The 227,974-nt window shown below is 70.6% G+C and carries 200 protein-coding genes, 2 tRNA genes and 1 riboswitch (1 of these 203 only partly in view); of the genes, 116 read left to right on the top strand and 86 right to left on the bottom strand.

Translation table 11 applies throughout. The annotated features are described in order from the left end of the window. The first annotated feature begins 11 nt into the window (after positions 1–11). The 4 genes from alr to rimI are packed head-to-tail and all read left to right on the top strand — an operon-like array spanning position 12 to position 2,706. Positions 12–1,121, top strand: coding sequence for an alanine racemase (gene alr, locus RN607_RS11635; RefSeq protein WP_313542756.1), 1,110 nt, complete (start codon positions 12–14; stop codon positions 1,119–1,121). Further along, the gene (gene tsaE / locus RN607_RS11630) at positions 1,118–1,609 is read left to right on the top strand and encodes a tRNA (adenosine(37)-N6)-threonylcarbamoyltransferase complex ATPase subunit type 1 TsaE (protein WP_313497374.1); all 492 of its coding nucleotides are present in this window, start codon (positions 1,118–1,120) and stop codon (positions 1,607–1,609) included. The genes alr and tsaE overlap by 4 nt, the downstream gene beginning before the upstream one ends. Before the next feature lie 9 nt (positions 1,610–1,618). Then, positions 1,619–2,233, top strand: a complete 615-nt coding sequence (gene tsaB / locus RN607_RS11625) for a tRNA (adenosine(37)-N6)-threonylcarbamoyltransferase complex dimerization subunit type 1 TsaB (protein ID WP_313542755.1) — start codon at positions 1,619–1,621, stop codon at positions 2,231–2,233. Next, entirely contained in the window at positions 2,230–2,706 is a 477-nt protein-coding gene (rimI, locus tag RN607_RS11620) for a ribosomal protein S18-alanine N-acetyltransferase (RefSeq protein WP_313542754.1), read from the top strand. The genes tsaB and rimI overlap by 4 nt, the downstream gene beginning before the upstream one ends. Here rimI and RN607_RS11615 read toward each other — a convergent pair. Next, a complete protein-coding gene (locus RN607_RS11615; RefSeq protein WP_313542753.1) occupies positions 2,703–3,332 on the bottom strand; it encodes a malonic semialdehyde reductase in 630 nt (209 codons plus the stop codon). The two genes, rimI and RN607_RS11615, sit on opposite strands and share 4 nt — an antisense overlap. 55 nt (positions 3,333–3,387) lie before the next feature. On the opposite strand from RN607_RS11615, the gene tsaD reads away from it, so the two are divergent. Further along, complete coding sequence (gene tsaD / locus RN607_RS11610) at positions 3,388–4,428, top strand: tRNA (adenosine(37)-N6)-threonylcarbamoyltransferase complex transferase subunit TsaD (protein ID WP_313497366.1); 1,041 nt, start codon at positions 3,388–3,390, stop codon at positions 4,426–4,428. 7 nt (positions 4,429–4,435) lie between these two features. Beyond that, positions 4,436–6,052 (top strand): glycoside hydrolase family 3 N-terminal domain-containing protein, encoded by a 1,617-nt coding sequence (locus RN607_RS11605; protein WP_313542751.1) that lies wholly within the window; start codon positions 4,436–4,438, stop codon positions 6,050–6,052. 51 nt (positions 6,053–6,103) lie between these two features. Here the strand turns inward: RN607_RS11605 and RN607_RS11600 are convergent, their stop codons facing one another. Further along, positions 6,104–7,297, bottom strand: a complete 1,194-nt coding sequence (locus RN607_RS11600; RefSeq protein ID WP_313542749.1) for a THUMP-like domain-containing protein — start codon at positions 7,295–7,297, stop codon at positions 6,104–6,106. A 184-nt stretch (positions 7,298–7,481) separates the two neighbouring features. On the opposite strand from RN607_RS11600, the gene groES reads away from it, so the two are divergent. Beyond that, positions 7,482–7,775, top strand: coding sequence for a co-chaperone GroES (gene groES, locus RN607_RS11595; protein WP_313497360.1), 294 nt, complete (start codon positions 7,482–7,484; stop codon positions 7,773–7,775). Between the two features lie 66 nt (positions 7,776–7,841). On the opposite strand, the gene RN607_RS11590 is transcribed toward groES, so the two are convergent. After that, complete coding sequence (locus RN607_RS11590; protein ID WP_313497358.1) at positions 7,842–8,132, bottom strand: WhiB family transcriptional regulator; 291 nt, start codon at positions 8,130–8,132, stop codon at positions 7,842–7,844. 216 nt (positions 8,133–8,348) lie between these two features. On the opposite strand from RN607_RS11590, the gene guaB reads away from it, so the two are divergent. Both guaB and RN607_RS11580 read left to right on the top strand, forming a co-directional pair. Continuing rightward, a complete protein-coding gene (guaB, locus tag RN607_RS11585) occupies positions 8,349–9,860 on the top strand; it encodes an IMP dehydrogenase (RefSeq protein WP_313497357.1) in 1,512 nt (503 codons plus the stop codon). A gap of 83 nt (positions 9,861–9,943) precedes the next feature. Then, the gene (locus RN607_RS11580) at positions 9,944–10,687 is read left to right on the top strand and encodes a TSUP family transporter (protein ID WP_313542747.1); all 744 of its coding nucleotides are present in this window, start codon (positions 9,944–9,946) and stop codon (positions 10,685–10,687) included. 50 nt (positions 10,688–10,737) lie between these two features. Here the strand turns inward: RN607_RS11580 and RN607_RS11575 are convergent, their stop codons facing one another. Beyond that, positions 10,738–12,012 (bottom strand): Glu/Leu/Phe/Val family dehydrogenase, encoded by a 1,275-nt coding sequence (locus RN607_RS11575; RefSeq protein ID WP_313497353.1) that lies wholly within the window; start codon positions 12,010–12,012, stop codon positions 10,738–10,740. 151 nt (positions 12,013–12,163) lie between these two features. Then, positions 12,164–12,922 (bottom strand): exonuclease domain-containing protein, encoded by a 759-nt coding sequence (locus tag RN607_RS11570; protein ID WP_313497352.1) that lies wholly within the window; start codon positions 12,920–12,922, stop codon positions 12,164–12,166. 138 nt (positions 12,923–13,060) lie between these two features. Here RN607_RS11570 and RN607_RS11565 point away from each other — a divergent pair, with 138 nt between their 5' ends. The 4 genes from RN607_RS11565 to RN607_RS11550 are packed head-to-tail and all read left to right on the top strand — an operon-like array spanning position 13,061 to position 16,967. After that, complete coding sequence (locus RN607_RS11565) at positions 13,061–14,185, top strand: GuaB3 family IMP dehydrogenase-related protein (RefSeq protein WP_313497350.1); 1,125 nt, start codon at positions 13,061–13,063, stop codon at positions 14,183–14,185. 10 nt (positions 14,186–14,195) lie between these two features. Beyond that, positions 14,196–15,107, top strand: a complete 912-nt coding sequence (locus RN607_RS11560) for an ABC transporter ATP-binding protein (protein WP_313542746.1) — start codon at positions 14,196–14,198, stop codon at positions 15,105–15,107. Next, complete coding sequence (locus tag RN607_RS11555) at positions 15,104–16,270, top strand: ABC transporter permease (protein WP_313542743.1); 1,167 nt, start codon at positions 15,104–15,106, stop codon at positions 16,268–16,270. Before RN607_RS11560 ends, RN607_RS11555 begins: the two co-directional genes overlap by 4 nt. Before the next feature lie 10 nt (positions 16,271–16,280). Next, positions 16,281–16,967: a glutamine amidotransferase-related protein gene (locus RN607_RS11550; RefSeq protein ID WP_313542741.1), complete on the top strand. Its 687-nt coding sequence runs from the start codon at positions 16,281–16,283 to the stop codon at positions 16,965–16,967. 98 nt (positions 16,968–17,065) lie between these two features. Here the strand turns inward: RN607_RS11550 and RN607_RS11545 are convergent, their stop codons facing one another. Both RN607_RS11545 and RN607_RS11540 read right to left on the bottom strand, forming a co-directional pair. Then, on the bottom strand, positions 17,066–17,521 hold the full coding sequence (locus RN607_RS11545) for an ACT domain-containing protein (RefSeq protein ID WP_313497342.1): 456 nt from the start codon (positions 17,519–17,521) through the stop codon (positions 17,066–17,068). Beyond that, on the bottom strand, positions 17,518–18,585 hold the full coding sequence (locus RN607_RS11540) for a lactate/malate family dehydrogenase (protein WP_313542740.1): 1,068 nt from the start codon (positions 18,583–18,585) through the stop codon (positions 17,518–17,520). Before RN607_RS11540 ends, RN607_RS11545 begins: the two co-directional genes overlap by 4 nt. Positions 18,586–18,833: 248 nt before the next feature. On the opposite strand from RN607_RS11540, the gene RN607_RS11535 reads away from it, so the two are divergent. Continuing rightward, positions 18,834–19,937 (top strand): NAD(P)-dependent alcohol dehydrogenase, encoded by a 1,104-nt coding sequence (locus tag RN607_RS11535; RefSeq protein WP_313497338.1) that lies wholly within the window; start codon positions 18,834–18,836, stop codon positions 19,935–19,937. A 103-nt stretch (positions 19,938–20,040) separates the two neighbouring features. Here RN607_RS11535 and RN607_RS11530 read toward each other — a convergent pair whose 3' ends face one another. The 5 genes from RN607_RS11530 to RN607_RS11510 form a co-directional block, all read right to left on the bottom strand. Continuing rightward, positions 20,041–22,137: a methyl-accepting chemotaxis protein gene (locus RN607_RS11530; protein WP_313542739.1), complete on the bottom strand. Its 2,097-nt coding sequence runs from the start codon at positions 22,135–22,137 to the stop codon at positions 20,041–20,043. A 193-nt stretch (positions 22,138–22,330) separates the two neighbouring features. Further along, positions 22,331–23,512: a glycerate kinase gene (locus tag RN607_RS11525; protein WP_313542737.1), complete on the bottom strand. Its 1,182-nt coding sequence runs from the start codon at positions 23,510–23,512 to the stop codon at positions 22,331–22,333. 80 nt (positions 23,513–23,592) lie between these two features. Continuing rightward, positions 23,593–26,049, bottom strand: a complete 2,457-nt coding sequence (locus RN607_RS11520; protein ID WP_313497332.1) for a phosphoketolase family protein — start codon at positions 26,047–26,049, stop codon at positions 23,593–23,595. Between the two features lie 131 nt (positions 26,050–26,180). After that, positions 26,181–27,920, bottom strand: a complete 1,740-nt coding sequence (locus tag RN607_RS11515) for an ABC-F family ATP-binding cassette domain-containing protein (protein WP_313542735.1) — start codon at positions 27,918–27,920, stop codon at positions 26,181–26,183. Positions 27,921–28,048: 128 nt separating this feature from the next. Next, positions 28,049–30,034, bottom strand: a complete 1,986-nt coding sequence (locus tag RN607_RS11510; RefSeq protein WP_313542733.1) for an ABC-F family ATP-binding cassette domain-containing protein — start codon at positions 30,032–30,034, stop codon at positions 28,049–28,051. A gap of 42 nt (positions 30,035–30,076) precedes the next feature. Between RN607_RS11510 and RN607_RS11505 the strand changes: the two genes are divergently transcribed. Genes RN607_RS11505 through RN607_RS11495 form a run of 3 tightly spaced genes read left to right on the top strand, consistent with a single transcriptional unit; the run spans position 30,077 to position 31,721 of the window. Further along, positions 30,077–30,670 carry a YdeI/OmpD-associated family protein gene (locus tag RN607_RS11505; protein ID WP_313542731.1) on the top strand — a complete coding sequence of 198 codons (594 nt, stop codon included), beginning with the start codon at positions 30,077–30,079 and terminating at the stop codon, positions 30,668–30,670. Further along, positions 30,667–31,053, top strand: coding sequence for a DUF3054 domain-containing protein (locus RN607_RS11500; RefSeq protein WP_313542730.1), 387 nt, complete (start codon positions 30,667–30,669; stop codon positions 31,051–31,053). The genes RN607_RS11505 and RN607_RS11500 overlap by 4 nt, the downstream gene beginning before the upstream one ends. A gap of 8 nt (positions 31,054–31,061) precedes the next feature. Further along, positions 31,062–31,721 (top strand): glutamine amidotransferase-related protein, encoded by a 660-nt coding sequence (locus RN607_RS11495; RefSeq protein WP_313542729.1) that lies wholly within the window; start codon positions 31,062–31,064, stop codon positions 31,719–31,721. 28 nt (positions 31,722–31,749) lie between these two features. On the opposite strand, the gene RN607_RS11490 is transcribed toward RN607_RS11495, so the two are convergent. From RN607_RS11490 to pta, 4 genes are all read right to left on the bottom strand, one after another. Continuing rightward, positions 31,750–31,923, bottom strand: coding sequence for a hypothetical protein (locus RN607_RS11490; protein WP_313542728.1), 174 nt, complete (start codon positions 31,921–31,923; stop codon positions 31,750–31,752). A 101-nt stretch (positions 31,924–32,024) separates the two neighbouring features. Continuing rightward, positions 32,025–32,987 carry a zinc-binding dehydrogenase gene (locus RN607_RS11485; protein ID WP_313497318.1) on the bottom strand — a complete coding sequence of 321 codons (963 nt, stop codon included), beginning with the start codon at positions 32,985–32,987 and terminating at the stop codon, positions 32,025–32,027. Positions 32,988–33,262: 275 nt separating this feature from the next. Further along, positions 33,263–34,399 (bottom strand): acetate/propionate family kinase, encoded by a 1,137-nt coding sequence (locus tag RN607_RS11480; RefSeq protein ID WP_313497317.1) that lies wholly within the window; start codon positions 34,397–34,399, stop codon positions 33,263–33,265. An 8-nt stretch (positions 34,400–34,407) separates the two neighbouring features. Then, a complete protein-coding gene (pta, locus tag RN607_RS11475) occupies positions 34,408–36,477 on the bottom strand; it encodes a phosphate acetyltransferase (protein WP_313542727.1) in 2,070 nt (689 codons plus the stop codon). Between the two features lie 252 nt (positions 36,478–36,729). On the opposite strand from pta, the gene RN607_RS11470 reads away from it, so the two are divergent. The 5 genes from RN607_RS11470 (at position 36,730) to guaA (ending at position 41,859) form a co-directional block, all read left to right on the top strand. After that, complete coding sequence (locus RN607_RS11470; protein ID WP_313542726.1) at positions 36,730–37,881, top strand: GGDEF domain-containing protein; 1,152 nt, start codon at positions 36,730–36,732, stop codon at positions 37,879–37,881. Positions 37,882–37,965: 84 nt separating this feature from the next. Next, entirely contained in the window at positions 37,966–39,153 is a 1,188-nt protein-coding gene (locus tag RN607_RS11465) for a GGDEF domain-containing protein (protein WP_313542725.1), read from the top strand. Beyond that, the gene (locus RN607_RS11460; protein WP_313542723.1) at positions 39,150–39,911 is read left to right on the top strand and encodes an SURF1 family protein; all 762 of its coding nucleotides are present in this window, start codon (positions 39,150–39,152) and stop codon (positions 39,909–39,911) included. Before RN607_RS11465 ends, RN607_RS11460 begins: the two co-directional genes overlap by 4 nt. Beyond that, positions 39,908–40,282, top strand: coding sequence for a DUF3817 domain-containing protein (locus tag RN607_RS11455; RefSeq protein ID WP_313542722.1), 375 nt, complete (start codon positions 39,908–39,910; stop codon positions 40,280–40,282). Before RN607_RS11460 ends, RN607_RS11455 begins: the two co-directional genes overlap by 4 nt. Then, positions 40,279–41,859: a glutamine-hydrolyzing GMP synthase gene (gene guaA, locus RN607_RS11450; RefSeq protein ID WP_313497310.1), complete on the top strand. Its 1,581-nt coding sequence runs from the start codon at positions 40,279–40,281 to the stop codon at positions 41,857–41,859. Before RN607_RS11455 ends, guaA begins: the two co-directional genes overlap by 4 nt. A 73-nt stretch (positions 41,860–41,932) precedes the next feature. Here the strand turns inward: guaA and RN607_RS11445 are convergent, their stop codons facing one another. Next, positions 41,933–42,217 carry a hypothetical protein gene (locus RN607_RS11445; protein ID WP_313542721.1) on the bottom strand — a complete coding sequence of 95 codons (285 nt, stop codon included), beginning with the start codon at positions 42,215–42,217 and terminating at the stop codon, positions 41,933–41,935. Between the two features lie 5 nt (positions 42,218–42,222). Continuing rightward, complete coding sequence (locus tag RN607_RS11440; protein ID WP_313542720.1) at positions 42,223–43,848, bottom strand: PspC domain-containing protein; 1,626 nt, start codon at positions 43,846–43,848, stop codon at positions 42,223–42,225. Positions 43,849–44,017: 169 nt separating this feature from the next. Between RN607_RS11440 and RN607_RS11435 the strand changes: the two genes are divergently transcribed. The 9 genes from RN607_RS11435 (at position 44,018) to RN607_RS11395 (ending at position 55,890) form a co-directional block, all read left to right on the top strand. Further along, positions 44,018–45,031: a sensor histidine kinase gene (locus tag RN607_RS11435; protein ID WP_313542719.1), complete on the top strand. Its 1,014-nt coding sequence runs from the start codon at positions 44,018–44,020 to the stop codon at positions 45,029–45,031. Continuing rightward, complete coding sequence (locus tag RN607_RS11430; RefSeq protein WP_313542718.1) at positions 45,028–45,678, top strand: response regulator; 651 nt, start codon at positions 45,028–45,030, stop codon at positions 45,676–45,678. Before RN607_RS11435 ends, RN607_RS11430 begins: the two co-directional genes overlap by 4 nt. Positions 45,679–45,877: 199 nt before the next feature. After that, positions 45,878–47,062, top strand: a complete 1,185-nt coding sequence (locus tag RN607_RS11425; RefSeq protein WP_313542716.1) for a GGDEF domain-containing protein — start codon at positions 45,878–45,880, stop codon at positions 47,060–47,062. Between the two features lie 96 nt (positions 47,063–47,158). Beyond that, positions 47,159–48,355 (top strand): GGDEF domain-containing protein, encoded by a 1,197-nt coding sequence (locus tag RN607_RS11420; RefSeq protein ID WP_313542714.1) that lies wholly within the window; start codon positions 47,159–47,161, stop codon positions 48,353–48,355. 89 nt (positions 48,356–48,444) lie between these two features. Continuing rightward, the gene (pcrA, locus tag RN607_RS11415; protein WP_313542711.1) at positions 48,445–50,808 is read left to right on the top strand and encodes a DNA helicase PcrA; all 2,364 of its coding nucleotides are present in this window, start codon (positions 48,445–48,447) and stop codon (positions 50,806–50,808) included. A 561-nt stretch (positions 50,809–51,369) separates the two neighbouring features. Then, complete coding sequence (locus RN607_RS11410; RefSeq protein ID WP_313497296.1) at positions 51,370–52,323, top strand: L-lactate dehydrogenase; 954 nt, start codon at positions 51,370–51,372, stop codon at positions 52,321–52,323. 117 nt (positions 52,324–52,440) lie between these two features. Continuing rightward, the gene (gene sucC, locus RN607_RS11405) at positions 52,441–53,613 is read left to right on the top strand and encodes an ADP-forming succinate--CoA ligase subunit beta (RefSeq protein ID WP_313497294.1); all 1,173 of its coding nucleotides are present in this window, start codon (positions 52,441–52,443) and stop codon (positions 53,611–53,613) included. A gap of 13 nt (positions 53,614–53,626) precedes the next feature. Further along, positions 53,627–54,505: a succinate--CoA ligase subunit alpha gene (sucD, locus tag RN607_RS11400; protein ID WP_313542709.1), complete on the top strand. Its 879-nt coding sequence runs from the start codon at positions 53,627–53,629 to the stop codon at positions 54,503–54,505. Positions 54,506–54,618: 113 nt separating this feature from the next. Continuing rightward, positions 54,619–55,890 (top strand): cell division protein PerM, encoded by a 1,272-nt coding sequence (locus tag RN607_RS11395; RefSeq protein WP_313542707.1) that lies wholly within the window; start codon positions 54,619–54,621, stop codon positions 55,888–55,890. Here RN607_RS11395 and RN607_RS11390 read toward each other — a convergent pair. Further along, positions 55,860–56,282, bottom strand: a complete 423-nt coding sequence (locus RN607_RS11390) for a hypothetical protein (protein WP_313497288.1) — start codon at positions 56,280–56,282, stop codon at positions 55,860–55,862. The genes RN607_RS11395 and RN607_RS11390 overlap by 31 nt on opposite strands. Positions 56,283–56,343: 61 nt before the next feature. Between RN607_RS11390 and purN the strand changes: the two genes are divergently transcribed. Genes purN through RN607_RS11375 form a run of 3 tightly spaced genes read left to right on the top strand, consistent with a single transcriptional unit; the run spans position 56,344 to position 58,818 of the window. Continuing rightward, the gene (gene purN, locus RN607_RS11385) at positions 56,344–56,970 is read left to right on the top strand and encodes a phosphoribosylglycinamide formyltransferase (RefSeq protein ID WP_313545436.1); all 627 of its coding nucleotides are present in this window, start codon (positions 56,344–56,346) and stop codon (positions 56,968–56,970) included. Between the two features lie 9 nt (positions 56,971–56,979). Beyond that, on the top strand, positions 56,980–58,539 hold the full coding sequence (purH, locus tag RN607_RS11380) for a bifunctional phosphoribosylaminoimidazolecarboxamide formyltransferase/IMP cyclohydrolase (RefSeq protein ID WP_313542705.1): 1,560 nt from the start codon (positions 56,980–56,982) through the stop codon (positions 58,537–58,539). Between the two features lie 6 nt (positions 58,540–58,545). Further along, positions 58,546–58,818 carry a DUF3017 domain-containing protein gene (locus RN607_RS11375; protein ID WP_313497285.1) on the top strand — a complete coding sequence of 91 codons (273 nt, stop codon included), beginning with the start codon at positions 58,546–58,548 and terminating at the stop codon, positions 58,816–58,818. Positions 58,819–58,890: 72 nt separating this feature from the next. Here RN607_RS11375 and RN607_RS11370 read toward each other — a convergent pair whose 3' ends face one another. Then, a complete protein-coding gene (locus RN607_RS11370; protein ID WP_313542703.1) occupies positions 58,891–59,730 on the bottom strand; it encodes an aquaporin in 840 nt (279 codons plus the stop codon). Between the two features lie 244 nt (positions 59,731–59,974). Here RN607_RS11370 and RN607_RS11365 point away from each other — a divergent pair, with 244 nt between their 5' ends. From RN607_RS11365 to RN607_RS11320, 10 genes are all read left to right on the top strand, one after another. Then, positions 59,975–61,192 (top strand): NADP-dependent isocitrate dehydrogenase, encoded by a 1,218-nt coding sequence (locus tag RN607_RS11365; protein WP_313542701.1) that lies wholly within the window; start codon positions 59,975–59,977, stop codon positions 61,190–61,192. 51 nt (positions 61,193–61,243) lie between these two features. Beyond that, complete coding sequence (locus tag RN607_RS11360; RefSeq protein ID WP_313542699.1) at positions 61,244–62,248, top strand: malate dehydrogenase; 1,005 nt, start codon at positions 61,244–61,246, stop codon at positions 62,246–62,248. A gap of 195 nt (positions 62,249–62,443) precedes the next feature. Then, positions 62,444–63,721, top strand: coding sequence for an ROK family transcriptional regulator (locus RN607_RS11355; protein WP_313542697.1), 1,278 nt, complete (start codon positions 62,444–62,446; stop codon positions 63,719–63,721). A gap of 65 nt (positions 63,722–63,786) precedes the next feature. Further along, positions 63,787–65,100 (top strand): extracellular solute-binding protein, encoded by a 1,314-nt coding sequence (locus tag RN607_RS11350; RefSeq protein WP_313497276.1) that lies wholly within the window; start codon positions 63,787–63,789, stop codon positions 65,098–65,100. Positions 65,101–65,189: 89 nt separating this feature from the next. After that, positions 65,190–66,164 carry a carbohydrate ABC transporter permease gene (locus tag RN607_RS11345; RefSeq protein WP_313542696.1) on the top strand — a complete coding sequence of 325 codons (975 nt, stop codon included), beginning with the start codon at positions 65,190–65,192 and terminating at the stop codon, positions 66,162–66,164. Further along, positions 66,161–67,003 (top strand): carbohydrate ABC transporter permease, encoded by an 843-nt coding sequence (locus RN607_RS11340; protein WP_313542694.1) that lies wholly within the window; start codon positions 66,161–66,163, stop codon positions 67,001–67,003. Before RN607_RS11345 ends, RN607_RS11340 begins: the two co-directional genes overlap by 4 nt. Further along, positions 67,000–68,442 (top strand): beta-N-acetylhexosaminidase, encoded by a 1,443-nt coding sequence (gene nagZ, locus RN607_RS11335; RefSeq protein WP_313542692.1) that lies wholly within the window; start codon positions 67,000–67,002, stop codon positions 68,440–68,442. Before RN607_RS11340 ends, nagZ begins: the two co-directional genes overlap by 4 nt. Beyond that, complete coding sequence (locus RN607_RS11330; RefSeq protein WP_313497270.1) at positions 68,442–69,329, top strand: ROK family protein; 888 nt, start codon at positions 68,442–68,444, stop codon at positions 69,327–69,329. Before nagZ ends, RN607_RS11330 begins: the two co-directional genes overlap by 1 nt. After that, positions 69,322–70,104 carry a glucosamine-6-phosphate deaminase gene (gene nagB / locus RN607_RS11325; RefSeq protein ID WP_313542690.1) on the top strand — a complete coding sequence of 261 codons (783 nt, stop codon included), beginning with the start codon at positions 69,322–69,324 and terminating at the stop codon, positions 70,102–70,104. Before RN607_RS11330 ends, nagB begins: the two co-directional genes overlap by 8 nt. Positions 70,105–70,118: 14 nt before the next feature. Further along, positions 70,119–71,009 carry an N-acetylglucosamine-6-phosphate deacetylase gene (locus tag RN607_RS11320; RefSeq protein WP_313542688.1) on the top strand — a complete coding sequence of 297 codons (891 nt, stop codon included), beginning with the start codon at positions 70,119–70,121 and terminating at the stop codon, positions 71,007–71,009. Between the two features lie 220 nt (positions 71,010–71,229). Here the strand turns inward: RN607_RS11320 and purU are convergent, their stop codons facing one another. Continuing rightward, positions 71,230–72,090: a formyltetrahydrofolate deformylase gene (gene purU, locus RN607_RS11315; protein WP_313542686.1), complete on the bottom strand. Its 861-nt coding sequence runs from the start codon at positions 72,088–72,090 to the stop codon at positions 71,230–71,232. Positions 72,091–72,177: 87 nt separating this feature from the next. Here purU and RN607_RS11310 point away from each other — a divergent pair, with 87 nt between their 5' ends. The 4 genes from RN607_RS11310 (at position 72,178) to RN607_RS11295 (ending at position 76,099) form a co-directional block, all read left to right on the top strand. Beyond that, complete coding sequence (locus tag RN607_RS11310; RefSeq protein ID WP_313542684.1) at positions 72,178–72,690, top strand: GNAT family N-acetyltransferase; 513 nt, start codon at positions 72,178–72,180, stop codon at positions 72,688–72,690. Between the two features lie 86 nt (positions 72,691–72,776). After that, a riboswitch (ZMP/ZTP riboswitch) is annotated at positions 72,777–72,863 on the top strand. 82 nt (positions 72,864–72,945) lie between these two features. Continuing rightward, positions 72,946–74,241 carry a serine hydroxymethyltransferase gene (gene glyA, locus RN607_RS11305; RefSeq protein ID WP_313497260.1) on the top strand — a complete coding sequence of 432 codons (1,296 nt, stop codon included), beginning with the start codon at positions 72,946–72,948 and terminating at the stop codon, positions 74,239–74,241. Then, a complete protein-coding gene (locus RN607_RS11300) occupies positions 74,241–75,149 on the top strand; it encodes a bifunctional methylenetetrahydrofolate dehydrogenase/methenyltetrahydrofolate cyclohydrolase (RefSeq protein WP_313542682.1) in 909 nt (302 codons plus the stop codon). Before glyA ends, RN607_RS11300 begins: the two co-directional genes overlap by 1 nt. Before the next feature lie 149 nt (positions 75,150–75,298). Continuing rightward, a complete protein-coding gene (locus RN607_RS11295; protein ID WP_313497256.1) occupies positions 75,299–76,099 on the top strand; it encodes an exodeoxyribonuclease III in 801 nt (266 codons plus the stop codon). A 131-nt stretch (positions 76,100–76,230) separates the two neighbouring features. Here the strand turns inward: RN607_RS11295 and RN607_RS11290 are convergent, their stop codons facing one another. Beyond that, positions 76,231–77,454 carry a galactokinase gene (locus tag RN607_RS11290; RefSeq protein WP_313542679.1) on the bottom strand — a complete coding sequence of 408 codons (1,224 nt, stop codon included), beginning with the start codon at positions 77,452–77,454 and terminating at the stop codon, positions 76,231–76,233. Positions 77,455–77,535: 81 nt separating this feature from the next. Here RN607_RS11290 and RN607_RS11285 point away from each other — a divergent pair, with 81 nt between their 5' ends. Continuing rightward, positions 77,536–78,093 (top strand): hypothetical protein, encoded by a 558-nt coding sequence (locus RN607_RS11285; protein WP_313497252.1) that lies wholly within the window; start codon positions 77,536–77,538, stop codon positions 78,091–78,093. Between the two features lie 55 nt (positions 78,094–78,148). Here RN607_RS11285 and RN607_RS11280 read toward each other — a convergent pair whose 3' ends face one another. Beyond that, positions 78,149–79,285 carry an Mrp/NBP35 family ATP-binding protein gene (locus RN607_RS11280; RefSeq protein WP_376784166.1) on the bottom strand — a complete coding sequence of 379 codons (1,137 nt, stop codon included), beginning with the start codon at positions 79,283–79,285 and terminating at the stop codon, positions 78,149–78,151. Positions 79,286–79,459: 174 nt separating this feature from the next. On the opposite strand from RN607_RS11280, the gene RN607_RS11275 reads away from it, so the two are divergent. Beyond that, entirely contained in the window at positions 79,460–80,035 is a 576-nt protein-coding gene (locus RN607_RS11275; protein WP_313542676.1) for a hypothetical protein, read from the top strand. Between the two features lie 12 nt (positions 80,036–80,047). Here the strand turns inward: RN607_RS11275 and RN607_RS11270 are convergent, their stop codons facing one another. Then, positions 80,048–80,590, bottom strand: coding sequence for a DUF1003 domain-containing protein (locus RN607_RS11270; RefSeq protein ID WP_313542675.1), 543 nt, complete (start codon positions 80,588–80,590; stop codon positions 80,048–80,050). Then, positions 80,583–81,872: a magnesium transporter MgtE N-terminal domain-containing protein gene (locus RN607_RS11265; RefSeq protein WP_313542674.1), complete on the bottom strand. Its 1,290-nt coding sequence runs from the start codon at positions 81,870–81,872 to the stop codon at positions 80,583–80,585. Before RN607_RS11265 ends, RN607_RS11270 begins: the two co-directional genes overlap by 8 nt. 161 nt (positions 81,873–82,033) lie before the next feature. Between RN607_RS11265 and RN607_RS11260 the strand changes: the two genes are divergently transcribed. Both RN607_RS11260 and RN607_RS11255 read left to right on the top strand, forming a co-directional pair. After that, on the top strand, positions 82,034–83,434 hold the full coding sequence (locus RN607_RS11260) for an aminotransferase-like domain-containing protein (protein WP_313542673.1): 1,401 nt from the start codon (positions 82,034–82,036) through the stop codon (positions 83,432–83,434). A 71-nt stretch (positions 83,435–83,505) separates the two neighbouring features. Continuing rightward, positions 83,506–84,375 (top strand): DUF3800 domain-containing protein, encoded by an 870-nt coding sequence (locus RN607_RS11255; protein ID WP_313542672.1) that lies wholly within the window; start codon positions 83,506–83,508, stop codon positions 84,373–84,375. A gap of 484 nt (positions 84,376–84,859) precedes the next feature. Here the strand turns inward: RN607_RS11255 and RN607_RS11250 are convergent, their stop codons facing one another. From RN607_RS11250 to RN607_RS11235, 4 genes are all read right to left on the bottom strand, one after another. Then, positions 84,860–85,264 carry a hypothetical protein gene (locus RN607_RS11250; RefSeq protein ID WP_313542669.1) on the bottom strand — a complete coding sequence of 135 codons (405 nt, stop codon included), beginning with the start codon at positions 85,262–85,264 and terminating at the stop codon, positions 84,860–84,862. Between the two features lie 130 nt (positions 85,265–85,394). Further along, on the bottom strand, positions 85,395–90,932 hold the full coding sequence (locus RN607_RS11245; protein WP_313542667.1) for a hypothetical protein: 5,538 nt from the start codon (positions 90,930–90,932) through the stop codon (positions 85,395–85,397). Positions 90,933–91,131: 199 nt separating this feature from the next. Continuing rightward, positions 91,132–92,118: an LLM class flavin-dependent oxidoreductase gene (locus RN607_RS11240; protein WP_313542666.1), complete on the bottom strand. Its 987-nt coding sequence runs from the start codon at positions 92,116–92,118 to the stop codon at positions 91,132–91,134. Between the two features lie 100 nt (positions 92,119–92,218). Beyond that, positions 92,219–93,586: an aminopeptidase P family protein gene (locus tag RN607_RS11235; RefSeq protein ID WP_313542665.1), complete on the bottom strand. Its 1,368-nt coding sequence runs from the start codon at positions 93,584–93,586 to the stop codon at positions 92,219–92,221. Between the two features lie 122 nt (positions 93,587–93,708). Here RN607_RS11235 and RN607_RS11230 point away from each other — a divergent pair, with 122 nt between their 5' ends. Continuing rightward, on the top strand, positions 93,709–94,533 hold the full coding sequence (locus RN607_RS11230) for a PHP domain-containing protein (protein WP_313542663.1): 825 nt from the start codon (positions 93,709–93,711) through the stop codon (positions 94,531–94,533). Between the two features lie 67 nt (positions 94,534–94,600). Here the strand turns inward: RN607_RS11230 and RN607_RS11225 are convergent, their stop codons facing one another. Then, positions 94,601–96,232: a DEAD/DEAH box helicase gene (locus tag RN607_RS11225; RefSeq protein ID WP_313542661.1), complete on the bottom strand. Its 1,632-nt coding sequence runs from the start codon at positions 96,230–96,232 to the stop codon at positions 94,601–94,603. A gap of 186 nt (positions 96,233–96,418) precedes the next feature. Between RN607_RS11225 and RN607_RS11220 the strand changes: the two genes are divergently transcribed. Next, positions 96,419–96,910, top strand: coding sequence for a gluconokinase (locus tag RN607_RS11220; protein ID WP_313542660.1), 492 nt, complete (start codon positions 96,419–96,421; stop codon positions 96,908–96,910). 21 nt (positions 96,911–96,931) lie between these two features. Here the strand turns inward: RN607_RS11220 and RN607_RS11215 are convergent, their stop codons facing one another. Beyond that, positions 96,932–97,132 carry a DUF3107 domain-containing protein gene (locus tag RN607_RS11215; protein ID WP_376784165.1) on the bottom strand — a complete coding sequence of 67 codons (201 nt, stop codon included), beginning with the start codon at positions 97,130–97,132 and terminating at the stop codon, positions 96,932–96,934. 68 nt (positions 97,133–97,200) lie between these two features. Between RN607_RS11215 and RN607_RS11210 the strand changes: the two genes are divergently transcribed. The 3 genes from RN607_RS11210 to RN607_RS11200 are packed head-to-tail and all read left to right on the top strand — an operon-like array spanning position 97,201 to position 104,579. After that, entirely contained in the window at positions 97,201–98,121 is a 921-nt protein-coding gene (locus RN607_RS11210; protein WP_313542655.1) for a DUF3152 domain-containing protein, read from the top strand. A gap of 48 nt (positions 98,122–98,169) precedes the next feature. Continuing rightward, positions 98,170–101,370, top strand: coding sequence for a PD-(D/E)XK nuclease family protein (locus RN607_RS11205; protein ID WP_313542653.1), 3,201 nt, complete (start codon positions 98,170–98,172; stop codon positions 101,368–101,370). Next, positions 101,367–104,579, top strand: coding sequence for an ATP-dependent DNA helicase (locus RN607_RS11200; protein WP_313542651.1), 3,213 nt, complete (start codon positions 101,367–101,369; stop codon positions 104,577–104,579). The genes RN607_RS11205 and RN607_RS11200 overlap by 4 nt, the downstream gene beginning before the upstream one ends. An 8-nt stretch (positions 104,580–104,587) precedes the next feature. Here the strand turns inward: RN607_RS11200 and RN607_RS11195 are convergent, their stop codons facing one another. Beyond that, positions 104,588–105,529, bottom strand: coding sequence for a phosphotransferase (locus RN607_RS11195; protein WP_313542650.1), 942 nt, complete (start codon positions 105,527–105,529; stop codon positions 104,588–104,590). A 160-nt stretch (positions 105,530–105,689) separates the two neighbouring features. Here RN607_RS11195 and nudC point away from each other — a divergent pair, with 160 nt between their 5' ends. Then, the gene (gene nudC, locus RN607_RS11190) at positions 105,690–106,613 is read left to right on the top strand and encodes an NAD(+) diphosphatase (RefSeq protein ID WP_313542648.1); all 924 of its coding nucleotides are present in this window, start codon (positions 105,690–105,692) and stop codon (positions 106,611–106,613) included. 163 nt (positions 106,614–106,776) lie between these two features. Continuing rightward, positions 106,777–108,759, top strand: a complete 1,983-nt coding sequence (locus tag RN607_RS11185) for an ATP-dependent helicase (protein ID WP_313542646.1) — start codon at positions 106,777–106,779, stop codon at positions 108,757–108,759. A 116-nt stretch (positions 108,760–108,875) separates the two neighbouring features. On the opposite strand, the gene RN607_RS11180 is transcribed toward RN607_RS11185, so the two are convergent. The 3 genes from RN607_RS11180 to RN607_RS11170 all read right to left on the bottom strand — a co-directional run bounded on the left by RN607_RS11180 (position 108,876) and on the right by RN607_RS11170 (position 111,654). Beyond that, positions 108,876–109,751, bottom strand: coding sequence for a hypothetical protein (locus RN607_RS11180; protein ID WP_313497195.1), 876 nt, complete (start codon positions 109,749–109,751; stop codon positions 108,876–108,878). A 142-nt stretch (positions 109,752–109,893) separates the two neighbouring features. Further along, positions 109,894–110,049, bottom strand: a complete 156-nt coding sequence (locus RN607_RS11175; RefSeq protein WP_144016067.1) for a DUF5679 domain-containing protein — start codon at positions 110,047–110,049, stop codon at positions 109,894–109,896. 213 nt (positions 110,050–110,262) lie between these two features. Further along, positions 110,263–111,654 carry a zinc-dependent metalloprotease gene (locus tag RN607_RS11170; RefSeq protein WP_313542644.1) on the bottom strand — a complete coding sequence of 464 codons (1,392 nt, stop codon included), beginning with the start codon at positions 111,652–111,654 and terminating at the stop codon, positions 110,263–110,265. Positions 111,655–111,765: 111 nt separating this feature from the next. Here RN607_RS11170 and RN607_RS11165 point away from each other — a divergent pair, with 111 nt between their 5' ends. The 3 genes from RN607_RS11165 (at position 111,766) to RN607_RS11155 (ending at position 116,147) form a co-directional block, all read left to right on the top strand. After that, entirely contained in the window at positions 111,766–112,917 is a 1,152-nt protein-coding gene (locus RN607_RS11165; protein ID WP_313542641.1) for a YlbL family protein, read from the top strand. A 61-nt stretch (positions 112,918–112,978) separates the two neighbouring features. Next, complete coding sequence (locus tag RN607_RS11160; protein WP_313542640.1) at positions 112,979–115,981, top strand: UPF0182 family membrane protein; 3,003 nt, start codon at positions 112,979–112,981, stop codon at positions 115,979–115,981. A gap of 89 nt (positions 115,982–116,070) precedes the next feature. Next, positions 116,071–116,147 (top strand) — tRNA-Met (locus RN607_RS11155). A 146-nt stretch (positions 116,148–116,293) separates the two neighbouring features. Here the strand turns inward: RN607_RS11155 and RN607_RS11150 are convergent. The 10 genes from RN607_RS11150 to RN607_RS11105 form a co-directional block, all read right to left on the bottom strand. Beyond that, positions 116,294–117,244: a sensor histidine kinase gene (locus RN607_RS11150; protein ID WP_313542639.1), complete on the bottom strand. Its 951-nt coding sequence runs from the start codon at positions 117,242–117,244 to the stop codon at positions 116,294–116,296. Next, positions 117,241–117,921, bottom strand: coding sequence for a response regulator transcription factor (locus RN607_RS11145; protein ID WP_313542637.1), 681 nt, complete (start codon positions 117,919–117,921; stop codon positions 117,241–117,243). Before RN607_RS11145 ends, RN607_RS11150 begins: the two co-directional genes overlap by 4 nt. Positions 117,922–117,972: 51 nt before the next feature. Beyond that, positions 117,973–118,569, bottom strand: a complete 597-nt coding sequence (locus tag RN607_RS11140; RefSeq protein WP_313542635.1) for a hypothetical protein — start codon at positions 118,567–118,569, stop codon at positions 117,973–117,975. Next, positions 118,569–119,537 (bottom strand): ABC transporter permease, encoded by a 969-nt coding sequence (locus tag RN607_RS11135; RefSeq protein WP_313542633.1) that lies wholly within the window; start codon positions 119,535–119,537, stop codon positions 118,569–118,571. Before RN607_RS11135 ends, RN607_RS11140 begins: the two co-directional genes overlap by 1 nt. After that, positions 119,530–120,426, bottom strand: coding sequence for an ABC transporter permease (locus tag RN607_RS11130; RefSeq protein WP_313542631.1), 897 nt, complete (start codon positions 120,424–120,426; stop codon positions 119,530–119,532). Before RN607_RS11130 ends, RN607_RS11135 begins: the two co-directional genes overlap by 8 nt. Next, on the bottom strand, positions 120,423–121,157 hold the full coding sequence (locus RN607_RS11125) for an ABC transporter ATP-binding protein (RefSeq protein WP_313497177.1): 735 nt from the start codon (positions 121,155–121,157) through the stop codon (positions 120,423–120,425). The genes RN607_RS11130 and RN607_RS11125 overlap by 4 nt, the downstream gene beginning before the upstream one ends. Positions 121,158–121,224: 67 nt before the next feature. Continuing rightward, entirely contained in the window at positions 121,225–121,962 is a 738-nt protein-coding gene (locus RN607_RS11120) for an ABC transporter permease (RefSeq protein ID WP_313542629.1), read from the bottom strand. Further along, entirely contained in the window at positions 121,959–123,338 is a 1,380-nt protein-coding gene (locus tag RN607_RS11115) for a sensor histidine kinase (RefSeq protein ID WP_313542627.1), read from the bottom strand. Before RN607_RS11115 ends, RN607_RS11120 begins: the two co-directional genes overlap by 4 nt. Further along, the gene (locus RN607_RS11110; RefSeq protein ID WP_313542626.1) at positions 123,335–124,012 is read right to left on the bottom strand and encodes a response regulator transcription factor; all 678 of its coding nucleotides are present in this window, start codon (positions 124,010–124,012) and stop codon (positions 123,335–123,337) included. The genes RN607_RS11115 and RN607_RS11110 overlap by 4 nt, the downstream gene beginning before the upstream one ends. A 17-nt stretch (positions 124,013–124,029) precedes the next feature. Beyond that, positions 124,030–125,271 carry a COG4705 family protein gene (locus RN607_RS11105; protein WP_313542624.1) on the bottom strand — a complete coding sequence of 414 codons (1,242 nt, stop codon included), beginning with the start codon at positions 125,269–125,271 and terminating at the stop codon, positions 124,030–124,032. Between the two features lie 200 nt (positions 125,272–125,471). On the opposite strand from RN607_RS11105, the gene RN607_RS11100 reads away from it, so the two are divergent. From RN607_RS11100 to RN607_RS11090, 3 genes are all read left to right on the top strand, one after another. Further along, positions 125,472–126,359: a fructose bisphosphate aldolase gene (locus RN607_RS11100; protein ID WP_313542622.1), complete on the top strand. Its 888-nt coding sequence runs from the start codon at positions 125,472–125,474 to the stop codon at positions 126,357–126,359. 186 nt (positions 126,360–126,545) lie between these two features. Next, complete coding sequence (locus RN607_RS11095) at positions 126,546–128,114, top strand: amino acid permease (RefSeq protein ID WP_313542620.1); 1,569 nt, start codon at positions 126,546–126,548, stop codon at positions 128,112–128,114. Between the two features lie 41 nt (positions 128,115–128,155). Next, positions 128,156–129,484 carry an APC family permease gene (locus tag RN607_RS11090; protein ID WP_313542618.1) on the top strand — a complete coding sequence of 443 codons (1,329 nt, stop codon included), beginning with the start codon at positions 128,156–128,158 and terminating at the stop codon, positions 129,482–129,484. Positions 129,485–129,644: 160 nt separating this feature from the next. Here the strand turns inward: RN607_RS11090 and RN607_RS11085 are convergent, their stop codons facing one another. Next, positions 129,645–130,142 carry a DUF2505 domain-containing protein gene (locus RN607_RS11085; RefSeq protein ID WP_313497162.1) on the bottom strand — a complete coding sequence of 166 codons (498 nt, stop codon included), beginning with the start codon at positions 130,140–130,142 and terminating at the stop codon, positions 129,645–129,647. Between the two features lie 115 nt (positions 130,143–130,257). Here RN607_RS11085 and RN607_RS11080 point away from each other — a divergent pair, with 115 nt between their 5' ends. Then, positions 130,258–131,733 carry a sensor histidine kinase gene (locus RN607_RS11080; RefSeq protein ID WP_313497160.1) on the top strand — a complete coding sequence of 492 codons (1,476 nt, stop codon included), beginning with the start codon at positions 130,258–130,260 and terminating at the stop codon, positions 131,731–131,733. Between the two features lie 63 nt (positions 131,734–131,796). Here RN607_RS11080 and RN607_RS11075 read toward each other — a convergent pair whose 3' ends face one another. Beyond that, on the bottom strand, positions 131,797–132,051 hold the full coding sequence (locus RN607_RS11075) for a WhiB family transcriptional regulator (protein WP_313497158.1): 255 nt from the start codon (positions 132,049–132,051) through the stop codon (positions 131,797–131,799). A 173-nt stretch (positions 132,052–132,224) separates the two neighbouring features. On the opposite strand from RN607_RS11075, the gene RN607_RS11070 reads away from it, so the two are divergent. Further along, the gene (locus RN607_RS11070) at positions 132,225–132,617 is read left to right on the top strand and encodes a hypothetical protein (RefSeq protein ID WP_313542616.1); all 393 of its coding nucleotides are present in this window, start codon (positions 132,225–132,227) and stop codon (positions 132,615–132,617) included. A 7-nt stretch (positions 132,618–132,624) separates the two neighbouring features. Here RN607_RS11070 and RN607_RS11065 read toward each other — a convergent pair whose 3' ends face one another. Further along, positions 132,625–134,760, bottom strand: a complete 2,136-nt coding sequence (locus RN607_RS11065; RefSeq protein WP_313542614.1) for a hypothetical protein — start codon at positions 134,758–134,760, stop codon at positions 132,625–132,627. Between the two features lie 81 nt (positions 134,761–134,841). Here RN607_RS11065 and RN607_RS11060 point away from each other — a divergent pair, with 81 nt between their 5' ends. Both RN607_RS11060 and RN607_RS11055 read left to right on the top strand, forming a co-directional pair. Further along, positions 134,842–135,519 (top strand): response regulator transcription factor, encoded by a 678-nt coding sequence (locus RN607_RS11060; RefSeq protein ID WP_313497154.1) that lies wholly within the window; start codon positions 134,842–134,844, stop codon positions 135,517–135,519. 9 nt (positions 135,520–135,528) lie between these two features. After that, on the top strand, positions 135,529–136,866 hold the full coding sequence (locus RN607_RS11055; protein ID WP_313497153.1) for an ATP-binding protein: 1,338 nt from the start codon (positions 135,529–135,531) through the stop codon (positions 136,864–136,866). On the opposite strand, the gene RN607_RS11050 is transcribed toward RN607_RS11055, so the two are convergent. Further along, on the bottom strand, positions 136,867–137,403 hold the full coding sequence (locus RN607_RS11050; RefSeq protein WP_313542612.1) for a GtrA family protein: 537 nt from the start codon (positions 137,401–137,403) through the stop codon (positions 136,867–136,869). A gap of 32 nt (positions 137,404–137,435) precedes the next feature. On the opposite strand from RN607_RS11050, the gene RN607_RS11045 reads away from it, so the two are divergent. Continuing rightward, entirely contained in the window at positions 137,436–138,581 is a 1,146-nt protein-coding gene (locus tag RN607_RS11045) for a 5-(carboxyamino)imidazole ribonucleotide synthase (protein WP_313542611.1), read from the top strand. Next, entirely contained in the window at positions 138,578–139,084 is a 507-nt protein-coding gene (gene purE / locus RN607_RS11040; RefSeq protein ID WP_313542609.1) for a 5-(carboxyamino)imidazole ribonucleotide mutase, read from the top strand. Before RN607_RS11045 ends, purE begins: the two co-directional genes overlap by 4 nt. 68 nt (positions 139,085–139,152) lie before the next feature. Here purE and RN607_RS11035 read toward each other — a convergent pair whose 3' ends face one another. From RN607_RS11035 to RN607_RS11025, 3 genes are all read right to left on the bottom strand, one after another. Beyond that, on the bottom strand, positions 139,153–140,433 hold the full coding sequence (locus tag RN607_RS11035) for an LCP family protein (RefSeq protein ID WP_313542607.1): 1,281 nt from the start codon (positions 140,431–140,433) through the stop codon (positions 139,153–139,155). A 72-nt stretch (positions 140,434–140,505) separates the two neighbouring features. Continuing rightward, the gene (locus RN607_RS11030) at positions 140,506–141,690 is read right to left on the bottom strand and encodes an LCP family protein (protein WP_313542605.1); all 1,185 of its coding nucleotides are present in this window, start codon (positions 141,688–141,690) and stop codon (positions 140,506–140,508) included. A gap of 92 nt (positions 141,691–141,782) precedes the next feature. Next, the gene (locus RN607_RS11025; RefSeq protein WP_313542600.1) at positions 141,783–143,042 is read right to left on the bottom strand and encodes an LCP family protein; all 1,260 of its coding nucleotides are present in this window, start codon (positions 143,040–143,042) and stop codon (positions 141,783–141,785) included. Between the two features lie 172 nt (positions 143,043–143,214). On the opposite strand from RN607_RS11025, the gene RN607_RS11020 reads away from it, so the two are divergent. The 3 genes from RN607_RS11020 to RN607_RS11010 are packed head-to-tail and all read left to right on the top strand — an operon-like array spanning position 143,215 to position 148,025. After that, positions 143,215–143,535, top strand: coding sequence for a WhiB family transcriptional regulator (locus RN607_RS11020; protein WP_313497138.1), 321 nt, complete (start codon positions 143,215–143,217; stop codon positions 143,533–143,535). Between the two features lie 24 nt (positions 143,536–143,559). Beyond that, positions 143,560–146,694, top strand: coding sequence for a glycosyltransferase family 2 protein (locus RN607_RS11015; RefSeq protein WP_313542598.1), 3,135 nt, complete (start codon positions 143,560–143,562; stop codon positions 146,692–146,694). After that, complete coding sequence (locus tag RN607_RS11010; RefSeq protein WP_313542596.1) at positions 146,691–148,025, top strand: DUF5719 family protein; 1,335 nt, start codon at positions 146,691–146,693, stop codon at positions 148,023–148,025. Before RN607_RS11015 ends, RN607_RS11010 begins: the two co-directional genes overlap by 4 nt. Positions 148,026–148,031: 6 nt before the next feature. Here the strand turns inward: RN607_RS11010 and RN607_RS11005 are convergent, their stop codons facing one another. Next, entirely contained in the window at positions 148,032–148,430 is a 399-nt protein-coding gene (locus tag RN607_RS11005) for a metallopeptidase family protein (RefSeq protein ID WP_313497132.1), read from the bottom strand. A 132-nt stretch (positions 148,431–148,562) separates the two neighbouring features. On the opposite strand from RN607_RS11005, the gene RN607_RS11000 reads away from it, so the two are divergent. Genes RN607_RS11000 through RN607_RS10990 form a run of 3 tightly spaced genes read left to right on the top strand, consistent with a single transcriptional unit; the run spans position 148,563 to position 151,313 of the window. Further along, positions 148,563–148,919: a DUF3499 domain-containing protein gene (locus RN607_RS11000; protein ID WP_376784261.1), complete on the top strand. Its 357-nt coding sequence runs from the start codon at positions 148,563–148,565 to the stop codon at positions 148,917–148,919. A gap of 48 nt (positions 148,920–148,967) precedes the next feature. Next, positions 148,968–150,380: a phosphomannomutase/phosphoglucomutase gene (locus tag RN607_RS10995; RefSeq protein ID WP_313497129.1), complete on the top strand. Its 1,413-nt coding sequence runs from the start codon at positions 148,968–148,970 to the stop codon at positions 150,378–150,380. After that, positions 150,381–151,313 carry a cation diffusion facilitator family transporter gene (locus RN607_RS10990; protein WP_313542594.1) on the top strand — a complete coding sequence of 311 codons (933 nt, stop codon included), beginning with the start codon at positions 150,381–150,383 and terminating at the stop codon, positions 151,311–151,313. 45 nt (positions 151,314–151,358) lie between these two features. Here RN607_RS10990 and RN607_RS10985 read toward each other — a convergent pair whose 3' ends face one another. Continuing rightward, complete coding sequence (locus RN607_RS10985) at positions 151,359–151,778, bottom strand: response regulator transcription factor (RefSeq protein WP_313497126.1); 420 nt, start codon at positions 151,776–151,778, stop codon at positions 151,359–151,361. 45 nt (positions 151,779–151,823) lie between these two features. Here RN607_RS10985 and RN607_RS10980 point away from each other — a divergent pair, with 45 nt between their 5' ends. Then, complete coding sequence (locus tag RN607_RS10980) at positions 151,824–153,860, top strand: sensor histidine kinase (RefSeq protein WP_313542592.1); 2,037 nt, start codon at positions 151,824–151,826, stop codon at positions 153,858–153,860. A 13-nt stretch (positions 153,861–153,873) separates the two neighbouring features. On the opposite strand, the gene RN607_RS10975 is transcribed toward RN607_RS10980, so the two are convergent. Further along, complete coding sequence (locus RN607_RS10975) at positions 153,874–154,695, bottom strand: RDD family protein (RefSeq protein WP_313542591.1); 822 nt, start codon at positions 154,693–154,695, stop codon at positions 153,874–153,876. Between the two features lie 57 nt (positions 154,696–154,752). On the opposite strand from RN607_RS10975, the gene RN607_RS10970 reads away from it, so the two are divergent. Continuing rightward, positions 154,753–155,751 (top strand): stage II sporulation protein M, encoded by a 999-nt coding sequence (locus RN607_RS10970; RefSeq protein WP_313542590.1) that lies wholly within the window; start codon positions 154,753–154,755, stop codon positions 155,749–155,751. A gap of 6 nt (positions 155,752–155,757) precedes the next feature. Here the strand turns inward: RN607_RS10970 and RN607_RS10965 are convergent, their stop codons facing one another. Genes RN607_RS10965 through RN607_RS10945 form a run of 5 tightly spaced genes read right to left on the bottom strand, consistent with a single transcriptional unit; the run spans position 155,758 to position 161,069 of the window. Further along, on the bottom strand, positions 155,758–157,050 hold the full coding sequence (locus tag RN607_RS10965; RefSeq protein ID WP_313542587.1) for a DUF58 domain-containing protein: 1,293 nt from the start codon (positions 157,048–157,050) through the stop codon (positions 155,758–155,760). Beyond that, positions 157,050–158,030: an AAA family ATPase gene (locus RN607_RS10960; RefSeq protein ID WP_313545434.1), complete on the bottom strand. Its 981-nt coding sequence runs from the start codon at positions 158,028–158,030 to the stop codon at positions 157,050–157,052. The genes RN607_RS10965 and RN607_RS10960 overlap by 1 nt, the downstream gene beginning before the upstream one ends. A 14-nt stretch (positions 158,031–158,044) precedes the next feature. Continuing rightward, positions 158,045–159,253 carry a DUF4350 domain-containing protein gene (locus tag RN607_RS10955; RefSeq protein WP_313542585.1) on the bottom strand — a complete coding sequence of 403 codons (1,209 nt, stop codon included), beginning with the start codon at positions 159,251–159,253 and terminating at the stop codon, positions 158,045–158,047. Further along, positions 159,250–159,918 carry a DUF4129 domain-containing protein gene (locus RN607_RS10950; protein WP_313542583.1) on the bottom strand — a complete coding sequence of 223 codons (669 nt, stop codon included), beginning with the start codon at positions 159,916–159,918 and terminating at the stop codon, positions 159,250–159,252. The genes RN607_RS10955 and RN607_RS10950 overlap by 4 nt, the downstream gene beginning before the upstream one ends. Further along, complete coding sequence (locus tag RN607_RS10945; protein ID WP_313542582.1) at positions 159,915–161,069, bottom strand: glycerophosphoryl diester phosphodiesterase membrane domain-containing protein; 1,155 nt, start codon at positions 161,067–161,069, stop codon at positions 159,915–159,917. Before RN607_RS10945 ends, RN607_RS10950 begins: the two co-directional genes overlap by 4 nt. A 122-nt stretch (positions 161,070–161,191) precedes the next feature. On the opposite strand from RN607_RS10945, the gene mtrA reads away from it, so the two are divergent. The 6 genes from mtrA to secA all read left to right on the top strand — a co-directional run bounded on the left by mtrA (position 161,192) and on the right by secA (position 169,945). Continuing rightward, complete coding sequence (gene mtrA / locus RN607_RS10940; protein WP_313497110.1) at positions 161,192–161,875, top strand: MtrAB system response regulator MtrA; 684 nt, start codon at positions 161,192–161,194, stop codon at positions 161,873–161,875. Positions 161,876–161,949: 74 nt separating this feature from the next. Then, positions 161,950–163,548, top strand: a complete 1,599-nt coding sequence (mtrB, locus tag RN607_RS10935) for an MtrAB system histidine kinase MtrB (RefSeq protein ID WP_313542580.1) — start codon at positions 161,950–161,952, stop codon at positions 163,546–163,548. Further along, complete coding sequence (locus RN607_RS10930) at positions 163,545–165,275, top strand: LpqB family beta-propeller domain-containing protein (protein WP_313542578.1); 1,731 nt, start codon at positions 163,545–163,547, stop codon at positions 165,273–165,275. The genes mtrB and RN607_RS10930 overlap by 4 nt, the downstream gene beginning before the upstream one ends. 103 nt (positions 165,276–165,378) lie before the next feature. Further along, a complete protein-coding gene (locus RN607_RS10925; RefSeq protein ID WP_313542576.1) occupies positions 165,379–166,107 on the top strand; it encodes a ComF family protein in 729 nt (242 codons plus the stop codon). Between the two features lie 127 nt (positions 166,108–166,234). After that, the gene (hpf, locus tag RN607_RS10920; protein ID WP_313497103.1) at positions 166,235–166,903 is read left to right on the top strand and encodes a ribosome hibernation-promoting factor, HPF/YfiA family; all 669 of its coding nucleotides are present in this window, start codon (positions 166,235–166,237) and stop codon (positions 166,901–166,903) included. A 189-nt stretch (positions 166,904–167,092) separates the two neighbouring features. Continuing rightward, the gene (secA, locus tag RN607_RS10915) at positions 167,093–169,945 is read left to right on the top strand and encodes a preprotein translocase subunit SecA (RefSeq protein ID WP_313542574.1); all 2,853 of its coding nucleotides are present in this window, start codon (positions 167,093–167,095) and stop codon (positions 169,943–169,945) included. A gap of 83 nt (positions 169,946–170,028) precedes the next feature. On the opposite strand, the gene RN607_RS10910 is transcribed toward secA, so the two are convergent. Both RN607_RS10910 and RN607_RS10905 read right to left on the bottom strand, forming a co-directional pair. Continuing rightward, positions 170,029–170,496 carry an Rv3235 family protein gene (locus RN607_RS10910; protein ID WP_313497099.1) on the bottom strand — a complete coding sequence of 156 codons (468 nt, stop codon included), beginning with the start codon at positions 170,494–170,496 and terminating at the stop codon, positions 170,029–170,031. Next, positions 170,493–171,194 (bottom strand): LysM peptidoglycan-binding domain-containing protein, encoded by a 702-nt coding sequence (locus tag RN607_RS10905; protein ID WP_313542572.1) that lies wholly within the window; start codon positions 171,192–171,194, stop codon positions 170,493–170,495. The genes RN607_RS10910 and RN607_RS10905 overlap by 4 nt, the downstream gene beginning before the upstream one ends. 249 nt (positions 171,195–171,443) lie before the next feature. Here RN607_RS10905 and RN607_RS10900 point away from each other — a divergent pair, with 249 nt between their 5' ends. Next, positions 171,444–171,965: a hypothetical protein gene (locus RN607_RS10900; RefSeq protein ID WP_313542570.1), complete on the top strand. Its 522-nt coding sequence runs from the start codon at positions 171,444–171,446 to the stop codon at positions 171,963–171,965. A gap of 37 nt (positions 171,966–172,002) precedes the next feature. Here RN607_RS10900 and RN607_RS10895 read toward each other — a convergent pair whose 3' ends face one another. After that, positions 172,003–172,212 (bottom strand): helix-turn-helix domain-containing protein, encoded by a 210-nt coding sequence (locus tag RN607_RS10895; protein WP_313497094.1) that lies wholly within the window; start codon positions 172,210–172,212, stop codon positions 172,003–172,005. Between the two features lie 109 nt (positions 172,213–172,321). Between RN607_RS10895 and RN607_RS10890 the strand changes: the two genes are divergently transcribed. Genes RN607_RS10890 through RN607_RS10880 form a run of 3 tightly spaced genes read left to right on the top strand, consistent with a single transcriptional unit; the run spans position 172,322 to position 174,655 of the window. Beyond that, entirely contained in the window at positions 172,322–172,942 is a 621-nt protein-coding gene (locus RN607_RS10890) for an RcpC/CpaB family pilus assembly protein (protein WP_313497092.1), read from the top strand. Next, positions 172,939–174,210 carry a CpaE/TadZ family protein gene (locus tag RN607_RS10885; protein WP_313497090.1) on the top strand — a complete coding sequence of 424 codons (1,272 nt, stop codon included), beginning with the start codon at positions 172,939–172,941 and terminating at the stop codon, positions 174,208–174,210. Before RN607_RS10890 ends, RN607_RS10885 begins: the two co-directional genes overlap by 4 nt. Positions 174,211–174,214: 4 nt before the next feature. Then, positions 174,215–174,655, top strand: coding sequence for a DUF6912 family protein (locus RN607_RS10880; RefSeq protein WP_313497088.1), 441 nt, complete (start codon positions 174,215–174,217; stop codon positions 174,653–174,655). Between the two features lie 28 nt (positions 174,656–174,683). Here RN607_RS10880 and RN607_RS10875 read toward each other — a convergent pair whose 3' ends face one another. The 4 genes from RN607_RS10875 to RN607_RS10860 form a co-directional block, all read right to left on the bottom strand. Next, entirely contained in the window at positions 174,684–175,475 is a 792-nt protein-coding gene (locus tag RN607_RS10875) for an inositol monophosphatase family protein (RefSeq protein ID WP_313497086.1), read from the bottom strand. A 120-nt stretch (positions 175,476–175,595) separates the two neighbouring features. Continuing rightward, on the bottom strand, positions 175,596–176,633 hold the full coding sequence (gene rsgA / locus RN607_RS10870) for a ribosome small subunit-dependent GTPase A (RefSeq protein WP_313497084.1): 1,038 nt from the start codon (positions 176,631–176,633) through the stop codon (positions 175,596–175,598). A 6-nt stretch (positions 176,634–176,639) separates the two neighbouring features. Beyond that, on the bottom strand, positions 176,640–177,965 hold the full coding sequence (gene aroA / locus RN607_RS10865) for a 3-phosphoshikimate 1-carboxyvinyltransferase (protein ID WP_313497082.1): 1,326 nt from the start codon (positions 177,963–177,965) through the stop codon (positions 176,640–176,642). Further along, a complete protein-coding gene (locus RN607_RS10860; RefSeq protein WP_313497080.1) occupies positions 177,962–178,498 on the bottom strand; it encodes a hypothetical protein in 537 nt (178 codons plus the stop codon). The genes aroA and RN607_RS10860 overlap by 4 nt, the downstream gene beginning before the upstream one ends. Before the next feature lie 175 nt (positions 178,499–178,673). Between RN607_RS10860 and RN607_RS10855 the strand changes: the two genes are divergently transcribed. Continuing rightward, positions 178,674–179,270: a sigma-70 family RNA polymerase sigma factor gene (locus RN607_RS10855; RefSeq protein ID WP_376784160.1), complete on the top strand. Its 597-nt coding sequence runs from the start codon at positions 178,674–178,676 to the stop codon at positions 179,268–179,270. A 1-nt stretch (position 179,271) separates the two neighbouring features. Then, positions 179,272–179,517, top strand: a complete 246-nt coding sequence (gene rsrA, locus RN607_RS10850) for a mycothiol system anti-sigma-R factor (protein WP_313497079.1) — start codon at positions 179,272–179,274, stop codon at positions 179,515–179,517. 102 nt (positions 179,518–179,619) lie between these two features. Here rsrA and RN607_RS14685 read toward each other — a convergent pair whose 3' ends face one another. After that, the gene (locus RN607_RS14685; protein ID WP_376784260.1) at positions 179,620–179,694 is read right to left on the bottom strand and encodes a 50S ribosomal protein bL37; all 75 of its coding nucleotides are present in this window, start codon (positions 179,692–179,694) and stop codon (positions 179,620–179,622) included. A 201-nt stretch (positions 179,695–179,895) separates the two neighbouring features. On the opposite strand from RN607_RS14685, the gene RN607_RS10845 reads away from it, so the two are divergent. Further along, complete coding sequence (locus tag RN607_RS10845) at positions 179,896–180,984, top strand: type IV pilus twitching motility protein PilT (RefSeq protein WP_313497077.1); 1,089 nt, start codon at positions 179,896–179,898, stop codon at positions 180,982–180,984. A gap of 164 nt (positions 180,985–181,148) precedes the next feature. Here the strand turns inward: RN607_RS10845 and RN607_RS10840 are convergent, their stop codons facing one another. From RN607_RS10840 to RN607_RS10825, 4 genes are all read right to left on the bottom strand, one after another. Next, a complete protein-coding gene (locus RN607_RS10840; RefSeq protein WP_313542568.1) occupies positions 181,149–181,751 on the bottom strand; it encodes a GDSL-type esterase/lipase family protein in 603 nt (200 codons plus the stop codon). After that, positions 181,748–185,491, bottom strand: coding sequence for a multifunctional oxoglutarate decarboxylase/oxoglutarate dehydrogenase thiamine pyrophosphate-binding subunit/dihydrolipoyllysine-residue succinyltransferase subunit (locus tag RN607_RS10835; protein WP_376784159.1), 3,744 nt, complete (start codon positions 185,489–185,491; stop codon positions 181,748–181,750). Before RN607_RS10835 ends, RN607_RS10840 begins: the two co-directional genes overlap by 4 nt. 97 nt (positions 185,492–185,588) lie before the next feature. Further along, positions 185,589–186,401, bottom strand: coding sequence for an ABC transporter permease (locus RN607_RS10830; protein WP_313497071.1), 813 nt, complete (start codon positions 186,399–186,401; stop codon positions 185,589–185,591). Further along, a complete protein-coding gene (locus RN607_RS10825) occupies positions 186,398–187,330 on the bottom strand; it encodes an ATP-binding cassette domain-containing protein (RefSeq protein ID WP_313497070.1) in 933 nt (310 codons plus the stop codon). Before RN607_RS10825 ends, RN607_RS10830 begins: the two co-directional genes overlap by 4 nt. Before the next feature lie 113 nt (positions 187,331–187,443). Between RN607_RS10825 and RN607_RS10820 the strand changes: the two genes are divergently transcribed. The 3 genes from RN607_RS10820 to RN607_RS10810 all read left to right on the top strand — a co-directional run bounded on the left by RN607_RS10820 (position 187,444) and on the right by RN607_RS10810 (position 190,791). Continuing rightward, a complete protein-coding gene (locus tag RN607_RS10820; RefSeq protein ID WP_313497068.1) occupies positions 187,444–188,760 on the top strand; it encodes a hemolysin family protein in 1,317 nt (438 codons plus the stop codon). Further along, positions 188,757–189,791 (top strand): hemolysin family protein, encoded by a 1,035-nt coding sequence (locus tag RN607_RS10815; RefSeq protein WP_313497066.1) that lies wholly within the window; start codon positions 188,757–188,759, stop codon positions 189,789–189,791. The genes RN607_RS10820 and RN607_RS10815 overlap by 4 nt, the downstream gene beginning before the upstream one ends. A gap of 130 nt (positions 189,792–189,921) precedes the next feature. Beyond that, the gene (locus RN607_RS10810; protein WP_313497064.1) at positions 189,922–190,791 is read left to right on the top strand and encodes a M15 family metallopeptidase; all 870 of its coding nucleotides are present in this window, start codon (positions 189,922–189,924) and stop codon (positions 190,789–190,791) included. A gap of 25 nt (positions 190,792–190,816) precedes the next feature. On the opposite strand, the gene RN607_RS10805 is transcribed toward RN607_RS10810, so the two are convergent. Beyond that, positions 190,817–191,776 (bottom strand): patatin-like phospholipase family protein, encoded by a 960-nt coding sequence (locus RN607_RS10805; protein ID WP_313497062.1) that lies wholly within the window; start codon positions 191,774–191,776, stop codon positions 190,817–190,819. A gap of 158 nt (positions 191,777–191,934) precedes the next feature. Further along, positions 191,935–192,762 carry a class II aldolase/adducin family protein gene (locus tag RN607_RS10800; RefSeq protein ID WP_313497061.1) on the bottom strand — a complete coding sequence of 276 codons (828 nt, stop codon included), beginning with the start codon at positions 192,760–192,762 and terminating at the stop codon, positions 191,935–191,937. 216 nt (positions 192,763–192,978) lie between these two features. Between RN607_RS10800 and pgmB the strand changes: the two genes are divergently transcribed. From pgmB to RN607_RS10755, 9 genes are all read left to right on the top strand, one after another. Beyond that, positions 192,979–193,650, top strand: coding sequence for a beta-phosphoglucomutase (pgmB, locus tag RN607_RS10795; RefSeq protein WP_313497059.1), 672 nt, complete (start codon positions 192,979–192,981; stop codon positions 193,648–193,650). A gap of 5 nt (positions 193,651–193,655) precedes the next feature. Next, positions 193,656–194,525, top strand: a complete 870-nt coding sequence (locus RN607_RS10790) for an aldo/keto reductase (protein WP_313497057.1) — start codon at positions 193,656–193,658, stop codon at positions 194,523–194,525. A 373-nt stretch (positions 194,526–194,898) separates the two neighbouring features. Further along, a complete protein-coding gene (locus RN607_RS10785; RefSeq protein WP_313545431.1) occupies positions 194,899–196,233 on the top strand; it encodes an ABC transporter substrate-binding protein in 1,335 nt (444 codons plus the stop codon). Positions 196,234–196,319: 86 nt separating this feature from the next. Continuing rightward, complete coding sequence (locus tag RN607_RS10780; protein ID WP_313542564.1) at positions 196,320–197,201, top strand: carbohydrate ABC transporter permease; 882 nt, start codon at positions 196,320–196,322, stop codon at positions 197,199–197,201. Beyond that, a complete protein-coding gene (locus RN607_RS10775) occupies positions 197,198–198,070 on the top strand; it encodes a carbohydrate ABC transporter permease (protein WP_313542562.1) in 873 nt (290 codons plus the stop codon). Before RN607_RS10780 ends, RN607_RS10775 begins: the two co-directional genes overlap by 4 nt. Then, positions 198,067–200,646, top strand: coding sequence for a family 78 glycoside hydrolase catalytic domain (locus RN607_RS10770; RefSeq protein WP_313542560.1), 2,580 nt, complete (start codon positions 198,067–198,069; stop codon positions 200,644–200,646). The genes RN607_RS10775 and RN607_RS10770 overlap by 4 nt, the downstream gene beginning before the upstream one ends. After that, positions 200,643–201,695 (top strand): family 43 glycosylhydrolase, encoded by a 1,053-nt coding sequence (locus tag RN607_RS10765; RefSeq protein WP_313542558.1) that lies wholly within the window; start codon positions 200,643–200,645, stop codon positions 201,693–201,695. Before RN607_RS10770 ends, RN607_RS10765 begins: the two co-directional genes overlap by 4 nt. A gap of 61 nt (positions 201,696–201,756) precedes the next feature. Beyond that, entirely contained in the window at positions 201,757–202,791 is a 1,035-nt protein-coding gene (locus RN607_RS10760) for a LacI family DNA-binding transcriptional regulator (protein ID WP_313497050.1), read from the top strand. 146 nt (positions 202,792–202,937) lie between these two features. Beyond that, complete coding sequence (locus tag RN607_RS10755; RefSeq protein ID WP_313542556.1) at positions 202,938–203,357, top strand: DoxX family protein; 420 nt, start codon at positions 202,938–202,940, stop codon at positions 203,355–203,357. Between the two features lie 180 nt (positions 203,358–203,537). On the opposite strand, the gene RN607_RS10750 is transcribed toward RN607_RS10755, so the two are convergent. The 7 genes from RN607_RS10750 to rhaI form a co-directional block, all read right to left on the bottom strand. Further along, a tRNA-Arg gene (locus RN607_RS10750) sits at positions 203,538–203,610 on the bottom strand. A 94-nt stretch (positions 203,611–203,704) separates the two neighbouring features. After that, on the bottom strand, positions 203,705–204,223 hold the full coding sequence (locus RN607_RS10745) for a nitroreductase/quinone reductase family protein (protein WP_313542554.1): 519 nt from the start codon (positions 204,221–204,223) through the stop codon (positions 203,705–203,707). Between the two features lie 49 nt (positions 204,224–204,272). Further along, a complete protein-coding gene (locus RN607_RS10740) occupies positions 204,273–205,565 on the bottom strand; it encodes an alpha-hydroxy acid oxidase (protein WP_313545429.1) in 1,293 nt (430 codons plus the stop codon). A 2-nt stretch (positions 205,566–205,567) separates the two neighbouring features. After that, positions 205,568–206,998 (bottom strand): rhamnulokinase, encoded by a 1,431-nt coding sequence (locus tag RN607_RS10735; RefSeq protein ID WP_313542552.1) that lies wholly within the window; start codon positions 206,996–206,998, stop codon positions 205,568–205,570. Next, positions 206,995–209,034, bottom strand: coding sequence for a bifunctional aldolase/short-chain dehydrogenase (locus tag RN607_RS10730; protein WP_313542550.1), 2,040 nt, complete (start codon positions 209,032–209,034; stop codon positions 206,995–206,997). Before RN607_RS10730 ends, RN607_RS10735 begins: the two co-directional genes overlap by 4 nt. Before the next feature lie 64 nt (positions 209,035–209,098). Next, the gene (locus tag RN607_RS10725) at positions 209,099–209,944 is read right to left on the bottom strand and encodes an alpha/beta hydrolase (protein WP_313542548.1); all 846 of its coding nucleotides are present in this window, start codon (positions 209,942–209,944) and stop codon (positions 209,099–209,101) included. 5 nt (positions 209,945–209,949) lie between these two features. Continuing rightward, positions 209,950–211,116: an L-rhamnose isomerase gene (gene rhaI, locus RN607_RS10720; protein ID WP_313542547.1), complete on the bottom strand. Its 1,167-nt coding sequence runs from the start codon at positions 211,114–211,116 to the stop codon at positions 209,950–209,952. 188 nt (positions 211,117–211,304) lie between these two features. Between rhaI and RN607_RS10715 the strand changes: the two genes are divergently transcribed. From RN607_RS10715 to lysA, 4 genes are all read left to right on the top strand, one after another. Further along, on the top strand, positions 211,305–212,315 hold the full coding sequence (locus RN607_RS10715; protein ID WP_313542545.1) for a LacI family DNA-binding transcriptional regulator: 1,011 nt from the start codon (positions 211,305–211,307) through the stop codon (positions 212,313–212,315). A 9-nt stretch (positions 212,316–212,324) separates the two neighbouring features. After that, a complete protein-coding gene (locus RN607_RS10710) occupies positions 212,325–212,723 on the top strand; it encodes a hypothetical protein (protein ID WP_313542543.1) in 399 nt (132 codons plus the stop codon). Positions 212,724–212,853: 130 nt separating this feature from the next. Next, positions 212,854–214,530 carry an arginine--tRNA ligase gene (gene argS, locus RN607_RS10705; protein WP_313542541.1) on the top strand — a complete coding sequence of 559 codons (1,677 nt, stop codon included), beginning with the start codon at positions 212,854–212,856 and terminating at the stop codon, positions 214,528–214,530. A 3-nt stretch (positions 214,531–214,533) separates the two neighbouring features. Beyond that, a complete protein-coding gene (gene lysA / locus RN607_RS10700; protein WP_313542539.1) occupies positions 214,534–215,871 on the top strand; it encodes a diaminopimelate decarboxylase in 1,338 nt (445 codons plus the stop codon). A 197-nt stretch (positions 215,872–216,068) separates the two neighbouring features. On the opposite strand, the gene RN607_RS10695 is transcribed toward lysA, so the two are convergent. Beyond that, the gene (locus RN607_RS10695) at positions 216,069–216,920 is read right to left on the bottom strand and encodes an SDR family oxidoreductase (RefSeq protein ID WP_313542537.1); all 852 of its coding nucleotides are present in this window, start codon (positions 216,918–216,920) and stop codon (positions 216,069–216,071) included. Positions 216,921–217,068: 148 nt separating this feature from the next. Between RN607_RS10695 and RN607_RS10690 the strand changes: the two genes are divergently transcribed. Beyond that, positions 217,069–217,479: a winged helix-turn-helix transcriptional regulator gene (locus RN607_RS10690; RefSeq protein WP_313497031.1), complete on the top strand. Its 411-nt coding sequence runs from the start codon at positions 217,069–217,071 to the stop codon at positions 217,477–217,479. A 78-nt stretch (positions 217,480–217,557) separates the two neighbouring features. On the opposite strand, the gene RN607_RS10685 is transcribed toward RN607_RS10690, so the two are convergent. Beyond that, positions 217,558–218,106, bottom strand: a complete 549-nt coding sequence (locus tag RN607_RS10685) for an arsenate reductase/protein-tyrosine-phosphatase family protein (RefSeq protein WP_313497030.1) — start codon at positions 218,104–218,106, stop codon at positions 217,558–217,560. Beyond that, positions 218,103–219,023: a DUF817 domain-containing protein gene (locus RN607_RS10680; RefSeq protein ID WP_313497028.1), complete on the bottom strand. Its 921-nt coding sequence runs from the start codon at positions 219,021–219,023 to the stop codon at positions 218,103–218,105. The genes RN607_RS10685 and RN607_RS10680 overlap by 4 nt, the downstream gene beginning before the upstream one ends. A 60-nt stretch (positions 219,024–219,083) precedes the next feature. Here RN607_RS10680 and RN607_RS10675 point away from each other — a divergent pair, with 60 nt between their 5' ends. From RN607_RS10675 to thrB, 3 genes are read left to right on the top strand one after another with little or no spacing between them, the layout of a single operon-like run. After that, complete coding sequence (locus tag RN607_RS10675) at positions 219,084–220,379, top strand: homoserine dehydrogenase (protein WP_313497027.1); 1,296 nt, start codon at positions 219,084–219,086, stop codon at positions 220,377–220,379. After that, positions 220,379–221,437 carry a threonine synthase gene (thrC, locus tag RN607_RS10670; protein WP_313542535.1) on the top strand — a complete coding sequence of 353 codons (1,059 nt, stop codon included), beginning with the start codon at positions 220,379–220,381 and terminating at the stop codon, positions 221,435–221,437. Before RN607_RS10675 ends, thrC begins: the two co-directional genes overlap by 1 nt. Before the next feature lie 2 nt (positions 221,438–221,439). Continuing rightward, entirely contained in the window at positions 221,440–222,372 is a 933-nt protein-coding gene (gene thrB, locus RN607_RS10665) for a homoserine kinase (protein WP_313497025.1), read from the top strand. Between the two features lie 153 nt (positions 222,373–222,525). Here thrB and RN607_RS10660 read toward each other — a convergent pair whose 3' ends face one another. Both RN607_RS10660 and RN607_RS10655 read right to left on the bottom strand, forming a co-directional pair. Further along, positions 222,526–223,467 carry a PDDEXK-like endonuclease domain-containing protein gene (locus RN607_RS10660; RefSeq protein WP_313497023.1) on the bottom strand — a complete coding sequence of 314 codons (942 nt, stop codon included), beginning with the start codon at positions 223,465–223,467 and terminating at the stop codon, positions 222,526–222,528. A 183-nt stretch (positions 223,468–223,650) separates the two neighbouring features. Next, the gene (locus tag RN607_RS10655; protein ID WP_313497021.1) at positions 223,651–224,379 is read right to left on the bottom strand and encodes a trimeric intracellular cation channel family protein; all 729 of its coding nucleotides are present in this window, start codon (positions 224,377–224,379) and stop codon (positions 223,651–223,653) included. Positions 224,380–224,693: 314 nt separating this feature from the next. Here RN607_RS10655 and RN607_RS10650 point away from each other — a divergent pair, with 314 nt between their 5' ends. From RN607_RS10650 to RN607_RS10635, 4 genes are all read left to right on the top strand, one after another. After that, a complete protein-coding gene (locus tag RN607_RS10650; protein WP_313542534.1) occupies positions 224,694–224,936 on the top strand; it encodes a hypothetical protein in 243 nt (80 codons plus the stop codon). 129 nt (positions 224,937–225,065) lie between these two features. Continuing rightward, positions 225,066–225,686 carry a GNAT family N-acetyltransferase gene (locus tag RN607_RS10645; RefSeq protein WP_313542532.1) on the top strand — a complete coding sequence of 207 codons (621 nt, stop codon included), beginning with the start codon at positions 225,066–225,068 and terminating at the stop codon, positions 225,684–225,686. A gap of 12 nt (positions 225,687–225,698) precedes the next feature. Beyond that, a complete protein-coding gene (locus RN607_RS10640; RefSeq protein WP_313501735.1) occupies positions 225,699–226,322 on the top strand; it encodes a TetR/AcrR family transcriptional regulator in 624 nt (207 codons plus the stop codon). 3 nt (positions 226,323–226,325) lie between these two features. Continuing rightward, positions 226,326–227,974, top strand: partial view of an ABC transporter ATP-binding protein gene (locus tag RN607_RS10635; protein ID WP_313542530.1) — the 5' portion only. It continues 82 nt past the right edge of the window; only the first 1,649 of its 1,731 coding nucleotides appear in the window; its start codon is at positions 226,326–226,328; its stop codon lies beyond the right edge, outside the window.

Raw genomic sequence — 227,974 nt, 5'->3', positions numbered from 1 at the left:
GGACTGGATCCATGAGCATCGCCATCCGCATCGACTACGACGCGATCACCGCCAACGTGCGGACGTTGCGGGAGCGTGCCGCGGACGCGCAGGTGATGGGGGTCGTGAAGGCGGACGCCTACGGGCACGGCCTGGTCCAGGCAGGTCGTGCAGCGCGTGCGGGCGGTGCGACCTGGTTGGGCACCGCGCAGCCGGGCGAGGCGCTGCAGCTGCGCGAGGCGGGCGACACGGGTCGCATCCTGACGTGGCTCTATGGCATGGACGGCCCCTTCGCCAACCTGGTGGCGGCCGACATCGACATGTCGTTCGGCTCGCTCAAGGTCCTCGAGGCGATCGCCGAGGCCGCACGCGCCGCGGGCAGGGCCCCGCGCCTCCACCTGTTCGTCGACACCGGGCTGGGCCGCGAAGGCTGCCCGCTGGACCTGCTGCCCGACCTGCTGGATCGCGCGAAGCAGCTGCAGGACGAAGGCGTCATCCGGATGGTCGGCATGTGGTCGCATCTCGCATGGGCCGACCAGCCGGGCCACCCCACCATCAACCGCCAGGCGACGGTGTTCCTGGTCGCCCTGGAGCTCGCAGAGGAACGGGGCATCGCGCTCGAGGTGCGGCACCTCGCCAACTCGGCCGCGACGCTGACGCGCCCCGACCTGCACTTCGACCTCGTGAGGCCTGGCATCGCGATGTACGGCCGCCCGCCGGTGCAGGACCCTGACGGGCGAGACTTCGGGCTGGTCCCCGCGATGTCCGTGACGACGCGGGTCGCGCTCGTGAAGCCCGTGCATGCCGGCCAGGGCGTGAGCTACGGCCACGAGTACACGACCTCACGAGAGACGATGCTGGGCCTGGTGCCTGTCGGTTATGCGGACGGGGTGTTCCGCGGGGGCGGCGGTGGACGCGCGCACGTCGCTATCCGTGGCACGCGCTACCCGATCGCGGGCCGCGTGTGCATGGACCAGTTCGTCGTGGACCTGGGGCCGGACACGGAGGTCACCGAGGGTGACGAGGTGACGCTGATCGGCCCGGCAGGTCCGTCGGCAGGCGACTGGGCCGACGCGGTCGGCACGATCGACTACGAGATCCTGTGCCGCTTCGGCGGCCTGCGACCGAAGGTGGAGGCATGACGACGTACGACGCCCCGGACGCCGAGGCGATGAAGGCGCTCGGCCGTGATGTGGTGGGGCCGCGCCTGCGCGCGGGCGACCTCGTGATCCTGACGGGCGACCTGGGCGCGGGCAAGACCACCTTCACGCAGGGCCTGGGCGACGCGCTCGGCGTGCGTGGACCCGTGGCGAGCCCTACCTTCATCATCGCCCGCACCCACCCGTCGCTCGTGGGAGGGCCCGGGCTGGTCCACGTGGACGCCTACCGGCTGGGCTCTCTGGCCGAGCTCGACGACCTGGACCTGGACGCGGCGCTCGAGGATTCCGTGACCGTGGTCGAGTGGGGCGAGGGTGCCGCGGAGCAGCTGTCGCAGGACCGCCTGCACGTCGTGATCTCCCGTGAACGTGGCGGAGAGCTGGACATGTCCGCGCCCGACGCAGGCGTCCGCCAGGTGCGGGTCACCGCGCACGGCGATCGCTGGCGGGGCGAGTTCCCGGCCGGCGCCTAGGCTGTGAGCATGATCCTCGCGCTCGACACGTCCGCCGCCGTGGCCGTCTCCCTCCTCGACGGAGATGACGTCCGCGCCTCCCGCACCGAGCACGCGCCCCGCGGTCATGCGGAGCTGCTGTCCGGTCTGATCCGCGACTGCATGGAGGAGGCGGGCTGTGCGCGCGGCGACATCGGGAGCATCGTGGTCGGCACGGGACCGGCGCCCTTCACGGGCCTGCGCGTGGGCCTCGTGACCGCGAGGACGCTCGGGTTCGCATGGGGTGTGCCGGTGCACGGCACGTGCTCGCTCGACGCCATCGGCGCCGCGCTCGCGGATCAGGTCGAGCTGACCGTCGTCTCCGATGCCCGGCGCAAGGAGCTCTACTGGGCGACCTACAGGGAGGGCGAGCGCGTCGCCGGCCCTGACGTCGCGCACCCGGCCGACGTGCCCGTCGTCGGCGCCCTGGCCGGGCCTGGCGCCGGGCTGTACCCCGAGGCGCTGCCCGGCGGCACGGTCGTCGACGTGGACCCTGCCTGGCTCGCACGCGTGGTGGCCCGTCGCCTGGCGGCGGGTGAGACGGACCTGCCTACCGAGCCGCTGTATCTGCGCCGGCCCGACGTGCACGGCATCCCCGGGGCGTGACCGACGGCCCCCGCGCGGCTCGACTGCGCGACCTCCACGAACGTGACCTTGCCTGGATGGCGGGGGTGGAACGCGACCTGTTCGGTCCGTCGGCGTGGTCGGAGACGCTGATCAGGGAGGACTTCCGCTATGGCGGTCGGCGCTACAGGGGCGTGTGGATCGATGACCGGCCGGTCGCGTACGCGGTGTACGGATTCGACGGCGATGCGTTCTCGCTGCTCAACCTCGCGGTGCTGCCGGAGCATCGACGCGAGGGGCTCGCGCGGATGATCATCGACGACCTGCTCGACGAGGCGCGCTCTCTCGACGTGCCCGACGTGTGGCTGGAGGTCGCCGTGACGAACGAGGCCGCGCTGGCCCTGTATCGGTCGTACGGCTTCGAGGACGTGCGCGTGCGCCGGCGGTACTACCAGCCGGAGGACGTCGATGCTCTTGTGATGAGGCGCGCGATGCGCCCGGACGAGGCCAGCTAGAGCTCCAGGGTCGCCGTGTCCCAGCTGGGACGCCCGCGGCGATCGCCGGCGCCATGCTCCCCGTCCTGCGCCGGGTAGCCGACGGCGAGCAGCAGCTCGGGGTGCCACGAGCGATCGCCGAGCAGGCTGCGCGACAGGCCGGCGCGGTCGAAGCCGCCCATGGGGCGCACGTGCAGCCCGGCGGATCGCAGCGCGACGATGAGGAAGCCGATCTGCAGCCAGGTGCTGTCGTGAGCGGTGATGGCCCTCGCGTCGGGCCTGTCCTCCAGGACCTCGTACAGACCGTGGATCCCTGGCGCTGTCACGTCCAGATGCTCGTGATAGCGGGCGTCGGAGGCGGCCACGAGGATCATGGGCGCACGGTCCAGCTTGGGGCGGTTGCCGGGCGACGCATGCTCCATGACGATCTCGCGGGCGTGGTCCGAGCCGGCCACGACGAGGCGAAGCGGAGCCGAGTTGTTGGCCGACGGTGCCCACCGCACAAGCTCGTGCACCGCCTTGAGGGTGTCCAGCGACACCTCGCGGTCCGCCCACCGGGTCGCCGAGCGCGCGTCGAGGAACAGGAGCCTGATGGCGTCCTGCGGAATCTGGAAGCTCGCTGCGGAGAGGTCGGGCACTGCGCTCACGTGCAGGTATGACGACGATGCGCCCGCCCGTATTCCCGCCGACTACCCTGGTGGGGTGGAACCTCTGATCCTCGGCCTCGAGAGCACCTGCGACGAGACGGGAGCGGCACTGGTGCGCGGCACCGAGCTGCTCGCCGACGTCGTCGCGTCGTCCATGGACGAGCATGCCCGTTTCGGCGGCATCGTCCCCGAGGTGGCGTCTCGCGCGCACCTCGAGGCGTTCGTGCCGACCGTCGAGGAGGCGCTGAGCCGTGCAGGCGTCGGCCTGGCGGACGTGGACGGCATCGCCGTCGCGTCGGGCCCTGGGCTGGTCGGGTCGCTGACCGTGGGCGTCGCCGCCGCGAAGGCGCTGTCGCTCGCCCTGGGCAGGCCGCTGTACGGGGTCAACCACGTGATCGGCCACGCCGCCGTCGACGAGCTCGTGCATGGCCCGATGCCGGAACGCACCATGGCGCTCGTCGTCTCAGGTGGGCACACGTCGCTGCTGCTCGTGAACGACATCGCGACCGACGTCGTCGAGCTGGGCCACACCCTGGACGACGCCGCAGGGGAGGCCTTCGACAAGGTGGGACGCCTGCTGCACCTGCCGTATCCCGGTGGACCGCACGTGGACCGGCTGGCGCGGGAGGGCGACCCGCAGGCGATCCCGTTCCCGCGTGCGCTCACCAGTGCCAAGGCGATGCAGACGCATGCGTACGACTTCTCGTTCTCAGGGCTCAAGACCGCCGTCGCGCGGTGGATCGAGGCACGCGAGGAGGCAGGCCAGGACATCCCGGTGGCCGACGTCGCCGCCTCCTTCGCTGCCGCCGTCGCCGACGTCCTGGTGGACAAGACGATCGCCGCCTGCCGTGCGCACGACGTCGACACGCTCGTGATCGGCGGCGGGTTCTCCGCCAACTCGCAGCTGCGCGAGCTCGCGACCGAACGGTGCGAGCAGGCGGGCATCGACGTGCGGATCCCGCCGATCCGCTACTGCACCGACAACGGTGCGATGATCGCCGCGCTCGGCTCCGCCGTGGCGCGACGGGGCGTGGCGCCGAGCCGGCTCGACATCGGTGTCGACTCGTCCATGCCGCTCAGCACGATCACCGTCTGAGGACTGCATGCGGCGCTTCCTCGCAGGCTCGCTGAGGACCACCGCGGTGGCGTTGTCCGTCGGTGTGCTCGCCGCGTGCGGCGCCTCGCCGACGCAGCCGACCGCGTCCGCGCCACCGACTCCGAGCAGCACCTCGGCGCTGGCGTCCGCGTCACCGGACCCTGGGCACGAGACGTTCGCATGGGGTCCCACGCTCGCCGCGTGGGACGACGCGCTCGCGACCGCTCAGGGCCTCAGTGCTCGCGAGGCTGCCGGGGCGGTCCTCATGCCCTCCTACACCTACGAGGATCCCGCCGAGTTGGAACGGATGGTGGCCGACCAGGGACTCGCAGGCGTGATGCTGCTCGCCTCCGCCACTGAGAGCGCCGGTGTGGCGGCCGACCTCAATGCGGCCGCGCAGGAGGGGGCGGCAGGCAGGGGATGGCCCGCGCTCCTCTCCGTGGATCAGGAGGGTGGCACCGTGGCCCGGCTCAGCGACGGAGTGGCGGACCTCCCCGCCTTCATGGCGGCCGGCGCCGCCCGCGACAAGTCGCTCGTGCGCGGCGTGTACGCGGCCCAGGGGCGTGACCTCGCACAGCTGGGCTTCACGGTCGACTTCGCGCCCGTCGCGGACGTCACCATCGGCCTTGCCGACCCCGTCATCCGGTCGCGCTCGGCGGGCGACGATCCCGACGCGGTCGCGGACACCGTGGTCGCGGCGATGCGCGGCTACCTCGATGCGGGCGTGATCCCCACGATCAAGCACTTCCCGGGCCACGGCTCCGTGACCGTCGACTCGCACGACGCGCTGCCGACGCAGTCCGCGTCGCTCGACGTGCTCCAGCAGGCGGATCTGGTGCCGTTCACGCGCGCGATCGACGCTGGCGCTCCCATGGTGATGATGAGCCACATCGCCGTGGCGGCGTGGGGTGACGCACCGGCGAGCCTCGACCCGCAGGCGTACGCCTACCTGCGTGATCAGCTCGGCTTCACGGGCGTGGCGATCACGGACGCGCTGAACATGGGAGCCATCACCGAGTCCTACGGCCCTGGCGAGGCCTCGGTGAAGGCGCTCGCCGCTGGTGCGGACCTGCTGCTCATGCCCGAGTCCGTCGACGCCTCGCTGAATGCGATCGTCGCGGCTGTCGACTCCGGGACCCTGCCTCGCGCGAGGCTCGACGAGGCCGCCGCGCGGGTGATCCTGCTGTCACGATGGCAGGCCGGGCTCGTGCAGGTCGCGCCCACCGTCACCGGGGACTACGCGCGGGCGCTCGCCGACGCCGGCGTCACCGTCGCCGCAGCGGACTGCGACGCGCCTTTCGTCACGGGTCCGGTGACGATCACGGGCGGCTTCCGGGCCGACCGTGACGCCCTTGCTGCGGCGCTCGCCTCGCACGGCGTGGTCCTGGGCGAGGGCGGATCCACGATCTGGCTCACGGGCTCCGACGACACGTCGGGGAGCGCCGACGTGGTCGTGGCGATGGACGGACCGTGGGGTCTCAGCGGATCGACGGCCCGCGTCTACGCGGCGGTGTACGGGCGTGGGGACTCGGCCCTCGCGGGACTCGCGGACGTGCTCACGGGCGCGGTCGCGCCGCAGGGCCGCTGGCCCGTGGCGCTTGCGAACGTCCCCGCGGCGTGCTGACCGCCCGCGACCGAGCGATCTCTTCTCCCCGCCTCGCCCGAGGAGCTGTAGTCAGCGGTCGAGCGGTTCCACGAGGAGCGCCGTGTGGCGCCCGGCGATGCGGGTGAGGACGACGGTGGCGGCCTCCGTGCCCCGCAGCTTCAGCTGAGGTCGCAGCCGCTCCGGCGTCACGTCGATGCCGCGCTTCTTGATCTCGACCCGCCCCACTCCGCGTTCGCGCAACGCCTTCGCGAGCCGCTGGGTGGAGTACGGCATCGCCTCGAGCACGCGGTAGCCGTGCGCGAACGGAGTCGGGTGCGGGGCGTCAGCTGTCAGATAGGCGATCGTCGGGTCCACGAGGCGCGCGTCGAGTCGGGCCCCGAGAGGGCCGACGAGACCGGCCCTGATGACGGCGCCGTCGGGCTCGTAGAGGTACTCGCCGAGGGGGCCGACCTCGCCGGGGATCGGATCCGCGGCGAGCTCGTGCGCGTCGGAACCGCGCACGACGAGGGCCGAGTGGCCGTGCGTGCGCGCGAGCGGCCCGCACCACAGCCCCGCCTCGACGACGTCGCCGTCCACCGATACCCACTGGGCCTCGACCGGCGCGTCGGTCGTGGAGGCGGGGATCGCGTCGTGAGGGATGCCAGGGCCCACCTTGACGCCGAGTGCGGGGAACTGGTCGCGCAGCGCGAGCACGTCGTCGAGTGCGGGGGAGTAGTCGCGCGGGTCGTGGCGCCGGCCCCGGCCCGTGCGTCTGGCGGGGTCGGCGAACACGGCGTCCATCCCGTCGACCCTGCGCACCGTGGCCATGGAGTCCGCATGCACCACCACCGCGTCGTCCCAATGCCGCAGGTTGTGGTCGGCGAGCAGCGCGGTCGCCTCGTCGAGCTCGAACGCCATGACCGCCAGGCCGAGCGCTGCGAGCGCCATCGCGTCGACGCCGAGCCCGGCGGTGAGGTCGGCGACCCTGGTGCAGCCGGCGGATGCGTACCGTCGTGCATGCCTGCCTGCGACGCTCAGGCGCGTGGCCTGCTCCAGACCTTCGCGGGTGAAGAGCATGCCCACGGCGAACTCGCCCAGCTTGCCGCGGGCCCTCGAGCGGAGCTCCGCCTGGGTCAGGACCGCTGCGACGAGCCGGCCGTCCAGGCCCTCCGCTCGCAGCCGGCTGCCGAAGGCGAGCGGTTCGATCGAGTCGTACGGCGGAAGCCGATCTATCAGCGCGAGGGTCTCCGGAGCCAGCAGCAGGCGTGCGGTGTCGGCGTCCATGCCAGCGATGATTCCACGGTCCGGCACCGCCCGCAGTCGCATTAGCACTCGTGGCAGGTGAGTGCTAATCTGACCTTGCTCCGAGAGGGAGCGTGGCATCGGTCCGGTTCGCCTGACCCCCGCGACGGCAGGTCGCCCGGCAGATGTCGCAACCTGAACTTCGAGACGGAAGGTGAGGTCCGCAGTGTCGGTCTCAATCAAGCCTCTGGAGGACAAGGTCGTGGTCAAGGCGGCTGCCGCCGAGACGACCACGGCCTCCGGCCTCGTCATCCCTGACACCGCCAAGGAGAAGCCCCAGGAGGGCGAGGTCGTGGCGGTGGGCCCGGGTCGTGTCGACGACAACGGCAACCGCGTCCCCGTGGACGTCGCCGTGGGCGACAAGGTGATCTACAGCAAGTACGGCGGCACCGAGGTCAAGTACGCGGGCGAGGAGTACCTCATCCTCTCCGCGCGCGACCTGCTCGCCATCGTCGGCTAGTCCGACCAAGAACGCGACGAAGGCCCGGGAGCATCCGCTCCCGGGCCTTCGTGCATGCTCTCGCGTCTAGCTCGCCTTCTTGAGCCGTCCGACGAGCATCGCGTGACGCTCGTCCTCGCTCAGACCGCCCCAGACGCCGAACGGTTCGCGCGCCATCAGCGAGCGCTCACGGCACATGTCGAGCACGGGGCATCGGGCGCAGTACTGCTTGGCCGTCTCGGCCCTCCTGCGCCGGGCTGCTCCACGTTCGCCTTCCGGATGGAAGAAGAGGTCCGGATCCGCGCCGCGGCAGGCCCCCCGGTACTGCCATTCCCACTGGTCCTGCGTCGGTGCCGGCAGTCTTGCGATCGACTCCATGGCAGCTCCTCACGTCGTTCCCCTGAGCGGAATGATCACCAAGCTCGGTCTGACTTCGTTATCAAACCGTGATATTCACCCTAGAACGGACCAATCGCCCAGGTCAAGGGCTCGTCGTTGAACCCTTGGTGTCTGTCTACCGCGTTCGTGAACGTCTTGGCAAGGCCCATCTTCGGGGCGCGACCGAGCGCTCGTGAGGGCCCGTAGAATCGGTTCATGGCGCTCGCTGAACACGACCCCTTCGGCTACACCGGACTCACCTACGACGACGTGCTCCTCCTCCCCGGAGAGAGCGATGTCATCCCCTCCGAGGTCGACACCACGACCCGGCTCACCCGCGAGATCTCGATCAAGGTGCCGCTGCTCAGCGCCGCGATGGACACCGTCACCGAGGCGAGGCTCGCGATCGCGCTAGCCCGCCTGGGCGGCATCGGCGTGCTGCACCGCAACCTCTCCATCGACGACCAGGCGCAGCAGGTCGTCACCGTCAAGCGCTCCGAGTCCGGCATGATCACCGACCCGGTGACCGTAGGCCCGGAGGCCACGCTCGCGGAGCTCGACGCGCTGTGCGCCCGATACCGCGTGTCCGGCCTGCCGGTGGTGGACGAGGACAATCGGCTGCTCGGGATCATCACCAACCGCGACATGCGGTTCATCAACCCCAGCGACTATGCGCGGCTCCTGGTCAAGGACCAGATGACGCCCATGCCGCTCATCACCGCACCCGAGGGCGTGAGCAACGAGGACGCGGCGAGGCTGCTCGGCCAGCACCGCGTCGAGAAGCTGCCGCTCGTCGACGCCGACGGTCGCCTCACCGGCCTCATCACCGTCAAGGACTTCGTCAAGACCGAGAAGTACCCGCACGCCACCAAGGACTCCGAGGGGCGACTTCGCGTGGCCGCCGCCGTCGGCTTCTATGGCGACGCCTGGGAGCGTGCGACCGCGCTCGTCGACGCCGACGTGGACGCGCTCGTGGTCGACACCGCCCACGGCCATGCTCAGGCGATGATCGACATGATCAAGCGTCTCAAGTCCGACCCGGCCACCCGTCACGTGCAGGTGATCGGCGGCAACGTCGCCACGCGGGCGGGCGCCAAGGCGCTGGTCGACGCGGGCGTCGACGCCGTCAAGGTGGGGGTCGGTCCTGGATCGATCTGCACCACCCGCGTGGTCGCGGGCGTCGGCGTCCCGCAGGTCAGCGCGGTGTACGAGGCATCGCTCGCCGCCCGGCCCGCGGGCGTGCCCGTGATCGCCGACGGTGGTCTCCAGTACTCCGGCGACATCGCCAAGGCGCTCGTCGCCGGTGCCTCGTCCGTGATGCTCGGCTCCCTTTTCGCCGGCGTCAGCGAGACCCCCGGCGACCTGGTGCTGGTCAACGGCAAGCAGTTCAAGACCTATCGCGGCATGGGCTCCATGGGCGCCATGGCCTCGCGCGGTCGTGTCTCCTACTCCAAGGACCGCTACTTCCAGGCCGATGCGCCCAGCGACGACGACCTGATCCCCGAGGGCATCGAGGGGCGGGTGCCCTACAAGGGCCCGCTGTCGTCGGTGGTCCGTCAGCTCGTCGGCGGCCTGGGCCAGTCCATGTTCTACGTCGGAGCCCGCACCATCCCCGAGCTGCAGGCCAAGGGCAAGTTCGTGCGCATCACGCCTGCGGGCCTCAAGGAGAGCCACCCGCACGACGTGCAGATCACGGTCGAGGCGCCGAACTACTCCGGCAAGAGCTGACCACGGTCGGCTTCGTCGGCGGCGCCCTGCACGTCGCCGCGGCGACGACGGAGGCCGCATCCGGAGCTGGATCGTCGCTGCACGTGAGCGGGCGCATGCTCGCACTGCTGGTGCTCGTGGCGTTCGGTGCGGGGCTGCTCGACACCCTCGCCGGTGGGGGAGGGCTGATCACCCTGCCTGCGCTGCTGCTCGCCGGCGTTCCCCCCGTGCAGGCGCTCGGCACCAACAAGCTGCAGGGGTCCTTCGGCACCCTCACCGCCACCGTGCAGGTCATCCGTAAGCACGGCGTCGCATGGCGCGACGTGCGAGGACCCATGCTCGTGGCGTTCGCAGGGTCCGCGATCGGGTCCGTGGCGGTGCTGTTCATCGACCCCGAGGCCCTGCAGGTCGTCATCCCGATCGTGCTTGTGGGCGTCGCCGCATACTTCCTGCTGGTGCGGGATGCGCACCTGCCACCGCCCCGCGCACGCCTGACCCGGCGTGCGTACGTGGGCGGCGTGGTGCCCCTGATCGGTGCGTACGACGGCGCCTTCGGGCCAGGCACGGGCTCCCTGTTCGCGCTCGGGGGGGTCGCGCTGCGGGGCTTCGACCTGCGCCGCTCGACCGCCCTCGCGAAGACGCTCAACTTCGCCACCAACCTGGCTGCGCTGGCGGTGTTCGTCGCCGCGGGCAAGGTGGTGTGGCTCGTGGGCTCAGTCATGGCGCTCGGTCAGCTCGCGGGTGCGTGGATCGGCTCGCACCTGCTGCTCAGGGCGAATCCGCTCGTGCTGCGCGGGCTCATCGTCGCCGTGTCGCTCGCGATGCTGGTGAGGTTCCTGCTCAGCTGACGTGCCGGGCGGTGCGCCCAGCGCGTCGGCTCAGGCCCAGAGGCGCGCGATCACGGGTACAGACCGCGTAGGCGATGCGCCTCCACGACGCGTTCGACGGCCAGGACGGTGGCCGACTCCCGATACGTCATGCCGTGCGCCCCTGAGTGGGCCACGACGTCGTGCCACGCCTTCGCCATCCGCTCCTCGAGCCGGTCGTTCACCTCGCGCTCGGTCCACTGATAGGCCTGGTTCGCCTGCACCCACTCGAAGTAGGAGACGACGACGCCGCCCGCGTTCGCGAGGATGTCCGGCACCACCAGGATGTCGCGGTCCTTGAGGATCGCGTCCGCGGCCTCCGTGGTGGGGCCGTTCGCACCTTCGACGACGATGCGCGCCTGGACCTTGGACGCGTTGTCCTCGGTTAGCACGCCCTCCACCGCGGCAGGGACGACGACGTCGACGTCCAGCGTGAGCACGGAGCCGGGATCGATGGCCTCCGCGCTGTCGAAGCCCGCGACCGAGCCGGTACGGTCCACGTGCTCGGCGAGCCGCGCGATGTCGAGACCGTCGTGCGCGTACACGGCGCCGTCCACATCGCTCACCGCACGCACCCTGACGCCGGCCTCGGCGAGGAACCTCGCGGCACCGTGGCCCACCTTGCCGAAGCCCTGCACGGCAGCTGTCGCGTGGTTGGGGTCGATGCCGCGGCTCGCCATCGCCATCAGCGCGATGTGCGCGACGCCTCGGGACGTGGCCTGCGCGCGTCCCTGGGAGCCGCCCAGGCTGAGGGGCTTGCCCGTCACGACGCCGGTCACCGTGTATCCACGGGCGACCGAGTACGTGTCCATGATCCACGCCATCGTCTGCTCGTCGGTGCCGACGTCGGGGGCGGGGATGTCCACCTCGGGGCCGATGATCGGCAGGATCTCGGTGGTGTAGCGCCGCGTCACCCGCTCCAGCTCGGACTTGCTGTGCTCGCGCGGGTCGATCGCGACGCCGCCCTTGGCGCCGCCGTAGGGCACGTCGACGAGCGCGCACTTCCAGGTCATCCACATCGCGAGCGCGCGGACCTCGTCCAGGTCGACCGAAGGCGCGTAGCGCAGACCGCCCTTGGCGGGTCCGCGGGTGAAGTTGTGCTGGACGCGGAAGCCCGAGTAGAGCGCGAGCGTCCCGTCGTCCCGCCGGAGCGGGATGCTCACGGCGAGCTCGCGGCGGGGTGACGCGAGAAGCTGGTGAAGACCGTCTGAGATCTCGAGCGTGGCGGCCGCCTTGTGCAGCTGGGCCAACGCGTCGGCGAGCGGACCGGCAGCCTGCGGCAGTACCGGGGACTCGGGGTGCGCCATTGCAACCTCCTGATACCTGTCAGGTCAGGCTACGCCTGGGAGAAGGGTGATCCGTGCATCCGGCGTGCGGGGTCTCGCGCCGGTCGTTCGGCTCCGTGAGCTTGGCGCACGGCAGGTGTGGGGGACAGCCCGCCGTCGACGCGGCCGCCTCCTAGAAGAGGGCGTCGAGCTCCGGTTCGGGCTGCGGCTGCGGCTCCGGGTCGGCAGCCGACACGGGCCAGAGCGGGCTCGGGAGGTCGTCCGTCTCGCCCTTCGACTTCAGGAATGCTGCAAAGCGGGTGGCCCACACCCGGTGCGCCTCGATCTGCTGGTCGTGCAGGTCGTCCAAGGCGACCTGGGCCAGCGTCGGGTGCAGGTGCGCCATGGCGGGCAGCAGGTCGAGCGTGGCGAGCACGTCGGCGTCTGCGGCATGAAGATCGTCAGCGACGACCGGGACCGCGTAGATGCGGCACATGTCGATGAGCTTGCGGCCGCCCTTGCGGTACCGGTCAAGGAACCGGTCGATCACCAGCGGGTCGACGATCGGGCGGATCCCCCGAGGCAGCCGTGAGGCGAGCGACGCCAGGCCGTGCCGGGCGAGCTCTGCCTCGAGGATGCTGAGGTCGTACTGGGCGTTGAAGCCGACCACGGGGATGCCTGCGGCGAGCGGTTCGGCGAGCGCGGTCGCGATCTCCTCGAGACCTTGTGCGGGGTCCATGCCCTCCGCACGCGCCTTCTCGTTGGTGATGCCATGCACCTCGATCGCCCGCGCAGGGATCTCGACGCCGGGGTTGATGAGCCAGGTGCGCGTCCGCGGCTCCTCGCCCGCCCGCCGCGTGATGATCGCGGCGGTGACGATGCGGTCGTTCGCCGTGGACACCCCCGTCGTCTCCGTGTCGAATCCCACCATCGTCTCGTCGAGCCAAGTCATGGTGCCCACCCTTTCACGGTCTTCCGACATCGGCGCGCGCCGACGGTCCCCTGTCCACAGGTCCGCCGCATCGGCCCTGGTGCGAGACCCGGGCCGGTGGCCTCCGGCGAACGTCGGCTCCACCGCTAGGCTGGGACGGTGAGCAACGAGATGGAGATCGGGCGCGGCAAGCGCGGCCGCCGTGCATACAGCTTCGACGACGTGGCGGTGGTCCCGTCCCGACGAACGCGCGATCCGCGGCAGGTCAGCCTGGCCTGGCAGATCGACGCCTTCCGGTTCGAGATCCCGGTCATCGGAGCCCCCATGGACTCCGTGATGTCACCGGCGACCGCGATCGCTCTCGGGCAGCATGGCGGGCTCGGCGTCCTCGACCTCGAGGGCCTGTGGACCAGGTACGACGACCCGGCGGCACTGCTCGACGAGATCGCGACCCTGTCCATGGACGCCGCGACGCTGCGGATGCAGGAGATCTACCAGGAGCCCATCAAGGACGAGCTGATCGTCCAGCGGCTGCAGGAGATCCGCGCGGCGGGCGTGACCGTCGCAGGAGCGCTCAGCCCCCAGCGCACCCAGGAGCATTACGAGACGGTGCTGAAGGCCGGCGTCGACCTGTTCGTCATCCGGGGCACCACCGTGTCCGCGGAGCACGTGTCGGCCGAGGTCGAGCCGCTCAACCTCAAGAAGTTCATCTACGACCTCGACGTGCCGGTCATCGTCGGCGGAGCATCGACCTACCAGGCGGCGCTCCACCTGATGCGCACCGGCGCGGCGGGCGTGCTCGTCGGGTTCGGAGGCGGCGCGGCGCAGACCACGCGCACCACGCTCGGCATCCACGCCCCCATGGCGACCGCGGTGGCCGACGTGGCGGCCGCGCGCCGCGACTACCTCGACGAGTCCGGTGGTCGGTACGTGCACGTCATCGCGGACGGTGGCCTGGGGCGCTCGGGAGACATGGTGAAGGCCATCGCCTGCGGCGCGGATGCGATCATGCTGGGCGCGGCCCTGGCGCGCGCAGCCGAGGCGCCTGGCGCCGGGTACCACTGGGGCCCCGAGTCGTACCACTCGGCCCTGCCGCGCGGCGAGCGCGTGCGGGTGGGCACCACCGGCACCCTCGAGGAGGTCCTGTTCGGCCCGGGCACCCGCGCCGACGGCACCACCAACATCATGGGCGCGCTGCGCCGCTCGATGGCCACCACCGGGTACTCCGACCTCAAGGAGTTCCAGCGCGTCGACGTGGTCGTCAGCCCTTACCAGGCCGGCTGAGGCGGGCGGGATGCCCTCGCTCGTCCTCGATGGGCTCGTCAAGTCCTTCGGGGAAGTGCGCGCGCTCGACGGGGTCTCGTTCCAGGTCGCTGCAGGAGAGCTCTTCGGCTTCGTCGGCGCGAACGGCGCCGGCAAGACCACCGCGATGCGCATCGTGCTCGGGGTGCTGAGCTCGGATGCCGGCGCGGTGTCCTGGGACGGCGCCCCTGTCGGACCCGACGTGCGGCGCCGCATCGGCTACATGCCGGAGGAGCGCGGTCTCTACCCCCGCATGAAGGTCGGCGAGCAGCTCGTCTACCTTGCGCGGCTCCACGGACTGTCGATCGCCGCAGCCACGCAGGCCATGGATCACTGGACCGAGGTGCTCGGGGTGGCCGACAGGCGCGGTGACGCCGTCGAGAAGCTCTCGCTCGGCAACCAGCAGCGGGTGCAGCTGGCGTCCGCGCTGGTCCACGGGCCCGACATCCTCGTGCTCGACGAGCCCTTCTCCGGACTCGACCCGGTCGCGGTCGGGGTCATGAGCGAGGTGCTGCGCGGCCAGGCGGAGCGCGGGGTGCCTGTCATCTTCTCCTCGCATCAGCTCGAACTGGTGGAGCGTCTGTGCGACCGAGTCGGGATCATCCGCTCCGGGCGCCTCGTCGCGTGCGGCACCGTCGACTCGCTCACCGCCACCGCCCGCCCGCGCTGGACGCTCGAGGCGGAGCTTCCCCCGGCCTGGGCCCCCGCCGCCGACGGCGAGACCCGGGTCGAGCCGGTCGCGGAGGGCGCGTGGCTCGTCGAGGCTCCGGACGCGGCTGCTGCGCAGACGGTGCTCGCGGCGGCGCTCGCGGCAGGAACGGTGCGCGCGTTCACCCCGAGCAGGCCCACCCTCACCGAGCTCTTCCGCGACGTGATGCTCGAACCCTCGGAGGTGCCCGCATGATGTGGCTGATCGCGAGGCGGGAGTTCGTGGTGCGCGTCGGCTCGCGCGCGAACGTCGTCGCCTCGTCCGTCCTGATCGTGCTGATCGTGGCCGGCGCCCTGATCGCGAAGCCCTTCCTGTCCTCCGACGGTCCCGCGCCCGTGGTGCAGGTCGCCTCGGGCGAGACGGCCGCGCTCGTGCCCTACCTCGAGTCAGCCGCCGCAGCACAGGGCCTCACGGTCACCGTGCAGACGGTCGACGCCCCTGACACCACGACGCTGCCGGACGGCGTCAGCGCGATCCTCACCGGCGCGCCCACGCAGCCCGACCTGTACGTCGACACGGCGGGCGACTCGATCGTCCCCGTGGTGCAGGCAGCTGTCCGGTCCGCAGCGCTCGCGGCGCAGGTGACGGACCTGGGCGGGGACCCGGCCTCCGTGGCGCAGGCGCTCGCGGCCGCGACGCCCACCGTGACCCCGCTGAGCGCCGCCGCGGGCTTCGACTCGGCGAAGTTCTTCTCCGGCTTCATCGTGGTGATGCTGCTGTTCTTCGTGCTGATCCAGAGCGCCTCCGTGATCATGCTGGGCGTGGTCGAGGAGAAGGCATCGCGCGTGGTGGAGATCCTGCTCGCGACGGTGAAGCCTTGGACGCTGCTCGGCGGCAAGGTCCTGGGCGTGGGACTGTTCGCACTCGCGCAGGCGGGCGCCCTGATCGTCGCGCTCCTGTTCGGCGCCCTGCACCTGGACCTCCTCGGGAGCCTGAGCGTCAGCGTCGGCACGATCCTGGTGAACTTCGCCGTGTGGTTCGTGTTGGGATTCTCGCTCTTCACGGTCCTGTTCGGGGGGCTCGCCTCGCTCGTGTCGAGGCAGGAGGACGTCGGGTCGGTCTCCACGCCGCTGATGTTCGTGATGCTCGCGCCGCTGTACCTGGCGATCTACCTGGTGCCGAACCTGCCCGACGCCACCATCACGAAGGTGCTCACGCAGATCCCGTTCTTCGCGCCGTTCATGGTGCCGATGCGGATGGCCTTCGGCTCGATCAGCGTCGTCGAGGTGGTGGCGGCCGTGGTGATCTGCCTGGTGGCGATCCCTGTGCTGGTGTGGGTGGGCGGCCGCGTCTACGCGGGCGCGGTGCTGAACACGGGCGGGCGCATGCGCCTCGCCGACGCTTTCCGGAGAGGTTGAGAGGTCGAGGTTGGCGCTGCAGACCTGTGTCGTCATCAGGCACGTCGCGTTCGAGGATCTCGGATGCTGGGAGGCCGAGCTGCCGAGGCTCGGCTACGAGGTGCGATACCTCGAGGCCGGCGTCGACGACCTGTCGCCGTTCAGGACCGCCGACCTGGGGATCGTGCTCGGCGGCCCGATCGGGGTGGAGGACGCCGCGGACTATCCCACCGTCACGCAGGAGATCGCCCTGATCAAGGACAGGCTCGACGCCGACCAGCCGACGCTCGGCGTGTGCCTGGGGCTGCAGCTGATGGCGGCCGCGCTCGGCGCCCGCGTCGGCAAGGGCACCTTCGAGCTGGGCTGGAAGCACATCCGTCCCACGTCGGTAGGGCTCGTCGGCCCGTTGCGGCGCGTCGCGAGCGCGCCGATGTTCGTGTGGCATGGCGACGAGGCGGAGCTGCCGTCCGGCGCGGTGCTGCTCGCCTCGACCGACGAGGTCCCGGTGCATGCGTTCTCCTACGGCAGGTCTCTGGCGGTCCAATTCCACCCGGAGGTGGACCCGGCGACCTTCGAGCGCTGGGTGATCGGGAACATGGTGGAGCTGCGGGAGATCGGCGTGAGCGTCCCCGAGTTCCGCGCGGAGATGCAGGAGCGTGGGCCGGCGGCGGTGTATGCGAGCCTGCGGCTGCTCCGCGCCTTCATCGCCGGTCTCTGACCGGACCGACCCGGCCCGCCGGCGACGACGGCCACGGACCCGCAACGTGTCGGCCATGCCACCCGTCGGGGACGCCTGTGCATGCGGTGCCGGGAGGGTCAGCGCGGAGGCAGCACCGTGATCGCCTCGACTGCGCATCCCGAGCCGCGCATGGTCGCGACGGCGGCCTCGACGGCTGACAGGCGACCCATGACGATCGTGGTGGCGTCCGGCCCCTCGCCGTGGCGATGCACATCAGCCTCGGCGGGCAGCGCCTCGTCGCCGGTGCCGCCGGTGAGCATCGCGACGGCCCTGACGCGGGAGTCGTCGGCGGCCACGAGCGTGGCGTCGCGGACCACCGACAGTCGCGCGAGTGTGCGCACCAGCACGTGTGCCAGCCGCTCGGAGGCGGCGAACTCCACGGACAGGGTGCCCATGCCGTCGTGCACGTCGAGCGTGGAGATCGATCCGAAGCTGACGCCTCGCTCGGAGAACACCCCGGTCAAGGCCGTCGAGGCGCCGGAGCGGTCCTCGACGGTGACGAACGCGAACCAGCGCCGAGTGAGGGTGCTCATCGGCCACCTCCCCACGCGACGATGGCCTCGTTGATCGCCTGACCGACCTCCCAGAGCAGCCGGGACTCGTCGGGGGCGAGGTCGTCGAGCATCACGCGGGTCCACCCCTCGGGCCCGACGGCCACGGGCACTCCGAGCACGCCGCGCCAGGGCATGCCTCCCAGCTCGATCTCGCCATCCAGCAGCACCTGCCCTGCGACCACGATGTCGCGTCCGTCGAGCACGGTGCGGATCAGGTCGACGGTCGCGCTCGCGGTGCCGTTCGCGGTCTTCGCGCCGCTCGTGTGCGTGAGGTAGGGGCGGATGACCGCCTGGAGGTCGGGCGGAAAGGCGTCGACCATGCCGAACGCTGCCGCCATGTCCGTCTGGGTGGTGACGTGGGCCTTCGCGGTGGCGATCTCGCTCGCGAAGGAGGCGAGGGTGCGGTCGCCGCGGAGCCGTTCGACGATCTCGAGCCGCTCGTCGGCGTCCAGCCCGCGCAGCCTGACCGTGGACCACAGCGGCACCATCCGGTCGCCGTGCTGGCCTGCGACGAATCCGCTGACGCGCTGGCGGCGGATGCCGAGCGTCGCGGCGATCTCGCGGCGGAACCGGAGTGTGTCGAGCCACGCTCCCATGCCGATCACGCGGTGGTGTCCGAGCCGACGGGCGAACACCTCGACGGCGAGCTCGACAGGGTTGGACACGACGATGACGACCTCGTGGCCGCTGCCGTGCCGCGCGAGGGAGTCGGCGTACTGCTCGAAGACGATGCGGTTGTCGGCGGCGAGGCGGTCGCGGTCGATCGTCTGGCCGGTGCCGGTGGGGATGGTTCGGCCGGCGGCGACGACAACCACGTCGGCCACGACGTCGTCCGGGCTGGTGGCGACGTCGATGTGCGGCGCCTTCTCGTCGTAGGCGTCGATGAGGTCCACGCGGAGGCCGTGCACCGCCGCCTCGGACGATCCGCCGGCGCGGCCGACCAGCTGCAGGCGGGAGCCGGCCCCGAGCTCGCCGTGCTCGATGAGGTCGCTGCACACGGCGCGGCCCACGTCCCCGGTGGCTCCGATGATGGCGACATCCATGGGAGCGAGGCTACGCCCGTGATGTTTCGCCGTTGTTGACCACCGGCGAGGTTGACCTGTCACACATTTTTGCACGGGCATTGCCCGGTGATAGCAGGGATGATCCGCATGAGACGGGAGAGCGCTTCGGGAAAGGGGAACAAACATGCCCCACGGGGTGTATCCATATACATGACACGTGACCAGCAAAGGCGCCCGGTCCGTCGTCCCCCTTCCCCCGTGGGCGCCTCAAGGAAGGAGCGCCGCCCATGAAGGCAGTGCGTTTCACCGAATGGAAGACCAAGCCGTCCCTGCGCGAGGTCCCCCGGCCCAAGCCCGCGCCCGGAGAGGTGCTGCTCAAGGTTGCCGGCGCCGGCGCCTGCCATTCGGACGTGGCCGTCTACGAGCAGTTCGACGAGACCACGGCAGGACCCCAGTTGGCGCCCGAGTACACGCTCGGCCACGAGACCGCAGGGTGGATCGAGGAGGTCGGCGAGGGAGTCCTCGGCCTGACCAAGGGCGACGCCTACCTGGTCTACGGCCCGATCGGGTGCGGTCACTGCGCCGCCTGCTCACGCGGGCAGGACACCTACTGCGAGAACGCCGCCAAGACCCCGTTCCTCGCGTCCGGCCTGGGCAAGGACGGCGGCATGGCCGAGTACATGACCGTCCCCGCACGCAACCTCGTGCCGCTCGGCGATGCCGATCCCGTCGCCGCGGCACCGCTCGCCGACGCAGGCCTCACGCCCTACCACGCGATCAAGCTCGCACTCCACAAGCTTCAGGGCGGTGGCAAGACCGCGCTCGTGATCGGCCTGGGAGGCCTCGGCCAGATCGCCGTCCAGATCCTCAAGGCCACCACCGCCGCCACCGTCATCGCCACCGACATGAAGCCCGAGGCGATGGCGCTCGCGGCCAGTCGCGGCGCCGTCACCGTCGAGGGCGGCGAGGGGCAGGCGGATCGCATCCGCGAGCTCACCGAGGGCAGGGGAGTCGACGCCGTCTTCGACTTCGTGGGCCTCACTCCGACCATCCAGCTCGCGCAGAAGGTGGTGGGGAAGCAGGGTCGCATCACCGTGGTCGGCATCGCGGGCGGTCCCGTGTCGTGGGACTTCTACTCCAACCCCTACGAGGCCGAGCTGACCAACACCTACTGGGGCACCATCGAGGAGCTCCACGAGCTGGCCGCGCTGTACCGCGCCGGCCACATCGAGGTCGACGTCACGCGGTTCTCGCTCGACGACGCGCTGCTCGCCTACGAGCACCTGGAGAACGGCACCCTGCTGGGCCGCGCCGTCGTCGTCCCCCACCTGGACGACGCGACCACGGCCTCGCTCCAGGCGCTCGCCGACCGGATGCCCGCCGGGGTCTGACCTCACGGACGACGACAGGGGCGGCCGCGCATGCGACCGCCCCTGCCGTGCGATGACGGAGGACCTCCGGCCCTCAGCGGCCTGAGGTCCTCCGCGCCTGGCACTAGCTCAAGGTGAACATGTCCACGCCCAGAGCCAGGTCGGTTGCGATCGACGTGAGGCCGTCCACTGCGCCTCCGACCTCGCCGGCGCTGCGCTGTGCGTCCTGCGCCGAGTCGGAGAGCTGATGTGCCGCGGTCGAGATCTCGCTGGCGCCGTCGGCCGCGACCACGAGGTTGCGCTCGATCTCCGACGTCGTGACGCTCTGCTGCTCGATCGCCGCGGAGATCGAGGACTGATGCTCGTCCACCCGGGCGATCGACGCGGCGACGCGCTCGACCGCCTCCTGCACCTCCGTCGAGTCGGCCGCGACCTCCTCGAGCACCGGTCGGATCGTCTCGATCGCGGACGCGGTCTGCTGGGCGAGGTCCTTGACCTCGCTCGCGACCACCGCGAAGCCCTTGCCCGCCTCACCGGCGCGGGCGGCCTCGATCGTCGCGTTGAGCGCCAGCAGGTTGGTCTGCGCGGCGATCGCGGTGATCGCCTTCAGCACCTCCGCGATACGCGACGACGAGTCGCCGAGCCGCTGCGAGATGTCCGCTGCAGCCGAGGTCGTGTCGACGGCGGTGCGGGTCTCGCCCGTGGCGGCCTGCACATCGCGGGCGACGGACTCGATGGTGCTGCGCATCTCCGTCATCGCCGCCGTCACCGACTGCACCTCCGTGCTCATGGTGGTGGCGGTGCCGGCGGTGCTGGTCGCGTGCGCGGTGGTCTGGGCGGCGACTCCCTGGAGGCTGGCGCTGGACCCGCTCAGGCGCTCGGCCGTGGCGTTCACCGCCTCCGCCCCCGTGCGGATGCTGCCCACGGCCGAACGCATCGCGATGATCGTCCGGCCGAGCGCATCGCCCATCCGGCCGATCTCGTCCCGGCCCTCGCCCGCCACCTCGACAGACAGGTCGTGCTCCGCGACCCTGCCCAGCGCTGCGGTGAGCCGTGACACGCGGCCGACGATCCGGCCGGATGCGATCACGATGAAGGCGACGGCGATGATCGCCACGAGGAGGCCGACGCCCATCAAGGTCCAGGTGAGGCTCGTGATCCCCTGGTCGAGGTGCGTCGGCACCACCTGCAGATCGGAGTCCATGCCCCACGCCGCGATCGTCCAACCCCACGGCGCGTAGCGCGAGACCTCGACGCTGGCGCCGTCGGAGCCGGAGAGCGCGTCGACCCTCACGTTCGTGGTCGACGTGGCGTCGGGGAGCGCGGCGCCCGCATCGATCAGCGCCTGGGAGTAGGCGGCGTCCGCGGCCGCACCGGCGTCGGCCCCGGGCGGCGGCACCACCCAGCTGCCGTCGTCCGTCATGACGGTGACGAAGCCGCTGTGGCCGACCGCCACCCCGGCGAGCGCGGCGAGGAGCGGTGCGTCGACCTCCGACTGAGGAAGCCCGACGAAGATCGCCCCGACCACCTGCCCGTCGCTCATGAGGGGGCCGTACGCGGTGACGTACGGGACGCCGACCACGCTCGCGGTCCCGTAGTACGGCTGACCGGACAGCAGTGCGGCGACCACGGCGTTCGGGGTGCCGTCCGCGTTGGTCGCGCCGATGTACGTGCCGATCGCCCTGGTGCCGTCCGCGCCGGGCACGGAGGTGGCGACCCGCAGCATGTCTCCCTGATCGTTGATCCTCTGGAAGACGGTGGTCGCCGAGCCGAGCAGTCCTGTGACCGTGTCGACGATCGGCACGGACGCGGTCATGTCGGACACCTGGCCAAGGTCCTGACCGCCCACCAGGAGGCGGGCGAGGCTCACGGTCGACACGTCGCCCGTCGCCTGGTTCTTCGCCTCCCACGAGCGCGGGTCGCCGAACGTGATCGCGCCGCTGGAGGTCAGGACCGCGGAAGCGACGTTGAGCTCGGACTCCATGCGGGTGGTGACGGTGTCCACCTGGGTGGAGACGAGGTCACGGGCGGACCGAGCGGTCTGCGCGAGCGATTCCGAGTTCAGCTGCTGGACGTCCGCGGTGGCGGTGTCGGCGAGCTGGTGGGCCTGCGCCGCTCCGACGACCGTCAACGCGACCGATGCGGCGAGCACCGCGAGCGCGCCGAAGGCGACCAGCTGCAGCCTCAAGCTGGTACGCAGGGAGGGGAGTGCCTTGCTCACGTTGAACCTTCTGTCCGTCGAACCGGTGTCCTGCCTGATGTCGATCCCATCGACACTGGGTGCAGGATGTGAGCGTTCTTGGTCGGACGGCCGCTGACCAGGGGTGATGCCCGTGCGGGTATGTCTTCCAGGCAGGACCCTGCGCCGAGTGGATGATCGGCTGAGCGGCTGGTCAGCGCCGAGGTCCAGCGGTTCAGCCGTCCAGGGTGGTCCGGATCGCACGGGCGGCGGCGCGCGACAGCGCCGCGAGCGTGACGTCGCGGTCCATCGCCTCCGCAAGTGGAAGAGGCCGGTCGTGGATCGGCTGAGCCCACGCGAGGCCCATCCGCTCGAGCTCCGCGTGGCCGGCATCCACCCGTCCCGCCAGCGCGATGACCGTGACGTCCCGACCCTCCGCACGGGCCGCACGGTGCGCCAGTCCTGCGACCGCAGCAGGCACCTTGCCCTCCGCGGTCTGCGCATCGAGGGCTCCCTCGCCCGTCACCACGACATCCGCGCTCGCGAGCGAGTCGATGCCGTGGGTCTCGTGCAGGATCGTCTCGAGGCCGGGGGAGAGCATGCCTCCGATCGCCAGGAGAGCCGCGCCGATCCCGCCGGCCGCGCCTGCTCCCGGCACGTCAGCGACTGCGGCACCCGCCCGTGCGAGCGCGTCAGCCCATGTCGTCATCGCGACCTCGAGCTCGTCGACCAGCTCCGGGTCGGCGCCCTTCTGCGCGGCGAACATGCGTGCCGAGCCGCGGGGACCCAGCAGCGGCGTCGCCACGTCGGCCAGGCCGACGGGCACGCACTCGACCTGCGGCAGCTCCACCCTCGTGGGACGCAGGAGCAGCGGGTTCTGCGCCTGCGGGCGCCCGTCAGGCCAGAGCGGAGTGCCGTCGGCAAGCCAGACGCGAGCGCCCAGCGCGAGCAGCATCCCCACGCCACCGTCGGTGGTGCCGGTGCCCCCGAGGCCGACGAGGGCACGGTGGGCGTCGGAGTCGCGGGCGGCGCCGCGGAGGTGCAGCCCGAGTCCGTAGGAATGCGCGCGGCGCGCCAGCGCGGGCGTGGGCGGCCCCAGGAGTGCGAGCCCCAACGTCGACGCGGACTCGACAGCCACCGCGTGCGGGAGCTCCACGTAGGGCGCCACCGTCGGGCGGCCCAGCAGGTCCACCGTGGGGATCTCGCCTCGCATGCCGTGCGGGGCGAGCGCGTCGAACGTCCCCTCGCCGCCGTCGGCCACCGGAAGCTCCGTCACGACCGCGTCCGGCGCGGCCTCGCGCACGCCCGCCGCCACCGCGTGGCAGGCCTCGGCGCTGGTCACGGATCCCTTGAATGAGTCGAGCGCGACGACCACGCGAAGCGGCCCATGCTGGTCCCTCACGCCGTCGTCGACCATGCCCTCAGGATGCCTGACATGAGAAGGGCCCGCACCCCTGACGGGATGCGGGCCCTTCTCCGAGCGGGCGGGTTGCGCGCCTACTCGTTGTCCCCGCCGGTCGCGGCGGTCGCGGACACGTCGGCGTCCACGGTGCCACGAGCGTCGGGCCACACCCAGTTCGCGACCTCGGGAAGGTCCTCTCCGAACTCCCGGGCGTAGCGACGGGCTGCGAGCCGCTGGTCGAACAGTCGCTGGCGCAGCGACGCGGCCTTCGTGCCGAGGCTCGGCACGTGGTCGATCACGTCCATGACCAGGTGGTAGCGGTCGATGTCGTTCAGCATGGCCATGTCGAACGGCGTGGTGGTGGTGCCCTCCTCCTTGTAGCCGCGCACGTGCAGGTTGCTGTGGCCGGTGCGACGGTACGTGAGGCGGTGGATCAGCCACGGGTAGCCGTGGTACGCCATGATGATCGGCTTGTCCGTGGTGAACAGCTGGTCGAACTCGCGGTCCGACATGCCGTGCGGGTGCTCCTTCTCGGGCTGGAGCCGCATGAGGTCCACGACGTTGACGAACCGCACCTTGAGGTCGGGGAGCTCCTCGCGGATGATGTCCACCGCGGCGAGCGCCTCCATGGTGGGGACGTCGCCGATGCCGGCGATGACCACGTCGGGCTCCTCGCCGTCCGGCACATTGGAGGCGAACTCCCAGATGCCGGCACCTCGGGTGCAGTGGTCCACGGCCTGGTCCATGGTGAGCCACGACGCCTGAGGCTGCTTGCCCGCGATGACCACGTTCACATAGTCGCGCGACCGTAGGCAGTGGTCGTAGGTGGCCAGCAGGGTGTTGGAGTCGGCCGGCAGGTAGACGCGCACGACCTCGGCCTTCTTGTTCACGACGTGGTCGATGAAGCCAGGGTCCTGGTGGCTGAAGCCGTTGTGGTCCTGGCGCCACACGTGGCTGGACAGCAGGTAGTTCAGCGACGGGATCGGGCGGCGCCACGGGAGCTCGCGGGAGACCTTGAGCCACTTGGCGTGCTGGTTGAACATCGAGTCGATGATGTGGATGAACGCCTCGTAGGACGTCAACAGGCCGTGGCGGCCGGTGAGCAGGTAGCCCTCCAGCCATCCCTGGCACTGGTGCTCGGACAGCATCTCGACCACGCGGCCCTCGTGGGCCATGTGCTCGTCGTCGAACTCGGAGCGGGCGTTCCATACCTTGTTCGTGACGTCGAGCACCGCCTGGATGCGGTTGGACGCGAGCTCGTCGGGGGCGAAGATGCGGAAGTTGTCGGTGTTGGCCGCCATGACGCCCTTGAGGTATCCGCCGAGCACCTTGGTCGCCTCGTGCGGGCCGTAGCCGGGCACCGGGACATCCACAGCGTAGTCGCGGAAGTCCGGCAGGCGCAGGTCCTTCATCAGCAGGCCGCCGTTGGCCTCGGGGCGGGCCGACATGCGCAGCTCGCCTTCCGGCGCCAGCGCGGTGGTGGCGGGCAGCGGGGCGCCGGCCTCATCGAACAGCTCCTCAGGGCCGTACGACTTCAGCCAGTCCTCGAGCGTGTGCAGGTGCTCGTCCGTGTCGCGCGCCGAGCTCAGCGGCACCTGGTGTGCGCGCCACGAGCCCTCGGTGATCTTGCCGTCGATCTTGGGCGGGCAGGTCCAGCCCTTGGGCGTGCGCATCACGATCATGGGCCACATGGGGCGCTCCATGTTCGGGTTCACCTTCGCCTCGGCCTTGATGGCAGCGATCTCGTCCATCACCTCGTCGAGCACGGCCGCGAAGCGACGGTGGATCGACTCGTGCGACTCGTCGTCCATGCCGGCCTCGAAGACGTGCGGCTTGTGGCCGTACCCCTTCATGAGGTCCACGAGCTCCTGCTCGGAGATGCGGGCGAGCACGGTCGGGTTGGCGATCTTGTACCCGTTGAGGTGCAGGATCGGCAGCACGACGCCGTCGGTGGCGGGGTTGATGAACTTGTTCGAGTGCCACGACGTGGCGAGCGGGCCCGTCTCGGCCTCGCCGTCGCCGACGACCGCGGCGACCAGCAGGTCGGGGTTGTCGAAGGCCGCGCCGTACGCGTGGCTGAGCGCGTAGCCCAGCTCGCCGCCCTCGTGGATCGATCCGGGCGTCTCGGGTGCGACGTGCGACGGGATGCCGCCGGGGAAGCTGAACTGCTTGAACAGTCGCTTGAGGCCCGCCTCGTCGTTCGAGATGTCGGGGTAGGTCTCGGTGTAGGTGCCGTCCAGGAAGCTCGACGCGACCAGGCCGGGGCCGCCGTGACCGGGGCCGATGATGTACATGGTCGGCTGCTGGCGCGCCTTGATCATGCGGTTCAGGTGGGCGTAGATGAAGTTCAGGCCAGGCGTGGTGCCCCAGTGGCCCACGAGGCGGGGCTTCACGTGATCGCGGGTGAGCGTCTCACGGAGCAGGGGGTTGTCCAGAAGATAGATCTGGCCGACGCTCAGGTAGTTGGTGGCGCGCCACCAGCGGTCGATGCCATCGACCTCTGCGTCGGTTGCTGCGTCGGTCGTACGGTACGACCAAGGGTTCTGCGTCATTGCTGTCCTCCGTCTTGGCGGTGACTTCAGAATGGCATGGTGAGCGTTAACATCGCGCGGCGAAGGTCCTAGACTTCACCGGAAGTTCAGGACGGTTGCGCCTCCTTCGACGGATTTCGACGCCATCCGCGTCAGTCGCGCGCCGCCGTCCGTCCCAGCTCGAGGCGACGGCCCTGCCATCGCCGCCGCAGCCAACGGTCGTGCGACGCCACGATCACGGTGCCAGGGAACCGCGGGATCGCCTCCTCGAGCGCGGTGACGAGCGCCAACGACAGGTGGTTCGTCGGCTCGTCCAGCAACAGCACGTCCGGCGGGTCCGCCAGCACGATCGCCAGTGCCAGACGACGCTGCTGGCCTACGCTCAGCGCCGCGACCGGGCGGTTCTCATCCCGACCCGCGAGCAGGCCGAACGTCGACAGCGGGACGGCCGCGGACCCCACCGCGTCCAGGTACGCCTGGCGTGCGGTGAGAGCAGGACCGCGGCCGAACGGGTCGGCGATGCGCGGGTCCTGCGTCAGGAGGCCCACGCGAAGACCGGAGCCGATGCTCGCGGTGCCGCTCGTGGGGTCGAGCGCACCTGCGAGCACCGCCAGCAGCGTCGACTTGCCCGACCCGTTGGCCCCCGTGATCAGCACATGCTCGCCCGGTGCCACCGCGAGCGAGGTGCGGGCGAGGCGCCCGGCGACCGCCACGCCGGCGGCGACCAGCGCGTGACCGGTGGCCCCAGCAGCGCGGCGGTGAGCGGCTCCCGCGTCCAGACCCGAGAAGACGAGCGCGGCCGGAGGCCTCCGAATCTGCCGCTCCTCCAACTCCTCGAGACGGGCGCGGGCATCGTTGACGCGCCGGGCGACCACCGTCGCGTTGCGGTCCGCGTAGAACTTCTTGGAGGCGCGCGCCTCGGTGCGCGGCGACGCGCCCGCGTGGCCCACCTGGTGACTGTCGCGCACCCCTGCGCGCAGGCGCTTCAGCTCGGCCTGCTCGTCCCGGTAGCGACGCTCCCAGCGCTCGCGGGACGCGGCACGGTCGGCCAGATACTCGGTGAACGTGCCGCCGAAGCGGGTGACGCCGACGCCCGAGCCTGGCCCGCCGTCGTCCACCGCGGCCGCGACCCTGTGGGGGACGGGCGCCGGATCCAGGTCCACGAGCACGGTCGCCACGTCGTCGAGGAAGGCACGATCATGGCTCGCCATGGCGACGGGCCCGCGCCAGGTGCGCAGCACGTCCGCCAGATGCTCCGTCGCGGAGTCGTCCAGGTGGTTGGTCGGTTCGTCCAGGAGCAGGACGTCGGGCCGGGCGAGCAGCAGCCAGGCGAGGGACAGCCGGGCGCGCTGGCCGCCAGACAGGCGGCCAGTCGGACGGGTGCGAGGCACCGATGCCAGACCCAGCCCGGCGAGCATGGTCCCGACGCGCGCGTCCGCTGACCATGCGTCGAGGCGCTCGGCCTCCTCGAGGGCGTCGGCGAACGCGCCTGCGACGGCAGCGTCGTCCGGGTGATCGGCGAGCGCCGCTCCCAGCGCGTCCACCGCGTCGGCAGCGTCCCGCGCAGGCGCGATCGCGGCTTCCAGCGCCTCCGCGACCGTCTGTTCATCTCCGAACGGCGGCTCCTGGCGCAGCAGGCCGACGCGCGGTGTCCAGCCGCCAGAGGAGGTCGCGACGATGCTGCCCGCGTCGGGAGCGAGGGCGCCCGCGGCGAGACGCAGCAACGTCGACTTCCCTGAGCCGTTCTCGCCGATCAGTCCGACGCGCTCGCCGCCGGCGACCGTGAGCGAGATGGCGGTGAGCACCCGGCGGTCGGGGTACGAGAAGGAGACGCCGTCGACGACGAGCTGCGTCGCGCCGGACGAGTGGAAGGAAGGGGAGAGCATAGCCATGGGCGTCCTCGAGGATCGGGACGGCTCCCGCCGGGCGTATGCCTCGGGCGCGGGACGTGCATGGGTGCTACAGCTTCACGCCGTTCAGGGTAACCGACGGTGTCAAGCGGACTGCGTGCCCGGTGCCGCTAGCCCAGGCGCTCCGACAGCTCCAGCCACCTCTCCTCGAGCTCCGCGTTCTCCTCCTCGAGCTCGCCGATGCGCTTGTTCAACTTGGCAAGCCCAGCGAAGTCCGACTGGTCGTGCATCAGCATCTCGTGGTGGACCCCCTCGGTGAGCTCGGTGATCTTGCCCATCCTGCGCTCGACCGCCGTGAGCTCCTTCTCCACGGCGCGGCGCTCGGCGCCTGACAGTCCCGCGGGCGCGGGCGCTGACTCGCCCAGGACACTTTGAACCAATTCGGGACCCGACACCCCGGTGGAGGCACGCGAATCGGCTCCGCCGGCGGCGTGTCGCGACTGAGATTGGTTCAAACTGTCGGAGGGCGCGGAGGGCTCGGAGGGCTTGGAGGGCGCGGAGGGCTCGGAGGGCTTGGAGGGCGCGGAGGGCTTGGAGGGCTCCGTGGGGCCGAACGTGCCGATGCCGCCGGAGCCCGACTTCCGGTCGCGCTGCATGGCGACGTACTCGTCGACGCCGCCGGGCAGGTGCCGGAGTCCACCGTCGACGACCGCGTACTGCTGGTCTGTGACGCGCTCCATGAGGTAGCGGTCGTGGCTCACCACGATCAGCGTGCCGGGCCACGAGTCCAGCAGGTCCTCGAGCGCGGCGAGCATGTCGGTGTCCAGGTCGTTGGTGGGCTCGTCGAGCACCAGCACGTTCGGCTCGCTCAACAGGACGACGAGCAGCTGCAGGCGCCGACGCTGTCCGCCGGACAGGCGCTTCACCTGGGTCTTCAGCTGGACGCTCGTGAAGCCCAGGCGCTCCAGCAGCTGGGTGGGCGTCATCTCCGAGCCGTCGGACAGGGTGATCGAGGAGTACTGCTTCACGAGCGCCGACACGCGCTCCTCGGCGTGGTCCTCCAGCTCTGCGAGCTGCTGGCTGAGCGTGGCCACGCGTACCGTCACGCCGCGCTTGACGTGTCCGGAGGTGGGCTCCAGCTCGCCCGTGATGAGCTTCAGCAGCGTGGACTTGCCCGCGCCGTTCTCGCCCAGGATGCCGGTGCGCTCGCCGGGGCCGATGTTCCAGTCGACCTCGCGCAGCACCTCCTTGGCCGCGGCGCCAGACCCGTAGGTGACGCCCGCCCGCACCAGGTTCACCACATCCTTGCCCAGGCGGGAGGCGGCCATGCGGTGCAGCTTGATGGAGTCACGGATGGGCGGCACGTCCGCGATCAGGGCGTTCGCCGCGTCGATGCGGAACTTGGGCTTGGAGGTGCGGGCGGGAGCGCCGCGACGCAGCCAGGCGAGCTCCTTGCGCATGAGGTTCTGCCGCTTGCTCTCCGTGGCGGAGGCGATGCGATCGCGCTCGACGCGCTGCAGCACGTACGCCGCGTAGCCGCCCTCGTACGAGTCGACGATCCCGTCGTGGACCTCCCACGTGCGGTTCGTGACCTCGTCCAGGAACCAGCGGTCGTGGGTCACGACCAGCAGGGCCCCACGGTTCGCGCCCCAACGGCGCTTCAGGTGCTCGGCCAGCCAGACGACGCCGTCCACGTCCAGGTGGTTCGTCGGCTCGTCCAGGAACACCACGTCGTGGTCGCCCACGAGCACCTTCGCGAGGGCGACTCGACGCTGCTGGCCGCCCGAAAGGCTGGCGACGAGCGCGTCTGCGTCAAGATCCGGCACCAGGCCCGACATCACGTCGCGGATGCGCGGGTCCGACGCCCATTCATGCTCGTCCGCGTCCCCGACGATGGCGTGCAGCACCGTCTGGTCGGGGTCCACCCGGTCGGACTGGTCCAGCACGCCCAGGCGCGTGCCGCGAGACACGGTCACACGGCCGCTGTGCGGCTCCTGCCGTCCGGCGAGCGCCTTCATCAGCGTGGACTTGCCAGCGCCGTTCGCGCCGACGATGCCGATCCGGTCCCCGTCCTCGAGGCCGACGGTGACGTCGTCCAGCACCTTGCCCGTGCCGAAGTCGATGGACAGGGATGCGGAGCCGAGGAGGTGAGCCACCCGACAAGGGTAGTCGTGGTGAACGGCACCTAGGATTGCGCCATGGCTGCCCCGACGCCCCACCAGATGCTCTGCGTCGCCGACGCGACCGCCTGGCGGGCCTGGCTCGACTTGCACGAGGCCGACTCGGACGGCGTGTGGCTGGTGCTCGCCAAGAAGGACGTCACCCAGCCGACGTCCCTGACCTATGCCCAGGCGCTCGACGAGGCGCTCTGCAGCGGATGGATCGACGGTCAGAAGCGCAGCAACGACGAGCGGACGTTCCTGCAGCGCTTCACGCCTCGTCGAGCGCGTTCCGTCTGGTCCGCGCGCAACGTCGAGCACATCGCGCGCCTGGAGGCCGGCGGCCGTCTGCGGCCCGCTGGCGTGGTCCAGGTGGAGGCGGCGAAGGCGGACGGTCGCTGGGAGCGCGCCTACGCAGGCTCGGCCGACGCGGTGGTCCCGGACGATCTCGTGGCGGCGCTCGCGGGCGCGCCTGATGCGGGCACACGCTTCGAGACGCTGACCCGGGCTGAGCGGTACAGCATCCTGCATCCGCTGATGACGGCCACCACGCCTGAGGTGCGTGCACGCCGCCTCGCGAAGGCGGTCGCGACGCTGAGCGCCCCCATCGGCGAGACAAGGAGCGAGCGATGAACATCCGACAGGCCGCCGCAGGGGCGGCAGCGCTCGACGCTGGCGCGATCCTCGTCTTCTCGAGCATCGGCCGTGCGAGTCACGAGGAGGGCATCCTTGGAGCGAACGGGCTGGGTCTCGCCACGACGGTCTGGCCGTTCCTCGTGGGTGCCGGAATCGGCTGGGCGATCGCCCGCGGCTGGAAGCGCCCCTGCGACTGGAGGCGCACCGGCACGATGGTGTGGGCCTCCACCCTGGTGGGCGGCATGCTCCTGCGAGTCGTGAGCGGACAGGGCGTGCAGGTCTCGTTCGTGGTGGTCGCAGGCACGTTCCTGGCGCTGTTCCTCATCGGCTGGCGCGTGCTCTCCGGGTTCATCGCCAAGCGACGAGGTCTCAAGCCGTGAGATGCGACGTGATCCGTTTCGTGGCGTTCGAGGACCTCGGCACGTGGGAGGCGGAGATCCGCGCCCACCGCTACGACGTCCGCTACCTGGATGTGGGCGTGGACGACGTACGTGAGGCCGCGACGGCGGACGTCGCCATCGTACTCGGCGCGCCCATCGACGCTCCTGACTCGGAGACGTACCCGGTGCTCGACGAGGTCCGCGCGCTGCTCGACGCCCGCCGCGACCGGCCGACCATCGGCGTGTGCCTGGGAGCGCAGTTGATGGCGCTCGTCGCGGGCGCCGCCGTCGTGCCGGGCGTCCGCGAGGTCGGCTACGGCACCGTGGAGCTGACCGACGCGGGCCGTGCGTCGTCCCTGCGGAGCCTTGACTGCACTCCGGTCCTGCACTGGCACGCCGACACGTTCGGTCTACCGGGGGGTGCGGTGCTCCTGGCCGGCAACGAAGCCAACTCCCACCAGGCCTTCGCGCTCGGGCCCTGGCTCGCGGTGCAGTTCCACCCGGAGGCGGATCCTGAGGCCATCGAGCGGTGGCTGATCGGGCACACGTCGGATCTGCGCGCGTGGGGGCTTTCCGTCGCGGAGCTCCGGCAGGCCGCCAGGGACCATGGCGACGCCGCGACGATGGGCGGCGTGCAGATGATCCGCGACTGGCTGCGCGCGCTCTGACCCGCAACCCGCGGACCCCGCGGGCGGGTCAGCTCTCGGGATCGTCGCCGAACGCCCGGACCTCCTGTGCGCATCGGCACGCGGCGGCGAACCGTGCGGCCCATGAGAGCGCCTCGTCGCGGGTGGTCACGTCGAGGATGCAGTAGCCGCCCTCGTCGAGCTGCATCTCGCCGCTCGGGAACGAGATCAGATACCTCGTCATGGCAATGCCTCCGTGTCGCTCGGCGGGGCGGGCGACCATGGAGGGAGGCCGTCCCGCCGACCACGGTAGGCGCCACCGGCGCGCGTGCGCGCGTCGACGGGTCAGCCGACGGAGACGACGACCTTTCCCAGGTGCTCGCCTGAGACGACGCGGTCCACTGCCTCGCGCGCCTGCGCGAGCGGCAGCACCCGGTCGATCGTGGGCCGCAGACCCGTCCGCACCAGGAAGCTCATGAGCGCCGCAAGGTCCTCGCGGGTGCCCATCGTGACGCCTTGTATCCGCAGCTCGTGGAAGAACACCCGCGTGAGGAGCGCCGGCTCGGGGTCGCCTGTGGTGTGACCCGCGATCGCGATGGTTCCTCCGTTGCGCACCGAGGCGATCGAGTGCTTCCACGTGGCGCGACCCACGGTCTCGATGACCGCGTCGACCCTGGTCGGCAGCCGGTCGCCAGGCTCGACCGCGCCCACGGCACCCATGCCGAGCGCCGCCTCACGCTTCCACTCGGCGCGCGACGTGGCGTACACCTCCAGGCCTGCGGCGGCACCCAGGGCGATGGCGGCGCTCGCCACTCCGCCGCCCACGCCCTGCACCAGCACCGAGTCGCCCGGCCTGAGGTTCGCCCCGTGGAAGAGCATCCGATACGCGGTGAGCCAGGCCGTGGGGAGGCACGCGGCCTCCTCGAAGGTGAGCTCCCGCGGCTTCGGGATCAGGTTCGCCGTGGGGACCGCGACCTTCTGGGCGAGGGTGCCCTGGTAGCGCTCCGAAAGGATCGAGCGGGGCTCGTCGGGGCCCACGCCGTGCCCGTCCGCACCGATCAGCCCGTGCACGACCACCTCGGTGCCGTCCGGAGCGACCCCCGCGGCGTCGCAGCCCAGGATCATCGGCAGCTGCGTCTGCGCCAGCCCGATTCCCTTGAGGCTCCAGACGTCGTGATGGTTGATGGATGAGGCCCTGACGTCCACGGTGGTCCAGTTGTCGCGAGCCTCGGGCTCGGGACGGTCGCCCACCTCGAGGGCGGACGCGGGATCGGCGGCATCGAAGCGGGTGGCATAGGCAGCAAGCATGAGACCAACCTACGACCGGCGCAGGGGGTGGGCCTGCGCGGGAGGTCCTGCATCGTCCCTTCCCGTGATCTCACGGACAGTGCGAACCGAAATCGGCGGCGACACCCCGTCGGCCGGAGCTGACACGCGCTCGGAATCGGCGTGGCGGAACAGGATTGGTTCAAAGTGTCAGCAGGGGGCATCGCCGCGCACGATGCGCAGGCCGGGGACGACGAAGGCCCGTCCCCACGAGGGGAACGGGCCTTCGTCAACGCGGTGCGTGCCGCCGAAGCTGCCTACGAGACCGCCGCGATCGACTGGAGCGCGATCTCGCGCTCCTCGTTCGTGGGGATCACCCAGATCTGCACCTTCGAGTCGTCGGCGGAGACGAGCGTGCCGGTCTTCTTGCGGCCTGCATTGCGCTCTTCGTCGATCACGATGCCCAGGCCCTCGAGGCCCTGCATCGACTCGAGACGGACGATGTCGTCGTTCTCGCCCACGCCCGCCGTGAAGACGATCGCGTCCACCGAGCCCATGACCGCCAGGTACTGGCCGACGAACATCTTGATGCGACGCGTGTACACCGACAGCGCCAGGCGGGCCTCGTGGCTGCCCGCCTCGATCGCCTTGTGGACGTCGCGGAGGTCCGAGTAGCCGCACATGCCCAGCAGGCCTGACTGCTTGTTGAACAGGGTGTCGATCTCGTCGATCGACATGCCCGCGGCACGGTGCAGGTGGAACACGACCGCCGGGTCGATGGTGCCCGTGCGGGAGCCCATCATCAGGCCGTCGAGCGGGGTGAGGCCCATGGACGTGTCGACGGCGCGGCCGCCCTGGACGGCGTCGGCGGAGGCGCCGTTGCCCAGGTGCAGCGTGATGACGTTGATGTCCTTGGGCTCCTTGCCCATGAGGCGGGCCGCCTCGCGCGACACGTAGCCGTGCGACGTGCCGTGGAACCCGTACTTGCGGATGCCGTGCTCCTTGGCGACGCGGATGTCGAGGGGGTAGGTGTACGCCTCCTCGGGCAGCGTCGTGTGGAAAGCCGTGTCGAACACCGTGACGTGCGGGATGTTCGGGAACGCGGCGCGTGCAGCGGAGATGCCCGCCACGTGGCCCGGGTTGTGCAGCGGTGCTAGGACGGAGAGCTTGGCGATGCCGCGCTCCACCTCGTCGTCCACGATGGTCGGCGCGGAGAACTCCTCGCCGCCCTGCACGACACGGTGGCCGACGACCGTGAGGTCGGCGAGGTTCACGCCGGAGCCCGGCTCACCGAGCGTCGCGATGATCTCCTGGATCGCGACGGCGTGATCCGTCACGCGCTCCACGAGCCCGGAGGCGAGCGGCTCCTCCTTCGTCGTGTCCACCACCTGGTACTTCACCGAGCTGGATCCGCAGTTGAGGACCAGGGCGATCCCCTCGTAGTTCACTGCCACTGTTCTTCTCAGCCTTCCGAGTTGATCTGCTGTGCCTGGATGGCCGTGATGGCCACCGTGTTGACGATGTCCTGCACCAGGGCGCCCCTGGAGAGGTCGTTGACGGGCTTGCGAAGTCCCTGCAGGACCGGGCCGATGGCCACGGCGCCGGCGGAACGCTGCACAGCCTTGTACGTATTGTTGCCGGTGTTGAGGTCGGGGAACACCAGCACGGTCGCCTGGCCGGCCACGGGGGAGCCCGGGGCCTTCGAGGCCGCGACCGACGGGTCGACCGCCGCGTCGTACTGGATGGGGCCCTCGACCAGGAGGTCGGGGCGGCGCTCCTTCACGATCGCGGTCGCCTCGCGGACCTTGTCGACGTCCGAGCCCTTGCCGGATTCGCCCGTCGAGTAGGACAGCATGGCGATCTTCGGGTCGATGCCGAACTGCTCCGCCGTCGCGGCCGAGGAGATGGCGATGTCCGCCAGCTCTGCCGCTGTCGGGTCGGGGTTCACCGCGCAGTCCCCGTAGACGAGCACACGGTCGGCCAGGCACATCAGGAAGACCGACGACACGACCGAGGTGCCGGGGACCGTCTTGATGATCTGGAACGACGGGGTGATGGTGTGCGCCGTGGTGTGAGCGGCGCCGGAGACCATGCCGTCGGCGTCGCCCTCCTGGACCATCATGGTGCCGAAGTAGCTCACGTCCTGGACCCGGTCGCGCGCGACGTCCATGGTCGCGCCCTTGTGCTTGCGCATCTCGTAGTACTTGTCCGCGTACCGCGACACGTACTCCTCGTCGTGAGGCGAGATGATGCTCGCCTTGTCGAGGTCGAGGCCCAGCTCGGCGCCGCGCGCACGGATCGCCGCCTCGTCGCCCAGGATCGTCAGCTCGACCACGTTGCGGCGCAGGAGCGTCGAGGCCGCGCGGAGGATGCGGTCGTCGCCGCCCTCAGGAAGCACGATGTGCTTCATGCTGCCGCGGGCGCGGTCCAGCAGGCGGTTCTCGAACATGAGCGGCGTGATGACGTCGGTCTTCGCGACGTCGAGCAGACGCGTGAGCGCCTCCGTGTCCACGTGCGACTCGAACATGCTGAGCGCCGTGTCGACCTTCAGCTGCGACTCACGGGAGAGGCGGCCGCGCGTGGCCCAGCACGTGCTCGCGGTGTCGTAGGTGCCGAGCGCCGTGGTGGCGATCGGGAGCGACGACCCGAGGCCGTCGATGAGGCGGCGGATCGGCTCGGCAGGCTCGAAGCCGCCGTTGAGGATCACGCCTGACAGGGCGGGGAAGCCGCCCGCGGCGTGCGCCGTGAGGAGCGCGAGGAGGGTGTCGGAGCGGTCGCCGGGCGTGACGACGACGGCGCCCTCGCTGAGGCGGCCCAGCAGGTGCTCGGGGCTCATGGCGCCCACGACGATCGTGCTGACCTCGCGGGACATGAGCTCCGGGGAGCCCGAGATGACGGTGCCGTCGACGGCGGTGATGAGCGACGCGAGCGACGGCGCCACGAGCAGCGGGTCCTCAGGCAGCGCACCGCCCACGAGGCCCTCGGGCAGCAGGCCCGCGATCTCCGCGATGTCCGCGGGCTCGCAGCGGTTGGCGAAGACGGCGGCCACGTGGGCGTGGTTGTTCACCATCTCCTTGCGCGCGCCGTCGATCACCTGCGCGATCTCGGACGGCTTGCGGCCCATCCCACGCACCACGAGCGCGACGGGCGCGCCCAGGTTCGCGGCGATGCGGGCGTTGAACTCGAACTCGGCTGCCGCGGAGACGTCGGTGTAGTCGGTGCCGACGATCACGACCGCGTCGGACTTGCGCGCGATGTCGTGGTACCGCTGCACGATCGTGGCGAGCGCCGCGTCGGGGTTCGCGTGGACGTCGTCGTACGTGACGCCGATCGACTCCTCGTACGTCTGGTCGACGCCGTCGTGGCCGAGGAGGAGCTGCAGGACGTAGTCGGAGCCGTCGGCCACCCGAGCCACGGGACGGAAGATCCCGACTCGGCCGACGGTGCGGGAGAGCATCGCGGTGATGCCCAGGGCGATGGTGGACTTTCCGGTGTCGCCCTCAGAGGACGCGATGTAGATGGATCTAGACACGACTTCAAGCATGGCACGTGTTCAGAAGTGCCGAACTGCGACTTCGGGCCCAAGGTCCCGCGCGAACGCGTTCGTCCAGGTTGTATGCGTTCACGTCATTTCTGAGGTGCGGATCCGTGCCTGTGCTGTGATGTGGGCGACGCTCCCTGGTCGCCGTCCGCCCCGCGTCCTAGACTCCGGAGCCAGGACGTCTCGCTGAGGGGGCGTCGAGTCGGCCCTTTCGCGTCGGGCCGGAGTCTGGGGGTGCACGCGATGGTTGCGCACGCTGTCATGCGGGCGGGCGAGTGGTTCTCGCGCGTCAGCAACACCGGCGTCGCCACGGCACCCTCGGGACAGGCGCGGGTCATCCAAGGCGCCAACCACGTCTTCCTGCTGTCGGCGCTCATGCAGACGCCCGTCGCGGTCCTCATCGCGGTGGCCGCCTGGCCGCAGACGCTGGCGCCGGCGATCTCCCACGTGGCGATGGTGACGACGTGGCTGGTCGCGATCTTCGTGACCGGCAGGGGCCTCCACGCGCTCGCCAACACGCTCGGCGTCGTCGTGCCGCTCATCCAGTTCGCCTACCTGGCGATCCTGTTCTCGTCCGACGCGCGGTTCGAGCTCCAGATGGTGCTGGTGGGCGGCCTCGTGTACATCGTGTTCCTGCCGGGACGTTGGCGCTGGGGGCTCCTGACCTCCGGTCTCGGCGTGCTCGCGGCGTCGATCCTCGTGATGGTGCCCGCCACGGACGTCCCGCGCGTCGACCTGCCCGGCTGGTGGATCCCGGCCGTCGCGACGTACAACCTGGTGCTGGTCGCGGCGTTCCTCTTCCTTGTCGGCCTCTTCAACCACGGCTACTTCCAGCACGAGCGACGCCGCAACGCCCTGCTGCTCCAGGAGGCGCATTCGCTCGCCGTCACGGACATGCTGACCGGCCTGTACAACCGGCGCGGCATCGAGCCCGAGCTGCAGTCGGCCCAGGTGACGGGCGACTACGCGCTGGCGATCGTCGATGTGGACCGCTTCAAGGTGGTCAACGACCGTCTGGGCCATCAGGCCGGTGACGAGGTGCTCGGCGACGTGGCCCGGCTCCTGCGCGACTCGCTGCCCGCGCATGCGGCCATCGCGCGGTGGGGCGGCGAGGAGTTCCTGGTGATCATCCTGGCGGCCGGCCTGCCAGGGGCGCTGTCCGCGCTGGAGCGGGCGCGCGCCGCGGTAGATCACGACTTCACGGTGGACGGCCAGACCGAGCACGTGACGATCTCCGCAGGCGTGGTGCGCGTGGACCGCCCGGGATCGGTGGATGCTGCGCTCCGGCTGGCGGACGCGCAGCTCTACGAGGCGAAGCGCGAGGGGCGCAACACGGTCCGCGGGGTCGCGCTGAAGGAGCCCGTCGTCGCTCCCGCGCCCACGCCGGGGGTATAGCGTGGCGCGCGACGCGCGACGTAGGGTGGTGCCGTCGCGGGGAGCCCGGCCCCGCTGTCCCCGCGATGGAGGAGCCTGGTCCGCATGAGTGCTGAGGCACCCCCCACGAGCGGTGCGCTCGCGGTCCGCCAGGGCTACCTCGGTGGACCCGCCCGCACGATCCAGGCGGTGATGGTGCTCGCCGCGGCGCTCGCGGCCGGATACTCCGCGGTGTTCCTCGTCTACGACCGGCACGCGCTCGCGGGTCTGATCGGCGTCGACCTCGTGTGCATGCTGGCGCTGCTGGGCGGCGTGGTGCTGGTGCGCCGCGGTCGGCAGCTGCAGGGCGCGCTGCTGGTCCTCACGCTCGTGATCGTCCAGATCGTCGTGTCGACCCGCTACCTGGGATGGGAGTCGGGCGTCCACCTCTACCTCATCTCCGGCGGAGCCCTCGCGATCCTGGTGTTCACGGATGAGCAGTGGGTGCTGCGCTGGCTGTTCGGCGCGGGCGCCGCCATCGTGTTCGTCGGATGCCAGTTCCTGCTGCCCAGCTCGCGTGCGTTCGTGGACGTGTCTGAGGCGTCGCTGTCCGTGATGTTCACGCTCAACGCGGTCCTCACCGCGGTCCTCACCACGTCGCTCGCGATCACCACCCACGTGCGGGCGGCGCAGGCCTGGAAGCAGGCGGCGGACGCCACGATGCGCGCGGAGTACCTGGCGAACACCGACCCGCTGACGGGCCTGCCGAACCGGCGTCCGGTGCTGGACGTGCTGGAGGACCTCGCGCGGCCGGGCTCGGGCGCGTACTGCCTGGCGATCGCGGACCTGGATCACTTCAAGCGCCTCAACGACACGTTCGGCCACCAGTGCGGTGACCGGGTGCTCGCCACCGTCGGGCGGAGGCTGCGGGAGCAGCTGCGCGTCTCGGACACGATCGGGCGATGGGGCGGCGAGGAGTTCATCTTCGTGATGCCGTCGGTGGGGATCGAGGACGCGGTGGCGATGATGGAGCGGGTGCGCCGGGTGGTCGCCGACCACGTGGTGCCGTGCGCCGGCCACTCGCACGAGATCCAGATCTCCGTGGGTCTCGCGGACGGGCTCGAGGACGAGATGAGCCACCGGGTCATCAAGCGCGCCGACGATGCCCTGTACGAGGCGAAGGCGGGGGGCCGCAACCAGGTGCGCACCCGCGCCATCCATGACCTCGCTCCAGGCTCCGACGCCGACCGCACGCTGCAGGCGCACCTGCGCGCGCGCCGGGTGGTGCCGCCCATGCGCGGCGTGGGCGCATGACCGCTGCGCAGGGCCGTCTGCGGTGGGGCGCCCTCGCGCTGGCGAGCCTGATCATGGTGGCCGCGATGGCGATCACGGCGGGGCTCGGGTGGTGGCAGTGGACGCGCGCTCACGAGAACGGCGCGACGGTGGTGCCCGACCCTGCGGTGCCGCTGAGCGAGCTGGTGCAGCCTGGCGACAGATCGGGCGCCGAGGTCGGGCGGCAGGTCGTCGTCGACGGGACGTGGGCCGATGCGGAGCCGTTCGTGGTGACCGGCCGTGAGGTCGAGGGGCGGCCTGCTCAGCTGCTGGTGAGGGCGTTCACGGTCGACGCCGACGCGACCGGCACCGGGCAGCCTGCCACGCTGGCGGTGATCGTGGGCTGGGCGGATGCCGACGCGGCGCCATCGGTCGCGATGCCGTCGGGCGATGTCGAGCTGGAGGGCTATCTGCGGGCGTCCGAGTCGTCCGCTCCCGCCAGTACCGGCTCGGAGGTCGAGGCGACGGTGATCGGCGCGGTCGCCACGTCCATGCTGGCCCAGGAGTGGCCTGGGCCCCTGTACTCCGCGGTGCTCGTGTCCTACGACGGCGCCGACGGCTGGGAGCCGCTGCCGCCGCTCGCGCCCACGCACGAGACGAACTTCCGCAACGCGGCCTACGCCGTCGAGTGGTGGGTGTTCGGCGGGTTCGCGGCGTTCATCGCGCTGCGGTGGATGCGTGACAATGGGCGGGTGCGACCCGCCGAGGGCGCGAACCCCGGACCCCAGGAGGACCAGTGACCGATCCGGCTGTCGAGCCCACCGCAGAGGCCTCAGGAGCGGGCATGGACCCCAGGCTGGCGGGGGACCTGAGGCGATACAAGGTGATGGCGATCATCACAGGGACGCTGCTCCTGACCGTCTTCCTGGGGCTGATCCGCTACGCGTTCGGGCTGACCGATGGGCCCGTGGACACGTTCTTCACGGCAGTCGCGATCGTCCATGGCTGGGTCTTCATGGTCTACCTGGTCACCGTGGTGATGCTGTGGATGCGCATGCGCTGGTCCATCCCGCGCCTGATCTACATGGCTGCCGGTGGCGTGGTCCCGACCCTCTCCTTCTTCGCGGAGCGCCGCATCGCCCGCGAGGTCGCCGGTAGTGTGAACCCGTGACGAACCCCACCCAGCACCGCCCTGTACTGGTTGTCGACTTCGGTGCGCAGTACGCGCAGCTGATCGCGCGACGCGTGCGCGAGGCGAGCGTCTACTCGGAGATCGTGCCGCACACCATGTCGGTGGCGCGGATGCTCGAGAAGGACCCGGCGGCGATCATCCTGTCCGGCGGTCCGTCGTCCGTCTACGAGGACGGCGCGCCCCACCTGGACGACGAGGCGAGGCTGCTGTCCGCCGGTGTGCCCGTCATGGGCATCTGCTACGGCTTCCAGGTCATGGCGAAGGCGCTCGGCGGCACGGTCGCGAAGACCGGCCTGCGCGAGTACGGCCGCACGCAGGCGCACGTGGCCGACGCGGGCGCGGCCCTGTCCGGCAGCCCCCAGACCCAGGAGGTCTGGATGAGCCACGGCGACTCGGTGCATGAGGCGCCCGAGGGCTTCACCGTCCTCGCGACGACGGAGGGCGCACCGGTGGCGGCCTTCGAGAACCTCGACGCGCAGCTGTGCGGCGTGCAGTGGCACCCCGAGGTGAAGCACTCGCCGCTCGGCCAGGCCGCCATCGAGAACTTCCTGTACCGCGTCGCGGGGCTCCAGCCCGACTGGACCAGCGAGAACGTGATCGACGAGCAGGTCGAGCGGATCCGCGCGCAGGTGGGCAGCAAGCGCGTCATCTGCGCGCTGTCGGGCGGGGTCGACTCCGCGGTCGCCGCCGCGATCGTGCAGAAGGCCGTCGGCGACCAGCTCACCTGCATCCACGTGGACCACGGGCTGATGCGTGCGGGCGAGGTGGAGCAGATCGAGAAGGACTTCGTCGCCTCGACCGGGGTGCGGCTCATCATCCGTGACGAGAAGGAGCGGTTCCTCACCGCGCTCGCGGGAGTGAGCGACCCTGAGACGAAGCGCAAGATCATCGGTCGCGAGTTCATCCGCGTGTTCGAGGACGCCGCGCGCCAGGTGGTCGAGGAGGCGGGCGCCCATGGCGAGGCCGTCGAGTTCCTCGTCCAGGGCACGCTGTACCCCGACGTCGTCGAGTCCGGCGGCGGCGAGGGTGCGGCGAACATCAAGAGCCACCACAACGTCGGCGGTCTGCCTGACGACCTGCAGTTCTCGCTCGTCGAGCCGCTGCGGACCCTGTTCAAGGACGAGGTTCGCGCGGTCGGTCGCGAGCTCGGCATCCCCGAGGAGATCGTCGGCCGCCAGCCGTTCCCTGGACCGGGCCTCGGCATCCGCATCATCGGCGAGGTCACGTGGGAGCGCCTGGAGATCCTCCGCGCCGCCGACGCGATCGCGCGCGAGGAGCTCACGAAGGCGGGACTGGACCAGGACATCTGGCAGTGCCCCGTGGTGCTGCTCGCCGACGTCCGTTCGGTGGGCGTCCAGGGCGACGGCCGCACCTACGGTCACCCGATCGTGCTGCGTCCCGTGTCCTCCGAGGACGCGATGACGGCCGACTGGAGCCGCGTGCCGTACGAGGTCCTGGCGCACATCTCGAACCGCATCACCAACGAGGTGGCGGAGGTGAACCGCGTGGTGCTCGACGTCACGAGCAAGCCGCCGGGCACCATCGAGTGGGAGTAGACGTGCCGAAGGGGCGCCGTCCGCTGGGAGACCAGCGGGCGGCGCCCCTTCCTCGTGCGGGGACGGCGGAGGGCTACGGGGTGCGCGGCTCGTCGGGCGTGTCGACGGCGGGCGCCGTCGCGGCATAGGCCGCCATCGGGTCCGCCATGGCCGCCTCGGCGGCGCGGTCACGGCGCCCCGCGAGCGCCGCGGTGATGAGGAACCAGACGCCGAGCGCGGCGAGCGCGACGATCGCGATCAGCTCCAGGTCGATCTCATAGCCCGACAGCCGGTAGGCGACGAGCACGCCGACCGTCGAGCAGGCGGCAGGGACGGTCGCCCAGCCGAGGCGTTGCGCGGGACTGCGGCGGGGAAGCATGGGGCTCATTCCTGGACCTCCGTGGAAGACGACGCCGGGACGGGCGTCTCGGTGATGAGGATCGTGTTGGCGTACTGGTCGTCGTGGACGACGAGCGTGAGGGTCGGTGCGTCGGGGTCGTTCTGGAGGTCGACGTACGTGGTGTCCGAGTCCTCGAAGTAGCAGGCGAGGCCGCGATCCAGCCAGGCGACCGTCGCCCAGGCGTTCCCGTCAGCCTCCAGGACGACATGCGTGCCGGAGGGGATCGTGAGCGCGGTCGTCTCCGCCGTGATGTCGATGGTGCGGTCCGCGGTGACCGAGCCGAGCGACACCGTCTCGTCCGCACCGGGCCACGTGTCGGCCGCCGGCTCGTAGCAGGCTCCTCGCAGGAGCACGGACTGATAGTCGGTGAACCAGGCGCCGGGGTCGGACACCGTGGTGTCGCCGGTGGCGGGTGTCGCCTCTGCGGTCACGTTGCCGCCGGTCTCGCCGAGCGTGAACTCCGGGTCGACGTTGGCCTGGATCCAGCTCTCGACAGCGTGGGCGATCGCCTCGCCATCAGGCTGCGAGATCACTGCCGAGCGGCTCTCCGTCCATGCGACGCGGAGCTGGTCGGCGCCGGCGCCGATCGCGAGCACGGGGAGGATGCCGAGCACGGTGAGGACGCCGAGGAAGCCGAGCCTGCGGCCTGCCAGCGAGACGGCGATGAGGATCACGCCCCAGCCGATGAGGACGGCCACGGGCCATGCCACCACCGGGTGGACGGCGAGCAGGTCGTTGCGGCTGGCGATCCACACGCCGACGCCGGAGAGGATGAGCCAGGAGAGCGCGGTCAGGTACGCGGCGGCGCCGGGGCCCGGGACGCGGTTGGCTCGCCGCGCGGCGGCGCGGGCACGTGCCTGGGCCTGCGCCTCCCATGCGCGTTGCTGGGCCTCAGCTGCGGCATGGTTCGCGGCGTTCCCTGCCGCGCCGTCCTGCTGCGTCTGCCAGGCCGTTCCCTGGTGTGCCGCGCGTGCGCGCGAGTCGCCGGTCGCGCCTGGACCCGCCTCGCCCGGCAGCGCCGCGTAGACGGGTGCGGCATCCGCCGGGGCCGCCGGTGTCGCCGCGGTGGGCTGCGCGGGGGTGGCGGCGTCGGTCGGAGCCGTCCAGCTCGGCGTGCCGTCAGGAGGTGTCGCTCGGTTCCTCCGCACGAGGTGGATCACGAGCCAGGCCGCTCCGGCAAGGATGGCAAGGGTCCAGATCGTGGCGATCGCGCGACCGATGCCCCATCCGCCAGACGACGGCCAGATGTCCCACGTCCATGGCACGGTCGCCTTGAAGTTGCCGAGGCCGAACAGCGTGAGCACCGCGATGCCGATCAGGGCGCCCACGTTCGTGACGCCGCGGCCGAAGTTCTGGATGATGATGTTGCCGCGTCGGTCGGGCAGCAGCGCCCAGCCTGCGGCGTAGGCGAGCGCGGCGAAGCCCTGGGTGAAGATCGCGATGACGATGAAGAGGAGGCGCGCGGGCACGCGGGCGAGCCCGATCCGTTCGCCGACGCCCTCGATCACGCCTCCGACGATCCCGTGGTCGCCCCGGGTGAGGCCCCACGAACGGATGGTCGTGAAGAACGCCGCCTCGTGCGTCGTCCCTCCGTCTGTCGGCTGTGTCATGTCTGCTCCCTCGCGGTCCGATGTCTGGGTCCATCGTCCAGCGGGGAGCGCGGCGGGGGCTATTGGGTATCCCCCTGATCGTGCCCCTGATCTTGCGGCGGCATCGGTGCGTCCCGCGTCGGCCACCAGGGGGACGACGTCTCGGGGTGCGCTCTGCCACGATGAGCAGGTGACCGATCAGCGCCTCGCCAGCCCGCTGCGCCGCCGTGCGCCGCAGTCGCGGTGGTGGCTGATGGCGCTCGGCGGGCTGATGCTCGCGACCTCGCTGGCGCTGCTGGCACGCAGGCTGGGGTGGGGTGCCGCGTCGGGGTGGGTGGTCCCGGGGCTGGCCTTCGCGGCCGCGCTGGTGCTCGTGTGGAGCCCGTTGGAGACGGCGGTGCAGGGCGACGCTCGCAGGCCTGACGTCGTGGCGCTGTTCTCCAAGGACGCGTGGGTGCGCGTCGTCCTGGGACTGGTGCTGGGGATCGTGACGCTCGTGTGGTTCGCGCAGTGGCGCTTCACCGACGATCCGCTGCTGCGCGCCGTCCTCATGCCGATCGTGATCGTGGTGGCGCTGGCGCTGATCCTCGCGCCGTGGTGGCTGAGGCTGATCCGTCAGGTGGGCGTGGAGCGGGAGCGTCGGGTCAGGGAGTTCGAGCGGGCGGAGATCGCCGCTCATCTGCACGATTCGGTGCTGCAGACGCTGACCCTGATCCGGGCGAAGGCGGATGATCCCGACGCGGTGGCGAGGCTCGCGCGGGCCCAGGAACGGGATCTGCGTGCCTATCTCTACCAGGAGCGACGCAGCGTCGAGGATTCGGTGGCGACGGCGTTGCAGCGGGCGGTCTCGGAGGTCGAGGACGCACACGGGGTCGCGGTCGACGTGGTGAGCGTGGGTGACGCGCGCACCAGCGAGGCGCTGCGGGCGGGCGTGCGTGCGGCGAAGGAGGCCGTCCAGAACGCGGCGCGGCACGGGCACGAGCCCATCAGCGTGTACGCGGAGCTCACCGCGGACCGGTATGAGATCTTCGTCCGCGACTCGGGCCCCGGCTTCGACCCTTCCCTCGTCCCGGCGGATCGTGCCGGGATCCGCAACTCGATCGTCGGCCGCACCCGCAGGCACGGGGGCGACGCGGTGGTCGCGTCGGCTCCCGGGGGTCGCACCGAGGTCACCATCACCATTCCGCGCAAGGAGGAGCGATGAGCACCAGCGTCGTCATCGTCGACGATCACGATGTGATCAGGGTCGGCGTCCGTGAGTCCCTCGAGGACGACATCGAGGTGGTCGGGGAGGGGCGGGACGTGGAGTCCGCGATCGCCGCGATCCGTCAGGCCAGGCCGCAGGTGGTGATCCTGGACGTGCACCTGCCTGGCGGCACGGGCGGCGGAGCGCTGGACGTGCTGGCCGAGGTGCTGCACGACCCGGAGCCGCCGCGGGTGCTCGCCCTGTCGGTGTCCGACGCGGCGGAGGACGTCGTCGCCGTGGTGCGGGCGGGCGCACGCGGGTACGTCACCAAGTCCATCTCGGGGCCGGACCTCTCCGACGCGGTGCGACGGGTCGCGTCGGGCGACGCGGTGTTCTCCCCGCGCCTGGCAGGCTTCGTGCTCGACGCGTTCAACGCTGCGGGCGGCGAGGTCGCGTCGGTGGACGAGGACCTGGACAAGCTCACCGCCCGCGAGCAGGAGGTGATGCGTCTCATCGCACGCGGCTACACCTACCGAGAGGTGGGGGAGAAGCTCTTCATCTCGATCAAGACGGTCGAGACGCATGTGGGCAAGGTGCTGCACAAGCTGCAGCTCACCAGCCGCCACGAGCTGGCGCACTGGGCGGCGACGCGTCGCATCGTCTGACGGGAGGGCGGGGTGTGTCGCACGTCACCCCCGTGCCGACGGTGGCGCGCGTCACATCCCGAGCAGGGGCGCGCCGGGTAGGCCCGGATCGGCTGCCCGATCGAGCCTCCTTTTCATTGAATCGGTGGCTTGATGGACGATCCCTCTGTGGACGGGTGCGCAGGGCGCCCCGATCGTTGCCGGCTGAGGGAGATGGCGCGTGGTGCGACGTGGGCTGCGTTGGTGGTTCCCTCGTGGGGCCGACGATGACCCGCTGTCCCCAGACGAGGCGGCGGGCCTCCAGGACGCTCAGGAGCAGGCGCTCGCGCGCGTGGCGATCGCATATCTCGGGTCCGCGCTCGCCGCGAGCCTCGTGATGCTCTGGTTCGTCGACACGCTGGCGGGTCTGCCCCATCACGCGCTGCTGGTCGCCGGGACGGCCCTGCTGAACGTGGTCAACGCCGGGCTGCTCGTCGCCGCGGTGCGTGGCCGGCCGCGGTTCGCGACGATGGCGATCTTCTTCGTCGGGACGATAGCGGTGGTCGTCTACGCCGTCACGATCTTCGCGGACGCCCAGATCCATCTGCTGATCATCGGTCTCCTGTTCGCGGCGTTCGTGCTGCTGCGGCCCGAGCAGGACCTCGCCCGGCTCGTGATGGGACTCTTCGCGCTGGGGGCGTTCCTGTATGTCGAGTTCGCCATCGCGCCCGGCACCGGCCTCGTGCCGCTCGACAGCGAGCTCAACCGTGACGCTCAGGCGGGGATCAGGCTGGCCATGGCGAGCCATATCGCGGCGGACGTGGCGCTCATGCAGTTCCGATTCCGCACCGATCGCCGGATCCTGACCGGCATGGCCCGGTATGCCGAGCTGCGTGCGTCGACGGATGAGCTCACGGGTCTGTACAACCGGCGGCCGGTCATCGAGCGCCTGGAGAGGCTGGCGGCGGGCTCAGCGGTGGGGTATGCGATCGCCGTCGTGGATGTGGACGAGTTCAAGACGATCAACGACGGGTTGGGCCACGACGTGGGCGACGCGCTGATCCAGCATGTGGCCGCCACGATGTCGGGCCTGTTCCGCGACTCCGACATGGTGAGCCGCTGGGGCGGGGACGAGTTCCTGGTGGTGCTCGGGGGCGTCCAGAGAGGGGACGTGGAGCCGATCCTCGAACGCCTTCGGAACGCGGTGAAGACTGACGCCGCCGTGAGCGGGATGGACGGAGCCGGCGTCACCGTGTCCATCGGTGCGGCCATGGGCCTCCCGGGGAGCACTCCGGACGAGGTGATCGCCGCGGCGGATCGCGCGCTCTACCGGGCGAAGGAGCAGGGCCGCGATCAGGTGGTCGTCCTGGAGGCGGAGGAGTGTCCCGAGGTGGCTGCTCGTGCGCGCGTCGTCGAGAATCCATAACATTATCGAGATTAGTAACGTACACCGTGGGGCAAGCCGGACGGTCCGAGCGGCCAGACCCTATCCATGCAAGGCACCTGGCAATACCGTGGAGGGATGGACAGCCGCTCGATTCCTGAGCTTCGCGCGTGGGGGGCGCTCAACAGGCGCCGCGAACCGGACTCGCACCCCGTGGCGCTGTCGCCTGCCCAGGCACGGTCGCTCGAGCGGCTCGACCGCACCCGGACCTTGGACTTCGCGCGCGGGTACATCCTCTACTCCGTGCTCACCGCGATCGGCGCCTTCGTGCTGTCGGTGCGCAACGGGGCGCCGGCGCTCGCGATCCTGTGCGCGATCGGCGTCGGACTCCTCGTCACCGCGCTCGGCCTGACGTTCCGGCTCCCGGTGACCGTCTCGGGCGTGGTCGTGATCCTCAGCAACCTGGCGCTCGTCGTGGCGCTGGACGTCGGGTTCTCAGGCGACGCGTCGTTCGACCTGCAGCTGTTCGGCCTCGGCCTCGCCGTCTTCGTGCTCCTCTTCGAGGCGCCTCGCCTGGTGCGCGCCGTGCTCACGCTCGTCATCGCAGGCATGTTCGTCGCGCTGCAGTTCCTCACCTCCGACGCGCTCGTGACGCCGGGGCTGTCCGACGCCCGCATGCACACGGTCTCGCTCTGGAACAACCTCCTCACCGTCTCCGCCGTGCTCGTCGCCGTGCTGATGCTCCAGATGCGCTTCAACGCCGCGCGGCGCATCCTCGAAGGCACCGCGCGCTACGGCGAGCTGCAGGCGTCCACGGACCCGCTCACCGGACTCGTGAACAGGCGGCCCGTCGTCGAACGCCTCACCGAGCTCGAGCGCGAGAGCAGGTTCGACTACGCGATCGCCGTGCTCGACCTGGACAACTTCAAGGACGTGAACGACGCCTTCGGCCACGACTGCGGCGACGCCGCCATCGCGTCGGTCGCCGAGGTGCTCGCGGACTCGTTCCGCGACATGGACGTCGTCAGCCGCTGGGGCGGGGACGAGTTCGTGGTCGTGATCTCCCGCATCCTTCCGTCCGAGCTCGAGGCGCTGCTCGAACGGGTCCGGCGCCGCATCGAGAACACCTGGTTCGGGTGCGAGGGCCGCGACAGCTCCGTCACCGTGTCCATCGGAGCAGCGCGCGCAAGGCCCGCCCGCACGCCGCACGACTGCCTGACGGCCGCCGACGAGGCGCTCTACCAGGCGAAGGAGGCGGGCCGCAACCGCGTCGTCGTCCTCCACCAGTACGACCGCTCCGTCGACGGCCGCACCCCTCAGGATCCCCTGATCTGAGGCGAGGGGAGAGCGTGCGCCCGAACGCTCCCGAGCGCCCGTCGGAGCCGGTCCCGCGCGTCGGTCGCTGCACCTAGACTGGCCCGGTCATGGATGCGCTCTTCGATCTCACCGACCCTGCCGACCCCACCCCGACGCCGGCCGAGCCCACGCAGTCGGCGCTCGTCGAGGGGCTGAACCCGCCTCAGGCCGAGGCGGTGCTCCACGAGGGCCACGCCCTGCTGATCATCGCGGGCGCAGGCTCCGGCAAGACCCGCGTGCTCACCCATCGGATCGCCCACCTGCTCGAATCCGGTCGCGCCCGCCCGCATGAGATCCTGGCGATCACCTTCACCAACAAGGCCGCAGGAGAGATGCGCGAGAGGGTCGCCGCCCTCGTCGGGCCCGAGGCCCGCCACATGTGGGTCTCCACCTTCCATTCGGCGTGCGTGAGGATCCTGCGCGCGCACCACGAGGCGGCGGGCCTGCGCTCGTCGTTCTCGATCTACGACACCGCCGACTCCGCCAACCTCATGAAGCTCGTCATGAAGGAGCTGGACCTCGACCCCAAGAAGTTCACGCCCAAGGCGATCCTGGGCCGCATCGGCACGTTCAAGGACGAGCTGATCAGCCCGCAGCAGGCGCTCGCTGCCGCCGAGGGCGCCAGCCGCTACAGCCTGGACCACGCGGCCGCGACCGCGTACGGGCCCTACCAGCGTCGGCTCGAGGCCGCCCACGCCGTCGACTTCGACGACATCATCGTCAAGACCGTGCACCTCATGCAGGACCACCCGGAGATCGTCGCCGAGTACCGCGGGCGCTTCCGCCACGTGCTCGTCGACGAGTATCAGGACACCAACCACGCGCAGTACGTGCTGGTGCGCGAGCTCGTGGGGGACACCGGCGAGCTCACCGTCGTCGGTGACGCCGACCAGTCCATCTACGCCTTCCGCGGCGCCACGATCCGCAACATCCTGGAGTTCGAGAAGGACTACCCGGCGGCGCACATCGTGCACCTCGAGCAGAACTACCGCTCCACGCAGACCATCCTCACGGCCGCGAACTCGGTGATCGCGAACAACGAGGGTCGGCGCCCCAAGAACCTGTGGACCGATGCGGGCGCGGGTGCGCGCATCGTCGGCTTCTCCGGCGACTCCGAGCAGGACGAGGCCAAGTTCGTCGCCGACGAGATCTCCCGGCTCATGCGTGAGGACGGCGTCGAACCATCCGACGTGGCGATCATGTACCGCGCGAACGCGCAGTCCCGCGCGCTCGAGGAGCGCTTCATGCGCGCCGACATCCCGTACAAGGTGATCGGCGGCACGCGCTTCTACGAGCGCAAGGAGATCAAGGACATGCTCGCCTACCTGGCGGCTGTCGTGAACGAGGACGACGACATCGCGATGCGGCGCGTCATCAACACCCCCAAGCGCGGCATCGGCGACGCTGCGGTGGACTCGATCGCGATCCTCCAGCGGGCGAACGCCGTCGCTCCGATCAGCTTCGGCGCGGCGCTGCGCAAGGCGGACGAGGCGGGCCTCGCTACTCGTTCGCTGAGGGCCATCCAGGACTTCGTGGCGCTCATGGACGACCTCCGCTCGCTCGCCGAGGACAACGGCCCTGCGGGCACGCTCGACGCGATCGCCGACCGCTCCGGCATGCTCGCCACGCTGCGCTCCTCCGACGACCCGCAGGATGCCAGCCGGATCGAGAACATCATGGAGCTCGTGGCCGTGGGTCGAGAGTTCTCCGAGGAGAACCCCGAGGGCACGCTCACGGACTTCCTCGAGAAGGTGGCGCTCGTCGCCGACGCCGACCAGGTGCCCGACGCGGACGGCACCGGGGGTGTCGTGACGCTCATGACGCTGCACACGGCCAAGGGACTCGAGTTCCCGGTCGTGTTCCTCACCGGCATGGAGGACGGCACGTTCCCCCACATGCGGTCGATCGAGTCCGGGCAGCTCAAGGACATGGAGGAGGAACGGCGCCTCGCGTACGTGGGCCTGACCCGCGCTCGCCAGCGCCTCTACCTCACGCGCGCGGAGGTCCGCTCCAGCTGGGGCGCGCCGCAGTACTTCGGCGCCTCACGCTTCGTCGAGGAGATCCCCGCCGAGCTCATGGAGTGGAAGCGCTCCGAGGCGTCCATGGCCTCCCTGCGCGCCCGCTCCGACCGCGGCACGTCACGCTCCGGCTCGTGGTCGGGCATGGGGTACGGCGGCAGCCAGGACCGTGCCGACGGCAACTCGTACTCGCGGGCGGGCGCGGTCAGCACCCGTCGGGTCCCGCCCAGCCCTCCGGGCTCCGGCGGCGGCGACATCGGCTTCGAGGTGGGCGACCGCGTGCTGCACGACAAGTTCGGCATGGGCAAGGTGGTCGGCACCGAGGGCTCCGGACGCAACGCCGTGGCGAAGGTCGACTTCGGCTCGGAGGTCAAGCGGCTCGTGCTGCGATTCAACAACCTCGAGAAGCTCTGACCCTCTCGAGGCACCCGGTTGCGTTCAGCCGCCTGTCTGATGGCCGGCCTGCGCCACCCGCCGCCACCCGCCGCTGTTCGGGTGGCTCAGTGTCGGTTCTGAGCGGCCGCAGCATCTGAGGGGTGGGCCAGTGTCGGTTCTGAGCGGTCGCAGCATCTGAGGGGTGTGCCAGTGTCGGTTCTGAGCCGTCACAGCTGTTCGGGTGGCTCAGTGTCGGTTCTGAGCCGTCGCGGCGTCTGAGGGGTGGGCCAGTGTCGCCGGAAGAGTCGATCCGTCCGCCGCGCGAGCGGGGTCGCGCGACCGCGACGCCCGACACTCACTTACGCGTCAGATGCGCGGGCGCCTCGGATCCGACACTCACTTACCCGTCAGATGCGCGGGCGCCTCGGATCCGACACTCACTAACCCGTCAGATGCAGCGAACCCCGGAAAGCGACACTGGTGCACCCCGACGGGGAGAGCGGCGGCGGAGGCAGCGCCGCCGTGCTCCCCTGTCGCCTGGGGGACCTTGGGCCCACGTTCCGAGTAGGCTCTTCGCAGACCCGAACCCACGGAGGAACAGTGGAAACCAGGACGTCCAAGGTCTCGATCGTCGGCGCCGGCGCGGTCGGCTCGACCCTCGCCTACGCAGGGCTGATGCGCGGATTCGCGCGTACCGTCGCCCTGTACGACATCAACAAGGCGAAGGTCGAGGCGGAGGCTCTGGACCTCGCCCAGGGCATCCAGTTCATGCCTGAGGCGACCGTGCTCGGCTCCAACGAGGTGGAGGTCGTCGAGGGCTCCGACGTGGTGGTCATCACGGCCGGCGCGAAGCAGCAGCCGGGGCAGTCGCGCATGGAGCTCGCGGGCGCCACGATCTCGCTCATGGACAAGGTGCTGCCGCCTCTGCTCAAGGCCGCGCCCGACGCCATCTACATCCTCGTGACGAACCCGGTGGACGTCGTCACCTTCGCCGCGCTCAAGAAGTCCGGCATGGACCCCGCGCAGATGTTCGGCTCCGGCACGGCTCTCGACACCTCGCGCCTGCGCCACCAGATCGCCGCCGAGTGCGACGTCGCAGTGGGCAACGTCCACGCCTACATCGCGGGCGAGCACGGCGATTCCGAGGTCGCGCTGTGGTCGTCCGCGACCATCGGCGGCCAGCCGCTCACCGAGTGGCGCGGACGCGACGGCGAGGTCGTCATGACGGCGGAGGTGTGCGAGCGGATCCACCATGACGTGATGCGCTCCGCCTACACGATCATCGAGGGCAAGGGCGCCACCAACTACGCGGTCGGCGCCGCGGGTGCGCGCATCGTCGAGGCCGTGCTGGGCGACCAGCGGCGCATCATGCCGGTCTCCACGCTGATCGACTACCCGGGCGTCGGGGAGGTCTGCATGTCGCTGCCCGCCGTGATCGGCCGCAACGGCATCGAGCACCACGCCACCACGCCCATGGACGCCGCCGAGAAGGCGGCGCTCGAGGCGTCGGCGCGATCCATCCGGGAGACAGCGGAGCAGTTCGGCGTCGCCTGAGCCACCTGCGCGACGGCACGCCATCGGGGCTTGCGGGCGGACCTTCGTCCCGGGCTAGGCTGTCCCCGTCGAACCCCACCGCCGTGATCCGGCGTCACCGACCGCAAAGGACCAACGATGGACCTGTACGAGTACCAGGCCCGCGATGTCTTCGAGAAGCACGGGGTCCCTGTGCTCCCTGGCATCGTGGCCTCCACCCCCGACGAGGCGAAGGCCGCGGCAGAGCAGCTGGGAGGCGGCACCGTCGTCGTCAAGGCCCAGGTGAAGACCGGTGGCCGCGGGAAGGTGGGCGGCGTGCGCGTCGTCCATTCGCCCGACGCGGCGCACGCGGCGGCCACGGAGATCCTCGGGATGGACATCAAGGGCCACACGGTCCACAAGGTGATGATCGCTGCGGGCGCGTTCATCGAGCAGGAGTTCTACATCTCGATCCTGCTCGACCGCGCCGAGCGCCGTTACCTGGCGATGTGCTCCGTCGAGGGCGGCATGGAGATCGAGCAGCTCGCGGTCGAGAAGCCGGAGGCGCTCGCGCGGGTCGCCATCGACCCGCTGGTGGGCGTCGATGCCGCGAAGGCCGCCCAGATCGTCGCCGAGGCAGGGTTCCCCGACGAGCTCGCGGACAAGGTCGCCGCGGTCATCGAGAGCCTGTGGACGGTCTACGACCAGGAGGACGCGACGCTGGTGGAGGTCAACCCGCTGGTGCTCACGGCCGCAGGCGACATCATCGCGCTCGACGGCAAGGTCACCCTGGACGACAACGCGTCGTTCCGGCACGACGACCACGCCGCGCTCGAGGACAAGGCCGCAGCGGACCCGCTCGAGGCCAAGGCCAAGCACATGAACCTCAACTACGTGAAGCTCGACGGCTCGGTCGGCATCATCGGCAACGGTGCAGGCCTCGTCATGTCGACGCTCGACGTCGTCGCGTACGCAGGCGAGCAGTTCGGCGGCGTCAAGCCCGCGAACTTCCTCGACATCGGCGGCGGCGCGTCCGCGGAGGTGATGGCCAACGGGCTCGACGTGATCCTCCACGACCCGCAGGTCAAGAGCGTGTTCGTCAACGTCTTCGGCGGCATCACCTCGTGCGTCGCGGTGGCCGACGGCATCGTCGGCGCGCTGCAGGCGCTCGGGGACGAGGCCAGCAAGCCGCTCGTCGTCCGCCTGGACGGAAACGCGGTGGACGAGGGGCGCGCGATCCTCGCGGCCGCGAACCACCCGCTCGTGACCATCGTCGAGACCATGGACGGCGCCGCGGCCAAGGCCGCCGAGCTCGCCGCCACGGCAGCGTAAGGAGACTTGAGACATGGCGATCTTCCTCACCAAGGACTCCAAGGTCATCGTCCAGGGCATGACCGGCTCGGAGGGCATGAAGCACACGCAGCGCATGCTCGCCTCCGGCACCAACATCGTCGGCGGCGTGAACCCGCGCAAGGCCGGTGCCGAGGTCGAGTTCCCCGGCGACGTGCTGGTCCCCGTGTACGGGACCGTCGCGGAGGCGATGGAGGCCACAGGAGCGGATGTGTCGGTGCTCTTCGTGCCGCCGCCGTTCACCAAGTCGGCCGTGCTCGAGGCCGTCGACGCCGGCATGCCGCTCGTCGTGATCATCACCGAGGGCGTGCCCGTAGCGGACACCGCGGAGTTCTTCGCGTACGCGCAGTCCAAGGGCACGCGCCTGATCGGCCCGAACTGCCCGGGTCTCATCACCCCCGGCGAGTCGAACGTGGGCATCACGCCGGCCACGATCACCGGTCCCGGCCGCATCGGCCTCGTGTCCAAGTCGGGCACGCTGACCTATCAGATGCTGTTCGAGCTGCGCGACATCGGCTTCTCCACCGCGGTCGGCATCGGCGGCGACCCGATCGTCGGCACCACCCACATCGACTGCCTCGAGGCGTTCCAGAACGACCCAGACACGGACGCGATCGTCATGATCGGCGAGATCGGCGGCGACGCCGAGGAGCGTGCAGCGGCCTACATCAAGGAGCACGTCACCAAGCCCGTGGTCGGCTACGTCGCGGGCTTCGAGGCGCCCGAGGGCAAGACGATGGGCCACGCGGGCGCGATCGTCTCCGGCTCGGCGGGCACCGCCCAGGCCAAGAAGGAGGCGCTCGAGGCCGCCGGCGTCAAGGTCGGCAAGACGCCGTCCGAGACGGCGCGCCTCATGCGCGAGCTCCTCAGCTAGCAGCGCCGGTCGCGCGACGGCCCGCATCCCTGCCACGGGATGCGGGCCGTCGTCATGCGGGCGACGCGCGTCGGTGCGCCGCATCGAGTCCGGATCGGGTGACCATGGACCCCATGACAGCTCCGACCGTCGCGCCGCGCGCCCCCCGCACGCTGGCGGGGGAGCTTCCCGTGTGGGCGAGCGGGCTCGTCACCGGAGCGGTCGCCGCTGCCGCGTCGCTGCTGATCGTCGTCGCGCCGACCCTTGCCGCGCTCGCAGCCTCGCCTGACACCGGTAGCGCCATCGACTGGGGGTCGGCGTTCCCCGTCGCGACGCGGCTGTGGCTCCTGGGCCTCGGCGTGCCGGTCGCGACGTCTGCGGGCTTGTTCTCGCTCGTGCCGCTCGGGCTGACGATCGTGACGCTGCTGATCGTGATCGCCACCGCCCAGCGTTTCCTGATGCGCTCCTGGGCGGCCGCGCTGCTCGCGTCGGTGACGTTCGCCGTGCTCGCGGGATTCGCGGCGTCGTTCGCGTGGGCCGGCGCTGACGACGCGTCCGGATCCACCGCGCGTGCCGTGATCGGCGGTCTGGTCGTGGCGGCGCCTGGCGCCGTCATCGGGCGAGTGCGTGCGCACGGCCTCACGATCGACGTCGTCGACCGCATCCCGCCCGCAGTGCGCACAGGGATCCGCGCAGCGTTCGCATCGATCGCCGCGGGGCTGGGGATCGCGGCGGTCGCAGGGGTGGCCTCGACGCTCGAGGGCGCTCACGCGATCGCGGACACGGCGACGGCGCTGGACGCGGGCGTGGTGGGCAACGCGGTCCTGGCCGTCGGCCAGCTGCTGTACCTGCCCACGCTAGTCGTGTGGATGCTCGCCTGGGTGTCCGGCGTCGGCTTCTCCGTGGGGGACGGCAGCCTGTACTCGCCGGGGAGCACGACCGCCGGGGCGCTTCCGGAGCTGCCGCTGCTCGGGGCGCTTCCTCAAGGCGCGGGCGGGCTGCTCCTGTGGACCCCGCTGCTGCTGGTCGCGGTCGGCGTGCTCGTGCGGGTGGCGTTGCGCCGCAGGCTGTGGTCGTGGAGGGACGACGCGGTGGCTGCGGCCACGGCGACGCTCCTCACGTTCGTGCTCGTCGCAGTCCTCGCCGCGCTCGCGTCGGGCGCGGCAGGGCCCGGACGCCTCTCGCACGTCGGGCCCGAGGTGTGGGCCGTGGCGGGCGCGGTCGCGGGCCTTCTTGCGCTGGGGTACGTGACGGTGGGTGCGACCGCGGCTCTCGTGGCGCGCTTGCGCGGCACCGACCCGCGGCGGCGGGACACCGAGCCTGGGCTGGAGGAGCCCGCGCGCCCGGCTTCGGACGACGAGCGCTCGCAGGAGGCTCAGCCCGCCGAGGGCAGCTCCACCCCGTAGCGGTGCAGCAGGTCCTGGTAGGCCTGGTCGAAGTCCGTCTGGCACTGCTGCCGCGCGGAGTTCGTGATCGCCCGCGAGTTGCACGACGCGAGGTCGTTGAGCGGCTGGAACAGCAGCAGCATGCCCGCAGCGGACATCGCGGAGAGGCCGCCGAGCACCACGCCGACGATCGCGTTCGCGCGGCTCCAGCCCCGCAGATCCGCGGCGCCGCGAGACGTGAGCGCGATGATCCCCGCGACGATCGTCACCGGCCCCAGCACGAGCGCTCCGAGAGTCCACGGGAATCCGAGAAGCAGCAGCAGCGCGAGGCCGAGCACGAGCACGCTGAGCGCGCGCGACCAGCGCTGCGCGGGAGTCTGCGGCGGCTGTGCTGCAGGGTTCGGGTCGGGCACGGTGCTCCTCGCTTCGTCAGGGCCTCCAGCATGCCGATAGGCTCGCCCTGTGACAAACCGGATGTCCCCGCAACGGCTCGTCGTGCTCGTGTCAGGCACGGGCTCGGTGATGCAGGCGCTGCTCGACGCGGTGGCCGACGAGGCCTTCGGCGCCCGCGTGGCGGCTGTCGTGTCGGACCGCGCCGAGGTGGGTGCGCTGGCGATCGCGGAGGAGGCGCGGATCCCCACGGCGGTGGTCCGTCCCGGCGACTTCCCCGATCGGCGCACGTGGGATGAGGCGCTCGCGCGGACCATCGCGTCGTTCGATCCCGACCTGCTGGTGTGCGCGGGGTTCATGCGGCTGCTGGGCGCGCCGGTCCTGAGCCGGTGGCCCGGAAGGATCGTCAACACGCATCCGGCGCTGCTGCCGTCGTACCCGGGCGCTCATGCGGTGAGGGACGCGCTCGCGGGTGGCGCGAAGGTGACCGGGTGCACCGTGATGCTCGTCGACGAGGGTGTGGATACCGGCCCCATCCTGGCGCAGGCCGCGGTGGACGTGCGGGACAATGACAGCGAGGAGTCGCTGCACACGCGGATCAAGGCGATCGAGCGCGGCCTGGTCGTCAACACGGTCGGGCGGATGGTGCGCGACGGTTGGACCTTGAACGGCCGGGTGGCGACGCTCGGGCAGCCACGACATGAGGATTGAGGAGTCATGATGACGGACCGCCAGGACGTGCGCAGGGCGCTGATCTCGGTCTACGACAAGACCGGGCTCGAGGAGCTCGCGAAGGCGCTGGTCGGTGCGGGTGTCGAGATCGTGTCGACGGGATCGACCGCCAAGCGCATCGCCGACGCCGGTCTGGCGGTCACGCCGGTGGACCAGGTCACGGGATTCCCCGAGTGCCTGGACGGTCGCGTGAAGACGCTCCATCCGCGCATCCACGCGGGGATCCTGGCGGACCGTCGTCTCGCGGACCACCGTGCCCAGCTCTCGGAGCTCGACATCGAGCCCTTCGACCTGGTGGTCGTGAACCTCTACCCGTTCGTCCAGACCGTCGCGTCCGGTGCGTCGCAGGACGACACGATCGAGCAGATCGACATCGGCGGTCCCTCGATGGTCCGCGCCGCAGCGAAGAACCACGCGTCCGTCGCCGTGGTGGTGGACCCGGCCGACTACGCCGACGCGGCCGACGCGGTGGCCGGCGGGGGATTCACGCTCGCCCAGCGCCAGGCGTTCGCGGCGAAGGCGTTCCGGCACACCGCGGAGTACGACATCCACGTCGCGTCGTGGATGGGCAGCGTGGTCGCCCCCGACGCGGACGACGCCGGCAACCCGGGCTGGATCGCCGCCTCCTTCGAGCGGCTCGGCTCGTTGCGATACGGCGAGAACCCGCACCAGAGCGCGGCCGTGTACCGGGATCCGCTGGTCGCGGGCGGGCTGGCGCAGGCCGAGCAGCTGCACGGCAAGGAGATGAGCTTCAACAACTACGTGGACGCCGACGCCGCCGTGCGCGCCGCCTACGACCACGACGGCATCGCGGTCGCGGTCATCAAGCATGCGAACCCGTGCGGCATCGCGGTGGGCAGGGACATCGCCGAGGCGCACCGGCGCGCCCACGCCACCGATCCCGTGTCGGCCTACGGCGGAGTGATCGCAGCCAACGACACGATCACGGTCGAGGCCGCGAACCAGATCAAGGACATCTTCACCGAGGTGGTGGTCGCGCCTGGCTTCGAGCCCGCGGCGCTCGACATCCTCACCAAGAAGAAGAACATCCGCCTGCTCAAGCTGGACCCGGCGCCGCTGGCGCACGAGTGGCGGCGCATCACGGGCGGTCTGCTGGTGCAGGCGACCGACCGGATCGACGCGCCTGGGGACGACCCCACCGCGTGGGAGCAGGTCGCGGGCGGCCCGGTGGCGCCCGAGCTGCTCGCCGACCTCGTCTTCGCGTGGAGGTCGTGCCGCGCCGTGAAGTCCAACGCGATCCTGCTGGCCAAGGACGGCGCGGCCGTCGGCATCGGCATGGGGCAGGTGAACCGTGTCGACTCGTGCCGCCTTGCCGTGGAGCGCGCCGGTGAGGACAGGGCGCGCGGCTCCGTCGCCGCCTCGGACGCGTTCTTCCCGTTCGCCGACGGACTGCAGGTGCTGATCGATGCCGGGGTCACGGCGGTCGTCTCGCCCGGAGGGTCGGTCCGCGACGCCGAGGTGATCGAGGCCGCCCAGTCCGCGGGGATAGCCCTGTTCCATACCGGTACCCGGCACTTCTTCCATTGAGCCGCGATGTCCCAGGTGCCTGACACTCCGCAGACGTCCGAACCGGTCGCGGTCGCCACGCTGATCGGCATGGCGGTCGCGGTTGCGCTTGCGCTGGTGGTCGGGCCCCGCCTCGCCGTGCTGCTCATGGCGGCGGCCTGCGTCGCGGGAGCCGTGGCGCGCGTCGTCCTGCCGGTCGACCGGGCGTTCTCCGTACGGCGGCGGGCGATCGACGTCGGGATGATGGTCGCGTTCGCCGCAGGGCTGACGTTCCTGGGCCTGACCGCACCGCTCGGCTGACTGCCGCGGTGCGAGGAGGGCCGGTCACCGCATGGTGACCGGCCCTCTTCGCATGCGTGGGGTCTGTGGACGTCAGTCCTCGACGACGACGATCGTCTCCATGACCGCGTAGCGCAGCAGGTCCTGCTTGGGACCGAGCGCACGGAACAGCACGCCGGCGACAGCGCCGCCGATCAGCGGGGCGGCCCAGAACAGCCACACCTGCTGCAGCGCCCAGATGTCGGACCAGATGGCGGTGCCCGTGGCGCGTGCCGGGTTGAGCGCGCCGTTGGTGAACGGGATGGCGATGAGAACGAGGAAGCCGACGGTGAGGCCGATGCCGAACGGTGCGAGGGCGGCGCCGGCCTTGTTCGTGACCGACGTCACGGACAGCACGACGCTCACCAGCAGCGCGGCGATGACGATCTCGATGAGCGCGGCCGAGAGGATGCCGAACTGCGTGGGGGAGTGCTCGCCGTACCCGTTGGAGGCGCCGCTGATGAAGGCGCGCGTGGTGCCCAGCTGGTCGTAGAGCGCGTTGTTCGCCACGAGCAGGGAGAACATGCCGGCGGCCGCGCTGGCGCCGATCACCTGCGCGACGATGTACGGCGCGACGTCACGCCCAGGGAACCGGCCTGCGATCCAGACGCCGAACGTCACCGCAGGGTTCAGGTGGGCGCCGGAGATGCCGCCGAAGATCAGCGCGGCGATGATCACGCCGAGCGCGAACCCGAACGGCACAGCGAGGGCGCCCCACTGGAGCACGCCGGAGAACAGGGCGGCGCCCACTCCCATGAACACGAGGATGAACGTGCCCCCCGCCTCGGCGGCGCTGCGCGCCAGGAGCGACGGCCCGGATGTCTGCACCACGATCGCCTCGTCGGCGACGACGACGGGCTCGTCGCCCCACGGGCTGGTGTCCTGCTCGGTCATGTGTGCTCCCCTTCGTGCTCCGCCGGGCGCGCGGGCGCGCGTCCTCCTCGATCTTGGCAGGCGGGGACCGGCGGCGCGCGATGACTCGCGACCGCGCGTTCTGGGGTGTCGGGGCCGGCGCGTGCCCATGCGACCCACGATCGGGACGCTGGTCCCTGGACACGGGCGCGGCGCCGGGCTGTGCGCTATGGGACTCGTGGACTAGCCTGGGGTCACCGATTCGAAGAACGCGTGAGGACATCGCATGGCGAAGATCAAGGTCGAAGGCAAGGTCGTCGAGCTCGACGGCGACGAGATGACGCGGATCATCTGGCAGTTCATCAAGGACCGTCTGATCCACCCGTACCTCGACATCGACCTGGAGTACTACGACCTCGGAATCGAGTCGCGCGACGCGACCGATGACCAGATCACCATCGACGCCGCGAACGCCATCAAGCAGCACGGCGTCGGCGTGAAGTGCGCCACGATCACGCCGGACGAGGCACGCGTCGAGGAGTTCGGCCTCAAGCGCATGTACGTGTCGCCGAACGGCACGATCCGCAACATCCTGGGCGGCGTCGTGTTCCGCGAGCCGATCATCATCTCCAACATCCCGCGCCTGGTGCCGGGTTGGACCAAGCCGATCGTCATCGGCCGTCATGCGCACGGCGACCAGTACAAGGCCACCAACTTCAAGGTTCCGGGCGCCGGCAAGGTCACCATCACGTTCACGCCGGAGGACGGCTCCGAGCCGATCGAGCACGTCGTCGCCAACTATGGCGAGGACGGCGGCGTGGCCATGGGGATGTACAACTTCAACAGGTCCATCGAGGACTTCGCCCGCGCGTCGTTCGCCTACGGCCTGCAGCGCGGCTACCCCGTCTACCTCTCCACGAAGAACACGATCCTCAAGGCGTACGACGGTGCGTTCAAGGACATCTTCGCGGACGTGTTCGACAAGGAGTACAAGGCGCAGTACGACGCCGCGGGCCTCACCTACGAGCACCGCCTGATCGACGACATGGTCGCCGCCGCCATGAAGTGGGAGGGCGGCTACGTCTGGGCCTGCAAGAACTACGACGGCGACGTCCAGTCCGACACGGTGGCGCAGGGCTTCGGATCGCTCGGCCTCATGACGTCGGTCCTCATGACGCCGGACGGCCAGACCGTCGAGGCGGAGGCCGCGCACGGCACCGTGACCCGCCACTATCGCCAGCACCAGGCCGGCAAGCCCACGTCGACCAACCCGATCGCGTCGATCTTCGCGTGGACCGGCGGGCTCAAGCACCGTGGCAAGCTGGACGGCACCCCCGAGGTCACCGGCTTTGCACAGACTCTCGAGGACGTCATCATCAAGTCCGTCGAGGCGGGCGCGATGACCAAGGACCTGGCGCTGCTGGTCGGTCCCGACCAGGAGTGGCAGACCACCGAGGAGTTCCTCGCCACGCTCGACGAGAACCTCGCGGCGCGCCTGGCCTAGGCTCGCTGCATCAGCCCCCTGCAGTTCCAGTCCCCAAGGAGTCACAGAGCCGTGAGCACCGTCCCCATCAACGTCACCGTCACCGGCGCCGCCGGTCAGATCGGATATGCGCTGCTGTTCCGCATCGCGTCCGGGCAGATGCTCGGGCCCGACGTGCGGGTCAGGCTGAAGATGCTCGAGATCCCGCAGGGAGTCAAGGCAGCCGAGGGCACCGCCATGGAGCTCGAGGACTGCGCGTTCCCGTTGCTGGCGGGCATCGACATCTACGACGACGCGACGCAGGCGTTCGACGGCGTGAACGTCGGCCTGCTCGTCGGTGCACGCCCGCGAGGCGCCGGCATGGAGCGCGGCGACCTGCTGGCGGCGAACGGTGGCATCTTCGGCCCTCAGGGCGAGGCGATCAACGCGGGGGCGGCGGACGACGTGCGCATCCTCGTGGTCGGCAACCCGGCGAACACGAACGCGCTGATCGCGTCGGCACACGCGCCCGACGTGCCTGCGGACCGCTTCAACGCGATGATGCGCCTGGACCACAACCGGGCCCTCGCGCAGCTCGCGCTGAGGACGGGCGCGCCGGTGAGCGAGATCTCGCGGGTCACCATCTGGGGCAACCACTCCGCGAAGCAGCACCCGGACATCACGCACGCTCTGGTGGGTGGGCGTCCGGCGGCCGAGGTCGTGGGGGACGATGCCTGGGTGAAGGGCGAGTTCGTTCCCACGGTGGCGAAGCGGGGCGCGGCGATCATCGACGCCCGCGGTGCGTCGTCGGCGGCCTCTGCGGCGAACGCGGCGATCTCGCACGTTCACGACTGGGTGCTGGGCACTCCGAAGGACGACTGGACCTCGGTGGCCATGCCGTCGGACGGGTCGTACGACGTGCCCGAGGGCCTCGTGTCCTCGTTCCCCGCCTCCTCGGAGGGCGGCCGCTGGGAGATCGTTCAGGGCCTGGAGCTCGACGACTACACGCGTGCCGGCATCGACGCGTCGGTGGCGGAGCTCGTCGAGGAGCGGGACGCGGTGAAGGAGCTGGGCCTGCTTCCGGCGGTCACGATCTGACCACACGCTGAGCCCCGGCGCGCTGGCAGTGCATGAGCGCTGGTCCCGCCCCACGGATCCGACCCTGGTGCACTGCCAGGGCGCGCCGGGCCTGGTCACGGTCGTCGTCGTGACCGGTCACGGAACGATAACGGTTCGATCAAATCTGGGACCGAGGTCTTGCGCGTCATTCGTTAGTAACCTTTACTAACAAACATGACCACGGCGGACATCACCCCCTCGGGGGAACCCACGAGCGGCCCAGCGACCGTCTCGGGCGTGCGCACGGCCCGCCAGGTCGCCGACGGCTCCGCCGCCGGCACCAGGCGGTCCGCATCGGTCGCCGCCACCCGGACCGCCCGTCGCACCGCGCTCGCCTCCACCGTCCGCCCGGGCCACCGGGTGCGCCCGGAGCACGCGCGTCGGCACAACCGCGCCCTCGTGCTCCAAGCGCTGTACCGGGCGGAGGGGCTGAGCCGTGCGGACCTGGCCCGTGAGGTGGGCCTCACCCGCGTCACGATCTCCGATCTGGTCGCGGACCTGATCGCCGAGGACCTCGTCGTCGAGCTCGGGATCCGCGCCGACTCCCGCCCCGGCAAGCCCGCCACGCTGCTCGACATCAACCGCGCCGGGTTCGCGGTGCTCGCGCTCGACCTCTCCAAGGACGCCGTGTTCCGCGGCATCGTCACCGACCTGGACGGCACCGTGCTCCACCGCGAGGAGCTCGACGTCGCGGGCCTCACGGGAGACGCCGCGCTCGAGGCGACCGCCACCGTGCTCGACCGGCTCGTCGAGGCGGCGCAGGCTCGCGTGCTCGGGGTGGGCGTCGGCTCTCCCGGCATCGTCTCCGTCGACGGCACAGTGCTGCGCGCACCGAACCTCGGCTGGTACGACGTGCCGCTTCAGACGCTGCTCGCCGATCGCACCGGTCTGCCCGTGCTGGTCGCGAACGACGCGAACACCGCGGCGCTCGCAGAACGGACCTTCGGTGGGGCAGACGAGGACATGATGCTGATCCGCATCGGCCGCGGTGTCGGCGCGGGTCTCGTGCTCGGCGGGGCGCTGGTCCAAGGCTCCTCCTCGGCTGCAGGCGAGATCGGTCACGTCGTCGTCGGCACCGACGGTGGCGAGCGCTGCGCGTGCGGCAAGGACGGCTGCCTCGAGACGTGGCTCGCGATCCCGCGCCTCACCGAGAGGCTCGACGCCGCTCCCGACGCCGCCGCACGCGAGGCGCTCCTCGTGGAGGCCGGCGAGCGGCTCGGCATCGCCGTCGCGCCCGTCGTCGGCGCGCTCGACTTGGGGGAGGTCGTCCTGAGCGGCCCCCTCGATGTGCTGGACGGACCGCTGCTGGACAGCGCCGTGCAGACGCTCCGCAACCGGACGATGGCCAGTGTCCACGGCCACCTGTCGGTGCGGATGACCGGGCTGGGGCGCGACATCGTCGTCCTCGGCGCGGCCGTCATGGTCCTCACGGACCAGCTGGGGGTCTCATGACCTCCGAAGCCCACGGGTCGTAGCCGCCACGGCTACGGAACGACACCGAAGAGAAGGAACAGGCAATGAAGAAGACCACGCTCTCCGCGGCCGCGTTCGTGGCCGCCGGGGCCCTGGCCCTCGCGGGATGCTCGTCCTCCGGCGACGCGGACGCCTCGGCGTCGACGTCGGCCACTGGAGCCGCCCAGGCTGAGGACATCACGCTGTGGCTGGCGGGGACCGACACCCCCGACACTCTGATCGACTACCTCAAGACCACCTACAACGAGGAGAACGGCGGCACGCTCACCGTCGAGCAGATCGGCTGGAGCGACCTGATCTCGTCGCTCACCACCGCGCTGCCAGACTCCGCGAACACCCCTGACGTCGCGGAGATCGGCAACACGCAGGCCGCCACGTTCACCAACGTCGGCGCGTTCATGGACCTCACCGACATGTACGACGAGCTGGGCGGCGACTCGCTGCTCCAGGGCTTCGTCGAGGCGGGCTCCGTGGGCGACAAGGTCTACGCCCTGCCGTACTACTTCGGTTCGCGCATGGTCTTCTACCGCAAGGACCTGTACGCCGCAGCGGGCGTGTCCGTGCCCACCACCCTCGAGGAGTACACGCAGGTCAACGCCGCGATGAAGGCGGCCGGCGTCGGCGGCTCCTACACCGCGGGCCAGGACTGGCGCTCGGGCATCTCGTGGATCTTCGCCAACGGCGGCGACATCGCCACCTACGACGGCTCCACCTGGACCGCCACCCTCGAGTCGCCGGAGGCCGTCAAGGGCATGGAGATGTGGCAGGAGCTCTTCCAGACCTCCTCCGTCGCCTCGTCGACGGACAACGACTCGACCGCCTACCAGGCCATCAACGACGGCTTCCTGTCGGGCACCCCGGCCGCGTCCACCCTCGCACCGAACTGGGCCTACTGGTCGCTCGGCGACCTGAGCCAGAACGACGCCGGTGACACCGTCGCCACCTGGAACGACGACAAGTTCGGCGCGTACGCGCTGCCCGGCGTCGACGGCGGCATCGCCCCGGTGTTCGCCGGTGGCTCCAACATCGGCATCTCCGCCACGACCACCCACCCCGAGGGTGCGAAGACCCTGATGCGCATCATCTTCTCCGAGGCGTACCAGACGATGCTCGCGGAGAACGGGCTCGGCCCGGCCAACCTCGACTACGCGGACCAGTACGCGTCGGTGGCCGCGATGGGTGACATCGCTCTCGAGGCCGCGCAGAGCGCCAAGCTCACCCCGGCCGCGCCGGGCTGGGCCGCCGTCGAGGAGGCGTCGCTCATGGAGCAGTACTTCCAGGCAGTCGCCGAGGGCGGCGACGTCGCCTCGCTCGCCGCCGAGTACGACACGAAGATCGACGCCCTGATCAACGGCTAGCACCTACCTCCCGCAGGGTGGTCCGGCACGCATGCCCCCATGCGTGCCGGACCACCCGAGGGAACCACTCCCGAGAGGCTCTCGTGACCATGACCACTCCCGCGCCCGTGGCGGATCCCGCAGGCGCCGCACCCGGCCTCGAGGCCCCGGCGCCGCAGCCCGCGAGCCGCCGGCCCCGCCGCGCGAAGGTGCTCCCCTATCTTCTCGGCCTCCCCGCCGTGCTCGTGCTGCTCGCAGGTATGGCCTACCCGCTGTCCTGGCAGGTGTGGAACTCGTTCCGCGAGTACGGGCTCGCCCAGCAGTTCGGCCAGGACCCCACGTTCATCGGCCTGCAGAACTACATCACGCTGCTCAGCGACTCGGGATTCTGGACCGTGCTGGTCCGTTCCGTGGTCTTCATGGCCGTCACCGCCGTCGTCACCATGGTCGTCGGCATCGCCCTCGCCATCCTCATGAAGTCCATCCCCGGATGGTCGCGCATCGCCCTGCAGGTCGCGCTGCTGCTCGCATGGGCCATGCCGATCGTCGCGCAGATGACCGTCTGGAACTGGCTGATCGACGACCGCAACGGCGTCCTCAACTACGTGCTGTCGCTCATCCCCGGCGTCGACATGGTCGGCCACAACTGGCTCGTCGAGCCCCTCAGCTTCTTCGCCGTCGCGTCGCTCATCATCACGTGGGCGTCCGTGCCGTTCGTGGCGCTGTCCGTGTACGCAGGTCTCACCCAGGTCTCCGAGGAGGTCGTCGAGGCGGCCCAGCTCGACGGCGCGGGCGGCCTCCAGATGCTCCGGCGCATCATCCTCCCGATCCTGCGACCCGTGCTCGTGATCCTCCTGCTGCTGCAGATGATCTGGGACCTGCGCGTCTACGCGCAGATCTCCCTCCTTCAGGGCTTCGGCGCGAGGGGTGAGCGGTACGACCTGCTCGGCACGTACATCTACGGCCTCGGCGTCGGCCAAGGCCACTTCGGCGTGGCGGCCGCCGCGGCCATGATCGTCATGATCTTCACCATCGCGCTCAGCTGGTTCTACGTGCGCGAGCTCCTCAAGGAGGACCAGCAGTGACACGCACCCGACCCCTGACCCGCTACCTGGGCGCAGCGCTCGCGCTCGTGCTCGCACTGCTGTGGGTGTTCCCCGTGTACTGGATGATCAACAGCTCGTTCCAGTCGGCCGTCACGATCTCCAGCCTGACTCCCACGTTCCTTCCGTTCGGCGGCTCGTGGACCAACTTCAAGGCGGTCCTCGGCGCTGACGACTTCGTCGCCGCGCTCGGCATGTCGCTGGTGGTGACGGGTGTGGCGCTGGTCATCAGCCTCATCGTCGCGTTCCTGGGCGCGCTGGCGATCTCCCGGTTCCGCTTCCGCGGCCGCAAGGCCCTGGTGCTCGCGATCATCCTGGTGCAGATGCTTCCTGCCGAGGCGATGTTCATCGCGCAGTACAAGATGATCTCCGGCCTGGGCCTGCTCAACACGATCGCGGGCGTCTCCATCATCTACGTGGCGATGGTGGTGCCGTTCACCATGTGGATGCTGCGCGGCTTCGTGGCCGGGGTGCCCGCGGACCTCGAGGAGGCCGGCATGATGGACGGCCTCAGCCGCTTCGGAGCCTTCATGCGGATCACGTTCCCGCTGCTCGCTCCCGGTCTGGTGGCGTCGGGCGTCTTCGCGTTCCTCCAGGTGTGGAACGAGTTCGCGCTCGCCTCGATCCTGCTCACCTCCGACTCGAGCCAGACCCTGCCGCTGTGGCTGCGGAACTTCGCGCAGCCGTCCAGCCTGGGCATGATCGAGTGGGGTCAGGTCATGGCCGGCTCCACGCTCGTCGCGATCCCCGTGATCGTCTTCTTCGTGATCGTGCAGGGGCGCATGACGCAGGGCCTGGTGGGCGGAGCGGTCAAGGGATGACGGCTCTCACCGTGCTCATGCCGGGCTTCGAGGGCACCACGCTGCCCGAGTGGCTCGAGCGGCGCCTCCGTGAAGGTCTGGGAGGCGTGTGCCTGTTCGGCACCAACGTCGCCTCCCGCTCCCAGCTGCGCGAGCTCACCGACGCGATCCACGCGGCGAACCCTCACGCGATCATCGCGATCGACGAGGAAGGCGGCGACGTCTCGCGTCTCTACCAGGCGGAGGGCTCGCCGTTCCCTGGGAACGCTGTGCTCGGTCGCCTGGACGACGCGTCGCTCACGGAGCGCGTGGCGGCCCAGGTGGGCTGGGAGCTGCGCGCGGCGGGGGTGGACCTCACGCTCGCGCCGGACGTGGACGTCAACGCGAACCCGCTCAACCCGGTGATCGGGGTCCGCAGCTTCGGGGCGGACCCGGAGCTGGCGGGCAGGCACGCGGCGGCGTGGACGCGGGGCGTGCAGGGCACCGGCGTGGCCGCGTGCGCCAAGCACTTCCCGGGGCATGGCGACACGGCGCAGGACTCGCATGTGGCGCTGCCGACGGTCTCCGCCGACGCGGCGACCGTGCGGGCGCGCGACCTGCCTCCGTTCAGCGCCGCGATCGAGGCCGGCACGGAGACGGTGATGTCGTCGCACATCCTGGTGCCTGCGCTGGATGCCGCCGATGCTGCGACGTTCTCGCGTCCGGTGCTGAGGGGTCTGCTGCGTGACGAGCTCGGCTTCGACGGGGTGGTCGTGTCCGACGCGCTCGACATGAAGGGCGCGAGCGGGCGGATCGGCATCCCTGCGGCGGCCGTCCGCGCGCTCGACGGCGGCTGCGACCTGCTCTGCCTCGGCACCCGCAACACCGACGAGCAGGTCGGGCAGATCGCCGAGGCGATCGACGCGGCCGTCGCCTCAGGCGCACTCGACGCGGCGGATCTCGGGGCCGCGTGCGCGCGCGTGGAGCGGCTGGGCGCCGCGCTCGCGGGTCGACGCGACGGCGCGCTCCCTGACGGTCTCGCCTGGGGCGAGGTGCCCGGGCTCAGCCCGCGCAGACTCGTCGACGCCTTCGACGTCTCTGCCGAGGCGTCCGCCGCGTTCACGGCTGCGGCCCGTGTCGCGTGGGTGCGCCTCGAGCCCGCCGCGAACATCGCCGTGGGCGAGAGCCCGTGGGGCCCGTTCGCCGTCGGTGCGACGCCGACGGCCACCGTCGGCCCGGAGGACGACCCAGCCGTGGCGGTCTCAGCGGTGCCCGATGGCTCGCTCGTCGTGGTCGTGGGCAAGGACAACCATCGTCACGCCTTCGCGCTCGCAGCGATCGAGGCCATGCGCGCCTCGCATCGCACCGTGGTCGTGGACATGGGGTGGCCCGATGCGTCCGCCGGAGCGGCCGACGTCTGCACGTTCGGTGCGTCCAGGGTGGTCGGCGCTGCGCTGCTCGAGCTGGTGGGGGGTCGCTGATGCACCTCGGCATCGACATCGGCGGCACCAAGACCGACGCCGTGCTCGTCTCTCCGGACGGCGTGGTGCTGCACCGGCACGTGGTCCCGTCGGGCAAGGGCAATGGCGAGGTCGTCACCCAGGCGGTGCTCGCCGCCGCGACGGTGTGCGACGCGGCCGGGATCTCGCCCGGCGACGCGGCGTCCGTGGGCGTGGGAATCCCCGGGTCGGTCCTGGATGGGGTGGTCAGCCATGCGCAGAACCTTGGGATCACTCGCCTCGACCTTGCATCGTCCCTGGCAGAGGCCTGGGGTGTGCGTCCTGTGGTCGACAACGACGTGAACGCGGGTGCCGTCGGCGCCTGGGTGGCCGCGGGCGGCGAGGCGCGATCCATCGCGTTCCTCAACCTCGGCACGGGGCTTGCTGCAGGCCTGATCCTCGACGGAAAGGTGTGGCGCGGCGCGCGCGGTGCTGCCGGCGAGATTGGCCACATCTCCGTCGATCCGCACGGTCCGCTGGGACCCGACAGCCTTCCCGGCGGTCTCGAGACCTACGCCTCCGGCAGCGGAGTCGCCCTCCAATCGGGAGGTGCCCCTGCGGTGCAGGTCCTTGCCGCAGCGGACACGGATGCCGGCTCGGCTCGGATCCGTGAGGGCCTGTTCTTCGGGGTGGCCACCGCGGTGCGGCTGCTCGTGCTGACCCTGGATGTGGAGGAGGTGCTCCTGGGTGGCGGCCTGACCCGCATGGGCGAGCCTCTGCTCGACGGCACGCGACGCGTCATCCGAGGCTGGGAGCGGAACAGCCGCTTCCTCGCCTCCGTGGACCTCACCGCACGCATGAGCGTGCTCGACCCTGAGACCCCGGTCGCAGCCATCGGCGCGGCCATGAGAGGAGCCGGACGTGGCTGAGATCGTCCTCGCGAAGGACAGGAACGAGGCCGGCGCGATCGTCGCCGACCACATCGCGGGGCTGGTGTCCGCGAACCCTGAGACCGTGCTCGGTGTGGCGACGGGCTCCACGCCGCTGCCCGTGTACGAAGCGCTGGCGGCGAAGGCTGCCGCGGGCGTCGACTTCTCCCACGTGAGCGCGTATGCGCTCGACGAGTACGTCGGCCTGCCTGTGGAGCATCCCGAGAGCTACCGTTCGGTGATCACGCACGAGTTCCAGGACCGCGTGGGTGCGGACCCTTCGCGCGTGCATGTGCCCGACGGCGCGCTCGCCGGCATCGAGACGGCGGGGGAGCGCTACGAGGCGCTGCTGGCCGCGTCAGGAGGCGTGGACCTGCAGATCCTCGGCATCGGCACCACCGGGCACATCGGCTTCAACGAGCCGGGGTCGTCGTTCGGGTCGCTCACACGCGTGAAGACGCTGACCGAGCAGACCCGGATCGACAACGCCCGTTTCTTCGACTCGCTGGACCAGGTGCCCATCCACTGCGTCACCCAGGGGCTTGGCACGATCCTGCGCGCGCGTCACCTGGTGCTGCTCGCGTTCGGCGAGGGAAAGGCCGAGGCGCTCGCCGCGTCGGTCGAGGGCCCCGTGTCGTCGTCCATGCCCGGCTCCGCGATCCAGCTGCACCCGCACGTCACGGTCGTGGTGGACGACGCCGCGGCCTCGCGCCTGCGCAACATGGACTACTACCGGTGGGCGTACGACCACAAGCCGACGTGGCAGGGTCTGTAGCAGGAGGATCCACCATGCAGCTGGTCGACATCCACAGCCACGGCGGGGGCGGGCACGCCTTCGGTGACACGGTCGACGGCACGTTGGCCGCCCTGGCCGCGCACCGGGCCACGGGGACGACGTTGATGGTCGCGTCGCTCGTGACGGAGCCGCCGGCCGCGATGGCCGCGAAGATCGGGGTGGTCCGTGAGGCGATGGCGCTCGAGCCCGCTCTGCTCGGCATTCACCTGGAGGGGCCGTTCCTGGCGCCCTCCCGCAAGGGCGCGCATCCTCCCCACGCGCTGATCCACCCGACGCCGGACGCCGTGTCCCGTCTGCTCGACGCGGCCGACGGCACGATCCGTCAGATCACGATCGCGCCTGAGCTGCCCGGCGCGCTGGAGGCGATCGAGCGCTTCGCGGAGGCAGGCGTGGTGGTCGCGGTGGGGCACACGGAGTGCACGGCGGCGCAGGCGCGTGCGGCGTTCGATGCCGGTGCACGCCTGGTCACGCACGCGTTCAATGCGATGCCGCCGATCGCGGGACGTGCTCCAGGTCCGCTCGGTGCCGCGCTCGCCGACGACCGTGCGTTCATCGAGGTGATCGCGGACGGGTTCCACGTCGCGCCCGAATCGCTGGCGCTCCTGTTCCGCGCCGCTCCGGGTCGGGTGGTGCTGATGACCGATGCGATGGCTGCCGCGGCTTCGACCGAAGGCACCTACATGCTCGGGGAACTCGAGGTGACCGTCGCCGGTGGCAGGGCGGTGCTCACGGGCACCGACACGTTGGCCGGCTCGACCCTCGTGCTGTCACGCGCGCTCGACGTCTGCGCGGCGGCGGGCGTCGCCCGCGATGAGGCCCTCGAGGCGGCGACGATCACGCCTCTGAAGGCTCTGCAGGCCTGCGGCTGGAGAGCCCCGGCCTGATCCGACCGGCCCAGGTGGCTCCCGCATCGTCCGGTTGCCTGACGCACAGTCCGGTTGCCTCGCGGCGCAGACACTTTGAACCAATCTGCACCTCGACACCCCGGCGACACGCCGCACCGCGCGAGGACACGCCGGCGCGCCGCACCTGAGATTGGTTCGCAGCGTCGGGCGCTCGTGGAGAGGGACGTCGCACGGCCAGCGGTCGTGCGCTCGCTGAGGGCTACTTGAAGACGATCGTGCGGTGGCCGTCCAGCAGCACTCGGTGCTCGGCGTGCCAGCGCACTGCGCGGGCGAGCGCGCGGCGCTCCACGTCGGCCCCCGTGGCCGTGAGCGACTCGGGGGTGTACGAGTGATCCACGCGCTCGATGTCCTGCTCGATGATCGGGCCCTCGTCCAGGTCGGCGGTGACGTAGTGCGCGGTGGCGCCGATCAGCTTGACGCCCCGGTCGTGCGCCTGGAAGTACGGGCGTGCGCCCTTGAAGCTGGGCAGGAACGAGTGGTGGATGTTGATCGCGCGGCCCTTGAGCGCGCCGCACATCTCGGGGGAGAGGATCTGCATGTAGCGCGCGAGCACCACGAGCTCGGCGTCGAGCTCGTCGACCAGGTCCAGCACCTTCGCCTCCGCTGTCGCCTTGGTGTCGGCGGTCACGGGGATGTGGTGGAACGGCTTGCCGTAGAACTCGGCGAGCGACCGCAGCGTCGGGTGGTTGCCCACGACCGCGACGATGTCCACCGGCAGCGTGCTTGCACGTTCGCGGACCAGCAGGTCGTTCACGCAGTGCGCGGCCTTGGACACCATGACGACGGTGCGCATGCGTCGACCGGCCACGTCGAGGCGCCACGTCATCGCGAACCGCTCGCCCAGGGCGCCGAACGCGCCCTCCAGCGTGTCCTGCTCGGCAGGCACCTCGAACTCGACGCGCATGAAGAACAGCCCCGTGTCGGCGTCGCCGAACTGCTGCGACTCGGTGATGTTGCCACCGTGCTCGGCGAGCGTGCCAGACACGGCGTGGACGATGCCAGGGCGGTCGGGGCAGGAGAGGCTGAGCACGTAGCGGCGAGTCGTGGCGGCGTCCGTCATGCCCCCAGAGTAGTGAACGGCCACACCGGTCACGGACCGGGACTCCAGGGGTGGTCGCGCAGCCGTATGACCTGTCACCATAGGAGCATGAGCGAGGATGCAGAGGTCAGGATCGACCAGGTCGACGCAGGGCACGCCGGCGAGGTGCTCACCCTTCGGCGCGCGGCATTCGTGGTGGAGGCGCAGCTGTACAACGACGCGCACATCCCTGCGCTCACGCAGACGCTCGAGGAGCTCATCGAGGACATGGAGTCCGGTCACACGGTGACCTTGGGCGCGTGGATCGGGCCCCGTCTGGTCGGCACGATCCGCGTGGGGATCGAGGGCACCAAGGCGACGATCGGTCGCCTGGCCGTGGCGCCGGACATGCAAGGGCGCGGCATCGGCGTCCAGCTCGTCTTCGCGGTCCTGGGCTACCTGCCCGAGGACACGTCCGAGGTGTGGGCGTTCACCGGCCAGAACTCCAAGCACAACATCGCGCTGTACAACAAGGCGGGTTACGAGCACCAGTTCGACCAGGTCTCGGGCGACCTCACCTACGCCTACCTGCGCAAGATCCTGGAGTCGGGCGCGATCGTGGACGACGCGGCGATCGACTGATCGTCGTCCCTCGCCGGGCCGAGCCCGCGCGCACGCGTCGGCGGCATCGATGCGACAGTGACGACGCCGTCTGCCGTTGCTAGACTGACGCACGTCGCGACTGGCGCAGTGGGCTACCACGAGGGAGCGGCACCTTTCTTGAGATTCTTTGGTCGTACGCCTGGGCCAAGGTCACCGGACAACCGGCGGCCCTGTGCTGTCTTACAGACGCAGCGCCGTCTTACAGACGCAGTGCCGCCACCAGAGAGGAAAGCCATGAGCACCGATTCCAGCGCCACCGCAGCGGTCATGAACGCCACGCTGCAGGACTTCGACCCCGAGATCGCCCAGGTCCTCGACCGCGAGCTCGCCCGTCAGCAGACCTACCTCGAGATGATCGCGTCGGAGAACTTCGTGCCGCGCTCCGTGCTCCAGGCGCAGGGCTCCGTGCTGACGAACAAGTACGCCGAGGGCTACCCGGGCAAGCGCTACTACGGCGGCTGCGAGGAGGTCGACGTCGCGGAGACAATCGCGATCGAGCGTGCCAAGTCGCTGTTCGGCGCCGAGTACGCGAACGTCCAACCCCACTCGGGTGCGACCGCCAACGCGGCCGTGCTACACGCCCTCGCCAAGCCCGGCGACCGCATCATGGGCCTCAGCCTCGCCCACGGCGGCCACCTCACGCACGGCATGAAGCTCAACTTCTCCGGCAAGCTGTACGAGGTCTCCGCGTACGGCGTGGACGACACGACGCACCTGGTGGACATGGACAAGGTCCGTGAGCAGGCGCTCGCCGACCGCCCCGACGTGATCATCGCCGGCTGGTCCGCGTACCCCCGCCACCTGGACTTCGCGGCGTTCCGTGCCATCGCCGACGAGGTGGGCGCCAAGCTGTGGACGGACATGGCGCACTTCGCCGGCCTCGTCGCCTCGGGCCTGCACCCCAGCCCCGTGCCGCACTCGGACGTGGTCTCCACGACCATCCACAAGACGATCGGCGGCCCCCGTTCCGGCATGATCCTGTCGCGCGACATCGAGGCGTACGGCAAGAAGCTCAACTCCGCGGTGTTCCCCGGCCAGCAGGGTGGCCCGCTCATGCACGTCGTCGCCGCGAAGGCGGTGGCCCTCAAGGCAGCCGCCGGTGCGGAGTTCCGTGAGCGCAACGAGCGCGTGCTCGAGGGCGCACGCATCCTCGCCGAGCGGCTCGTCGCCCCGGACGCGATCGAGGCGGGCGTCAACGTCGTCTCCGGTGGAACCGACGTGCACCTGGTGCTCGTCGACCTCCGCAACTCGCCGATGAACGGCCAGGAGGCCGAGGACCTGCTGCATTCGGTCGGCATCACCGTGAACCGCAACGCCGTCCCGAACGACCCCCGCCCGCCGATGGTCACCTCCGGTCTGCGCATCGGCACCCCGGCGCTCGCGAGCCGCGGCTTCGGCGCCGAGGAGTTCACCGAGGTCGCCGAGGTCATCGCCACCGCGCTCAAGGGCGGCGCCGACGTCGAGGCGCTGCGCGCACGCGTGGCGAAGCTCGCGGCCGACTTCCCGCTCTACGAGGGCCTGCAGCAGTAATGGCGGCGGAGGCTCAGGAGCCGCAGCACGCCGCCCCGCGACGGCTCGACGGCAAGGCCACCGCGGCCGCGATCAAGTCGGAGCTCACCGTGAGGGTCGCCGCGCTCGCGGAGCGCGGCGTCACCCCGGGGCTCGGCACGTTGCTGGTCGGTGACGACCCGGGTTCCACCTGGTATGTCAACGGCAAGCACGCGGACTGCGCCGAGGTGGGCATCGCGTCGATCCGGGAGGACCTCCCCGGCGATGCCAGCCAGGCGGAGATCGAGGCCGCGATCGACCGGCTCAACTCCGACCCCGCCTGCACCGGCTTCATCGTGCAGCTTCCGCTGCCCAAGGGCGTGGACACCAACGCGATGCTCGAGCGCATCGACCCGGACAAGGATGCCGACGGGCTGCACCCGACCAACCTCGGCCGGCTGGTGCTGCGCGTCGCGGAGGACGTCACGTCGTCGCTGCCGTGCACGCCCAAGGGCATCATCGAGCTGCTCGCGCGTCATGGCGTGGAGCTGCGCGGCAAGGAGGTCGTGGTCATCGGTCGCGGCACGACGGTCGGCCGCTCGATCGGCCTGCTGCTCACCCGCAAGGCGGTGAACGCGACGGTGACGCTGTGCCACACCGGTACCCGTGACCTGGCCGACCACACGCGTCGGGCCGACGTGATCATCGCCGCGGCGGGAGTGCCCGGCATCGTCTCAGGGGACATGGTCAAGGACGGCGTGGTGCTCGTGGACGTCGGCGTCAGCCGCGTCACCGACCCGGAGACGGGCAGGAGTCGCGTCGCAGGCGACATCTCGGCCGACGCGGTGGCCAAGGCGTCGTGGTTCTCGCCCAACCCGGGTGGCGTCGGGCCGATGACGCGCGCCATGCTGCTGTCCAACGTGGTGGAGGCCGCGGAGCGCGCGCTCTAGCCTCCCTCCGGAGGCTGTGCGCTTCCTGGCAGGACGCCCGCCTGCCTCCTGGCAGGACATGACGGTCGGATCTGAGCGATTCTCAACCCTCATGTCCTGCCAGCGCGCGATCGGCTGACATGTCGGTCGCGGAAGGTAGCCTCGTGGGCATGAGAATCGCCTCGGTCAACGTCAACGGAGTCCGCGCCGCCGCCCGCAAGGGCATGCACGACTGGCTGGATCCGTCCGGCTGCGACGTGGTGTGCATGCAGGAGGTGCGGGCGCCGCTGGAGACCACCGCGGGCCTGGTCGGTGACGCCTGGCACGTGGTCGAGGACGCGTGCCTGATCAAGGGCCGTGCGGGCGTCGCGATCCTCAGCCGAGACCCGCTCGCCGACGTCGTGACCGGCGCCGAGGTGCTGGGAGAGGGCATGGACGAGCCCGTGCACACCGGTCGATGGATCGAGGGCACCGCGCAGTCTCCGTCGGGTCCTGTGCGGGTCGTGTCGGTCTACATGCACTCGGGTGAGGCGGGCACGCCCAAGATGGACCAGAAGTACGCAATGCTCGACGCCATGACGGCGCGGCTCGCGGTGCTCCTCGGGGAGCACGAGCGCGTGGTCGTGATGGGCGACATCAACATCGCCCACACGGAGAACGACATCAAGAACTGGAAGGGCAACCTCAAGTCCGCAGGCTTCCTGCCGGAGGAAAAGGCGTACCTGGACCGCTGGGTCGATTCCGGCTGGGTGGACGTGCACCGCACCCTCGAAGGCCCCAAGCCCGGCCCTTACACGTGGTGGTCCATGCGCGGTCAGGCCTTCGACAACGACTCGGGCTGGCGCATCGACTACCAGTTCGCCACGCCGGCGCTCGCGGCGGCGGCGTCGTCCGTGCGGGTGGACCGGCAGGCGTCGTGGGATGCACGGTGGACGGACCACGCGCCCCTGGTGGTCGACTACTCGCTGTAGCGGCGCACCCGCGCGCTCAGCGCTTCTCGCTCAGCGCTTGTCGCTCAGCGCTTGTCGCTCCGCGTTCCTCGCTCCGCGTTCTTCTCTCGATTCGCGCGGATCGGGCGCCAGGTGCGGAGGACCGCCGTCCGCTAGACCCAGAGGAAGCGGGGCTCGTCACGACCCGCGTCGGTGAAGCCGTGCGCGATATGCAGCGCCGCGAGGCGAGCCTGGGTCTTGCGCACGAGCGCGACGACTGCGCCGCCGTAGCCGGCTCCGCTCACCCGAGCTCCCAAGGCGCCCGCGCGGAACGCGGCGTCGACCGCCAGGTCGAGCGTCGGGTCAGATGCCTCGTAGTCGAGCTCGAGGGATGCGTGCGAACGGTAGATCGCCTTGCCGATGGTCACGAAGCGCTCGTGGGCGGGGCCTGTGCCGCTGAGCTCGCCCACGACAAGTCGCACGCGTTCGATCTCTGCGGTCACGTGGCGTGCCCGCCGCCGCAGCACAGGATCCGCGATGCCTTCGACCCGGCGGGCCGCGAGCGGGGTGTCCGCCACCTCGCGCAGCGTGCGCGCGCCGAGCGACTCCGCGGCGGCGGCGCACTCGGAGCGACGGGTGCGGAAGAGCTGCTGCACGTCGCCGCGGGGCACGCCTGTGTCGATCACGAGCAGGCCCAGCCCGTAGTCGCGGAAGTACATGGGATACGGCACCGCGGAGGTGGGATGCTCCGCGAAGTCCAGCAGCAGCGCGTCGTCAGGGCCGCACCGCAGGATCGTGTGCGGGTCCAGTGCTCCACACAGGGTGCCGACCGCCAGGTTCTCGGCGTCCAGGCACGCGTCGGCGATCTCGGCCCGGCCCGCATCGCCGTCCAGCGCCAGTCGCCACAGGTCGTCGGCGACGAGGCCGGTCGCCGCGAGGACCGCCGCGGACGAGGCCAGCCCCGCCCGAGGAGGCAGGCACGAGGCGAGGGCGATGTCCATGCCGCACCCGTCGTACCCGCGTTCCTGCATGGCCCACAGCAGGCCGATCACGTACCGCGGCCAGCCCTCCACGTCCTGCGGGTCCGTGTCGAGCGTCCCCTCCCACGTCGCGCCGGGTCCGTCGAGGAAGGCTCCTTGATCGGACACCACTCGCACCACCCGATCCTCGCGGGGCCGCGCCGCCGCATAGACGGCATGCGGGGTGACGGTGGGAAGCGCGAGACCCTCGGAGTAGTCGGTGTGCTCGCCGATCACGGTCACCCTGCCGGGCGCGCGCCACGTGCAGGTCGCGTCCACGCCGAAGGCCCCTCGCAGCAGGGCCGACGCCCGGGACGCGCCCTCTGCAGGCGTCCACGCCTCGACCCACGTAGGGCCCGGGTCGACGACGGCGCTCATCCCGCCATTGTGCCAGGATCGGGGCCGGTTCGCCGTGGGCGTGAGACGATGGCAACGCACCTCTCGTGAGAAGGGACCACGATGTCAGAAGAGCCCGCCTCAGCCTCCGAGACCCCCGGCCCTGACGGGGCCGAGACCGCGGAGACGCCGACCGTGCCGGCAGCCGCGCCAAGGTCGCTGCTCGACCGCTTGCGACGCAACCGGATGGGGGCGCTCGCCGCCGGCCTGGTGGTCGCGGTCGCGGTCGGGCTCCTGCTCTCGGTGCTCGTCCCGAGCGATCCGCAGCTGCTCGCCTACGTCCTGTTGGGCCTGCTGGTGACAGCCGCCGTCGCGGCGACGGTGAGGTTCCTCAGCCCTGATCGAGGACTCGGTGCGCAGGCGTCCGCGTTCGTCGCGACGGCGCTCGGAGTGCACCTGATGCTGGTGACAGGCGCGGTCGACTCGGCGGGGTCGGGCCTGCTGCAGCAGATCGCGGGCAAGGGCATGAGCATCGGCTTCGACAAGGCCGTGCTCGCCGCGCTCGCGGTCCCGGTCGTGTCGACAGGTGTGCTGCTGTGCGGCCTTGTCGCCGCGATCGTCGCCGGCTGGGGGCCCAGGAACCCTGAGGAGCCGCGCCCCTCGCGTCCCGCAGGCTATTGACGGCCGCCCGCCGTCACGCCGCGATCGTGAGAACGCGACGGCTGGAAGGCGAGGTTTACCGCTTGACGGGCGTGACGCCCAGCGATCGCCCGGCGAGCCCGCGCTGACGGCTCGCGAGTCGACGCGCGACGTCCCGCAGCGCGGCGGCCGCGGGGGAGTCCGGGTCTGAGAGCACCACAGGCGTTCCCCCGTCGCCCGCCTCGCGCGCCGCGATGTCCAGGGGGATCTGTCCGAGCAGAGGCACCGATGTGCCGAGCGTCGACGACAGCCGGTCCGCGACGCGCGTGCCGCCGCCTTCGCCGAAGAGGTGCAGGCGCGTCCCGTCGGCCTGGTCCAGCCAGGCCATGTTCTCGATGACCCCGACCACGGACTGGGAGGTCTGCGTCGCGATCGACCCCGCGCGCTCGGCCACGCCGGAAGCGGCTGCCTGAGGGGTGGTGACGACGACCAGCTCCGCGTGCGGCAGGAGCTGCGCGACTGAGATCGCGATGTCGCCGGTCCCGGGCGGGAGGTCCAGGAGCAGCACGTCGAGGTCGCCCCAGAACACGTCTGCCAGGAACTGCTCGATCGCACGGTGGAGCATGGGGCCACGCCACACGACCGGCTGGCCCTCGGGCACGAACATGCCGATGGACACGGCCTTGACCTCGTGGGCGATGGGCGGCAGCAGCATGTCGTCCAGACGCGTCGGCTGCCCCTCGACCCCCAGCATGCCGGGGATGGAGAAGCCGAAGATGTCGGCATCGAGCACGCCGACCTTGAGCCCGTCGGCGGCCATCGCGGCCGCGAGGTTCGCGGTGACCGTGGACTTGCCGACTCCGCCCTTGCCGGACGCGATCGCGTAGATGCGGGTGAGGTTGCCCGGCTGGGTGAACGGGATCACCGGCTCGGGCTTGCCGCCGCGAAGCTGCGAGCGGAGGTTCTGGCGCTGTTCGTCGGACATGACGCCCAGTTCGATGCGCACGTCGGTGACGCCGGCGACCGTGCGCGCCGCCTTGTCCACGTCCCCCGTGATGCGCTCGCGCATCGGACAGCCCTGGGTGGTGAGGTCGATGCCGATGACGGCGAGGCCGTCGTCCTCCACCTGGACGGACCGGACCATGCCGATCTCCGTGATGGGCCGGCGGATCTCGGGGTCGATCACGCCGGCGAGTGCGGACTCGAGCTCGGTGAGAAGAGGCATGGGGTCCATCGTAGGCGTTCCACGACCCGCCGGACCCCGCTCGTGCGGGGCGCGGCACCGGGTGGCGGCCGCGTTTGTGCGAATCAGAGAAAACGATTCAATCGCTTGCCCCCAGGGGTGTCGATGGCTAACGTCGTGATCATTCCGTGACCTTCCCTTCAGTCCCCCCGAGCTGGTGAGTTCATGACACACGCCGTGCCGTCAGAGTCGATGGCACGCTCCGGGACCCTCAAGGGTGGAGCGTCCATCGCGCCCGTCCGTGACTCCGCGCGGGAGTCCTCCGACCACGAGGCCCGCCATGCGCGGGCGGTGCTCCGCGGGTCCATGCTGGGGCTTGCGATCACGGTCCCGTTGGCGGTGGCCGCGTCAGGCGTCGCCTTCCTGACCGGTCATCAGGAGCGCACGATCGTCGTGGCGCTGGGCCTCGCGGCGGGTGCCTCGATGGCCACGCAGGTGACCACCCGTTGCCACCGTGCCGGAGTGGCCGCCACTGTCATCGCGGTGGTGTCGATGGCGCTCGCCGTGCTGGGAATGCACATCGGTGTGCTTGCCGCGCAGCCGGGTCCCTGGTTGCCCGAGGTGATGGCGCACGCGAACCTGGCGGGCGTGGGCGACATCGTGGGGGAGTACGTGAGAGACCAGCCCAGGCGTGCGGTCGCCTCGATCGTGGTGGGAGTGGTGGTGTCGTACCTGGCCGGACGCGGCCTGGGCGAGTGCCGGCTGGAGCAGCGGCTCTCGCGGTTGCTCGGCTCGCGCTGACGCGCGCCCCTGTCAGCGGCTGCGGCCGCGCTTGGACTCCTTGGGCTCGTCCGGCTCCTCGTGGTCCTTGTCCTCCTCGCGGAGCTCCTCGAGGAGCGCCCTCAGCTCCGAGCGGACGAAGTCGCGGGTGGCGGTCTCGTTGATGGCCTGCCGGAGCGCCGCGACCTCGCGGGCCAGGTACTCCGTGTCGGCGAGCGAGCGCTCCGCGCGCTGGCGGTCCTGCTCGGCGGCCACGCGGTCGCGGTCCGCCTGGCGGTTCTGCGCGAGCAGGATCAGGGGCGCGGCGTAGGAGGCCTGGAGCGAGAGCATCAGCGTGAGCGCGGTGAAGCCGTTCGCCGCCTTGTCGAACTGGAGGTTCGCCGGTCCCGAGACGTTCCACGCGATCCACACGATGCAGAACAGCGTCAGGTAGAAGATGAACTGCGGCGTGCCCAGGAACCGGGCGATCGCCTCGGAGATCTGTCCAGCCCTGTCGGGGCTCGAGGAAGGGCGCGACCGACGGCGGAAGAGGCCGCGGTCCTCGGCCTTCGGACGGTCGAGTCGGCGCTCAGCCATGGAGCACCTCCTGCTCCGGCCCGGAGTCCTCGTCGATGTGCTCGCGCCAGTCGCTGGGCAGCAGGTGGTCGAGCACGTCGTCGATGGAGACGGCTCCCACCAGGCGATGGTCGTCACCCACGACCGGCAGCGCGAGGATGTCGTACGCCGCCATGCGACGCGCGACCTCGGGCAGGCGGGCGTCGGGGTGCAGCGGAGCGATAGCAGGGTCCACGAACGTGCCGATCGCCTCGTGAGGCGGCTCGCGCAGCAGGCGTTGCAGGTGGACAAGGCCGACGTACCGGCCGGTGGGGGTCTCGAGCGGCGGTCGCACCACGAACACCATGGAGGCGAGCGCAGGAGGCAGCTCCTGCTTCCGGACCATCGCGAGGCAGCTCGCGACGGACGTCTCGGGGCCCACGATGACGGGCTCGGTGGTCATCAGGCCGCCGGCAGTGTCGTCCTCGTAGCCGAGCAGCTGCTCCACGTGCTTGGCGTCCTCGGGCTCCATGAGCTCGAGCAGGGCGGCTGCCTGCTTCTCGGGGAGGTCGCCCAGCAGGTCGGCGGCGTCGTCGGGGTCCATGGCCTCGAGCACGTCGGCGGCGCGTTCCGAGCGCAGGGTGGAGAGCAGGACGATCTGGTCCTCCTCGGGCATCTCCTCGAGCACGTCGGCCAGGCGCTCATCGTCGAGCGCGGCGGCGATCTCGGCGGACCGTGAGGGCGACATCTCCAGCAGCGCGGCGGCGAGGTCGGCTGGCTTGTGGTCCTCGAAGGACTCGATGACGAGGGCCGCGCCCTGGTTCTTGTCGCGGGTGGACAGGCCGGTGACCTGGTCCGTGTCGACCACGAGCGCCTCGCCTCGACGCGAGAAGCCGAGGACGCCCTTGCGTCGTTCGGCGCGACGCACGAAGAGCTTGGAGACGTGCCAGGTGCGGGTGCGGTCCGGCTCGATGGCCATGTCCTCGATGTACGCGGTGCTCTTGTCCGACTTCAGCTTCACGCTGCGCTCGAACATCTCCGCCACGGCGAGGGTCTCACCCTGACGCGCCTTGAAGCGGCGCAGGTTGATGACGCCGGTGCAGATGACCTGGCCGGGGGAGATGGAGGTGACGCGCGTGAGCGGCATGAAGACACGGCGACGACCGGGGACCTCCACCACCAGGCCGACGGCGGTGGGGGCGCCGCCGCTGCGGCGCACCAGCAGCACGACGTCGCGGACGCGGCCCACGGCGTCGCCCAGAGGGTCGAAGACGGTGGTGCCGGCCAGCCTCGCGATGTAGACGCGCTCGGGTCCGGTGCTCATGTGTCTACAGTAGCGGCGCACCGGTGAGAGGCCCTGGAAGGGGGCCGTGGGACGATCGGCGTCGTCCGAGTCGTCGAGCAAGACTGGCACCGTGGTCCAGGTGCCGCCTCGCCCGGCACTGGCACTTGCTGGAAGGTGCCGGTTCCGGCCACGATGGGCGCATGCTCACCGCAGCCCAGCAGCTCACCGCCGTGCTCGACCACTGGCAGTCGGGTCGCGGGCCGCTGTACCAGCAGCTGGCCGACGCGATCGTCGCCCTGGCCGAGTCGGGCTCGCTCGAGCACGGCGCGCGCCTGCCGTCCGAGCGTGCGCTCGCGACCGAGCTGCACCTGTCGCGCAACACCGTCACCGCGGCGTACCAGCAGCTGCGCGAGATCGGCTGGCTCGAGGTGAAGCCCGGAGCGGCGCCCCGTCTGGGATCGCTGTCGCGCGGCGTGATGGCGCTCTCCGCGCAGGACCGCTTCAGCAAGATCCTCGTGGACCGGTACGAGCCGATCATCTCCTTCAACACCGCCTCGCCGCCGCCCGCCCCGATCGTCACCGAGGCGTTCGCGGACCTGTCCGGCTTCATCGGCGGCAGCCCCGCCATCGGCAACGGTTACGCCGCGCTCGGCGACCGCGAGCTGGTGCTCGCCGTCACGGATCACCTGCGCGCGCAGGGTGTCCCGGCACGGCCCGACGAGGTGGTCGTCACCTCTGGCGCCCAGCAGGCGCTCTGGCTCGTCGTGACCATGCTGGCCGGCCCCGCCAAGCCCGTCGCGCTCGAATCGATCACGTACCCAGGCGTGTTCGACGCGGTCCAGGCCTCCGGAACGCGCCCGCTCGCGCTGCCGATGCGCGACGAGGGCCTCGATGCGCGCGCCTCCGCCAAGCTGCTGCGAGCAAGCAGGCCTGACCTCGCCTACCTCACGACCTTCCACAACCCCACCGGCACCGCGATGAGCGAGGAGTCCGCGCTCGAGGTGCTCACCGCCGCCGCAGCCGTGGGCACCACCGTCATCGACGACCGCACCATCGGCGATCTCGCGCTCGACGGCAGCCCGCGTCGTCCGCTCGCCTCGTATGCGTCCGGCGCCTCCGTCATCACCGTGGGCGGCATGTCCAAGGTGTTCTGGGGCGGCCTGCGCATCGGCTGGCTCCACACCAACGCGACGCTCGCGGCCCAGTTGCGGCACCGTCGTGCCGCGATGGACCTGGGATCGCCCGCGGTCTTCCAGCGCATCGCGGCACGCATGCTGCGCGAGCACTACCAGGAGACGCTTACGTGGCGGATCGCGGTGCTGCGCGAATCGCTCGACGCGACCCGGGGCGCCGTCAAGGAGCACGGCCTCGATTGGACGTGGCACGAGCCCGAAGGTGGCCCCTCGCTCTGGGTGAGGCTCGGCGAGGGCAACGCCGACAGGTTCGCCGAGCGGTCATCCGCGGCAGGTGCCCCCGTGGCGCCGGGCTCGTCGTTCGAGGTGATCCCCGGCGCGGCCGCCGGCCACTTCCGGCTGCCGTTCTACCTGCCACCCGAGCAGATGCGGCTGGGCGTCAAGATGCTCGCAGAGCGCGCCGCCTGAGCCTGCGGTGACACGCTGGCTTCGCCGTCCTGCCTGCGAGTACGCTCGAAGCAGGTGCAAGGAGGCACGCGATGCTGCTGTTCTACATCGACGAATGCGGTGACACCGCCCCGCTCGAGCACAGGCACGGCGGGCATGGATCGCCAAGCCAGGTGTTCATCCTCGCCGCAGTCGGCATCCATGACTCCTCCCGCGAGGCGCTGGGGCACGAGATCCTCGGCATCAAACGGCACTACTTCCCGGCTTCCGTCGGTTCCCCGGACTGGAACCTGTCAGAGATCAAGGGCCGCTTCCTCACGCACTCCAGCCGCCTGCGCGGCCACGAGCGCGCCCGCTTCCTGCCCGAGGGCTGGCGCGAGCTGGACGACCCGGAGGTGATGGAGAGGTTCCTCAACGACGTGGGCCAGCTGTTCGCCAAGTTCCGGCCGCTGATCTTCGCGGCCCTCGTGGACAAGAGGGCCATGGCGCTCACAGGCGAGGACACCGACCCGCTCGCCATCGCGTACACGCGGCTGTACGAGCGCGTCGCGCTCACGCTCGACCAGGTGAACCGCGGCGAGGGCGCGCTGTTCGTGGCCGACCAGCAGGACGAGCATGAGGCCTACTTCAGGAGCGGCGCCATGTACGCCGCGCGGACCGCGCTGGAGAAGCGGGAGCACAACCGACCCCACTTCGAGCCCGTGCTGGACAAGCCGCTGTGGATCGACTCGCACTTCGGCACGCTGGACCGCGAGCTCATCCAGCTCGCGGACATCGTGGCCTACTCCGTCAACGAGTGGTACGAGCGTGGCGAGCCGCCCATGGAGCACCAGTACCTGTGGCGCTCCATCGCGCCCTGCTTCGCGGCACACTGGAAGCCGCAGAAGTCGCACGGCGCCGGCGTCATGGTCTACCCCGAGCTCGAGGCCTACCCGCCGCTGGATCCGGTCGCGGAGATGTAGACGGGTGCGACCCCACGCGGGCTTCTCTCACTGCTGGCGGCGATCGCGGTGCGGGGCAGTCGCGAGGGCTGGTGCCACGCAGACGTGGCTCGGAGGCAGGGGTGCTTGAGGTCGGGGTGTGACGGGAGCCCGGCGAGCGGCTCCGGCGTGGATGTCTTCGGCGTCCGAGAGTCGATCGGATTCGGGATCGGCCACGTGCCTAGCCAATCGCGTGGTCTGTGCGCAGGAAGGTACCGTCCCGAAACTGTGGCCCGGAAATGTATGTGCTCACAACCTCGCGTCGAGCGTTTTTCGGTCCACGGAGAGTGGGGGAGTGGGCCGCCTCGCCGAGTGTCTCGGGAATCTCTAGACAGGGGAGTGAATCACCGTCAGGGTGCCGTCGTCGCCATGACCGTGCGTGATGACCTACTGTCCGGTCGGGCTGGTGGTGAGGGGTTCCTGCAGGGCGCGGCGAGAGAACCGGGCAGCGTCTGGAGGGTGGAGACTACTTGCCGTCCTCTGTGTACGTGAGCGTGCCGTCCTCGTTGACGGTGAGGGTCCAACCGGGGCAGGCCTGTTCCTCGACTCTCCCAAGAATGTCGCCCGAGGTCGTCTCGACTCTGATGGCTGTGCCCATGCACTTGTCGACCACCATGGCATTCGCCCGACTCGCATCCACCGGCGTATCGATCTCAGACTTGAGTCCCTCGATCACAGCTACCACGTCTTCGCTGTAGTCGTTGACGACGAGGAGTTCGGGTTTTGCTGCGTCGTAGGTGACGATGCATCCGGTGAGTGTCAGGGCGGCGGCGCTGACGATGACTGTCGCAGCGAGTGGTCTTGTGAGTTTCGTGCCGAGGTTTCGTGGTCGTGATGCGCCGTTGGTGGGGCGTGATATTCGTGTGGTCATGGGTGTCGCCTTCCTTCGTGAGCGGTCACTCGTCAATAGGACGAGCCCGGCTTGAGCGCAGTCCGTTCGCGTCGTGGCTGCGAATACTGGCGCGGCGCGGTCACAGGCCGGGTGATGTGTGTCCGCGTACTCATGGAAGCACCTGTGGCGGGTTCTGTATTGCGGGGATGTGTGTGGGTGCTCCTACTGCGAACAGTGCGACTTCGGCGTCCGTGTTGAACTGGGCGGATAGGGAGTGGGGCACGGTTTCGAGCGCGGCCTCGGCTGTGGCTTCGTCGGGTGCGACGCCGACGTAGATTGTGAACCTTGCCATCTCGCCGACGTCGAGGTCTCCGAGATCGAGGCGAACCATTGCGCCTTGGTCGTATGGTCCAAAAGTCTCTCCCCAGACGATCGGAGTGCCGACGTTGGCGGGATCTGTGAGCGGGTTGCCGGTGTGGAAGCCGTCGCGGCTGGCGATGCTGACATAGGAGGGAGGCTGTGAGTCTTGTGCCTCCCATACTGCAGACTCGTAGAACGTGAATGGTGGGACGTCGAAGTCCAGGGCGTAGTCGAACAGGACGGTGCCGCTCGTAGCCGTGGTGGCGGTTCGCGTCACACTGACGTCGACCGCGTACAGGTAGGTGCTGTCGGAAGCGTGGTAGTTCAGGTCGATGTCGAGTGTGTCGTCGAGGTTGGACTTGACGTCTACTCGAGTGGCGGTGGCGTCCGAGTCGACGTGGGTGAGGGCGCCTTGCGTGTAGTCGCCGGCTGTGGTGTTGACCCATCCGGATTGTGTTCCGTCGGCCACGCCCCACGAGGTGCACAGGCAGCCCTGCACGAGCACCTCGGAGTCGGGGTCGTTCGCCAGTCGCAGTCCGACGCCGCTGCCGATCGGTGCGCCGTTGAGGCCGATGCCGAGGTCGATGGTCCCGTTGCTCAGGCCGTAGCCGGTGGTCTCGACCGTGGCGGTCCAGTTGAAGTGGTCTGGGGGTCCGGACTTGTCAGTGTTGGTGATCGCGAGGGTGACGGTGTCGCAGGCGGCTGGGACCTCGAACGTGATCTGAAGCGCGTCAACGGTCGTCCCGGTGGCGGGGCTGTCTACAGCGGTGCGGTGCAGCGGCTGGACGTCGCCGCACAGTTGCGGGTAGTCCGCAACCGGGATCACGGACGCGCGGGTGTCGTCGAGGTCGCTGAAGATGTCCTCTGATGCGTCTCTCGTCACGGTGAGCGTCACGTTGCCGCCCACACCGGCCGGGACTGCGATCTCAAGGTATGCGGTGTTGCTCGCCGCAGCGGTGGCGGCGCCTGAGGCGTCATCCGTTTCAGGATCGATACCCGCCGCTGAGGTAATCCGTCGATACTCTTCTCCGTCGCCCGTCACCTGGGTCAATCTGTCTCGCCACCTGCCTCCCGCCTTGGCGTCTGGATCGGTATACCCGATTCGCTCGGCTTCGGCGGTGTCTGGGTAGTTTCCGTCGTCGGAGAGGATGTAGTTCCACAGGCGGAACTGTTCGATCGACTCTGAGTAGGTCTCGCCTTGGCTTTGAACGTAGTCGTCGATGGCGTTGAGGGGGCTGACGCCCAGGCCGTGATATCCGATCCGCTGCCACGTCCAGCGAATTGCCTCGGCGCCGCCGAAGGCCTCGTCGAGGTACTCGGCCAGGAGGAACGCGCCGTACTCGGGGCCGTCCGGAACCAGTACGGACGTGTTCGCTTGAGCGAGTTGCCCGGATGAGCTGAGAAACGTGCCGATCTGCGACGCATATCGCGGGGACCGTTGGCCAGGGTAGAAGGGCTGTTCCTGGACTTGGTGTGCTGCCCATTCGGCGGTGGCTTCCATCCACCAGTAGGGGCTGCTCCACAGTAGGTCAAGAATGTTGAAGTACTGGTATTGGACCATGTGGAAGTACTCGTGGCTCGCGAGGTAGTAGACAGTGGTCGGGTCGCTTGTCATGTTGCTGACGTTCATCTGGATCGTGCGGTTGTCGCTGCCAGAGGTGGTCATTCCAACGCCGGGCTTGAGCAGTCCGCCGCTGACGAGTTCAACCTTGACGACCTCGGATGTCGTGGCAAAACCCATCCCCTGATACGTGGTCTTGGCGTACACCAGCGCGTCGTAGGTTGCCTGAACCAGTGGCGGAATGCCCTCGTAGCCGTCCGAAACTCCCACGCTTGTGGGTCGGTACGTGATGAGAAACTCGTCCAGCTGGATCCAGCAGTGCTCCGTCCTCGTCACGACACCCGTCGTGCACGTTGGCTCAGTATCCGTCGAGGATGTCGCCATGGACGTGAGGAGGCCGCTTGTAGATGAATCGGTGGAGTCTCGCGTGAGCGGCGGCGCCGGTTCCTGTGTGGCGGCGTCTGTGCTGCCTGCGAGCGCCTCGAGCGCAGCTTGGCGGGCTTCCTCGTCGAGGAGTGCCAGTGCCTGCATCAGCTGTTCAATAGTGATGCTTCCGTCGGACGCGTCGCTTGCGTAGTGGTTGGGCACGGAGTCGTCGCCGTCGAGGCCTCCTACGATCAGATCTACCAACTGTGTTGCGTTGATGACGCCTGCTCGATAGTCGGCGATGAGGCGGTCGATGGCGCTGGAGTCGACCGCGACCGTCACGGGGACCCGGTCGGAGACCTCCTCGCCGGTGTCGTCGACGACGGTGAGGTTGTAGTCGCCGTCGGGCCAGATGCGGTCGCCGCCAGCTGTCAGGGTCGGATCCCAGGTGGCGTTGCAGGTGCTGCCGTCGGCGGTGAGCGGTCCGACAATGCTTGTGGTTCCGTCGGAATAGATGGTTGCGAGGCTGAGTCCGTCGGGCCCGTCTGCGCAGGCCACGTTGATCGATGTCTCGGCCCACACCCATGATTGTGCGGGTTGCATGATGACGACGCCGGCTTCGGTGACGATCACCTGCAGGTGTGTCGGGGAGCTCCAGCGGCCAAGGGTGTCGCCGGCGATCACATGCAGCCACCACGTGCCTGGTGTGAGGGTTTGGACGAGTCGGGGTTCTGCGTGGCCGTTCGCGGGGTCGGGGACCGTGTCTGGGGACTGGTCGACGACCGCTGACCAGCTCGCCACCGGGTCACCGTCGCCCGACGTGAAGTCGGCGACGAGAGTCTGCTGGCTCGAGGCGATGCCATCTTGGTGCGAGGCTGTCACGGTGGGTGCCGCTGGTGCGCCTACATCGACATTGACCTCATAAGTCTGGGCGGCGCCAACGTTGCCTGCCAGATCAATAGGTCGCACGCGCAGATACCAAAGCCCCGTGCTTGGAATACTGAACGTGTAGGTGGTCTCGTCGGTTTCGACGACCGCATCGGGTTGACCGCTGAAGCTCTGCGAGGCGTCGACGCTGTAGCCGGCTATTCCGGTCGCGTCTTCTGCGGCGTCCCAGGTCAGGGAGACGTTGGCTTCTCCGTACCCCGAGGTGGGGTCAGGGTGTGTCGGGCTGCTCAGGGCCCCGAGTGTGGGTGCTTGCGTGTCGACGTGTATTTGTTGGTGGGTGACGGGTCCGAGGGTGCCGTCTGCGAGGACGGCGCGGACGTGGAGCCAGCTGTCGCCTTCGGGGAAGGTCATGGTCGCGGAGGTCGTGGTGGTGGTGAGGTCGGTGGGTTCGGTGGTGGGTGAGGAGTCTTGGGCGATGGCGTATCCGGTGATCGTCTCGCCGGTGCTCGAGGCGATCCAGGAGACAGGGAACGTGTCTTGGGTGTGCCAGGCAGTTTCGGTCGGGGGAAGTGTCACCAGTGGTGCTGCGACACGGTCGAAGATCGTCATATGCCATGCGCCGTAGACCGGTGTCTGCGGGCTGACGGTCACTGTGTAGGTGCCGGTGGTGGCGGCGGTGAAGGTCGCGGAGGCGTTCGTGGTGGTGAACGTCTTGCTCAGTGCAAGGGTGCCCGCGTCCGACCAGATCACCACGGATCGGGTGCCGGGTGCGCCGTAGTCGGCGAATCCGTAGGTTTGCCCGGCCGTGAGTTGCGTGGTGATCGTCAGGTACTGGCCTGGGGCGGCCGCCTCGATCGCCAGCGGCGCGTCGTCGACGGTGTATTCGTAGGTGGGGTTGGGTGGAACGTCGAACACCTTGATGGTGACGTGCCCGGTGACGTTGCGATACGGGTCGACCACGACCGTGTAGTCACCGTCGGAGGGAAGGGTGAATACACCGAGATATAGCGAAGTCGTCTTAAGGGTGGCCGAGGACAGGATGGTGCCGTCCGGACGGAGGATCTTCACCGCGTTGGATGACGTGCCGAAGGTCGAACCCGTGAACGTCAGAGAGATCCGCTGTCCTGCGGTGCCCGCGAAGACGACGGAGGCGTTCTGGCCGGCGGTGGCAGTGGTGAGCGTGACGGGATCGCCGGAGGTGGTGGTCGGGACTACCGGGTCGGCTGGAACGGTGTAGAGGTTCAGGCCGACCGATCCGGTTTGCGAACCGGGCGGATTCACGACCAGCCGGTAGGTGCCGGTCTCGGGCAGTGTGACGGGCTCGATGAAGTAGTTGGAGCCTTGCGCTGTGAGCGGGATCACGGTGACGCCTGAGGGCGAGACCAGCGAAAGTCGCACCATCGTCGCGGAGGTGGAGCCGAACGTCGTCCACGAGGTCCGCACCGCGATCCGGTCCCCGGCGGCAGCGTCGAAGCTGACCTCGCCGTCCTGGCCCGGGGTCGAGGTGGTGACCGTGATGTTGCTGCCGTCGGCGGCGCCTGCGATCACAGCCGACGACGCATCAGCGACCTGCACGTCGACCGTCCCGGTTATCGCGCGAGAAGGGTTCAATGCGATCGTGTAGTCGCCGTCGGCGGGAAGCGTGAGCGTGTCGATATAGGTCGACGTCGACGTGAACGACGTCGACGTCACCACAGAACCCTCTGGATCGAGGACCTGCACTGAAGTGGACGATGTCCCAAACGTGGAGTCCGACAACGTCACCGACACTCGCTGACCCGCGGTGCCCGCGAACACCACGGACGCGTTCTGACCCGCAGTCGAGGTCGCCACCGACACAGCCTCACCGCCCGCGACAGCCGGCACCACCACATCCGCTGGGACGTCGTAGACGGTGACCGAAGCCGAGCCCGTCCTGGTGCCCTGAGGGTCGATGAGGACCGTGTAGGTGCCGTCAAGCGTCGCTACCACCGGCTCGATGAACACGCCGGCACTGGCGAACCCCGTCGGCGCCACCACCAGCGACCCGTCCGGCGCGATCACGCTCACCTGCGCATACGACGTCGAGTTGCCGAACGTGCTGCCCGTGACATCCACCGCGATCCGGTCCCCGGCTACAGCGGGCACGGTCAGCAAACCCACCTGGCCCGCCGCCGGCAACGCCACCGGCACCGCCGCCCCCACCGTCGTGCGTTGCGCAACCGTCACCTGATCGGCCGTGACACCGCTCGGCGCGATGAACAGATCTGTGTCGGCCACAGCCGTGCCCTCACTGTTCGTCACCGATATCAGCCCCGAACCCGCCGCCGTCGGCACCGTGATCTGAAGCGCCGTATCGGTTCCACCAACAACCTCAGCCGCGACACCGTTCACAGCGGCAACGGTCACGAAGCTCGGATCAAGACCCGAGCCGAGCACCGTCACCACCGACCCGGCCACCGCCGTCGCTGGAGACAGCGACACGATCTGCGGACTCTCGACAGCCGCCGCAGCCACAGGTGAGGCAAGCAATACCCCCAGCGCCATCGTCACAGACGCAGAAACCCCTCGAAACCAACCCACAACGCGCCCCCGGCGAACAGGCTGTTCGGCGCAAGGCCGACCAATGTGATCGCAACCTATTCCCAGTCCCGAAACCACGTCAACGGAAGATACTTCTGAAAGTGACAAATTCCACGAATCTGCCATGGCCGCCGATCCGACGCCGACAATTGCGATTATGTCGCGCGGGCTATCCCGCGCTCGGCCGCGTCAGCCGCACCGATTCCACACGCGCGTCAGCGTCGAGCGCCGCATGCACGGTGATGACCTCGTCGGCCCCCGCCTCCTCGGCGAAGGCCTCCAGACCAGCCCGCACCTCGTCGGGCGTGCCCGCAGCCACGCGCGACATCATCGCGCCGATCTGCTGACCCTGGGCTGAGCGCAGGAAGTCGTCGATCTCCGAATCCGAGTACTCGGGGGCCGCAGGGCCGCGCATGATGAGGCGGCGCACCCTCTCGCGGCGTGCCGACGCGAACATCTCGCGTGCCGCTTCGCCATCGTCGGCGGCGACCACGTTGAAGCCGGCGATGACGTACGGCTCAGGGTGCTCGTCGGACGGCCGGTACGTGTCCCTGTAGACCGCCACCGCCTGATGCAGCGCCTGCGGTGCGAAGTGCGACGCGAATGCGTACGGCAGCCCCAGGGCGGCCGCGAGCTGCGCCCCGAAGAGGGACGATCCCAGGATGTACAGCGGTACCCTCGTGCCGGCGCCGGGGGTCGCCTGCACACCGTCCTCACGCGGCTCTCCGGCCAGCAGGGCGCGAAGCTCGACCACGTCCTGCGGGAAGCGCTCGGCGGCAGCAGGGTCCGAGCGCAGCGCCCGGTAGACGGCCGAGTCGCCGCCCGGCGCGCGGCCCAGCCCCAGGTCGATCCGACCCGGGTGAAGCTCAGCGAGCGTGCCGAACTGCTCGGCGACGGTGAGCGGCGAATGGTGGGGGAGCATGACCCCGCCGGAACCGAGCCGGATCGTGGAGGTGTGCGCCGCCACGTGCGCCACCAGCACCGCGGGCGCCGACGAGGCGATGGACGCCATGTTGTGATGCTCCGCGTACCAGACCCGCGTGTAGCCGGCCGCCTCGGCGGCGCGCGCCAGGTCGACGGAGTGGTTCAGGCTGTCTCGAGCCGTGCCGTGCGGAGGGATGGCGGCGAGGTCGAGCAGGGACAGGGCGAACGTCACGAGGGGTGCCTTCCGGTCGGGGATCTGACAGGGTGAACGCGGCGGCGCCCGCGCATCATCCCCGTGGAGGGATCACGCGCGGGCGCCGCGGCGGGGCGGGTCAGCGTGCCAGGCGCGCCATCCAGGCCTCGATGTCGTCGGGCGTGCGGGGGAGCGCTGCGGACAGGTTCTCCACGCCGTCGGCGGTCACCAGCACGTCGTCCTCGATCCGCACGCCGATACCACGCATCTCCGCAGGCACCGTCAGGTCGTCGGCCTTGAAGTACAGGCCGGGCTCGATCGTGAACACCATGCCGGGCTCCAGCAGGCCGTCCATGTAGAGCTCACGCTTGGCGGCGGCGCAATCGTGCACGTCCAGTCCAAGGTGGTGGGACGTCGAGTGGACCATCCAGCGGCGGAACAGCTTGGCCTCCGGGTCCTCGTGCTCAGGCACGATTCCCCACTCCGTGAGGCGCCTCTCGATGACCTCCATCGCGGCCTCGTGGACGTCCAGGAAGCGCACGCCGGGCTTGGCGACGGCGAACGCGGCGTCCGCCGCCTCGAGCACGATCTCGTACACGCGTCGCTGCACCGGCGAGTAGGTGCCGTCGATGGGGAAGGTGCGGGTCACGTCGGCCGTGTACAGGCTCTCCACCTCCACGCCCGCGTCGAGAAGCAGCAGGTCGCCGGTGCGCACCTGGCCGTCGTTTCGGATCCAGTGCAGCGTGGTGGCGTGAGGTCCGGAGGCGGCGATCGTCTCGTAGCCGACGGCGTTGCCCTCCTCGCGGGCATGCCCGTCGAACGTCGCCTCGATCACACGCTCGCCGCGCTTGTGCTCCACCGCACGCGGCAGTTCGGGGACCACGCGCTCGAAGCCGGCGATCGTGGCGTCGACGGCGTCGCGCAGCTGCTGGATCTCGTACTCGTCCTTGATGAACCGCATCTCGGACAGCGCCTGCGACACCTTCGGCCTGGGGTGCTTGGCGGGCTTGATGTCGTTCGGCAGCTCCGCGAGGTCGGCTGTCGCGATGCCCGTCATGGCCGTGAACTCCGCCAGTCCGGGGCGTCGGCCGATCCAGAACTCGCCCGACCTGGGATCGGCGTAGAAGCCCTCGTCGCCCGCCACGGCGGGCGGGACCAGGTACAGGGTCGCGTCGTGGCCCTCGTCGGTCGGCTCCATGACCAGCACGGCACCAGGTTCGTGGTCGGTGCCCAGCCCGGTGAGGTACGCGAAGTCGGACAGCGGTCGGAAGCGGTAGTCCGTGTCGTTCGCACGCGCCTTCAGCTCGCCGGCCGGGACGACGAGGCGCTTGCCGGGGAACAGCGCGCTCAGCCGCGCGCGACGCTCCGCGGCGTACGGAGCCGCCGCGATCAGCGTGGTCGCCGTGTCCTCCGGCTCTGCCCAGCCGCCCGCCAGGAACTCCTTGAAGGCAGGGGAGGAGGGGCGGCCGGTGCGCGCCTTGTTGAGGTCGTCCTTGTCATCGTTCATGGGAGCATCGTCTCACCTGGTGAAGGGCGCCGACGCACGCGCACGGCACCTCTCCGCGGCCCTGCGGGCGACGCCGCGCACCCTTTCCGGCGCACGGGTCGTGCGCGTCCTAGGCTGGCGACGTGCGCATCGACCTTCACACCCACTCCACCGTGTCCGACGGCACCGGCAGCCCCGCCCAGGTGATGCGAGAGGCCGCCGAGGCAGGTCTCGACGTGGTCGCGCTCGCCGACCACGACGCCATGGACGGCTGGGACGAGGCGCAGGACGCCGCCGACGCACACGGCCTGTGGCTCGTGCCAGCCATCGAGGTCTCGGCGCGCCACCACTGGGTCTCGGTGCACATGCTTGCCTACTGGCCGCGCAGGGACGACGCAACGCTGCGCGACATGCTGGCCCGCACGCAGGAGGCGCGAGTGGGGCGCGCCCGGGAGATCGTCGAGCGCGTCGCCGTCGACTATCCGCTGGAGTGGGAGGACGTCGTCGAGCGGGCAGGGGCTTCCGCGACCGTCGGCAGGCCGCACATCGCCGACGCGCTCGTCGCCAGGGGTGCGTTCCAGACCCGCGACGAGGTCTTCGTGCACGTGCTGAAGAACGGTTCCCCCTACTACGTCCCGCACTACGCGCCCGAGGTGGCCGAGGCCATCGGCGTGATCCGGGCGGCAGGCGGCGTGCCCGTCTTCGCGCACCCTGGCGCGCACGCCCGCGGTCGAACGGTTCCGGACCGCGCCATCGCCGAGCTCGCGGCAGCCGGGCTCGCCGGGCTCGAGGTGGACCACCGCGACCACGACGACGCGACCCGCGCCCACCTCGCGCAGCTCGCCGAGCGGTACGGGCTGCTGCGCACCGGCTCGTCCGACTATCACGGCACCGGCAAGCTCAACCGGCTTGGCGAGAATGTCACCTCACCCGAGGTGCTCGCAGCGCTGCAGGCGCAGCGGGGCTGACAGCCTCGCAAGCACGACGAAGGCCGGGCCGCCCCTCACGGAACGACCCGGCCTCGATGTCTGCGTGCTATTCGCCGGCGGGCTGAGCCTGCTGCGGCTGTGCTTCGCCGGAGCCCCCGCCCGAGCCGCCACGACGGCGACGGCGGTTGCGCTTGGGACGGTCGCCACGCTCTGCGGCAGGCGCGTCGCCCTCGGTGCGCCTGGGCGCCTCCTTGCGCTCGCCGCGGCCCTCGCCCGAGCGCTCGCTGGAGCGCTCGCTGGAGCGCTCGCCGGAGCCGCCGCCACGACGGTTGCGGTCGCGTCCGCCACGGCCACCGCGTCCGCCACGTCCGCCGTCGCGTCCGCCTTCACGGTCGCCACCGCGGTGCTCGCCGTGGCCCGCCGCCTTGCCGGTCTCGCCGAGGTCCTCGAGCTTCTCGGCGTCGAGGCCTGCGAGCACCTGCTTGTCCTTGGGCAGACGGCCCTTGGTGCCGGCCGGAATCTCGAGGTCCTCGAACAGATGCGGTGACGACGAGTAGGTCTCGACGGGCTCGGGGTAGCCGAGGTCCAGTGCCTTGTCGATCAGCGTCCAGCGGGGGACGTCGTCCCAGTCGACGAAGGTCACGGCGGTGCCGGTGCGACCCGCACGGCCGGTGCGGCCGATGCGGTGCAGGTACGTCTTCTCGTCCTCGGGGCACTGATAGTTGACCACGTGCGTGACGTCGTCCACGTCGATGCCTCGCGCGGCGACGTCGGTGGCCACGAGCACGTCGATCTTGCCCGAGCGGAAGGCACGAAGCGCCTGCTCGCGCGCTCCCTGGCCCAGGTCGCCGTGGATGGCGCCGGCCGCGAAGCCGCGCTCACGGAGCTCGTCGGAGACCTTCGCGGCGGTGCGCTTGGTGCGGGCGAACACGATGGAGCGGCCCCGTCCGTTCGACTGCAGCAGGCGTGCGAGCACCTCGACCTTGTCGAGCGCGTGCGCGCGGTAGACGAACTGCTTGATCGCCTTGACGGTGGCGCCCGAGTCGTCAGGGTCGTTCGCGCGGATATGCGTCGGCTGGATCATGTAGCGGCGGGCGAGCGCGACGACAGCGCCAGGCATCGTCGCGGAGAAAAGCATGGTGTGACGCGAGGCGGGGGTCGCGGCGAGGATGCGCTCGACGTCGGGCAGGAAGCCGAGGTCGAGCATCTCGTCGGCCTCGTCGAGCACCACGGTCTTGACGTAGCGGAGGTCCAGATGGCCCTGGTTGAGCAGGTCGATCATGCGGCCCGGCGTGCCGACCACGACCTCGACGCCCTTGTTGAGGGTGTCGATCTGGGGCTCGTACGCGCGGCCGCCATAGATCTGAGCGATCCGGATCTTGCGCTTCCTGGATGCGGTCTCCAGGTCTCCAGCCACCTGCACCGCGAGCTCGCGGGTGGGGGCGACGACCACGGCCTGAGGCTTGCCCTGCGAGTCCTCCAGTCCGTCCCAGCCGTCCTCACCAGGGGCGATGGCGCGGTGCAGCAGCGGGACGCCGAATCCGAGCGTCTTGCCGGTGCCGGTCTTCGCCTGGCCGATGATGTCGTGGCCGGCGAGCGCCACGGGCAGCGTCATCGCCTGGATGGGGAACGGGGCGGTGATGCCGTGGTCGGCGAGCGCCTCGACGATCAGCGGGTTCACGTTGAAGTCGGCGAAAGTCTTGTCTGCGGTCTGCACGGATGCGTGCGTGTCTGTCATGGGGTTTCCCTGCGTTGGGGCGCTCCGGGGAGGCGCGATCGTAGGCAGCCGATCGCGAAACTCCTTCAGTGCGGGGCCTCCTCATGCGGGGCCCGAGCGCTTCTCATGACGACCGGTCAGCCAGGTGTCGTGCACAAGTGTACCGGAGGGGTGTTCCGGGGCAATGGCCCTGGCTAGAGTGGACCGGTGCGGATCGTGGTGATGGGCGTGACCGGATGTGGGAAGAGCACTGTCGGCGCACGCCTGGCGGAGTCGCTCGCGGTGACCTTCGGGGACGCCGACGACCTGCACCCCGAGGCGAACGTGGCGAAGATGTCGCGGGGTGAGCCGCTCACCGATGACGATCGATGGCCCTGGCTCGACGAGGTGGGCGCGTGGCTGGCGGCGCGACCGGACTCGGTGATCGCCTGCTCGGCGTTGAAGCGGGTCTATCGCGATCGCCTCCGCGCGGCGGCGGAGGGCGTCTTCTTCATCCACCTGTCCGCGCCGTTCACGGCGATCTCTGCCCGAGTCGAGGAGCGGACCCGCGCCACCGATCACTTCGCAGGAGTCGACCTGCTGGTGTCGCAGTACGCCGCGCTCGAACCGCTGCAGGGTGACGAGGACGGGCTCACCATCGACATCGCGCATGCGGCGCCGGCACAGGCCGTCGAGTATGCGCGTCAGGTGGTCGCCTGACCGATCGGGACCTACCCCTGCTCAGGCCTCGAAGCCGACGCGGTGACGCTCCTCCTGGCCGATCTCCACGTAGCCCAGCGCATCGCCGGGGACGAGGATGCGGCGGCCCTTGTCGGCCGTCATGTCCAGCATCGAACCGCCCGACGCCGCGGCGACGGCCTTCGCGACCTCCTCCGCGGTCATCGAGGTCTCGAACGACAGCTCGCGGGAGACGTTTCGCACGCCGATCCTGACTTCCACCTGGCACCTCCGAGTACGGTCATGGCCTTGCCTGGCTCTATCGTAGGGGGATGGAGAGCGAGCGACGGGGCCTGTTCGCGCGCAGTGGAATCGGCGCCCACACCGTGCTCAAGATCGTGCTCATCGTCATCGTGACCTTCACCGTGGGCATCGGCGCGGGCTGGTTCACCACCCTCGTGCCGGGCATCTATCGCAGTCTGACGGCGCCCGAGGTGACCGCTTCCCCGGAGCCGTCCGCGAGCCCCCTCCCCAGCCTGTCCGTCGAGCCCTCCGCGCCGCCGTCCATCGTCCGGGAGCTCGACGAGGCGGACGCGCAGTCCGGCGTGATCGACCTGGACGTGCCTTTCCGGGCGGGCGAGACCTTCACTCCAGTCGCCGGCAGCGACCCGCAGCCTGAGGGCACCGCCACCGTCAGGTGGGTGCGCATCGAGCTCGAGGACGGGCTGACGGTCAACGGCACCGCGCTGGCCGACTTCGTCATGGGCACGCTCGACGACAACCGTGGCTGGGGCTCAGGCGGCACGATCACGTTCGCGCGCACCGATGGTGTGGCGGACATCCGTGTGGTCGTCGCCAGCCCTCGCACGGCTGCCGCGCTGTGCAGCGATCCCCAGGCGGGATCGGTGTCGGCGCCCGTGGTCGAGAGCTCAGCGGCGCCCACGGCGAGCGCGGGCGCCGACGGCACCGTGGACATGATGTCGGAGTCGTGCGCGTCGCAGACGCTCATGGTGCTGTCGCTGTACGACTGGTCGGCGGGGCTCCCGGTGTACGGGGACGACCGCGCGGACTCGCGTCGGTACATGCTGAGCCACTTCATGGGCACGCTGCTGGACCACGCCGATGCGCAGTGCTCGTCCGATCGTGCCGACGTCATGGTGGATCAGACCGCCATGCCTGCGGAGTGCCAGGTGAACCCCTGGCCCAATCCTGACGCGGACCCGTCGCCCGCGCCCGCGGCGTCGGCCTCGTAGCAGCGCGTCCCCCGACGTCGTGTCGGGGGCTCATGGTGGGATGTCCCCATGACCGCCGATGCCCGCCACGCGCCGGTGCTCGTCGCGGCCCCGCCGCATGCGGAGCTCACGCCCGATCCCGAGCAGTCCGCCGTGCTCGACTCTCTCGCGCGGACGACGCACGACATCGTGGTGACAGGCGGCGCCGGCACAGGCAAGACCACCCTGGCGGTGGCGATCGCGGCTGATGCTGTGCGGAGAGGCCTCCCCGTGCGGCGCCTGCTGGTCATCGCCGCCACTCGTCAGGCGGCCGCGGTGCTGCGCGACCGGGTCGCGCACGCGATCTCCGGCCCGCTGGGCGGTCCCGTGGTGCGCACGGCGGCGTCGGCGGCCTTCGACGTGCTGGCCCTCGAGGCCGCGGCGCTCGGCGCCGCCCGGCCGTCGCTCGTCTCGGGCGCGGAGCAGGACGTGGTGCTCAAGGAGCTGCTCGAAGGTCACGCGAACGGCAGGGTCGCTCCTCTGGACTGGGGTGGTGCCGTGCCCGCGGACGCGACCCTGCTTCCCGGCTTCCGTGAAGAGCTGCGCAACCTCCTCATGAGGGCCGCGGAGCGGGGGATCGCACCCGAGCAGCTCGCCGCGCTCGGGCTTCGCTGCGGGAGGCCCGAGTGGGCTGCCGCCGCAGCGCTGTACGACGAGTACGAGGACGTTCTCGCACTCGGCCGCCTCACCTCCGATCAGGGCGACCGCTTCGACCCGGCCGCGGTGATCGCGCGTGCCACCCTCGTGCTGGACGAGTGGAGCACGACGTTGGGCGAGTCGACAGCGCGGCCCTCGTGGGACCTGGTGGTCGTGGACGATGCCCACGACGCCACCGCAGCCACCTACGGGCTCCTGACCCGTCTGTCGAAGGACGGCGCACGGCTCGTCCTGCTCGGGAACGCTGACGAGTCCGTCCAGGGCTACCGCGGCGCTGTCCCTGACCGGCTCGCGACGGTCGCGCCGGGGGCGACGCGCCTGGAGATCGCCACCGACCACCGCCAGCCGCCCGCGCTCGCCGCCGTCAGCGCCGAGGTGGCCGAACGGATCGGCGTGAAGGGCGTCGCGACAGCGCGGGAGTCCGTGCGGCGAGCGGCTTCGGCAGCCTGGGCCGATGCTCCGGTCACCGTCCTCACCACCCCTCACCGCTACGCCCAGTCGCGGGCGATCGCTGCTGAGCTGCGGCGCTCCCGGCACGGCCTGGGAACGCCGCAGGTCCAGTGGGGGCGGATGGCGGTGATCGCGCGGTCCAGCATGCTCCTCAGGTCGATCCGCTCGGACCTCCTTGCGGCCGACATCCCGTGCGAACCGCTCGGCGAGGGGACCGCGCTGCACCTCGAGCCCGCGATCGCACCCCTCCTCACCCTCCTGCGGGTAGCGCTCGGGGAGCCCTGGGACGAGGAGTCCGCGCTGCAGGTGCTCGGCTCGCGGCTGATCGGCCTCGACCCCGTCGCGCTTCGCAGGCTTCGACGCGCCCTCGTGAGGGAGGAGCGCTCCGGCGGCGGGTCGCGTGCGAGCGTCGAGCTGCTCGTCGATGCGATGGGGGAGCCCGCACGATGGGCCACGATCGACGGGCCCGAGGCGCGCAAGGCCGAGAAGGCGTCCCGGGCCGCTGCCGCCGCGCGCTCCCGCGCGCAGCAGCCGGGCGCGAGCCCCGGGACGGTGATCTGGGCGGCGTGGGACGCGCTCGACGTCGCGGAGTCGTGGCGGGCCGCAGCCCTGGCAGGATCCGCGCGCGACGATGCCGACCTGGACGCGGTCATCGCGTTGCTCCGCGCCGCGCAGACCTACACCGAGCGGCTCCCGCACGTGCCGCCTGCGCTGTTCCTGCCGTACCTCGAGAGCCAGGACTTCGCTGCGGACTCGCTGGGCGCGCAGGGACGCAGCCCTGACACGGTGGCGTTCTGCACCCCCGCCGCGGCCGCGGGCAGGGAATGGGACGTGGTCGTGATCGCCGGTCTCGAGGAGGGCGTGTGGCCCAATCTGCGCCTCCGGGACTCCGTGCTGGGCGCGCAGACGCTCGCAGAGGTGCTGGATGCGGGCGGCCTCCACTCCGACGATGCGCTCGTGCTGGCCCGCGGCCCGCGGGACCTTCATGCCGCTCGACGATCGGTGTTGGACGACGAGACCAGGGCGCTCCTCGTCGCCGTCTCGCGTGCACGGTCCCGGCTGGTGCTCACGGCGGTGGAGGACACCGAGTCGCAGAGGTCTCGATTCCTGACCCTGATCGGCGACTCCGCCGGGGTGGAGAGCCGCAGCACCGCGGGTGCACGCGGCGTCTCAGACCTGCGCGCCGCCGTCGGGTGGCTGCGCTCGGAAGGCATCCGTGCCGTCGCGCGCCTCGAGGACGAGCCCCGCGACGCCGGCGCGCTCGCGACCCTCGAAGGGGCCGCGGCACAGCTCGCGGACCTTGCCGCGCGAGGCGTCCCGGGTGCCGACCCAGGACAGTGGCACGGCGTCGCCGCGCCGTCGACCGACGAGCCGTTCTGGGAGCCGGACGAGCAGGTGCGGGTGTCGCCGTCTCGCCTCGACGCGGTGCGCGCATGCCCGCTCAAGTGGGCGCTCGAGACGGCGGGAGGCACCGCCGAGAGCACCGACGCGCAGCACGTCGGCCTGCTCGTCCATGCGATCGCCGAGGCGTTCCCCGACGGTGGCGAACCCGCCATGCTCGCCATGCTCGACGAACGATGGTCGGAGATCGGCGGACGCGACACGTGGATCGAGCGTGAGGCCTACGGCAGGGCGCAGGACATGGTGCGGCGCCTCGCCGGCTACCTCAAGGCCGCGCGAGCCGACCGGGTCCTGCTCGAGCAGGGCTTCCGCGTCGAGCTGGGCCGGGCGGTCGTGTCCGGGATCGCGGACCGTGTCGAGGTCCATGGCGACCAGGCGCGCGTGGTGGACCTCAAGACCGGCAGGAAGGTGACCGCAGCCGAGGCCCTCGACCACGGCCAGCTGATGATGTATCAGCTCGTCGCAGGCGCGGGAGCCTTCGACGGCGTCGACCGTGCCTCGGACGCCGCGCTCGTCTTCGTCGGCGCCGGCGCCGCCCGCGAAGGCAGCGTCGTCACCCAGCCGCCCATCGATCAGGACGCAGCCCGCGCCGTGCTCGACGGCGCCGTCGCCGAGATGAGCGGCGCCACGTTCACCGCCAGGCCCAACGCCCTGTGCGACCACTGCCCCATACGACGCTCATGCCCCGCGCACGCCGCAGGACGGCAGGTGAGCGGATCATGACGGACCAGGCCTCCCGCATCCCCGGGGTCGTCACCCCGCAGCATCGCGGTGCGCGCGAGCTCGCCCACCTCATCGACCCTGGCAGGACGCCCACCGACGAGCAGCTTGCGATCATCGGCGCAGGACCCGAACCGACGCTCGTCGTCGCCGGAGCCGGCTCGGGGAAGACAGAGACGCTGTCGATGCGCATCGTCTACCTGCTCGACCACGCCGATGAGCTGTTCGGACGTCCGATCAGCCCTGACGAGATCCTCTGCCTCACGTTCACCCGCAAGGCGGCAGCAGAGATCGCCACGCGCGCCGATGAGCGGATCTCCCTGGTGTTCGACCGGGATCCGGAGACAGGGGAACCGCGGCCCCGGGATCCGGAGCGGCCCGCCCCGACGGTCGCCACCTACAACGCGTACGCCGCGGCGCTCGCCGCCGAGCAGGGTCTGCGTGTGGGAGTGGACCCCGACTCGACGGTCCTCACCGACGCGGCACTGTGGCAGCTCGCCGCGAGGACGCTCGAGGAATGGACCTCCCACGTCGACACCGACACCGCGGTGAGCACCGTGCGCTCAGCCCTCCCGCGGCTCTCGGCACAGCTGCGGGAGCATGGCGTCACGACGGACAGGTTGCGCTCCTACCTCGACCAGATGACGGCCGCATTCGACGCCCTGCCCAAGAAGCAAGGCGATCCGGCCCCCACCGCGATGACGAAGACCCTCGCCGACAGGATCAAGGCGGTGCGGACCCTGAGGTCGATGACCGACCTGGTCGACGACTTCCGGGCACGCAAGCACGCAGGGGCGCTGCTCGACTTCTCCGACCAGGTCGCGATCGCCGTGGAGCTCGCCGCCCTGCCGGCCGTCAAGGAGTCCGAGCGGGCCCGCTACCGCGCCGTGCTGCTCGACGAGTTCCAGGACACCTCCCCCGCACAGCTGCAGCTGTTCGTCGAGCTGTTCGGCACCGAGCACCCGATGATGGCTGTCGGCGATCCGAACCAGGCGATCTACGGGTTCCGTGGCGCCTCGGCGGCGGCGCTCGAGGACTTCAAGCACCTGCTCGACGCGCGCGACGCCTCGCTGTCCGTGTCGTGGCGCAACGAGGCGAGCGTGCTGCACGCGGCCAACGCCAGCGTCGACCCCCTGCGCGAGGCGACCTCGGTGGAGGTCAAGCCGCTCATGTCGCGCGGAGAGCACCTCGGCATCCCGGAGCCGGTGCGCGCCGCAGCCGGGGTGACCGCGCACATGGCAGAGACGCTCGAGGATGAGGCCGAGCACGTCGTCGACTTCATCGTCGCCCGCAGGCATGAGCTCGGCCATCAGCCCGACCGGCCCGTCGAGGCGGCCGTGCTGTGCCGCCGTCGTGCGACCATCCCCATGATCGTCGACGCGCTCGCCGCCCGAGGCATCGACTTCGAGGTGGTGGGGCTCGGCGGCCTGCTCGACACCCCGGACGTCGCAGACCTCGTCGCACTGCTCGAGGTGGCGCACGACCCGTCTCGCGGAGACTCGCTGATGCGCCTGCTCACCTCGGAGCGTGTGAACCTCGGTCCTCGCGACCTGATCGCGCTCCAGGACTGGGCAGAGCAGCTCGCGGGGCCCAGGGCGTCGCGCGAGTCAGGCGCGAGCATCGTGGATGCGCTCGCGCAGGAGCCCCCAGCCGCCTTCGGCTCGCAAGGCAGAGCCCTCACCGATGAGGCGCGGTCCCGCCTGCGATCCCTGCAGAGGGCGATCGATCAGATCCGGCAGCACACCTACCTGCCCCTCACCGAGCTGATCGCGTTCACCGAACGGGTCTGGGGGCTCGACATCGAAGCGGACGTCGCGAGCCCCGACGGGCGCATCAGGCGCAACGTCGACGCCTTCCTCGACGCCGCCCGCAGCTTCGCGCAAGGTGCGGAGCACGCGACGCTCAGCGCCTTCCTGCACTGGCTCGAGGCAGCGCGGAGCGAGGAAAGGGGGCTCGATGCGCCGGTGAAAGACCCCGAGCCCGGCGCGGTGCAGATCCTCACGGTGCACGCCGCCAAGGGACTCGAGTGGGACGTCGTCGCCGTGCCGGGCGCAGTCCAGGACTCGTTCCCCTCGATCAGCCGGTCGAAGGGCGCCTGGCTCTCAGGGGACCCCGAGGTGCCGTGGGAGCTCAGGATGGATGCGCGCTCGCTGCCGGTGTGGAACTGGCGAGCCGCCACCGACCACAAGGCGCTCGCGGACTCGATCGACGAGCTGCGTGAAGCTGCCGGAGATCACGCAGTCGACGAGGAACGACGCCTGTTCTACGTGGCGCTCACCCGTGCGCGGAGCCACGTGCTCGTCTCAGGGTCCTGGTACACGGACGGGAAGAAGCCGCGCAGCCCCTCGCAGTTCATCGAGGAGCTGCGTCACGCCGGGATCGTCACCGACGAGGGTTGGGCGCCGGCGCCGCAGGACGACCAGGAGCCGCCTGCGCCCCGGGTGCAGGAAGGCGTCTGGCCTCGACCTGAGACGCTTCCTCAGCGACGCAGGCGCGACCTCGCACGTCGCGTCATCGCGCGCGAGCCCGGCACGGTGCCCGACGGGGTCGCCCTGCCGCTGGCGAACGAGATCGCCGCGATGCTCGCCGAGGGTCAGGCACGCCACGGCGGCGCATCGGAGGTGGCGATGCCGTCGCACCTGTCGACCTCGGCGCTCGTCTCGATGCGCAGGAGCCGTGACGAGTTCGCCCGGACTCTTCGCCGGCCCGTCCCGCAGGAGCCGACGTTCGCCGCCCAACGAGGCTCGGCGTTGCACGCGTGGATCGAGTCCCGCTACGGACAGATCGCGCTGTTCGACGACGACGATCTCGGGCCCGATGAGGACCTATCGGTCGACCTCGAGGCGCTCAAGGCGAGCTTCGAGTCGTCGGAGTGGGCCCGGCGGGTCCCGACGGACGTCGAGGTCGATGTCGAGCTGCCCCTCGGAGGGGTCTCGGTGAGGTCGCGCATCGACGCCGTGTTTCCCGCAGGCGGGGGGCTCGACCGTGTCACCGTCGTCGACTGGAAGTCCGGTCGGCCCCCGAAGGACGACCACGAGCGGGCCGCACGAGAGGTCCAGCTCGCGATGTACCGGCTCGCATGGTCGGAGCACACGGGGCTGCCCCTGGACCAGATCGATGCCGCCTTCTACTACGTGGCAGCCGATCGGACGGTGCGGCCGGAGCGGCTGCTCGACAGGGCTGAGATCGAAGCGCTCATCGCCGGGCCGTGACCGCCGGCTCAGAGGTCTGCGTCGTCGTCCACGTCGTCGAAGAGCAGCGCCTCAAGGTCCATGAGCATGCCCTGGCCGTCCTCGATGATCGCCTGATCCTCGGTGCGCACGCCGTACATGAGCCACCGCAGCAGCGCCATCTCCGAGGCGAGCCGTGCGCGGTCCAACAGATGCGGGTCGCGCGTCTCACGCCTCGCCATGCCGTAGGCCTCGACCACGGAGTCGAGCACGTCCTCGGGGGCCGCCGCCACCAACCAGGCCAGATCGTCCGCCGGGTCCGCCACGCGGGCGTCCATCCAGTCGACGATCCCCGAGATGCGGCCCTCGCGCACCAGCAGCTGATGCTCGCCCATGTCGCCGTGGACCACCGTCGGCTCGAACCGCCACCACGACACGTTCTCCAGCTGCTGCTCCCACCGATCCGCGAGGCGAGGCGGGATGAGGCCCGTCTGCACCCCGGCGTCGAGCTCGGCCAGGCGACGCTCGCGGTGCTCCTCTGCGGAGTACGACGGCAGGCCCAGATCCTCGACGAGCTGCACCGGCAGCTCATGCACGGAGGCGAGCGCGCGTCCGATCGACGCGGCGAGCCCAGGCCCCCCGACCACCTCCGCGAGCACGAGCGGGGCGCCGGGCGCCTCCTTGTACACGAGCGCGCGACCCTCGCCATCGGCCAGTGTGGCCGCGCCGGCTGGAGACGGCACCGCGAAGTCGACCAGCTCGGCTTCCTTGGCGCGGGTGAGCGCCTGAAGCAGTCCGCGCTCCGCCTCCAACGCCGCGCCGGCGGCGGGCCGCCTGGGGGCGCGCACAAGCCAACGCCGGCCCGTGGCGTCCTTGACGACGACCACGTCGAAGTCGGAATCCGAGTGCGGGGAGCGCAGGACGTCGTACACGTCCAGTCCCGGCACCGCGACCGACGCCAGCGCCGCGAGGGCGAGCGGTGAACGAGGCACGTGCTCACCATAGAGCGAAGGCGGCCTCGTCACCACGCTCCACGCCGCGCAGAGGTGGGCGTCCAGGGCCGATCCGTGGAGGTGCCGGTCCGGTCCGCGCACCGCCGTATGCCGTGTCGGCCTCGGCGGAGCGGCCTGGATGCGGGGGTACCGTGGAGCCGTGAGCGACCCTTGGAGCAGGCCGGACCCGCTGATCGTCGACCGTGCGACCGAGCTGCGGGACTCCGCAGATCTGGACGCGGCCACCGCCATCGTCGTCACCGAGGGAAGACTGCTCGCGTCCGCGGGACGGCTCGTGGAGCTGCCGCCGGCGGAGCATCCTGAGGCGAGACTGCGCGTCTACCTGGGCCGCGAGAACGGCAGGGACCTGATCGCGATCGTCCCCGCCGACCCGTCGTTCGCGGACGGATACGACGGCATCGGAGGAGAGCGGCTCGTCGGCCTGCGCGACCTCCTCCAGCCGTTCGCGGCGCATGGCGCCGAGGGCCTGAGGGATCGAGAGCTGGGGTCCACCGCGGTGGCGCTCGAGGCATGGCACGCGTCGCACGGCCACTGCGCACGCTGCGGCGCCGCCACGGAGCCGGTGAAGGCAGGATGGGTGAGGCGCTGCCCGGCCGACGGGCGTGAGCACTACCCGCGCGTCGACCCGGCCGTCATCGTGGCGATCGTGGACGAGGCCGATCGGCTGCTGCTCGCGCATGCGGCGCACTGGTCGCCCAAGCGGTTCTCGATCCTCGCGGGCTACGTCGAGCCCGGTGAGACGTTCGAGCAGGCGGTGCACCGCGAGGTGTGGGAGGAGTCAGGGATCGAGCTGACCCACGTCGCGTATGCCGGTTCGCAGCCGTGGCCGTTCCCCGCGTCCGTGATGGTCGGGTTCACGGCCAGGACGGACGCGACGGAGCCGAGCGTCGACGGCGAGGAGATCACCGAGGCGCGGTTCGTGTCCCGAGAGGAGATCGTCGCGCTCGTGGCGGATGGCGAGGTGGTGCTCGCACCGCACGGATCTATCGCGCGTCGACTCATCGAGTCCTGGTTCGGCGGCCCGATCACCGACCCGGCGCCTGACGAGCGCATCGACGTCTGACCCGCGGTCGCAACGTCGTCGGCATGGTTGCCGTGCGACGGCGTGCCGGATGCTCTCGCGTGCGCGTCGCGACCGGCGTCCCCAGGCTCGCACAAGGCTCGTGGCTCCCGTCGCGATCCGGCACATGCGTGGACTGTCAGCGTCGGCTGACACAATGCCTGTGATGTCAGCAGACCAGATCCTCGAAGCGCTCGACCCGGAGCAGCGCGCGGTCGCCACCGCACTCCACGGCCCGGTGTGCGTGCTCGCCGGCGCGGGCACGGGCAAGACGCGCGCGATCACGCATCGCATCGCGTACGGCGTCCGGGTGTCCGCGTACAACCCTCAGTCGGTCCTGGCGGTGACGTTCACCGCGCGTGCGGCAGGGGAGATGAGGCAGCGGCTGCGGGCCCTCGGCGCGACCGGTGTGCAGGCGCGCACCTTCCACGCCGCGGCGCTGCGGCAGCTCAGCTATTTCTGGCCGCAGGTGGTCGGTGGGCAGATCCCGCAGATCGTGGAGCACAAGGCGCCGTTGATCGGTCGCGCGGCACGCCAGGTGGGCCTCAGCCTCGACCGCCTCGCCGTCCGCGATCTTGCGAGCGAGATCGAGTGGGCCAAGGTGTCGCTCGTCGCCGCAGAGGACTACGTGCGGGTCACCGCCGACTCGTCGCGCCCCGAGCCCGCCGGCCTCAACCGCACGCAGGTGGCGGACGCGATGCGGGCCTACGAGGAGGTGAAGACGGACGCGGTGGTCCTCGACTTCGAGGACATCCTGCTGCTGCTGGCCGACATCATCGGCAGGCACGCGGAGGTGGGGGACCAGATCCGGCGTCAGTACAGGCACTTCGTGGTCGACGAGTACCAGGACGTGTCGGCGCTGCAGCAGTTCCTGCTGGACCAGTGGCTGGGCGGGCGCGAGGACCTGTGCGTCGTGGGAGATCCCGCGCAGACGATCTACTCCTTCGCGGGTGCCAGCCCTCGTCACCTGCTCGGCTTCTCACGCAGGTATCCCGCGGCGCAGACGGTCCGACTGGTGCGCGACTACCGGTCCACCCCGCAGGTGGTGAACCTTGCGAACGGGCTCATGGCCCGGCGGGGCGTGGCGGACGCAGGCGTCGAGCTTGTCGCGCAGCGGCCCTCTGGTCCGGCGGTCGGATTCAAGGCCTATCCGGACGACGCCGCGGAGGCTGCGGGCGTCGCGGACGCTGCGCAGGCGCTCATCGCCTCAGGCGTGTCAGCGAGCGAGATCGCGGTGCTCTACCGCACGAACAGCCAGTCCGAGCTGTTCGAGGAGGCGTTCGCGGAGCGCGGCGTCGGCTACCTCGTGCGTGGTGGCCAACGGTTCTTCGACCGTGACGAGGTCAAGCGAGCGATGGTGCTGCTGCGCGCGGCTGCTGTCGCGCCCGACGAGGCCTCGTTGGGAGAGCGGGTCCGTTCCGCGTTGAGCGACATCGGATGGGCAGAGTCGCCCCCCGCGGAGCGGGGCGCGGTGCGGGAGCGGTGGGACAACCTGCAGGCGCTCGTCCAGCTGGCCGACGATCTGGACGCGGATGCAGGCGGCGAGATGACCATGCGGGACCTGGTCGACCACCTGGTGGAACGCGCCCAGGCGCAGCATGCGCCAGCCGTCGAAGGCGTCACCCTCAGCTCGATCCACGCGGCCAAGGGTCTCGAGTGGGACGCCGTCTTCGTGGTCGGCTGCTCGGAAGGGCTGATGCCCATCTCGATGGCGGAGACCGACGAGGCGGTGGAGGAGGAGCGACGCCTGCTCTATGTCGCCATCACCCGGGCTCGTGAGCATCTGGCGCTGTCGTTCGCCCGTGCGCGACGCGAAGGCGGGAAGGCCACAAGGAAGCGGACACGATTCCTCGAGCGGTGGTGGCCGGACGCCGCTCCTGCACGCGCACCCCGGCGATCCACCAAGGCGGAGCTTCAGGAGCTCGACGCCGAGCAGCTGCGACTGTTCGAGTCGCTGAAGAGGTGGCGGTTGGAGACCGCGCAGGCCGCAGGCAAGCCTGCGTTCACCGTGCTGGTGGACACGTCGCTGGTGCAGATCGCGCGCGACAGGCCCGGCACTCGTGGCGACCTGGCGAAGATCGGCGGGATCGGCCAGTCGAAGCTTGAGCAGTACGGCCTCGACATCCTGGAGATCGTGGCCCAGCACTGAGGCGGAGGCAGCGCGTCACCGACCGCTGCAGCTGCGGGTCGCCTCAGCAGCGTTGCCTAGGCAGCGTCGCCTCGGCATCGGCCTCGGCGCCGCAGCGCACGCGAGGCGCGAGGCTGTCAGCGAGAGGCCCGCGCCATCGCGGGCGTCTGGACCGCGGCGCCGCAACCGCACCGCGGGTGCGGACTCGACTCGAACCGCCGTGGCGCAGCACCCGCGTCGATTCGCCACGACTCTCCCGAGACAGCGGCCCTGCGCAGGTGCGCGGTGATCATGCGTGCCGCGGTCGCCACCACATCGGGAACGATGCCAGGCGCGGGCTTGGGAGCGCGGACGGACAGCTGATCCAGGAGCGCGGGCCACGCCGGATCGTGGTCCGTGCGCTCAAGCGCCACGCACCGTCCGCACGCGGTGACGCCCGGGACGACCAGCGGACCCACTATCGCGCCGGAATCGTCGAGGCTGATCACCAGGTGCGGCACGCCGTCGTGCTCCCACTGTGCGGTCGCGTGGCGGGCGGCGCCCCCGAGCGTCACGAGCACCACCAGCGACGGATTCGCCGGATCGACCACGTGGGCGTCTGGTTGCCGCTCGCGCACCGCCCACGCCGCGCCGCCGGCGCAGGTGGACACGAGAGCGCGGCGCGGATACAGGCCCGGCTCCTCAGCGGCGGGGCGACGGTCCGTGAAGCCCACGCGCAGGCCCGCCGCAGCGAGCGCGGCGCCCAGCTCGAGGCCCACCCGGCCGGCGCCCTGGATCGCGACCACCCCCGTGGGTGCGACGGCGTCCTCAGCGAGAAGGCCCGCGTCATACAGATGGCGTCCGGCGGTGCCGAGCACCGCGAGGTCTCGCGCACCGACGTGCGCGGTCTCGGCGGCGCGCACGAGCGACTGCTGCGCGGCGTCGAGGCCCCTGAGAAGGACCGGACGAGCGACGCCGACCTGAAGGCCGCCGTCGGGACGGGCGAGAACGGGAGTGCACGGCTTGAGGCGCATGGCCCGATCGTGCCATCGCCGCATGCCCTCATGGCGGCTGTCCACAGGGTGGAATCCAGACGGACCCGAGAGATGCCCGCATACGCACGAAGGCGGGCCGCCCCGTGAGGGACGACCCGCCTTCGTGAGGTCGGTGGGGCGCTTACGCCTTGCCGAGGATGCGGTTGAGCTTGGTGCCGCACACCGGGCAGATGCCCTTCGCCATGCGGCGGTCGTTGGCGACGACGACGTCACCCTCGGTCTCGCGCTTCTCCTTGCACTTCACGCAGTAGAACTCGCCCTGGTACTTCTCGCCCATGAGCCTTTCCTCCTTCGTAGGGCGCGGCCCCCTGGCCGCACGTCGATCGGTCTCGTGGACCCTTCGCCCCCCAGCGTAGACGGGAGGTACCGCGAAAGGTCGTCATCCCAGCACGCCGTGTCGCGACGGCCGCAGGCGACCGCTAGAGCCTACGTCACCCGGGGGCGGGCTCGCGCACCGTGGTGCCGGTGAGTCGCGCGCGCGACGCGCGGGTCACTCGTGAGCGGGCTCGTCGCCCTGCTCGGGCCCTCCGCCGCCACCGAGGAGCCGCTCGAGCTCGCGATCCATGTCGTCGACGGTGTCGCCCGAGACGCGGCGCTCGACCCACGCCGACCAGTCCTCGAGATCCTCCGCGGTCGGGAGCAGATCCGGGTGCGACCACACCTCGTCGCGCGCAGAGGGACCCGCCTTCGAGGCGAGGGCCGCCCACATCGCCGCGGCGTCGCGCATACGACGCGGGCGCAGCTCGAGCCCGAGCAGGGTCGCGAAGGTGTCCTCCGCGGGCCCGCCGGCGGCGCGCCGCCGGCGCATCATCTCGCTCAGCTGGCTGAGCGACGCAAGATGCGGAGCTGCGGCGCGCATCGTCACGTCCTGCACCCAGCCCTCGACGAGCGCCAGCAGCGTCTCGATCGACTCGAGCGTCGCGGACTGCTCGTCCGAATGCTCGGGCGCGAAGATTCCGCGGGTCAGCGCCTTCTGCAGCTTCGCCGGATCGCCGTAGCCGGCGTCCCGCACGGCCTCGTCGAGCGCGTCGGCGTCGATCCTGATGCCCTGCGAGTAGCGCTCGATGAGCGAGTGCAGCGAGGCCTGGAGCCACGGGGCGGCCTGGAACAGTCTCACGTGCGCGGCCTCGCGCAGCGCGAGGAAGGCCTTCACCTCATGCTCGTCGACGCCCTCCAGGCCGTGGGCGAAGTCCTCGACGGCCTTGGGCACGATCGCGACGCGAGGCTCCGGCAGCAGTGGGATCCCCAGGTCGGTGCCGCCGAACGCCTCACGCGCCATCTCTCCCGCCGCCTGGCCCACGTGCATGCCGCACACGGTGGGGCTGACGGAGGAGATCATGGCGCGGCCCTGCTCGCCGAGCAGCGCGTTCGCGGGATCGTCGGGGTCGTCGGCGCCTGCGAGGTCACGACCGAGGACGCTCCCGAGGGCCTGCGAGACGCTCACCGCCACCGGGCCCGCGAGCGACCGCCATGTGGGCAGCGTCGCCTCGACCCATTCGGCGCGGCTCCACACGCGCGGCTCGAGCCGGGACGGATCGAGGTCGGTGGCCGCGTCGAGCCAGAGCTCGGCCTCGGACACGATCGCCCGATGCTCGGCGGCGACGTGCGCGGTGACGGTGGGGTCTCCGCCCTGGGCAGCGAGGCCACGGGCGACGTCGTGCGCGAGCTGCCAGTTCACGTCCTCGCCGGCCGACTGCGACAGGAGGGTGCGGATCTGGCGGAGGACGTGGTCCATCATCGCGGGCGACGTGCCCATGCCGGACGCCTGTGCGAGCGCCTGCGGGTCCATCCCCATGCGCTGCAGCTCGGCGAGCGCCTCCTCGGCGTCGTCCCCGAAGAGCTCGCGCAGAAGGCGCATCCAGGGGGTCTGATCGTCGGTCACGGCGTCTCCTCGACACTTGGAGCGCCGCAGGGGTGCGTCGCCTTCGACCAACGTAACGTTCGGGGGAGGCGTTTGGGCGCCGCGTTCGCTATGAGCAATGATGGTGCGGTGATGGACGACTCCGCCCCCGGCGCTGATGAGATGCCCACGATCGACGACCTCGCCGCGGACCCGGCGCCCCACGGTCGGTTCTCGGAGGGCCTCGCGACGCGCCGTGAGAAGGTCGTGGCGGCTGCGGGGCTCGCGACGAGCGCGCTCGTCGCTGTGCTGGCGCTGCTGCCGTCGCCGTATGCGATCGGTGGGCCCGGGCCCACCTACGACACGCTTGGCACGGGCTCCGACGGGACCCCCCTCGTCTCCATCTCAGGTGCGCCCACGTACGAGCCGTCCGGTGAGCTCAGGCTAGTGACGGTCTCGGTGCAGGACGCCGGGTCCCGGCTGATGACGATGGGCTCGGTGCTGCGCGGCTACCTCTCGAGCTCGGCGTACACCACGCCGCGTGAGGCTGTCTTCGGCACGGACCAGGAGGCCGACGCCGTGGAGCAGCAGTCGCACCAGGAGTGGGTGACCTCGCAGGAGGCCGCGACGGTCTCGGCGCTCGAGGCGCTGGGAACCGAGGTGTCGGCGACGCTCACGGTGGCCGTCGTGCTCGACTCCTCCGCTGCGTCGGGCGTGCTGCAGGTGGGGGACGTCCTCACCGCGGTGGACGGTGAGCACCTCGACGGCTTCCGCGACCTGTCCGACGCGATCGCCGCGCACGCGGTGGGCGACGAGCTCACGGTCACGATCGACAGGGACGGCATCACCAGGGACGTCCAGTTCGCGCTGGTGGCGGACGCGGATGGCAACCCGATCATGGGCATCCTGGTCGATCCCACGTTCGACCTCCCGATCGACGTGAACGTGGCGATCGACACGGTGGGGGGCCCGAGTGCGGGCCTCATGTTCACGCTCGGGATCATGGACAAGCTGACGGAGAAGGACGAGCTGAACGGTGCGGCTGTCGCGGGCACCGGCACCATCGACTCGCTCGGCAACGTGGGCGCGATCGGCGGCATCGACCTGAAGATGATCGGCGCCCGACGTGACGGCGCCGACTGGTTCCTGGCGCCGGTCGCCAACTGCTCGGAGGCCGTCGGGCACGTTCCCGACGGACTGTCCGTTGTGGCGGTGAAGGACATCGACGAGGCGTACGCGGCCATCGAGGCGATCGGCGCGGGACAGACGGAGGACCTGCCCACGTGCGAGGCTGTGGCAGGCTAGTCGACAGCACCTTCGAGCCGCCGCCTGGCGGCACCGACCGACGAGCTCGTGAGGACCGACAGTGACGTTCGCCGCAGACGGCAATCAGCCCCACCCACCACGACCGCTCCGTGTGCCGCGCCGCCGCAGCCCGCTCGCCATCACGGCGATCGTGGTCGGCGTCCTGGTGGTGCTCGCGGTGATCGCCGCGAACCTCTACACCGAGGTGGCGTGGTACCGGCAGGTGGGGTACTTCCAGGTGGTCTGGACCCAGTGGCTGGCGCGCGTCGTCCTGTTCGTGCTGTTCGGCGGCATCGCCGCGGCGGCCGTATGGGCGTCGCTCCACCTCGCGAAGCGCGCGCGCCCCGCGCGCAGCGACGGGCGCTCCAGCCTCGATCGCTACCGCGAGCAGATCGAGCCGCTCGAGCGTGCTGTCATGATCACCCTGCCTGCGCTCGTGGGCCTCATCGCCGGCGGCGCGATGGCGTCGCAGTGGCAGGAGGTGCTCCTGTTCCTGAACAGGCAGCCCTTCGGCACCTCGGACCCGCAGTTCGGGCTCGACGCGAGCTTCTACATCTTCACGCTGCCGGTGCTGCGCTCGCTCGTGGCGTACGTGCTGGCGATCTCGATCCTGTGCGCCGTCGTGGCCGCGTTCGTGCACCTGCTCTACGGCTCGATCGCAGGGGGTGGGCGCAAGTTCATCGCCTCGAAGGGTGCGCGCATCCAGCTGGCGGTCCTGGGCCTCATCGTCATGCTCGGGATCGCAGCGAACTACTGGCTCGACCGCTTCAGCCTGCTGACCAAGCAGGGGACGCGGATCTACGGCGCCTCGTACACCGACGTGAACGCCGTGCTGCCGTCGCGCGGCATCCTGGCCGGCATCGCGGTGATCGTCGGGATCCTCTTCCTTGTGGTCATCTGGCGGGCCGACTGGCGCATCCCCATCGTCGGCGTCGCGCTGATGGTGCTGGCCGCGGTCACGATCGGCGGGATCTACCCGGCCGTCGTGCAGAGGTTCCAGGTGAACCCGAACGAGCAGGAGCTCGAGACGGAGTACATCCAGCGCAACATCGATGCGACGCGGATCGCGTACGGCATCGACAACGTCGAGGTGACGCCGTATGCCGCGACGACCGAGGCCGACGCGACCGCGCTTCGCGCGGACGCGGAGACGACCACCCAGATCCGCCTGCTCGACCCGAACATCGTGGCGCCCGCGTTCCAGCAGCTGCAGCAGAACAAGCAGTACTACACGTTCGAGGACCAGCTGAACGTGGACCGCTACGTCATCAACGGGCTGAGCCAGGACACGGTCATCGCGGTGCGCGAGCTGAACCTCGACGGACTCGACTCGGGCAGCCGCAACTGGATCAACGATCACACGGTGTACACGCACGGCTTCGGCGTGGTGGCGGCGTACGGCAACGTCCTCACCTCGGACGGCCAGCCTTCGTTCCTCGAGGGCGGCATCCCGTCGTCCGGCCTGCTCGGCGACTACGAGCCGCGCATCTACTTCGGCCAGAACCTGCCTGACTACTCGATCGTCGGCGCCCCTGAGGGCACCCCCTCGTGGGAGCTGGACTACCCCGACGACGCGTCGGCCAACGGCCAGCAGAACACGACGTACAGCGGCGACGGCGGCCCGTCGATCGGGAACCTGTTCGAGAAGCTCATGTACGCGATCTCCTTCGGCGACGAGCAGATCCTGTTCTCCGACCGTGTCACGTCCGAGTCGCAGGTGCTGTACTACCGCGACCCGATCGAGCGCGTGGCCCGCGTGGCGCCGTACCTCGAGCTCGACTCGACCGCGTACCCCGCGGTGGTCGACGGGCGTGTGGTGTGGATCGTCGACGGCTACACCACCACGTCGGCGTACCCGTACTCGTCGCTCGTCGACGCGTCGTCCGTGTTCGCAGGCGCCTCCGACTCGCTTCAGCCGACCCTGCTGAACTACGTCCGCAACTCGGTGAAGGCCGTGGTCGACGCGTACGACGGCTCCGTGACGCTGTACGCCTGGGACGACCAGGATCCGATCCTGCAGACCTGGCAGTCCATCTTCCCGAACGAGATCCGACCCATGTCGGAGATCTCGTCGGGCCTCATGAGCCACCTGCGCTACCCCGAGGACCTGTTCCAGATCCAGCGCTACCAGCTGTCGAAGTACCACGTCACCGACGCGGCCACCTTCTTCTCGGAGGGCGACTTCTGGCAGGTGCCCGACGACCCCAACGACTCGACGAGCCTCCAGGCGCCGTACTACCTGACGCTGCAGATGCCGGGTCAGGCGGACCCGACGTTCTCGCTCACGTCGAACTTCATCCCTGCGGGCGACAACGCGCGCAACATCCTCACCGGATACCTTGCGGTGGACTCGGAGACCGGCGACACCGCCGGCGAGGTCTCCTCGGACTACGGCACGCTGCGACTCCTCGAGCTGCCGCGCGACACGACCATCCCAGGGCCTGGCCAGGTCCAGAACAACTTCAACGCCGACTCCGAGGCGCAGACGGTGCTGAACATCCTGCGCCAGGGCGAGTCGACGGTGAAGAACGGCAACCTGCTCACGCTGCCGGTCGGTGGCGGCCTGCTCTACGTTCAGCCGGTCTACGTGCAGGCGAGCACGGGCACGCAGGTGCCGCTGCTTCGGAAGGTCTTCGTCGCCTTCGGTGACCAGGTCGGATTCGCGGACACCTTGGCGGAGGCGCTCGACCAGGTGTTCGGCGACGGCGCATCCGACGGCACTGTCGAACCCGACACGGGGACGACGACAGGCGGCTCGGACGGCTCCACGAGCGGCGGCTCCACAGGCGGGACGACCGACACGACCGCGGCCGCCCAGGCTCGCCAGGATCTGCGGGACGCACTCGACCGTGCACAGCAGGCGATCACCGACGGCAACACCGCGCTCGCGGCCGGCGACTTCGCCGCATACGGGGACGCTCAGGACGCGCTGGATCAGGCCCTGCAGGATGCGGTCGTCGCGCAGGATCAGCTCGACGCGGCGCTCGCCGCCACGTCGACGGATGGCTCGGGCTCCGCCGCGACCGCCTCGCCCAGCCCGTCCGCCTCCCCGTCCGCCTCGTGAACGCGGGTCTCCCTGCCCTCGGCCCGCGCGGTCGAGGGCAGGGTGGTCAGCGGCCGCCCGAATCGCTGTTAGACTGATACCCGCAACGACGCGGGGTGGAGCAGTTCGGTAGCTCGCCGGGCTCATAACCCGGAGGTCGCAGGTTCAAATCCTGTCCCCGCTACCACTCGAAGGGCCGTTTACCAGGGAGTTTCTCCCGGGTGAGCGGCCCTTCTGCTTTGCCCTGGAGGTGCGAGGGCTCTGAGGATGGCTTCACTCTGCCGATCTTGGCGCGGGAGCGCGTCGCGCCTGGCTCCCGAGGGGAGGTCCCCGCTACACGGCATCGAGGTTGATCCTCGCGGTGGCGCCGCCGCCGGGGTGGCCCGTGAGCTCGGCTCGACCGCCGTGGGCTTCGACGATGCTGCGCACCAGTGGCAGGCCCATGCCATGTCCTGCGATGTGGGACGTGGCAGGGGCGCGCCAGAATCTCTCGAAGGCCCTGTTGGCGTCGGTCTTGGTCAGGCCTGGGCCGTCGTCGCTGACGGTCAGGACGGCGGCTGATCCGTGCCTGGAGGCGCGCACGGTGACGGTGCCGTCGGGGCCGGAGAACTTGAGGGCGTTGTCGATGAGGTTGCGTACGGCGCTGACCATGAGGTCTCGGGAGACGAGCACGTCGACGTCGTCGCCGGCCTCGATGTGCAGACGGTCGGCGGCGCCGTCGGCGCGGGATGCGAGGTCGGCGGCTTCGGCCGCGATCTCGGACAGTGGCAGTCGTTCCCTCCCTGACGCGAGCTCGACGCGGTCGTCGCGGGAAAGGAGAAGCAGCTGGTCGGTGAGGTGGGAGAGGCTCTCGACGGTCTCGAGCGACGTGCGGATCGACTCCTCGTACTCGGCTGCGGTGCGGCGTTTGAGGAGCGCCCACGACAACTCGCCCAGGAGGATTCCCAGAGGCGTTCTGAACTCGTGCGACGTGGCGTCGACGAACTGCGCCTGCACCTCGTAGCTGCGATGCAGCGGCCTGAGCGCGAGCCGAGCCATCGCACAGCTCACGAACGGCAGGGCGAGCGCCACCGCGAGGTACGCGAGCAGCAGCACGGTGCGGAGGCTGTCGAGCGCGTGGGTGACGGCGCCGTCGTTCGAGAGCCCGTTGTCGGTCGTGACGACGTCGAAGTCGAATGCGAATGTCGCGAACACGTAGATGCCCACGAATGCGACGGCGAGGACCGCGAGCATGATCGCCGTGAACGTGAACGTGAGCCGCACGGTCGTGCGCCGGACGATCATCCGTCGACCCTCATCACGTAGCCGGCGCCGCGGTGCGTCTGGATCGCCTCGCCTGCTCCGACGGCTCCGAGCTTGCGGCGCAGGTAGCGGATGTAGGTCTGGACGACGTTGGAGTAGCCCTCGTAGTTCGAGTCCCACGCATGGTCGATCAGCTCGCTGGCGCTGACCACCCGGCCCGCGTTCCGCATGAGGTACTCGAGCACGGCGAACTCCTTCGCGGTCAGCTCGACGGCCTGACCGTCGCACGTCACCTGTCGTGAGGCCGGATCGAGCGCGATCGATCCGACGGTGAGCACCGGCGCATCGGCCCGGGGTGCGCGCCTGAGCAGTGCGCGCACCCGGGCCAGGAGCTCGAGGACGTGGATGGGCTTGACGACGTAGTCGTCGGCTCCGCCGTCGAGCCCTGTCACCCGGTTGGCGATCGTACCCAGCGCTGTGAGCATGAGGATCGGCACGTCCGGGTCGTTCCTGCGGATCTCGGTGCACAGCTCGTAGCCGTCGATGGGGGACCCGGCGAGCATCACGTCGAGGATCATCAGGTCGTACGTCTCGACGGCCGCCTGCTCGAGCGCCGTATCGGAGGTGTGGGCCACGTCGACCGCGTAGCCGGCCTCGGCCAGGCTGCGCTGGATGATGGAGGTGAGCCGTGGCTCGTCGTCGACCACCAGGACCCTCATCGTCGTCCTCTCCCTTCGGCATGCCTCGGGTGTGCCCCGATGCTACGCGGCTCAGTCGGCCTGCTCGGCGCCGCCAGGGCTCTTGATGCCGGTGCCGGTCGCGATCTGAAGCCCGGACGCGGCGACCTCGACCGTGAAGTCGATCTCGTTGGTGGACGAGCGATAGATGCTGTAAGCGTTCTCCGCGTAGTGGCCGGTGCCGCTGCCGCCGTCGAACCACACGGTGGCCGAACCGCCCGCAGGGATCGAGAGGCCGTCGAGCGCCTGGTAGTAGGACTCGGACGCACCGGTCGTCGTATCGGTCATCGTGTAGAACATCTCGAGACCCGTGGCCTCCTGGGACGACGTGTTGGAGATCGTCACCTGCAGGCAGTCGGAGATGGCGGCCCCCGACGCGTCAGTGTTGTCCTCAAGGAGCACCTGGGTGACCGCGAGGCCGGGGGTGGTGGAGGTGTCGACGATCGGGTCGGAGGCGACGGGCAACACAGCCGACGCGGTGGTCGCCCCGGACGCCGTGGTGGGGGCGGGCCCGGACGACGTACCTGTCGAGCTGGACGGGCTGGCCGTCGAGCAGCCGGTGAGGAGCGCGAGGCCGACGAGGCCGGCGGTGGTGGCGGCCGCGGCGCGGCGGTGGAACGGGTGGTGCATCAGGACCTCCTGAGGGTGTGGATGCGGCGGCCGGATGCCGCCGCGAAGGTGAGGGCGGCAGCCGTGAACGCGAAGGCGCCGTAGACGTAGCGGAACGTGCCGTCCCAGACGACGGCGAGGCTGTGGCCGTTGTAGATCTCCTTGATGCCGAGCGTCGCGAACGTGAAGCGCTCGTAGAGCTTGGAGATGGAGCTGACCTCGAGCCCGTTGCGGGCGCTCTCGTAGGTGCTGAAGTGGGCGAGCACCGCGTGCTCGTCCGCCTTGGCGATCGCGAGGGCCTTGAACAGCCCGCCCGGGATCTGGTTGTCGGGGTCCATCGTGTCGCCGATCTGCGGGATCACGAGGACCACCACGAGCCAGGCGACCAGAAGCGTGAGCAGCGCGCCGGTGGAGTTGCGCGTCAGCGTCGTGACGGCGACCGCCACCGAGCTCCAGAACAGGACGTACACCCAGCCGGCGACCCCCGCGAGCGTCATCCGTGCGATCTCGTGCAGGCCGATCGCCGCACCCCCGACCGTTGCGACGGCCACGAGCGCGATGACGACGATCGCCGCCATGATCGCGGCCCACAGGATCGCGAGCCCCAGCAGCTTGCCCATCACGATCGACGTGCCGGAGCGGGCTCGGGTGAGCAGCAGGTCCACCGTGCCGCGGGACCGCTCCTTGGCGATCGACCCGTAGCCGATCATCAGCGCGAACAGCGCGGCGAGCACCTCCACGTACTCCATGCCCCCGCGCAGCAGCTGCAGCGGGAAGAGCTGAGGTGCGGCCGGTGTGACGCCGCTGCCGGACGCGGTCACCTGCGCCACGTAGGCCTCGTAGTCGGCCAGCTGGGCGCGGTAGTCGAGCGAGGCGACGATCACGGACAGGACCACGGCGATGCCGAGCGTCCCGAGGACGATCCAGACGATGCGGTCGCGGCGCAGGTCCAGCAGCTCCTTGCGGGCGAGCGTGAGCAGCTCACTCATGGGTTCCTCCCGTGGTGCGGTCGACGCGGATCAGGATGGCCGCGGTGAGGGCGATGCAGGCGAACACGGCGACGACCAGCGCGGAGACGAGCGCGGATCCCGCGTAGGGGGACCCCAGCAGGGCGGCAGACGAGGTCTTGAAATGCTCGGTGATCGCCAGCGGGGACAGCGCCTGGGAGAGCCAGGCGAACGCTCCCGACGCCTGCGCGGGCAGGGGCACGGGGTTCAGCAGGGATACGGGCCGGGCGGCGGTGCCGAGCTGCGGCACCACGAACGCGATGACGGCCCAGACGACGACGGGGGCGAGCAGCGCCGTGCGCTCGCGCCGCAGCAGCCGTCCAGAGAGGACGCCGATCCCTGCGAAGCCGACGAGCAGCAGCCAGGTGAGGACGCCGAACCCGGCCACCGCGAGCGTCTCGGAGCCGGTCAGCGGTGTGCCGACCACGGCGCTCACGCTGATCCACGTGATCAGCTCGGTGATCGCGACCAGGCCCGCCAGCAGGATTCCGAGGCCCGCCAGGCGGCCGGCCCGTACGGCGCGCTGATCCACGGGGCGCGTGCCGATGAGCGCCGCGGTCTCCGCCCTGCGATCTCTCAGCGCCGACTGCACGCCGAGAGTCGCGGCCATCAGGGAGCCGATGAGCAGCACGTAGATCACCGTGTTGCGCACGTAGTACAGGGGCGACACATCCGTGAACGGATTCGGCTGCGTCGTCAGGCCGTCGGCGAGCACCTGCTGGTAGATCGCCGTCACGGTGACGGTGGTGCGCCAGCCGATGAACGTCGACGCCGCCACCATCCCCAGGAATGCGGCGACCAGGGCGTAGGGCGCCTTCGCCCGCACGCTGGCCAGCAGCTCGTGCCGTGCGGCCGTCGCGACGGTGCTCATGACGGGATGCTTCCGGCCGCGAAGTAGGCGCGCTCCAGCGCTTCCTCCGTGGGGAACGTGCCCACCGTGTCGGCCAGCGAGCCGTGGTGGACCAGCCGGCCGGAGCGCAGGATGCCGATGCTGGTGCAGGTCCTCGTCACCTCGGACAGCAGGTGGGTGTTCATGAAGATCGTGGTGCCCCAGTCGGCGTTCACGCGCAGGATCAGCTCGCGCAGCGCCTTCACGCCCTCAGGGTCCAGCCCGGAGGTCGGCTCGTCGAGGAACAGCACGTCAGGCCGGTGGATCAACGCCTGAGCCAGCCCGACCCTCTGCCGCATGCCCTTGGAGAACGTCCCGACGCGTTCCCGGTCGTGTCCGGTGAAGCCCACGAACTCCAGGACCTCAGCGATGCGCGTCTCAGGGTGCCGGATGCCTGACAGGCGTGCGAAGAAGGTGAGGTTCTCCACGGTCGTCAGGTCGTTGTAGAACGCGACGTTCTCCGGCAGGTAGCCGATCGCGCGGCGAACCTCGTGCGGGGCGTCTCGCACGTCATGGCCCGCGACCGACGCGTCGCCTGAGGTGGCCTTCAGGAGCGTGGTGAGGATGCTCACGGTGGTGGTCTTGCCTGCGCCGTTATGGCCCAGCAGGCCGAAGATCTCGCCCTGAGGGATGTGCAGGGTGAGGTCCTCGAGCGCTGTCGTGGCGCCGTACCGGTGACTGACCTGGCGGAGGGAGATGGCGGCTGTCGTCATGGCCACGACGCTAGGGAGAGGTCGATGGGAGGAGCGTGAGAGGGGTGAGATCGGGCTTGATCGCCTGCTAGAGAGAGGTCGGGAGGCGCTCGGGTGCGCCGAGCCTGTGGGCGAGCACCACGGCGGTGATCGCCTCCGTGCATAGCAGGCCGATCAGGACGACGACCTGGAACCGCGCGGCCTCGGCGACGTCGGCTCCGCCGATGAGTGCGCCTGCGAACGCGCCGGGGAGGGTCACGAGGCCGACGGTGCGGGTCTGGTCGAGCGCGGGGACGAGCGCCTCGTGGATCGCCAGGCGCGTCAGCGGTCGCACCGCTTCGCGTGGGGTGGCCCCCAGAGCGAGCCACGCCTCGACCTCATCGCGGTGGTCGCGCAACGCGGCGGTGAGTCGGCGGCCGGTGAGAGTGGCGGCGGTCATGGCGCCTCCGAGCACGATTCCCGACACGGCGATCAGGGTCCGCAGGTCGCGGGTGAGGGTCGGCAGGCCGACGACGATCGTGATCGTGATCGATGCGCCGGCGAGGATCGCGATCGCCACCGACGCGAGCGCGCCCGCGTGTTCTCGCACCCGGCGTGCAGCGGTCCAGGTGGCGACTCCGAACATCACGGCCAGGACCACGATGGCCGTGGGAGGTGTCGAGAACACTCCGCGCAGTGCAAGAGCGACCAAGGCGAGCTGCGCGGCAGCGCGAAGCGAGGCGGCGGCGATGGCGCGCCGCTGGCGCACGCCTGCGATCGTGAGCGCTGCGATCGCGAGCACCAGCAGAAGGCCGACGCCGGCGGCCAGGTTCCATGGCACCGTCATCGGTCGGTGCGCGGCACGCGCGAGTCGGCGCGGTCGCCGTCGGCGCGGTCGCGGTCGGTGCGAGCCACCGTGCCGTGTGAAGGCTCGCCTGCGAGTGCGATCGGGAACGACAGCCGCACCGACGTGCCGGTGGGGAAGAGCCTCGTCGCGGTGATCGACACGTCGCCCGCGACCCGGTGCATCTGCTCGACGATGATCGCCAGTCCCAGCCCGCTCCCGTCGGCGTCGGAACGCGGGCCCCGCGCGAACGGGCGCACCGCGCGGTCAAGGTCGGGGATCCCGGGTCCGCCGTCGTCGACGGTCACCACCAGCGCATCCCGTTCCGTGGTGGCGGTGACGATGATCCTGCCGGCGTCGCCGCCGTGCTTGATCGCATTGTCGATCGCGTTGCGCATCGCGGATGTCGCCGCTGTCTCAGGCACCGGCGTGTGGTCGTCGGCGCCTGAGACCACCTCGAGCTCGACTCCCGCGCGGTCGGCGGCTACCAGCATGTCGGACAGGACCGAGCGGAGGACGGTGGAGAACGGCTCGTAGCGCGGAGCTCCGTCGGGCTCCGACTGTGCGTGGGCGAGCGACAGCAGCTGCTCGACGACGTGCCTGGAGCGAGCCACGCCGCTGCCGAGGTCGTCCAGTCGAGCGCGCAGCTGCGCGTCGTCGGGGGCCAGTGCGGCCCTCTCGAGCTGCAGGGAGACGGCGGTGAGCGGAAGCCGCAGCTCGTGTGCGGCCTGCATGATGAAGAGCCGTTCGTGCGCCACGGTTGCGACGACGCGCTCGCGCTGCGCGTTGAGCGCCCTCAGGAATCCTTGGAGCTCGCGTGGAGCTGATGCAGCGTCGAGCGCCGTCAGGTCCGCGTCCTCGCTGTGCGCGAGCTCGTCCGCGAGCATGCGCACCGGGGACAGCGCGCGACGGGTCGCGAGCGTCAGAGCGACGAGCAGGAGGGGGATCAGGATCAGGAACGGCACGATCGCGGACGTGGCCGCCGACCGGGCGATGTCCGTGCGTGCCGCCACCGGCTGCAAGGCCACCATCGCGGGGCCGTCGCCGAACCGCGCGATCGCGATCCGCTCCTGGACGCCGTCGACGGTCGCGGTGAGGATCCCTGACGCCGTGGACGGAGGAAGGCCCGCCTGGGCCAGCGTGGAGATGTCGATGTCGGTCGCCGCGTCGCCGGCGGCCGTGCTGTCGGTCGTGAGGCTCGCGCCAGATCCCGCCGCGCTGGCGGCGAGGGTCGCCACCTGCGTCAGGACGTCGTCCTGCAGGCTCTTCGCGTTCGTGAACGTCGCCCGATACGACCACGCGCCTCCCATGCAGGCGGCGACAAGCGTCAACGCGACGAGCGTGACGGACAGGTGTCCTGAGATCGAGCGGGCCCTCACGACGGCCGGCCTTGCCGTGGCACCATCCATCCCACGCCGCGGATGTTGCGGATCACCTCGCTGCCCAGCTTGGTCCTGAGACGGTGGATCGCGTACTCGATCGCGTTGCTCTCGACCTCGTCGCCCCAGCCGTACACCTGATGCTCGAGCTCGGTCCGCGACAGGATGGCGCCCGGTCGTGACATCAGGGCGCGCAGGACCGCGAACTCGCGGCGCGGCAGGTCCACGCGGGTCCCGTCGGCTCGCACTGCCGCATGGCTGTCGAGCTCGAGACGCAGGGTCCCGGCCTCGAGCGTGGCCGCGTAGGCGGTCTCGCCACGCCGTCGGAGCACCGCGCGCATCCGCGCCATCAGCTCGACCGAGTCGAACGGCTTCACGATGTAGTCGTCCGCTCCGCCATCCAGGCTCGTGACCCTGCTGCCCACGTCGTCGCGGGCGGTCACGACGATGATGGGCGTGCCTTCGCCGCCGCGCCGCAGCCTCGCGAGCAGCTCGATGCCGTCGACGTCGGGAAGCCCCAGGTCGAGCAGGAGCACATCGTAGGTGTGCGTCTCGACGCTGGCCGCGGCGGACCGGGCATCGCGCACCCAGTCCACCGCGTAGGCGTCGTCCTCGAGGCGTCCGACCATGGCCGCGCCGACCATCGCGTCGTCCTCGACGAGCAAGACCCGCATGTTGGCCCTTCCTGCGCTTATGCCTCCCCTTCGACCGTCGCGATGGACGACTGCAGGGCGGCCACGGCCGTGCTGCACGCGTCCTGCGTGGGTGTGCCGGCTCGCACTGCGGTAAGCGTCTCATCGATCGCACCGTCGATGGAATGCCAATCTGCAGGAGACTGGGGCTTCATCGCGGCCTCGGACGAGTCCCAGGCGACCTCGAGGTCCTTGGCGCGGGTCTTCGCTCCTGCGAGGTCGCCCGAGTCCACGAGCGTGCCGATGTCGTCCACGATGGTGGCGATGCCTGTCAGGTCGCCGATCGGGGAGGTCGTGTCGGCCTCGATCGGGGTGCGCGCGTCGGAGGTCGTGGCGGTCGGCGCGGCCGTCGCGCCGGGGGCCAGGAACAGTGCCGCTGCCGTGACGGCCACCAGGCCGGAGCCCGCCCAGGCGGCGTCCCGCGCGGGGTGCACGGCAGGTGCCTGGCCCTTCGTGCGGACGCCGTGGCGGCGCACCACCAGCTGCTCCCGGGCGACGAGCGCCACGATCACGAGGAGGAACAGGATGCTCGTGGTCTGCGCTCCGAGGCCGACGCCGCCGTACGACTTGTCCTGCGACAGCAGGTCGCCCAAGGAGGCGCCGAGAGGACGGGTGAGCACGTAGGCGATCCAGAACGCCACGACCGTGCTCAGGCCCAGCTTCTTGGCCGCCCACACGGCGAGGATCAGGCCGCTGAAGATCAGCGCGCCGTTGCGGAAGCCCAGCGACAACGCCTCGGTCGCGAGGTCGCCCGCGGCGGTTCCGAGCGCGAACGTGACCAGGATCGCACCCCAGTAGAAGCGCTCGCGCCGCGGGGTGTCGATGGACGTGATCGCGAGGGTGCGCTCCTCACGCCACCAGACCGTGAACACGATCGCCAGCAGCACCATGAACACCGCCGTGCTGACGTACAGGCTGACCCCGAAGATGTCGGTGAAGAGGTCCGTGATCTGGGTGCCGACGATGCTGACCAGCACCACCGTCGCCCAGTAGATCGCGGGCACGTATCGGCGCGTTCGCAGCTGGGCGAACATCACTGCGGCCAGCACCACGAGCATGGCTCCGTCGGTGACGGCCCAGCCGAGCCCCACTTGGACCGTGAGGTAGTCGGCGAAGGTCTCGCCGACGGTCGTGGACAGCACCTTGATGAGCCAGAAGGTCGCGGTGATGGTCGGAACCTTGTTCAGGAACGGCTCCAAGGAGCGTCGGGCGGTGGGATCTGTGGTGGATCGGGTTGTCATGGTCCACAGCACAGCCCACGAGACTTAGGCCAGGCTTAGGCCGCGCGTGGTGAATGCAGCTGAGGCTGACCGTGACATGCGTGCCGTCGCCGAGGTGCCCCGCACCTCCGCCGGGCGTAGTGTGAAACGAGAGAGCCGCCCCCAGGCCGCGGCGTCGGCATGGAAGCCGCGACGCGAGGACGACAGGGAGTGAGGACCTCATGTCGCACGCAGGTCAGCTGGGCCGTTTCGAGCACGGAGCAGGGTTCATCGCAGCGCTCGATCAGAGCGGCGGCAGCACGCCGGGGGCGCTGTCCAGGTACGGGATCGACGCATCGGCCTACACCGACGAGGGTCGGATGTTCGATCTCATCCACGCGGCACGGACCCGGGTCATCACCAGCCCGGCGTTCACGAGCGACCGCATCCTCGCGACGATCCTCTTCCAAGGGACGGTCGACCGCGAGATCGAGGGGCGTGGCGTCGCCGACTACGTGTGGTCCGTGAAGGGCATCCTGCCGATCCTGAAGATCGACAAGGGGCTCGAGGACGAGGCCGACGGCGTGAGGCTCATGAGGCCCATCCCCGATCTCGAGGAGACCCTGGACCGGGCGCGTGAGAAGGGGGTGTTCGGCACCAAGGAGCGGTCCGTGATCCGGATCGCGAACGCCGGCGGGATCGAGCGCGTCGTGGACCAGCAGTTCGAGCTCGCCGCACGGGTGCTCGACGCAGGGCTCGTGCCGATCGTCGAGCCAGAGAACGACATCGCAGCGCCCGACAAGGCCGAGGCGGAGGCCCTTCTGCGGACGTCGCTGCTCGCCCATCTGGACACGATGGGGGATCGGAAGGTGGCGCTGAAGCTCACCCTTCCGACCGTCGACGGGCTGTGGGGCGATCTGATCGCGCACGCGAACGTGGCGCGAGTCGTGGCGCTGTCCGGCGGCTACACGCGCGACGAGGCCAACGAGCGGTTGGCTCGCAACCCCGGCCTGATCGCCAGCTTCAGTCGCGCGCTGCTCGAGGGCCTGACCGTGGACCAGACGGACGAGGAGTTCGATCGGATGCTCGACGCGTCCATCGAGTCGATCTTCCGCGCGTCGATGGCATAGGCCTCCCGCGAGGGCGCCCGGTGGTGCGAAGAATGTCGGCGACGGCGTGTCTACCAGGCGCTCTGAGGGGCGCTCGCAGGCGCAGGACCCAGGTCCTCGCGCGCACCGGTCGATCGGCGTAGGCTCGCCCCTCGTGTGCATGACGATCACCCCCCGATCCGGCACGGTCCGCGCAGGAGCGCGCGCATGAGCGCCCCTGCCCGCGGCAACGGATGGCTCCATGGGCGCACGGCGCTCCTCATCGCCTTCGCGTTCTCCGTGATGGCCGACCCCGTGTCCTCGGTCGCCTACGCGATCGAGGCCGCTCTCCACGCCCTTCACGGGCACCTGCCGCTCCTGCTGGGGGCGATGGGGCTCGTGGTCCTCGTCGTCGCGCTGGTCGTCACCAGCTACCACCAGCTCGTCGGCCGGTTCCCTGAGGGCGGCGGCGCGGCAGCGGCCACGGGCGCCGCGCTCGGCGACGGCTGGTCCTTCGTGCCGATGGGTGCGCTCATCGTGGACTTCGTGCTCACGATCGCAATCTCCGTGTCCGCGGGCGCCTCGGCGATGATCTCGTACGTGCCTGGCCTCGCGCCGTACCGACTGCTGCTCGCGTTGTGCCTGCTGGTGCTGGTCGCGGCGCTGATGTGGTTCGGTCACATGGGTCGGGCCGTCTTCGCGCTGCTCACCCTGATCTTCCTCGTGGCAGCCGTGGCCGTCCTCGTGTCCGTCGTGAACGCGTCGCCTGACGCGGCCGCGACCGCGACCGCCGAGGCCGCCGAGACGGGGCTGCTGCACTCTGCGCCGCTGTCCGTCCTGCTCGCGTTCCCTGTGGCGATGGCGCTCGCCACGGGTGTCGAGGCGCCGTCCTCCGCGATCGCTCAGCTCGCCCAGCTGGACGACAAAGGGCGGCGCTCCTTCGGCCGGTGGGCGCTGTGGCTCACGCTCGGCATCGTCGGCACGCTGACGCTCGCGCTCACCGCCTCGGTCGTGTACCTCGAGATCGGGCTGCCCGGCGAGGACTCGACGCTCGTCGCGGACCTGGCCCGTGCGGCCGCCTCACCCGGGGTCTTCGCGCTGTTCCAGGGCGCCACCGCGCTGCTTCTGCTGTCCGCGGCGAGCTCGTCCTTCCAGGCCGGCCCCGGGCTGCTGAAGGCTCTCGCGCGTCGCGAGGACGCGAAGGGTGGCCACGGGGTGCTCCCCTCGATGCTCGGACGGACCAACTCGCACCACACCCCTTACGTGGGCGTGGGGCTGTTCCTGCTCCTGTCCGCCGCCGTGGTGGCGGCGGCGGGAGCACGCGATCAGCGGCTCGTGCTCTTCTATGCCGTGGCCGTGTTCGTCAGCTTCCTCATGGGCCTCGCGTCCATGGCCTTGCTCGCGCGCCGCGACGGGCAGCGCCGCTGGGTGGTCCTCAACGTGATCGCCGCGATCACCGTCGCGTTCACGCTCGTCATGAACCTGACGCGTCCGGCGGCCCTCGGGTCGCTGTTCGCCACCGCGGTCGCGTCCGCCGTGCTGTACTCGGCGTGGGTCCGAGCGGGACGGCCTCGCGGGGCGGCCCATGCCGTGGCCGAGGCGGAGGCGGGCGAAGCCGCGTCCGGCGATGCGGAGCTCGACCAGACGGACGCTGGCCACGGGAAGCCGGTCCCCGCATCGGTCGTCGCCGCCACCGGGACGGCTCCGCATGCGGTGCCGTCCGAGGAGCAGGGCGCGCCCGACGAGCGGCAGCCGGACGAGCGCCCCGAGCCGCAACCGAGCCGCACGCGACGCTGACCCAGCGACCCGGCGCGGCGCCGCAGCGATAGTCTGCCCGCGTGACGGCGCGACGCGTAGGACTCTGGAGCGCGGTCGGCATCGGCGTGGGCTCGATGCTGGGCGCCGGTGTCTTCTCCGATATGTGGGTGACGGTCCTGGCGGCGGGCCGCTGGTACCTGCTCGCGCTGGCGATCGCGGCAGTCGTGGCCGTGGCGAACGCGCTGTCGACCGCGCAGCTGGCGGCGACGCATCCCGTGGCGGGCGGCGCGTACGCCTACGGCCGTGCCGAGCTGTCGGAATGGGCCGGCCATGTGGCTGGGGCTGCGTTCCTCGTGGGGAAGACGGCGTCCGTGGCGCTCGCGGCCACGATCCTCGGGTCGTCCGTGGCGCCCGGTCGGCCGCAGATGACCGCCACGGTCGCGATCCTGCTGGTGTGGGCGCTCAATGCGCGTGGCATCACGAGGACTGCGTGGGGCGCCACTGTGATCGCGCTCCTCGTGTCGTCAGTGCTGATCGCGCTGATCGTCGTGGCGGCCACAGCGCCGACCACGTTCGGCTGGTTCGCGTATGCCCCGCTCACGGAGCAGCCGGGGGGAGCGTCAGTGCTGCTCGCGTCGCTCGGCATGGGGCCGGGTGGCCTGGCGCAGGTGCCGACGGCTGCGGCCGCGGCGTTCTTCGCGTTCGCGGGCTACGCGCGCATCGCGACGCTGGGGGAGGAGGTGCGGGAGCCTGCGACGACCATCCCGAGGGCGATCGTCCTCGCGCTCGCATTCGTGCTCGCCCTCTACCTGGGGCTGGGGGTCGCGCTCGCGCTGCGCGTCGGATACGACGGTCTGCTCGCGCCTCCTGACGGCGGCTCAGGGGACTCGGTGGTGGCGCCGCTGGAGCGGCTCGCCGACGCGGTGGGCTTCCCGGGTGCACTGGTGGCGGTGGTCGCCGTGTTGAGCGTCGCCGGCGCGATGCTGGCGGTGATGGCCGGCACCGGTCGGACCGCGATGGCGATGGCTCGGCATGGGGATCTTCCGGGGCTGTTCGCGCGCCAGGGTCAGGCGGGGGTGCCCTGGCGTGCGGAGCTCGCGGTGGCGCTCATCGCGATCGGCCTCGTGTGGACGCCGGGGGTGAGCCTGCTGCTCGTCTCGGTCGCGACGGTGCTGACGTACTACGCGGTGGCGAATGCCGCGGCGATCTCGCAGACCAGGGGACGGCGGCAGGCGAGCCTGCGGGTGCCCGTGGCGGTGAGCGTGGTGGGCCTTGTCGGGTGCGTGTCGCTCGCGCTGGTCGCGGCGCCGGCGGCGACGGGTCAGGGCGCTGGGTGGGTGCTCGCTGTGCTGGTGGTGGTGGTGCTCGGGTGGCCGACTCTCAGAATCGTGACGCGTCGACGTGCATGAGGACCAAAGTCCCGGTACTATCGGTCACGGTTGACGTGTCAACGCCGACCAGGCGCGTGAAGCGCCGCGGCCCGCTGAGGCAGAACCGCACCCCGGTCCCCGGGGGTGCGGTTCGCCGGCAGGGCCCCTGCCCGAGAGCAGACCGCCGCGAGCCGTCACCTCAGCGACGCGCCGCCAGCCACTCGTCGGCCGCCGCGAGCTCGTCCTGCAGGGTGCGGGTCACGGAGCCCACCAGCCCGCGCTCGATCATCGGTCCCACGAGCGGCATCGACACCGTCACCGAGCCGGTCGTGAGCATGTCCGTCCCGTCGCCGTCGGGGCGCAGCCCCAACGCGCCGGCGACATGACCCGGGGCGCCCATCACCTCGACGGCGAACGTGCCTATGCGCTCCCCGTCCTCCGGTGGCTCCCACACCTCGGTGTACGTCACGACCAGACGCGATCCGACCAGCGGACGCATCTCGGCAGGGATGGACCTGGTGGGCGCCTCGCGACGCAGGGACACGGTGAAGCCCGTGTCCGGCGTGCCGTCGACCAGCATGTCGATGAGAGTGGCCCCCGACGCCTCGCCGCGCACGCGAGCGAAGTCCGGGTCCGCGAGCATCGTGACGACCGCGTCGAGCGACGCGTCGAACCGATGGCGATGCGTGAAGTCCATGAGCGATCCCCCGACACGACTGTAGGACTCTCAGAGTACCGTCATCGGCACGCTCGTCCCTGGTAGCGGCTCTGCCGTGGCGGCGGCATCGCGCGGACGGCCTTACGCTTGGACGGTGGCAAGCCTGAGAGAGATCGCGGAGCGCTACGGCGCCCTCACCGACGCCGAGGCGGAGTGCCTCTCGCTGCTCGCGGAGGACTGGCAGATCATCGCCGATCTGTCGTTCGCAGACCTCGTGATGTGGCGTCCCGTCGAGCAGGGCTTCGTCGCGATCGCGCAGTGCCGTCCCTCGACGGGCCCTACCGTCCATCAGGACGACGTGGTGGGCACCTTCGCCGCCGAAGGGCGAGTCGGTCATCTTCGCCGTGCGTTCGAATCGGGCGAGCTCGTCGCCTCGCGCGAGCCCCGCTGGGATGAGACGTACGCGGTGCGTGAGGACGCGCTGCCCGTCGTGCTCGACGGCCGCCCGATCGCGGTCCTCACCCGCGAGGTGTCCCAGGCCGTCTCCCGATCCTCCTCTCGGCTCGAGCTGAACTACAAGGGCGCCGCGGACGACATCCTGCGCATGGTGACCCGTGGCGAGTTCCCCATGCCCACCTCCGTCACGGGCCCCCGTCGCGGCGCGCCCCGCGTCGGTGACGGCGTGCTGCGCCTCGACGCAGCAGGCCACGTCACCTACGCCAGCCCCAACGCCCTGTCCTGCTTCCACCGTCTGGGACTCACCGGGCCCCTGATCAACAAGTCGCTTCCGCGCGAGGCGAGCGCGATCCTGCTCGACAAGGGGCAGATGGACGAGACGCTCGCCATGGTCGTCATGGGCCGCGCCGCCTGGCGCACCGACATCGAGTCCAACGGGGCCGCGCTGTCCCTGCGCGCCATCCCGGTCACCGAGAACGGAGTGCGGCACGGCGCCGTCCTGCTCTGCCGCGACGTCTCAGAGCTGCGCCGCCGGGAGCGGGAGCTCATCACCAAGGACGCGACGATCCGCGAGATCCACCACCGGGTCAAGAACAACCTTCAGACGGTCGCGGCGCTCCTGCGCCTGCAGTCGCGCCGCGTGGAGGCCCCGGAGGCGAAGGAGGCGCTCGCGGAGGCGATGCGTCGAGTCTCGACGATCGCGCTCGTGCACGAGACGTTGTCGGGCACGCTCGACGAGCTGGTCAACTTCGACGACCTGGCGCGGCGCTCCATGCGCATGGCCGCGGAGGTCGCCTCGCCAGGGGTGCAGGTGAGCATCGTGCGTGAAGGCGACTTCGGCATGATCCCGGCGCAGTGGGCCTCGTCCCTCGCCCTCGTCATCACCGAGCTCGTCACCAACGCCGTCGAGCACGGCTTCGGCGGCAAGGAGCGCGGCGTCATCACCGTCCAGTCGGAGCGGTTCGCGGGTGGCGACAGGCTCAAGGTGACGATCCTGGACGACGGCATCGGCCTGTCGGGCAACCCGACCGGCCTCGGCTCGTCGATCGTCAGGACTCTCGTGGAGAACGAGCTCGACGGCTCGATCGAATGGACGGTGCGCGAACCGGGACCTGGCTCGGCGGTCACGCTGGACGTGCGCGTCGGCGAGGGCAGGGGAGAAGGCCGCTACTAGGTGGCGGAATGCAGAGGATCCCGCCGCCCAGCGGGCGACGGGATCCTTCTGAACTTCGAGACGCTACTTCGCGGCGCGGCGGGCGCGCGCGGCGCGCCGCTTCAGCGAGCGGCGCTCGTCCTCGGAGAGGCCGCCCCACACGCCGGAGTCCTGGTTGTGCTCCATGGCCCACTGCAGGCACGTGTCGCGGACCTCGCAGGTGCCGCACACGGTCTTCGCCTTCTCGATCTGCACCAGCGCCGGGCCGGTGTTGCCGACAGGGAAGAACAGCTCGGGGTCGTCAACTTCCAGGCAGGCTGCGCGGTTGCGCCAATCCATCTTGCACTCCTCTGGGTAAAAAGCGAACGACGGACCTTCCACGGGGGGGGTGGAGATCCGTCGCGCCATCGCTACATCACTGCCAAAGATTTTCTCATTGTTACGAACAGATGACAAGAGGGTGGACCCTCAGATTTTCTGCAGAACGCCGAGGCGGACCTAGGCTGAACGCCGTGACCCGTCTCAGAGTTCCCGACGTCATCGACCGCGCCGCCGCGGTCATCCTCGCGATCGAGGCGGCCGCGCTGCTCGGCATCGGGGTGGGCTACGCCATCTACACGGCGGTCGGCCCCCAGGTGGATGTCCCGGCGGTCGTGGGCGTCGCCGCCTTCGCGCTGGTCATGGCAGTCGGCCTCGCCTTCGTCGCCCGCGGCTTCGCTCGGGGCGCGCGCTGGTCCCGCGGCGCGGCGCTCACGTGGCAGGTGCTGCAGGCGGCCGCCGCGGCCGTCGTGATGGGTGCCGCACCCGTCGTCGCCGTGACGATCCTGCTCATCTCCGCGGCGGTCGCCGCGGCGGCGATGCGGGCCTCCGCACGCGACGCGCGGGCCGAGGCCCACGAGGGCTGAACGCGCGTCAGCCGGCGGACGCGACCTCGCCGGTCGTCGCGAGCGGCGTCACGGTCCCATCCGTGTTGACCACCCCGATCCTCCATGCGTAGTGGCGCGTGATGTAGGTGACCGGGATCCGCTGAAGCGAGTAGCCGGAGTGCGTGACCGTCGAGTCGACGACGGTGCCAGGCTCCGTGGTCCAGTCGAACCAGTCCTGCTCGCGCGTCACCACCACCGGCGCCTCGCCGAACACGTCGATCATCTTGGCGAGCGTCTCCGGCGTCGGCTCGACGAGTGCGAGCACCACCGGGACGTCGCAGCCCACCCGGATGGTGCCGAAGTGGGAGGACGTGCCGGCAAGCACCACAGGGCGGCCGTCGATCGCGGCGCAGAGGTCGTCGACCTGAGCGCGCGCGCCGTCCATCTCCTTCATGAACACGTTCACCGCGACGCCCGCCACCGGATCCATGCCAGGAACGATCGACACCCACGTGGTCAGCGGCAGCACGATGAAGGCGATGGCGGCCACACGTCGGCCCTTGTGCCGTCTGGCGGCGGAGGCGAGCCTCTGCGTGAGCCACCACGCGGCGATGGCTGCCGCGATCACGAAGCCTGGCAGCGTCGACGGCTCGAAGCGGCGGATCGCCCAGATCTGGTCGGGGATGATCGACGGGCGCCAGAGATAGAGGAGGGTCGACGGCAGCACCGACGCGAGCAGCACCCACCAGCCCTGGCCGCGTCGCAGCGCCCGGTACGTGATGATCGCGAAGCCGAGGATCGCGAGGACGACGATGGGCCACGTGAGGTAGTAGCTGATCCACGTCATGGTGTTCTCTGCGTACGTCCGGGTCGGGTCGACCGCGAACCCTGCGGACTCCTGGAACTGCTGGATCACACCGTTCGCGAACTTGTCGTCCGAGCTCTCGGTGCCGCGCCTGGCGATCATCCACCACGGACGCGACACCATGAACAGGAGCACGGCCACCACGAGACCGCTCGCCCACAGGGAGCCGCGCTGCCCGAGCCGTGCCGAGATCGCAGGGATCACGCGGTCGGCGCGCAGTCGCGACCCCCAGCAGGCCGCCCACACGACGCTGACGGCCAGGCCTGCGGCGAAGACGGCGATGGCGCCGATCGCCTCGCCCGACAGGCGGTCCAGGTAGGCCTGGCTCCATCGGTGCAGCGAGAGGTAGCCGCCGGCGAGCGTCACGGTCTGCACGGCCGCGAACAGCAGGGCGGAGGTGGTGCGCCAACGGCGCGGCGCGTCGGAGGTCGACAGGGCGGCGACCGCGCCGAGCAGCACTCCCACCGCGATGAGTGCGCCGTCGATGCGGACGAAGGTCGTGAGGCCGGAGACGAAGGCGCCGCTGAGCAGCAGCAGTCGCGATCGGCTCGTGACGCCCTGCCATGTCCACAGCATGCTCGCCACCACCAGCAGCAGGGTGAGCGGCTCCGTGTAGGGGGCACGGGACAGGCCGATGTGCGCGACCGTCAGCGCCATCATCGCGGCGGGCGCCAGCGCCGCCATGGGGGAGAGGACGCGGCGAGCCAGGAGGTAGATGGCGGACAGGCCCGACGCGCCGACCACGACGTTCGCAGCGAGCACACCGGTCGTGCCCGCCACCCAGCCGCCGACGGCGATCGTGGCGGGCAGCATCTTGGCGCCCTGCGGCTGGACGACGTCTCCGAGCAGGTTCCAGGCCTGGGAGGCGTCCGGGATCAGGTTCGCCTGGAGCGCGGCGGCCTGGACGGCGCCCGAGGCGGGGATGTCGGTGCTCGCGTGATCCACGAGCCACATCCCGCTGAGCGTGAGGAAGCCAGGGTCGCGGAGCACGATGAGGTACTCCGCCGCGAAGACGATGTTGACGATCGTCCATGCCAGCAGGCCACCGACCAGCAGGGCTCCCGCAAGCGGAGCACGCGGGTGAGGGTCCGCCGAGACCACGTGCCGCCACATGGCCGCGGCCAGCGCGACGGCGAGCGGCAGGACCGTCCACCAGCGGTGCTGCCCGATGGAGACGAGCAGGCCTGCCGAGGTGGCGATCGCCACCGTCACCAGGACGATCGCCGACGGGGCTGCGGACAGCGCGTCCTGGAGGCGGGAGCGCGGGCCGGATCGCGGGGCTGAGCCGGCGTCGACCTCTGTTGAAGGCGGGAGCACTCGCCGAGCCTACTGCGAGCGACCAGCGCCGCTTCTCGCGAGGAGCCTTGCATTCGGGGCTTCCGGCGGTATCGTGTCCCCATGACCCGCATTGTCTTGGTCGAAGATGACCCGACTATTTCGGAACCCTTGACCCGGGCTTTGACGAGAGAAGGCTACGACGTCGAATGGCACGGTACCGGGACCGGAGGAGTCGGAGCCGCCGAGGACGCCGATCTGGTGATCCTCGATCTCGGCCTGCCTGATATCGACGGTGTCGACGTCGCCCGACGCATCCGTGACAAGGGCCTCCAGGTCCCCATCCTGATGCTGACAGCACGCGCCGACGAGGTGGACCTCGTCGTCGGCCTGGACGCCGGTGCTGACGACTACGTGACCAAGCCTTTCCGTCTGGCCGAGCTTCTGGCCCGCGTGCGCGCGCTGCTGCGGCGCAGGGCGGGCGGAGACGTCGTCGGTGAGATCGCCGCGCGCGACGTGCGCGTCGACATCGCCGGGCATCGCGCCTTCCTCGGCGAGAGCGAGCTGCAGCTCAGCTCGAAGGAGTTCGAGCTGCTGCAGGCGCTCGTGGCGAACGCCGGCTCGGTCGTCTCACGCGACGCGCTGATGCGCGAGGTGTGGGAGGCGGAGTCCGGTGCCCCGTCCAAGACGCTCGACATGCACGTGTCGTGGCTGCGCCGCAAGCTCGGGGACGACGCCGCGAACCCGCGCTACATCACGACCGTGCGGGGCATGGGCTTCCGTTTCGAGAACGGCGACTAGGCCCGGCGCGTGCGGCGCAAGCTGCTCCAGGCGACCATCTCCGCGCTGCTGGTCGCGGTGGTGCTGCTCGGCATCCCGCTCGGGGTGGCCGCGGCCCAGCTGATCTACAGCGACTCCGAGCGCAACCTCGACCTCCGCACCACCACCGCCTCACGCGCGATCGAGGTGCGGTACCAGCTGGGGGACACGATCGACGAGCGGACCCTCGAGTCCTTCGTGTCCACGGCGCGCGGCGCCCCGCGATACATCTTCGTCACCCTGCCGGACGGTACCGAGATCTCGGCGGGGGAGCAGCCTTCGCCGGCGCTGACGGGCACCCACTACGCCGACTCCGGGATCTACGTGGTCATGAGCGTCGCGTGGTGGGACGTGTTCCTGCAGGCGGCGCAGCTCGTCGGGCTGGTGCTCGCCGTGGCGATCGTCGCGGTCGTCGCGGGCGTCGCCATGGCCTCGTGGCAGGCGGAGCGGCTCAGCAGGCCACTGGTGTACCTCGCAGCCTCGGCCGAGCAGGTCGGCTCCGGCCAGACCCGCCCGCGCCTGGAGCGCACGGGGGTCGAGGAGATCGACATGGTGGCCGAGGAGCTGTCGCGCTCGGCGGATCGCATGGCGGCACGGCTGGCGGCCGAGCGGCAGTTCGCGTCCGATGCCTCGCATCAGCTCCGCACCCCGCTGACGGCGCTGACCATGCGGCTCGAGGAGATCGCCATGACGACGGAGCGCGACGACGTGCGGGCGGAGGCCGAGGCGTCGCTCGAGCAGGTCGAGCGGCTGGTCGGCGTGGTCGACGACCTGCTGGGCCGGTCGCGGAAGGCCTTGGGTGCGGGCACGGAGCTGCTGTCGCTCGACGTGGTCTTCGAGCAGCAGCGGGAGGAGTGGGCGGCCTCCTTCGCGAAGGCGGGGCGCACGCTCGTGGTGGAGCTGACGGGGACGTCGGTGTTCGCGACTCCTGGCGGGCTGGCGCAGGTGCTGGCCACGCTGATCGAGAACTCGCTGCACCACGGCGGCGGGACCACCACGGTGTCCGCGAGGGAGTCGGGCGCGAGCCATGCGATCGTGATCGAGGTGCGGGACGAGGGTGACGGCGTCCCCGACGACCTCGCACCGCGGATCTTCGAACGGGAGGTGACGTCCGGGCGGGGTCACGGGCTCGGCCTCGCGCTCGCGCGGGACCTGGTCACGGCGGACGGCGGACGACTGGAGCTGTCCCAGCGTCGGCCGGCCGTGTTCTCGGTGTTCCTGCAGGGCGTGCCGCACATGGTCGACCTCGAGAAGGTGGTGCCTCACGGTCGCGCGGTCAAGCAGTCGCGTGGTCGGCGTCGTCGGGACGGTGGCCGCGCCCGCGGTTGATCAGGGCGTCCGGGCGTCCCCGGGGGTCGGCTGCCCATCGGCCGGCTGTCCCTCGCTGGTCGCGCCTGCCGCAGGCGCTGCCTCCGTTCCGACGTCATGGAACAGGAACGCCCGGTAGCCTCCGTAACGCGCGATGGTGCCCAGGCCGATGCCGACCGCCGCCGCCACGTTGTCCGCGAGGGCCGACGTCAGTCCGAGCACGTGATGGGAGAGCGCCACCGCGCCCGACTCCAGCACCAGCGCAGCGCCGTTCACCACCAGGAACAGCAGCGCCTCCTCGCTCGGCTTGCGCACGCTCATGCCCCTGAAGGTCCAGCCCCGGTGGGCGACCCACGCGAACGCGATCGACACGAGAGTGGCGATCGCCTTGGCTGTCACGACCCTGTCGTCGTCCCCTGCGATCTCGGAGCTCGGCGCGAAGGGGCCCATCCTCAGCAGGTTGAACACGCCGAGGTTCACGACCACGCCGGCCACGCCGACGGTCGCGAACCGTGCGAGCTCTCCGGCCCTCGACCGCACCCACGCCACCACTGTCATGCCCAGGGAGCCTACCCCGGTAGTTTGGTGCCATGACCCCGCCTATCGTCGCCGTCGTCGGCGGCGGACAGCTGGCACGCATGATGGCCCCTGCGGCCACCGAGCTCGGCGTGATCCTGCGCGTGCTCGTCGAGTCGCCTGCCGCTGCTGCCGCATCGCCCGCCCACGAGACCGTCGTGGGGATGCCGTCGGATCCGGACGCCGTGCGCGCACTGCTCGCGCAGCCGCGGCCGGACGTGCTGACGTGGGAGCACGAGCACATCCCGGCCGAGGTGTTCGAGGCTGCGGAGGCTGCGGGGGTTCCTGCTCTTCCCGGGCTGGGCGCGCTCCGTTTCGCGCAGGACAAGATCGACATGCGCCGCCGGATGGACGAGCTCGGCCTGCCGAACCCCGAGTGGGCGCCCGTGGCCACGGAGGCTGACGTGGCACGCTTCCTGGCGGACCACGGAGGAGAGGCCGTGCTCAAGACCGCGCGCGGCGGCTACGACGGCAAGGGCGTGCGAGTGATCCGCGACGCGGGCGAGGCCGCCGACTGGCTCGAGGCTGCGGCCGCAGGCGGGCCGCGAGTCCTCATCGAGGCGAAGGTGCCGTACACCCGGGAGCTCGCGGCCATGGCCGCACGCCGGCCGTCAGGTGAGGTGGTGACGTGGCCCGTGGTGGAATCGATCCAGCGTGACGGCGTGTGCTCCGAGGTGATCGCACCCGCGCCGCGCCTCACCGACGTCGAGGCGGATGAGGCGCGGGCCGTCGCCGCGCGGGTCGCGACAGAGCTCGGCGTGGTCGGCGTGCTCGCCGTCGAGATGTTCGACACGGGTGAGCACGTGCTCATCAACGAGCTCGCGATGCGCCCGCACAACTCCGGGCACTGGACCCAGGACGGCTCCGTGACCAGCCAGTTCGAGCAGCATCTGCGCGCCGTGCTCGACCTGCCGCTCGGCTCGACCGAGCCGCTCGCACCCGTGACCGTCATGGCGAACGTGCTCGGCGGCGCGCGCGAGGACCTGCCAGCCGCTCTCGGCGACATCACGGATCCCGGCGCGAAGATCCACCTCTACGGCAAGGAGGTCCGCGCCGGCAGGAAGGTGGGCCACGTGAACGTGGTGGGTGCCGACGTCGACGACGTCCACCGACGCGCCGTCGAGGCCGCCGCTATCGTGAGGGACGGAGGTGCGCCATGAGCGAGAAGCCGATCGTCGGGATCGTGATGGGTTCGGACTCCGACTGGCCGGTGATGCAGGCGGCGGGAGAGGCTCTCGCCGAGTTCTCCGTGCCGTTCGAGAAGGACGTCGTGTCCGCGCATCGGATGCCGGAGGAGATGATCGCCTACGGGCGAGCAGCCGCAGAGCGGGGCCTGCGCGTGATCATCGCGGGCGCCGGTGGAGCCGCGCATCTGCCCGGGATGCTCGCCTCGGTGACGACGCTCCCCGTGATCGGCGTGCCCGTGCCGCTGAAGCACCTGGACGGCATGGACTCGCTGCTGAGCATCGTCCAGATGCCCGCTGGGGTGCCGGTGGCCACCGTGTCGATCGCCGGTGCGCGCAACGCGGGACTGCTGGCGGTGAGGATGCTCGCGTCGTCGGCCGATGCGCTGGGGGTCCGCCTCACGGGTGAGATGCAAGGCTTCCAGGACTCGCTGCGCGAGGTCGCGCACGCGAAGGGCGAGGCTCTGCGCCGGGCCTGATGAGGGCGGGACGCGAGAGAGGGCGGACACCGTGCGGTGTCCGCCCTCTCTCGTTTCCCGCCGGGGTCCTACCCGGTGGTGCAGGCCGCCAGGATCTGGTCCTCCGTCTGACGCTCGACGACGTAGGAGCCCTCCGGCGGGATCGGGAGGTACATCAGCGCTTCGTCAGTGGCAGCGCTCGCCGACGCGCTCGGGTCCGGTGAGGCGGTCGTGCTGGTGCTGTTCGCGATGTCCGCGATCGGCTGGTCGTTGATCAGCGCCGTCCAGTACTTCTTCGCCTCCGACGTGATGACGACGTCGCCGGAGCCGTCGCCCGCGTACGCCCACGGGGTGGTGACCATCGTCACGTTCGTGAGGTCGATGTTGCGAAGCGAGTAGAGCAGGCCGAAGTCGTAGCTGACCGAGCCGAAGTTCTCCGACATCGTGAACGACTGGGTCGCCGCCTTGACGAACTGCGTGAGCACGTCGATGTTGGTGAAGGCGTTCACGCTCAGGGCCTTCTTGAGGATCGCGCCGATCAGCTCCTGCTGCCGCTGGATGCGGCCCAGGTCGGTGCCGTCGCCGAGCCCGTAGCGGGCGCGGGCGAGCGCGAGGGCGTCGTCGCCGTAGAGGATCTGCGCTCCGGCCTTGAGGTTCAGGTCTGCCTTCTTCGACACCATGTCGTAGGGGATGCACATCGGCACCCCGCCGAGCGCGTTGACCATGTCCTTGAAGCCGGCGAAGTCCGCCACGATGTAGTTGCCGTTGAACTCGACGCCAGTCAGGTCGGTGACGGTGCGCATGACGCACGCGGCGGCCTCGGACGGGTCGTTGTTGAAGTCGTACCCGTTGGCGAACGCGACGTTGAACTTGGCGAGCCAGCCCTTCTGCACCTTGCCGTCGAAGGACTCGCAGGTGGAGATCTGCACGCGGGCGTCGCGCGGGATCGAGACCAGCTCGACTCGCTGCCGGTCCGCGGAGATGTGGACGATGATCGTGGTGTCGCCGCGTGCGCCCGCGACATAGCCGCCGAGCGCGGCGTTCTCGCCGCTGCGCACGTCGGAGCCGATCACGAGGATGTTGATCGCCTGGCCCGCGTTCGAGTCCACGGGGTTGGCGGCGGCGCTCCCGCTCGCGACGGGTGCGGAGATGTAGTCGGAGCTGCCGGTGTCGCCGAGCAGCGAGCTGATGTCCTGCGTGTTCGCGTTGGCCTGGATCAGCGCGGCGCTCGCCGTCACATACGTGCCATAGAACCCCATCACCGCGAGCAGCACCGACGCGACGGCAGGGATGATGATCCGGTGGTGCAGCCTTCGCGCGTGGCGCGGACGTACCCGCGTGTGCGCGGGTCGAGGTGTGGTGTCGCTCATGGGTGGATCGATTCTATGCGGCGCTCGCTGCTGGTCGAGCACGGTGTTGGAGACATCTCACTCCCGCCCCCTTCAGCCGGTGACGCATGCGGCCTCGACAGCGGCCTGCGAGGCTGCGGCGGTGACGTATGCGCTCTCAGGAGGAATCGGCAGGTACTTGAGGGCCTCGTCGTCCGCGGGGTCCGGCGCGATGGTCGCAGGGCCGGCAGCCTCGAAGGTCGCGTTGTCGGGGTTGGTGGACCCGACGTCGGACAGCGGGGTGTCGTCGATGATCGCCTGCCACACGGAATCCGCCTGGGAGGTGAGGTGGACCTGGCCCTGGGCGTCGTATGCCCAGGGCGCCGTGAGCATCGTCATGTCGTCGACGTCGAGGTCGCGGATCGAGTAGAGCAGTCCAAGATCGAAGGACAGGCTTCCAAGCTCGGTCGACATGGTGAGGCTGGACGCGGCCGCGTTGACGAAGCCTGTGAGGACTCCCGGATCGGTGAAGGCGTTGATGCTGAGCGCCTTCCTGAGGATCGCCTTGATGAGCTCCTGCTGGCGTTGGATGCGCATGAGGTCGGTGCCGTCGTCGAGGCCGTAGCGCGCGCGGGCGAGCGACAGCGCCTGCGTGCCGTCGAGCCGCTGGTACCCGGCGCTCAGGTCGAGCTCCGCCTTCTCGGAGACCATGTCGTAGGGGATGCACATCTCGACGCCGTCGAGGGCGTCGACCATGTCCTTGAAGCCTGCGAAGTCGGCAGCGATGAACTGGTGGTCGAAGTCGACGCCGGTGAGCGCCGTCACGGTTCGCGACGTGCACGCCACGCCCTCCTCGACGGTCTCCGAGAACGAGTAGCCCTTGTTGAACGCGGCGTTGATCTTCTCCGTCGAAGAGCGGCTCGTGGCGCCGTCGAACGACTCGCAGGAGGGGATGTCGACGATCGTGTCCCGTGGGATGGAGACCATCTCCACGCGGCTCCGGTCTGCGGAGATGTGCAGGATGATCGTCACGTCGGCGCGGGAGCCGTCGACGTAGCCGCCGAGCGCGGCGTTCTCGCCCGAGCGCACGTCCGCGCCGACGATGAGGATGTTCAGTGCCTCGCTCGCGTCCGGGTCCGCGGGCGCGTCGTCCGAGGATGCGGGCTCGGCGACTGCGGTGTCGTCGTCCTTGGAGCCGTCGATCGCGCTGATATCGCGACCGCGCGAGCTGAGCAGGCTGTCCGCCCGCTGCAGGCTTGCCGCACCGATCGTGGCCCCGAACGTGGCGACGGCCACCATCGAGCACGCGACGTACGGTGCCGCGGAGCGCTTCCATGATCGCCGTGCATGCCGAGGTGCTGCGGCGCGGTCGCCGCCTTCGTGTGGTGGTGTCACTGCACCGTGCACTGGGCCAGGAGGTCGTCGGTGCTCTCGCCGGCGGTGGACGACGCGTCGGTGGCGGAGCCGCTCGGAGCCGCGGAGGAGGACGCCCCGGTGGCGGCGGGCGTCGCGGTCGTGTTGTCGTGTCCCGTGTCCCACGCGGACGACGCGTCGCCCTTGGCATCGACCGTGAGCGGCGTGTCGTCCCTGAGCTCCTGCCACATGGTCGCGGCGTCGTCGGTGGCGACGACGTTGAGGAAGTCCGAGGTGTACTCCCACGGCACCGTGGCGAACGTGACGTCGTCGATGCTGAGGCCGCGCAGGCTCCACGCGAGGCCCTCGAGGTAGGTGAGGTCGCCGAGCTGCTCGTCCATCGTCATCGAGCCCGCCATGGCCTTGACGAACTGGGTGATCTCCGCGGTGTCCGTCAGCAGGTTCTTGCCCATCAGCGTGCGCATGGTCTGGCGCAGCAGCTCCTGCTGGCGCGTGATGCGCTGCAGGTCCGAGCCGGACACGCCCCCGGACTCCGCGGTCCGCAGGCGGGCGTAGGCGAGCGCCTGCTGCCCGTTCAGCAGATGCGGGCCGGCGTCGATGTAGAGGTTCGCCTTCTTGGAGGAGATGTCCTGCGTGATGCACATGGGGATGCCGCCGATCGCGTCGACCATGCTCTCGAACCCTGCGAAGTCGACCACCGCCCAGTGGTCGATCGGGATGCCGGTGAGGTCCTGGACGGTGTTGATGGCGCATGCGGCCGCCTCGGCGGCGTCGCCCTGCTTGCCGCCGTTCGAGAACGCGATGTTGAAGTCGCCGTACCAGCCCTTGACCTTCGTGCCGTCGAACAGCGTGCAGTCCGAGACCTGCACCTGCAGGTCGCGGGGGATCGAGACCAGCTCGACGCGGGTGCGATCCGCGGAGATGTGCAGCAGGATCGTCGTGTCGTTGCGCATGCCGCCGGCGTCGGTGCCGCCGATCACGCCGTTCTCGCCGCTGCGGTCGTCGGAGCCCATGAGCAGGATGTTGAGCGCGCTGCCGGCGCTCGCGTCCCCTGGCTCGGTGGTCGCGGCGGCCGTGGGGGTGATCTCGTTCACGAGCGAGGAGTTGTCGCGGGTGTCGAACTGCCCCTCGATGCGCGACACGAGCTCCAGATAGCCGACAGTGAGGAATCCCACAGCGGCGACCACCACGAGGGCTCCGAAGCGCAGCACCGGATGGCCGGGCTGGCGTGCTCCGTGCCGTCGCACGGCGGCAGCCTCGCGGGAAGATGCGGTCACGGTGCTCCATCCTAGGGATCTGCGTTCGCTCAACGACCGACGGCCGTCTCGCGTTGCATCATGCCTGCACCGGGTGCCGGAGCGCCTTCCCGACTTGACGGGAGTGGATGACACGGGTGTAATTCCCTGTATGCGGGGGTGGCTCTCCCGTGGCTGATTCGGAGGGAAGCCTATGTGGAGCATCTACGACGGCACAGTGCCCTCAGACGCCGGTTCTCCAGCGCCCACGCTCGCCGCAGTCGTCGACATCTTCGGCGCCGCGGAGGACGATGGGCCGCTGGGCTGGCAGGAGCGCGCGCTGTGCGCTCAGACCGACCCTGAGGCGTTCTTCCCCGAGAAGGGAGGCTCGACGCGTGAGGCGAAGAAGGTGTGCGCCTCCTGCGACGTGCGATCCGAGTGCCTCGACTACGCGCTTGAGAACGACGAGCGCTTCGGCATCTGGGGTGGGCTGTCCGAGCGCGAGCGTCGCAAGCTCAAGCGGCGCGCTGTCTAGCCGGCCCGAGGCGAGGGACGCGTGGTGAACGCGACGCGTCCCGTCGTGCGCGCCATCGTCGTCTCCGACGGCCGGTCGGCGCATCTTCCCGCAGTGCTCGCCAGCCTGAGCGAGCACGCGTACGACACGCTTGACGTGGTGGTGGTCGCAGGCGACGCGCCCGACGTGCCCGACGAGCTGCGCGCGGCCATCGTCTCCGCGCCAGGCGCCACGTTCGGCCAGGCGATCGACGCGGCGCTCGCCACGCATCCCGACCTCGCGCGCGACTACCTGTGGTTGCTGCACGACGACACGGCGCCGCTTCCCGACTCCCTCGCCGCCCTCACGGCGACCGCTCGCAAGCGCCGCAACGCCGCGGTCGTCGGAGCGGTCCAGGTGCGCTGGGACGACCCGAGCAGGATCGTCGGCCTGGGCACGACCGTGTCGCGCGTCGGCGCGCGGCGAGTGCCCCTGGTCGAGGAGGACGACGTCAACCAAGGCCAGCACGACCGGCGCGACGACGTGCTCGCCGTCAGCCTCTCGGGCGCGCTGGTGCGCCGCGACTGGTGGGTCGAGTCGGGCGGCACGGACGATGCGTACAGGGGCTTCGGCGAGAGCGTGGACCTGTGCCGCCGGGCCTGGCGCTCCGGCCACGACGTGGTGGTGGTCCCCGCCGCGCGCGTGCGTCATGCCCAGGACGGGCTGCACGGCGTGCGCACCGGGGAGAGCAGAGGACGAGCCTCGACATACGCGACCCGTCGCGCCTCCGAGTGGTACCACGCCTGCGCGTACGCACCGGCCGCGCTCGTGCCTGTGCTCCTCCTGTGGTCGTTCCTGGCCGCGCCCGCGCGCGCACTGCTCCGCATCGCCCAGAACGAGCCGAGGACCGCGCTGTCGGACCTCGGCGTGCCGTGGCGGCTGCTGAGGCGCCTGCCGCACCTGCGGAGCAGTCGTGCGGCGGTGCGCCGCGCGTCCCGCGTCGACCGCGGCGCGGAGCGACCGCTGCTCGCGAGCGGCCGCGAGGTGCTCCACCACGTGCGCGTCTCCGAGCTGGGCGCGTACGACGCATGGCAGGCGAGCCACGCGCCTTCCGACGTCGAGCGCGCGGAGCTGGCGCTGGTCGCCTCCCGCCGTCGGCGCGGCCTGGCCGTGGTGGGCGCCGCCGGGCTCGCGGTCTCGCTCCTCCTTCACGCAGGCTGGCTCACCGCGATCGCGCAGGGCCAGATGCTGAGCGGCGGCGTGCTGGGCGTCACCGACCTGTCCTTGGCCGACGTCTGGACGCGTGTCGTGACGGGCTGGGACCCTGCGGGCTTCGGCGCCCCCGCGCTCGACTCCGCGTACGCGGCGCTGCTGCTGCCCCTGGCGATCGTGCCTGGGGGCCTGCGGATCGGTCTCGCGCTGCTGCTGGCGCTCGCGCCGCTCCTGGCTGCGCTCGGCGGCTGGGCCGCCGCGGGGACGGTCGCCAGGTCCGCCTGGGTGCGGGGATCGGTCGCGCTCGCCTACGCGGTGTGGCCGTCGTTCCTCGCGTCGCTGTCCGACGGCCGGGTGGGTGCCGTCATCGCGCACCTGGTGCTGCCCTGGGTGGTGTTCGGCCTGGTCCGCGGCGCAGGATGGCATCGTGGCGAGCCAGTGGCCGATGGTGAGCTCACGTCCACACGGGTGCCCTCTCCGAGCGCCTCCGCCGGTGCCGCGCTCGCGACGGCGGTCGTCGTGGCCGCCGCGCCGGTGCTCCTCCCCGGGCTGGTGCTGACGGTGCTCGTGGCGGGCGCCTTCGCACGCGGGTCCCGCGTGCGCACCTGGGCCATCGCGATCCCGGCGCTCGTGGTGTCCGCTCCGGCGATCGTCGCTGCCGCGCATCAGGGCGGCCTCGACTGGGTCGTGAGGATCCTCGCCCGCGACGCCGGTCCTGTGGCGGATTCCGCCCATGCGTCGGCGTGGACCCTGCTGCTCGGCGGGCCGGTCGACGGCGTGTCGCTCGACGTGCTGAACCCCCTGCTCGGCGCCTCGGCGACCGATGCGGTCACCCATGGCGTGGGCCTCGCCGTGGGCGCAGGCGCGCTGGTGGTCGCGGTCCTGGCGCTCGTGTCGCTCCGCTCCGCGTGGGCGGTGCGCGCGTTCGTGGCGGTCGCGGCACTCGGGCTGGGCTCCGCGGCGGTCTCGCAGCATGTCTCCGTGGGCGCGTGGGATGGTGTGGGCGGGCAGGTCGTCCCTGGGTGGGCCGGGCCGGGCTCGTCGATGCTGGCGATCGGCCTCCTGGGCGCCGCCGCCGCGGCGTCCGTCGGCACGTGGCGCACCGGGGAGCGCTCCGCCGCGCTCGCCTGGCGGCGCACCGGCTACTCGGTGGGCTACGGGATCGTGGGACTCGTGCTGATCGCGCACGTGGGCTCGCTGGCGTGGCCGGGAGCGGCCGCGTCCGACGTGGCGCCGACGACCACGACCGTGCTCCCGCTCGCCACCGCGCTCGAGCAGTACTCGTCGGCCCGTGAGCGCGTGCTGGTCCTCGATCAGGACGACTCGGGCCTGGTGACCTACACCGTGCTGAGCACGGACGGCACGGTGCATGTGCTCGGATCCGCCGAGCGGGACGGCTCCGGTCTGCCTCTCAGCCGCGCGGACGGCCAGGTCCCGGCGACGCCCACGGTGCTGGCACCCGCCGTGGCGCTGCTCGCAGGGGGCGCCGACGGCGCGGCGGCGCAGCTCGCCGACTGGGGCATCGGCGTGGTCGTCGTCGCACCGGGCCAGCCGGGCCTGCTGACCGCGCTCACACAGGTGGGCGACGTGAGCGTGGTGGGCTCGAGCGACTACGGCACGCCGTACCGGGTGCTGCGCGCGGACGGGTCGCAGGCCTCACGCGCCTGGATCGCCCAGGGCGACGCGACGACGACCGTGCCCATGGGCACCCGTTCCGGCGGAGCGGACGTCACCGCGTCCGGCGCGACCCTGATCCTCGCGGAGGCCGCCGATGACGCCTGGCAGGCGACGCTCGACGGAGCCCCCCTGGAACGCGTCGCCGACTCCCAGGGTCGGAACGCATGGAGCCTCGACGGGACCGGCGCGCTCGTGATCTCGTACGAGGACGCAGGCCACGCATGGTGGCTGTGGGCCGCGGCGGTGGTGTGCGGCTGGGTGGCGCTGTCCTCGATCCCGCTGCACCGCGCGAAGGCCAGGGAGGCGCGATGAGGTACGCGGCGGCGTTCAAGGCTGGGACGGCTCTCGTGGCGGGGGGGCTCCTCGCAGGTGTCGCGCTCGTCGGCGGCGCGCTGGCCCCAGCCGTCACCGCGGCGCCCGAGCCCGGCCGGATCTCCGTGACGCCCGCGCTGCCTTCCCCCGCATGCGTAGGCGAGCTGACCGTGCCCGTCGGCGCGGTCGAGGGCGACGACTTCGCCTCCGAGCCCACCCAACGCACCCGTGCCCTGTTCGGCGCGCACGCGTCGACGGACTCCTCCGAGGTGGTCGACGGCGCCTTCGGCGCGTCGATCGAGCGGATCGCCGACGGCGACATCGCTTCGTACGCGGCGCTCACCTGCGTGCGCCCCGCGACGACGCAATGGCTCGTCGGCGGCTCCACAGCGCTCGGCTCGTCGGCACGGCTGGTGCTGTCCAACCCCACCGATGCGAACGTCGAGGCGACGGTCACGATCTACGGCGGCACCGGCGTGCTCGCGGAGCAGCGGGTGCTCGCCATCGGTGCGGGGCAGGTCGAGGAGATGTTCCTCGAGGGGATCCAGGAGGGCGTCGACGCGCTCGCAGTGAAGGTGGACTCGACCGGCGCGGGCGTGGTCGCGGCGATCGAGGACTCGCGGCTCGACGGGCTCCAGCCCGCGGGCACCACCTGGATCGCGCCTACCGACACGCTCGGGACATCGCTGGTGATCCCCGCTGTCGGTGCCGGTGACCTCGACTCGAGCGCCGTGCTGCGCATGATCGCTCCGGACGGAGCCACCGTGTCCCTCACGCTCGTCGATGCCTCCGGTGTGGTCGGCTGGTCCGGCGTGTCCGACCTGGTCCTGGACCCGGGGGTCGTCACCGACATCGAGGTGCCTCAGTCGGCGGTGGGGGCTGTCGAGATCACGTCCGACGCACCTCTCGCAGCGGCCGCGCAACTCACCGTGTCGCGCGCCTCGACGATCGGGGCGGCAGGGTCGGTCGCCACGGACAGGACATGGGTCTCCGCCGAGCAGATGCCGTCGTCGACGGGGGAGGATCCCGTGCTCGGGGTCTACGCGCCCGGCGCGGGCGGCGCGATCATGGCGTACACACCGGTCGCCACCCGGCTGACGCTGGTCGACGACACGGGCGCCGCCGTGGCCGAGGTGCAGACCTCGGCCCGTGCCGTGACGAGGATCCCGCTCGACGATGTCGCCGCGGGCACGCTGCTCCAGCTCCAGGGGCGCGCGGCGTGGAGCGTGCTGATCACGGCCCAGCCAGGCTTCATCGCGTCCATGCGACCTGCCCCGACCACCGTCGCCCCAGTCGACGTGGACCTCGTGGACGGCCCCTACCTGCCCTGATGCGGGTCAACGTCCGAAGTCGGGGTCCACGTCCTCGGGCGCGCAGTTGAGCAGATGCGCCAGCTGCTCCGCGACGACATCGCGCACGAGCGGCGCCAGATCGGTGCCCTCCGCGCGCTCCTCGCAGGGCCGCCGGTACACCACGACCCTGCTCGGCTGGCCCAGATCGGCGGGGAACAGCCTGCCGAGAGGCACCCCATGCTCCCAGGGGCTCGGGTCCGACGGCGGCACGTCCTCGGTGCCGAACTCGAGGCGACCCCAGCGGGAGCCCCACCGCGGCTCGAGCCGCTCCGCCGCGTCGATCACGAGCGAGTCGAACAGCTCGCCCCTGGTGCGGTGACCGGGGAGAGACGCGGGCATGAGCGGTGCGCGGAGCCCTCTCCCATGCCGGTCCCGACGTGCCATGGCACCGACCCTACGCCCCGGCGGCGGTCGCCCTGTCCAGGCGTGGCGGCGTCGGGAGGCCGTCTGCCGCGCGTCGCCGACCGGCGTGCCTCGTCGCGCCGCGCCTGTCACAGGGGTACCGTCCGAGTCGTGATGGCCTCCCGACAGTGCTCGAAGACGGCGTGCACCCGCCCCGCCGCGGCGACGCTGACGTACGTGTACGCCGACTCCACGGTGGTGGTCGGTCAGCTGTCCGCCACCGCGGAGCCGCACAGCTACGACCTGTGCGCCGAGCATGCGAGCCGCCTCACGGCGCCCCGGGGCTGGGACGTCGTCCACATCCAGCAGGACTTCGTGGACCCTGGACCGTCCAGCGACGACCTCGACGCTCTGGCGCGCGCAGTCCGCGAGGCCGGCGCGCCCGTGAGGGCCAGGCAGCCCCAGGCGTCGGCACAGCCGCCGTCCGAGCCGCGGCGAGGCCACCTGCGGGTGGTGTCGTCCGAGGCGTGACCGCGCGGGACCTCCCCAGGCGCGGACGGGACCGCTAGCCTTGCCCGCATGACGGACCTCACCGGACTCATCAAGTCGTACGACGTGCGCGGCATCGTGGGCGAACAGCTCACCGAGGGCATCGCGCGTGCCATCGGAGCGGCGTTCGCCGACACGATCGTGCTGCCCGAGGGCGCGACGTCGGTCGTGATCGGCCACGACATGCGCGACTCCGGCCCTGGCCTCGCCGCGGCCGTCGCCGCCGGCCTGCAGGACCGCGGAGTCGACGTGGTGCGCATCGGCCTGTGCTCGACGGACGGTCTGTACCACGCGACGGGAGCGCTCGACATGCCTGGCGTGATGGTCACCGCCAGCCACAACCCCGCCGCCTACAACGGCATGAAGATGTGCCGCTCACGCGCGCGCGCCGTCGGAGAGAACACCGGCCTCGGCCTGGTGCGCGACCGCGCCACCCGGTACGTGGACGACGGCGTGCCGGTCGAGGACGAGCGCGGGACGGTGTCGGACCGCGACATGATCCGCGACTACGGCGAGTTCCTGCGTTCCCTCGTGCCGCTCGACGGCATCCGCCCGCTCAAGGTCGTCGTCGATGCGGGCAACGCCATGGCCGGGTACACCGTCCCGGCCGTGCTCGAGTCCGCGGCCGGCCTGGCAGCGCTCCCGCTCGAGATCGTGCCGCTGTACTTCGAGCTCGACGGCACGTTCCCCAACCATGAGCCCAACCCGCTCGAGGAGGAGAACCTCCGCGACCTCCAGAAGGCGGTCGTCGAGCATGGCGCAGACCTGGGCCTCGCCTTCGACGGCGACGCCGACCGCTGCTTCGTCGTCGACGAGCGCGGCGCGGTGGTGCGCGCGTCGGCGATCACCGCGCTGGTCGGGCTCCGTGAGGCCGCACGCGTGCGTGCCGATGGCGGCACCGCCACCGTCATCCACAACCTCATCTCCTCCCGCGCGGTGCCCGAGCTGCTGGGCGCAGACGGCATCACGACCGTGCGCTCGCGCGTGGGCCACAGCTTCATCAAGGCGCTGATGGCCGACAACGATGCGGTGTTCGGCGGGGAGCACAGCGCCCACTTCTACTTCCGCGACTTCTTCTACGCGGACTCCGGGATGCTCGCCGCGCTGCATGTCATGGCGGCGCTCGGACAGCAGGACGGTCCGCTCAGCGAGATGCTCGCCGACTACGACCCGTACACCGCGTCCGGCGAGATCAACTCGACGGTGGCCGACGTGGCCTCGGCGCTCGACAGGATCCGAGCGTCGTTCGGCGCTCGTGACGGCGTGACGCTGGACGAGATGGACGGGCTCACCGTCGACCACTGGGGTGCCGAGCCCCGCTGGTGGTTCAACGTGCGCCCCTCAGGCACGGAGCCGCTGCTGCGGCTCAACGTCGAGGCGGCCGACGCGGACACGATGGAGGCGGTCAGGGACGACGCGCTCGCAGTGATCAGGGAGGCGTAGTTGTCGACAGAGGGCAGCACGAAGGCGATCGTCGCCGCGCTGAGCGCGAACCTGGGCATCGGCGTCACGAAGTTCGCCGCGTGGGCGCTCACGGGCGCCTCATCGATGCTCGCCGAGGCGATCCACTCGGTGGCCGACAGTGGCAACCAGCTGCTCCTGCTCCTGGGCAGCCGCAAGGCGCGCAAGGAGGCCACGCCTGAGCACCCGTTCGGATACTCGCGCTACCGGTACTACTTCGCGTTCCTCGTGGCGGTGGTGCTGTTCACGCTCGGTGGCCTGTTCGCCCTGTACGAGGCGTGGCACAAGCTCCAGCATCCCGAGCCGATCGAGTCGTGGAGGTGGGTGCCGATCGTCGTGCTCCTCATCGCCATCTGTCTCGAGGGCATGAGCTTCCGCACCGCGATGAAGGAGTCGGCGAAGATCCGCGGCAACGTGGGCTGGGCGAAGTTCATCCAGCGGTCGCGCTCGCCGGAGCCGCCGGTGATCCTGCTCGAGGACTTCGGAGCGCTCGTGGGCCTCGCGTTCGCGCTGTTCGGCGTCTCCATGACCCTGATCACTGGCAACGGGCTCTGGGACGCGGCCGGCACAGCGATGATCGGCACGCTCCTGGTGTGCATCGCGCTGGTGCTGGCGCGGGAGACCCGCGAGATGCTCCTGGGAGAGGCGGCGACGCCCGAGGACATCGCGAAGATCCGTCAGGGCCTGGCCGACGCCGGATACGCGGATGTCATCCACCTGCGCACCATGCATCTGGGCCCCGAGGACGTGCTGGTGACCGCCAAGGTCGCGGTCGCGCCCGGCAGCACCCTGGAGACGGTGGCGGAGCGGACGGACGACGCCGAACGACGCATCCGCGCCGCAGTGCCCGCCGCCCGGCTCATCTTCATCGAGCCCGACGTGCGGCACGCCTCTGCCGACGACCGCGCCCAGTAGCCGCGCTCCTCGCTGACGGAGCGCCTCGTGGTCGGACGGCCGACGTCAGTGCGCCAGCAGCTGGTCGACGCGAGCGGCGAGGTCGCGCGGCGAGAACGGCTTCTGCATGTAGTCGTCCGCGCCTGAGGTGTACACGCGCTCCAGGTCCTGCGCCTGGGCCTTGGCGGTGAGCATGAGGATGCGGGTGGTCGCGATGCGTGGATCCGCGCGGACCTGCGCGCACACGTCGAGGCCGTTCATCCGAGGCATCATCCAGTCGAGGACGACCAGGTCGGGCCTGGAAGCCTGGATGGCCTCGAGCCCCGCCACGCCGTCGACCGCGACGGTCACCTGGTGTCCGCCCGCGCGGAGCTTGTGCTCCAGCAGCAGCGCGATGTCCGGGTCGTCGTCGACGATCAGGATCGACGCCATGAGGTTCTCCTCCCAGGTTCGCGGCGGGTTGCCGGTCGTGCGGCGCAGTGCCATGCTCCACTGTACGCATCGCCGTGCGGCTGACTCGGAGGTGGGATGATGGCGTCGCTCGGGGTCGACGCGCGCGGGCCAGTGCGCGAACGGACCTTCTGGTACGTGATGCTGCTGGCCGTCGCCTTCGTGATGGGTTGGGGTGCCGTGCAGCTCGCCGCACGCGGCGATGACGTCTCCCCGTGGTGGCCCGCGGCCGGATTCGCGGTGCTGGCGGTCCTGATGTCCTCCAGAAGGCTCGTGCCCGTCGCGGCGGTGGGCGTGTGGGCAGTCACCGCATTCTCGAACATCGTCGCCGGCAGGCCGGTCGACCTGTCGATCGCGTACGGTGCGGCGAACGCCGCCGAGGCGATGATCGTCGCGCTGATCCTGATGCCGACCGACCGATTCCCCCGCATCGCAGGCGTGCGTGACGTCAACCGGTTGGTGATCGCGACCATCTCGGGCGCGGCGACGGTCTCTGCCGTCGTCGGAGTGTCGGTGGCGCTGCTCGGTGCCGAGAGCCCCGTGGCGACCGCGGGTGCAGTGTTCGCCAGTCATGGATCCGCTGTGCTGGCGATCGTGCCGCTGGGGCTCGCGTGGAACGATCAGACGACCGTCAGGGGAAGGGCGGCCAGGTGGCTCCAGCCCCTGGCGCTCGCCGTGGTGCTGACCGGCGTGTTCCTTCCGGGGACGCACCTGCCGCTGTCCTTCCTGCCGATGCCGGTCCTGCTCTGGGGCGCGTACGTGTTCCCGCTGCGCGGCGTCGCCCTGCAGCTCATGGCCACCGCCGCCGTCGCCACGACCCTGACTCTCTTCGACGGCGGCCCCTTCGCGGGCGCGGGATGGACGTCCCTGCAGACCTCGTGGGCCGTGCAGAGCTTCCTGGTGATCTACGCCGGCACCGTCCTGTACTTCGCGGCGGCCAGGCGCGAGATGGTGACCGTCGCGGAGGACCTCCAGGTGCGCGAGCAGCTGCTGCGAGGCGGCCTCGTCGACTCGCAGATCGGCATGCTGATCCTCGAGGAGGACCGTGGCGGCGAGCCCAGGATCCGCAATGCGAACCGCCGGGCGCGAGAGCTCCTCGGCCCCGAGGTGGAGGCACCGCGCGAGGGCGCCGAGCCCTTGCCGCTCGTGGCGGAGACCCGCGGGATCCGGGCGCTTCGCGCGGCGATCGCGCGCGCCAAGGACCACCCCCACGGCGAGAGCGTCACCGAGGTCGAGCTCGACTCCGAGGTGCGGGTGGAGATCCTCGTCACCCGCGTGGCGCGCGAGGGAGGGCGCGCGTTCCTCACCGTCCAGGTGCTGGACGTCTCCGAGCGCGTCCATGCCGCCCAGGCGCTCGCTCATGCGCTCGCGGACGAGCGCACCGCGGCGTCCCAGCTGCGTGAGGTCGCACGTCAGAAGGACGAGTTCGTGTCGGCCGTGAGCCACGAGCTGCGCACCCCGATCACGAGCATCGTCGGCTTCGCTGAGCTGCTGGAGGATGATGCGGTCCTCGATGCCGAGGCGCAGTCCCACCTGGCGGTCATCACCCGGAACGCGAACCGGCTGGGCACCCTCGTCGAGGATCTGCTGGCGCTCGGCGTGGGCAGCAAGGAGACCGCCAAGCCCTGCGACATCGCCCAGGCCGTGCGTGGCGTGCTCGAGGACCTGGGGCCGAACGCCTCTGAGCGGGGCGTGGCGCTGAGGGAGCACCTCGCCTTCGGGCTGGAGGTGATGATCGCGCCGAGCGATCTGGTGCGTGTGCTCGCCAACCTCATCGGCAACGCGGTGAAGTTCACGCCTGCCGGAGGCGAGGTGGTGGTCGCCGCGAAGTTCGACGCCCGGACGATCACGCTCGAGGTGGTGGACAACGGCCCTGGCATCCACCCTGAGGACCTGGACCGCGTGTTCGAGCGCTTCTACCGCGGAAAGGGCGCCGCCGAGGGCTCCGTTCCCGGGGTCGGGCTGGGGCTGGCGCTCGTCAAGCAGCTGGTCGAGCGCGCGGGAGGCACCGTCGCTCTCGGATCCGACGGCCGTTCGGGAACGGTCGCGCGAGTCACCCTGCCGCGCGTGCTCGCGCAGGCGGACTGGCCCGACGGCATCCCGCTGCTGGAGCCGTAGGCGACCGCGCGGGTCAGGAGACCTCAGGGATCCCGTGCGGGAGCCGTTGCACCTGTGCCGACACCGCGGCGTCCGCGCGCTCCCGCTCGACCGCCCGCGCATGCTCGCGGTCCCTGCGGAGGGTCAGCGCCGCCTCGATGAGGTGCTCCGGATGCGTGCCGGCGGGTGCGGCAGGGGAGACGTACGGCGCGAGCTGGTCGGCGAACTCCACGCCCCACGTCTGCCGCGACACCGGGTTGAGCTGGGGTACGCGTGACAGGAACTGCCGCGCCGCGAGCGCCAGCCCGTCCGGGAGGCGCCTGACGTCGGCCGTCGAGGCCCACCCCGCGAGCTCCGGCGGCATCTCCAGGGGCCGGTGCGGTGACTTGGCGGCACGCTCCTTCAGCGCATATGTGCCCGCCAGGATGTCGCCCAGCCGCTTGCCGCGGCGAGCCACGAACGCCGTGATGAGCGCCAGGCCACCAGCGGTGAGCCACAGGTCGAGCACCCCGACCAGCCCCCTCACCAACGCCTGGCGGAAGCCGATCGGCCCGCCGTCGTCCCGCACGATCCGCACCCCGGTCGCGTACTTGCCGACCGAACGGCCGCGCGTCGCCGTCTCGAGCGCGACTGGGATGCCGACGAACACCGCCACCAGGTGCACCAGCACCAGGGCGCTCATCGCGGCCAGGTCGAGGCTGTCGGGCGTGAGGAACGTCAGGCCGATGAACGAGCCGATGTACACGGCCACCAGCACCACGGCGTCGAGCATCGCGCCCGCCGCCCGCAGACCCACGCTTGCGGCGGCGGTCTCCAGCACCACGCCCTCGCCGATGGTCGTCACGTCGTCGTCCACGCCGTCCCCTTCCCCATGGTCCTGCCGTAGGTGCGGACCCTGTGGCATCGTAACCGCATGGACCTGGACTCCTTCATGGCGCTGCGTGAGGATCGGTGGAGAAGGCTCCAGGAGCTGTCCCGCCGCTCCCGGCCCACCGGTGCAGAGGCAGACGAGCTGGCCCGGCTGTACCAGCTGACCGCGTCCGACCTCGCGCAGGTGAGGTCCTCTGCACCGGATCCGGCTCTCGTGTCCCGGCTGTCGGTGCTGCTGGCGAGGGCTCGGGCGGCGATCGCCGGTTCGCGCGCGCCCGCGCACCGGGAGATCGCACGGTTCTTCGCGCTGTCCATGCCGGCGTCGCTCTACCGGCTGCGCTGGTGGACGCTCGCGATGATGGGCGCGTTCCTGGTGATCGGCACCGCGACCGCGGTTCACTACATCACCCATCCCGAGCTGATGAGCGACCTGGGCACGTTCGACGAACGGCAGCAGTACGCGCAGGAGGCTTTCGCCACCTACTACTCCGACAACCCGTCCACGTCCTTCTTCGCGCGTGTCTGGACCAACAACTCGTGGGTGGCTGCGATGTGCGTGCTCGGCGGCATCACGGGCATCATCCCGATCTACGTTCAGCTTCAGAACGCCGTGTCCGTCGGTGTCGCGGCGTCCGTGATGCACGAGTTCGGGCAGCTCGGGATGATGTTCCAGCTGATCCTGCCGCACGGGCTGCTGGAGCTCACCGGCGTGTGGATCGCGGGAGCCGCGGGCCTGCGGCTCGCGTGGACGGCGCTGGTGCCGGGCCCCAGGCCGCGGCTGCGCGCGCTTGCGGAGGAGGGCCGCTCCATGTTCGGCGCGGTGCTGGGCGTCGTGGTCGTGCTCCTGTGCTCCGGCATCATCGAGGGCTACGTCACCGGCTCGCCGATCCTGCCGTGGTGGCTCAAGATCCTCATCGGCGTGATCGCCGTGTCCGGGTACTGGACCATGGTGTTCACGCTCGGACGCCGAGCGGCACTGGTGGGGGAGACTGGCGACGTCTCGCAGGAGCTGCGCGAGGACATCGCTCCGGTCGCGGCGTAACGCGCTCTACAACCGCCCGGCGGCCTTGAGCGCCAGGTATGCGTCGGCGACGGCGGGCGGCAGCGCCTCGGGCCCGGCGGAGACGACCTCGGCACCGCGACGGCGCAGGCGATCGGCGACGGCCGCGCGCTCCAGATCGGCGCGGGTCGCCGCGGCGGCTGCATAGGCCTCGGTCACGCCGCCGCGACCCTGGATGATCTCCCGCACCTCCGGATCCTCGACGGAGGCGACCAGCAGCTGGTGGTCCCTGGCTGCGGGCGCGAGCGCGCGCAGCATCCCCGATTCGACCGCGCCGGCGCCCACGTCGGTGAGCAGCACCACCAGGGCGCGCTGGGAGAGCGTCTCCCGCACCATGCCGGCAGCGGCGGTCCAGTCAGGCTCCACCAGGCGAGGCTCGACGGGAGCGAGGCGATCGGCGATCGCGGGCATGAGCGCGGCGCCGGACACCCCGGAGATGCGGGCGCGCACGCCCCGGTCGAAGGCGATCACGTGCACGCGGTCCCCAGCCTTCGACGCGAGCGCGGCGAGCAGCAGGGTGGACTCGATCCATGCGTCGAGGCGTGGCATGTCGCCGATGCGTCCTGCAGCTGACCGTGCGGTGTCGATGACGATCAGCACCTGACGGTCGCGCTCGGGTCGCCATGTACGGACGACGACCTCGGAGCGGCGGGCGGTGGCCCGCCAGTCGATCGAGCGCACGTCGTCGCCCATCACGTACTCGCGCAGGGAGTCGAACTCGGAGCCGGCCCCGCGGATCTGCACCGCGGAGCGCCCGTCGAGCTCGCGCAGGCGCGCAAGGCGGGACGGCAGATGCCGTCGGGACGCGAACTCCGGAAGGACTCGCAGCGTGGCCGGCAGGTCGACGCTCAGCTGGCGACCGGCGAGGCCGAGCGGCCCGCGCACACGCAGGGTGACAGCACCGGCGTCACGGTCGCCGCGACGCGTGGGCGTGAGGGTGGTCGTGAGCCGACGCGCCTCGCCGGGGGGCAGGTCGATCGCGTGGCGGTTGGGTCCCGCGCCCGCGGACGGCTGCCAGGCATCGCGGACGATGCCGCGAACCCGGCGCGTGCCCATGTTCTGCACGAGCAGCACCGTCTGCGTCGTATCGCTCAGGCGCACTGATGCGGGGGGTTCCCGACGAGACGCCAACAGGCGTGGCGAAGGAGCGCCGAGCACGTCGCTCAGCACCAGCACCGCCGTGATGCCCGCCCAGATGAGCGCTGCGCCGGCTGAGCCGGCGGTGGCCGCGATCGGCACGCCCAATGCGCTCAGCAGGACTGCTCTCCAGGTCAGGTACATCAGCGGGGCACGGGTACCGAGGCGAGCACGGAGTCGATGACGCTGGCGGGGGTCACGCCCTCCAGCTCGGCCTCCGCGGTGAGCTGCAGGCGGTGCGCGAGGGTCGGGTGTGCGAGCGCCTTGACGTCGTCGGGCGTGACGAACGGCCGGCCTTGCATCCATGCCCACGCGCGGGTGGTGGCGAGCAGTGCGGTCGCGCCGCGAGGGGACACCCCGAGCGACGTGGCCGTGGCGGCTCGCGTGGCGCGGCAGACGTCCACGACGTAGCCGATGACCTCGGGCGTGATCTCGACCTTCGCCACCTCGCCGCGGGCGGCCTCGAGGTCGTCGAGAGTGGCGACAGGGGTGACGCCCGCCGCAGCGAGGTCGCGAGGGTTGAAGCCGTCGGCGTGGCGGCGAAGCACCTCCGTCTCCACCGCACGGTCGGGCAGGGGCAGCTGCAGCTTGAGGAGGAACCGGTCCAGCTGTGCCTCAGGGAGGGGATATGTGCCCTCGTACTCGACCGGGTTCTGGGTGGCGATCACCAGGAAGGGGTCGGGCAGCGCGCGCGACTCGCCGTCGACGGTGACCTGGCGCTCCTCCATCGCTTCGAGCAGCGCGGACTGCGTCTTGGGAGGGGTGCGGTTGATCTCGTCGCCGAGCATGAGATTCGTGAAGACAGGTCCCTCACGGAAGGAGAAGCGCGAGGTCTGCGCGTCGTACACGAGCGAGCCCGTGATGTCGCCCGGCATGAGGTCGGGGGTGAACTGGACGCGCTTGCTGTCCAGGGACAGCGACTGCGCGAGAGCGCGTACCAGGAGGGTCTTCGCGACGCCCGGCACTCCCTCGAGCAGCACGTGGCCCCGGCACAGCAGCGCGATGATCAGTCCTGTCACTGCGGCATCCTGGCCGACGACCGCCTTGCCCACCTCGGCTCGCACGCCCGCGAGGGTGGTGACGAGCGGGGAGAAGGTGGGGAGCGGGGGCGCGTCCTCAGGCATGTAGGGCGTGTCGGTCACGAGCGATGCACCTCGTCTTCCAGGGAGTCGAGCCGGGCCAGCAGGTCCAGCATGGTCTTGTCATCGGTGGGCGGCGGCCCGTAGAGGAGGGTGTCGATCTCCGCGGCGTCCCGCCCGGTGTGGGTGGCGATCGCCGCGACGACGGCGCCGCGGGGGGCCGATCGTGCCAGCGCGAGCCGTGACGCGATCCTCGCCGTGGCGCCGGCGCGTAGCGCGGCCAGCGCGTGGCCTCGGGCGCGTCCGCGCTGATAGAGCCGTCCTCGTCCGCGGGTGGCCTCGGAGGCGCGGACGATCACGGGAAGCGGCTCTGTCACCAGGCGGCCCATGCGTCGGCCCTGCCAGGCTGCTGAGACGAGAGCGGTGAGAAGCGCGGCGACGCCCCCCGCGACGAGCCAGGGCGGCGTGCGTGGCGTGAAGTACGTGGAACCGGTCTGGTCGGGTCCGAGCACCGTGTCGTCGAGCTCGCCGCCCATGTACCAGACCACATGATCCGCGTGGCCCATGGTGTGCAGCGCGAGCGCGGCGGCACCGTCCGTCGCGAGGCCCGCGTTGTCGACGATCGACGCGTCGGCGAGCACGTGCACGGGTCGCGCGCCGTCGCGGGTCAGCATGACGTACGCATAGCCGGAGCCGTCGGTGAAGCATCCCGTGGCGCCGTCCGCGCCGGAGGAGAGCTGGAGCCACGGCGCCACGCCGGTCAGGGACTTGGCCGCGACCGCGGCAGGGGCGTCGCACGATGCTGGCATCGACTGCTCCTGGACGGTGGGGACCGCTGCGAACAGCTGGGGCGAGATCGCGTCGAGCGTGTTGCTGTCCGGCGCGATCCACACGACGTCTCCCGGATGATCCGCGATCGAGGCGACCTGGTCGTCGCTCAGGAACGTGTACGACGCGATCACGAGCGTCCCGGCGCCGTCGAGCAGGCGGTAGGCGTCCGCGAGCGTGCCGGTCTCCTCGACGGTCACTCCTTGGTGGCGGAGGATCTGGGCCACGGCCTGGGCTCCGTCAGCGCCGGGGTTGGAGATCGACAGCGGCGTGCTGGAGGTCTGGGGGCGCGTCAGCGCGAGCCCGACGACGAGCACCAGCACCAGGCCCAGGACGGTGACCATCCAGCGGGAGCGTCCCCACCGGGCCGAGGCGACGGTGGCCGCGCTGCTGCCGTCGCCGAGCGTGTAGCCCTCCGGGGCGAGGACGGTGCGGCTCATGCGGACGGTCCGGTGGGCGTGGGGACGGAGGTGGCAGCGCGCCGAGCGGACGCGAGCGCGTCGGCCGCCTGGCTGACCGCGGCGTAGTCGGACTCGGTCGCGGGACGGTCGCTGTAGCGGACCTCGTCGAAGACCCTCGCCGCGAGTCGGAGCTCATGGGCGACGGCAGGCACCACGGCGGCGGTGTCGGCGGAGGCCTCGTCCGCCGTGCGGCCGGGACGTGGATCGATCAGCGCGCGCTCCTCGGCGGATCTCACGATCGCGCGGAAGCGATCGACGACGGCCTCGCGCCACAGCGCCCGCGAAGCTGCAGCCTGCGCCGCGGCCTCGAGCTCGGATGCCGAACGTGCCTCGCCTGCGAGGACGTCCGCCCGTTCGGTGCGGCGTCGCGCGAGGAGCGGCCTGGCGATCGCGATGGCCGCGCCGATCAGCGCGGCGACCACCAGGAGAGCGAGCACGTATCCGAGCGGCGTGAGGCCGCCGCCTCCGTCGCTGCCCAGCAGGTTGTTGAGCACGTCGGAGAGCCACTGCGCGATGCGGTCGGCCAGCGACGCGCCCTGACGGTAGTCGGCCTTCGACAGCTCCTGCTCGGCCCAGCGCCGCGCCTCATCGGCCCCGGGCTCGACGGGGATGGACAGCAGCGCCTGGGATGCGAGCAGGATCACCGTGCGGCGCGCTCCTGCACGGCGCGCTGGAGGGTGAGGTCGAAGCCCTCCTGGCGCATGCGCTGGTCGGTGTACAGCCCCGCGCTGACTCCGCCGAGGTAGACGATCGAGAGCAGGGCGCCGGCATAGGTCGCCAGCGCGAGCACCGCGACGTAGAGCGGGCCGGCCGTCCCCGGATCGGCGGTGAACATGAACAGCGGGAGCAGCACGGAGACGGGCACGGCGAGCACGTTCTGGATCACCGAGGTGATGAGGCCTGCGACCACGAGCACCCCGAGGATCATCCAGAAGCGCCCGGTCGTGAGCCGCCACGAGCGTCGGAGGGCTCGGAAGGGCCCCATGCGCTCGAGCACGACCACGGGCACGGCGAGAGACACCTTGATCGCGACCCATATGATCAGCGCGACGGCCCCGAGCCCGAGGAGCACGAGCGCGGCGAGGCCCAGGCCCAGGTCCGCCCTGAACGCGACGACGACGGCCCCCGTCGCGACGCCGATCACGAGGGTGCCCGCGATCCCGAGCATCAGCGTCTGCACCAGAAGCGCCGGAAGTGCTGTGAAGCCTCGCCGCACCGCCTCGCCAGGGCCGATGCGCTCGCCGATCACGGACCGGGAGAACGACACGGAGGTCACCGCGGTCGACACGAGCAGGACGAGCGAGCCCAGCAGAGAGCCGACGAGCAGCAGGACGACGTCGGAGATGCTGAACGGCATGGCGCTGCTGGAGGACACGTCGATGAAGGCGGAGTCGAACAGCGACGCGTAATAGCTGTAGCCCATGCCGAACATGACGACCATGGCGAGCGCGCTGACCAGGGCGTTGATGCCCAGCATCACCTTCGGGTTGTGCCGGATGGCCTTGAGCGGCCCGTCGAGCAGCTCGCCGAACGTGAGCGGGCGCAGCGGGATGATGCCTGGCCGGAGCATCGCCGCGGCGTCGAGCGGCCGCGGGTGCGCAGGCGGCGGCACCGGCGCGCCAGGAGGCGCGGGGGGAGCGGGGAACGCCTGCACGGGTGAGCCCGTGGCCGCGCCCGGATACGGCGGTGGAGGCGGCGCCACGCCGGCCGACGGAGGCACGAAGACGGGGGCGCTCCCGCCATCGGATCCCCCTGACAGGCCGGCCCCCGAGGTGCCCTGTCCACTGTCGCTCACGCGATACCTCCTCGTCCCGGCCCATCCTGCCATGGGGTGCCGCGGCGACCGTGGATCCCCACAGGCGCCGTGGCTGCCCGAGCCTCGAAGTCCCAGGGACGACGGCATGGCAAGATGGGCGCATGACGGCACGCATCCTGGTGGTCGACGACGATCCGGCTGTCGCGGAGATGATCGGCATCGTGCTGCGCGGCGACGGGTTCGAACCGCTGTTCTGTGACCATGGCGACCGCGCGGTGGCGATCTTCCGCGCCGAGCAGCCTGACGTGATCCTGCTCGATCTCATGCTGCCGGGGCGCAGCGGCATCGACATCTGTCGAGAGATCCGCGCCGAGTCCGGCGTGCCCATCATCATGCTGACCGCCAAGTCGGAGACTGTCGACGTGGTGCTCGGACTCGAGTCCGGCGCGGACGACTACATCCCCAAGCCGTTCAAGCCGCGCGAGCTGATCGCCAGGGTGCGAGCGCGGCTGCGCCGCAACGAGGCGACCGCGCCGGCGTCGGTGCGGATCGGCGACCTCGAGATCGACGTCACGGGGCACAGGGTCACACGCGACGGGGAGGTGATCCCGCTGACACCCCTCGAGTTCGACGTGCTGGTCACGCTCGCGAGGGCCCCGGGCCAGGTGTTCACCCGCGAGGTGCTTCTCGAGGATGTGTGGGGCTACCGGCACGCCGCGGACACGAGGCTCGTGAACGTCCACATCCAGCGGCTGCGCGCGAAGATCGAGAGGGATCCGGAGAACCCCGAGATCGTCCTCACGGTGCGCGGCGTCGGCTACAAGGCCGGTGGTCAGACGTCGTGAGGCGGTCGCCGCGCACGCTGGCGGTCCGGTTCTCCGTCCTGCTGCGGCGAGGAGCACGCCGATGGCGTCGCTCCATGCAGCTCCGCGTCGTCACCACGGTGCTCGTGGTGGGCGTCGCGACCGTGCTCGTGCTCGGCGCCTTCGTCCTGAACCAGATCCGCGACGGGCTCGTGGAGACGCGGGTGGACCGCATCCTGTCCGAGTCTGCCCAGGACGCGGTGAGCGCGCAGAACTACGTGGACGCCTCGACCGCGGCCACCCCTGGCGACCTGCAGACGCTGGTGCGCGCGGTCTACGAGTCGCTCGCGCTGAGGTCTGCAGGCGGCGACACCCGTGGCCTGATCCTTCTCAAGGCGCCCGACAACGACTCGGACGTGTTCCTCACGCCCGGGGTCTCGGACGCGAGCCTGGTCTCCGTGGTGACCCCCGAGATGCGGGCGGCGGTCGAAGGGGACGTCACCCAGCCATGGCAGTACACGACGCTTCCCGACTCGGGTGATCCCGGCGTCGTGGTCGGCTCTCCCATCAAGCTCAGGGACGCGGGGGAGTACGAGCTATACTTCGTCTACTCGCTCGCCGACGAGCAGCAGACGCTGGGCTTGATCCAGCAGGTGCTCGTGTTCGGCGGCGCGGTGCTGATCGGGCTGGTGCTGCTGCAGGCGTGGTTCGTGACCGCTCAGGCGGTACGACCGGTCCGGCAGGCCGCGCGTGTCGCGTCGCGGCTCGCGGACGGGCTGCTGTCGGAGCGCATGAGCGTGAGCGGTGCCGACGAGATGGCCACCTTGGCGACCACGTTCAACGAGATGGCGGAGTCGCTGCAGCGTCAGATCACCCGGATGGAGGAGCTGTCGCGGGTGCAGCGCCGCTTCGTCTCCGACGTGTCGCACGAGCTCCGCACGCCGCTGACGACCATCCGGATGGCGTCGGACCTGCTCTACGACGCGCGGGACGGCTTCGCGCCGGAGGTGGCGCGCTCGGCGGAGCTCCTGAGCGCGCAGATCGACCGGTTCGAGCTGCTGCTGTCCGACCTTCTGGAGATGTCGCGCATCGACGCGGGCGCGGCCCAGCTCGAGTTCGAGCTCACCGACGCGGTGGACGTCGTCGTCGACGAGGTCGAGGCGATCCGCCCCGCGGCCGCCGCGCTCGGCGTGGAGGTGGACGTGTGGGTCGCGAAGGGGACGCACGTCGCGACGTTCGACCGGCCCCGCGTGGGGCGCATCATCAGGAACCTGCTGTCGAACGCCGTGGAGCATGCGCAGGACGGCTCAGTCGACGTCGCGGTCGCGTCGAACGGCCGCGGTGTGGCGGTGGTCGTCCGCGACTACGGCGTCGGCCTCACGCCGTCGCAGGCCGAGCGCGTGTTCGACCGGTTCTGGCGGGCCGACCCCGCCCGTGCGCGCACCATGGGAGGGACGGGCCTCGGACTGTCGATCGCGCGTGAGGACGCGCTGCTGCACGAGGGACGGCTCGAGGCGTGGGGCTCTCCGGGCGAGGGCGCCTCGTTCCGGCTGAGCCTTCCGCGGACCTCGCGAGGCCTGGGCCAGCGGCCCGTCCTGCCGATCGCGATGCGTCACGAGGAGTTCGAGGCGCTGGGCCGCCGGGTGCAGCCGCGGCACGCGGCGGCGGAGGTCGCGCAGGGGCCCGACGACGAGCTCGAGGGAGGTCGCTCATGAGGCTCAGGCTGTGGGCCGGCACCGCGCTCGTCGCGCTGCTGGCGGGCTGTGCGACCATCCCCGGCAGCGGACCGGTGAACGTGGGCATCACGAGCGCCCCGGAGGAGGGATCGTTCCTTCCCCTCGCGGAGGGACCCAAGGACGGCGCCGATCCGCAGGCGATCATCCAGGGCTTCATCGCGGCGCTGCCGTCCGGCTTCGACACGGACTTCAGCGTCGCGCGCGAGTACCTCACGCCGGAGGCGAGCCGAGGCTGGAACCCGGAGGCGTCGGTCATGGTGTTCGGCTCGGGCAGCCTGATCCCGACCGTGGACCAGACGGGGACCAGCGCCGTGCTGCCCGTGCCGGTGACGGCGACCATCGACGCGGACGGCCGACTGGTCGAGGCTCCCGACGGTGCGGAGACCACGCTCGACTTCAGCCTCACGCAAGGTGCCGACGGGCAATGGCGGATCTCGGAGCTGGCGGACGGCTCCCTGCTCGCCGAGACCTTCTTCGAGTCGCTGTTCCGTCGGGTCGGCCTGGTGTTCGCGACCACGGATGGGAGCACTCAGGTCGCGGAGACGCGATGGTTCCCTGAGACGAACGCGGCGACTCGTGCCGCCTCCGAGCTGGTCGTGGGCCCGTCGCCGTGGCTGGCGGACGCCGTGAGCACCGGCTTCACGGCGGCCGCGTCGCTCGAGGTGGACTCGGTCGTCGTCACCGACGGGGTCGCGGCGGTGCGGCTGGCGTCCGACGCGGCCAGCTCGGCGTCGGAGGTCGAGCTGGGCCTGGCGCAGCTGCAGGCGACGCTGACGGCTCTGCCGGACGTCACGTCGGTGGACGTGACGATCGGTGGCGTGCCGGTCGAGGCGGGCAGCGCCTCCATCCTGGCCTCGGCGCAGGTGCCGTCGGAGCTCGCGGCGGCGATCGTCGGGTCCCGCCTCGGTCTCTGGGACGGCACATCGCTGAGGGTCACGCCCGACTCCGCGGGGGCGCTTCCTGCCTCCGCCACCGGTCTTGCACAGTCCTACTCGGGATCGCAGACGGCGCTGATCGTCGACGGCACGCAGCTGGTCGTCACGAGCGCGCTCTCCGTCGGGATGAGCGGCCTCGTGCCGTCCGACTCGACGTCGGCCGACCCGTCGACCCCTATGGAGCTTCAGACGATCGCCACGGGCGCGAGCCTCGTCGCGCCCTCCTACGACGTCGACGGATGGCTGTGGACCGCGGATGCGGGTGGTGGGGCCCTCAGCGCGTACCCCGTGGACGGGATCTCGGGGGAGGCGGTCCAACTCGAGGCCGAATGGCTGCAGGCGCGACGGATCCAGGCGCTCGCCGTCTCGCGTGATGGGGCGCGCGTGCTCGTCGCGTCCACGGTCGCAGGCCAGCCGGTCATGGAGGTCGCAGGGATCGTGCGCGACGCCTCGGGTACGCCGGTGGCGTTGACAGAGCCGTTGCAGGTGGGGGTGTCCGCGGGTGCCTCCACCGCCGTCACGTGGATCGACTCGTCGACGGTCGCGGCGCTCGGCTCGCGGGTCGACGGCGGTGCGACACCACTGTGGATCGCCACGGTAGGAGGCCTGACCGAGGCGTCGACCGCAGCCTCGGACGCGACCGCGCTGACCGCTCGCAGCGGCACGACGTCGCTGACCGTGCTCAGCGCGGAGGCCGGGGCGCTCGCGCGATCGGGCACGGGATGGACGCCCGTGGTCGCGGGCGTCACGGATCTGGCGTACGCGGGCTGAGGCCGGTCCAGCCAGGCGTCCCCAGCACCGCGGTCGCACGGCGTCGTCCACGTCGCGGGTGCCGAGGCCGATCCTGGTCCAGTGCGCGTGATGGCATGGGCGGATGCGAGAGCGTCTGCCGGTCCGAGTAGCGCGCGCCGTCGCAAGGGTCGTGGTCCCCGTCGCATGCCCTGGTTGCGGCCGTGAGGATGTGCGGTGGTGCGAGGCATGCGTCGCGGCCTGGTGGGAGGACCCATGGAGAGCCGAGCACGACGCCGCCCGCCTCGACATCGTGGCCCGACCGCCGTTGCCCGTGTGGGTCGTCGCCCCGCTCTCCGGTGGGGCGCACGGCATGATCGCAGGGTGGAAGGACGGCGGGCGACGCGATCTCGACGGCCTCTTCGCGGACGCGGCCGAGCGCCTGGGGCGGCGCGTCGCCCCTGCGGTCGCGAGCGTGCCCGGGCCGTGGGTCGTCGTCCCTGCGCCGGCCAGGCGCGCGAGCACCCGACGGCGGGGCGAGGACCTCCCGCTGCTGCTCGCCCGCGCGGTCGCACGGGGTCTGGCGCAGGGTGGGATCCGTGCCGACGTGCGGCCTGCGCTGGCCATCGGAGCGGGCGAGCAGCGCCGTCGCTCCGCCGGCGACCGATGGCGTGCGATGCGCTCTGCGGTGACCGTGCAGGCGTCGCTCCCGCCGGGTTCACCAGTGCTCATCGTGGACGACGTGGTGACCACGGGCGCCACGCTCGCCGCCTGCGTCGCGGCGCTCGAAGGGGTCGGCTCCCCCGTGGTCGCGGCGCTCGCGCTGGCGGCCGTCGAGCGTGTGGCGGGCGACGCGCATGCGGGTCTATGGTGAGTTCTACGTAGACGACGATCGTCGGATCCCTTCGATGAGGGGAGGTGATGCCGCAGGCGCTCCAGGCGCCGCAGCCGCCCTGCCCCGGCCCCACGGGGACACTCTCATCCAAGAGGAGGACAACGTCATGGACATCGCCATCAGCGGACGACACACCAAGGTCGCGGACGATCTGCGCGAGCGGATCACCGAGAAGATGGAGAAGGTCGAGGCCCTTGCGCCGCGCGCGACGCGAGTGGATGTCCACGTGGTCCACGAACGAAATCCGAAGCGTGCGGACGATCAGGAACGCGTCGAGATCACGGTGCGAGGCAAGGGCGGAGTGGTGAGGGCCGAGGCCTCCGCCGCGGACCGCCATGCCGCGTTCGACGCGGCCTCCGCCCGGCTTCTCGAGCAGCTCCGCAGGCTTCACGAGCGCCGCGCGCATCGCCACCAGGGCACCTCCGCGCTCCGGTCGGTCGGAGCGGACGCCCCGCTCGCGCCCGTGGCGGATTCCGGAGCCCCCCACGCTGCCTCCAGCGTCGAGCCCTGGGAGGGTGCGCCCGAAGGCGCCACCCGCGAGGTGCCGATCGACGGCACGCCCATCGTGATCCGCTCCAAGACCCACGCGGCCGTGCCGATCACGGTCTCCGAGGCGATCGACCAGATGGAGCTGGTCGGCCACGACTTCTACCTCTTCCTCGACGCCGAGTCCGGGCTCCCGAGCGCCGTCTACAGGCGCCGCGGCTGGACCTACGGCGTGATCCACCTCAGCGAGCAGGACTCGGCCGAGTCGGTGGAGCGGGAGACCGCCTGACGCGGGTCCCGTGGCCGCGGCCTCCCTGCGGCGGCCACGGGACGAGGCGCCGCCCCTCCTGCGTCGACGCGCGCGACCGCGACCGGTCGGCGGGTGCCTCGTCTTCGCCCTCAGCGAGACGCGCCCGGGCCGTTGCGAGGAGCGACTACGCTTGCGGGGGGTACCGCAACGACAGCAGGGAGCTAACCGGTGGGCATCTTCGAACGCGTCATCCGCATCGGCGAAGGGCGGGCGATCCGCCGGCTCGAGCGGGTGGTCAGCCTCACCAACGCCCTCGAGGACGTCTACCTCGAGATGACGGACGAGGAGCTGAGGGCGCTCACCGATGACTTCCGGCAGCGCCGCGCCGACGGCGAGAGCCTCGACTCCCTGATGCCCGAGGCGTTCGCAGCCGTGCGCGAGGCGTCTCGGCGCACGCTCGGCCTGCGCCACTTCGACGTGCAGATCATGGGTGGCGCGGCGCTCCACCTAGGGAACATCGCCGAGATGAAGACCGGTGAGGGCAAGACCCTCGTCGCCACCCTTCCCGCGTACCTGAACGCGCTCGACGGCGAGGGCGTGCACGTCGTCACCGTGAACGACTACCTGGCCACCTACCAGTCCGACCTCATGGGGCGCGTGTTCCGCTTCCTCGGCATGGAGACCGGCTGCATCGTCACCGGTCAGACGCCCGAGCAGCGCCGCAAGGAGTACGCGGCGGACATCACGTACGGCACCAACAACGAGTTCGGCTTCGACTACCTGCGCGACAACATGGCGCTCGACGCGAAGCAGCTGGTGCACCGCGCGTTCCACTACGCGATCGTCGACGAGGTCGATTCGATCCTCATCGATGAGGCCCGCACGCCGCTCATCATTTCCGGTCCCGCCCAGGGCGACAACGCCAAGTGGTACGTCGAGTTCGCTCGCATCGCGCGCGAGCTCAAGATCGACGAGGACTACGAGGTCGAGGAGAAGAAGCGCACCGTCGGCATGCTCGAGCCCGGCATCGAGAAGGTCGAGGCCGCGCTCGGCATCGTCAACCTGTACGAGCCCGCGAACACCCCGCTGATCGGTTTCCTCAACAACGCGGTGAAGGCCAAGGAGCTGTTCCACCGCGACCGTGAGTACGTGGTCCAGAGCGGCGAGGTCGACATCGTCGACGAGCACACCGGCCGCCTCCTCAAGGGCCGGCGCTACTCCGAGGGCCTGCATCAGGCGATCGAGGCCAAGGAGGGCGTGGCGATCAAGGCGGAGAACCAGACCTACGCCACCATCACCCTGCAGAACTACTTCCGCCTGTACGACAAGCTCTCGGGCATGACCGGCACGGCGCAGACCGAGGCCGGCGAGCTCCACGCCACGTACGGGCTGGGCGTCATCCAGATCCCCACCAACAAGCCGATGATCCGCCAGGACCAGGCCGACTTCCTCTACAAGAGCGAGCAGGCGAAGTTCGACGCGCTGATCGCCGACATCCTGGAGCGCAACGCGAACGGCCAGCCGGTGCTCGTCGGCACCGTGTCCGTCGAGAAGTCGGAGGCGCTCAGCAAGGAGCTGCGCAAACGCGGGATCGCCCACAACGTCCTCAACGCCAAGCAGCATGAGAAGGAGGCGTCGGTGGTCGCGGAGGCGGGCCGCTGGCGCGCCGTCACGGTCGCCACGAACATGGCGGGCCGAGGCACCGACATCATGCTCGGCGGCAACCCGGAGTTCCGGGCGGTCGCCGAGATGGCGGAGCGCGGGCTCGACCTGCACGAGGACCCCGAGGCCTACGAGGCCGCGTGGGACGGCGTCCTCGCCGAGCAGCAGGCGCTCGTGGAGGAGGAGCACGACAAGGTGCTCGCTGCCGGCGGACTCTATGTGCTCGGTACGGAGCGTCACGAGTCGCGCCGCATCGACAACCAGTTGCGTGGTCGCTCAGGCCGTCAGGGCGACCCCGGCGAGTCCCGCTTCTACCTGTCCCTCGAGGACGACCTCATGCGGATGTTCCAGTCCGGCATGGCGGCGCAGATGATGAACTCGGGTGCGCTGCCCGACGACATGCCGATCGAGTCGGGCATCCTGACCCGCGGCGTGCGGTCGGCTCAGGCTCAGATCGAGGGCCGCAACGCCGAGATCCGCAAGAACATCCTGAAGTACGACGATGTGCTCAACGCTCAGCGCACCGTCATCTACGACGAGCGCCGCAAGGTGCTCGACGGCGAGGACCTGCGCGACCAGATCGAGGGCTTCAGCGCCGACGTCGTGACCGAGTACGTGCGGGCGGCGACGCAGACCGGCGCACCGGACGAGTGGGACCTCGAAGCACTGTGGAAGGACCTGCGCGCGGTGTACCCGGTCTCCCTCACGATCGACGAGGTCACGGAGGAGGCCGGCGGCGTCTCCGGGCTCTCCACCGACTTCCTCGTGCGTGAGCTGACGGCCGACGCGCGAGTGCAGTACGACCTCGTCGAGGAGCGCATCTCCTCCGAGATCATGCGCACCGTCGAGCGTCAGGTGCTGCTGCAGGTGCTCGACGCGAAGTGGCGCGAGCACCTCTACGAGATGGACTACCTCAAGGAGGGCATCGGCCTTCGTGCGATGGGCCAGCGCGACCCGCTGACCGAGTATCAGCGTGAGGGCTACGGGCTGTTCGAGGCCATGACCGACGGCATCAAGCGTCAGGCGATCCAGGTGCTCTACCGGGTGGAGCGACGCGAGGCGCCTCAGCCCGAGCCCGGTCCCAGCGTCGACGCGACGTCTGCGGCGGCCACCGCCGCGACCGCGCCTGCTCCTGCGGCAGACGGAGCGACGCGACGTCGCCTCGTGGGTCCCGCGACCTCGACCGGCAACGGGGCGGGGATGCAGATGACCATGGCCCCCCTCACATACTCGGGTCCGTCCGAGGACGGGTCCGCGAAGGTCGTGAAGGACTCGCGCGCGAAGAAGGGCGGTGCAGCCGGCGGTGCGAAGAAGGCCGAGTCCGACGGCATCACGTTCCCCGGCACCGCGAAGAACTCCCTGTGCCCGTGCGGCTCGGGCAAGAAGTACAAGATGTGCCACGGCAAGAACGAGGCGTAGCCCCCGTCAACGGAGATGGCAAGAGCAGTGGCCCGACGGTGATCCGTCGGGCCACTGCTCTGTTGTCTGCGACTACTGCGAGGTCAGCCGACCTCGATCACCGTGGCGACCCATCGACCGCGACGATCCTCCATGCGCAAGGCGATCGCGTGGACGCGATCGCCCCAGCCGGCCACGACGCTCACCTCTGCGGCAGTCGCTGACACGCGGCACACGCGTGCTCGCAGCACCTGGGCATTGCCGACGCCCGACTGGCCCGCGCGCCGCGCGATGGACTGCTGCTTGGACAGCTGCAGGCGCACGGTGGGGTCGATCCAGCGCGTCAGCGCGTCGAGCGCGGACGAGCCGTGGACGGCCTCGAGCGAGGCCTTCGCGATCGTGCAAGCCAGTGGCGACGGATCGCCGAGCGGACGCCGCTTGCGCTCGTACGGGGAGCTGGGGGCCGGCAGGACCTGCGCCCGCCCTGGACCTGCGGGGGGTCGGCGCGTGCCTGCGGCTGTGCCGAGCGGACGGCGCGGCGCAGTCCTCGCGCTGAGCGGCTGCGCGCTCACCGGGCGAGCTCCGCGGGGACGGCGAGCACCTGACCCGGTTGGATGAGCCCTGGGTCGTCGCCGATGGTGACCCGGTTGGCCTCGTAGAGCGCAGGCCACGCCGACGCGATGTCGTGGGCATCCTGGTCTCCGAGGAGGTCAGCGGTGATGGTCCAGAGCGAGTCGCCCGCCTCGACCGTGAGCGAGGCCGGCGGCGCGCCCGGATTGGTGGCCGGCGCGGTGTCGGCGGTCCCTGCGGCGTCGACGGCCAGCGACGACGGCGAGGCATCCGCTTGCCACCCCGGTGCCGCGTCCACCTGAGGGTGGGTGGTGAGCTGCGGTACGGCCGGGGACTCGACCCACCCGGGTGCCCAGTCCGTCCCGGCGACCGTCACCGGGCTGTTCCAGCCAGGCGCGGCGTCGACCGCGAACGACGGCACCGCGATGCCTGTGGAGAGCGTCACGCCGGCGGCCGTGGCCACGAGGCGTCGCCACGCATGCGGTGCGAGTGCAGCCGCCCAGCGCGGCACGGCTCCGCCGACCGCCGCGGCGAGCATCACGAGGCTCGTGAGGGTCAGGTAGCCGCACACGAGCGCTCCAAGGCCCACGATCAGCGGTGCGATCAACGCATCGGGTCCCGCTCCAGGCTCACCGGCAGAGCGGGCGAGGTCCATCGCCAGTCCTCCGAGCACGCATGAGGCGATCGGCATGACCGCCATCAGTGCGGCCGCGGCGCCTTGCCGCCGTGGTGTCGGAGCGTGCTGCTCGTCCGATGTGTGCTGTGCTGCACCTGCTTCTCGCAGGCTTCCTTGCCTGTACGTCATGCCGCCCCCGGTTCATGTCGTTTGATGACGTTTGCGGTCACTAGATATATCCCGGAGCGGGCGATATGTCCAGTTTGCGAAGATCACGGTTCGGACTCGATCCCATTTCTACTATGTGACACGCGGTGTCGCTAGTGTGTGGGCATGCGTTGGAGACTGCTGTTCGCGGACCTTGAGGGCGCGATGGCCGCGCACGAGTCTCGGATCTTCGAGAGCGAGGTCGCGGACCGGACCCGTGGCGAGCACGCCGGGGTCGGACTCTCCGCGCGGCTGATGGCCAACCGCGGGTCGCACGTCGCGGTCACGCTGCGCGACGGCAGCCGCGTGAGCGGAGATCTCGTGGACGGCGCGGGTCAATGGCTCCTCCTGCACGACCCGCCTCGCCAACGCCTGATCCCCGCGCAGGGGATCGTCGCGATCCATGGACTGCCGCGTCGCGCGGCGCCGATGCCCGAGGTGGAGCGGCGGCTCTCGTTGGGGGCGGCCCTGCGAGCTCTCGCGCGGGACAGGGCGCGCGTGTCGGTGCGCACCGACGGGATCACCATGACGGGCGTGCTGGGCGTCGTCGGAGCCGACCATGTGGAGGTGGCCGAGCGTGCCTCAGGCGAGCTCCCGGCGGTCGTGCCCTTCGCGGCGATCCTGGAGGTCGGCTCTGCGGTCGGTTGAGGGGCGTCGGGCCCCTGGTCGGAGCTCGCGGGCCCTGTCAGGGCTGCTCTGAGGCGATCCGTGCGCGGGTGGCCTCGTACTGCCGTGCGATGTAGGCCTCGAGCTCCGTCGCCTCGACCCGCCACTGGCCGCGCCCGCCCACCTGGATCGCGGGCAGCTCGCCCGTGCGGACCAGCGCGTACGCCTGTGGGGAGGAGATGCTGAGTATCTCCTGCACCTCAGCGAGGGTCAGGAATCTCTGGGGCATGGCTCCATTGTCACCCAGATCTGACCGGTTCGTGAGCCTTTGTCCACAACGCGTCTCGGCGGTCGGCGCTCCCCGGCAGGATGGGCACCTGTGACGAAAGGGGGTGCGCATGAGCGCATCGGCACGCCCCGCTCGAGGGCGTCTTGCTCCTCCGAGCTGGCGAGATCCACGGCTGCTGATCGGGATCGTCCTGATCGCAGCATCCGTCGCCGGCGTGGTGTCGCTGGTACGGGCCGCCGACTCCACCGCACCGGTGTACATGGCCGTGCGTGAGCTCCCTGCGGGGACGGTGCTCGACCAGGAGGACCTGGTGGTCGCCCACGTGCGGGTGGATGCCGGCACCTACGTCGGCGCGACGGAGCAGCCATGGGGGCAGGTACTCACTCGACCGGTCGGGGTAGGCGAGCTGGTGCCCGCGGGGGCGCTCTCGAGCGTCGACGCATACGACGCCCGCCCGGTGGCCGTCAGGACCACCCGGCCGGTCGCGCAGGGGATCGGGCCTGGCAGCATCGTCGACGTCTGGGTCACCGTGGTCGACGAGGACGGCCAGCCGTCGTCGCGCCTCGTCGGCGAGCAGCTCGCGGTCGACGCGGTCGAGGCCGATGACGCAGCCTTCGCCGGGTCCGGCGCGCAGACCGTCTACGTGATCGTGCCGCAGGACCGCATGGAGGCCTTCCTCGACGCGCTCGCCGTGGACGGCGACCTCTCGGTCGTGGGACTCGCCGGGTGACCGTCCTCACGGTGCTGCTGGCGGTGCGAGGCGCCGCCGAGACGCGTCTGGCCCAGTCGCTCGACGGCCATCCGGACATCGCGGTGACCCGACGGTGCGCGGACCTCGCGGAGACCCTCGCCGCCGCGCATGCCGGGTTGGGCCGCGTGGCCGTGGTGTCCGATCAGCCTCATCTCGACAGGGACTCGCTCGCGCAGCTCGGCCAGGCGGGCGTCGTCGTGATCGGCGCTCCCTCGACGATCGACGCGGCCGACCATCTGTCGGCGCTCGGCATCGTCGAGGTGCTGCCGGTTGCCGCGGACGAGAGCGCCATCATCGAGACGGTGCTCGCCGCAGGTGACCGGAGCGCTTCGTGCCCACCGCCACCGCCTGTCGCGCCCGATCCGGGCGGCCGGGGTGCGCTGATCGCGGTGTGCGGTCCCGCAGGAGCGCCGGGCAGGACGACGGTCGCCGTCAACCTTGCGGCGCACCTCGCTGCCGCGGGCGTGCGGACGCTGTGCGCGGACGTCGACACCTATGGCGGCGCTGTGGCCCATGCGTTCGGGCTGCTCGATGAGGCGCCGGGGATGGCGGCGCTCGCCCGCGCGTCCCTCGCCGGCGCGCTGCGCGACGACACGATCGAACGCTACGCGGTGAGCGTGGCGCCCGGCCTCCGCGTGCTCGGCGGCATCTCGCGGCCCGACCGGTGGCCGGAGCTGTCGAGGTCGGCGCTCGAGCCGGTCTGGGAGCGGCTGGCATCCCACGCCGGTGCCGTGGTCGTGGACTGCGGCTTCTGCCTGGAGGAGGACGAGGACCTGGCCTACGACACCCTTGCGCCCCAGCGCAACGGGGCGACGCTGTCCGCGCTGTCGGCGGCCGACGTGGTCGTCGTCGTGGGCAGGGCGGAGCCACTGGGGATCGAGCGCCTGGTCCTCACGCTCCAGATGCTCGACGACTCCGGGCGCGCGCAGGCCGCGCGGAGGCTCGTCGTCGTGAATCGGGTGCGCGAGTCGGTGGTCGGTCCGCGGCCGCATCAGGCGGTCGCGGACGCGTTGCGGCGCTTCGCCGGCGTCGAGCAGGTCTGGCCGATCCCTGACGACCCGACCGCGTGCGACGTCGCGACGCTGGCGGGTCGCACGCTGCGGGAATGTGCTCCGCGGTCCGCGGCCTCCAGGTCGCTGGCCGCGCTGGCTGAGGAGATCGCAGGCGCGGTGAGCGGCGAGCCCGGCCTCAGTCAGGCCCGCACCGCGCGGGCGGGGGCACGCGTCGGTCCCGGGATGCGACACTGAGGTCATGCGCGTGTACATCCCTGCCACGGTCGGGCAGCTGCGCGAGGTCGCGTCGGGCGCCTGGGAGCCCGTGTCGGCGTTCGCGGTGACGGATCGGATGCTCGAGATCGCACCGGACATGGATCCGGACGAGGCGGCGGAGGAGGTGATCCACGTCGCCGCCATGGAGTCGGCGCTGAGGCTTGAATCGCCGCTGCGAGTGGTCGTCGCAGTCGATCATCCGAGGTCCGACATCGTCGCGCTCCCGGGCGCTCATCCTGCCGCGGTGTCGCTTGCGGGCAGGGTCAGGCAGGACACGGTGGTGTGCCTCTTCGTGGACGAGCCGGAGGCGGAGCCCGATGTGGCAGGTGCGCTGATCGACGATGAGGCGGCACTGGACCGGCTCGTGGGTCGAGACCTGCTCTGGTACGACGTCAGCGAGATCGACGCGATCGCGCTCGTCTGAGCGCTGCGACGCTGATCGCCGTCTCGCTTCAGGGTTGAAGACTGCGCAGGGCCGCGTCGTGCAGCATGCCATTCGTCGCGAGCGCGTCGACCCCGAACGGTCCTGGCTCTCCGCCGAGCGAGGTGAATCTGCCGCCCGCCTCCTCGACGATGGGCACGAGTGCCGCCATGTCGTGCAGCGCGAGCTCGGGCTCGCAGGCAAGGTCGACCTGGCCCTCTGCGACCATCATGTAGCTCCAGAAGTCCCCGTAGGCCCGGGTGCGCCACACAGACCTCGTCAGGTCGAGGAAGGCCGGGAGCAATCCCCGTGCCTCCCACCCGGAGAGCGACGAGTAGGACAAGGAGGCCTCGGCCAACGTCGAGGCGGAGCTCACGGACAGCCGATGCACGGGCGCGGTGGGCGAGGAGCCCCACGCGCCGGCGCCTGCGGCGGCGAACCAGCGCCGGCCCAGCGCGGGTGCGGAGACGACTCCGACCACGGGCACGCCTCGATCGACGAGTGCGATGAGGGTGGCCCAGACCGGTACCTGACGGATGTAGTTCTTGGTGCCGTCGATCGGGTCGACGATCCACTGACGCGCGCTGTCGCCGGTGGCACCGTACTCCTCGCCGACGAAGGCATCGGCAGGTCGAGCCGTGGCGATCTCCCGACGGACGAGCTGCTCTGCCTCACGATCGACCGCGGTGACGGGCGTGTCATCAGGCTTCAGCTCGATCGTGAGCTGCTCGGACGCGAAGTTGGCGACGGTGAGCGCGTCGACCAGATCGGCGATGTCGAGCGCGAGGCGCAGGTCGTCAGCGTACGCGCCGATAGGCTCCATTGCGCCAGGCTACCGGCCTCGATCAGCCCGGGGCGACAGCGCCCTACCGGCTGTGAAGAACATCTCCCGCCCTGCGCTCGCTTCGGTGCGCGACGGCCCGTGTCGGCGTGCGGGTGAAGGTCAGTACTGATCGCCTGCGGCACGTGACGCCAGAAGCCTGCGGATCGAGTCGACGCGCGAGCGCCTGGCCTCGTCCTGGCCGGCCCAGTCGTCGAGCTCGCAACCCGCTTGAGCCGACTCGTGGGTGCAGCCGCGAGGGCACAGTTCGGCCGCGGCGTCGGCGACGTCGGGGAACGCTGCGACGAAGTGGGCGGGGTCCACGTGCGCGAGGCCGAACGACCGCACGCCCGGGGTGTCGACGATGTGCCCGCCGTCGGGAAGCCTGTATCGCACCGCGGAGGTGGAGGTGTGGCGCCCTCGGCCTGTGACGTCGTTGACGTGGCCCACCGCACGCTCGGCTGCCGGGACGAGCGCGTTGACCAGCGTCGACTTGCCGACCCCGGAGTAGCCGACGAGCACCGTGTCACGGCCCACCAGGTGATCGCGGAGCAGCCCGAAGCCGGGATCCGCATCGAGCGACCCCCCCGAGCGTGCGTCCGTCTCGATGACCGTCACGCCGAGCGGCTCGTAGGCGGCGCGGAGCGCATCGGCCGATCCGAGGTCCGCCTTGGTGAGGACCAGCATGGCGTCCATCCCCGCGTCGAAGGCCGCGACCAGGCAGCGGTCGATCATGCGCGCGTTCGGCTCGGGGTCTGCGAGCGCGGTGACGATCGCGAGCGAGTCGGCGTTGGCGACGATGACCCGCTCGGCGGTGTCGGTGTCGTCAGCGGTGCGGCGCAGCTCGGTGCTGCGCTCCTCGCGGCGCACCAGGCGGGCCAGCGTGCCGTCGGCACCGGTGGTGTCGCCCACGACGCTCACCCTGTCTCCGATGACGAGGCCGCGCCGGCCCAGCTCTCGGGCCTTGACGGCCGTGAGCACCGTCCCCGCGTGCTCGCCCGTGTGGTCCAGGAGCTCGACCGTGTACCTCCCGCGGTCGACGGCGGTCACCACCGCGAGCACCGCGTCCGCGTGGGTCGGGCGGATCTTCGATCGAGGACGGGAGCCGCGTCGGCTGGGACGCACCCTGGCATCGGACTCGTCGTACTCGCGTCGCGCCACGCGTCCTCAGCCCTCCCGGCCGAGCATGCGCGCCCACATGAGAGGGAAGTCGGGCATGGTCTTCGCGACCGTGCCGACGTTGAGCACCTGCAGGCCGGGCACGGTGAGACCGATGATCGCGGCGAAGGTGGCCATCCGGTGGTCGTGGTACGTCTCCATGACGGCGGGCGACAGCCCCGCAGGCGGGAGGCCCGCGAACTTCAAGGAGTCGTCGCCCGCGTGGCACTGGCCGCCCACGCGTTCCACCTCGGTCGCGATCGCGGCGAGGCGGTCGGTCTCGTGACCGCGGAGGTGGCCGATGCCGGTGAGCTGCGAGGCCGAGTCGGCCAGGGCGCACAGGGCGGCGATGGTCGGCGTGATCTCGCCGGCGGGGGAGAGGTCCGCCTCGATCCCGTGGATCGTGCCGTCGCCGGTGACCGTCATCACGTCTCCGTCGAGCGTGCAGGTGCCGCCCATCCGGGCGAGGAGCTCAGGGTAGTAGGCACCGGGCTGTGTGGTGCGTGCCGGCCACCCGGGGATCCGGACCGAGCCGCCTGCGACCAGCGCGGCGGCCATGAAGGGTCCCGCGTTCGACAGGTCGGGCTCGACCCGCACCTGCGACAGCGCGAGCGCTCCGGGGTGCACGACCCACGTGCGCTCGTCCGGCTGATCCACGCGGACGCCAGCGTCCCTGAGGGTTTCGCACGTCATGTCGATGTGCGGCAGGCTCGGCAGGGTCTCGCCGACGTGACGGATCGTGAGCCCGGCCTCCAGGCGAGGGGCGACCAGCAGCAGCGCGGTCACGAACTGGCTCGAGCCCGATGCGTCCACCTCCACCTCGGCGGGTGTCCGTGCCGGCGGCGTCATCGTGAACGGCAGGGTGCCGCGCCCGTCGTCGTCGATCGTGGCGCCGAGCGCGCGCAACGCGTCCAGCAGCGCACCCATGGGTCGCACGCGTGCGCCCTCGTCACCGTCGAACGTCACAGCGCGGGCGTCTCCGCGGGCGCCTGCGAGCAGCACCAGCGGCGGCACGAAGCGCATGACGGTTCCCGCGAGCCCGCAGTCCACGTGCCCGCCTCCGTCCAGGGGGCCCGGAGTGACCACCCACTCGTCGCCCGCGTCGTCGACGCCGATCCCGAGCGTGCGCAGCGCCCCGATCATGAGCGCCGAGTCGCGGGATCGCAGCGCGCCGCGGATCCGGACAGGACCGTCTGCGAGCGCGGCGAGCACCAGGAACCGGTTGGTGAGCGACTTGGAGCCCGGGACCTCGACGGTCGCGTCCAACGGGCCTCCGGGCAGCGGCGCGTCCCAGACCTCACCAGGTCCGAGCCCGGTGGGGAGGGCAGCGTTCACGCGGCGGCCTTGCGGGCGCGCCTGTGCTGCACCTTCTTCGCGTCCTTGCCGGCCTTCGCCTCGAGCGCCTTCACCTTGGCGGCGGCCGCCCTCTCCTTCGCCCTCGCCTTGTGCTTCTGCTTGCGAGCGATGTGCCGCGCGGAATGCCCTGCGGTCGCCGCGACCATGACCCCGCCGAGCAGAGCGAGGTTCTTGAGGAAGGCCTCGAGCTCGGCCTTGCGCTCGTCCTCGTCGTCGATCGTCCAGAACGGGTGCGCCAGGCCGACGGTCGCGGCGTGGAGGCCCGCGAGCGTCATGGCCGCGGTGCGCGGCGAGCGGGACACGGCCAGCAGGGCGGCAGCGCCGATCGTGGCCGCTCCATGGGCCTTGACGAGATCGGTGGTGGTCACCTTGTCGTCGATCCCGAGCTCCTGGAGCACCGGGTCGACCGTCCCGGCGACGCGGGCGGCACGACGCTCGGGCTCGCGGACGGACTCGACGCCTCCGTACAGGAACCATGAGGCGAGCAGCGGACGGGCGAGTGCACGGAACATGGCACCACCCTACTCGGCACCTCCGACGCCTCGCAGGGTGACCTGGACGATCGCCGTCGTCCCTGGGAATGTGGATGCGGCGGCGACGGTTGAACGTGACATGACGACGACCCTGGAGCGTCCCATGAGGGCGGCGGTGCGTGCGAGCCTTCCTGGCTCTGTAGGCTCGGACGCGATGACTGACATCGAGTTCGACTTCGAGACCGAGGCGCTGTCCTACATGGACCAGCTCTACGCCGCCGCCCTGCGCATGACGCGCAACGGCGCCGACGCGGAGGACCTGGTGCAGGAGACGTACGCCAAGGCGTTCGCCGCGCAGGACAAGTTCGCTCCTGGCACCAACCTCAAGGCGTGGCTGTACCGCATCCAGACCAACGCCTTCATCAACACGTACCGCAAGAAGCAGCGCGAGCCCAAGCGGTCGGACGCGGAGGCTGTCGAGGACTGGCAGCTCGCGGCCGCCGCGGAGCACACGTCGTCGGGGCTCGCGTCCGCTGAGGACGCGGCGCTCGACTCGATCGGCGACTCCGAGATCAAGCGTGCGCTCGCCGAGCTGTCCGACGACTTCCGGATGGCCGTGTACCTGTCCGACGTCGAGGGGTTCGCGTACAAGGAGATCGCCGAGATCATGGACACCCCGGTGGGGACCGTGATGTCGCGCCTGCACCGCGGTCGCAAGCTCCTGCGCGAAAAGCTCCGCGACTACGCCGCGGAGCGCGGGCTGCATGACAAGCGTGAGAAGACCGCCGCCACGACTAAGAAGGAGGTGTGACGTGGAGGGCAAGGCTGAATGTGAGGAGGCCCTCGACCGCCTCTTCGAGTACATCGACAACGAGCTTCCGGACGACGAGCTGCTGCGCATCGGCGATCACCTGAGGACGTGCCCGCCATGCGAGGCGGAGCACAAGATCAACGAGAAGATCAAGAGGATGGTGCACTCGACCGGTGGGGAGGTGGCGCCGGAGGACCTGCGCAGCCGCGTCCTCGCGACGATCCGAGAGGCGCGTCACGCCGACTGACGCGCCCGCGGCGCACGCCGCGAATGGTGGCGTCCGCGCCCGGACGCACGAGAGCCCGCCCCGGTCGTGACCGGCGGCGGGCTCGTCGTTACTGAAGGGCGCTCAGGCGTTGGGACGCTTGCCGTGGTTGGCGCCGGAGTTCGCGCGGGTCTTGCGCTTGCGGCCTCGCTTGCTCATCACTTCCCCCTTTCCGGGATGCGGGCGGACAACTGTTGACGCACGATTGTCCCACAGGCTCCGCACTTCGCGCGCCGCCTTCCTCGGAGCCGGGCGGAGCGTGCAGTGCGCCACACCCCCCGCGCGGGATCGTCGCCAGACGCGCTAGCCTGCGCATCAGGGGGATTCAAGGTTCCGTCCCGTCCTGCCGAAGGAGATTCCGTGAGCGACCAGCCTGTCTCCGTGATCCCGTTCCTGCACGCCCTCGCGTCGACGGGGGGCTCGGACCTGCACTGCAAGGTGGGATCGGCGCCACGCATCCGCGTTGACGGTCGCCTCCGCAAGCTCCAGGTCCCGCCGTTGACCCCGGAGGACACCCGCAACATGGTGGCCCAGGTGCTGCCCGAGGAGCTCGTGGCCCAGTTCCGCGACATCCACGAGGCGGACTTCGCGTTCTCCCTGTCCGGCGTGGGCCGCTTCCGCGTCAACGCCTACGTGGCGCGCGGCACCGACTCGCTCGTGTTCCGCCGCGTCGCGATCGGCGCCCAGCCGATGGCTGAGCTCGGCCTGCCCGACGTGCTCGGGGAGCTGGCGCTCGAGCCTCGCGGCCTGGTCCTCGTGACCGGTCCCACCGGGTCTGGGAAGACCACGACGCTCGCCTCGATGGTGGACCTCATCAACGAGTCCCGCGAGGTCAACATCATCACGATCGAGGACCCGATCGAGGTGCTGCACACCGACAAGAAGGCGATCATCTCCCAGCGCGAGGTCCGCTCGGACACGCTCGACTTCACGAACGCGCTGCGCGGCGCGATGCGCCAGGACCCTGACGTGATCCTGGTGGGCGAGATGCGTGACATCGAGACCGTGCGCGCCGCGCTGACGGCCGCCGAGACCGGGCACCTGGTGCTCGCCACCCTGCACACGGTCGACGCGCAGGACACGATCAACCGCGTCGTCGACTTCTTCACGCCGCACGAGCAGGGGCAGATCCGGGCGACGCTGTCGCAGACGCTGCGCGGCATCGTGTCGCAGCGCCTGGTGCGCCAGGCCGACGGGCATGGGCGCAAGCTCGTGGCCGAGGTCATGGTGAACAACGGACGTATCGCCGAGGCGATCGTCGACCCGTCGAGCCAACCGCCGATCGCCGACCTGATCACCGACGGCGAGTACTACAAGATGCAGACCTTCGACCAGCACCTGTTCCAGCTGGTGCGCGACGGCGAGGTCACGTACGAGGACGCGATCGCGATCGCGTCGCGGCCCCACGACCTGTCGGTCACGCTTCGCAACGAGGGCGTCATCGCCTGACCCGGGGCGTCGTCCCTGCCGTACCGCGACAGTACGAACCAATCCGTGCCGCGGCGCGCTGGCCACGCACCGCTTCCTTGCAGGACACGCCGGCGCGCCGCCGCTGACGTTGGTTCGCAGTGTCGGGAATCGGCCTCAGGGACGATGCTCAGATCGCCCCGGCTTCAGGAGTCGGTGCGCTCCAGGCCCAGCCAGTCGTGCCACGCCGAGTGGAGGACCAGCCACGCCATGAGGCCGTAGCCGGCCTGCTGCGGGAGCTCGTCGCGACCGGTCGCCATGTCGGTGATCCACTGCTCGTGGCGCGCGAGCGGGCTGTACATGTCGATGTACGGCACCGCGCGCCTGGCCGCGGCCTCCTCGCACAGCGCGGCGAGCTCGGCGATGCGCTGGTTGTGCTCGTCGCGACCCGGTGGCGGGCCTGCGAGCATCGCGGAGAAGCCCAGGGCATGCGCACGGTCGAGCGCGTTCGCGATGTTCAGGCGTGTCATGGTGGGAGACACGCCTCGCAGCACATCGCCCCGTCCGATCGCGAAGAGCACGTGTCGCGACGCGTCAGGCGCGTCGGAAGGGCCGAGGCGACGCAGCGCCTCCTCGTCCCACCTGCTCGTCATCTGACCGCTCGTCTCGCCGGGGACCGCCAGCACGTGGAACGCGAGGCCAGGGGCGAGTGGAAGGGTCCGCGCCGCCACCCGGCCTGTCCACCCGAGCGCCTTGGGGTCGCCCAGGCCGGCGACCAGCTCGTCTCCTACGAAGAAGACATCCCTCATCGTGCGAATGCTCGTGCCACGAGCTCCTCCTGCTCCTGCTTGTGCCGAGAGGCCAGGCCGGAGGCGGGAGAAGCCGACGCGGGACGCGAGACCACCGACACCGTCGTGTCGATGAGCTGCGGAAGGCTGAGCGAGATCTTCGACCACGCCCCCTGGTTCTGCGGCTCCTCCTGAACCCAGACCACCTCGGCTCCATCGTAGGGGGCGAGCGCCGCCTTGATGGCGTCGTGGTCCAGCGGGTACAGCTGCTCGAGCCGCACGATGGCGGTGGTGCGGTCGCCGGAGCGGTCGCGCTGCGCCTCGAGGTCGTAGTAGACCTTCCCGGCGCAGATGAGCACGCGCGTCACGTCCTCGGGATCGAGGGTGTCGGGGATCGCAGGCAGGAACGTTCCCGTGGTGAAGTCCGCCACCTCGCTGGTGGCCGCGCGCAGGCGCAGCATCGACTTGGGCGTGAACACGATCAGCGGCCGCCGAGGGCGGTCGTACGCCTGTCGACGCAGCAGGTGGAAGTAGCTCGCCGGTGTGGACGGCATGGCCGCGGTCATGTTCTCCTCGGCGCACAGCTGCAGGAACCGCTCGATACGGGCCGACGAGTGGTCGGGTCCCTGCCCCTCGAAGCCGTGGGGGAGCAGCAGCACGACGGACGACGACTGGCCCCACTTCTGCTCGGCGGAGGACACGAACTCGTCCATGATCGTCTGTGCCCCGTTCACGAAGTCGCCGAACTGGGCCTCCCAGAGCGTCAGCGCGTCAGGGCGCTCCACCGAGTAGCCGTACTCGAAGCCGACGCAGGCGTACTCGCTGAGCGGCGAGTCGTAGATGTGCAGGCGCGCCTGGTCGGAGCTGAGGTACAGGAGAGGGGTCCATTCCGCGCCCGTGCTGCGGTCGTGCAGCACGGCGTGGCGCTGCACGAACGTGCCTCGTCGGGTGTCCTGGCCGGCGATCCGCACCGGCACGCCCTCCTGGAGCAGCGTGCCGAACGCGAGCACCTCGCCGTAGCCCCAGTCGATGCCGCCCTCGCGGCTCATCTCCTCGCGCCGCTCCATGAGCTTGGCGAGCTTGGGATGCACCGTGAAGCCCTCCGGCGGCCGCATGTGCGCGCGGCCGATCCGTTCGAGCTGGCTGGGCGCGACCGAGGTCTGCCAGCCGACCATGACGCCTGCGTCCGTCGATTGCGAGCTGGGCAGCTCAAGCCCGGAGATCGACTCCGTGGAGGTGCCGCCGAACCCCTCGCGGGTCTCGAGGAACACCCGCTCGAGCTGCGCCAGGTAGTCGCGGGACACCTGGTCGGCCTCGTCGGTCGTGATGTCGCCGCGACGGATCAGCGACTCGGTGTAGAGGTGGCGGACGGACCGCTTGGCCTCGATCAGGTCGTACATGCGCGGCTGCGTCATCGACGGGTCGTCGCCCTCGTTGTGCCCGCGCCTGCGGTAGCAGACCATGTCGACGATCACGTCGCGGTGGAAGGTCTCGCGGTACTCGAAGGCGAGCCTGGCCGCGCGCACGCACGCCTCCGGGTCGTCGCCGTTGACGTGGAAGATCGGGATCTGGAAGCCCTTGGCCATGTCGGTGGCGTAGCGCGTGGAGCGCGAGTCCTGCGGTCCGGTGGTGAATCCCACCTGGTTGTTGATGATGACGTGCACCGTGCCGCCGACGCGGTAGCCGCGCAGCTGGGACATGTTCAGGGTCTCCTGGACGATCCCCTGGCCGGCGAACGCCGCGTCGCCGTGGATGAGCACGGGGAGCACGGGGTAGCCGTCGGTGGCCGGGTCGGCGCCCATCGCGTCGAGCTTGGCTCGCACGATGCCCTCGAGGACCGGGTTGACGGCCTCCAGGTGCGACGGGTTCCCCGCGAGGTACACCTGCGTGGTCTCGCCGGTCTCCGCGGTGAACACGCCTTCGGTGCCCAGGTGGTACTTGACGTCGCCCGAGCCCTGCACGGAGCCGGGCAGGGCGGTCCCGTCGAACTCGGAGAAGATCTGCGAGTAGGACTTGCCTGCCAGGTTCGCGAGCACGTTGAGGCGGCCTCGGTGGGCCATGCCGATGCAGACCTCCGCGATGCCGGACACGGCGGCGGAGGAGAGCACGGCGTCGAGCAGCGGGATCAGCGACTCGCCACCCTCGAGCGAGAAGCGCTTCTGACCCACGTACTTGGTCTGCAGGAACGCCTCGAAGGCCTCAGCGGCGTTGAGGCGGCGCAGGATCCGCAGGTGCTCGTCGCGGTCGGGGCGCGTGAAGCCGTGCTCCAGGCGCTCCTGGAACCACTGACGCTGCCCACGGTCGGCGATGTGCATGTACTCGAGGCCGATCGTGCGGCAGTAGGCGTCGCGCAGGCGGTTGAGGACGTCCCGCATCTTCCAGCGGTCCTGACCCGCGAACCCTCCCGTGGGGTAGGTGCGGTCAAGGTCCCACAGCGTCAGGCCGTGGGTCTGGACGTCCAGGTCGGGGTGCTTGCGGGGCCGCGAGCTCAGCGGGTCCACGTCGGCCATGAGGTGACCGCGGGAGCGGTACGCGTGGATCAGCTCGGCGATCTTGGCAGGCTTTGCCGCCTCGGCGGCCTCGTCGGTCTCGGCGTCCTGGACCCAGCGGACGGGCTCGTACGGCACGCGCAGCGCGGAGAACACGCGGTCGTAGAAGCCGTCGAGGCCCAGCAGCTTGCGGTGGACGATAGCCAGGAACTCGCCGGACTGGGCTCCCTGGATCACGCGGTGGTCGTACGTCGAGGTGAGGGTCATCACCTTCGAGACGCCGAGCCGGGCGACGGTCTCGGGGTTGGCGCCCTCGTACTCGGCGGGGTAGTCGAGCGCGCCTGCGGCGATGATCGCGCCCTGGCCCTGCATGAGGCGAGGCACCGAGTGGACGGTGCCGAGCGTGCCCGGGTTGGTGAGAGTGATCGTGGTGCCCTGGAAGTCCTCGGGCTGCAACGTGCTGCGCCGCGCGCGCTTGACCACGGCGTCGTACGCGACCCAGAACTGGTCGAAGTCCATCTGGTCGGCGTTCTTGACGTTCGGCACCAGCAACTGCCGGGAGCCGTCCTCCTTCGCCAGGTCGATCGCGATGCCCAGGTGGACGTGCTCGGGGTGGCTGAGCAGCGGGCGCCCGGCCTCGTCGGTCGTGTAGAACACGTTCATCGCCGGCAGCGCGTCCAGCGCCTCGACCAGGGCGAACGCCACCAGGTGCGTGAAGCTGACCTTCCCGCCGCGGGTGCGTGCCAGGTGGTTGTTGATGACCACCCTGTTGTCCTGGAGCAGCTTGGCGGGCACGGGGCGGACCGACGTGGCGGTCGGCACCTCGAGCGACGCCTCCATGTTGGCGACGACGCGGGCGGCCGGACCGCGCAGGCGCTCCATGCCGTGATGGAAGTCGCGCGACTCGCGCTGCTCATGGTCGGGGTTCTGCAGGTACAGGGCGGTCGGCGCCTGAGCGGTGGCGATCGGCTGCGTGTGCTGCGGGTCGTCCAGCGCGCGGGCGAGCGCAGGCGCGGCGAGGCTTGCGTCGGCTGCGGGCTGGTGGGGGACGGTGGGGCTTGACGTAGCGCCGGAGGGGGACTCCTGGGCCGGCTCGACCTGCCGTGCCGGCGTCATTGCCGGCTCGTGCGTCGCGTTCTGCGCGCCACCACCCAGAAGAAGGGAGGCGACGGACGGTGCATCCGCGGCGTGCACGATGGAGGTGCGGTCGGTGTCAGGCGCGCTGGTGTCGGGGGACACGTGGGGGCCGCTCACTTTCTCGCGAGTTCGCATCTATGCGTGGTGCATTACCTATCATCGGGCTTCAACGTACGGGCGTGAACCGATGCGCCTCGATTTTGGCAAATCGTTACGCGATCAGGGACGTCGGTCACGTGACATCGCGTCGCAGGGTGGTCGCCCATCCGATGAGGGCCGCGACGGCTCCGTACCCCACGAGCACCAGCAGCCCTGCCCACGCGGGCAGCAGGGTCGACATCCCGGCAGCGGAGTAGATGCTGCTGCCTGCGAGCGCCTCGCCCGCCGCGCCCGGCAGGAACCTGGCGACGGGCGCGAGCTGGTCCACGAGGCCGAGCGCGATCCTGAGGATCGGCTCGACCAGCTGGGTCCAGCCGAGCAGCACGACGATGGCCGCGACCTGGTTCGTGATCGCCGTGCCGAAGCCGACTCCCACCAGCATCCACGCCGTCATCGCGACGACGGACAGGCCGATCGAGCGGAGCACGTCCGGGTCGGCGAGCAGCGTCGGCTGGTGCGCGATGGCGAGCGAGGCCGCGCCGGCGCCGACGGCTGCCACGGCGGACACGACGCCGTAGAGCACGGCGAAGGGGAGCGCGGCGACGACCTTGCCGACGATCAGCCGACCACGCCTGGGCTCGGCGAGCAGGGTGGTCGCGAGGGTGCGGTGACGGAACTCGCCCGTCATCAGGATCGCGCCGAACGACATGGGGAAGATGTAGCCGAGCGACACGCCCAGCGTGTAGACGGACACGGCGAGGTCCTTGGGGGCCATCACCACGGGCTGACCGTCGATGCCGGTGCTCGTGTTCGCGCCTCCGAGGCCGAAGGCGAACGCGAGCGCCGCCGCGAGGCCCGCGACCATCACCGCCATCAGCACCAGGAGCACCCACCACAGGCGCGTGGTCGTGATCTTGCGCAGCTCGGAGCGGATCGACGCGCTCATGCTTGCGGCTCCTGTCCGCCGGTCGTGGTCGCGGCGGCGACCGGCACGTCCTCGGTCATCTGCAGGAAGACCTGCTCGAGGCTCTCGCCCCGCTCGGCGAGGCCGTGGACCTCGAGGCCGACGGCGTGTGCGGCGCTGCCGACCTCCGCGGCGGAGGCCCCGGTGATGATGGCCGTGCCGTCGGCTTCGATGCGGGTGCCCGCCCACCGCGACGTGAGCCTGCCAAGGCCGTCGGCGTCGGGGGATCGGAGCGCGACCTCGGGCGATGTGAGCTCGTGCATCGCGGCGAGCGACGACGCATGCCGGACGCGCCCCCGTGCGATGACAACCACGTCGTCCACCGTCTGCTCCACCTCGGCGAGCAGGTGGGAGGACAGGAGCACGGTGCCGCCCTGCGCGGCGAACGCGCGCAGGAAGGCGCGCATCCACGTGATGCCGGCGGGGTCGAGCCCGTTGGCCGGCTCGTCGAGCACGAGCGCCGCGGGCTCGCCGAGCAGCGCGGTCGCGAGGCCCAGGCGCTGGCGCATGCCCATGGAGAAGCCGCCGACGCGACGATCGGCCGCCTCGTCGAGTCCCACCATGGTAAGCACCTGGTCGCAGCGGTCGTCCATGACGCCGGCGAGCGGGGCCAGCGTCCGCAGGTGGTCGCGGGCGCTCCGGCCGGGGTGGAAGCCGGGATCCAGGTGGGCTCCGACCACCTTGGCGGGGCGCGACAGCTGGTCGAGCCGTGCGCCGTCGAAGGTGGCCGATCCGGAGGTGGGAGAGAGCAGTCCGAGCAGCGCCCTCAGGGTGGTGGTCTTGCCGGCCCCGTTGGGTCCCAGGAAGCCGGTGATGCGGCCGGGCTCCGCCACGAAGCTGGCGTCGTCGACCGCGATCACGTCCTTGTAGCGCTTGGTGAGCCCGTCGATGACGATGCGCGGTCCGTCCATGAACCCTCCTTCGGGTTTTGTTATAGAAAATCTATAACAGATTCCCGTCTGTACCCGCGACGCGAGCGCCTGTATCCTGGCCTCACCATGGACTCTGACAGTACCGAGCGCCCATGACCGAGTGGATTCTCGTAGGCGCTGGCATCCTGCTCACCTTCGGCACCGCGGTGTTCGTCGCCGCGGAGTTCTCCCTGGTGGCGCTCGACCCCTCACAGGTGGACGAGGACGCGCCAGGGGGCCGACGCATCCGTCGCTCGCTCCGGCACCTCTCCACCCAGCTCTCCGGAGCCCAGGTAGGCATCACCCTCACGACCATCCTGCTCGGCTACACCGCCCAGCCGGCGCTCTTCACGCTGCTGAGCATCCCGCTCGAGTCGACCTCGCTCACGCGTGGCGCCGTCGCCGGGCTGGCAGGCGTCCTGTCGCTCGTGATCGTCAACGCATTCTCGATGATCGTCGGCGAGCTGGTGCCCAAGAACGCCGCGCTCGCCGACCCTTGGCGGACGGCCCGCATCGCCGCTCCGCTCAACGCCGGCTTCACCGTCGCGCTGCGTCCGGTGATCGCGCTGCTCAACGGTGCCGCGAACGGGATCCTCCGCAGCGTCGGCATCGAGCCGAAGGAGGAGCTGTCGGGCGGCAGGTCCCGCCAGGAGCTCGCCGCGCTCGTCCGCCGCTCCGCGGAGGCGGGCACCCTCGACGCCTCGACGGCTCTGCTGCTCAAGAACTCCATCGAGATGGACGACCTCGCCGCCATCGACGTGATGACGGACCGCACCCGGATGCAGACCCTGCCGGCGGACGCCACGGTCGACGACGTGATGTCGCTCGCCCGCGCGACGGGTCACTCCCGCTTCCCCGTGTGCGGGGAGGGGCCGGACGACGTGCTGGGCCTGGTGCATCTTCGCGCCGCCTTCGGCGTCCCTGCGCAGGACCGGCCGACCGTCAAGGCGGCCGCGATCATGGTCGACGCGCCGCGGGTGCCCGAGACCATGGCGCTCGCCCCGCTGCTGGTCGAGCTGCGAGGGCTGGGCCACCAGTGCGCCATCGTCGTCGACGAGTACGGGGGCACCGCCGGCATCGTCACGCTCGAGGATGTCGTCGAGGAGCTGGTGGGAGAGGTCGCCGATGAGCATGACCGTCGGCGCGTCGAGGCGTACAGGACCGCAGGCGGCGCGTGGATCCTCCAAGGGCTGCTGCGTCCCGACGAGGTGCATGAGGCGACCGGCCTCGTGATCCCCGAGTCGCCCGCATACGAGACGGTCGGCGGGTTCGTGATGGCGCGACTGGGCCGCGTGGCCGCGGTGGGCGACCAGGTCGAGGCGGAGGGCCTCGTGGTCCGCGTCGAGCGCATGGACGGCCGACGCGTCGACAGGGTCAGGATCGAGCCGATGGCCCGCGAGGACGACGCCGAGCAGGAGGGCGAGCGATGAGCGCCCAGATGATCGCGACCATCGTCGCGCTGCTCGCGGCCAACGCCTTCTTCGTGGGTGCCGAGTTCGCGGTCATCTCCGCGCGCCGCTCCTCGATCGAGCCCCGCGTCGAGGAGGGCTCGCGAGCGGCCGCGACGGTGCTGTGGGCCATGGAGAACGTGTCGCTCATGCTCGCCACCGCCCAGCTGGGGGTGACGGTGTGCTCGGTCAGCCTCGGTGTGGTCGCCGAGCCCGCGGTCGCGCATGCGCTCGAACCGGTGCTGCATGCCGTGGGCATCCCCGACTCCGCCGCGCATGGCGTGGCCGTCGCCATCGCCCTGCTCGTCATCGTCGGCCTCCATGTGGTGGTGGGCGAGATGGTGCCCAAGAACGCCGCGGTGTCGAGCCCCGACCGTGCCGCCCTGCTGCTCGGTCCGCCTCTGGTGTGGCTCGGACGAGTGGTGCGCCCTCTGATCACCGCGCTCAACTGGATGGCGAACGCGACCCTGCGGTTGCTGCGCATCGAGCCGCGCGATGAGGTCACGTCAGCGTTCACCGCGGACGAGGTGCACCAGATCGTCGAGCGCTCGAGCGAGGAGGGGACGCTCTCCGACGCGGCGGGCCTGCTCACCGGGGCGATCGAGTTCTCCGACAACGTCGCCGCGGACGTGATGGTGCCGATCGACGCGGTCAAGGGCGTGCCCGCCGGTGTGACCGTCGAGGACTTCGAGCGGGCCGTCACGGAGACGGGCTTCTCCCGCCTCCCGGTCATGGATGAGGGCCGATGCGTCGGCTACCTGCACATGAAGGACACGCTCTTCGCGCGTCCCGGCGAACGCGAGGATCCGATCCAGCCGTGGCGCGTGCGGGACCTCCCGACCGTGGCGCACGACGACGAGGTGGAGACGGTGCTCGCGCGCATGCGGTCGACCGGCGCTCACGTGGCCGCCGTGGCGCGTGACGGGCACACCGTCGGGCTGCTGTTCCTCGAGGACATCATCGAGGAGCTGGTGGGCGAGGTGCGGGACTCGATCGCCCGTGGCAGGGCATGAGATACCTCGCACCCCGCGGTTCTGCGACCTTCGTCACCAGTCCGTCGACTCGTCGTGATCATTCCGTTATCATTGGGCGAGCGTCCAGCCGATCCCCCCGGCAGGACGCGCTGATTGCGATGGCGGATTTGTGAGGACCTACGTGAACGTGCGCGCTCAAGCGCCGCAAGGCGATGCTTCGGCTGCCGCCGCGCGCGGACACCGCCGTTCGCGCCGGCTCAGGCGTCTCCGGGAGACGCAGGAGCTGAAGATCCGGACCACGCATCGGCGCCGCCAGACTCTCACCCGGGGTGGCGTCGTCGCCGCGTTCGCGCTCGCGATGCTCGTGTATCCGATCGCAGGAACCGTGCTGCCGTATGCGAGCGCGCTGGGCGAGATCCCTGGCGTCGTCGTAGGCGAGGCGCCTTCGACGGCGCACGCGTTGCTCGGCCGCGGGCCCCAGCTGATCGAGTCGAGCCTCGCGGCGCCGTCGGTGGACGAGGTGGCGAGCGCGATGGCGGTGTCGGACAAGTACACCGTCAGCCAGTACCTGCCTGATTGCGATCCGTCGTCGGTGGTGAGCGCCCAGAACGGCAAGCTCCCGTCAAGCGAGCTGTGCGAGATCCCGGGCGGCTCCTTGCTGCGTGCGGATGCCGCGGTCGCGTTCGCAGAGATGAACGCGGCCTTCAAGGCGAAGTTCGGGCGTGACCTGTGCGTAGGCCAGGGCTACCGATCCCTCGCGGAGCAGTACGCGGTCAAGTCCTCGCGTGGGTACCTGGCCGCGACGCCGGGGAAGTCCGTGCACGGGTTCGGGCTCGCCTTCGACCTGTGCGGCGGTGACGACACGGGCGCGACGAAGGCCTGGCTCAACGCGAACGCGGCGACGTGGGGCTGGGAGAATCCCAGCTGGGCGAAGACCAGCAAGTGGGAGCCGTGGCACTGGGAGTACGAGCCCGCCACGAGCGCCATGGACCTGTACGGCAGCGGGTACTGGGACGCCGATGGAGGCACCTCCGACTGACCCGACGGGTCTGCGCCCGGTCCGGTCAGGAGAGCGTGGGCGTCCTGCGGTCGCGGCGTCGCAGCATCGACGCGGCGTCTGACGCTCCGGCGGCGAGGACCCTGTCGGCGTGGGCACGTGCAGAATCGACGTGCGCGCGTGCAGCCTCGAGCGGGCCCGCTGAACCATGCCGGATCACCTCGGCTGCGGCGCGCGCCACGGCCTTGTCCGCCGGGTCTCGCGGGCGCGGGCTCACGACGTCGTACTCGGCGAGCGCCTGCTCGGCTGCCTCGCGTCCCAGCTCGATCAGACCCGGGATGTCGCGCGCGACCCACTGCGACCGCTGACCGATCTGCGGCCGGACCATGGTCACGCGGGAGTCGATCTCGAGCTCGTGGACCTGGGTGCTGGTCCGGTAGCGGGGGAGGGCGTCCCATTCGGCCGCGAGCCGGACGCCGATCACGTCGCTCGCGCCCGTCTCGAAGGCGGCCTGGAGGGGGAGGTTCTGCACCACGCCCCCGTCGACGAGCAGATGGCCCTTGAGGCGCTGAGGCCGGAACAGGCCCGGCACTGCGATGGAGGCGGAGATCGCGTCGGCGAGCGAGCCGTGGGACAGGAGCACGGCACCGCCCGTGGACACATCCGTCGCGACCGCGCCGAAGGTGAGCGGGAGGTCCTCGATCCGGAGGTCCCCGCCGGCAACCTGCTCGATGGTGCGGCGCAGGCCCTCGGTGTCGAGGACTCCCAGGCCGGGCATGAAGGAGAAGGTGCCGAAGTCGCCCCAACGGGCGTCCACGACCATGGTCTCGAGCTCGTAGGGATCGATGCCTGCGGCGTACGCGGCGCCGATCACCGCGCCCGCGGATGTGCCGACGACGAGCTCGGGTCGGATCCCCCGCTCGTGGAGCACCTGCAGCACCCCCACATGCGCGGCGCCCAGGGCACCGCCGCCTCCGAGCGCGAGTCCCAGCAGTGGCGCGTAGCGCAGGTCGGTTCGGTCCTCCATGCCGCCATCGTAGGGAACGGGATGCCGGAAATGCGAGGTTTTCCCGTTCTTGGGGATGATCCGGGAGGTCCCGTTCCGACGGATTCCGGGCCGTCGGTCCTGGGAGATAGGACGAAGGCCCCGTGGAGATCCCACGGGGCCTTCGAGCGAGCGGTCGACTACTGCAACCAGGGCGAGTCGATGGAGAACGTCTCCGCGACGCCGCGGATCTCGGCGGCGCTGAGGCCCTCGGCCCTGCCGCCGGCCACGATGTCCATGTACTCGTACTTGGCGCCGGTCTCGGCGTACTCGACGCGGTCCACCGCACGGAACACGGAGATGTCGGAGCGCGACATGGTGCCGTGCTTGGACCACAGCGTGATCTCGAAGTCACGCAGGCCGGCCACGTTCTCGGCGCTCATCTTCTCGGAGCCGGGGATGCAGAACGGGAGGACGCAGATGCCCTGCGAGAGGGACACGATCGACTCGGGCTCCCAGCGGAGGATCGCACGGTTCATGGCCTCGGTGGTCTGGTACGCGGGCACGTGGCTGAGGTACGTCAGGTGAGGCGGCTGCGCGTGGACGACGGCCTGGAAGTCGACGCCCCGGCGCGCGACCTGGTCCTCGTGGACGGCCAGGTGCGAGTTGAACTCCGACGTGAGACGCGCGAACTTACGAGTGTTCGCCGTGTAGAGCGTGCCGGTGAGCCCGCCCTCGTGGATCTTGACGGCTCCGATCGCGGCGAGCGGCTCGTCCTCGATCTGGCGCAGGCGTCGGCCGGATCCAGTGGCGAGCACGGTGCCGCCGGCGAGGTGCGGTGCCGCCACGGGCAGCTCGATCTCCTCAGCGTTCGGGAAGTGGCGGCGGACCTCCACGTCCCATCCCATGTAGACGGAGATGTTGCCGGCGCCGGCCTCGGAGGCCTCGATGTCGCAGATGCGTGCGCCGGACTCGCCGATCTGCTGGATGAGCTCGTCGAGGGTCGGCTTCGGCTGGTCGATGGTCATGGGTGTGCTCCTCCTTGGGGGATGCGACGTCTGTGTCGCCTTGTCGGTCAAAGCCTTGAAACGATTCAATCATAGGCCACGAGAGACGCCTGCGTCGAAGGTCCCGGGTCCGCGCCGTCCACGCCGATGGCCGCGTGCGCGGCGCGGTGAACGTGCGTCGCGGCGGCAGGCTCCCCGATACTGGCCAGGCAGGCAACTCGACTTGGAGGCGACCCCATGACCGACCACCGCGCGGCACTCTTCGATCTCGACGGCGTCATCGTCGACACGGCGGTGCACCATTTCGCGGCGTGGCGCCGGACCGCCGCGGAGCTGGGCTTCTCGCTGGCCGACGAGGACGAGGAGCTGCTCAAGGGCGTGGGCCGCATGGAGGCGTTGCGGGTGGTGCTCGGGATCGGCGGCGTCGAGGTGTCCGACGAGGAGGCGGCTCGCCTGGCGGCGGAGAAGAACGCGCGCTACGTGGACGCGATCAGCACGATCACCCCTGAGGAGATGCTGCCGGGAGCGCACGACTACCTCGTGGCCCTGCGGGAGCGTGGCGTGCTCACCGCGCTCGGCTCCGCGAGCCGCAACGCTCCCATGATCCTGGAGCGGTTGGAGATCACGGATCTGTTCGACGCGATCGTCGACGGCTCCGTGGTGAGCGAGGCGAAGCCGAATCCCAGGGTGTTCCTCGCCGGCGCGGAGGCGCTGGGGGTCGAGCCGGCCGCGTGCGTCGTCTTCGAGGACGCCATCGCCGGGATCCAGGCCGCGCATGCGGGTGGGATGACGGCGGTGGGGATCGGGGATCCCGACGTGCTCACCGAGGCCGACGTCGTGATCCCGGGCCTGCATGCGGCGAGCACGCTCGCCGACCACGGCATCACCTTCACCGGCACGACGCGGTAGACCTCATGCGCACGCGCACCATCGGTGATGTCCAGGTCGGCGCGATCGGGCTGGGCGGGATGCCCATGTCGATCGAGGGGCGTCCCGACCGAGAGAGGTCGATTCGCACCATCCACGCCGCGCTCGACGCCGGAGTCACCCTGATCGACACGGCGAACTCGTACAACCGCGACGCAGGCGAGACGGGGCACAACGAGGAGCTGATCGCCGAGGCGCTGCGCTCGTACGGCCCGGGCTCCGACGACGTGCTGGTCGCCACGAAAGGCGGGCTGGTCCGGCCAGGCGACGGCACCTGGCTGCGGGATGGTCGTCCTGAGAGCCTCAAGGCCGCGGCGAAGGAGTCCGCGAGGCGCCTCGGGGTGGAGGCGATCGGCCTCTACCAGTTCCATCGGGCAGACCCCAAGGTGGCGTACACGGACTCGATCGGAGCCCTCGCCGAGCTGCTCGACGAGGGGGTGATCCGCATGGCCGGCGTCTCGAACGCCGAGGTAGTGATGATCGATGCCGCGCAGGAGGTGCTTGGTGGGCGGCTCGTGTCGGTGCAGAACCAGTTCTCGCCGCGATACGCGGTCACCGTGGGGGAGATGCGGCATGCGGTGGGGATGGGGCTCGCCTTCCTGCCGTGGAGTCCGCTCGGCGGCATCGCGAAGGCGGGTGCGCTGGGCGCTCGTCACCAGGCGTTCCAGGACGTGGCCGACGCGCACGGCGTGAGCCCGCAGCAGGTGGCCCTGGCGTGGGAGCTGTCGTTGTCGGATCGGGTGATCCCGATCCCGGGGGCGTCGAGGCCGGAGTCGGTGGAGGATTCCGCGCGCGCGGCCTCGCTCGCGCTGGATACGGCCGAGCTCGCGGTGCTGAGCGCGACCGTCGGCCTGTGAGGCGGCGTCCGAGTCGAAATTGAAGACTTCAATTGTATCGATTCAATAACGACGCTCCGACCGGGGCGAGGGGAGGCGCGGCGAACATGTGCCATGTGAGCGCGCACATGCGTGCTCACATCGCCTTTCGGGACCAGCGGAGAGCGCGATCTTGGCTCCGGCTCGCAGCCAAAATGCCTGCCAGATAGGATTACAGGAGGAAGGCGTGCCGCTCCCGGGTGCGCCGCGTGCTCCGCGCGGCCGTTCCGTCGCTCGGCCGGTCCTGCGATGATGGGCCTCCGTTGACAAGCATGCCCGTGCTCTCTAGCCTCAAAAATGAAGCGCTTCAAAGTCGAGGTGCCTCTCATGGCTGATTCAAGGAGGAATCGTGAACATGACCCTTGCGCCCCGCCGCGCGAAGCTCGCGGCGATCGCACTGACCGGCGTCGGGGCCCTGACCCTCGCCGCCTGCAGCTCCGGCGGCGACGGCAACGCCACCGCCTCGGGATCCACCGGAACCAGCGGATTGACCAGCACCGAGTTCACCTACCTGGGCCAGACCCAGAACACCACCATCATCAGCACCCTCGAGTCGCTCGGGTCCGGTGCGTGCTCCGCCGAGCAGGCGAGCACGCCGCTCGTCAGCGATGCCATCGACGGCACCACGTGGGATCAGCAACTCCAGGTCCTCGCCGGCAGCGACGCGCTGTCCAACATGTCGATGGCGGCCGGCACGCCATCGCTCATGAAGGACTTCATCGACGCAGGCAAGGTGCTCGACCTCACCGACGCCTTCGCGCAGCTCGGCATGACCGACCCCGTCCTCCCGGCCGCGGAGGCCACCCTCAAGCAGCTGTACCAGACCGACGACCTGTACGCCCTTCCCACCGAGTACAACATCGAGGGCTTCTGGTACAACAAGGCGCTGTTCGATCAGGCCGGAGTGACGGTGCCGACCACCTGGAGCGAGCTCGTGGACGCTGCGGCGAAGCTCGACGCCGCAGGCATCCAGCCGTTCATCGCCGCGGGCAGCGACGGATGGCCCGTCACCCGCCTCGTGGGCGACTACATCCTTCGCGACCTGGGAGCCGACGCCCTGCAGAAGGTCGCCGACGGCTCGGCGAAGCTGACGGACCCGGAGTACGTGGCAGGCGCCGACGCTGTGGCCGCGCTCGGCCAGGCCGGCTACTTCGGACCCGCCGCAGGCTCGATCGACTACAACACCGCGATGAACCAGTTCCTCACCGGCGGCGGCGCGATGTTCTACATGGGCAGCTGGGCGCTGGCCAACTTCAACGACCCCGAGCAGGACCAGATCGGCGTCGACAACATCGGCTACTTCGCGTTCCCCGAGGTCGAGGGCGGCAAGGGCAGCATCTCCGAGACTCCTGCGAACGCAGGCATCCCTGTGATGTTCACGACTGCCAACTACACCGACGACATCGGCGCATGGGTCAAGTGCATCGCTGAGAACTACGGCAACGTGGCGCTCGCCGAATCGGGCCAGGTCACAGGCTTCACCATCACCGAGACCCCCGCCGACCAGTCCGATCTGACGACGATGGTGCAGGACCAGATCGCGAACGCGACCGGCTCGATCCTCTGGTTCGAGGCGGCGTTCACCTCGGAGGGGACCACCGTGTCGCAGACCAACGGCGGCGGACTCGCCACCGGATCGCTGTCGGGCGCTGACTTCATGGCGCTCGTGCAGGCGGCCAACGAGGGCTGACCCGGCCCGCTCGCTCCCACCAGTCCGTGCCCGGCTCCCGACGCCCGGGGGCCGGGCACGGTCAACCATCAACCGAGGACATCACCGTGGAATCCGTCTTCCGCAATCGCGGCGCCACGCTGCTCATGCTGACGCCCGCATTGCTCGTCTACACCATCGTCATGCTCATCCCGATCGTCTGGTCGGTCACCTACACCTTCCAGTCCGGCAACGCCGTGACGGGCTTCGAGTTCGTCGGATTCGACAACTGGATCAAGTTCTTCGGCGACGAGACCGCGATCGATGCGCTGTGGTTCACGCTGCGCTACGCGATCGTGATGACGACGCTGCAGGTCGCTGCAGGCTACGGCCTCGCGCTGCTCTACATCTTCTTCCTGCGCAACAGATCCTCGCTGGTGCGCGCCACCATCTTCTTCCCCGTGATCCTGCCGACGGTCGCCGTCGCGCTGATGTTCACGCGCATGTTCGAGGCCGCGCCGACGGCCGGGCCGGTGAATGCCATCATCATGTGGCTCGGCGGCGACCTCACGGACTTCCTGGGCGACCCGGGCTACTCGTTCTGGGTGATCATCATCATGGACGTCTGGCGCTCGATGGGCTTCTACGCGGTGCTGCTCTACGCGGGCCTGGTCGAGATCCCGCAGGACATCATGGAGTCCGCACGCATCGACGGCGCCTCAGGCTGGAAGCTCGTGCGCAAGATCGTGTTCCCGCTGTCGCTGCCGATCCTGCTGTCGTCGCTGATCTTCTCCATCAACGGCACCCTCAAGGTCTTCGACTCCATCGTCGCGCTCACCAACGGCGGCCCTGGCTCTGCGACGACCCCGCTCACGCTCTACATGTTCCGGACGTCGTTCGCCTACGGGCAGTACGGGTATGGCAGCACGGTCGCCTTCATGCTGACGCTCCTGTGCCTCGTGGCGACCATCTTCGTCTTCCGGTCGATGCGCAAGGACGTGACCAGGTGACCGCCATCGACACCCCCTCGCGCCGCAGCCGCAAGCCGCTGAGCGTCACCCTGCGCCGCATCCCTGGCTGGATCGGCGTCGGGCTGATCCTGCTCACGGTCCTGTACCCCATGTTCTGGATCCTGATGGGCTCGTTCAAGACGCAGCCCGAGTTCCTGTCCGAGCCGTTCTGGGCGCTGCCGCAGCACTGGAACCTGGACAACTACGTGTCCGCGTTCGTCGACGGCGGGCTGGGCACGTACATCAAGAACTCCGTGATCGCGGTGTTCCCGTCGCTCGGGCTGATCCTCGTGCTCGGCACCGCTGCGGCCTACGCGCTGCAGATCCTCGTGTGGAAGGGGCGCAGCCTGGTGCTGGTGCTCTTCCTCGCGGGCATCATGATCCCCACCCAGATGATCCTGCTGCCGCTGTTCACGGTGTACTTCAAGATCGGCATCACCAGCACCATGTGGCCGCTGATCATCACCTACACGGCGATCGGGATGCCGCTCACCGTGTTCATGATCGCGACGTTCATGCGGGCCATCCCGTCCGAGGTCTTCGAGGCCGCGACGCTCGACGGAGCGAACGTGTACCGGATCTTCTGGAGCATCACCGTGCCGCTCGTGAAGAACGCGATCTTCACCGTGGCGCTGGTGCAGTTCTTCTTCCTGTGGAACGACCTCCTGATCGCGTTGACGTTCGTCACGAAGTCGGACCTTCGCACGATCCAGGTGGGCCTGCTGAACTTCACCGGCCAGTACGGCGCGGTCGACTACGGACCGCTCTTCGCGGGCATCTCCGTGACGGTGTTCGGCACGCTGGCGCTGTACGTCTTCCTCAACAAGAAGGTCATGGCCGGCATGACCTCGGGGGCGGTGAAGGGATGACCGCCGTCGTGAGGCTCCGGGCGGAGCTGCGGGCGGACGCGCTCGGCCTCGGCTCGTCGACGCCGCGCCTGTCGTGGCTCCTGGAAGGTGCGGACCAGGCCGCGGACCTCGCGGAGGCGAGGCTCCTCGGCGATGCGCGGGACGACGCGACGGCGAGCCTTGAGGCTGCCGACGGGCTGCTGGTCCCGTGGCCGTTCGCGCCGCTCGCCTCCCGTGAGCGGGTCGAAGTCGCGGTACGGGCGAGGATCGGCGGCGAGTGGACCGCGTGGAGCGAGGCGCTCGAGGTCGAGGCCGGCCTGCTCGAACGGTCCGCGTGGACCGAGCCGCTCGTGGTGCCGTCCGCGTCGGCTCCGCACGTCCTCCGGCCGTCGCACCTGCTGCGCGCCGAGTTCGCGCTCGCGGAGGCGCCGACGTCCGCGCGCCTGTACGCCACCGCACACGGCGTGTTCACCGCCACGCTCAACGGCGCAGGAGTGTCCGACGAGCACCTCGCGCCGGGCTGGACGAGCTACGGGCATCGTCTGCGGTACCGCGTCCACGATGTGACCTCGCTGCTGCGTGCAGGCGCCAACGTGATCGGCGTGGAGCTGGCGGACGGGTGGTTCCGCGGACGCATCGGCTTCGACGGTGGCCTGTGGGACGTCTACGGCGAGCACGTCGGAGCGTTGCTCCAGCTCGAGGTGACGGACGCCGAGGGTCGCACGCGCACTGTTCCGCTCGGCGGGTCCTGGGCAGCCCATCAGGGCCCTGTCGTCCGCGCCGGGCTCTACGAGGGGGAGGCGTACGACTCGCGGCTGGAACCGAGCGGATGGCAGGAGCCCGGATTCGACGCGCATGCCTGGACGATCCCCGAGACGAGGTCTGTCGACACGATCGGCGCCGCGCTCGAGGCCGCCGTGGGCGAGCCCGTGAGGCCCACCGAGATCCTGCGGCCGGTCACGGTGGAGCGCAGGGCATCGGGCCGGATCAGGCTGGACTTCGGCCAGAACATCTCCGGAGTGCTGCGCATCACGGTGGACGCGCCGGCCGGTCACACGGTGCGGCTCCACCATGCCGAGGTGCTCGAGGACGACGAGCTGGGAACCCGGCCCCTGCGGCAGGCCCCGTCCATCGACTCGTACACGGCCGACGGCTCAGGGCCGGTGACGTGGAGCCCTCGCTTCACGATCCACGGCTTCAGATACGCCGAGCTCGAGGGCTGGCCGGGCGAGCTCGCGGACGGCGACGTCGTCGCGGTGGCCATCCACACGGCGATGGAGCGTCGAGGCTGGTTCGCATGCTCCGATCCGATGCTGGAGCGCCTGCACGAGAACACCGTGTGGAGCATGCGCGACAACTTCGTCGACCTTCCCACCGACTGTCCGCAGCGCGACGAGCGCATGGGCTGGACCGGGGACATCCAGGTCTTCGCACCGGCGGGCGAGTTCCTCTACGGCGCCGACGGGGTGCTGACCTCATGGCTGCGAGACGTGGCGGCGGAGCAGGAGCCGAACGGCTGGGTCCCCAACTTCGTGCCGTGGGTCGAATGCGGCTTCCCGCGCGCGGCGTCGGCCGCCTGGGGCGACGCCGCGGTCATCGTCCCGTGGACCATGTACCAGCGGCGTGGCGACGTGGGGGTCCTGCGTGCCCAATGGTCGAGCATGACAGCCTGGGTGGATCACCTGGAGCTCCGCGTCGGTCCTGAGGGCGTGGTCGACGGATCGATGGAGCTGGGCGACTGGCTCGATCCCGCGGCCCCGCCGGACAACCCCGGCGCGGCCCGCACCGACCGCTACCTGGTCGCCAGCGCGTATGTGGTGCGATCTGCGCGGATCGTCGCAGAGACGGCCCTGCTGCTCGGGGAGGAGCAGGCAGCGGCCCGCTACGGGGCGCTCGCCGAGCGCGTCGGCCGTGCCCTGCGCAACCGCTGGTTCAGCGACCTCTCCCTGATCGCGCACGCTCCCACGGCGCTCGCGCTCGGGCTCGAGTTCCAGCTGGTCGACGACCAGGCCGTCCGCGCCCGGCTGGGCGAGCTCCTGGCCCAGGCCGTCCGGGAGGGCGGTCACCATGTCCAGACCGGGTTCGTGGGGACGCCGATCATCTGCGACGCGCTCGCGAGCACCGGCCACCTGGACGATGCCTACGCGCTTCTGCTCCAGACCGAGTGCCCGTCGTGGCTCTATCCGGTGACGATGGGGGCGACCACGATCTGGGAACGTTGGGACAGCATGCTGCCCGACGGGACGATCAACCCTGGCGACATGACGTCGTTCAACCATTACGCGCTGGGCGCGGTGGTCGACTTCCTGCACCGCGTCGTCGCCGGTCTCGCGCCGGTGGCGCCCGGGTACCGCGCGATCGAGGTGCGGCCGCGGCCGGGAGGCGGCCTCACGTCCGCGTCTGCCAGCCACCTGAGCCCGTTCGGCAGGATCTCGGTGGCGTGGACTCTTCACGACGGCGACTTCAGGCTGACCGTCGACGTCCCTCCAGGCGTCGCGGCCACCGTCATCCTCCCCGACGGCACCGAGCGCGCGGCCGGCGTCGGTTCCCACCACTACCAGGCGATTCTCGCCCAGGCTCAGGAGCATGCACGATGAACGCATCGAGGTACACCAGCTTCCGCCCGGGCGAGGAATGGCTCGACACGGAGGGCAGGCCGATCCAGGCCCACGGAGGCTCGGTGATCGAGGTCGACGGGACCTTCTACTGGTACGGCGAGAACAAGGAGTTCACGACTCCGGGCTCGCGGATCTGGCACTGGGGCGTGCGCTGCTACTCGTCGACGGACCTGTACAACTGGAAGGACGAAGGGGTCATCATCCCGCCCGACGAGGACGACCCGACCTCTCCGCTCAGCCCGCAACGCGGCATGGACCGTCCCCACATCGTCTACAACCGCTTCACCGGCAAGTACGTGTGCTGGATCAAGGTGATGTCGGGGTCGGTGCAGCTGTCGACGACCCTCGTGGCCGACTCGATCCTGGGGCCGTACGACATCGCGCGGCGAGACTTCAGGCCGCTCGGGATGTACGCCGGGGACTTCGACCTGGTGGTGGACCCTCACGATGGCAAGGGCTACTACATCTTCGAGCGGGTGCACACCGAGCTGATCGTCGCGGATCTCACCGACGACTACACGGACGTCACCGGGTACTACTCGACCCACCTGCACCACGGCCGTCCTCCGTTCACGCGTGAGGCGCCGTCGCACTTCCGCAGGGGTGGACACGAGTATCTGGTCACCTCAGGGACGACGGGCTACTACCCGAACGCCTCGGAGGTCGCGTCGGCGGCGACGATCCACGGGCCCTGGGAGGTGGTGGGCGATCCTCATCCTGACGACGCCTCGCGGACGTCCTACCGCACGCAGGTCAGCTCAGTGCTCAAGGTCCCTGGCAGGGGCCTCTACATCGCGCTCGGCGACCGGTGGCTCCCGGACTACACCGCGGATGGCGCGGAGGCGCACACGCTCTTCGACGAGTACTTCGCGAGGATCGAGGCAGGAGAGCCCGACCTGGGCATGCGCGAGCTCACCGTGCCCGACACCTCGCGTGCGCGGTACGTGTGGCTGCCGATCCGCTTCGAGGACGACGGCCGCGTGCTCATCGACTGGCGTGACGAGTGGCGGCTCGAGGATGTGCCCTGAGCCGACCCGCTCCGGGTGGCGGCGGGCGCCGTACGCGGTTCCCGCTCGTAGGATGGCGCACGTGACTGGCGCCGAGGACGGACCGCGGAGGGCATCGATCGCTGATGTGGCGGCGCATGCCGGCGTCTCGCAGGGCACCGTGTCGAACGTGATGAACCATCCGGAGCGCGTGGCGGCGCGGACGCGGGAGCGCGTGGAGCGTGCCATCGCCGAGCTGGATTTCACGCCGCATGGTCCTGCGCGCTCGCTCGCCGCAGGCTCGATCCCGGCGCTCGGCCTGATCCTGTCGGACCTGTCGAACTCGCTGTTCGTGGACATCTCCCGCGGGGTGGAACGGGTGGCGGCGGAGCATCGCACCTTCGTCCTCATGGCGAACACCGACACGGACCTGGAGCGGGAGCGACGCTACCTCGACGCGTTCGCATCCACCCAGACGCTCGGGACGCTGCTCACGATCAACGACGCGAGCCACTACCGGGCGCTCGTGGAGGGGTATCGGGCGGGCCGGCCGCTGGTCTTCCTCAACTATCGCGGGCAGGGGGACACCCACTGCTGCGTCCATACGGACAACCGCGAGGGTGGTCGGATCGCCGCGCGGCACCTCGTGGAGACCGGGCGCCGCCGTCTGGCGCTCGTAGGAGCGCCGATGTGGCTGCAGCCGGTGTCCGAGCGCGTGGAGGGGTTCCAGGAGGAGGCGCGCGCGCTGGGTGCGACGATCGTCGCGCATGAGGAGGCGGGCGAGCTGAACCGGGCGTACGGCTGGAGCGCGGGTCGTGCGCTGTTGAGCAGGGTGGAGCGCGGCGAGATCGACGGCGTCTTCGCGGTGGCCGACCTGCTCGCTGCTGGCATCGCTCAGGCGCTGTCCGGCGCGGGCGTGCGGATCCCGGAGGATGTGGCGATCGTCGGGTACGACGACAACCGTGCGGCCTGGGACAGCCCGCTGCCGCTGACGACGATCCGACAGCCAGGGGAGGGGATGGGTGCCGCAGGTGCGGACCTGGTCTTCGAGGAGCTGCATGACCCCAACCATGAGCACAGGGTGGTGCCGCTGGGCCCGAGCCTGGTGGTGCGCAGGAGCACGGTCGCGGGGGTCTGACCGGTGGTGGGGCCGGTCGGGATGACCAGTCTTCGGGGCCCGCGTCGAGGGCGGAATATCGCTCGATCGTAAGTGGTTGACAGTTCAACTAATCGGCCGTAGAGTCTGGCCCGTTACTTGAACGCTCAACAACTTGAAGGAACCTCATGGACATCGTCTTCCTGATCGCCCGCCTCCTCTTCGCGGTCATCTTCCTGCTCTCGGCTGTCGGTCACCTCACCCAGGCGGACGCGATGGCGCAGTACTCCGCCTACAAGGGCGCCCCGGGCGGCAAGGCCGGCGTGATCCTCTCCGGCCTCACCATGGGCGTCGGCGCGCTGATGGTCCTGTTCGGCATCTTCGGCGACATCGGCTCGCTGCTCATCGCGGCCACCCTCATCCCGGTCAGCTTCTTCATGCACGCGCACTGGAAGGAGAGCGACGCTCAGGCGAAGCAGACCGAGCAGATCTCCTTCAACAAGAACCTCGGCCTCATCGGCGGCGCGCTCGCGCTGTTCCTGCTCTTCGCCGTGCAGGGCGCGGACATGGGGCTCTCCGTGACCGGTTCGCTCATCCAGCTCGGCTGAGCCGAGCGCCGCGCGAAGGCGGGGTGCCTCCCTCGGGTAGGGAGGCACCCCGCCTTTCGTCGTCCCCGCACGGGCGCGCATGCTCGTTGTGCGACAGCGTGATGCCGACCCCGGATACGCCAAGGACCCCGCCTCTCAGCGGGGTCCTCAGTGGCGCGAGCCATCGCATCATCTGCGAAGCGCCCCCGACAGGAATCGAACCTGCGACCTTCGGTACCGGAAACCGGCGCTCTATCCGCTGAGCTACGGGGGCACGCCGCACGAGAGTGCGGCTGAAAGAGGATATCAGGCGGGACGCCCACCGGGACGCCGCGGTCCCACCCGAACCTCGAGGGGGCTGCCCGCGCTCAGGCCCTGCGCAGGCGGATCACCGGGATCACCCGTGACGTCCGTCGCTCGTAATCCGCGAATCCGGCGCTGCGCTCGGTGAAGACCCTCCACGCGGCGTCGCGCTCGGCACCCAGCAGCTCCTCGGCCACGACGTCGACCTCGCCTTCGCCCGGCACCTCGATGACGATCTTCGGGTGCGCCTTGAGGTTGTGGTACCAGGCAGGATGATCGGGTGCGCCGGCCTTCGACGCCGCGATCAGCCACCCGCCGCCGTCCGCAGGGAACGTCATCACCGGCGACACCCGCTCAGCGCCACTGCGCGCGCCGATGTGGTGCAGCAGCACCAGATGCCTGCCGAATTGGGCCACGTGGCCTTCGTTCGCCCTGAACTGCTCGATGATCGCATCGTTGAAACCCGACGGTGATCCGGCCACGACATCCCCTTCCAGCAAGCCCGCCGCGTGCGGGACATGTGCTTCGGGAACAGGCCGGTCGCTGCCACCATTCCCGGCGCGGGCGAGCCCAGCGGCGGGCACAGCACGATGCCGACGGGCAGGGTCGTCGGATCCCGCCCGTCGGCATGCGTCAGGCGGTGGTGCGCCGCCTGTTCGCCACCAGGCCCGCGGCGCCACCGGAAGAGGAGAGGTCGGCGGCGACAGGGGCGAGGCGGCGCAGCTGGGTGACGTGCTCGGGGTTCAGTTCCCCGACGGAGGAGACGCCCAGCAGCTTCATGGTGCGGATGATCTCGGTCCGCAGGATCTCGATGGCCCGGTCCACGCCCTCGCGTCCGCCGGCCATGAGGCCGTAGAGGTAGGCGCGGCCCACGAGCGTGAAGTCGGCGCCCGCGGCGATCGCGGCCACCACGTCCGCGCCCGACATGATGCCCGTGTCCAGCACGATCTCCGTCTTCCCCTTGAGCTCTGCGGCCACCGACGGGAGCAGGTGGAACGGGATCGGGGCGCGGTCCAGCTGGCGACCGCCGTGGTTGGACAGGACGATGCCGTCGACGCCGTGGTCGACCACGCGCTTCGCGTCGTCGAGCGTCTGGATGCCCTTGACCACGACCTTGCCCTTCCATTGGTCGCGGATCCACGCGAGGTCGTCGAACGTCATCGTCGGGTCGAAGAGCGAGTCGAGCAGCTCGCCGATGGTGCCGTCCCATTCGCTCAGCGAGGCGAATGTGAGCGGCTCTGTGGTCAGGAAGTTCCACCACCACTCGGGCCGGGGGATCGCGTTGAGCACGGTCGCGGGCGTGAGCTGGGGCGGGATGGAGAAGCCGTTGTAGCTGTCCCGCAGGCGGGCGCCCGCCGCGGGGACGTCCACGGTGATGAGCAGCGTGTCGAAGCCCGCCGCCTCCGCGCGCTCCACGAGCCCCATCGACGCGTCGCGGTTCTTCTGCATGTACAGCTGGAACCAGTTGCGGCCGTCAGGGTTCGCCTCCGCCACGCCCTCGGGGGAGGTGGTGCCGAGCGTGGAGAGCGAGAACGGGATGCCCGCCGCGCCCGCCGCGGACGCACCCGCGCGCTCGCCCTCCGCATGCATCATGCGGGTGAAGCCCGTCGGCGCGATGCCGAAGGGCAGCGCCGAGCGTCCGCCGAGGATCTCGACCGACGTATCGAGCTGCGACACATCGCGCAGGATCGCCGGGTGGAACTCGATGTCCTCGAACGCCTGCCGCGCGCGCGCGAGCGACAGCTCCAGCTCAGCCGCGCCGTCGGTGTAGTCGAAGGCGCCCTTGGGGGTGCGACGCTTCGCGATGCCGCGCAGGTCGGAGATCTTGTGGGCCTTGCTGAGCCTGCGCTTGCGGGAGTTCGGCTCGAAGCGTCGGAACCTCATCAGCGGTGCGAGGTCCGCCGGCCGGGGCACGCGGCGGGTCATCTTCATTGCATCTGTCCCTTCGGGGTGTAGGTACGGGGCGCGAAGGCGCGCGCGACGAGGTCTCGCATGGACTCGAGCGTGCCACCGACGGCGCCCAGGGCGCGCGCCTGGACGAGCACGTTGCCGATCGCCGTGGCCTCCACGGGGCCAGCAACCACGGGCAGGCCCGACAGGTCCGCGGTGCGCTGGCAGAGCAGCTCGCCCTGGGAGCCGCCGCCGACCATGTGGATGCGGCGCACGTCCTGGCCGCTCAGGGTGGAGGCGGTGCGGACGGCCTCGGCGAAAGCCGTCGCGAGGCTCTCGACGATCGACCGCGCGATCTCGGGGCGCGTCTGAGGCGCGCGCCTCCCGTGCTCGGCGCAGTACTCGGCGATGCGCGGCGACATGTCACCGGGCGGGGAGAATCGGGGATCGTTCGCGTCGAAGACCGGGATCTCGCGTGTGACGTCGGCGGCCTCCTTGAGAAGCGCCACGAGGTCGACGGGAGCACCGTCCTCGCGGCTCCAGGCCGCGACCGTCTCGTTGAGCAGCCACAGGCCCATCACGTTGTGCAGGAATCGGGTGCGGCCGTCGACGCCGCCCTCGTTGGTGAAGTTCGCCTCGCGTGCGGCGGTCGTCAGGACCGGCGACTCCGTCTCGACGCCCACCAGGCCCCAGGTGCCGCATGAGATGTACGCGCCACCCGGCTCGACCATCGGGGTGGCGACCACGGCCGACGCGGTGTCGTGGGAGCCGACGGCGACGACAGGCGTCGTCCCCGCGAGGCCGGCGCCGGACGCGACGTGCGGGAGGATCGTGCCGATCGTCTGCCCGGGCTGGACCAGCCGCGGGAACAGCCCGCGAGGCAGGCGGAGGCGGTCCATGAGCTCGCCGTCCCATTCCTTGGTGGTGACGTCCAGCAGCCCCGTGGTGGAGGCGTTGGTCGACTCCGCGACGGTGGCACCCGTGAGGTACCAGGCGATCAGGTCGGGCACCAGCAGCACGCGGTCGGCGACGTCGAGCATCCCGACCTCGCGCTCGACCGCCAGCTGGTAGAGCGTGTTGAACGGCAGGAACTGGAGCCCGTTGCGCGCGTACAGCAGGCTGAAGGGCTCGTCCGCATGGACCAGCTCCACCCCGTGGGCGGTCCTGTCATCGCGGTAGTGGAACGGCTCGCCGAGGACGCGGTCGCCGCGCAGCAGCGCATAGTCCACCGCCCAGGAGTCGATGCCGATGGAGGCGATGGTCTCGGTCGCCGCGGCGGCCCTGAGGCCCTCGACGACGTGCGCGTAGAGCTGCTGGACGTTCCAATGGAGCCCGTCCGGGGTGGCGAGCGGACCGTTCGGGAAACGGCCCGCCTGGCTCAGCTCCAGCGTGTCGGGTCCCACGCGGCCGACCATGACGCGACCGGAGGTCGCACCCAGGTCGACGGCGGCGACCGAGACCGCGGTCATCGGAGGAACGCCGCAGCCACGCCTGCGTCCACGGGGACGTGCAGGCCGGTGGTGTGCGTCATGTCGGGGCCGGTGATCATCGCGGCCGCATTGGCGACGTGCTCGGGGAGCACCTCGCGCTTCAGGATCGTGCGCTGCGCGTAGAACTTGCCCAACTCGTCCTCCTCGATTCCGTAGGTCTTGGCGCGGTTGGCTCCCCAGCCGCCGGCGAAGATGCCGGAGCCGCGGACCACGCCGTCGGGGTTGATGCCGTTCACCTTGATGCCGAACTCTCCGAGCTCGACGGCGAGCAGCCTCACCTGGTGCGCCTGGTCCGCCTTGGTGGCGGAGTAGGCGATGTTGTTCGGGCCCGCGAACACGGAGTTCTTGGACGCGATGTAGACGATGTCGCCGCCCATGTCCTGCGCGATCATCACGCGGGCTGCGGCCTGGGAGACCAGGAACGAGCCCTTCGCCATGACGTCGTGCTGGAGGTCCCAATCCTTCTCGGTGGTCTCGAGCAGCGGCTTCGACAGGGAAAGGCCGGCGTTATTGACGATGAGGTCCACGCCGCCGAAGGCGAGCACGGCCTCGTCGATCGCCGCCTGGACAGCGGCGGGGTCGGCGACGTTCGCCGCGACGCCGACGGCCACGTCGGGCCCGCCGAGCTCGGCAGCCGCCTCCTGCGCCTTGGCGAGGTCCAGGTCGGCGATGACGACGCAGGCGCCCTCGGCGGCAAGGCGCGTGGCGATGGCCTTGCCGATGCCGGACGCGGCGCCGGTCACGAAGGCGACGCGGGTGGCGTGGCTCTTCGGCTTGGGCATCCGCTGGAGCTTGGCCTCCTCGAGCGCCCAGTACTCGATCGCGAACTTCTCCGCGTCCGAGATGGGTGTGTAGGTGGACAACGACTCGGCGCCGCGCATCACGTTGATCGCGTTGATGTAGAACTCGCCCGCCACGCGCGCGGTCTGCTTGTTGCGACCGAACGAGAACATGCCGACGCCGGGGACGAGGACGATCGCCGGGTCCGCGCCACGGATGGCGGGGGAGTCGTCGGTGGCGTACGCGTCGTAGTAGGCCTGGTAGTCCTTGCGGTACTGCTCGTGGAGCTCCTTCAGGCGAGCGATGCTGTCCTCGATCGAGGCGTGGGCCGGGAGGTCCAGCACCATCGGCTTCACCTTGGTGCGCAGGAAGTGGTCGGGGCAGGATGTGCCCAGTGCGGCGAGACGCGGGTGCTCGGCCGATGCGAGGAAGCCCAGGACGACGTCGGCGTCGGTGAAGTGCCCCACCTGAGGGGCGTCCATCGACGCGAGGCCGCGGATGACGGGGGCGAGTGCGGCTGCCTTCGCCCTGCGCTCATCGGCAGGGAGGGCCCCGTAGCCCTCGAGCGCAGGGCCGAAGGGCTCGGGCCTGCCGTGCTCGGCGATGTACGCGGCGGCGGTGTCGATGATCTGGAGCGAGCGCGCCTCGCACTCGTCGGAGGTGTCGCCCCACGCGGAGATGCCGTGGCCACCCAGGATGCAGCCGATCGCCTGCGGGTTGGCCTCCTTGATCGCGGAGATGTCCAGGCCCAGCTGGAAGCCGGGACGACGCCACGGCACCCACACGACGGTGTCGCCGAAGATCCTCTCGGTCAGCTCGGGGCCGTCGATGGCTGTCGCGATGGCGATGCCGGCGTCGGGGTGCAGGTGGTCGATGTGCGCGGCGTCGACGAGGCCGTGCATCGCGGTGTCGATGGACGGTGCCGCCCCTCCGCGGCCGTGGAGGCAGAAGTCGAAAGCGGCGACCATCTCGTCCTCGCGCTCGACTCCAGGGTAGGTGTCGATGAGGCCGCGCAGGCGGTCCAGACGGAGGACCGCGAGGCCGTTGGTGCCGAGCGTGCCGAGGTCGCCGCCCGAGCCCTTCACCCACACGAGCTCCACGTCCTCGCCCGTCACCGGGTCCGTGGCAGTGCCCTTGGCGGAGGTGTTCCCGCCGGCGTAGTTGGTGTTCTTCGGGTCGGAGCCGAGGCGGTTGGATCGTGCGATCAGCTTGTCGGCGACGGTGGGGACTGTCATGTCGAGGCCTTTCTGGGGTCTTGGGGTGAGGTGGGTGCTCGGGTGAGCAGGGGTCGTGCTGCGATCAGCGGGAGGCCGACCAGGTCAGGAAGCGCGCGAGCGCGCGCTCGAATGCGGGGTTGTCGGGCTCGTTGAGGAAGCCGTGCTCAGCTCCCGGCTCGTACGAGCACTCCACGGCGACGGAGGCCGCGGCGAGCTGGGCTGCATAGCGCTCGCCGGACGAGCGGAGGTCGTCCTTCTCGGAGTTCACGATGAGGGTGCGCGGGAGGCCGGTGGGGTCTCCCTCACCGGGGAAGGCACGCGGGTCGGTCAGCAGCGAGGCGTCGCCGCCGACGTAGTTGAGGTTGAACAGGGTCACGATCTCGGGAGGGAAACGGTGCTCAGGCGGCACGTCGCGCACCGCCTCCCGCAGCTCGTCGGACGGGTCGGGAAGCTGCGCGTGGACGATGGGGTAGGCGAGCAGCAGCCCCGCCGGGCCCGCCTGCGCTCGATCGCGCAGCGCGACGGCCACGCCCGCCGCGAGATTCGCGCCCGCGCTGGCCCCTCCGAGAAGCACCTGGTCCGCGTCGCATCCGAGGTCCTCCGCGTGCGCGACCATCCAGTCGAACGCCGCGATGAGGTCGTCGTGCGCGGCAGGGAACGGATGACCGTGCTCGCCGATCGTGAGCGACTCGAAGTCCGTCATGGGTGCCAGGCGGTAGTCCACGGACAGGACGGCCCACCCACGCTCCGCAAGCCAGGCGGCGACCGCGTCGGCCTCCGGCATGTCGAGGTCTCCGAACATGAACGCGCCGCCGTGCGCCCACACGAGCGCGCGATCGCAGGTGGCCGACGTCCGGTACAGACGCGCCTTGAACGGCGCGTCCGTACCGGCTGCCTCAACGTCGAGGCGGGTGAGTCGCGAGGGCATCGTGGTCAGGCGCCCCAGCCGGCCTGGACTCCGCCCACGCGCTCCTCGGCGATCTTCGCGAGGTAGCCGGAGGCGAGGAAGGCGGCCATCGGGTCGGCCGGCAGCCCGCGGGACTCACGCCACTGCGCGAGATCGGCGCGGACGTCCGTGTAGAAGGCGTCCATCATGATGCCGTTCGCCTTGAGCACGTCGCCCTCGATCTGCGCGGCGGTGAGCGCCTCGCGGTCGATGAGCAGTGCACGGGCGGTCATCTCCTGGACGTTGAGCACGGAACGGATCTGCCCCGGGATCTTGTCCTCGATGTTGTGGCACTGGTCGAGCATGAACGCGGTGTCGCCGTCCTTGCCGTAGCCGCCGCCCACGATGACCTCGTTGATGATGCGGAACAGCTGGAACGGGTCGGCGGCACCGACGATCAGGTCGTCGTCCGCGTAGTTGCGCGAGTTGAAGTCGAACGAGCCGAGCTTGCCCAGGCGCAGCAGCTGCATGACGATGAACTCGATGTTGGTGCTGGGGGCGTGGTGGCCGGTGTCAAGGCAGACCGTGGCGCGCTCGCCGAGGGCTGCGACCTGGGCGTAGCTGGTGCCCCAGTCCGGAACGTCCATGTGGTAGAACGCGGGCTCGAAGATCTTGTACTCGAGCACCAGGCGCTGGTTCTCGCCGATCCGGGCGTAGATCTCCTGGAGCGACTCGGCCATGCGGTCCTGCCGGCCGCGCATGTCGTCCTGACCCGCGTAGTTGGTGCCGTCGGCCAGCCAGATCTTCAGGTCGCGCGACCCGGTCTGGTCCATGATGTCGATGCACTCGAGGTGGTGGTCGATCGCCTTGCGTCGGATGCGGTCGTCGCGGTGGGCGAGCGAGCCGAGCTTGTAGTCGTCGTCCTGGAACGTGTTCGAGTTGATGGTGCCGAGCTTCACGCCGAGGTCCTCGGCGTGCTGCTTCAGCACGGAGTAGTCGTCGACCTTGTCCCACGGGATGTGGAGGGCGACTGACGGCGACAGGGCCGTGTACTTGTTGACCTGAGCGGCGTCCGCGATCTTCTCGAACGGGTCGCGGGGGGTTCCGGGGGTGCCGAACACCTTGAAGCGGGTGCCGGAGTTGCCGAAGGCCCATGAGGGCAGCTCGATGGCCTGCTCCTCGAGGCGGGAGGCGATGTCGGGCGCGAAGGCCATCTTGTCTCTCCTTCGAGATCGTGGCGCTCGCGGGCGAGGTGCCGTCGGCGCCGACTGTGAGTTGAATCGTTTCAAACATTAGGCGACACTGATCCCGGCAGTCAAGTCGACCGTCCCGGGAAGGCGCCGCCCGCTGCGCTAGCCTGCAGGTCAAGGCGACGGCACGACGAGCGAGCGAGGAGGCGACCGTGGGCGTCAGCATCAAGGAGGTCGCGGCGCGCGCCGGTGTGTCCGTCGGCACCGTGTCGAACGTCCTCAACAGGCCGGACATGGTCAAGGCCGAGACCGTGGAGAAGGTCCACGCTGCCATCGACGAGCTGGGCTACGTCCCCAACTCCGCGGCGCAGCAGCTCCGGGAGGGGCAGAGCCGCAGCATCGGGTTCGTGGCGCTCGACGTGCGCAACCCGTTCTTCACGGACGTCGCCAGCGGTGCCGAACGGGCGGCCGCCCAGGCAGGTCTCAGCGTCCTGCTCGCCAACTCCGCCGAGAGCGTCGAGCGGGAGACGTGGAACATCGAGCTGTTCGAGCGCCAGCGTGTGCGCGGCGTGCTCGTGTCGCCCCTGGCAGAGGGTCTGGAAAGGCTGCGGGATGTGCGTCGTCGGGGCATCCCGGTGGTCCTCGTGGACCGGGGCACCGAGGACACGACCTTCCCGTCGGTGGCAGTCGACGACGTCGCCGGTGGCGAGCTTGCCGCGGGCCACCTGCTCGACGGCGGCCGACGCCGGCTGGTGTTCGTGGGCGGCCCCACCAGCATCCGCCAGGTTTCGGACCGCTACCGCGGTGCCGCCGCGGCGGTCGCGGGCGTGGACGACGCGACGATCACGTCGATCGAGACCGACGGCCTGTCGCTCCAGGAGGGCATGCGGGTGGGCGCGGAGCTGTGCGAGAGCGTGGCCTCGGGGAGGGTCGATGCGATCCTCGCCGCGAACGACCTGCTCGCGATCGGCGTCGAGCAGGGCCTGCTCGGTGGCGACCATCCCGTCACGATCCCCGGCGACGTCGCGCTCGTCGGGTACGACGACATCTCCTTCGCGGCCGCGGCCGTCGTGCCCATCACCTCCGTGCGTCAGCCGCGCGAGCTGCTCGGCGAGACCGCGGTCGCCCTCCTGGAGGAGGTCCGTCGGCCCGGTGCCGCGCCGCGCCAGGTGGTGTTCGAGCCCGAGCTCGTCGTCCGCGCGTCGAGCGGCCCTCCGGCCTAGCCTGGAGGCATGGCTACCGAGCGGCGCGCGGCTCCCACGAGCCGCGGCGAGGCGCGACGGCACGGCGGGGCGACGGCACGGGCCGCGGTGCTTCTGCTGGCCGTCTGCGCGACGTTGGCGGCGTGCAAACCGGTCGGCATCGGAGATCCCGAGGCTGTCGGAACCGTCGCAGCCGTATCCGTCTCAGGCGACGTCACCTCGCTGTCCTTCGTGCCCGACGCCGGCTACGAGTACTTCTCCGGCACCATCTTCCAGGTGCCGTCGACCGTGGACGTGTGGGACAGGGGGTGGAACGGCATGGCCGCCTCCGACATCCCCGCCGGCGCGAGGATCGAGGTGTGGACCGACCAGTGCGCTGAGTCCTTCCCCGTGCGATGCGGGGTGACTGGCGTGAGGGTCACCGGCTGACGTGCTCGGCGCGCCCGTGCGGTCGCGCTCGTGCAGTCGCGTCCGCACGGTTGCGCTCGTGCAGTCGCGCCCGCGCAGTTGCGGTGGGGCCGCGTCGGCACCGTCGTGTGCGCGCCGATAGACTCGGCAGGTGACTCCCGAGCAGCTCAGCGAGACCATCCGCGCCGCCCTCCTGGCCGGAATCGACGACAGCGACTTCCAGCTGTCCCCGTTCGACATCCCCGAGGACGTGCGCGTGGAGCGACCCCGCCAGCGCGAGCACGGCGACTGGTCCACGAACATCGCGATGCAGCTCGCCAAGAAAGCCGGCACCAGCCCTCGCGAGTTCGCGACGACCCTCGCCGAGCGGCTTGCCGAGATCGACGGCATCGACGCTGCGGAGGTCGCCGGTCCTGGCTTCCTCAACATCCGTCTGGCCGCTGGTGCCGCCGGCGAGCTGGCCCGCACCATCGTGGAGGCGAACGGAGCGTACGGCCGCGGCGAGACGCTCAAGGGCGTCACCGTGAACCTCGAGTTCGTGTCCGCCAACCCGACCGGCCCGGTTCACCTGGGCGGCGCCCGCTGGGCCGCGGTGGGCGACTCGCTCGCGCGCCTGCTCGAGTTCCACGAGGCGCGCGTCATCCGCGAGTACTACTTCAACGACCACGGCTCGCAGATCGACAACTTCGCGAGGTCCCTGGTCGCCGCCATCAAGGGCGAGGAGACCCCGGAGAACGGCTACGGCGGTGAGTACATCCTCGAGACCGCGAACCGTGTCCTGATCGAGGCGATGGAGGTCGGAGAGCGTGACCCGCTCGAGCTCCCCGCCGATGAGCTGCAGGAGTTCTTCCGCAAGCGTGGCGTGCACCTCATGTTCGACGAGGTCAAGGCGTCGCTGCACGACTTCGGGGTCGACTTCGACGTGTACTTCCACGAGGACTCGCTGCACGAGTCGGGCAAGGTCGACAGGGCCGTGGCCGAGCTCAAGGGGTCGGGAGCCCTGTACGAGGCCGACGGTGCGTGGTGGCTCAAGTCGACAGACCACGGTGACGACAAGGATCGGGTCGTCATCAAGTCCGACGGCGAGGCCGCCTACATCGCGGGCGACATCGCGTACATCCGCGACAAGCACGAACGTGGCGCGGACCTCTGCATCTACCTGCTCGGAGCGGATCACCACGGCTACATCGCGCGCCTCAAGGCCGCCGCCGCGGCGCTCGGCTACGACCCCGACTCCGTCGAGGTCATCATCGGGCAGCTGGTGAACCTCGTGAAGGACGGCCAGCCGGTGCGGATGTCCAAGCGCGCCGGCACCGTCGTGACGATGCACGATCTGGTCGACGCCGTCGGCGTGGATGCCGCCCGCTACGCTCTGGCGCGTTCCAGCGCCGACTCCACGATCGACATCGACCTCGATCTGCTCGCTTCGGCCTCCAACGCCAACCCCGTCTTCTATGTGCAGTACGCGCACGCCCGCACCGCGGGAGTCGCACGCAATGCGGCGGAGTACGGCATCTCGCTCGACAAGGGCTTCGACGCCGCGCTGCTCACGCACGAGTCCGAGGCGGCGCTGCTGGGCGCGCTCGGCGAGTTCCCGCGCGTCGTCGCCCATGCGGTCGAGTACCGCGAGCAGCACCGTGTGGCGCGCTACCTCGAGGACCTCGCGACCGCGTTCAACAAGTGGTATGACCGCACGCGAGTCACCCCGCAGGGCGACGAGCCGATCACCGAGCTGCACCACACGCGGCTGTGGCTCAACGACGCCACGGGCATGGTGCTGCGCACCGGGCTCCACTTGCTGGGCGTCAGCGCACCCGAGAGGATGTAAGGCGTGAGCGCAGTCTGGTCCCGGACGGTCGAGCGCAGTGACGACGGGGCGCTGCGCGTCGGCGGCTGCGACGTGCGCGACCTCGCGGGACAGTACGGCACCCCGCTCTACATCGTCGACGAGGTCGACATGCGGGCGAGGGCGGCGGCGTTCCGGGATCATTTCACGGCGGCGTTCGGGCGTCATGGCGCCAGGTGCGACGTCTTCTACGCCAGCAAGTCCTTCCTCAGCTCCCGTGTCGCACGCTGGATGCTCGACGAGGACCTCAATATGGACGTCGCGTCCGGCGGAGAGCTGGAGATCGCGCTGCGCGGAGGCATGCCTCCCGCGCGCATCGCGCTCCACGGCAACAACAAGTCGGACGCGGAGATCGAGCGAGCGCTGAAGGTCGGCGTCGGACGGCTGGTGGTGGACTCGCTCGACGAGATCGCGATCATCGACGCCATCGCGTTCGAGCTGGGCGTGACCGCGCCTGTCATGGTGCGCGTCACCACCGGGGTGCATGCGGGCGGGCACGAGTACATCGCGACCGCGCATGAGGACCAGAAGTTCGGGCTGTCCCTCGCGTCGGGCGCCGCGATCGAGGCGCTGCGTCGCGTGCATGCGTCGGACAGCCTGGAGCTCCAGGGGATCCACACCCACATCGGCTCGCAGATCCTGTCGATCGGTGCGTTCCGCGAGTCCGCGACGCGCATGCTGCGGCTGCGCGCCGAGTTCGCGGCCGAGTCCGGTGTCGAGGTGCCCGAGGTGGACCTGGGAGGCGGTTACGCCATCTCCTATGTCCCGGGTACCCAGGCTCTCGAGCCGAGGACCGCGGCCTTCGAGATCGCGGATGCGGTCGCCGACGCGCTGGCCGAGGCAGGAGGCACCTGGCCTCGCTTCTCGATCGAGCCCGGCCGCGCGATCTCGGGACCCGCGGGGATGACGCTGTACAGGGTCGGCGTGGTGAAGACCGTGGACCTCGAGGAGGGTGGGCACCGCACGTACGTGGCGGTCGACGGTGGCATGAGCGACAACATGCGTCCCATCACGTACGGCGCCGATTACACCGCGACGCTCGCGGCGCGCCTGTCGGAGGAGCCGCCCAGGCTCAGCCGCGTGGTCGGCAAGCACTGTGAGAGCGGCGACATCGTGGTCCGCAACGTGGAGTTGCCTGGCGATGTCAACCGGGGCGACCTGCTGGCCGTCGCCGCCACAGGAGCGTACGGCCGCACGATGTCCAACAACTACAACGCGCTGCTGCGCCCTGCGGTCGTGTCCGTCAAGGATGGCGATTCCACCGTGCACATCCGCCGCGACACGATGGAGGACCTGCTCAGCTGGGACGTGGCCCCGGCCTGACCCTGCGCTGACGCACATCGACCCCCGCGCCCGTCACGTCGATCACGACGGACAGGCACGGGGGTCGTTCCACGTGCGGGGTTGCGGTCGCCTCGCGGCGAGCGCGTGCTGGCTCAGGCGGCCGAGCGCCCTGGCAGTGCGTCAGCGCAGCATCTGCCGTGATTCTCGACACCCATGTACCGCCAGGGCGCAGGAGGCTAGAGCGCGGCCTTGACCGCGTCCGCGAGCGGGGTCGGCTGGCGGCCGATCAGGTCCGCGAGGTCGGTCGACTCGGTGTGCAGGTCGCCGACGGCGATCGAGCCGTCGATGGACGCCCAGAACGAGGCGACGCCTTCGGGCATGCCTGCTCCGACCATGCCCGCAGTGAGCTCGTCGACCGTCACGTTCGTGTAGCCGATCTCCTTGCCGGAGACCGCGGACACCGTGGCGGCGAGGTCGGCCAGCGTGAAGGCGGTGCCGCCGAGCTCGTAGGTGGGCTTCACCGCGTCGGCGACTGCGGCGGCCGCGGCGGCCTCCGCGTAGTCCTGGCGCGTGGCAGCGGAGATCAGGCCGTCGCCGGCGGCGCCGATGATCGCGCCCTGCTCCAGGTAGGAACCGATCTGACCGGTGTAGTTCTCGATGTACCAGGAGTTGCGCAGCGCGGTGGTCTCGACGGGCGACGCCGCGAGGACCTCTTCCGTGGCGATGTGCTCAGGTGCCAGGCCGTTCGTGGTGTCGTCGGCCTTGAGCAGCGACGTGTAGACGATGCGCTGCACGCCCGCTGCCTCGGCCGCGGAGATCACGGCCTGGTGCTGCGGGAGCCGCTTGCCGGGCTCGGAGGCGGACACGAGCACCAGGCGGTCGACGCCGTCAAGGGCGGCCGTCAGGGTCTCGGGCTGATCGTAGTCGGCGGTGCGCGTGCGGACGCCGAGCGCGGCGAGGTCCTCGACCTTGGCAGTGTCGCGAGCGAGCGCGATCACGTCGAAGGGCGAGATGTGGAGGTCCAGAAGCGACTGGACGATCTTGCGGCCGAGCTGGCCCGAGGCTCCGGTGACGGCGTAGGTGGTCATGGTGTCCCTTTCGTGACTTCGGGTGGCCCGCGAAGGCGATCCGGGCGCGTGCCCGGCCGTGGCGGTCGGCGGCGTGGAGCCGCCGTCGAAGCATACTAACTAATCGAAAGTGCTATCTATTCCACAGCGAAGGCGTACCCTTGACGGCATGACAGCTGACGCCCCGATCACGAACGTCGGGGCCGACGACCGCCTCGACGGACCGTTCGAGCCCAACGTGTTCGCCCGAGACTGCGGCTCCCGTGCCGCGTTCGAGGCGATCACGGGCCGCTGGACCTCGCTGGTGCTGATCGCATTGGTCGAAGGACCTCACCGGTTCGGCGAGCTGCGCCGACGCGTCGACGGCGTCAGCGAGAAGATGCTCTCCCAGTCGCTTCATGCACTCGAACGCGAGGGTCTGCTCACCCGCACCGATCACGGCACGCTGCCGCCCCGCGTCGACTATGCGCTCACCCCGCTGGGCGTCGAGGTGGCCGGACGGCTCCGCGCGCTCGCGGACGTGCTCCAGGACACGGTCCCCCTGTTCGAGGCGGCCCGCGCCGAGTACGACGGCCAGTAGGCGGCCCGCGCCGAGCGCGACGGCCAGGAGCGACGACTCCCTGTGGAGCGGACCACCCTGATCCGTGGGCGCCAGGTCTCAGACCCCCGCCCACGCACCCAACGCATCGATCGCCTCGACGATCTCGTCCATCACGCGATCGAACACCTCCTGCGGGTGCGACCAAGGATCGTCCAGGCCCGTCAGCGGCGCCGGGTCCCGCAGGCGCTCGTCATGCAGTGCTGCGGCGGCCGCGGCAAGGCGGCCCGCCGCCGTCCCGCCCGCCGGCGCGGGCGCCCGTTGCGCCAGCGCGACCGCCTCCTTGAGCACGAACACGTGCGGGGGCAACGCGCCCTCCGACTGCTCGATCCACCGCACATGCTGGCGCGTGGCCACCAGCACCAGGTCCGACTGCGCCAGCAGCGCCGAATCCAGCTGGGTCGGCCGATGCCGGGGCATCTCGAGCCCCGCACGCTCGCGGGCCGCACGGCGGATCTCCCGTGTCGCGTCCATGCCGAGCTCGGCCCAGGTGCCCGCGGACCGGACCTCGGCCGCGTCGGCCCACTCGCGGCCGGCGAGGTAGTGCATCGCAGGGGAGCGGCAGATGTTGCCGGAGCAGACCATGAGGACGCGGGCTGGACGGGTCATGGCTCCAGGCTAAGGTCTGGCGCTCGATCCGCCCGACGGGCGAGCCGCGCCTCACGGCGCCGCTCCGACCGTGCCTGCCGCCGCACCACGACCACGCTCGGCTCGTCGTCGGCGTGGCCGTCGAGCAGGCCCTCGAGCCTCTTGAGCGCGGCGACGATCACGAAGCTCAGCGACACCAGCAGCGCCCACGAGCCCACCTTGCCCACATGGACCATCGTCCACGCGAGCAGCTGGTCCGGGTACCTCCACGCGCCCAGCAGGGTCGCCGCGTTCTCCGCCAGCCACAGCGACGCGCCGATCGCGACGAACGCGAGCACCAGCGGCATCCGGTAGCGATGCTCGCGCACCGAGAAGTGCACGAGCGTGCCCCGCAGCTCGATCAGGAACCCGAGCGCGATCAGCCATCGCAGGTCCGGGATCCAGTGGTGCGTGAAGAAGTTCGCGTACGCGGCGAGCGCCAGGACCGTCATGGGCCACAGTCGGAAGCCTGTCACGCGCAGGTCGAAGCGCCGCCACGCCTGCACCATGTACGACCCGACCGCGGCATACATGAAGCCCGCGTACAGCGGCACCCCTGCCACCTTGGACCACGCGTCGTCGGGGTAGACCCACGAGCCGACCTGCACCTTGAACAGCTCCAATGCCAGCCCTACCAGGTGGAACACCAGGATCACGCCGACCTCGCGCGTCGTCTCCCAGCCCGTCGCCCACAGGACCGCGGTGAGGACCACCGCGAACAGCAGCAGCGCGTCGTAGCGCGGGATAGGCAGCTCCACCACCGACGTGATCGCCAGCGCCGCGAAGATCGCGATCGCGAAGATCAGCGACTGCAGCTCGAGCCGCATGAACCCCACGCCGAAGCGCCAGAGCCGACGCCAGCGCCACCTGTCCGGGTCCAGCACGTCGCGCTCGGTCACGCGCTCCATCCTGCACGACGCGCGACCGGCGCGCCGCGACCGCTCGGCTAGGCTGGGGCCGTGTCTGGAGCGCTGAAGGACCCCGTGAAGATCGCCGTACTCGGATGCGGAACCGTCGGCACCCAGGTGGTGCGCCTTCTCACCGAGCAGGCCGACGACCTGGCGTGGAGGGTGGGTGCGCCTGTCGTGCTCGCCGGCGTCTACGTGCGGGACACCGCGGTCCCCCGCGACGTCGTCGTCCCGGTCCCGTCGCTCACCTCCGACGCCGAGGCGCTGATCGCCGACGCTGACGTGGTGGTCGAGGTCATGGGCGGCATCGAGCCGGCGCGCACCATGATCCTTCAGGCCATCGCCGCAGGCGCCTCCGTCGTCACCGCCAACAAGGCGCTGCTCGCCGCCCATGGCCCCGAGCTGTACGAGGCGGCGGACGCCGCAGGCGTGGACCTCTACTTCGAGGCCGCGGTCGCCGGCGCCATCCCCATCGTGCGCCCCGTGCGGGAGTCCCTTGCGGGCGACCACGTCACCCGCGTCCTCGGCATCGTCAACGGGACCACCAACTACGTGCTCGACGAGATGACCACCAAGGGCCTCGCCTACGGCGACGTCGTGTCCGAGGCGCAGCGCTTGGGCTACGCCGAGGCGGACCCGACGGCGGACGTCGAAGGCTACGACGCCGCAGCCAAGGCCGCCATCCTCGCCTCGCTCGCATTCCACCAGCGCGTATCGCTCGACGTGGTGCACCGCGAAGGCATCTCCACGGTCACCGCGGACGATGTGGCGGCCGCCGCGGACTCGGGCCACGTCATCAAGCTGCTCGCCATCGCCGAGAGGGTCGACGGCGGCGTCGCCGTCCGAGTGCACCCCGCGCTCGTGCCGCTCACGCACCCGCTCGCCGGGGTACACGGCGCGTTCAACGCCGTCTTCGTCGAGGCCGAGGCCGCAGGCTCGCTCATGTTCTACGGCCAGGGCGCGGGCGGGGCGCCCACCGCGTCGGCCGTGCTCGGAGACGTCGTGTCCGTCGCGCGGCACATCGCGCAGGGTGGTCGGGGCCCCCTCGAGTCGAACTACGCGGACCTTCCTGTCCTCCCGATCGATCAGGTCAGCTCACGCTTCCAGCTGCGCATGTTCGTCGTCGACGAGCCCGGGATGCTCGCCGAGATCGCAGGCACGCTCGGCCGCCGCGGCATTTCCATCGAGACCGTGAGGCAGAAGCCTGCCGCGCACGACGCGCACGCCGAGGTGGTCATCGCCACGCATCGTGCGCTCGAATCCGACATGGCATCGGTGCTCGAGGACTTCAAGGCCCTCGACGCGGTGCTCGACATCAGCTCCGTGCTGCGAATCGAGGGGGAGTGATGGCCCACGTCTGGAACGGCATCATCCGCGAGTACCTGGACAGGATGCCCTTCGACGAGAGCGACACCATCGTCACGCTCGGCGAGGGCGGCACGCCGCTCGTGCCCGCGCCGTCCATCTCCAAGGAGGTGGGCGCGAGCGTCTTCGTGAAGGTCGAGGGGATGAACCCCACGGGCTCATTCAAGGACCGTGGCATGACCTCCGCCATCACCCAGGTCGTCAAGGACGGCGACCACACCGTCGTCTGCGCCTCCACGGGCAACACCTCGGCATCGGCCGCGGCCTACGCCGCCCATGCGGGCCTTCGCTGCGTCGTCATGATCCCGCAGGGCAAGATCGCCGCCGGCAAGATGGCGCAGGCGATCGTCCACGGCGCCGAGCTCGTCCAGGTGGACGGCAACTTCGACGAGTGCCTCGACATCGTCCGCGAGCTGTCGCAGAACTACCCCATCGCGCTCGTGAACTCCGTCAACCCCTACCGCCTGCAGGGGCAGAAGACCGCGGCGTTCGAGATCGTCGACCAGCTCGGCGACGCCCCCGACATCCACATGCTGCCCGTCGGCAACGCCGGCAACATCTCCGCGTACTGGATGGGCTTCAAGGAGGCGCTCCAGCACGGCGACGCCACCCGCCTTCCGAAGATCTGGGGAGTCCAGGCCGCCGGCGCCGCGCCCTTCGTCGCGGGCCACCCCATCAAGGATCCCGAGACGGTCGCCACCGCGATCCGCATCGGCAAGCCCGCGTCGTGGGACCTCGCGGTCGCCGCACGTGACGAGTCCGGGGGCTGGATTCGCGCCGTGTCCGACTCCCAGATCCTCAACGCCCAGGCGCGCCTGGCCGCCGACGTCGGCGTGTTCGTGGAGCCCGCCTCCGCCGCACCGATCGCCGGGCTGCTCGCGGCGGCCGCGCTGGGTGAGGTGCCCGCCGGTGCCACGATCACCTGCAGCGTCACCGGCAACGGGCTCAAGGACACCGCGACCGCGCTCGCGGGACGCGAGATCGAGCCGACCGTCATCCCTGTCGACACGGAGGCCGCCGCGAAGGTGCTGGGGCTCTAGCCATGCGCATCTCCGCCGACCACGTGCGGGTCTCCGTACCCGCCACCTCCGGCAACCTGGGTCCCGGCTTCGACGCGCTCGGGATGGCGTTGGGGCTGCGCGACGAGCTCGAGGTGCGCGCCGTCGCGTCCCGCACCGTCGAGCTCGAGATCGAGGGCGAAGGGGCCGACACCCTGCCTCGCGACGAGTCGCACCTGGTGGTGCAGGCCATCCGCGCAGCGCTCGACCACGTGGGCGCCTCCCAGACCGGGCTGGCGATCCGCGCCACCAACCGCATCCCGCATGGTCGGGGTCTCGGCTCCTCGGCAGCCGCCGTCGTCGCAGGCATCACCGCGGCGCGCGCGATGATCGCCGAGCCTGAGGCTCTCGGCCGTGCTGAGGCGCTTCGCCTCGCCACTGCGTTCGAGGGTCATCCGGACAATGCCGCGCCCGCGATCTACGGCGGTGCGACGGTCGCCTGGACTGAGGACGGCGCGCCGCGAGCGGCCGCTCTCGAGGTCGGCGACCAGATCGAGACGTCTGTGCTCGTGCCCGCCGCCACGCTTCCCACGAAGGAGGCACGTGCCGTGCTGCCTTCGCAGGTGCCGCACACGCACGCAGCCTTCAACGCGGGCCGGTCGGCGCTCCTGGTGCACGCTCTGGCGGGGCGCCCGGAGCTTCTCTTCGACGCCACCGAGGACCGCCTGCACCAGGGATACCGCGCGAACGTGCTGGGCCCGGCGACCGTGCTCCTCCGGCATCTTCGCGACCGCGGCCTGGCAGCGGTCATCTCCGGCGCCGGACCCTCCGTCCTCGTGATCGGAGAGGGACTCGACGCGGCGGGGCTCGGCGCGGGCCTGCCTGCCGCGCTCCAGGGCATCGGCGACTCAGGGTGGAGGGCTTTCCACACCGTCGGCCGAGTGGCCGGGGCCTCCGGGGAGCCTGTCGGCGTCTGATCTCGGGGGAGCCGTCGAGCCGCGGGCGCGCTCGCGGGGATCTCCGGCGCGCTCGCGGGGGCAGCGGGCGCGCTCCCGCCGAGCGTAGGCGCTGTCGCGCCGTGTTCCGTGAGCCAGATCGACAATCGTGACGCTTCGTGACCGCCACAGGTGTCAGTCATCGACATCCGTGACGCGGCGGCCGCTCCACGACATGCTGCCGCGTGACTGGAGTACGGCCCTCACGATCCGCCTGCATCGTTCCGGGTCAGCCACGACGTCTCGAAACGACAGGCGGACCGTCAGGATCCCGACCCCGGCGAGGTCGGCATCACGCCGGATGTCGCGCTGCCGTCGATCCTCAGCCGAGTGGTACCGCGCGCCGTCGAGCTCGATCGCGGTCCGTGTGAACGGGTCGTACACGTCGAGACGGTACCGCCTGCTCGCCGTGCGGACAGCATGCTGGCGCACGAGGCCCGCGAACTCCGGGCCGGTGAAGACCTCTCGCAGGGCGATCCGCTCGAGTGGGCTGTGTGCGCCGACGCGGAAGTCGGCCAGAAGAGCCGCGAGGCCGCGTCGATCGCGGACGCGAGCAGTCGCGTCGAGCATCGCGGCGAGCGCCGCGGGCGTGGTCGTCCCGCTTGCGAGCGCCGCGAGCAGATCGCCCTCCGCATCCGCGTTGGCCGGGTCGGTCCACGCATCGAGCGCGGCGCGTGTGCCGCCAGCGAACGGTGTGCACATCCACATGCCCGCGACCGCGACGGTGTCGGTGCGGAACATGCTCAGCCACGGCGCGGCCGGCATGCGCGTGCCAGGCGCGGCCGCCACCCTTAGAGTCGCCGGCGGGCGATCGAGGGCTCCGAGGGCGAACAGGGCGGCGGTGCCGGTGAGGATCCCGCGGGTCGCTGCGCACGCCGCGTGGCTCCTCACGAGCACAGATTCGGCGTGCACCGTGCTTGCGTATCGGCCGGGCAGCACCGCGCAGAGCATGCTGCGATCGATCAGGGTGCGGACACGCCGGGCGCTCAGCAGACGGGCGAGCTCGCCACGGGTGAAGCTGCGGGTGCCTGCGAGGAGCGCGTCGGGGAGGTCATGTGCGGTGAGCCGGGTGTCCATGCGGCGAGCCAACCGCTCCCGCGCGGTGCGCGAACTCGGGTCGGGATCATTCGGAGGACGGTGCGTCACGGATGTCGATCTGTGGACGCGGGACGGGACCCGCCGCGTCACGATCGTCGACCTGGGCGGACCGGGTGTCGCGCAGCCGAGCGGCGCATCCCGCAGCGGCCTCCGATACTGCCGTCACTGGTCCGCGGGCGTGCTCGCCGTCTGGTTGCCTCGTCCGCGTCGGGCACGCCGCACGCGGCGGCCAGCCTCCTTGCGGCGGGTGCGCATCTCGTAGGCGTGCAGGCGTGGCTGCGGCACCTGCACATGCCAGAATCTGCCGCTCAGCCGGACGAGCAGCGTGACCGCGACCGCGGCGGTGGTGGAGACGAGCGGCCGGGTGCCTGTGTAGAGCGCGGCATAGACCAGGGCTCCGGCCAGCCCGGCGATCGCGTTCGGAGGTCCCACGTGCATGATCGTCGAGGGTCGTCCTTGGAGCATGTCGGTGAGGATCAGCCCGCCCACGGACGCCAGCGTGCCGATGAGCACCGCCGGCAGCACCGTGAGCCCCTGGAGCAGGGCGGCGTTGGCGCCGACACACGCGAACAGGCCGATGATCATCGCGTCGAGCCACCACAGCACGGGGCCAAGCTTGCGCAGGTAGTACAACGCGACCATGCCGAGGAGCGCTGCGGCTGCGGCCGCGACGAGGTATAGCGGGTCCCTCAGCGCTGCGGGCGGGAGATTGCCGAGCAGCAGGTCACGCACGATCCCGCCGCCGAACCCCATCGCAGCGGCGAGCGTGAAGACGCCGACCAGGTCGGTGCGTTCGTCCTCACCTGCGCGGATCGTCCCGCCGAGCGCACCCAGGAAGACGGCCAGCAGGTTGATCGCCAGCGGGATCTCGAGCGCGTCCGGGGTGGCCACGACACTCACTCTAGGCGCGGCCGCGTTCGGCACCGGAGCGCCGCGCTCATCCGGCCAGGAGGTGGGCGCGGGCGCGGCGGCAGCGTGGGGAACCGCCCCGTCGCAGTGGCGAACCGCATATCCGGCACGACGCGCACGCCCGTCACGACTCGCACGCCCGTCACCACCCGCGTGCCTGTGGCTGCGTGCACGCGCGCGCCGACGCCGTGCCAACGCCGCGCCGACGTCCGCGCGCCGACGCCGTGCCAACGCCGCGCCGACGTCCGCGCGCCGACGCCGCGCCGGATCGGCGTTGTCTCGCTAGCGTCGATCCCATGGGCACGCTGGCCGGGCTGATCCCTCCGCGCGGGGCGTTGCGTGCGGTGGCGATGGTGGTCGTGGTGATCGTCGCGATCGCGGTGCTGGGCCTGGGGTGGGGCGGCCCTCCGGTCGCGGTGGCATCCGGGCTGGGTGCGGTGTCGGTGCTGCTGCTTGCGTTGCGCCGACCGCCGTGGTGGCAGGTGCTGGCGTTGGCGGCGGTGGTGGCCGCGGGGACCGCAGCAGCGACGACGGCGTAGGGCGAGGCGTGGCTTCTAGGCCTCGTGGTGGCGTGCACGGTGGTGGCGGCGCGGCCGTGCTGCTCGCCCTGGTCGTGACGTGGTTCGATCGACGTGAGCCACGTGTCGACGCGGAGTAGCGTCCCTCCCATGGGGATCCGTCCGGCTGTCGCTGCCGATCATGCGCAGGTCGCGCGCATCTGCCTGCTGACGGGCAGGCAGGGTTCGGACGCGACGGGAGTGTTCTGCGACGACACGGCGCTCGCCGACGTCTATGCGACGCCGTACCTTCATGGCCCGGGTGGCTTCTGCCTGGTGTGGGACGTCGAGGGTGAGGCGCGAGGCTATGTGCTGGGCACGTCGGACACGGAGACGTTCCAGCGGTGGTTCGTGGAGACGTGGTGGCCGGAGAGGGTTGCTGACCATCAGCCGGTGACGGTCGACGACGGGTGGTTGCTGCCGTCCGCGGCGGATCCTGAGCGGATGCTGGGCCCGCAGCTGGGCGAGTTCCCGGCGCATCTGCACATCGATCTGCTGCCCGATCAGCAGGGTCGTGGCGTGGGGCGCATGCTGATAGAGGCGGCTGCCGGGCTGCTGATGCGCAGGGGCGTCGCCGGGGTGCATCTGGTAGCGGAGGTCGCGAACCGGGGTGCGCAGGCGTTCTACCCGCGGGTGGGCTTCGTCGCGGTGGGTCGGACGGCCGACGTGGTGACGTGGGCACGGGGGTGGGATGCAGGTTCGGAGTTGCGAAGTGAGCACTCACTCACTTAGAGTGCTCGGGTGATGACCAGGGCGGGCGCGATCACGCACGGCGCGGAGTCGGCGCCGTCCGGACGCGCGCCCCGCATGGCGCCCGACGACCGACGCGCTCACATCCTCGACGCTGCGATCCCGTTGATCCTGGAGCGCGGCGCCGAGGTGACGACCCGTGAGATCGCCGAGGCTGCAGGCGTGGCGGAGGGCACGATCTTCAGGGTCTTCGATGACAAGGACTCGCTGATCGACGCAGCGGTGCTGCGCGTGGTCGACCCGGCGAGCACGCTCGCGGTCATGGGTGCGATCGACCCCGAGGCTCCGCTCGACGTCAAGGTCGCGCAGGTCGTGACGCTCCTTCACGAACGCGTCACGCGAGTGGTCGCGTTCATGACCGCGCTCGGTCCCAGGGACCACGCCCGGCAGCACGGCCACCCCGAGGCGAAGGGGCCGCTCGGCGAGGCCACCGGCGTCGTCGAAGCCTTGCTCGCGCCCCACGCGCACCAGCTGCGCGTGGATCCGGCCACCGCGGTCGACTATCTGCGCATCCTGGTCTTCGGCACCTCGATGCCGTTCATCCGCTCGTCCCGTGAGATCACGGCCGACGAGCTCACCGACTTCATCCTCCGTGGCATCTCCCGGGAAGGGGACTGATTCATGCTCTGGAAGCTGCTCAAATCGTCGATAAGCCCGTACATGGGGCTGCTGGCTGGGATCATCGTGTTCCAGCTGGCCCAGTCGATCGCCAACCTGTACCTGCCGAGCCTGAACGCCGACATCATCGACAAGGGTGTGGCGGTCGGCGACCTGAGTCACATCTGGTCGGTCGGCGGCGTGATGCTGGTGCTCACCCTGGTGCAGGTCGCGTGCGCGATCAGCGCGACGTACTTCGGCGCCAAGCTGGCGATGCGCGTCGGACGCGACCTGCGCCGCCGCATCTTCATGCGCGCCGGAGAGTTCTCCGAGGCGGAGGTGCAGAAGTTCGGCGCGCCGTCCCTGATCACCCGCACCACGAACGACGTGCAGCAGGTGCAGATGCTCGTGCTGATGGGCGCGACCATGCTCGTCAGCGCGCCGTTCATGGCGATCGGCGGCGTCATCATGGCCGTCCACCAGGACGCGGGCCTGTCCTGGATCATGGTGGTCGCGATCCCGGTGCTGCTGATCGCCGTCATGGCGATCGTGACGCGCATGGTGCCCCACTTCCAGCGCATGCAACGGCGCATCGACCGTGTGAACCAGGTGCTGCGTGAGCAGCTGACCGGCATCCGGGTGGTCCGTGCGTTCGTGCGTGAGCCGGTCGAGTCGGAGCGTTTCGCCGGAGCGAACGCGGACGTCACGGAGTCGGCGCTCAAGGCCGGCCGCTTGATGGCTGCGATGTTCCCCCTGGTGTTCGTGGTGCTGAACCTCAGCTCTGTCGCGGTGATCTGGTTCGGGGCGGACCGCGTCAACAGCGGTGAGATGCAGGTGGGTGCGCTGACGGCGTTCCTGACCTACCTGATCCAGATCCTCATGTCCGTGATGATGGCGACGTTCCTGTTCGTCATGCTGCCGCGTGCCACGGTGTCCGCCGATCGCATCGGCGAGGTCCTGGAGACGGACACGACGGTGCTCGAGAGCGCCGATCCGGTGACCGACTTCCCCACGCCTGGCGAGCTGGTGTTCGACGGTGTCGACTTCAAGTACCCGGGCGCGGAGCAGCCGGTGCTCGGCGGCATCACGTTCGTGGCCGCTCCCGGCACCACGACGGCCGTCATCGGGTCCACCGGCTCCGGCAAGTCGACGCTGGTGGGTCTCGTGTCCCGCCTGTACGACGCATCGTCCGGGTCGATCCGCGTGTCGGGCGTCGAGGTGCGCGATGCCGCGCTGGAGAGTCTCTGGTCGCGCCTCGGCATCGTGCCGCAGCGGCCTTACCTCTTCTCCGGGACGGTGGCGTCGAACCTCCGGTACGGAGCGCCGGACGCGACGGACGAGGAGCTGTGGCATGCGCTCGAGGTGGCGCAGGGCGCTGACTTCGTGCGCGCCATGCCCCACGGGCTCGACACGGAGGTCGCGCAGGGCGGCACGTCCGTGTCCGGCGGACAGCGTCAGCGTCTCGCCATCGCGCGAGCGCTCGTGAGGAAGCCCGACATCCTGGTCTTCGACGACTCGTTCTCCGCGCTCGACACGGCGACCGATGCGAGGCTCAGGGCGGCTCTGGCCAAGGAGTTCGCTGACACGACGGTCCTCGTCGTGGCACAGCGCGTGTCGTCGATCGTCGACGCCGACCAGATCCTCGTCCTCGAGGATGGCCGGATCATCGACCG

The organism is Demequina capsici (assembly GCF_032102965.1).
Classification (GTDB): domain Bacteria; phylum Actinomycetota; class Actinomycetes; order Actinomycetales; family Demequinaceae; genus Demequina; species Demequina capsici.
Note: the sequence above shows the minus strand (reverse complement) of the source record. Positions and strands in the feature narration are given on the sequence as shown.

Excerpts from the sequence above, each read along its gene's own strand:
- alr (WP_313542756.1), top strand. The coding sequence starts at position 12 with ATGAGCATCGCCATCCGCATCGACTACGACGCGATCACCGCCAACGTG.
- tsaE (WP_313497374.1), top strand. The coding sequence starts at position 1,118 with ATGACGACGTACGACGCCCCGGACGCCGAGGCGATGAAGGCGCTCGGC.
- tsaB (WP_313542755.1), top strand. The coding sequence starts at position 1,619 with ATGATCCTCGCGCTCGACACGTCCGCCGCCGTGGCCGTCTCCCTCCTC.
- RN607_RS11605 (WP_313542751.1), top strand. The coding sequence starts at position 4,436 with ATGCGGCGCTTCCTCGCAGGCTCGCTGAGGACCACCGCGGTGGCGTTG.
- RN607_RS11600 (WP_313542749.1), bottom strand. The coding sequence starts at position 7,297 with ATGGACGCCGACACCGCACGCCTGCTGCTGGCTCCGGAGACCCTCGCG.
- RN607_RS11590 (WP_313497358.1), bottom strand. The coding sequence starts at position 8,132 with ATGGAGTCGATCGCAAGACTGCCGGCACCGACGCAGGACCAGTGGGAA.
- guaB (WP_313497357.1), top strand. The coding sequence starts at position 8,349 with ATGGCGCTCGCTGAACACGACCCCTTCGGCTACACCGGACTCACCTAC.
- RN607_RS11575 (WP_313497353.1), bottom strand. The coding sequence starts at position 12,012 with ATGGCGCACCCCGAGTCCCCGGTACTGCCGCAGGCTGCCGGTCCGCTC.
- RN607_RS11570 (WP_313497352.1), bottom strand. The coding sequence starts at position 12,922 with ATGACTTGGCTCGACGAGACGATGGTGGGATTCGACACGGAGACGACG.
- RN607_RS11560 (WP_313542746.1), top strand. The coding sequence starts at position 14,196 with ATGCCCTCGCTCGTCCTCGATGGGCTCGTCAAGTCCTTCGGGGAAGTG.
- RN607_RS11555 (WP_313542743.1), top strand. The coding sequence starts at position 15,104 with ATGATGTGGCTGATCGCGAGGCGGGAGTTCGTGGTGCGCGTCGGCTCG.
- RN607_RS11545 (WP_313497342.1), bottom strand. The coding sequence starts at position 17,521 with ATGAGCACCCTCACTCGGCGCTGGTTCGCGTTCGTCACCGTCGAGGAC.
- RN607_RS11540 (WP_313542740.1), bottom strand. The coding sequence starts at position 18,585 with ATGGATGTCGCCATCATCGGAGCCACCGGGGACGTGGGCCGCGCCGTG.
- RN607_RS11535 (WP_313497338.1), top strand. The coding sequence starts at position 18,834 with ATGAAGGCAGTGCGTTTCACCGAATGGAAGACCAAGCCGTCCCTGCGC.
- RN607_RS11525 (WP_313542737.1), bottom strand. The coding sequence starts at position 23,512 with ATGGTCGACGACGGCGTGAGGGACCAGCATGGGCCGCTTCGCGTGGTC.
- RN607_RS11520 (WP_313497332.1), bottom strand. The coding sequence starts at position 26,049 with ATGACGCAGAACCCTTGGTCGTACCGTACGACCGACGCAGCAACCGAC.
- RN607_RS11515 (WP_313542735.1), bottom strand. The coding sequence starts at position 27,920 with ATGGCTATGCTCTCCCCTTCCTTCCACTCGTCCGGCGCGACGCAGCTC.
- RN607_RS11505 (WP_313542731.1), top strand. The coding sequence starts at position 30,077 with ATGGCTGCCCCGACGCCCCACCAGATGCTCTGCGTCGCCGACGCGACC.
- RN607_RS11500 (WP_313542730.1), top strand. The coding sequence starts at position 30,667 with ATGAACATCCGACAGGCCGCCGCAGGGGCGGCAGCGCTCGACGCTGGC.
- RN607_RS11490 (WP_313542728.1), bottom strand. The coding sequence starts at position 31,923 with ATGACGAGGTATCTGATCTCGTTCCCGAGCGGCGAGATGCAGCTCGAC.
- RN607_RS11485 (WP_313497318.1), bottom strand. The coding sequence starts at position 32,987 with ATGCTTGCTGCCTATGCCACCCGCTTCGATGCCGCCGATCCCGCGTCC.
- RN607_RS11470 (WP_313542726.1), top strand. The coding sequence starts at position 36,730 with ATGGTTGCGCACGCTGTCATGCGGGCGGGCGAGTGGTTCTCGCGCGTC.
- RN607_RS11465 (WP_313542725.1), top strand. The coding sequence starts at position 37,966 with ATGAGTGCTGAGGCACCCCCCACGAGCGGTGCGCTCGCGGTCCGCCAG.
- RN607_RS11460 (WP_313542723.1), top strand. The coding sequence starts at position 39,150 with ATGACCGCTGCGCAGGGCCGTCTGCGGTGGGGCGCCCTCGCGCTGGCG.
- RN607_RS11445 (WP_313542721.1), bottom strand. The coding sequence starts at position 42,217 with ATGCTTCCCCGCCGCAGTCCCGCGCAACGCCTCGGCTGGGCGACCGTC.
- RN607_RS11440 (WP_313542720.1), bottom strand. The coding sequence starts at position 43,848 with ATGACACAGCCGACAGACGGAGGGACGACGCACGAGGCGGCGTTCTTC.
- RN607_RS11430 (WP_313542718.1), top strand. The coding sequence starts at position 45,028 with ATGAGCACCAGCGTCGTCATCGTCGACGATCACGATGTGATCAGGGTC.
- RN607_RS11420 (WP_313542714.1), top strand. The coding sequence starts at position 47,159 with ATGGACAGCCGCTCGATTCCTGAGCTTCGCGCGTGGGGGGCGCTCAAC.
- pcrA (WP_313542711.1), top strand. The coding sequence starts at position 48,445 with ATGGATGCGCTCTTCGATCTCACCGACCCTGCCGACCCCACCCCGACG.
- sucC (WP_313497294.1), top strand. The coding sequence starts at position 52,441 with ATGGACCTGTACGAGTACCAGGCCCGCGATGTCTTCGAGAAGCACGGG.
- sucD (WP_313542709.1), top strand. The coding sequence starts at position 53,627 with ATGGCGATCTTCCTCACCAAGGACTCCAAGGTCATCGTCCAGGGCATG.
- RN607_RS11395 (WP_313542707.1), top strand. The coding sequence starts at position 54,619 with ATGACAGCTCCGACCGTCGCGCCGCGCGCCCCCCGCACGCTGGCGGGG.
- purN (WP_313545436.1), top strand. The coding sequence starts at position 56,344 with ATGTCCCCGCAACGGCTCGTCGTGCTCGTGTCAGGCACGGGCTCGGTG.
- purH (WP_313542705.1), top strand. The coding sequence starts at position 56,980 with ATGACGGACCGCCAGGACGTGCGCAGGGCGCTGATCTCGGTCTACGAC.
- RN607_RS11375 (WP_313497285.1), top strand. The coding sequence starts at position 58,546 with ATGTCCCAGGTGCCTGACACTCCGCAGACGTCCGAACCGGTCGCGGTC.
- RN607_RS11370 (WP_313542703.1), bottom strand. The coding sequence starts at position 59,730 with ATGACCGAGCAGGACACCAGCCCGTGGGGCGACGAGCCCGTCGTCGTC.
- RN607_RS11365 (WP_313542701.1), top strand. The coding sequence starts at position 59,975 with ATGGCGAAGATCAAGGTCGAAGGCAAGGTCGTCGAGCTCGACGGCGAC.
- RN607_RS11355 (WP_313542697.1), top strand. The coding sequence starts at position 62,444 with ATGACCACGGCGGACATCACCCCCTCGGGGGAACCCACGAGCGGCCCA.
- RN607_RS11350 (WP_313497276.1), top strand. The coding sequence starts at position 63,787 with ATGAAGAAGACCACGCTCTCCGCGGCCGCGTTCGTGGCCGCCGGGGCC.
- RN607_RS11345 (WP_313542696.1), top strand. The coding sequence starts at position 65,190 with ATGACCACTCCCGCGCCCGTGGCGGATCCCGCAGGCGCCGCACCCGGC.
- nagZ (WP_313542692.1), top strand. The coding sequence starts at position 67,000 with ATGACGGCTCTCACCGTGCTCATGCCGGGCTTCGAGGGCACCACGCTG.
- RN607_RS11330 (WP_313497270.1), top strand. The coding sequence starts at position 68,442 with ATGCACCTCGGCATCGACATCGGCGGCACCAAGACCGACGCCGTGCTC.
- RN607_RS11320 (WP_313542688.1), top strand. The coding sequence starts at position 70,119 with ATGCAGCTGGTCGACATCCACAGCCACGGCGGGGGCGGGCACGCCTTC.
- purU (WP_313542686.1), bottom strand. The coding sequence starts at position 72,090 with ATGACGGACGCCGCCACGACTCGCCGCTACGTGCTCAGCCTCTCCTGC.
- RN607_RS11310 (WP_313542684.1), top strand. The coding sequence starts at position 72,178 with ATGAGCGAGGATGCAGAGGTCAGGATCGACCAGGTCGACGCAGGGCAC.
- glyA (WP_313497260.1), top strand. The coding sequence starts at position 72,946 with ATGAGCACCGATTCCAGCGCCACCGCAGCGGTCATGAACGCCACGCTG.
- RN607_RS11300 (WP_313542682.1), top strand. The coding sequence starts at position 74,241 with ATGGCGGCGGAGGCTCAGGAGCCGCAGCACGCCGCCCCGCGACGGCTC.
- RN607_RS11295 (WP_313497256.1), top strand. The coding sequence starts at position 75,299 with ATGAGAATCGCCTCGGTCAACGTCAACGGAGTCCGCGCCGCCGCCCGC.
- RN607_RS11290 (WP_313542679.1), bottom strand. The coding sequence starts at position 77,454 with ATGAGCGCCGTCGTCGACCCGGGCCCTACGTGGGTCGAGGCGTGGACG.
- RN607_RS11285 (WP_313497252.1), top strand. The coding sequence starts at position 77,536 with ATGTCAGAAGAGCCCGCCTCAGCCTCCGAGACCCCCGGCCCTGACGGG.
- RN607_RS11280 (WP_376784166.1), bottom strand. The coding sequence starts at position 79,285 with ATGGACCCCATGCCTCTTCTCACCGAGCTCGAGTCCGCACTCGCCGGC.
- RN607_RS11275 (WP_313542676.1), top strand. The coding sequence starts at position 79,460 with ATGACACACGCCGTGCCGTCAGAGTCGATGGCACGCTCCGGGACCCTC.
- RN607_RS11270 (WP_313542675.1), bottom strand. The coding sequence starts at position 80,590 with ATGGCTGAGCGCCGACTCGACCGTCCGAAGGCCGAGGACCGCGGCCTC.
- RN607_RS11265 (WP_313542674.1), bottom strand. The coding sequence starts at position 81,872 with ATGAGCACCGGACCCGAGCGCGTCTACATCGCGAGGCTGGCCGGCACC.
- RN607_RS11260 (WP_313542673.1), top strand. The coding sequence starts at position 82,034 with ATGCTCACCGCAGCCCAGCAGCTCACCGCCGTGCTCGACCACTGGCAG.
- RN607_RS11255 (WP_313542672.1), top strand. The coding sequence starts at position 83,506 with ATGCTGCTGTTCTACATCGACGAATGCGGTGACACCGCCCCGCTCGAG.
- RN607_RS11250 (WP_313542669.1), bottom strand. The coding sequence starts at position 85,264 with ATGACCACACGAATATCACGCCCCACCAACGGCGCATCACGACCACGA.
- RN607_RS11235 (WP_313542665.1), bottom strand. The coding sequence starts at position 93,586 with ATGAACGATGACAAGGACGACCTCAACAAGGCGCGCACCGGCCGCCCC.
- RN607_RS11225 (WP_313542661.1), bottom strand. The coding sequence starts at position 96,232 with ATGACAGACACGCACGCATCCGTGCAGACCGCAGACAAGACTTTCGCC.
- RN607_RS11210 (WP_313542655.1), top strand. The coding sequence starts at position 97,201 with ATGGAGAGCGAGCGACGGGGCCTGTTCGCGCGCAGTGGAATCGGCGCC.
- RN607_RS11205 (WP_313542653.1), top strand. The coding sequence starts at position 98,170 with ATGACCGCCGATGCCCGCCACGCGCCGGTGCTCGTCGCGGCCCCGCCG.
- RN607_RS11200 (WP_313542651.1), top strand. The coding sequence starts at position 101,367 with ATGACGGACCAGGCCTCCCGCATCCCCGGGGTCGTCACCCCGCAGCAT.
- RN607_RS11185 (WP_313542646.1), top strand. The coding sequence starts at position 106,777 with ATGTCAGCAGACCAGATCCTCGAAGCGCTCGACCCGGAGCAGCGCGCG.
- RN607_RS11180 (WP_313497195.1), bottom strand. The coding sequence starts at position 109,751 with ATGCGCCTCAAGCCGTGCACTCCCGTTCTCGCCCGTCCCGACGGCGGC.
- RN607_RS11175 (WP_144016067.1), bottom strand. The coding sequence starts at position 110,049 with ATGGGCGAGAAGTACCAGGGCGAGTTCTACTGCGTGAAGTGCAAGGAG.
- RN607_RS11165 (WP_313542641.1), top strand. The coding sequence starts at position 111,766 with ATGGACGACTCCGCCCCCGGCGCTGATGAGATGCCCACGATCGACGAC.
- RN607_RS11150 (WP_313542639.1), bottom strand. The coding sequence starts at position 117,244 with ATGATCGTCCGGCGCACGACCGTGCGGCTCACGTTCACGTTCACGGCG.
- RN607_RS11145 (WP_313542637.1), bottom strand. The coding sequence starts at position 117,921 with ATGAGGGTCCTGGTGGTCGACGACGAGCCACGGCTCACCTCCATCATC.
- RN607_RS11140 (WP_313542635.1), bottom strand. The coding sequence starts at position 118,569 with ATGCACCACCCGTTCCACCGCCGCGCCGCGGCCGCCACCACCGCCGGC.
- RN607_RS11135 (WP_313542633.1), bottom strand. The coding sequence starts at position 119,537 with ATGAGTGAGCTGCTCACGCTCGCCCGCAAGGAGCTGCTGGACCTGCGC.
- RN607_RS11130 (WP_313542631.1), bottom strand. The coding sequence starts at position 120,426 with ATGAGCACCGTCGCGACGGCCGCACGGCACGAGCTGCTGGCCAGCGTG.
- RN607_RS11125 (WP_313497177.1), bottom strand. The coding sequence starts at position 121,157 with ATGACGACAGCCGCCATCTCCCTCCGCCAGGTCAGTCACCGGTACGGC.
- RN607_RS11120 (WP_313542629.1), bottom strand. The coding sequence starts at position 121,962 with ATGACGGTGCCATGGAACCTGGCCGCCGGCGTCGGCCTTCTGCTGGTG.
- RN607_RS11110 (WP_313542626.1), bottom strand. The coding sequence starts at position 124,012 with ATGCGGGTCTTGCTCGTCGAGGACGACGCGATGGTCGGCGCGGCCATG.
- RN607_RS11105 (WP_313542624.1), bottom strand. The coding sequence starts at position 125,271 with ATGACAACCCGATCCACCACAGATCCCACCGCCCGACGCTCCTTGGAG.
- RN607_RS11100 (WP_313542622.1), top strand. The coding sequence starts at position 125,472 with ATGTCGCACGCAGGTCAGCTGGGCCGTTTCGAGCACGGAGCAGGGTTC.
- RN607_RS11095 (WP_313542620.1), top strand. The coding sequence starts at position 126,546 with ATGAGCGCCCCTGCCCGCGGCAACGGATGGCTCCATGGGCGCACGGCG.
- RN607_RS11085 (WP_313497162.1), bottom strand. The coding sequence starts at position 130,142 with ATGGACTTCACGCATCGCCATCGGTTCGACGCGTCGCTCGACGCGGTC.
- RN607_RS11075 (WP_313497158.1), bottom strand. The coding sequence starts at position 132,051 with ATGGATTGGCGCAACCGCGCAGCCTGCCTGGAAGTTGACGACCCCGAG.
- RN607_RS11060 (WP_313497154.1), top strand. The coding sequence starts at position 134,842 with ATGACCCGCATTGTCTTGGTCGAAGATGACCCGACTATTTCGGAACCC.
- RN607_RS11050 (WP_313542612.1), bottom strand. The coding sequence starts at position 137,403 with ATGACAGTGGTGGCGTGGGTGCGGTCGAGGGCCGGAGAGCTCGCACGG.
- RN607_RS11045 (WP_313542611.1), top strand. The coding sequence starts at position 137,436 with ATGACCCCGCCTATCGTCGCCGTCGTCGGCGGCGGACAGCTGGCACGC.
- purE (WP_313542609.1), top strand. The coding sequence starts at position 138,578 with ATGAGCGAGAAGCCGATCGTCGGGATCGTGATGGGTTCGGACTCCGAC.
- RN607_RS11035 (WP_313542607.1), bottom strand. The coding sequence starts at position 140,433 with ATGAGCGACACCACACCTCGACCCGCGCACACGCGGGTACGTCCGCGC.
- RN607_RS11030 (WP_313542605.1), bottom strand. The coding sequence starts at position 141,690 with ATGGTGGCCGTCGCCACGTTCGGGGCCACGATCGGTGCGGCAAGCCTG.
- RN607_RS11020 (WP_313497138.1), top strand. The coding sequence starts at position 143,215 with ATGTGGAGCATCTACGACGGCACAGTGCCCTCAGACGCCGGTTCTCCA.
- RN607_RS11010 (WP_313542596.1), top strand. The coding sequence starts at position 146,691 with ATGAGGTACGCGGCGGCGTTCAAGGCTGGGACGGCTCTCGTGGCGGGG.
- RN607_RS11005 (WP_313497132.1), bottom strand. The coding sequence starts at position 148,430 with ATGGCACGTCGGGACCGGCATGGGAGAGGGCTCCGCGCACCGCTCATG.
- RN607_RS11000 (WP_376784261.1), top strand. The coding sequence starts at position 148,563 with ATGGCCTCCCGACAGTGCTCGAAGACGGCGTGCACCCGCCCCGCCGCG.
- RN607_RS10995 (WP_313497129.1), top strand. The coding sequence starts at position 148,968 with ATGACGGACCTCACCGGACTCATCAAGTCGTACGACGTGCGCGGCATC.
- RN607_RS10985 (WP_313497126.1), bottom strand. The coding sequence starts at position 151,778 with ATGGCACTGCGCCGCACGACCGGCAACCCGCCGCGAACCTGGGAGGAG.
- RN607_RS10980 (WP_313542592.1), top strand. The coding sequence starts at position 151,824 with ATGGCGTCGCTCGGGGTCGACGCGCGCGGGCCAGTGCGCGAACGGACC.
- RN607_RS10970 (WP_313542590.1), top strand. The coding sequence starts at position 154,753 with ATGGACCTGGACTCCTTCATGGCGCTGCGTGAGGATCGGTGGAGAAGG.
- RN607_RS10965 (WP_313542587.1), bottom strand. The coding sequence starts at position 157,050 with ATGTACCTGACCTGGAGAGCAGTCCTGCTGAGCGCATTGGGCGTGCCG.
- RN607_RS10960 (WP_313545434.1), bottom strand. The coding sequence starts at position 158,030 with ATGCCTGAGGACGCGCCCCCGCTCCCCACCTTCTCCCCGCTCGTCACC.
- RN607_RS10955 (WP_313542585.1), bottom strand. The coding sequence starts at position 159,253 with ATGAGCCGCACCGTCCTCGCCCCGGAGGGCTACACGCTCGGCGACGGC.
- mtrA (WP_313497110.1), top strand. The coding sequence starts at position 161,192 with ATGACGGCACGCATCCTGGTGGTCGACGACGATCCGGCTGTCGCGGAG.
- mtrB (WP_313542580.1), top strand. The coding sequence starts at position 161,950 with ATGCAGCTCCGCGTCGTCACCACGGTGCTCGTGGTGGGCGTCGCGACC.
- RN607_RS10930 (WP_313542578.1), top strand. The coding sequence starts at position 163,545 with ATGAGGCTCAGGCTGTGGGCCGGCACCGCGCTCGTCGCGCTGCTGGCG.
- RN607_RS10925 (WP_313542576.1), top strand. The coding sequence starts at position 165,379 with ATGCGAGAGCGTCTGCCGGTCCGAGTAGCGCGCGCCGTCGCAAGGGTC.
- hpf (WP_313497103.1), top strand. The coding sequence starts at position 166,235 with ATGGACATCGCCATCAGCGGACGACACACCAAGGTCGCGGACGATCTG.
- RN607_RS10905 (WP_313542572.1), bottom strand. The coding sequence starts at position 171,194 with ATGGCGGTCATGCCGATCGCCTCATGCGTGCTCGGAGGACTGGCGATG.
- RN607_RS10900 (WP_313542570.1), top strand. The coding sequence starts at position 171,444 with ATGCGTTGGAGACTGCTGTTCGCGGACCTTGAGGGCGCGATGGCCGCG.
- RN607_RS10895 (WP_313497094.1), bottom strand. The coding sequence starts at position 172,212 with ATGCCCCAGAGATTCCTGACCCTCGCTGAGGTGCAGGAGATACTCAGC.
- RN607_RS10890 (WP_313497092.1), top strand. The coding sequence starts at position 172,322 with ATGAGCGCATCGGCACGCCCCGCTCGAGGGCGTCTTGCTCCTCCGAGC.
- RN607_RS10880 (WP_313497088.1), top strand. The coding sequence starts at position 174,215 with ATGCGCGTGTACATCCCTGCCACGGTCGGGCAGCTGCGCGAGGTCGCG.
- RN607_RS10875 (WP_313497086.1), bottom strand. The coding sequence starts at position 175,475 with ATGGAGCCTATCGGCGCGTACGCTGACGACCTGCGCCTCGCGCTCGAC.
- RN607_RS10860 (WP_313497080.1), bottom strand. The coding sequence starts at position 178,498 with ATGTTCCGTGCACTCGCCCGTCCGCTGCTCGCCTCATGGTTCCTGTAC.
- RN607_RS10855 (WP_376784160.1), top strand. The coding sequence starts at position 178,674 with ATGACTGACATCGAGTTCGACTTCGAGACCGAGGCGCTGTCCTACATG.
- RN607_RS10840 (WP_313542568.1), bottom strand. The coding sequence starts at position 181,751 with ATGAGGGATGTCTTCTTCGTAGGAGACGAGCTGGTCGCCGGCCTGGGC.
- RN607_RS10835 (WP_376784159.1), bottom strand. The coding sequence starts at position 185,491 with ATGCGAACTCGCGAGAAAGTGAGCGGCCCCCACGTGTCCCCCGACACC.
- RN607_RS10830 (WP_313497071.1), bottom strand. The coding sequence starts at position 186,401 with ATGAGCGCGTCGATCCGCTCCGAGCTGCGCAAGATCACGACCACGCGC.
- RN607_RS10825 (WP_313497070.1), bottom strand. The coding sequence starts at position 187,330 with ATGGACGGACCGCGCATCGTCATCGACGGGCTCACCAAGCGCTACAAG.
- RN607_RS10820 (WP_313497068.1), top strand. The coding sequence starts at position 187,444 with ATGACCGAGTGGATTCTCGTAGGCGCTGGCATCCTGCTCACCTTCGGC.
- RN607_RS10815 (WP_313497066.1), top strand. The coding sequence starts at position 188,757 with ATGAGCGCCCAGATGATCGCGACCATCGTCGCGCTGCTCGCGGCCAAC.
- RN607_RS10805 (WP_313497062.1), bottom strand. The coding sequence starts at position 191,776 with ATGGAGGACCGAACCGACCTGCGCTACGCGCCACTGCTGGGACTCGCG.
- RN607_RS10800 (WP_313497061.1), bottom strand. The coding sequence starts at position 192,762 with ATGACCATCGACCAGCCGAAGCCGACCCTCGACGAGCTCATCCAGCAG.
- pgmB (WP_313497059.1), top strand. The coding sequence starts at position 192,979 with ATGACCGACCACCGCGCGGCACTCTTCGATCTCGACGGCGTCATCGTC.
- RN607_RS10790 (WP_313497057.1), top strand. The coding sequence starts at position 193,656 with ATGCGCACGCGCACCATCGGTGATGTCCAGGTCGGCGCGATCGGGCTG.
- RN607_RS10785 (WP_313545431.1), top strand. The coding sequence starts at position 194,899 with ATGACCCTTGCGCCCCGCCGCGCGAAGCTCGCGGCGATCGCACTGACC.
- RN607_RS10770 (WP_313542560.1), top strand. The coding sequence starts at position 198,067 with ATGACCGCCGTCGTGAGGCTCCGGGCGGAGCTGCGGGCGGACGCGCTC.
- RN607_RS10765 (WP_313542558.1), top strand. The coding sequence starts at position 200,643 with ATGAACGCATCGAGGTACACCAGCTTCCGCCCGGGCGAGGAATGGCTC.
- RN607_RS10755 (WP_313542556.1), top strand. The coding sequence starts at position 202,938 with ATGGACATCGTCTTCCTGATCGCCCGCCTCCTCTTCGCGGTCATCTTC.
- RN607_RS10740 (WP_313545429.1), bottom strand. The coding sequence starts at position 205,565 with ATGACCCGCCGCGTGCCCCGGCCGGCGGACCTCGCACCGCTGATGAGG.
- RN607_RS10735 (WP_313542552.1), bottom strand. The coding sequence starts at position 206,998 with ATGACCGCGGTCTCGGTCGCCGCCGTCGACCTGGGTGCGACCTCCGGT.
- RN607_RS10730 (WP_313542550.1), bottom strand. The coding sequence starts at position 209,034 with ATGACAGTCCCCACCGTCGCCGACAAGCTGATCGCACGATCCAACCGC.
- RN607_RS10725 (WP_313542548.1), bottom strand. The coding sequence starts at position 209,944 with ATGCCCTCGCGACTCACCCGCCTCGACGTTGAGGCAGCCGGTACGGAC.
- rhaI (WP_313542547.1), bottom strand. The coding sequence starts at position 211,116 with ATGGCCTTCGCGCCCGACATCGCCTCCCGCCTCGAGGAGCAGGCCATC.
- RN607_RS10710 (WP_313542543.1), top strand. The coding sequence starts at position 212,325 with ATGGCTACCGAGCGGCGCGCGGCTCCCACGAGCCGCGGCGAGGCGCGA.
- RN607_RS10695 (WP_313542537.1), bottom strand. The coding sequence starts at position 216,920 with ATGACCACCTACGCCGTCACCGGAGCCTCGGGCCAGCTCGGCCGCAAG.
- RN607_RS10690 (WP_313497031.1), top strand. The coding sequence starts at position 217,069 with ATGACAGCTGACGCCCCGATCACGAACGTCGGGGCCGACGACCGCCTC.
- RN607_RS10685 (WP_313497030.1), bottom strand. The coding sequence starts at position 218,106 with ATGACCCGTCCAGCCCGCGTCCTCATGGTCTGCTCCGGCAACATCTGC.
- thrC (WP_313542535.1), top strand. The coding sequence starts at position 220,379 with ATGGCCCACGTCTGGAACGGCATCATCCGCGAGTACCTGGACAGGATG.
- thrB (WP_313497025.1), top strand. The coding sequence starts at position 221,440 with ATGCGCATCTCCGCCGACCACGTGCGGGTCTCCGTACCCGCCACCTCC.
- RN607_RS10660 (WP_313497023.1), bottom strand. The coding sequence starts at position 223,467 with ATGGACACCCGGCTCACCGCACATGACCTCCCCGACGCGCTCCTCGCA.
- RN607_RS10650 (WP_313542534.1), top strand. The coding sequence starts at position 224,694 with ATGGGCACGCTGGCCGGGCTGATCCCTCCGCGCGGGGCGTTGCGTGCG.
- RN607_RS10645 (WP_313542532.1), top strand. The coding sequence starts at position 225,066 with ATGGGGATCCGTCCGGCTGTCGCTGCCGATCATGCGCAGGTCGCGCGC.
- RN607_RS10640 (WP_313501735.1), top strand. The coding sequence starts at position 225,699 with ATGACCAGGGCGGGCGCGATCACGCACGGCGCGGAGTCGGCGCCGTCC.